200 protein-coding genes, 1 other RNA gene, 1 pseudogene and 1 other annotated feature (2 of these 203 cut by a window edge) are annotated in these 230,686 nt (G+C 60.0%); of the genes and pseudogenes, 177 read left to right on the top strand and 25 right to left on the bottom strand.

Annotated features, from left to right (window positions below):
* Positions 1-751 carry the 5' portion of a tetratricopeptide repeat protein gene (locus VE23_RS08255; RefSeq protein WP_069202568.1) on the bottom strand. The gene continues 104 nt to the left of window position 1, outside the view, so only the first 751 of its 855 coding nucleotides appear in the window; it begins with the start codon at positions 749-751; the stop codon falls past the left edge of the window.
* A 263-nt stretch (positions 752-1,014) separates the two neighbouring features.
* On the opposite strand from VE23_RS08255, the gene VE23_RS08250 reads away from it, so the two are divergent.
* The 3 genes from VE23_RS08250 to VE23_RS08240 all read left to right on the top strand — a co-directional run bounded on the left by VE23_RS08250 (position 1,015) and on the right by VE23_RS08240 (position 3,162).
* The gene (locus VE23_RS08250) at positions 1,015-1,491 is read left to right on the top strand and encodes a DUF523 domain-containing protein (protein WP_048748907.1); all 477 of its coding nucleotides are present in this window, start codon (positions 1,015-1,017) and stop codon (positions 1,489-1,491) included.
* 183 nt (positions 1,492-1,674) lie between these two features.
* A complete protein-coding gene (locus VE23_RS08245; protein ID WP_021881609.1) occupies positions 1,675-1,875 on the top strand; it encodes a copper ion binding protein in 201 nt (66 codons plus the stop codon).
* A 207-nt stretch (positions 1,876-2,082) separates the two neighbouring features.
* Positions 2,083-3,162, top strand: coding sequence for a Gfo/Idh/MocA family protein (locus tag VE23_RS08240; protein WP_048748908.1), 1,080 nt, complete (start codon positions 2,083-2,085; stop codon positions 3,160-3,162).
* Positions 3,163-3,246: 84 nt separating this feature from the next.
* On the opposite strand, the gene VE23_RS08235 is transcribed toward VE23_RS08240, so the two are convergent.
* The gene (locus tag VE23_RS08235; RefSeq protein WP_048748909.1) at positions 3,247-4,017 is read right to left on the bottom strand and encodes a YdcF family protein; all 771 of its coding nucleotides are present in this window, start codon (positions 4,015-4,017) and stop codon (positions 3,247-3,249) included.
* A gap of 449 nt (positions 4,018-4,466) precedes the next feature.
* On the opposite strand from VE23_RS08235, the gene VE23_RS08230 reads away from it, so the two are divergent.
* The 3 genes from VE23_RS08230 to VE23_RS08220 are packed head-to-tail and all read left to right on the top strand — an operon-like array spanning position 4,467 to position 7,036.
* On the top strand, positions 4,467-5,480 hold the full coding sequence (locus VE23_RS08230) for a methionine ABC transporter ATP-binding protein (protein ID WP_048748942.1): 1,014 nt from the start codon (positions 4,467-4,469) through the stop codon (positions 5,478-5,480).
* Positions 5,477-6,136, top strand: coding sequence for a methionine ABC transporter permease (locus tag VE23_RS08225; protein WP_021881207.1), 660 nt, complete (start codon positions 5,477-5,479; stop codon positions 6,134-6,136). Before VE23_RS08230 ends, VE23_RS08225 begins: the two co-directional genes overlap by 4 nt.
* Positions 6,137-6,178: 42 nt before the next feature.
* On the top strand, positions 6,179-7,036 hold the full coding sequence (locus VE23_RS08220; RefSeq protein ID WP_048748910.1) for a MetQ/NlpA family ABC transporter substrate-binding protein: 858 nt from the start codon (positions 6,179-6,181) through the stop codon (positions 7,034-7,036).
* Between the two features lie 64 nt (positions 7,037-7,100).
* Here VE23_RS08220 and VE23_RS08215 read toward each other — a convergent pair whose 3' ends face one another.
* Together VE23_RS08215 and VE23_RS08210 are read right to left on the bottom strand one after the other, a co-directional pair.
* Positions 7,101-7,637 (bottom strand): C40 family peptidase, encoded by a 537-nt coding sequence (locus VE23_RS08215; protein ID WP_049867735.1) that lies wholly within the window; start codon positions 7,635-7,637, stop codon positions 7,101-7,103.
* Between the two features lie 138 nt (positions 7,638-7,775).
* Entirely contained in the window at positions 7,776-9,023 is a 1,248-nt protein-coding gene (locus tag VE23_RS08210; protein ID WP_048748911.1) for a CynX/NimT family MFS transporter, read from the bottom strand.
* A gap of 326 nt (positions 9,024-9,349) precedes the next feature.
* Between VE23_RS08210 and spoVAC the strand changes: the two genes are divergently transcribed.
* From spoVAC to VE23_RS08135, 15 genes are all read left to right on the top strand, one after another.
* The gene (gene spoVAC, locus VE23_RS08205) at positions 9,350-9,844 is read left to right on the top strand and encodes a stage V sporulation protein AC (protein ID WP_048748912.1); all 495 of its coding nucleotides are present in this window, start codon (positions 9,350-9,352) and stop codon (positions 9,842-9,844) included.
* Between the two features lies 1 nt (position 9,845).
* A complete protein-coding gene (gene spoVAD / locus VE23_RS08200; protein ID WP_049867734.1) occupies positions 9,846-10,865 on the top strand; it encodes a stage V sporulation protein AD in 1,020 nt (339 codons plus the stop codon).
* Positions 10,862-11,212, top strand: coding sequence for a stage V sporulation protein AE (spoVAE, locus tag VE23_RS08195; protein WP_048748916.1), 351 nt, complete (start codon positions 10,862-10,864; stop codon positions 11,210-11,212). Before spoVAD ends, spoVAE begins: the two co-directional genes overlap by 4 nt.
* A gap of 163 nt (positions 11,213-11,375) precedes the next feature.
* Positions 11,376-12,332, top strand: coding sequence for an AAA family ATPase (locus VE23_RS08190; protein WP_048748918.1), 957 nt, complete (start codon positions 11,376-11,378; stop codon positions 12,330-12,332).
* A gap of 3 nt (positions 12,333-12,335) precedes the next feature.
* The gene (locus VE23_RS08185; protein ID WP_021879581.1) at positions 12,336-13,592 is read left to right on the top strand and encodes a DUF58 domain-containing protein; all 1,257 of its coding nucleotides are present in this window, start codon (positions 12,336-12,338) and stop codon (positions 13,590-13,592) included.
* A complete protein-coding gene (locus VE23_RS08180) occupies positions 13,585-15,834 on the top strand; it encodes a DUF4129 domain-containing transglutaminase family protein (RefSeq protein WP_048748919.1) in 2,250 nt (749 codons plus the stop codon). The genes VE23_RS08185 and VE23_RS08180 overlap by 8 nt, the downstream gene beginning before the upstream one ends.
* A gap of 130 nt (positions 15,835-15,964) precedes the next feature.
* Positions 15,965-16,492, top strand: coding sequence for a YqeG family HAD IIIA-type phosphatase (locus VE23_RS08175; protein WP_021879578.1), 528 nt, complete (start codon positions 15,965-15,967; stop codon positions 16,490-16,492).
* Entirely contained in the window at positions 16,489-17,610 is a 1,122-nt protein-coding gene (yqeH, locus tag VE23_RS08170) for a ribosome biogenesis GTPase YqeH (protein ID WP_048748922.1), read from the top strand. Before VE23_RS08175 ends, yqeH begins: the two co-directional genes overlap by 4 nt.
* A 22-nt stretch (positions 17,611-17,632) precedes the next feature.
* Entirely contained in the window at positions 17,633-18,529 is an 897-nt protein-coding gene (aroE, locus tag VE23_RS08165) for a shikimate dehydrogenase (protein ID WP_021879576.1), read from the top strand.
* Positions 18,530-18,545: 16 nt separating this feature from the next.
* Positions 18,546-18,839 (top strand): ribosome assembly RNA-binding protein YhbY, encoded by a 294-nt coding sequence (yhbY, locus tag VE23_RS08160; protein ID WP_021879575.1) that lies wholly within the window; start codon positions 18,546-18,548, stop codon positions 18,837-18,839.
* 54 nt (positions 18,840-18,893) lie between these two features.
* Complete coding sequence (gene nadD / locus VE23_RS08155; protein WP_048748924.1) at positions 18,894-19,514, top strand: nicotinate-nucleotide adenylyltransferase; 621 nt, start codon at positions 18,894-18,896, stop codon at positions 19,512-19,514.
* A complete protein-coding gene (gene yqeK / locus VE23_RS08150; RefSeq protein WP_048748951.1) occupies positions 19,507-20,067 on the top strand; it encodes a bis(5'-nucleosyl)-tetraphosphatase (symmetrical) YqeK in 561 nt (186 codons plus the stop codon). Before nadD ends, yqeK begins: the two co-directional genes overlap by 8 nt.
* 25 nt (positions 20,068-20,092) lie before the next feature.
* Entirely contained in the window at positions 20,093-20,440 is a 348-nt protein-coding gene (rsfS, locus tag VE23_RS08145) for a ribosome silencing factor (protein WP_021879573.1), read from the top strand.
* A complete protein-coding gene (locus VE23_RS08140) occupies positions 20,437-21,387 on the top strand; it encodes a CvfB family protein (RefSeq protein ID WP_048748926.1) in 951 nt (316 codons plus the stop codon). Before rsfS ends, VE23_RS08140 begins: the two co-directional genes overlap by 4 nt.
* A gap of 242 nt (positions 21,388-21,629) precedes the next feature.
* Positions 21,630-22,403 (top strand): class I SAM-dependent DNA methyltransferase, encoded by a 774-nt coding sequence (locus VE23_RS08135; protein WP_021879571.1) that lies wholly within the window; start codon positions 21,630-21,632, stop codon positions 22,401-22,403.
* 380 nt (positions 22,404-22,783) lie between these two features.
* Here the strand turns inward: VE23_RS08135 and VE23_RS08130 are convergent, their stop codons facing one another.
* Complete coding sequence (locus VE23_RS08130; RefSeq protein WP_048748927.1) at positions 22,784-23,212, bottom strand: GNAT family N-acetyltransferase; 429 nt, start codon at positions 23,210-23,212, stop codon at positions 22,784-22,786.
* A 502-nt stretch (positions 23,213-23,714) separates the two neighbouring features.
* Here VE23_RS08130 and VE23_RS08125 point away from each other — a divergent pair.
* Positions 23,715-24,236, top strand: coding sequence for a GNAT family N-acetyltransferase (locus VE23_RS08125; protein WP_048748929.1), 522 nt, complete (start codon positions 23,715-23,717; stop codon positions 24,234-24,236).
* A gap of 111 nt (positions 24,237-24,347) precedes the next feature.
* A complete protein-coding gene (locus VE23_RS08120) occupies positions 24,348-25,019 on the top strand; it encodes a hypothetical protein (RefSeq protein ID WP_157053931.1) in 672 nt (223 codons plus the stop codon).
* Positions 25,020-25,094: 75 nt separating this feature from the next.
* Here the strand turns inward: VE23_RS08120 and VE23_RS08115 are convergent, their stop codons facing one another.
* Positions 25,095-25,817 carry a 3-ketoacyl-ACP reductase gene (locus VE23_RS08115; protein ID WP_048748932.1) on the bottom strand — a complete coding sequence of 241 codons (723 nt, stop codon included), beginning with the start codon at positions 25,815-25,817 and terminating at the stop codon, positions 25,095-25,097.
* A 182-nt stretch (positions 25,818-25,999) separates the two neighbouring features.
* Positions 26,000-26,241: a binding site (T-box leader), on the top strand.
* Between the two features lie 68 nt (positions 26,242-26,309).
* Between VE23_RS08115 and leuS the strand changes: the two genes are divergently transcribed.
* Complete coding sequence (gene leuS, locus VE23_RS08110; protein ID WP_048748933.1) at positions 26,310-28,751, top strand: leucine--tRNA ligase; 2,442 nt, start codon at positions 26,310-26,312, stop codon at positions 28,749-28,751.
* Positions 28,752-28,873: 122 nt separating this feature from the next.
* Here leuS and comER read toward each other — a convergent pair whose 3' ends face one another.
* The gene (comER, locus tag VE23_RS08105) at positions 28,874-29,713 is read right to left on the bottom strand and encodes a late competence protein ComER (protein WP_048748935.1); all 840 of its coding nucleotides are present in this window, start codon (positions 29,711-29,713) and stop codon (positions 28,874-28,876) included.
* Between the two features lie 249 nt (positions 29,714-29,962).
* Here comER and VE23_RS08100 point away from each other — a divergent pair, with 249 nt between their 5' ends.
* The 11 genes from VE23_RS08100 (at position 29,963) to VE23_RS08050 (ending at position 45,085) form a co-directional block, all read left to right on the top strand.
* Positions 29,963-30,679 carry a ComEA family DNA-binding protein gene (locus VE23_RS08100; RefSeq protein ID WP_157053930.1) on the top strand — a complete coding sequence of 239 codons (717 nt, stop codon included), beginning with the start codon at positions 29,963-29,965 and terminating at the stop codon, positions 30,677-30,679.
* A gap of 58 nt (positions 30,680-30,737) precedes the next feature.
* On the top strand, positions 30,738-32,051 hold the full coding sequence (locus VE23_RS08095) for a homocysteine synthase (RefSeq protein ID WP_048748938.1): 1,314 nt from the start codon (positions 30,738-30,740) through the stop codon (positions 32,049-32,051).
* A gap of 136 nt (positions 32,052-32,187) precedes the next feature.
* On the top strand, positions 32,188-32,727 hold the full coding sequence (locus VE23_RS08090; RefSeq protein ID WP_049867733.1) for a deoxycytidylate deaminase: 540 nt from the start codon (positions 32,188-32,190) through the stop codon (positions 32,725-32,727).
* A 465-nt stretch (positions 32,728-33,192) separates the two neighbouring features.
* Positions 33,193-36,132, top strand: a complete 2,940-nt coding sequence (locus VE23_RS08085) for a ComEC/Rec2 family competence protein (protein WP_049867732.1) — start codon at positions 33,193-33,195, stop codon at positions 36,130-36,132.
* Positions 36,133-36,260: 128 nt separating this feature from the next.
* The gene (locus tag VE23_RS08080; protein WP_049867731.1) at positions 36,261-37,433 is read left to right on the top strand and encodes a GntR family transcriptional regulator; all 1,173 of its coding nucleotides are present in this window, start codon (positions 36,261-36,263) and stop codon (positions 37,431-37,433) included.
* A 273-nt stretch (positions 37,434-37,706) separates the two neighbouring features.
* On the top strand, positions 37,707-38,999 hold the full coding sequence (locus tag VE23_RS08075) for a glycoside hydrolase family 125 protein (protein WP_049867730.1): 1,293 nt from the start codon (positions 37,707-37,709) through the stop codon (positions 38,997-38,999).
* A gap of 74 nt (positions 39,000-39,073) precedes the next feature.
* A complete protein-coding gene (locus VE23_RS08070; RefSeq protein ID WP_048748682.1) occupies positions 39,074-40,387 on the top strand; it encodes an ABC transporter substrate-binding protein in 1,314 nt (437 codons plus the stop codon).
* 99 nt (positions 40,388-40,486) lie between these two features.
* Positions 40,487-41,374: a carbohydrate ABC transporter permease gene (locus tag VE23_RS08065; protein ID WP_048748679.1), complete on the top strand. Its 888-nt coding sequence runs from the start codon at positions 40,487-40,489 to the stop codon at positions 41,372-41,374.
* Positions 41,375-41,422: 48 nt separating this feature from the next.
* Positions 41,423-42,310 (top strand): carbohydrate ABC transporter permease, encoded by an 888-nt coding sequence (locus tag VE23_RS08060; RefSeq protein ID WP_049869665.1) that lies wholly within the window; start codon positions 41,423-41,425, stop codon positions 42,308-42,310.
* A 63-nt stretch (positions 42,311-42,373) separates the two neighbouring features.
* Complete coding sequence (locus VE23_RS08055; RefSeq protein ID WP_049867729.1) at positions 42,374-43,891, top strand: glycoside hydrolase family 76 protein; 1,518 nt, start codon at positions 42,374-42,376, stop codon at positions 43,889-43,891.
* A gap of 123 nt (positions 43,892-44,014) precedes the next feature.
* Complete coding sequence (locus VE23_RS08050; protein ID WP_049867728.1) at positions 44,015-45,085, top strand: glycoside hydrolase family 76 protein; 1,071 nt, start codon at positions 44,015-44,017, stop codon at positions 45,083-45,085.
* A gap of 174 nt (positions 45,086-45,259) precedes the next feature.
* Here the strand turns inward: VE23_RS08050 and VE23_RS08045 are convergent, their stop codons facing one another.
* Positions 45,260-45,634 (bottom strand): DUF3052 domain-containing protein, encoded by a 375-nt coding sequence (locus VE23_RS08045; protein ID WP_232316835.1) that lies wholly within the window; start codon positions 45,632-45,634, stop codon positions 45,260-45,262.
* A gap of 125 nt (positions 45,635-45,759) precedes the next feature.
* On the opposite strand from VE23_RS08045, the gene VE23_RS08040 reads away from it, so the two are divergent.
* From VE23_RS08040 to VE23_RS08025, 4 genes are all read left to right on the top strand, one after another.
* Positions 45,760-46,002 (top strand): hypothetical protein, encoded by a 243-nt coding sequence (locus VE23_RS08040; protein ID WP_157053929.1) that lies wholly within the window; start codon positions 45,760-45,762, stop codon positions 46,000-46,002.
* A gap of 49 nt (positions 46,003-46,051) precedes the next feature.
* Positions 46,052-46,645 carry an RNA polymerase sigma factor gene (locus VE23_RS08035; protein WP_049867726.1) on the top strand — a complete coding sequence of 198 codons (594 nt, stop codon included), beginning with the start codon at positions 46,052-46,054 and terminating at the stop codon, positions 46,643-46,645.
* Positions 46,642-47,196, top strand: a complete 555-nt coding sequence (locus VE23_RS08030; protein ID WP_049867725.1) for a zf-HC2 domain-containing protein — start codon at positions 46,642-46,644, stop codon at positions 47,194-47,196. Before VE23_RS08035 ends, VE23_RS08030 begins: the two co-directional genes overlap by 4 nt.
* 156 nt (positions 47,197-47,352) lie before the next feature.
* Positions 47,353-48,534, top strand: a complete 1,182-nt coding sequence (locus VE23_RS08025; RefSeq protein WP_049867724.1) for a hypothetical protein — start codon at positions 47,353-47,355, stop codon at positions 48,532-48,534.
* A 782-nt stretch (positions 48,535-49,316) separates the two neighbouring features.
* Here VE23_RS08025 and VE23_RS08020 read toward each other — a convergent pair.
* The 3 genes and pseudogenes from VE23_RS08020 to VE23_RS08010 all read right to left on the bottom strand — a co-directional run.
* Positions 49,317-49,621, bottom strand: a pseudogene (locus VE23_RS08020) (transposase); the annotation flags it as partial.
* 405 nt (positions 49,622-50,026) lie between these two features.
* Complete coding sequence (locus VE23_RS08015) at positions 50,027-50,857, bottom strand: phytanoyl-CoA dioxygenase family protein (protein ID WP_049867722.1); 831 nt, start codon at positions 50,855-50,857, stop codon at positions 50,027-50,029.
* The gene (locus VE23_RS08010) at positions 50,854-51,738 is read right to left on the bottom strand and encodes a sugar phosphate isomerase/epimerase (protein WP_232316828.1); all 885 of its coding nucleotides are present in this window, start codon (positions 51,736-51,738) and stop codon (positions 50,854-50,856) included. The genes VE23_RS08015 and VE23_RS08010 overlap by 4 nt, the downstream gene beginning before the upstream one ends.
* A 174-nt stretch (positions 51,739-51,912) precedes the next feature.
* Here VE23_RS08010 and VE23_RS08005 point away from each other — a divergent pair, with 174 nt between their 5' ends.
* Positions 51,913-52,797, top strand: a complete 885-nt coding sequence (locus VE23_RS08005; protein ID WP_049867720.1) for a helix-turn-helix domain-containing protein — start codon at positions 51,913-51,915, stop codon at positions 52,795-52,797.
* A 24-nt stretch (positions 52,798-52,821) separates the two neighbouring features.
* On the opposite strand, the gene VE23_RS27830 is transcribed toward VE23_RS08005, so the two are convergent.
* Positions 52,822-53,085, bottom strand: a complete 264-nt coding sequence (locus VE23_RS27830; protein ID WP_442950547.1) for a helix-turn-helix transcriptional regulator — start codon at positions 53,083-53,085, stop codon at positions 52,822-52,824.
* A 398-nt stretch (positions 53,086-53,483) separates the two neighbouring features.
* Here VE23_RS27830 and VE23_RS08000 point away from each other — a divergent pair, with 398 nt between their 5' ends.
* From VE23_RS08000 to holA, 14 genes are all read left to right on the top strand, one after another.
* Positions 53,484-54,827 carry an extracellular solute-binding protein gene (locus tag VE23_RS08000; protein WP_049867719.1) on the top strand — a complete coding sequence of 448 codons (1,344 nt, stop codon included), beginning with the start codon at positions 53,484-53,486 and terminating at the stop codon, positions 54,825-54,827.
* Positions 54,828-55,018: 191 nt separating this feature from the next.
* Positions 55,019-56,308: a sugar ABC transporter permease gene (locus VE23_RS07995; protein ID WP_048745255.1), complete on the top strand. Its 1,290-nt coding sequence runs from the start codon at positions 55,019-55,021 to the stop codon at positions 56,306-56,308.
* Entirely contained in the window at positions 56,308-57,150 is an 843-nt protein-coding gene (locus VE23_RS07990) for a sugar ABC transporter permease (RefSeq protein WP_049867718.1), read from the top strand. Before VE23_RS07995 ends, VE23_RS07990 begins: the two co-directional genes overlap by 1 nt.
* Positions 57,151-57,265: 115 nt before the next feature.
* Complete coding sequence (locus VE23_RS07985) at positions 57,266-63,505, top strand: S-layer homology domain-containing protein (protein ID WP_049867717.1); 6,240 nt, start codon at positions 57,266-57,268, stop codon at positions 63,503-63,505.
* A 565-nt stretch (positions 63,506-64,070) separates the two neighbouring features.
* Positions 64,071-65,621, top strand: coding sequence for an ABC transporter substrate-binding protein (locus VE23_RS07980; protein WP_049867716.1), 1,551 nt, complete (start codon positions 64,071-64,073; stop codon positions 65,619-65,621).
* Positions 65,618-67,414: a sensor histidine kinase gene (locus tag VE23_RS07975; RefSeq protein WP_049867715.1), complete on the top strand. Its 1,797-nt coding sequence runs from the start codon at positions 65,618-65,620 to the stop codon at positions 67,412-67,414. The genes VE23_RS07980 and VE23_RS07975 overlap by 4 nt, the downstream gene beginning before the upstream one ends.
* 19 nt (positions 67,415-67,433) lie before the next feature.
* The gene (locus tag VE23_RS07970; RefSeq protein WP_049867714.1) at positions 67,434-69,050 is read left to right on the top strand and encodes a response regulator; all 1,617 of its coding nucleotides are present in this window, start codon (positions 67,434-67,436) and stop codon (positions 69,048-69,050) included.
* A 337-nt stretch (positions 69,051-69,387) separates the two neighbouring features.
* On the top strand, positions 69,388-70,356 hold the full coding sequence (locus tag VE23_RS07965; protein ID WP_049867713.1) for an ABC transporter permease: 969 nt from the start codon (positions 69,388-69,390) through the stop codon (positions 70,354-70,356).
* A 12-nt stretch (positions 70,357-70,368) separates the two neighbouring features.
* Positions 70,369-71,262: a carbohydrate ABC transporter permease gene (locus VE23_RS07960; RefSeq protein WP_048749986.1), complete on the top strand. Its 894-nt coding sequence runs from the start codon at positions 70,369-70,371 to the stop codon at positions 71,260-71,262.
* Between the two features lie 47 nt (positions 71,263-71,309).
* Positions 71,310-72,926, top strand: coding sequence for an extracellular solute-binding protein (locus VE23_RS07955; RefSeq protein ID WP_157053927.1), 1,617 nt, complete (start codon positions 71,310-71,312; stop codon positions 72,924-72,926).
* Positions 72,927-73,094: 168 nt separating this feature from the next.
* Positions 73,095-74,234 (top strand): GntR family transcriptional regulator, encoded by a 1,140-nt coding sequence (locus VE23_RS07950; RefSeq protein WP_232313107.1) that lies wholly within the window; start codon positions 73,095-73,097, stop codon positions 74,232-74,234.
* A 221-nt stretch (positions 74,235-74,455) separates the two neighbouring features.
* Positions 74,456-75,004, top strand: a complete 549-nt coding sequence (locus tag VE23_RS07945) for an RNA polymerase sigma factor (RefSeq protein WP_048747286.1) — start codon at positions 74,456-74,458, stop codon at positions 75,002-75,004.
* Positions 75,001-76,074 (top strand): anti-sigma factor family protein, encoded by a 1,074-nt coding sequence (locus VE23_RS07940; protein ID WP_084781352.1) that lies wholly within the window; start codon positions 75,001-75,003, stop codon positions 76,072-76,074. Before VE23_RS07945 ends, VE23_RS07940 begins: the two co-directional genes overlap by 4 nt.
* Positions 76,075-76,456: 382 nt before the next feature.
* On the top strand, positions 76,457-77,497 hold the full coding sequence (gene holA / locus VE23_RS07930; protein ID WP_049867710.1) for a DNA polymerase III subunit delta: 1,041 nt from the start codon (positions 76,457-76,459) through the stop codon (positions 77,495-77,497).
* A gap of 145 nt (positions 77,498-77,642) precedes the next feature.
* Here holA and rpsT read toward each other — a convergent pair whose 3' ends face one another.
* Positions 77,643-77,915: a 30S ribosomal protein S20 gene (rpsT, locus tag VE23_RS07925; RefSeq protein WP_021881778.1), complete on the bottom strand. Its 273-nt coding sequence runs from the start codon at positions 77,913-77,915 to the stop codon at positions 77,643-77,645.
* Positions 77,916-78,091: 176 nt separating this feature from the next.
* Here rpsT and gpr point away from each other — a divergent pair, with 176 nt between their 5' ends.
* Positions 78,092-79,099: a GPR endopeptidase gene (gene gpr / locus VE23_RS07920; RefSeq protein ID WP_049867709.1), complete on the top strand. Its 1,008-nt coding sequence runs from the start codon at positions 78,092-78,094 to the stop codon at positions 79,097-79,099.
* A 55-nt stretch (positions 79,100-79,154) separates the two neighbouring features.
* Here the strand turns inward: gpr and VE23_RS07915 are convergent, their stop codons facing one another.
* Positions 79,155-79,748: a TetR/AcrR family transcriptional regulator gene (locus VE23_RS07915; protein WP_049867708.1), complete on the bottom strand. Its 594-nt coding sequence runs from the start codon at positions 79,746-79,748 to the stop codon at positions 79,155-79,157.
* 297 nt (positions 79,749-80,045) lie between these two features.
* On the opposite strand from VE23_RS07915, the gene VE23_RS07910 reads away from it, so the two are divergent.
* The 13 genes from VE23_RS07910 to VE23_RS07850 all read left to right on the top strand — a co-directional run bounded on the left by VE23_RS07910 (position 80,046) and on the right by VE23_RS07850 (position 98,301).
* Positions 80,046-80,810 carry an SDR family NAD(P)-dependent oxidoreductase gene (locus VE23_RS07910; protein ID WP_048749441.1) on the top strand — a complete coding sequence of 255 codons (765 nt, stop codon included), beginning with the start codon at positions 80,046-80,048 and terminating at the stop codon, positions 80,808-80,810.
* 213 nt (positions 80,811-81,023) lie between these two features.
* A complete protein-coding gene (gene spoIIP, locus VE23_RS07905; RefSeq protein WP_049867707.1) occupies positions 81,024-82,262 on the top strand; it encodes a stage II sporulation protein P in 1,239 nt (412 codons plus the stop codon).
* A 32-nt stretch (positions 82,263-82,294) separates the two neighbouring features.
* Positions 82,295-82,783 carry a hypothetical protein gene (locus tag VE23_RS07900; protein WP_049867706.1) on the top strand — a complete coding sequence of 163 codons (489 nt, stop codon included), beginning with the start codon at positions 82,295-82,297 and terminating at the stop codon, positions 82,781-82,783.
* Positions 82,784-82,895: 112 nt separating this feature from the next.
* A complete protein-coding gene (lepA, locus tag VE23_RS07895; RefSeq protein ID WP_048750098.1) occupies positions 82,896-84,713 on the top strand; it encodes a translation elongation factor 4 in 1,818 nt (605 codons plus the stop codon).
* A 132-nt stretch (positions 84,714-84,845) separates the two neighbouring features.
* A complete protein-coding gene (gene hemW / locus VE23_RS07890) occupies positions 84,846-86,063 on the top strand; it encodes a radical SAM family heme chaperone HemW (protein WP_049867705.1) in 1,218 nt (405 codons plus the stop codon).
* A 103-nt stretch (positions 86,064-86,166) separates the two neighbouring features.
* On the top strand, positions 86,167-86,574 hold the full coding sequence (locus VE23_RS07885) for a HEAT repeat domain-containing protein (protein WP_048750104.1): 408 nt from the start codon (positions 86,167-86,169) through the stop codon (positions 86,572-86,574).
* 348 nt (positions 86,575-86,922) lie between these two features.
* Entirely contained in the window at positions 86,923-87,945 is a 1,023-nt protein-coding gene (locus VE23_RS07880; protein WP_049867704.1) for a LacI family DNA-binding transcriptional regulator, read from the top strand.
* A 162-nt stretch (positions 87,946-88,107) separates the two neighbouring features.
* Positions 88,108-90,234, top strand: a complete 2,127-nt coding sequence (locus VE23_RS07875) for an amylo-alpha-1,6-glucosidase (protein WP_049867703.1) — start codon at positions 88,108-88,110, stop codon at positions 90,232-90,234.
* Between the two features lie 76 nt (positions 90,235-90,310).
* Positions 90,311-91,663, top strand: a complete 1,353-nt coding sequence (locus tag VE23_RS07870) for an ABC transporter substrate-binding protein (protein WP_049867702.1) — start codon at positions 90,311-90,313, stop codon at positions 91,661-91,663.
* 166 nt (positions 91,664-91,829) lie between these two features.
* Positions 91,830-92,780 (top strand): carbohydrate ABC transporter permease, encoded by a 951-nt coding sequence (locus VE23_RS07865; protein WP_021879832.1) that lies wholly within the window; start codon positions 91,830-91,832, stop codon positions 92,778-92,780.
* A 4-nt stretch (positions 92,781-92,784) separates the two neighbouring features.
* Positions 92,785-93,615, top strand: a complete 831-nt coding sequence (locus VE23_RS07860; protein ID WP_198156145.1) for a carbohydrate ABC transporter permease — start codon at positions 92,785-92,787, stop codon at positions 93,613-93,615.
* Between the two features lie 7 nt (positions 93,616-93,622).
* Positions 93,623-95,941 (top strand): class I SAM-dependent methyltransferase, encoded by a 2,319-nt coding sequence (locus tag VE23_RS07855; protein WP_049867701.1) that lies wholly within the window; start codon positions 93,623-93,625, stop codon positions 95,939-95,941.
* A gap of 2 nt (positions 95,942-95,943) precedes the next feature.
* Positions 95,944-98,301, top strand: coding sequence for an alpha-L-rhamnosidase-related protein (locus VE23_RS07850; protein ID WP_232317061.1), 2,358 nt, complete (start codon positions 95,944-95,946; stop codon positions 98,299-98,301).
* A 143-nt stretch (positions 98,302-98,444) separates the two neighbouring features.
* Here the strand turns inward: VE23_RS07850 and VE23_RS07845 are convergent, their stop codons facing one another.
* Together VE23_RS07845 and VE23_RS07840 are read right to left on the bottom strand one after the other, a co-directional pair.
* Positions 98,445-98,741, bottom strand: coding sequence for a hypothetical protein (locus VE23_RS07845; protein WP_049867699.1), 297 nt, complete (start codon positions 98,739-98,741; stop codon positions 98,445-98,447).
* Positions 98,738-99,280: a DUF1572 family protein gene (locus VE23_RS07840; RefSeq protein ID WP_021879827.1), complete on the bottom strand. Its 543-nt coding sequence runs from the start codon at positions 99,278-99,280 to the stop codon at positions 98,738-98,740. The genes VE23_RS07845 and VE23_RS07840 overlap by 4 nt, the downstream gene beginning before the upstream one ends.
* A 199-nt stretch (positions 99,281-99,479) precedes the next feature.
* Between VE23_RS07840 and VE23_RS07835 the strand changes: the two genes are divergently transcribed.
* The 16 genes from VE23_RS07835 to VE23_RS07760 all read left to right on the top strand — a co-directional run bounded on the left by VE23_RS07835 (position 99,480) and on the right by VE23_RS07760 (position 117,215).
* Positions 99,480-99,947 (top strand): N-acetyltransferase, encoded by a 468-nt coding sequence (locus VE23_RS07835; RefSeq protein WP_021879826.1) that lies wholly within the window; start codon positions 99,480-99,482, stop codon positions 99,945-99,947.
* 206 nt (positions 99,948-100,153) lie between these two features.
* Positions 100,154-100,987: a sugar phosphate isomerase/epimerase family protein gene (locus VE23_RS07830; RefSeq protein WP_021879825.1), complete on the top strand. Its 834-nt coding sequence runs from the start codon at positions 100,154-100,156 to the stop codon at positions 100,985-100,987.
* Positions 100,988-101,129: 142 nt separating this feature from the next.
* On the top strand, positions 101,130-102,158 hold the full coding sequence (gene hrcA / locus VE23_RS07825; RefSeq protein ID WP_048746674.1) for a heat-inducible transcriptional repressor HrcA: 1,029 nt from the start codon (positions 101,130-101,132) through the stop codon (positions 102,156-102,158).
* A 100-nt stretch (positions 102,159-102,258) separates the two neighbouring features.
* The gene (gene grpE, locus VE23_RS07820) at positions 102,259-102,864 is read left to right on the top strand and encodes a nucleotide exchange factor GrpE (RefSeq protein WP_069202441.1); all 606 of its coding nucleotides are present in this window, start codon (positions 102,259-102,261) and stop codon (positions 102,862-102,864) included.
* A 90-nt stretch (positions 102,865-102,954) separates the two neighbouring features.
* Entirely contained in the window at positions 102,955-104,793 is a 1,839-nt protein-coding gene (gene dnaK, locus VE23_RS07815) for a molecular chaperone DnaK (protein WP_048746676.1), read from the top strand.
* A 383-nt stretch (positions 104,794-105,176) separates the two neighbouring features.
* Positions 105,177-106,313: a molecular chaperone DnaJ gene (dnaJ, locus tag VE23_RS07810; protein ID WP_048746678.1), complete on the top strand. Its 1,137-nt coding sequence runs from the start codon at positions 105,177-105,179 to the stop codon at positions 106,311-106,313.
* A 262-nt stretch (positions 106,314-106,575) separates the two neighbouring features.
* The gene (locus VE23_RS07805) at positions 106,576-107,271 is read left to right on the top strand and encodes a FadR/GntR family transcriptional regulator (protein WP_048746679.1); all 696 of its coding nucleotides are present in this window, start codon (positions 106,576-106,578) and stop codon (positions 107,269-107,271) included.
* Between the two features lie 113 nt (positions 107,272-107,384).
* Positions 107,385-108,734, top strand: coding sequence for an acyclic terpene utilization AtuA family protein (locus tag VE23_RS07800; protein WP_049867698.1), 1,350 nt, complete (start codon positions 107,385-107,387; stop codon positions 108,732-108,734).
* A 14-nt stretch (positions 108,735-108,748) separates the two neighbouring features.
* Positions 108,749-109,075: a DUF4387 domain-containing protein gene (locus tag VE23_RS07795; RefSeq protein ID WP_021880290.1), complete on the top strand. Its 327-nt coding sequence runs from the start codon at positions 108,749-108,751 to the stop codon at positions 109,073-109,075.
* A gap of 3 nt (positions 109,076-109,078) precedes the next feature.
* A complete protein-coding gene (locus VE23_RS07790; protein WP_048746682.1) occupies positions 109,079-109,972 on the top strand; it encodes an ABC transporter permease in 894 nt (297 codons plus the stop codon).
* Positions 109,973-109,985: 13 nt separating this feature from the next.
* Positions 109,986-110,858: a carbohydrate ABC transporter permease gene (locus tag VE23_RS07785; RefSeq protein WP_021880288.1), complete on the top strand. Its 873-nt coding sequence runs from the start codon at positions 109,986-109,988 to the stop codon at positions 110,856-110,858.
* Positions 110,859-110,928: 70 nt separating this feature from the next.
* Positions 110,929-112,422 carry an extracellular solute-binding protein gene (locus tag VE23_RS07780; RefSeq protein ID WP_049867697.1) on the top strand — a complete coding sequence of 498 codons (1,494 nt, stop codon included), beginning with the start codon at positions 110,929-110,931 and terminating at the stop codon, positions 112,420-112,422.
* Positions 112,423-112,435: 13 nt separating this feature from the next.
* Positions 112,436-113,620, top strand: coding sequence for an ADP-ribosylglycohydrolase family protein (locus VE23_RS07775; RefSeq protein WP_049867696.1), 1,185 nt, complete (start codon positions 112,436-112,438; stop codon positions 113,618-113,620).
* Positions 113,617-115,743 (top strand): ADP-ribosylglycohydrolase family protein, encoded by a 2,127-nt coding sequence (locus VE23_RS07770; RefSeq protein WP_049867695.1) that lies wholly within the window; start codon positions 113,617-113,619, stop codon positions 115,741-115,743. Before VE23_RS07775 ends, VE23_RS07770 begins: the two co-directional genes overlap by 4 nt.
* A complete protein-coding gene (gene rbsK, locus VE23_RS07765) occupies positions 115,740-116,684 on the top strand; it encodes a ribokinase (RefSeq protein ID WP_232316826.1) in 945 nt (314 codons plus the stop codon). Before VE23_RS07770 ends, rbsK begins: the two co-directional genes overlap by 4 nt.
* Before the next feature lie 345 nt (positions 116,685-117,029).
* On the top strand, positions 117,030-117,215 hold the full coding sequence (locus VE23_RS07760) for a hypothetical protein (protein WP_048746687.1): 186 nt from the start codon (positions 117,030-117,032) through the stop codon (positions 117,213-117,215).
* Positions 117,216-117,434: 219 nt separating this feature from the next.
* Here VE23_RS07760 and VE23_RS07755 read toward each other — a convergent pair whose 3' ends face one another.
* Complete coding sequence (locus VE23_RS07755; RefSeq protein WP_049867693.1) at positions 117,435-118,568, bottom strand: cytochrome P450; 1,134 nt, start codon at positions 118,566-118,568, stop codon at positions 117,435-117,437.
* Between the two features lie 203 nt (positions 118,569-118,771).
* On the opposite strand from VE23_RS07755, the gene prmA reads away from it, so the two are divergent.
* The 5 genes from prmA (at position 118,772) to VE23_RS07730 (ending at position 123,303) form a co-directional block, all read left to right on the top strand.
* Positions 118,772-119,830: a 50S ribosomal protein L11 methyltransferase gene (gene prmA, locus VE23_RS07750; RefSeq protein WP_049867692.1), complete on the top strand. Its 1,059-nt coding sequence runs from the start codon at positions 118,772-118,774 to the stop codon at positions 119,828-119,830.
* A gap of 3 nt (positions 119,831-119,833) precedes the next feature.
* On the top strand, positions 119,834-120,514 hold the full coding sequence (locus VE23_RS07745) for a site-2 protease family protein (RefSeq protein ID WP_021882391.1): 681 nt from the start codon (positions 119,834-119,836) through the stop codon (positions 120,512-120,514).
* Between the two features lie 135 nt (positions 120,515-120,649).
* Positions 120,650-121,435: an RsmE family RNA methyltransferase gene (locus tag VE23_RS07740; RefSeq protein ID WP_049867691.1), complete on the top strand. Its 786-nt coding sequence runs from the start codon at positions 120,650-120,652 to the stop codon at positions 121,433-121,435.
* 5 nt (positions 121,436-121,440) lie between these two features.
* Positions 121,441-122,796, top strand: a complete 1,356-nt coding sequence (mtaB, locus tag VE23_RS07735) for a tRNA (N(6)-L-threonylcarbamoyladenosine(37)-C(2))-methylthiotransferase MtaB (protein ID WP_048749517.1) — start codon at positions 121,441-121,443, stop codon at positions 122,794-122,796.
* 63 nt (positions 122,797-122,859) lie between these two features.
* Positions 122,860-123,303 (top strand): NUDIX hydrolase, encoded by a 444-nt coding sequence (locus tag VE23_RS07730; RefSeq protein WP_048749514.1) that lies wholly within the window; start codon positions 122,860-122,862, stop codon positions 123,301-123,303.
* 226 nt (positions 123,304-123,529) lie between these two features.
* Here the strand turns inward: VE23_RS07730 and VE23_RS07725 are convergent, their stop codons facing one another.
* Positions 123,530-124,513 carry a Na/Pi cotransporter family protein gene (locus tag VE23_RS07725; RefSeq protein ID WP_048749512.1) on the bottom strand — a complete coding sequence of 328 codons (984 nt, stop codon included), beginning with the start codon at positions 124,511-124,513 and terminating at the stop codon, positions 123,530-123,532.
* A gap of 315 nt (positions 124,514-124,828) precedes the next feature.
* Here VE23_RS07725 and VE23_RS07720 point away from each other — a divergent pair, with 315 nt between their 5' ends.
* The 34 genes from VE23_RS07720 to rnpB all read left to right on the top strand — a co-directional run bounded on the left by VE23_RS07720 (position 124,829) and on the right by rnpB (position 164,236).
* On the top strand, positions 124,829-126,250 hold the full coding sequence (locus VE23_RS07720) for a class I SAM-dependent rRNA methyltransferase (RefSeq protein WP_048749509.1): 1,422 nt from the start codon (positions 124,829-124,831) through the stop codon (positions 126,248-126,250).
* A gap of 361 nt (positions 126,251-126,611) precedes the next feature.
* Positions 126,612-127,784 carry an exonuclease SbcCD subunit D gene (locus VE23_RS07715; RefSeq protein WP_048749508.1) on the top strand — a complete coding sequence of 391 codons (1,173 nt, stop codon included), beginning with the start codon at positions 126,612-126,614 and terminating at the stop codon, positions 127,782-127,784.
* Positions 127,781-130,873 carry an AAA family ATPase gene (locus VE23_RS07710; RefSeq protein WP_049867690.1) on the top strand — a complete coding sequence of 1,031 codons (3,093 nt, stop codon included), beginning with the start codon at positions 127,781-127,783 and terminating at the stop codon, positions 130,871-130,873. The genes VE23_RS07715 and VE23_RS07710 overlap by 4 nt, the downstream gene beginning before the upstream one ends.
* Positions 130,874-130,966: 93 nt before the next feature.
* On the top strand, positions 130,967-134,644 hold the full coding sequence (addB, locus tag VE23_RS07705; protein ID WP_069202440.1) for a helicase-exonuclease AddAB subunit AddB: 3,678 nt from the start codon (positions 130,967-130,969) through the stop codon (positions 134,642-134,644).
* Between the two features lie 2 nt (positions 134,645-134,646).
* Positions 134,647-138,783, top strand: a complete 4,137-nt coding sequence (gene addA, locus VE23_RS07700) for a helicase-exonuclease AddAB subunit AddA (RefSeq protein WP_157053926.1) — start codon at positions 134,647-134,649, stop codon at positions 138,781-138,783.
* Positions 138,784-138,788: 5 nt separating this feature from the next.
* A complete protein-coding gene (locus VE23_RS07695) occupies positions 138,789-139,379 on the top strand; it encodes a hypothetical protein (protein WP_049867689.1) in 591 nt (196 codons plus the stop codon).
* Positions 139,380-139,589: 210 nt separating this feature from the next.
* Entirely contained in the window at positions 139,590-140,084 is a 495-nt protein-coding gene (locus VE23_RS27310; RefSeq protein ID WP_021881735.1) for a hypothetical protein, read from the top strand.
* A 231-nt stretch (positions 140,085-140,315) separates the two neighbouring features.
* Positions 140,316-140,672 carry a histidine triad nucleotide-binding protein gene (locus tag VE23_RS07685; RefSeq protein ID WP_049867688.1) on the top strand — a complete coding sequence of 119 codons (357 nt, stop codon included), beginning with the start codon at positions 140,316-140,318 and terminating at the stop codon, positions 140,670-140,672.
* An 85-nt stretch (positions 140,673-140,757) separates the two neighbouring features.
* Positions 140,758-140,931, top strand: coding sequence for a 30S ribosomal protein S21 (gene rpsU / locus VE23_RS07680; RefSeq protein WP_005547957.1), 174 nt, complete (start codon positions 140,758-140,760; stop codon positions 140,929-140,931).
* A 15-nt stretch (positions 140,932-140,946) separates the two neighbouring features.
* Positions 140,947-141,390, top strand: coding sequence for a GatB/YqeY domain-containing protein (locus VE23_RS07675; protein ID WP_021881737.1), 444 nt, complete (start codon positions 140,947-140,949; stop codon positions 141,388-141,390).
* A gap of 300 nt (positions 141,391-141,690) precedes the next feature.
* On the top strand, positions 141,691-142,431 hold the full coding sequence (locus VE23_RS07670; RefSeq protein WP_164763075.1) for an NfeD family protein: 741 nt from the start codon (positions 141,691-141,693) through the stop codon (positions 142,429-142,431).
* Between the two features lie 13 nt (positions 142,432-142,444).
* On the top strand, positions 142,445-143,440 hold the full coding sequence (gene floA, locus VE23_RS07665) for a flotillin-like protein FloA (RefSeq protein ID WP_049867686.1): 996 nt from the start codon (positions 142,445-142,447) through the stop codon (positions 143,438-143,440).
* A 42-nt stretch (positions 143,441-143,482) separates the two neighbouring features.
* Positions 143,483-144,127: a hypothetical protein gene (locus VE23_RS07660; RefSeq protein ID WP_049867685.1), complete on the top strand. Its 645-nt coding sequence runs from the start codon at positions 143,483-143,485 to the stop codon at positions 144,125-144,127.
* Between the two features lie 344 nt (positions 144,128-144,471).
* Positions 144,472-144,765, top strand: coding sequence for a sporulation protein YqfC (gene yqfC, locus VE23_RS07655; protein WP_049867684.1), 294 nt, complete (start codon positions 144,472-144,474; stop codon positions 144,763-144,765).
* Positions 144,762-145,955 carry a sporulation protein YqfD gene (gene yqfD / locus VE23_RS07650; RefSeq protein WP_049867683.1) on the top strand — a complete coding sequence of 398 codons (1,194 nt, stop codon included), beginning with the start codon at positions 144,762-144,764 and terminating at the stop codon, positions 145,953-145,955. Before yqfC ends, yqfD begins: the two co-directional genes overlap by 4 nt.
* A gap of 7 nt (positions 145,956-145,962) precedes the next feature.
* The gene (locus tag VE23_RS07645) at positions 145,963-146,934 is read left to right on the top strand and encodes a PhoH family protein (RefSeq protein ID WP_021877527.1); all 972 of its coding nucleotides are present in this window, start codon (positions 145,963-145,965) and stop codon (positions 146,932-146,934) included.
* A 17-nt stretch (positions 146,935-146,951) separates the two neighbouring features.
* Positions 146,952-149,201, top strand: a complete 2,250-nt coding sequence (locus VE23_RS07640; RefSeq protein WP_049867682.1) for an HD family phosphohydrolase — start codon at positions 146,952-146,954, stop codon at positions 149,199-149,201.
* Positions 149,198-149,698: an rRNA maturation RNase YbeY gene (gene ybeY, locus VE23_RS07635; protein WP_021877525.1), complete on the top strand. Its 501-nt coding sequence runs from the start codon at positions 149,198-149,200 to the stop codon at positions 149,696-149,698. Before VE23_RS07640 ends, ybeY begins: the two co-directional genes overlap by 4 nt.
* Before the next feature lie 6 nt (positions 149,699-149,704).
* A complete protein-coding gene (locus tag VE23_RS07630; RefSeq protein WP_021877524.1) occupies positions 149,705-150,070 on the top strand; it encodes a diacylglycerol kinase in 366 nt (121 codons plus the stop codon).
* Between the two features lie 45 nt (positions 150,071-150,115).
* Positions 150,116-150,559, top strand: coding sequence for a cytidine deaminase (cdd, locus tag VE23_RS07625; protein WP_048749905.1), 444 nt, complete (start codon positions 150,116-150,118; stop codon positions 150,557-150,559).
* A 1-nt stretch (position 150,560) separates the two neighbouring features.
* Complete coding sequence (era, locus tag VE23_RS07620; protein WP_048749906.1) at positions 150,561-151,502, top strand: GTPase Era; 942 nt, start codon at positions 150,561-150,563, stop codon at positions 151,500-151,502.
* A 108-nt stretch (positions 151,503-151,610) separates the two neighbouring features.
* Positions 151,611-151,778, top strand: coding sequence for a YqzL family protein (locus VE23_RS25740; protein WP_083436658.1), 168 nt, complete (start codon positions 151,611-151,613; stop codon positions 151,776-151,778).
* A gap of 98 nt (positions 151,779-151,876) precedes the next feature.
* On the top strand, positions 151,877-152,740 hold the full coding sequence (gene recO, locus VE23_RS07615; RefSeq protein ID WP_069202439.1) for a DNA repair protein RecO: 864 nt from the start codon (positions 151,877-151,879) through the stop codon (positions 152,738-152,740).
* A 115-nt stretch (positions 152,741-152,855) separates the two neighbouring features.
* Complete coding sequence (locus VE23_RS26415) at positions 152,856-153,014, top strand: hypothetical protein (RefSeq protein ID WP_021877521.1); 159 nt, start codon at positions 152,856-152,858, stop codon at positions 153,012-153,014.
* Between the two features lie 410 nt (positions 153,015-153,424).
* The gene (glyQ, locus tag VE23_RS07610; protein ID WP_049869661.1) at positions 153,425-154,312 is read left to right on the top strand and encodes a glycine--tRNA ligase subunit alpha; all 888 of its coding nucleotides are present in this window, start codon (positions 153,425-153,427) and stop codon (positions 154,310-154,312) included.
* Complete coding sequence (glyS, locus tag VE23_RS07605; RefSeq protein ID WP_049867681.1) at positions 154,305-156,392, top strand: glycine--tRNA ligase subunit beta; 2,088 nt, start codon at positions 154,305-154,307, stop codon at positions 156,390-156,392. Before glyQ ends, glyS begins: the two co-directional genes overlap by 8 nt.
* Before the next feature lie 60 nt (positions 156,393-156,452).
* Positions 156,453-157,283: a pyruvate, water dikinase regulatory protein gene (locus VE23_RS07600; protein ID WP_048744409.1), complete on the top strand. Its 831-nt coding sequence runs from the start codon at positions 156,453-156,455 to the stop codon at positions 157,281-157,283.
* Positions 157,284-157,380: 97 nt separating this feature from the next.
* Positions 157,381-157,854, top strand: a complete 474-nt coding sequence (locus VE23_RS07595) for a YaiI/YqxD family protein (protein ID WP_048744483.1) — start codon at positions 157,381-157,383, stop codon at positions 157,852-157,854.
* A gap of 41 nt (positions 157,855-157,895) precedes the next feature.
* Positions 157,896-159,743 carry a DNA primase gene (gene dnaG / locus VE23_RS07590; protein WP_021877515.1) on the top strand — a complete coding sequence of 616 codons (1,848 nt, stop codon included), beginning with the start codon at positions 157,896-157,898 and terminating at the stop codon, positions 159,741-159,743.
* A 19-nt stretch (positions 159,744-159,762) separates the two neighbouring features.
* Positions 159,763-160,890, top strand: a complete 1,128-nt coding sequence (gene rpoD / locus VE23_RS07585; RefSeq protein ID WP_048744411.1) for an RNA polymerase sigma factor RpoD — start codon at positions 159,763-159,765, stop codon at positions 160,888-160,890.
* Between the two features lie 203 nt (positions 160,891-161,093).
* Positions 161,094-161,918 carry a hypothetical protein gene (locus VE23_RS07580; protein ID WP_021877513.1) on the top strand — a complete coding sequence of 275 codons (825 nt, stop codon included), beginning with the start codon at positions 161,094-161,096 and terminating at the stop codon, positions 161,916-161,918.
* 1 nt (position 161,919) lies between these two features.
* Entirely contained in the window at positions 161,920-162,705 is a 786-nt protein-coding gene (locus VE23_RS07575) for a tRNA (adenine(22)-N(1))-methyltransferase (RefSeq protein ID WP_048744415.1), read from the top strand.
* Complete coding sequence (locus VE23_RS07570) at positions 162,672-163,793, top strand: Nif3-like dinuclear metal center hexameric protein (RefSeq protein WP_048744417.1); 1,122 nt, start codon at positions 162,672-162,674, stop codon at positions 163,791-163,793. Before VE23_RS07575 ends, VE23_RS07570 begins: the two co-directional genes overlap by 34 nt.
* Positions 163,794-163,828: 35 nt before the next feature.
* Positions 163,829-164,236, top strand: an RNA gene (gene rnpB, locus VE23_RS25075) — RNase P RNA component class A.
* A 120-nt stretch (positions 164,237-164,356) separates the two neighbouring features.
* Here rnpB and VE23_RS07565 read toward each other — a convergent pair.
* Positions 164,357-166,276 (bottom strand): S8 family peptidase, encoded by a 1,920-nt coding sequence (locus VE23_RS07565; RefSeq protein ID WP_021877510.1) that lies wholly within the window; start codon positions 166,274-166,276, stop codon positions 164,357-164,359.
* A 212-nt stretch (positions 166,277-166,488) separates the two neighbouring features.
* Here VE23_RS07565 and VE23_RS07560 point away from each other — a divergent pair, with 212 nt between their 5' ends.
* From VE23_RS07560 to thiI, 6 genes are all read left to right on the top strand, one after another.
* Positions 166,489-166,989, top strand: a complete 501-nt coding sequence (locus tag VE23_RS07560; RefSeq protein ID WP_049867680.1) for a YpuI family protein — start codon at positions 166,489-166,491, stop codon at positions 166,987-166,989.
* A gap of 54 nt (positions 166,990-167,043) precedes the next feature.
* Entirely contained in the window at positions 167,044-167,259 is a 216-nt protein-coding gene (locus VE23_RS07555; RefSeq protein WP_021877508.1) for a DUF1540 domain-containing protein, read from the top strand.
* Between the two features lie 6 nt (positions 167,260-167,265).
* Complete coding sequence (locus tag VE23_RS07550) at positions 167,266-167,655, top strand: hypothetical protein (protein WP_048744420.1); 390 nt, start codon at positions 167,266-167,268, stop codon at positions 167,653-167,655.
* A gap of 156 nt (positions 167,656-167,811) precedes the next feature.
* Positions 167,812-168,522 carry a lytic transglycosylase domain-containing protein gene (locus VE23_RS27635; protein WP_332310160.1) on the top strand — a complete coding sequence of 237 codons (711 nt, stop codon included), beginning with the start codon at positions 167,812-167,814 and terminating at the stop codon, positions 168,520-168,522.
* 146 nt (positions 168,523-168,668) lie between these two features.
* The gene (locus VE23_RS07540) at positions 168,669-169,850 is read left to right on the top strand and encodes a cysteine desulfurase family protein (RefSeq protein ID WP_021877505.1); all 1,182 of its coding nucleotides are present in this window, start codon (positions 168,669-168,671) and stop codon (positions 169,848-169,850) included.
* Positions 169,851-171,086 (top strand): tRNA uracil 4-sulfurtransferase ThiI, encoded by a 1,236-nt coding sequence (thiI, locus tag VE23_RS07535; RefSeq protein ID WP_048744422.1) that lies wholly within the window; start codon positions 169,851-169,853, stop codon positions 171,084-171,086.
* Positions 171,087-171,143: 57 nt separating this feature from the next.
* Here thiI and VE23_RS07530 read toward each other — a convergent pair whose 3' ends face one another.
* Positions 171,144-171,836 carry a TerC family protein gene (locus VE23_RS07530; RefSeq protein ID WP_021877503.1) on the bottom strand — a complete coding sequence of 231 codons (693 nt, stop codon included), beginning with the start codon at positions 171,834-171,836 and terminating at the stop codon, positions 171,144-171,146.
* Between the two features lie 277 nt (positions 171,837-172,113).
* On the opposite strand from VE23_RS07530, the gene VE23_RS07525 reads away from it, so the two are divergent.
* From VE23_RS07525 to VE23_RS07505, 5 genes are all read left to right on the top strand, one after another.
* Positions 172,114-172,788, top strand: coding sequence for a TerC family protein (locus VE23_RS07525; protein WP_232312782.1), 675 nt, complete (start codon positions 172,114-172,116; stop codon positions 172,786-172,788).
* A gap of 164 nt (positions 172,789-172,952) precedes the next feature.
* Positions 172,953-173,435, top strand: coding sequence for a hypothetical protein (locus tag VE23_RS07520; RefSeq protein ID WP_021877501.1), 483 nt, complete (start codon positions 172,953-172,955; stop codon positions 173,433-173,435).
* Between the two features lie 52 nt (positions 173,436-173,487).
* On the top strand, positions 173,488-175,326 hold the full coding sequence (typA, locus tag VE23_RS07515; protein WP_048744425.1) for a translational GTPase TypA: 1,839 nt from the start codon (positions 173,488-173,490) through the stop codon (positions 175,324-175,326).
* Between the two features lie 144 nt (positions 175,327-175,470).
* Positions 175,471-175,770 carry a YlaH-like family protein gene (locus tag VE23_RS07510; RefSeq protein WP_048744427.1) on the top strand — a complete coding sequence of 100 codons (300 nt, stop codon included), beginning with the start codon at positions 175,471-175,473 and terminating at the stop codon, positions 175,768-175,770.
* Between the two features lie 122 nt (positions 175,771-175,892).
* Positions 175,893-176,951 carry an LCP family protein gene (locus tag VE23_RS07505; RefSeq protein WP_069202438.1) on the top strand — a complete coding sequence of 353 codons (1,059 nt, stop codon included), beginning with the start codon at positions 175,893-175,895 and terminating at the stop codon, positions 176,949-176,951.
* 264 nt (positions 176,952-177,215) lie between these two features.
* Here VE23_RS07505 and VE23_RS07500 read toward each other — a convergent pair whose 3' ends face one another.
* Complete coding sequence (locus tag VE23_RS07500; protein WP_021877498.1) at positions 177,216-177,782, bottom strand: YhcN/YlaJ family sporulation lipoprotein; 567 nt, start codon at positions 177,780-177,782, stop codon at positions 177,216-177,218.
* Positions 177,783-177,910: 128 nt separating this feature from the next.
* Here VE23_RS07500 and VE23_RS07495 point away from each other — a divergent pair, with 128 nt between their 5' ends.
* Both VE23_RS07495 and VE23_RS07490 read left to right on the top strand, forming a co-directional pair.
* Positions 177,911-179,242, top strand: coding sequence for a PhoH family protein (locus tag VE23_RS07495; protein ID WP_021877497.1), 1,332 nt, complete (start codon positions 177,911-177,913; stop codon positions 179,240-179,242).
* A 339-nt stretch (positions 179,243-179,581) separates the two neighbouring features.
* A complete protein-coding gene (locus tag VE23_RS07490) occupies positions 179,582-180,829 on the top strand; it encodes an extracellular solute-binding protein (RefSeq protein ID WP_021877496.1) in 1,248 nt (415 codons plus the stop codon).
* 27 nt (positions 180,830-180,856) lie between these two features.
* Here the strand turns inward: VE23_RS07490 and VE23_RS07485 are convergent, their stop codons facing one another.
* Both VE23_RS07485 and VE23_RS07480 read right to left on the bottom strand, forming a co-directional pair.
* Positions 180,857-181,984, bottom strand: a complete 1,128-nt coding sequence (locus VE23_RS07485) for a coiled-coil domain-containing protein (RefSeq protein ID WP_021877495.1) — start codon at positions 181,982-181,984, stop codon at positions 180,857-180,859.
* A 300-nt stretch (positions 181,985-182,284) separates the two neighbouring features.
* Positions 182,285-182,521: a DUF2626 family protein gene (locus VE23_RS07480; protein ID WP_048744429.1), complete on the bottom strand. Its 237-nt coding sequence runs from the start codon at positions 182,519-182,521 to the stop codon at positions 182,285-182,287.
* Between the two features lie 265 nt (positions 182,522-182,786).
* Between VE23_RS07480 and VE23_RS07475 the strand changes: the two genes are divergently transcribed.
* The 23 genes from VE23_RS07475 to sigE all read left to right on the top strand — a co-directional run bounded on the left by VE23_RS07475 (position 182,787) and on the right by sigE (position 210,719).
* The gene (locus tag VE23_RS07475) at positions 182,787-183,431 is read left to right on the top strand and encodes an RsfA family transcriptional regulator (RefSeq protein WP_021877493.1); all 645 of its coding nucleotides are present in this window, start codon (positions 182,787-182,789) and stop codon (positions 183,429-183,431) included.
* 106 nt (positions 183,432-183,537) lie between these two features.
* Positions 183,538-184,485: a ketopantoate reductase family protein gene (locus VE23_RS07470; protein ID WP_049867678.1), complete on the top strand. Its 948-nt coding sequence runs from the start codon at positions 183,538-183,540 to the stop codon at positions 184,483-184,485.
* Between the two features lie 9 nt (positions 184,486-184,494).
* On the top strand, positions 184,495-184,893 hold the full coding sequence (locus tag VE23_RS07465) for a DUF3397 domain-containing protein (protein ID WP_021877491.1): 399 nt from the start codon (positions 184,495-184,497) through the stop codon (positions 184,891-184,893).
* A 105-nt stretch (positions 184,894-184,998) separates the two neighbouring features.
* Complete coding sequence (gene bshC / locus VE23_RS07460; protein ID WP_048744433.1) at positions 184,999-186,651, top strand: bacillithiol biosynthesis cysteine-adding enzyme BshC; 1,653 nt, start codon at positions 184,999-185,001, stop codon at positions 186,649-186,651.
* A gap of 61 nt (positions 186,652-186,712) precedes the next feature.
* The gene (locus tag VE23_RS07455) at positions 186,713-187,978 is read left to right on the top strand and encodes an adenosylhomocysteinase (protein ID WP_048744435.1); all 1,266 of its coding nucleotides are present in this window, start codon (positions 186,713-186,715) and stop codon (positions 187,976-187,978) included.
* Positions 187,979-188,257: 279 nt separating this feature from the next.
* Complete coding sequence (gene mraZ / locus VE23_RS07450) at positions 188,258-188,695, top strand: division/cell wall cluster transcriptional repressor MraZ (protein WP_048744436.1); 438 nt, start codon at positions 188,258-188,260, stop codon at positions 188,693-188,695.
* Between the two features lie 76 nt (positions 188,696-188,771).
* Complete coding sequence (gene rsmH / locus VE23_RS07445; protein WP_049867677.1) at positions 188,772-189,728, top strand: 16S rRNA (cytosine(1402)-N(4))-methyltransferase RsmH; 957 nt, start codon at positions 188,772-188,774, stop codon at positions 189,726-189,728.
* Positions 189,729-189,845: 117 nt separating this feature from the next.
* On the top strand, positions 189,846-190,229 hold the full coding sequence (locus VE23_RS07440; protein ID WP_049867676.1) for a hypothetical protein: 384 nt from the start codon (positions 189,846-189,848) through the stop codon (positions 190,227-190,229).
* A 5-nt stretch (positions 190,230-190,234) separates the two neighbouring features.
* Positions 190,235-192,547, top strand: a complete 2,313-nt coding sequence (locus tag VE23_RS07435) for a penicillin-binding transpeptidase domain-containing protein (protein ID WP_049867675.1) — start codon at positions 190,235-190,237, stop codon at positions 192,545-192,547.
* Positions 192,548-192,692: 145 nt separating this feature from the next.
* On the top strand, positions 192,693-194,648 hold the full coding sequence (locus tag VE23_RS07430) for a stage V sporulation protein D (RefSeq protein ID WP_048749504.1): 1,956 nt from the start codon (positions 192,693-192,695) through the stop codon (positions 194,646-194,648).
* A 166-nt stretch (positions 194,649-194,814) separates the two neighbouring features.
* Entirely contained in the window at positions 194,815-196,296 is a 1,482-nt protein-coding gene (locus VE23_RS07425; protein ID WP_048749502.1) for a UDP-N-acetylmuramoyl-L-alanyl-D-glutamate--2,6-diaminopimelate ligase, read from the top strand.
* Positions 196,293-197,777 (top strand): UDP-N-acetylmuramoyl-tripeptide--D-alanyl-D-alanine ligase, encoded by a 1,485-nt coding sequence (locus VE23_RS07420; RefSeq protein ID WP_049867674.1) that lies wholly within the window; start codon positions 196,293-196,295, stop codon positions 197,775-197,777. Before VE23_RS07425 ends, VE23_RS07420 begins: the two co-directional genes overlap by 4 nt.
* Positions 197,778-197,795: 18 nt before the next feature.
* Positions 197,796-198,767: a phospho-N-acetylmuramoyl-pentapeptide-transferase gene (mraY, locus tag VE23_RS07415; protein ID WP_021881426.1), complete on the top strand. Its 972-nt coding sequence runs from the start codon at positions 197,796-197,798 to the stop codon at positions 198,765-198,767.
* 295 nt (positions 198,768-199,062) lie between these two features.
* On the top strand, positions 199,063-200,499 hold the full coding sequence (gene murD / locus VE23_RS07405) for a UDP-N-acetylmuramoyl-L-alanine--D-glutamate ligase (protein ID WP_049867673.1): 1,437 nt from the start codon (positions 199,063-199,065) through the stop codon (positions 200,497-200,499).
* A 44-nt stretch (positions 200,500-200,543) separates the two neighbouring features.
* On the top strand, positions 200,544-201,641 hold the full coding sequence (spoVE, locus tag VE23_RS07400; protein WP_048749498.1) for a stage V sporulation protein E: 1,098 nt from the start codon (positions 200,544-200,546) through the stop codon (positions 201,639-201,641).
* 5 nt (positions 201,642-201,646) lie between these two features.
* A complete protein-coding gene (murG, locus tag VE23_RS07395) occupies positions 201,647-202,753 on the top strand; it encodes an undecaprenyldiphospho-muramoylpentapeptide beta-N-acetylglucosaminyltransferase (protein WP_049869660.1) in 1,107 nt (368 codons plus the stop codon).
* A 209-nt stretch (positions 202,754-202,962) separates the two neighbouring features.
* Complete coding sequence (gene murB / locus VE23_RS26970; protein ID WP_048749936.1) at positions 202,963-203,874, top strand: UDP-N-acetylmuramate dehydrogenase; 912 nt, start codon at positions 202,963-202,965, stop codon at positions 203,872-203,874.
* Positions 203,875-203,889: 15 nt separating this feature from the next.
* Complete coding sequence (gene murA / locus VE23_RS26965) at positions 203,890-205,173, top strand: UDP-N-acetylglucosamine 1-carboxyvinyltransferase (protein ID WP_048749939.1); 1,284 nt, start codon at positions 203,890-203,892, stop codon at positions 205,171-205,173.
* 127 nt (positions 205,174-205,300) lie between these two features.
* Entirely contained in the window at positions 205,301-206,053 is a 753-nt protein-coding gene (locus VE23_RS07380) for a cell division protein FtsQ/DivIB (protein ID WP_048749941.1), read from the top strand.
* Positions 206,054-206,367: 314 nt separating this feature from the next.
* A complete protein-coding gene (gene ftsA, locus VE23_RS07375) occupies positions 206,368-207,609 on the top strand; it encodes a cell division protein FtsA (protein ID WP_048749943.1) in 1,242 nt (413 codons plus the stop codon).
* Positions 207,610-207,623: 14 nt separating this feature from the next.
* On the top strand, positions 207,624-208,751 hold the full coding sequence (ftsZ, locus tag VE23_RS07370; protein ID WP_049867672.1) for a cell division protein FtsZ: 1,128 nt from the start codon (positions 207,624-207,626) through the stop codon (positions 208,749-208,751).
* A 243-nt stretch (positions 208,752-208,994) separates the two neighbouring features.
* Complete coding sequence (gene spoIIGA, locus VE23_RS07365) at positions 208,995-209,972, top strand: sigma-E processing peptidase SpoIIGA (RefSeq protein WP_332310186.1); 978 nt, start codon at positions 208,995-208,997, stop codon at positions 209,970-209,972.
* Between the two features lie 27 nt (positions 209,973-209,999).
* A complete protein-coding gene (sigE, locus tag VE23_RS07360; protein WP_076354877.1) occupies positions 210,000-210,719 on the top strand; it encodes an RNA polymerase sporulation sigma factor SigE in 720 nt (239 codons plus the stop codon).
* 187 nt (positions 210,720-210,906) lie between these two features.
* Here the strand turns inward: sigE and VE23_RS07355 are convergent, their stop codons facing one another.
* Positions 210,907-212,256, bottom strand: a complete 1,350-nt coding sequence (locus VE23_RS07355; RefSeq protein WP_049867671.1) for an NAD(P)/FAD-dependent oxidoreductase — start codon at positions 212,254-212,256, stop codon at positions 210,907-210,909.
* A gap of 188 nt (positions 212,257-212,444) precedes the next feature.
* Between VE23_RS07355 and VE23_RS07350 the strand changes: the two genes are divergently transcribed.
* The 16 genes from VE23_RS07350 to VE23_RS07275 all read left to right on the top strand — a co-directional run bounded on the left by VE23_RS07350 (position 212,445) and on the right by VE23_RS07275 (position 228,406).
* Positions 212,445-214,163 carry an ABC transporter ATP-binding protein gene (locus VE23_RS07350; RefSeq protein ID WP_049867670.1) on the top strand — a complete coding sequence of 573 codons (1,719 nt, stop codon included), beginning with the start codon at positions 212,445-212,447 and terminating at the stop codon, positions 214,161-214,163.
* Between the two features lie 317 nt (positions 214,164-214,480).
* The gene (locus tag VE23_RS07345) at positions 214,481-215,452 is read left to right on the top strand and encodes a D-2-hydroxyacid dehydrogenase family protein (protein ID WP_049867669.1); all 972 of its coding nucleotides are present in this window, start codon (positions 214,481-214,483) and stop codon (positions 215,450-215,452) included.
* Positions 215,453-215,744: 292 nt separating this feature from the next.
* Positions 215,745-216,179, top strand: coding sequence for a GntR family transcriptional regulator (locus VE23_RS07340; protein WP_021880984.1), 435 nt, complete (start codon positions 215,745-215,747; stop codon positions 216,177-216,179).
* Entirely contained in the window at positions 216,176-216,865 is a 690-nt protein-coding gene (locus VE23_RS07335; RefSeq protein WP_049867668.1) for an ABC transporter ATP-binding protein, read from the top strand. Before VE23_RS07340 ends, VE23_RS07335 begins: the two co-directional genes overlap by 4 nt.
* Complete coding sequence (locus VE23_RS07330; RefSeq protein ID WP_049867667.1) at positions 216,862-217,695, top strand: hypothetical protein; 834 nt, start codon at positions 216,862-216,864, stop codon at positions 217,693-217,695. The genes VE23_RS07335 and VE23_RS07330 overlap by 4 nt, the downstream gene beginning before the upstream one ends.
* Positions 217,696-217,704: 9 nt before the next feature.
* Positions 217,705-218,910 carry a hypothetical protein gene (locus VE23_RS07325; protein WP_049867666.1) on the top strand — a complete coding sequence of 402 codons (1,206 nt, stop codon included), beginning with the start codon at positions 217,705-217,707 and terminating at the stop codon, positions 218,908-218,910.
* 200 nt (positions 218,911-219,110) lie between these two features.
* The gene (gene sigG, locus VE23_RS07320) at positions 219,111-219,893 is read left to right on the top strand and encodes an RNA polymerase sporulation sigma factor SigG (protein WP_021880987.1); all 783 of its coding nucleotides are present in this window, start codon (positions 219,111-219,113) and stop codon (positions 219,891-219,893) included.
* 143 nt (positions 219,894-220,036) lie between these two features.
* Positions 220,037-220,321 carry a YlmC/YmxH family sporulation protein gene (locus VE23_RS07315; RefSeq protein ID WP_048748565.1) on the top strand — a complete coding sequence of 95 codons (285 nt, stop codon included), beginning with the start codon at positions 220,037-220,039 and terminating at the stop codon, positions 220,319-220,321.
* 118 nt (positions 220,322-220,439) lie between these two features.
* Positions 220,440-221,300, top strand: a complete 861-nt coding sequence (pgeF, locus tag VE23_RS07310) for a peptidoglycan editing factor PgeF (RefSeq protein WP_048748561.1) — start codon at positions 220,440-220,442, stop codon at positions 221,298-221,300.
* A gap of 5 nt (positions 221,301-221,305) precedes the next feature.
* Positions 221,306-222,022: a YggS family pyridoxal phosphate-dependent enzyme gene (locus VE23_RS07305; RefSeq protein WP_048748560.1), complete on the top strand. Its 717-nt coding sequence runs from the start codon at positions 221,306-221,308 to the stop codon at positions 222,020-222,022.
* A complete protein-coding gene (locus VE23_RS07300) occupies positions 222,019-222,465 on the top strand; it encodes a cell division protein SepF (RefSeq protein WP_048748559.1) in 447 nt (148 codons plus the stop codon). The genes VE23_RS07305 and VE23_RS07300 overlap by 4 nt, the downstream gene beginning before the upstream one ends.
* A 7-nt stretch (positions 222,466-222,472) precedes the next feature.
* Positions 222,473-222,742, top strand: coding sequence for a YggT family protein (locus tag VE23_RS07295; protein ID WP_021879797.1), 270 nt, complete (start codon positions 222,473-222,475; stop codon positions 222,740-222,742).
* Positions 222,743-222,751: 9 nt separating this feature from the next.
* A complete protein-coding gene (locus tag VE23_RS07290; RefSeq protein WP_021879796.1) occupies positions 222,752-223,534 on the top strand; it encodes a YlmH family RNA-binding protein in 783 nt (260 codons plus the stop codon).
* Positions 223,535-223,751: 217 nt separating this feature from the next.
* Entirely contained in the window at positions 223,752-224,249 is a 498-nt protein-coding gene (locus tag VE23_RS07285; RefSeq protein WP_048748558.1) for a DivIVA domain-containing protein, read from the top strand.
* Positions 224,250-224,705: 456 nt separating this feature from the next.
* Positions 224,706-227,807 carry an isoleucine--tRNA ligase gene (gene ileS, locus VE23_RS07280; protein WP_049867665.1) on the top strand — a complete coding sequence of 1,034 codons (3,102 nt, stop codon included), beginning with the start codon at positions 224,706-224,708 and terminating at the stop codon, positions 227,805-227,807.
* Between the two features lie 263 nt (positions 227,808-228,070).
* On the top strand, positions 228,071-228,406 hold the full coding sequence (locus VE23_RS07275; protein WP_048748556.1) for a DUF5665 domain-containing protein: 336 nt from the start codon (positions 228,071-228,073) through the stop codon (positions 228,404-228,406).
* Positions 228,407-228,545: 139 nt separating this feature from the next.
* On the opposite strand, the gene VE23_RS07270 is transcribed toward VE23_RS07275, so the two are convergent.
* The gene (locus VE23_RS07270; protein ID WP_048748555.1) at positions 228,546-229,250 is read right to left on the bottom strand and encodes a TraR/DksA C4-type zinc finger protein; all 705 of its coding nucleotides are present in this window, start codon (positions 229,248-229,250) and stop codon (positions 228,546-228,548) included.
* A 155-nt stretch (positions 229,251-229,405) separates the two neighbouring features.
* Here VE23_RS07270 and lspA point away from each other — a divergent pair, with 155 nt between their 5' ends.
* Positions 229,406-229,927: a signal peptidase II gene (gene lspA / locus VE23_RS07265; protein WP_048748554.1), complete on the top strand. Its 522-nt coding sequence runs from the start codon at positions 229,406-229,408 to the stop codon at positions 229,925-229,927.
* 39 nt (positions 229,928-229,966) lie between these two features.
* Positions 229,967-230,686, top strand: partial view of an RluA family pseudouridine synthase gene (locus tag VE23_RS07260; RefSeq protein ID WP_021879789.1) — the 5' portion only. It continues 258 nt past the right edge of the window; only the first 720 of its 978 coding nucleotides appear in the window; its start codon is at positions 229,967-229,969; its stop codon lies off the right edge, out of view.

Genomic DNA, 230,686 nt, shown 5'->3' with positions numbered 1-230,686 from the left:
CGGCTTCATGCGAGCGTCCAAGCGCAAGCAGGCATTCGCCAAGCTCCTCGTAGACGTACCCGTCCGGATCGGCGGCATCCCTATGCTTCAGCAGATCCAGCTGAATCGGATAGGCTTCGTCGGCCCGGCCGAGCAGGCGGAGCACCTTGGCCTCGCACCATCTCGCAATCGCAATCGGCTTGGGGCTCCCCTGCTCCAGGCGGAAGGACAAAGCCTTTCTGAACAGCTCCAGAGCCTCTTCCAGCTCGCCGGCCTCGACCTTGGCCCAGCCGACGTTGTTGTACAGCGATCCAAGCCAGCGGCTCGCAGCCGGACTGCTCTCGGCCAGCCGGAGCGCCTTGTCGTTCCATTCGGCCCGCTTGTCCGCGGCCGGCTCCGCGATTCCGAGCATATGAGCGGCGTCGACGGCATAATCGTCCTCTCCCGACTCCAGGCCGAGCTCCCATGCCGCGACAAAACAAGGCAGCGATTCCGGCTGGCGGGAGGAGGAGTTGTAGACCCGTCCCCGCTCCAGCAGGCAGCGGATTGCGGCCGAAGGAGGGGAGTCCGCAAGCAGCGCCTGCGCCTCGTCCAGGACAGCCTCGGCTTCCTCGAATTTCTGCTGCAAGCCCAGCGAGCGGGCAATCTGCGTCAGCAGTTCGGCCCGGTAGCCGCAGCTCTCGGAATCCTTGATTTCCCCGTATCGGGCACGGAACCGCTGCTCCGTCTGATCCGGCTGCTGATAATCCCACATGGCATCGAAATCTCTCATCGCATATACTCCAGTCATGATATGATTTGGATCGATTATCCGAACGACAACGGCTGAAACCGGAATTCGAGCCTGCAGCCGCTGCGCAGTTTTCAGAATCATTCCATCCGCTCCGCCGCGACTTGCGCATGGCTATCGTTCATTTTAATCGAGATCGCCTGCTTCGTACACATTCCGTTTTCCGGAGGAGGAAGGGATGGAGCTGTTCATCGCGCCGTATTATAATGAAAGAAAGAAGGGCAGGAAGAAATGAGGCGAGGCGAATGATTTTGGTCAGCTCCTGTCTTGCCGGGCATGAGGTCAGGTATAACGGAACGCACTGCCTGAGCGAAAAGATCGGGGCGCTGCTCCGTGACGGGCGCGCTGCCGCTGTCTGTCCGGAGCTTATGGGAGGCTTCTCGACTCCCCGCGAGCCGGCGGAGATTCAGGGAGGCAGCGGAGAAGATGTCCTGGACGGCGCTGCGCGCGTCGTAGACCGAGCCGGACTCGATGTCACGGCCCTCTATCTGGCGGGAGCGTACAAGACGCTGGAGCAGGCGAGGGCGGTCGGCGCCGATACCGTCATTTTGAAGGAGAACAGTCCGTCCTGCGGAAGCTCCGCCATTTATGACGGCCATTTCAACGGCATGAAAATTCCCGGCAGCGGCGTCACGGCCGCTTTGCTGCGCCGCCACGGAATTCGGGTGCTGTCGGAGGAAGAGATGCAGGAATGGGACGGGGCGAGTTGTGCCCAAGGATGATCCTGACTGCCGAGTGGGCGGCTGGTTCTGCAGGCGCAGGTCCCTAATAAGGGAGAGGCTTGGCTTGGAAATTGGGCATGAATAAGCAATCCGTCTTGACATACATACCCCCTGGGGGTATATTGGGAGGGAAAGAGCATTCAAATCCCGGCTCCGGCAGAGCCTGAAGGAGATGTGGAATAGATGGCGACAGAAGTTCTTCAAGTGAAGGGAATGTCCTGCGGGCATTGCGTCAGCTCCGTCGAAGGAGCGGTCCGGAATGCGGGCGGCGCCGCGAAGGTCGACCTTGCATCCGGCCAAGTAACGGTGGAATTCGACGATTCCAAGCTGTCCGTGCAGGCGATCAAGGAAGTCATCGAAGAGCAGGGCTACGATGTCGTTTGATTTGAAGAGATAGGCTAGCTTCAACCGGGAAGGATTCGAGCGGCAAGCGCTCGTTTCCTTCCTTTTTTGTTTCTAGCGGCAGGGGACGGAAGCGATGTCGCCATTTTGCATAAAGAATGTCCTCATTCGCTAGTCTTTTCCATCCAGGCTCTGTGTTACATTAAAGATGGGTAAGGGCTTTCAATTACAAGTTGCGGAGGTTGGACAATGAGCAAACTGCGTGTGGGCATCATCGGCTGCGGCGGCATCGCGAACGGCAAGCATCTGCCGGCATTGAGCCAGAACGGAAACGTGGAACTTGCGGCATTTTGCGATATCGTCGAGGAGAAGGCGCGCCAGGCCGCGGATCAGTACGGCATTGAAGGCGCAGCCGTATATACCGACTATCAGGAGCTGCTGAAGGACGGCAGCCTGGATATCGTGCATGTGCTGACGCCGAACGATTCGCATTCGCCGATCTCGGTCGCCGCGCTGGATGCCGGCAAGCATGTCATGTGCGAGAAGCCGATGGCCAAGACCGCGGAGGAAGCCAGAGCGATGCTGGAGGCGGCGCGCCGCTCCGGCAAGAAGCTGACGATCGGGTACAACAACCGCTTCCGTCCGGACAGCCAGCATCTCAAGAAGGTGTGCGAGGCCGGAGAGCTGGGCGAGATCTATTACGCCAAGGCGCATGCGATCCGCCGCCGCGCCGTTCCGACCTGGGGCGTCTTTTTGGATGAGGAAAAGCAAGGCGGGGGACCGCTTATCGATATCGGCACCCATGCGCTGGACTTGACGCTGTGGATGATGGACAACTACAAGCCGGTGTCGGTGACGGGCTCGGTCTTCCACAAGCTCGGCTCCAAGGAGAACGCGGCCAATGCATGGGGACCATGGGACCCGGCCAAGTTCACCGTGGAAGACTCCGCAATGGGCTTCATCAAGATGGAGAACGGCGCGACGATCGTGCTCGAAGCGAGCTGGGCGCTCAACACGCTGGACATCGACGAAGCGAAATGCTCGCTCAGCGGGACGGAAGGCGGAGCCGACATGAAGGGCGGCCTCCGGATCAACGGCGAGGACAGCAGCCGCCTGTACGTCAAGGAAATCGATCTGAACGCAGGCGGTGTCGCCTTCTACAGCGGCACGTCGCAGCGCGATATCGACGTGGAATGCTCCGCCTGGATCGATTCCGTTCTCAACGATACGGAACCGGTCGTGAAGCCGGAGCAGGCGCTTGTCGTGACGGAGATTCTCGAAGCGATCTATGAGTCCGCCCGTACGGGCAAGACGGTGTATTTCGACTAATACGGCCATGCAAAAAAACGGTCCTCTCCCGGCGACGGGAGGACCGTTTTTTGCATTTTACCGTTGTTTTACGCGTGGCGGTTCTCAAGCCCAGCCCTTCAGCCAAAGGGCCAGCATGCCCAGGTATTCCTTGAGAGCAGCGGAGCTGGCCGCCATGGCGCTGCCGGAGGGGAGCAGCTTGCTCCAATAGAAGACGGCATCGGCGGGAGCTCCGTAGTCGACTGGATAGGGAAGGGGAGCGAGCCCGGCTTGCCGGAACGTCTCCATCGAGCGTCTCATATGGAAGGCGGAAGTGACCAGCACGGGACGGCTGAACCCTTCTGCCTCCATCAGCAGCTTGCTGTAAGCGGCATTCTGCCCGGTATTGAGCGAACGGTTCTCGAGAAAGATGCTCTCGGCCGGAATTCCCAGCTGGCGCAGCTGCCTGCCCGCAATGTCCGCTTCATTGCCGCTGTCCGGGAACACCCGGCCTCCGCTGAACAGAATCGGCAGCCCCGTCCCCAGATGCAGCCGGACTGCCGCCAGCAGCCTTGCTTCTCCCGAACCGGACAGGTTGCCGAGTCCTCCGAGATCGGGCGTATCCGGCGTCGCTCCGCCGCCGAGCACGACGATGACGTCGGCTTGCCTGCCCGCTTCAGCCGGAGAAGGCTGGGGATAGCGGCTTTCGATGCTCCGCACGAGAGCGTCGCTGGCCAGCCCCGAGCTCATCCCGTACAGCGCGGCAAGGAGCAGCAGCGGGAGCCATGTCCATTTGCGGTCCCGGATCCACGTTCTCCAGACGGCGGCCCCGAGCAGCAGCAGGAACAAGCCGGGAGGAAGGAGCAGGCTGTAGGCGAATTTGACGAAATAGATCAAGGCTTGTCCTCGCTTGATTCCGGGGAGATGACGGAGCGGACGCCTTGAAGCAGCCCTCGCCGTTTCCCCTTGCTTTTGAAACTCATCTATTATAAATCATAAAACGAAGCCGATTGGCAAGAGGCCGTCAGCTTGAAAAAGCAGACTGCATGCTCCGGCTGCGGGGATAGGCAGGCTGAACGGCAGACGATCCCTTCTTTTCCGGGAACGGACACATCTCGGCTATGCAGCTTTTCCGCTTCCCTCAGGAAACTTCTGTATTTGACATGATTATGTCGGAATAATAGAATAAAGACTTTGGGAACGGGGTATGAAAACCGCGCCGCTTCCGCATGCCAGAACGAGCTTCCATCGACTATAGACAAATCCGACGCCCGCCTATATAATACCACTTAAACTACTTGGTTTTATTGGAATTGATAGGCGGTGTTGTTCCGGGAGGGATAAACCTGATTCACTTGCAGGATGTGACGAAAACATACCGCAGCGCTGGCGGCGGAGAAGTAGACGCGATCCGCGACATCACGCTCGATGTCCGCAAAGGCGAGATATTCGGCATTATCGGCCATTCCGGGGCCGGCAAAAGCACGCTGATCCGCTGCATGAATCTGCTGGAGCGTCCGACGCGCGGCACGGTGAAGGTCGGGGAAGTGCTCCTGACCGATCTGGGAGAACGGGGCTTGCAGCGGGAGCGCCGCAAGATCGGCATGATCTTTCAGCATTTCAATCTGCTCTCCAGCGTGACGGTCCGCGACAATATCGCGTTCCCGCTCAAGCTGGCAGGCCAAAAGAAGCCGGCCATCGCCCGCCGCGTGGACGAGCTGCTGACGCTGGTCGGCCTGCAGGCGCACGGGGACAAGTTCCCGTCCCAGCTGTCGGGCGGCCAGAAGCAGCGTGTCGGCATCGCGAGGGCGCTCGCGGCCAATCCCGAGGTGCTGCTCTGCGACGAGGCCACTTCCGCGCTCGATCCGCAGACGACGAACAGCATTCTCTCGCTGCTGATGGACATCAACGAGAAGCTGGGGCTGACGATCGTGCTCATCACGCATGAGATGGGCGTCATCCGCTCCATCTGCGACCGCGTCGCGGTCATGGACGCCGGTACGATCGTCGAATTCGGCAACGTGCTCGACGTGTTCCTGAAGCCGTCCCATCCGGTCACGAGGCAATTCGTCGACGAGATGTCGGATCTGTCGGACGGCGCGCCGCTGCGGACCCGCGACAATTCGCGGCTCATCCGGCTCCATTTCGTCGGGGAAGAAACCTACCAGCCGGTGCTCTTCGAAGCGCTGAAGGGCAGTCCCGTGCAATGCGCCATTCTCCAGGGAACCGTCTCCCGCATGAAGCATACCCCGTACGGACAGCTTCTTGTCGAACTGAGCGGCGGAGGTCCCGGCGAGGCGGACGCGGTCATTGAATCGCTCCGCGCAAGCGGACTCGATGTGGAGGTGCTGCCGGAATGACTTGGGAGAATATCAATTGGGACGAAATCTGGCAGGCGACGCAGGATACGCTGACGATGATGGTGTTCTCCATGATCTTCACCGTCATTCTCGGCCTCGCGCTCGGCGTTCTGCTGTACTTGACGTCCAGCCGCCAGCTGCTCTACATGCCGGCTCTGTATTCCGTCCTGTCGTTCGTCGTGAACATCCTGAGGTCGGTGCCGTTCATCATCCTGATGATTGCGGTCATGCCGTTCACGGAAGCAATCGTCAATACGACCATCGGCGTGAAGGGAGCGATTCCGCCTCTCGTCATCGGAGCGGCTCCGTTTTTTGCCCGACTGGTCGAAACGGCCTTGCGGGAAGTCGACAAAGGCGTCATCGAAGCCGCGCAAGCGATGGGAGCTTCCAAATGGGACATCGTCCGCCGCGTGCTGCTGCGGGAATCCCGGCCGGGACTGCTCGCCGCGGTAACGGTCACGGCGGTCACGCTCGTATCGTACACCGCGATGATGGGCACCATCGGAGCAGGAGGGCTGGGAGACCTGGCGATCCGTTACGGCTATATGCGCTTCCAGACCGACATCATGATCGTGACGGTCGTCATCCTCATCGTGCTGGTTCAGCTGCTCCAGGTTCTTGGAGACCGGCTTGTCCGCCGAATCAGCCGGAGATAAGACAAAGAGAGATTACACTACATTTATTGGAGGGTCATACTCATGAAAAAATGGCTTACTGTGCTTACCTTGTCGCTGCTTGTGCTTGCCCTTGCGGCTTGCGGAGCCAAAAACGGCAACAACGCCGGCGGCGCGGCTGCAGAAAACGCCGCATCCAACGCCGGCGCAGGCGCTTCCGAACCGATTACGCTGAAGGTCGGCGCTTCGCCGGTTCCCCATGCCGAGATTTTGAACCATATCAAGGATGCCCTGGCCAAAGAAGGCGTCAGCCTTGAAGTCGTCGAGTTCACGGATTACGTTCAGCCGAACGTGCAGCTGTACGAGAAAAAGCTGGACGCCAACTTCTTCCAGCATGTCCCTTACCTGGACGAGTTCAACAAAGAACGCGGTTATGACCTCGTCAGCGTCGGCACGGTGCATGTCGAGCCGATCGGAGCTTACTCCGACAGCCTCAAGTCGAAGGACGAGCTGAAGGACGGAGCGACAATCGCGATTCCGAACGACGCCACCAACGGCGGCCGCGCCCTCAAGCTGCTGGCAGACAACGGCCTGATTACGCTCAAGGACGGCGCCGGAATCAGCGCGACGGTGAAGGATATCGCGACGAACCCGAAAAACCTGAAATTCAAGGAGCTTGAAGCGGCCACGCTGCCGCGCGTCCTGAACCAGGTCGACCTCGCGATCATCAACACGAACTATGCTCTCGACGCCAAGCTCAACCCGACGAAGGACGCTCTGTTCATCGAAGGCAAGGAATCCCCTTACGCCAACATCGTCGCCGCCCGTCCGGACAACAAGGATTCCGAAGGCATCCAGAAGCTGATCAAGGTTCTGAACAGCGACGACGTGAAGAAATTCATTGAAGACAAATACGCGGGAGCCATCGTTCCGGCGTTCTGATCCAAAGCAAAGCTGAAAGGCCCTCGCGCAATTGCGCGAGGGCCTTTTTTATGACGGCTGGCGCTCAGAGCACCCGCGCCGCCGATACGAACCGTTTCTGGTAACCGCTGTCGAAGCTGCTGATGACGATGCCGTTCACCTTGGAGCCGATCGTGTTGTGGATGAACTTTCCGTTGCCCATGTAGATGCCGACATGTCCGATCGATTTGGAGGAGCCGACGGTGAAGAACATGAGATCGCCCTTGCGGAGATTGGCTTTGCTTACCTTGGTGCCTTGCTTGCTCTGCGCGGTCGATCCCCATTTGAGCGAGACGCCTTGGGAAGCGAAGACATATTTGGTGAACGAGGAGCAGTCGAAGATGAGCTTCGACGGGTTGTTCGTTCCGTAGCTGTACTTCACCTTTCCTTTCAGGGATTCCGCAAAGGCGACGATGCGGTCGGCCTTAGCGGAAGCGGTCGATGCGGACGCTGCTGCGGTATATGTACTGCTGGCCTGCGCGGCATGGACGGGCTTGGCCGCTGCCGCAGTACCCGCGGCAAGGATAAGGGACAGCGCGGCGGCGCCGGCGACGGTTTTGCGAAGATGCAGGAAAAGATTCATGATGTTCCTCCTTCTGGCGATGTAAGGCTATTCTAGCATCGCTTGATGGAAGGCGGATATTTTCTTAGAAAAGCCTAATCATGCCAAAAAAAGCCAAATTAAAACCCGCCATTTAGGCGGGCCGGGAATCGAATGAGATCAGTTGTTGCTCAATTGGCCGGAACGGTCCGGGAGAAGAGTCTCCTCCGCGGCGGATACGTAACGATTGCGCGCGGCTCCGAGGCCAAGCACGATGACGATGCAGGAGAGGCCGAGCAGGATGGCGAGCACCGGCTTCCAGGAGCCGGACAGATCATGGATGGAGCCGAACACGATCGGCCCGAGCGCCGCCAGCAGGTAGCCGAGCGACTGCGCCATGCCGGACAATTTCGCCGCTTCCCCGGCGTTCCGAGTGCGGAGGCCGAAGAAGGTGAGGGCCAGCGAAATGGTCGCTCCCTGACTGAGGCCAAGCAGCGTGATCCAGAGCCAGGTCATGCCTGTGCTGCCGAACAGGAGTCCGGAGTAGCCGCTCAGCGAGAGAGCGCCGGACACGAGCACGAGCGGCACCTGGGAGCGCATGCGGCTCGCCCATACCGGCATGAAGAAGGAAGTCGGCAGGCTGACGAACTGCATCAGCGAGAGCATCCAGCCCGCGGCGGAGGCGCTCATCCCGTTCTCATGGAATACCGCCGGCAGCCATGCGATTGTCACATAGAACGTCATGGACTGGATGCCCATGAAGAACGTGATTCTCCAGGCGAGCGAGGATCGGAACATGCTCGGAGACGACCCCGCTTGATAGGAGGCGGCAGCCGGAGCCGACTTTCGAGTAAATGGAATCCATACGGCGAGCGCGACCGCGGCCAGCAGCGCCCATATGAGCAGCGCTCCTTTCCATCCCCAGCCCGGCACGGAAGCGAGCGGGACGGATACGCCGGAGGCGATGGCGGCGAATACGCTCATCGTCACCGAATACGATCCGGTCAACAGTCCGATCCGCGTCGGGAAATCGCGTTTGATGATGCTCGGCAGCAGGACGTTGCTGAGCGCGATCGCAAGGCCCAGCAGGGCGGTGCCGGCGAACAGTCCGGCTGCGGCGGGCAATGTCCGCAGCAGCATGCCCGCAATCAGGAAAAGCAGCCCGTAAAGCAGGGAGCGCTCTGCGCCGAAGCGGTCCGCGATGCGCGGAGCAAGCAGGGACATGACCGCAAAGGCGATCAGGGGGAGCGAGGTGAGCAGGCCGGACATTTCGCTGCTCAGGCCGTAGCTGGCGCGGATCTGGTCGATCACGGGCCCGACGGAAGTTATGGCTGCGCGCATATTGGCGGCGATCAGCAGAATTCCTGCGATCGCCGAGGCAGTCAGAAGCCTGCTTCGGCCGGAAGCAGGCTTGGGAATGTGGCTCATGAATAAGTTCCTTCTTTCCAGGCCCCTCGGTTGACATTGTGTGTGAGCTTTTTAGGGTACCAATAACGTATATTATCCTACTTCACGACTAAAGTAAATATAAATGATGCTTCCTTCAGCCGCTTTCGCCAGTGAAGCGCCCCGGCCAAACCTTCTGCCTTCTAATTAAGATGTCCCGCGGACGGAAGCTGGCGGCTGGCAATCGATGGCGGAGCGAAAAGCTGGATAAGAGACGAGGGAAAGGCGAATAATAACCTCCAATTCATGGCTTGCGATGCTGCGCCGCCGGACGGCGCTGCGATAGCGGCCAGCAAGGGGGAACATCGATGTCAAGCAAAAGCGCTCGGCGCGAAGGCTTCAAGAAAATGACGATGTCGCCGAAGGAGTATCAGGCGTTCGCCAAGACGAGGGAGCCGTCCCGCTCTGTTTTAAGCAACTGCGTACGCGCCTTTCTGGTCGGCGGCTTCATCTGCCTGATCGGCCAAGGCATCCAGGAATTTTTCATGCATGCCTTCAAAATGCCGGTGGACAAGGCCGCGAATCCGACGGTCGCCGTCTTGATTCTGATCTCGGTCATTCTGACCTGCCTGGGCGTCTATGACAAGATCGCCCAGTGGGCGGGAGCGGGCACGGCGGTGCCGGTCACCGGCTTCGCCAACTCCATGTGCTCGGCCGCCCTGGAGCACCGCAGCGAGGGGCTCGTTCTCGGCGTCGGGGCGAATATGTTCAAGCTGGCAGGCTCTGTCATCGTATTCGGCACCGTAGCGGCTTTCTTCGTCGGGCTCGCGCATCTCATCCTGGGTACTGGGGGGCAGCCTTAAGATGCAAAGAGGAAAGCAGACCTGGTGGTTCGAAAACCGTCCGGTCATTGTCGGGACGGCTACTGTCGTCGGCCCTGACGAGGGAGAAGGGCCGCTTGCCGCTGATTTCGACCTGATCCACCCTGAACTGGACATGCAGCAGAAGAGCTGGGAGAAGGCGGAGCGGCTGCTGCTGGAGCAGGCTTCGGATCTCGCGCTGAAAAATGCCTCCATGACGAAGGAGCAGCTGGAGTTTTTCGTCGGAGGGGACTTGATGAACCAGATCATCAGCAACACCTTCGCTGCGCGGACGCTGGGCGTGCCCTACCTGGGCGTCTTCGGAGCCTGCTCCACGTCCATGGAGTCGCTGGCGATCGCGTCGCTGATCGTCAACTCGGGCGCGGGCAAATCCGTGCTGGCCGGAACCTGCAGCCACAACTGCACGGCGGAGAAGCAGTTCCGGTACCCGACCGAATACGGGTCGCAGAAGCCGCCGACGGCGCAGTACACGATTACCGGCGCAGGAGCGGCCGTCGTCGCGCCCGCAGGCATCGGACCGGTCGTGGAATGCGCGACGATCGGCCGCATCGTCGATCTCGGCATCACCGATCCCTTCAATATGGGCGCGGCCATGGCCCCGGCTGCGGTCGACACCATCCAGATGCATCTGACGGACACCGGCCGCTCGCCGGGCGATTACGACCTGATCGTCACCGGGGATCTGGCGACGGTCGGCCACGGCATCGCGGCCGACCTGCTGAAGCGCAACGGAGTCCCGATGGAGCAGACCCAGTTCAAGGACTGCGGCTTGATGATCTACGACGTCGACAAGCAGAAGGTTCAGGCCGGGGGCAGCGGCTGCGCATGCTCGGCCGTCGTCACCTACGGCCATCTGCTGAAGCGAGTCCAGTCGGGGGAGCTGAAGCGGATTCTCGTCGTGGCGACTGGAGCGCTCCTTTCGCCGCTGTCGTTCCAGCAGGGGGAGACGATTCCATGCATCGCGCATGCGGTGTCCATTGATCAAAGCGGGGTGTACGCATGATCTATTTATGGGCGTTTCTGATCGGCGGGGCGATCTGCGTCATCGGGCAGCTGATGTTCGACGTCGGCAAGCTGACGCCGGCGCATACGATGGCGACGCTGGTCGTCATCGGAGCCGTCGTGGACGGCTTAGGCTGGTACGAGCCGATGATCAAGTTCGCCGGCGCGGGCGTCACGGTTCCGATCACGAGCTTCGGCAACTCGCTCGTCCACGGCGCGCTGACCGAGCTGCACGATACGGGATGGATCGGGGTCATATCCGGAATATTCAAGGTCACCAGCGCAGGCATAAGCGCGGCGATCATCTTCTCTTTCCTGGCGGCTCTCGTCGTCCGTCCGAAGGGATGAGCGAAACATTTTGTCCCTAACTATCGTATGCATTGGAGAATCCCTCTGTGGGATTCTCCAATTTTTTTTGGAAACGGATGTTATTGTTAGAATTAGTCGGTTCTTGTAAACTAATAGGATACCGCTATCGCAGGGGAAGCCGTCTTCGGAAGGAGTCATGGACATGGAAGTCTACGCATCCGATCTACAGCTGTGCACGGACATTCGACGCAATTTGGAATCCTGCATCCTCGGCAAGGAGCGCGAAATCGAGCTCGTGCTGATCGCCCTGCTGGCAGGAGGCCATCTTCTGCTCGAAGATGTTCCCGGCACAGGCAAGACCCAGCTCGTCAAGGCTCTGGCCCGCTCCATCGGGGGCGACTTCAGGCGGATCCAGTGCAATCCGGATCTGCTGCCTACCGATATTACCGGCCTGACCATCTATCATCCCCGGGAGGAGCAGTTCATCTTCCGTCCCGGTCCGATCATGTCCCATCTCGTCCTTGCGGACGAAATCAACAGGGCGACGACGAAGACCCAGTCCGCCCTCCTCGAGGCGATGGAGGAGAGAAGCATCACGGTGGACGGGGAGACGTATTCGCTGCCGAGCCCGTTCATTCTCATCGCAACCCAGAATCCGATCGAGTTCGAGGGAACGTATCTGCTACCCGAAGCCCAGATGGACCGCTTCATGATGCGGCTGTCGCTCGGCTATCCCGGGGAAGCCGAGGAGAGGCGCATGGTGCTCAAGCAGGAAAGCGGCCATCCTTCCGACCTGCTCGGCCGGGTCGCCGAGATCGGCGACATCGTCAAGCTCCAGGAGCTGGCGGAGAAGGTCCATGTGGACGAGGCGGTCGGAGAATACCTGGTCCGGCTCGTCCGCAGCACCCGCGAGCATGAAGGCGTGCAGCTGGGAGCCAGCCCGCGCGCGGCGGTAGCATTGATGCGCGCCGCCAAAGCCCGGGCGCTGATCGAGAAGCGGGAATACGTCATTCCGGACGACGTCAAGCAGCTCGCCGTCCACGTGCTTTCGCACCGGCTCCTGCTGAAGCCGGCTGCGAGGCTTGGCGGCACCCGCGCCGAGACGGTCATCGAGGACGTCATCGGCCGGACCAAGGTGCCGGTCCGGCTGGAGCGCTGATCGATGGGCTCGATCCCTGCAAGGAGGCGCCAGTCCGCCTTCAGGTGGCGGCTGCTGGCGTTGATCTACGTCTCCAGCCTGTTGTACATGCTTTTTCAAGGCGGCAAAACCGCCGTCATGATCTTTTGCATCCTGAACGGACTCATCGTCTATATTTCTCTTGGTTATTGGAGCGGTATCCGCGGCATATCGGGCAAACGCCTGATCAGGGCTTCCGGAGACCTGTCGCCGGCGGCCCAGGCGGTTCTGAGCGCGGGGAGCTCTCAGGAAGTAAGCCTGAGCATGAAGATGCCCGGCTATTATCCCGTTCCCTACGTGCTTGTCCGGGAACGGCTGCAGCGCAACGGCAGCGAAGAGATTCCGTTCGAGATCAGCTTCGTGCCGAATGTGAAGCGGAGCGGACAGGCTTCCTACAGGACGCCGCCGCTGGAAAGAGGCGTCTACCGGTTTTTGCCGACCGAATGCTCGACGCGGGATTTGTTCGGCTTTTTCGAGCACACCGGCCATTTCGAATCGGCGGACGCTTTTGCCGTGAGGCCGAGGACGATCGAGCTTCGCGGCTGGGAGCGGGTGCGCAGAGGGGCGAAAGGCCATTATTCGCATGCCTCGGCTCCCCGGGCTTCGCGCGAGACGACCCAGATCAACGGCATCCGGGAGTTTCTGCCGGGCGACCGCCTCTCCCGCGTCCATTGGGGGGCGACCGCCAAGACCGGACAGTGGAAATCCAAGGAATTCGAGCGCGAGGCGCTTCCGCGTACGATCGTGCTCCTGGATGCCTGCCGCCGCCAGGCTCCGGGCGCCGAAGCCCGATTCGAGATCGCCGTGTCGACGGCGGCGTCCCTGTTCCAGCACGGACTTCGGCGCAATACGTCGATGGGGCTCTGGATTTCATCCCGGATTCCGGGCATTCTCCGTTCCGGCAGCGGCGGCGATCAGCTTCATCGGGCGATGGATCTGCTCACCGCGGCGGACAACGATGGAGCGGAAGGAATCGATGCCGCCTTGCCGGAGGCGGAGGCCGTGCTTGAACGCGGCTCGCTGGCCGTGCTCGTGACGGACGCCGGTGCGGATGAAGTGCGCCGGGCGATGTCCAGGCTGTCCCGGCGGGGCATGAATCCTTGCTGCATCAAGATCGAGGACCGTTCCTCGGGAACGGACAGCCCCTCATTCCACGATTACGGCGGCCCTGTCTATGTGATCTCGAGCCTGGAAGAGCTTCCGGACGCGCTTGACGGAAGGGAGGTCGCCAACGATGCCTGAAGGCAGGAAAGCCCGCCGCTACCTGGGGCTTGTCCAGGGAATGAACGCCCCCACCGCCCGCTGGTTCGTCATGCTGAGCGGCCTTCTGACAGCCGTCATGATTGCGAGCAGCCTATCGGTGCTGGAGAAGATCTGGTGGCCCGAAACGTTCCGTGTCGCTTACCTCGTCCTGGGCGTGTCAGCCCTGGCCGAGCTGCTGCCTCTTCGGAGAATATACCGGATCCTGCTTCAGCTTGCGTCCATCGGCGTCATCCTCTATGCCGCCGCTCCCATCGAGTGGACGCCATACGATCCGATTCTCATGGATGACCGCTTGTCCTATCTGGCGGATAATGCTGCCGCCCTTCATCCGTTTCTGGAGATCGCGCTCGCCGTGTGGATGATTTATATCCTCTTCTCGGCCTGGACGCGTATCCGGATCCGCATTGTCGGCTTCACTTCGGTGTGCCTGCTCGTGCTGGCCGTGACGGATTCCTTCACGCCGATCTATCTATGGGACAACACGGCCGTCGTCATTTTCGCCGGACTGGTCTGGCTGATCGCCGAGCACTTCGCCCGCTTCCAGCGGGACCATCCCGCAAGCTGGACGAGGCTGAAGAGCTACCCGGCGCAACTTCTCCTGCCGATCGTGCTGGTGCTTTCCCTCGTCATGGCGACGGGCTTGTTCGTTCCCGAGATTCCGCCGATCATCAAGGATCCGTACACGGTATGGAAGGAAGCCCAGGGCGAGCAGGTCCAGTCTTTCGTAGGGGACAAGGGCATTGCGCCGGCGAACTCCAGCAAGCAGAGCAGCAAGTCGGGCTACAGCCGCGAGGACGGCAAGCTTGGCGGCGGCTTCAACTACGACTATTCCCCGGTCATGACGGTCAAGTCGGACCGCAAGAGCTATTGGAGAGGCGAGACGAAATCGTATTATACGGGCAAGGGCTGGGAAGACAGCGAGCTCGAGAAGAACGAGCAGCTCATGCCGTTGGCTGTGGGCAGCGAGCTTTCGCTGGCGTGGGATCGCTCCGCCGCCGATACGGTGGAGATCAGTCAAGAGTTCAAAATGGCCCGCAAGGACATGTTCCCGGTCCTGTTCGGAGCCTCCGCCATCCAATCGCTGAAGTCAGTCAACGACTCCGGGAGCATTTCCGGGTCTGGGGGCTGGGGGCCCTCCTCCATGGAGCTCCGGTACGAGAACGGGCAGAAGACGTACCCCAAAACCTATTCCATCGTCTCCGAGCAGACGCTCGTGGACGATGGCGTGAAGAATGCAAAGGCCTTCATGGACAACAGCGCCGATCAGCAGATGTATACGCAGCTCCCGACGGATATTCCGTCTCGGGTCGCTCAGCTTGGGCGCGATCTGACGGCTGCCGAGACGACGGACTTCGGCAAGGCTGCGGCGATTGAAACGTACCTGAAGGTCAACTATCCGTACACCAACGAACCGGATACGAGCAAAAAGGTCAGCGCCGATTTCGTCGATTCCTTCCTCTTTGAAATCCAGGAAGGCTACTGCGACTATTACTCGTCTGCGATGGTCGTGCTTGCCCGCTCCGTCGATCTGCCCGCCCGCTGGGTGAAAGGCTATGCCTCCGGCTCGAACCGCGTTCCGACGCCGGGCGGCATGCGAGGCGGCCCCGAGGAATGGATGGAGAGCGACACCTATACAGTGCGGAACTCCGATGCCCACTCCTGGGTCGAAATCTACTTCCAGGGCTACGGCTGGATTCCGTTCGAGCCGACGGCAGGCTTCGCTTATCCGTATCCGGCGGCAGCCGACGATGCGGCAGCGGCAGCCACCCCGACGCCGGCGCCAAGCGCGGCTCCGGCAACGGACACGGAGGCTGCCGAGACATCCGGCTTCAACGTTCCGTCCTACGTCTACGTCATCGGGGGTATCTTCCTGGCGGCAGCCGCGGCTGCAGCGGCATTCGTGAACCGGCATTTCCTGGCCGATTCCTGGCGCCGCCTGCGCATCCGCTCGCTGTCTGCCGAGGAGCGGATATCGTGGGATACCGGCCGGATGATCCGCTCCGCGAGACGGGGCGGCCTGGTCAAGGAGGATCACGAGACGCTGAGGGAGGCGGTGCTGCGGTGGTCCAAGCAGCGCAAGTATCTGCAGCAGGAGCTTCAGGCTATCCTGGCTGATTTCGAGAAAGTGAAATACAGCGGACAGCCCGTTTCATACGGCGACGCCGAGGCCTTCGCCGGCAAAGTCAAAGGCGTGCTCGGCAGGTTCGGCAAGCCGGGCTGATCCGGGCCCAGCCGGCAAATTTCGGGAAAGGAACCGCTCCTGTTGACAGGGCGGTTCCTTTTTGCGCCGTTATCCTGTAATATGGTATAGTTTCGTAAGATAGCAGGCTCTAAGCAAGGGAGACTAAGCGATGTTTGAACGGCTGGTGCCGCACATGCGCGTGAAATCTATATATGAAATCGATCTTGATCTGCTGAAGGAGAAGGGTGTTCGAGGCATTATCACCGATCTCGACAACACGCTCGTCGGCGCCCGGATCGCACTGGCGACCCCGGAACTGATCGCCTGGCTCGACAGGGTCAGGGAACTCGGCTTCCAAGTCGTAGTCGTATCCAACAACCACGAGACCCGGGTATCCCGATTCGCAGAACCGCTGGCGATTCCGTTCATCCATGCGGCCCGCAAGCCGTCCACCCAAGCGTTCCGCAAGGCGCTGGCGGTGCTTGGCCTGGAGGCGGAACAGACGGTGGTCGTCGGCGACCAGATGATGACCGATGTATTGGGAGGCAAGCGGATGGGGCTGTATACGATACTCGTAGCTCCCATCTCGCCGGCGGATGAAGGCTTCGGCACCCGGATCAACCGGCTGCTGGAACGGATTGCCCTCTCCCGGCTGCGCCGCAAGGGCCTGTGGCAGGAGGAGGAAACAAGCAAGTGAGCGAAAAACTACTGGACAAGCAAGGATGCGCAGGCTGCGGAGCCGCGCTTCAGTCCGACAGCAAGGACAAGCCGGGCTACGTCCCGGCATCGGCAAAGGGCGGCGAAGCCGTCATCTGCCAGCGGTGCTTCCGCATCCGCAACTACAACGACGCCGTATCGGTGTCCATGGACCATGACGAATTCCTGAGGCTGCTCGGCGGCATCGCGTCTACCGACAGCCTCGTCGTGCATATCGTCGACCTGTTCGACTTCGAAGGAAGCCTGATCTCCGGCTTGCAGCGCTTCGTGGGCAACAATCCCGTGCTGCTCGTCGTCAACAAGATCGACCTGCTTCCGAAGGGGACGAACTACAACCGCATCCGCAACTGGGTGCAGCGGCAGGCCAAGGCGCAAGGGCTGCGCACGGTCGATATCGTCCTGTGCAGCGCCAAGAAGGGAATGGGCTTCGAGCGGGTCGTAGAAGCGGTCGAGGAGCTGCGCGGCCGCCGCGACGTCTACGTCGTCGGCGCCACCAACGTCGGCAAGTCGACGCTCATCAACAGGCTCATTTCCGACTACAGCGATCTGGACCGGGAATTGACCGTATCGCGGTTCCCCGGAACGACGCTCGACGAGATCCGCATCCCGCTCGACGACGGCAAAGCCATCGTCGATACGCCGGGCATCGTGTACCGCTCGCGCCTGACGGAGCTCGTGCCGCGCGGCGTTCTGGGAGCCTTGCTGCCGGACAAGCCGATCAAGCCGCTCGTCTACCAGCTCGATGCCGGGCAGACGCTGTTCTTCGGAAGCCTGATCCGGTTCGATTATGCGGCCGGAGCCAACCTCAGCTTCACGCTGTACACGGCCAATGCGATGAAGGTGCACCGGACGAAGTTGGAGCGCGCCGACGATCTCTATGCCCAGCACAAGGGCGAGCTGCTTGCCCCGCCTTCGCGGGAAGAGCTCGAGACGATGCCGGCCTGGACGCGCCATTCCCTGCGCATTCCAAAAGGGAGCGAGTCCGACGTGTTCGTCTCGGGCCTGGGCTGGATCCGCGTCAACGGCACCAGCGGCGCGCAGATCGAAGTGTATGCGCCCAAGGGAGTCAAGGTTCTCGTCCGCGAGGCTTTAATCTGACAGAGACGGGAGTGCTGACGGCATGATGGCAAAGTCGAATGGAATGGCCGGAGTGGAAATCGACAGCCATACGACGCTGTACGGCGTCATCGGCGACCCGATCCGGCATTCCAAATCGCCGGTCATGATGAACCGCGCCTTCCGCGAGGCCGGAGTGAACGGCGCTTATGCCGCCTTCCATGTCGCGGCTGACCGGCTAGGCGATTTTTGGGCCGGAGTCAGGGCGATGGGCATCCGCGGCGTCAACGTGACCATTCCGCACAAGCTGGACGTCATGAGCCATCTGGACCATGTCGATGAGGGAGCCCGCCTGATCGGAGCGGTGAACACCGTCGTGAACGAAGGCGGCGTCCTGACCGGCTACAACACGGACGGAATCGGATATGTCCGTTCCCTCAAGGAAGAGGCCATGCCCGATCTGCGAGGCAAGCGCATCGCGGTCATCGGTGCCGGCGGGGCCGCCCGCGGCGTGCTGTACGCGCTGCTGAAGGAAGAGCCGGCGGAGGTCGCGGTGCTGAACCGGACCGAGGAGCGCGCCAGAGAGCTGGCGGGAGCTTTTGCCTCCCTTGGACAGGTGCGGGCGCTCCAGCAGTCCGGCGGCGAGGCGGAGGATGTTCTCCGCTCAGCGGATCTCGTCGTGAATACGACCTCGATCGGGATGCATCCTAATGTAGACGCATGCCCTGTCGACGTATCGCTGCTGCGGCCGGACGCGGTCGCAAGCGACCTGATCTACAATCCGCTTGAAACCGCATGGCTGGCCCAAGCCCGCAGCCTCGGCCTCCGGACGCATGGAGGACTCGGCATGTTTATCTACCAAGGCGCTTACGCCTTTGAATACTGGACCGGCATACCGGCTCCGACCGGAGCGATGAGGGAAGCCGTCCTGCAGGCGATGCAGGAGAAGTCCGCACCATAGAGAGGTATGTGATTTTATGTTGACAGGCAAACAAAAACGCCATCTGCGCGCGATGGCGCATCATCTGACCCCGATTTTCCAAATCGGCAAAGGCGGCTTCAACGAGCAGCTGGTCAAGCATGTCGAGGAAGCGATCGAGAAGCGCGAGCTGCTCAAGGTCAATCTCCTCAACAACTGCGACGAGGATGCGCGCGAAGTCGGCGCCCAGCTGGCGCAAGGCTCCGGCTCGGAGCTCGTGCAGGTGATCGGCAAGACGATCGTGCTGTACAAGGAATCCAAGGACTACAAGACGATCGTGCTTCCCCGCTAGGCTGCACGCTTCCGTAATACCGAAGCATGCCGGCCATGGGGAGGAGGGGATCGAATGCGCAAGGCAGGCATCATGGGAGGCACGTTCGATCCCATTCATATCGGGCATATGATTGCGGCGGAGCGGGCGATGGAGGCTTGCGGGCTGGACGAGATGCTGTTCATCCCCAATGCCGGGCCTCCGCTCAAGGACCGCGCTCCGGGGGCTTCTCCGGAAGACCGCTGGAGCATGGTCCGGCTCGCCGTACAAGCCCATCCACGCTTCCGGGCGCTGGATATCGAGCTGAAGCGCGGCGGAGTCAGCTACACGTTCGATACCGTCCTGCAGCTGCAGGAAGAGATGCCGGAGACGGAATTCCATCTCATCATCGGAACGGACCGGATCGGAGATTTGCCGAAATGGCACCGGATCGGCGAGCTTGCGGAGAGGATCCGCTTCATCGGCGTCGACCGGCCGTCCGACGACGGCGATCCGGCGGCTTCCGCCACCGCCGCGGCCGGCAGACTTCCGGACAAGCTCGGAGAGCGTCTGCTGCTGGCTTCGATGCCGCGGCTGGCGATCTCCTCGACGGCGATCCGGGCTCGGCTCGGTGCGGGCTTGTCGGTCCGGTACCTCGTTCCGGAGCCGGCGCTTGATTACCTTCTGGAGAAGGGACTGTACCGCCATGATGGATAAGCAGCAGATGATCGAATCGATTCGCTCCGGCATGCCGGAGCGCCGCTGGCAGCATGTGCAGGGCGTCATCTCGACGGCCATCGTGCTCGCCAAGCGGTTCGGAGCGGATCCGGACAAGGCGGAGCTGGCCGCCATCCTCCACGATCTGGCCAAATACTGGCCGGTGGACCGGATGGAAGAAGCGATCCGGGAGGAGGGCGCCGACCTCGGCATCCTGTCTTACGACAAGGAGCTGTGGCATGCGCCCGCAGGGGCCTATATATCCCGCCGGGACTACGGCGTCACGGATATCGAGGTGCTCGACGCCGTCCGTTACCATACGTCCGGCAGGGCCGGCATGACGCTGCTGGACAAAGTGGTATGCCTCGCGGATTACATGGAGCCGGGACGGGACTTCCCCGGCGTGGACGGCATTCGGGAGCTTGCCGAGACCGACCTCGACGCCGCGCTCAGAGCCGGTTTCGATTCGACGATACGATTTTTGCTGGAGAAGGGAAAAGTAATCTATCCCCTGACGCTCGCTGCACGGAACGATTTGATTCGCAACCCATAACGATTACACATTAGGAGGCAACTGAATGGCCCTGAATTCCGAACAACTGCTGCAGGCCGCCGTCGAGGCGGCCGAAGATAAAAAAGCGGGCAACGTCGTCGCGCTCAACCTCAAGGATATTTCTCTCGTCGCCGATTATTTCGTCATCTGCCACGGCAATTCCGATACGCAAGTGCAAGCGATCGCCACGGAGATCCGCAAGCGCGCCCAGGAGGGCGGCGTGACGATGCGCGGCCTTGAAGGCATGGATACCGCGCGCTGGGTGCTGATCGACCTCGGAGACGTCGTCGTGCATGTCTTCCACCGGGACGAGCGCGACTATTACAGCCTGGAGCGGCTGTGGTCCGACGCCAAGGTCGTGGAGTTCGCATGACTCCCTACGCCGGACAAATATTGAAGCTGAGGGTGGCGCGCGAAGTGTCGCCCTTCGGCTTTTTTCTAAGCCTTGGAGACGAAGAGGATACGGAAGTGCTGCTGCACTACAGCGAGACGAATGGACATAAGCCGAAGGAAGGGCAGGAGCTGGAAGTGTTCCTGTTCCACGATACCGACGACCGACTGTCCGCCACGATGAAAAAGCCGCTGATCCGGCTCGGAGAGCTGAAGCGGCTGGCTGTCGCGGACATTCATCCGCGTCTCGGCTGCTTCCTCGAGATCGGTCTCGGACGGCAGCTGCTGCTGCCGCTCTCGGAGCTGCCGGAGCTCGTCGACCTCCGTCCGCTGCCGGGCGATGAGGTCTACGTGACGCTGTCGCATGACAAGAGCGGCCGCCTGCTCGGCAAGCTCGCGCGCGAGGATGATCTGGCGAAGCATGTATTCCCGGTACCGGCGGCCTGGCGCAACGAATGGAAGGAAGGCTGGGTCAGCCGCACGCTGCAGATGGGCTCCTTCGTCGTCCTGGACGGCGACGTCATCGGATTCGGAGCGTACGGCATGATTCCGGCATCGGAGCGTCCGGAGCCGCTGCGCCTTGGACAGCGTGTCCGGGCCCGGGTAACCTTCGTCCGCGAGGACGGCCGCGCCAACCTGTCGATGGGCCAGCTCAAGCAGGTAGGACGTCTCGAGGACGCGGACCGCATCCTTGCGTTCATCAAAGAGCGTCCGGGGCAGGCGATGCCGTACTCCGACGAGACTCCTCCGGAGATCATCAAGAACAAGTTCGGCATCAGCAAGGGGGCGTTTAAGCGCGCCGTCGGCAAGCTGATGCGCGAAGGGCTCGTCCGCCAGGAAGGCAACTGGACGAAGCTGATCACGGAAGCCGAGAGCGGCGCCGCGACGGAAGGCAAAGCTTCGGCTGAGGAAAACGGCGGAGCCGAATAGGTTTCGCTCGGAGACGGCCGCTTCGTCTGCAGGTTGAAATTTGCTGGTTGGATCAAGAGGCAGGGCTCGTCGATGCGGCCATGCGGTTCGTTTCGGCTCGAAGGCGTGGCGGTTGAGCCGAGGGCAGGCGATGCCCCGCCATTCACCGTGCTGCGCCTGCAGGGCTTGAAGGCTTGATACGACTGATGCGCACTTAAGGAAGCGTCTGCCGTTGCAAATGTGTTTGCTTAGGAGGTTTTGCCATGAGGGCTTACCGCCAATTCGCCGGCGTCTACGACCGGCTGATGGAAGATATGCCATATCCGGACTGGATCCGGTTCATGAGAGAGTGCTGGGAGCGGTACGGCGTGCCGGAAAGCATCGCCGACCTCGGCTGCGGCACCGGCAGCCTGTCGATTCCGCTCGCCAAGTCAGGCTTCCGCGTCTATGGAATCGACCTCTCCGCGGACATGCTGTCCATCGCCCGCAGCAAATGGGACGAGACGCCCCAGCAGGCGATCCGTTCCAATGCCGGTTCCGTCCGCTGGCTGCAGCAGGATATGCGGGACTGGGAGCTGCCGGATCCGGTGGACGCCGCGATCAGCTTCTGCGACTGCCTGAATTACCTGACGGAGGAAGAAGATATCGAAGCGGCCTTCAAGGCGACCTTCCGGGGGCTGAAGGACGGCGGCGTCTTCCTGTTCGACGTCCATGCGCCGTCTACGCTTCGGAGGTACGCGGAGGAGCAGCCTTTCTTCCTCGATGAGCGGGATGTCGGCTACATCTGGACGTCCGAGCTGGAGGAAGACCGCATCGAGATCCGCCATCATCTGACGATATTCGCCAAGGATGCGGGAGACCGCGACGGGCGCTTCATCCGCTTCGAGGAAACCCATCTGCAGCGAGCCTACGATCCCGACTGGATCGTCCGGGCTTTGAAGGCCGCCGGCTTCAGCCGGGTGGACCGGTATGGAGACTTCAAGCTGAGAGAGCCGGGGCCGGATTCGGAGCGGCTGTTTTTTGCGGCGGTGAAATAGATTTCAAAAAGGCTGCTCACTCGACATGCGTCGAGAGAGCAGCCTTTTTGACAGCCTAACTGGAAGTTTAATAAAACTTCTCCAAACATGTAATAGGGGACGTATAGCAGTATTGAGGAGCTGCAGCAGCAGAAGCTAGAGAAGCGAATGGAAGGGCCAGCAATGCTGTCAAACCAAGCATGAGAAACATTTTCTTCAACTTCGTCACCTCCTTTTACCATTTTTTTCATTATAGTAGATGTAGATGGAATAAGATAGAAGGATGTAATCTACATGTTAGTAGTATTTATTTTCAGATAGAGAAGGCTGTAAAGCCCCTCTTTTTCGGGGAACCTTACCTCTTCTTTGGATCAGCGGTGAAAACCCATTCTCTTGAAAACCTATTTGACTTCAAATACATGGAACATCCCCGTCATGCCGGGAGCATGGTTCTTGAATCCAAACGATTCATAGAATGCTTCCTTGCCTTCCGCAGCGAACAGTCCCGTAAAAGCAATGCCGCTGTCCAGCTTGCTCCGTCGAACGTAGTCGAGCAGCTCTTCCACGATTCTTTTTCCGATTCCGCGGCTTTGATGCTCCGGGTGGACGGCGACATCCTGGATATAGAAATACATGACGCCGTCGCCGACGATCCGGCCCATTCCGACGGCCTCGCCGTCCAGCTCGGCTACGACGGCATAACGAGATTGGGGAATGGAATTCCGGGCCATTTCGGCATCTGCATGTCCCCACCCCACGGCTTGCCAGAGGGAGACGAACTCCTCTACCGAAGGCTGACGCTCTTTTATGACGATGGATTTCGGATTCATTTGCATAACCACCTTTGGTTTATTCTCAGGCGGCCTGGGTATCCGCCCTCTATGAGAGGCTGCGGTTCTGCTCCATGATCTTCAACCCCTTTCGTTGAATTTCTGATCGAGACTGCTCATGAGCAGCCGATTGCCGTTTTTGCAAACCTCATCCCACGGGATGCCGTCCCTGCTAAAGCCGCATTTTCCGTTGTTATGGCGTGCTTCGTCGTCCGTTCCTTGACCTCGGCCGGAGCAAACGGCATTCCCAGCCCCTGATGAAAGGGTGGCGCTTACCCGCGGATCGGCGAGCCGTCGGTACCGAAGCTCCCAAACTGATTTCGACGAAGGGATGCAGCAGGACTGATTTTCCAATGAGCGTGATAGACCCCTCTATTTTCGTTGAAGGCGCGGCATGGTATACTTTCCCGAATTAGAGAGATTCGTTGCCGATTGGGAAATTCCTTTTAAAAGGGAGCTGTCCGCATTGGGGCGATATGCAGACAATAGAGGGGGAAGAACGATGGGGAATGTTAGGCTGACGGTTCCGGATTTGCGGCTGGAAAAAGAATATAAGGACTTCTACGAGGAATGGGTCGAGAGCGGAGAAGACATGGTTCCCTGGGTCATCGCAAAGGAACCGGCGGATTTCGCCGGAATGGTGGAATGGCTGGAAAAAAACAGCGCCGGCATCGGACTTCCGGAGGGCTGGGTGCCGGATTCGACCTTCTGGCTCGTCGATGAGACGGAACGCGTACTCGGAGCCGTCAATATCCGTCATAGCCTGACGCCGTTTCTCCTCTCCAGCGGCGGTCATATCGGCTACGGCATCCGCCCTTCCGCGCGTCGCAAGGGCTATGCGACGAAGCTGCTGGAGCTGGCGCTGGAGAAGACGGCCGAGCTCGGCATCGCCAAGGTGCTGGTCGTCTGCGACCGCTCCAACGAGGCTTCCGCGCGGACGATCTTGAACAACGGCGGAATCGAGGCTGCTCCGCATACCGAGGAGAACGGGAATGTCGTCCGGAGATTCTGGATCGGCGGCTAGCTTCGTTCTGCGTGGACTTGTTTCTCGGCTAATAGATTGATGCAGGACAACGGCGATCGATAATGAAGAAGGCGGCTGATCAAGCAGATGAAGATGCGGATGAGGATGTCGATGAAGAGGAGAAGAAACCTTCTCCTTTTGCTTGGTTTGGCTGTTCTGCTTGTTTGGAGCTGGAGCGTTTTCGGGCGCGAAGCCGACAGCATGCCGGGCAGGACGGAGGTCATCCGCTCCGATCAGGGAAGCGGGATCGAGCTCCCATTGGATGAGCTGGCGCCGCTGCGGGCTTATCTGGAGGGCGAAGGCGCCGCAGAAGAGGAGCTTGAACGAACGGCCTTCTCCGAGATCGAGACGGGAGAGACCGACCGGCTGGGAGTGGTGAAGTACGGCTGCGGCAATAAATCCTGCTCCCTGCTGCTCGTCCGAAGCGGGGACTCCGGCACTTCCAGCATCGAGCTGCCGAGAGGGCTCTACGTGGACAGCCGCGTTGATCGAGGACGCATTCTGCTTCGTCTTGCCTATCCCGAGGGAAATCGTGTCGTACGCCATCTGATCCTTCCCATCGATTATCGAACGATGACGATGCTTTCTTACGGCGACGAAGGCGATCAGAGGCAGCTCCTTTCGTCCCCTGCATGGCCGGTCATGGACTATGGTTGGGACGGGACGGACCGCATTTGGATTGAAACGGCAGCCGCAGATATCGGGGATTATGAAGAACTGGAGCAATGGTTTGCGAACGAGAATCGAGAACTCCGGATTCGGAAGCTCCATTTGCATTTCTGAAGCCTGCAGCTTCTGAAAGGTCCAAAAAGCCGGCATTCCAAGGGAATGCCGGCTAATCTTAAAGCAATCAAGCAATCAAGGATTGGTCGTCCAAATGCCTGCGGTCTTGATGAACACGCGGTCCGGAAGCTTGAGCGTGGCGACGATCAGCTCGGCGACATCCTCCGGCTGCAGGATGTTGTTATCGCTGTCGTTGCCCTTGAGCAGGCCGTTTGCGGAAGCGAGCGGTGTATTGACCGTGCTTGGCGTCAGCGCCGTGACGCGGATGTTCGACTTGCGGACCTCCTGCATGAGCGCCTCGGTGAAGCCCATGACGGCGAACTTGGAGGCGTTGTAGGCGGAGCCGGTCGCGAAGCCGCGCTCGCCCGCCGTGGAGGCGATGTTGAGAATGGCGCCGCTTTTGCGCTCCAGCATGGAAGGAAGCACGGCATGGGTGACGTAATAGGTTCCGAACAGATTGATGCGGACGATCCGCTCCCATTCGGCCGGATCCATTTCGGCTACCGTGCCGAAGGTGGCGACTCCGGCGTTGTTGATCAGGACGTCGACGCTGCCCAGCTCTTTGGCGAGGCCCTTGGCGGCATCGGCCGCCTCGGCCGCGTCGGAGATGTCGGCGACGGCGTAGTGGACGCTGATGCCGTACTGGGAGGTCAGCTCCTTTGCCAGCGATGCCAGCTCGGACTCGGTGCGCGATATCAGGCCCAGATGGACGCCTTCCTTAGCGAGAGCGATCGCGGAAGCTCGACCGATGCCTTTGCCGGCGCCGGTGATGAGAGCCGTTTTATTTTTCAATTCCAATGGAATCTCTCCTGTCGATGTAGAATGGACTTGCACAGCATTTTATATTATATAGGAAGGCTGGAAGAGGAACAAATGAAGAACTCATGAGCGAGCGCCATGATGCGCCGCAGGATTCGACAGCCGTCGACGGCTTCTTGACTCCCTGTCTGCAATCCACTATAATCGGACTTAAATTAGCCATATTGGCGTTGAAGAGGAGCAGTAAGCCGCATCGCGTGGACTTAGAGAGCCGGCATCAGTTGGTGCAAGCCGGACCCGCAGCGTGCCGAATCTCGCCTCGGAGCCGCAAGGTCAATTCCGGATTCGGAGCAGCCTTGCCGCATGGTCCGCGTTAAGGACTTCATGAGTGGGTGTCCGCGGCAAAGCATGCCGGGCGCCAACTAGGGTGGTACCACGGGAATTCAAACCTCTCGTCCCTAGCGATTAATCGCTGGGACGGGAGGTTTTTTGCGTTTGCGCCCCCGCGACAATGAACAGGAGGCATAGGCCATGAGTCAGGAAAGAATGGAAGGGCAAGGCTACAACCCCCAGAAGCTGGAGCCGAAATGGCAGCAGCATTGGGATGAGCATAAGACGTTCCGCACGACGGAGGACTACGGCAAGCCGAAATTCTACGCGCTCGACATGTTCCCTTATCCATCCGGAGCCGGTCTGCATGTAGGCCATCCGGAAGGGTACACGGCGACCGACATCGTCTCCCGCTACAAGCGGATGAAGGGCTTCAACGTGCTGCACCCGATGGGCTGGGACGCCTTCGGCCTGCCGGCGGAGCAGCATGCTCTCGATACCGGCGAGCATCCCCGCGAGATCACGGTGAAGAACATCAACAACTTCCGCCGCCAGATCAAGTCGCTCGGCTTCTCGTACGACTGGGACCGCGAGATCAGCACGACCGATCCCGACTACTACAAATGGACGCAGTGGATTTTCATCCAGCTGTACAAGAAAGGCCTCGCTTATGTGGCCGAGGTGCCGGTCAACTGGTGTCCGGCGCTGGGCACGGTGCTGGCGAACGAGGAAGTCATCAACGGCCTCAGCGAGCGCGGCAACCATCCGGTTATCCGCAAGCCGATGCGCCAGTGGGTGCTGAGAATCACCGAGTATGCCGAGCGCCTGCTCGAGGATCTCGAGGAGCTGGACTGGTCGGAGAGCATCAAGGACATGCAGCGCAATTGGATCGGCAAGTCCGTAGGCGCGGAGGTGGCGTTTGCGGTCGACGGCTCTGCGGCGGAGATCCAGGTGTTCACGACCCGTCCGGATACGTTGTTCGGCGCGACCTACTGCGTGCTGGCTCCGGAGCATGAGCTGGTAGACTCCATCACTTCCGAGGATCGGAAGGCGGCTGTCGCGGACTACCGCGAGGCGGCTTCCCGCAAGAGCGATCTCGAGCGCACCGATCTGGCCAAGGACAAATCCGGCGTCTTCACGGGAGCTTATGCGATCAATCCGGTCAGCGGAGCCAAGGTTCCGGTCTGGATCGCGGATTATGTCCTGGCCGGCTACGGCACGGGAGCGATCATGGCCGTGCCGGGCCATGACCAGCGCGACTGGGAATTCGCCAAGCAGTTCGGCCTGCCGATCATCGAGGTCGTCCAAGGCGGCAGCGTCGAGGAAGAAGCGTATACAGGCGACGGACCGCATGTGAACTCGGACTTCTTGAACGGCCTGTCCAACAGCGAGGGCATCGCGGCCATGATCAGCCGTCTGGAAGAGACGGGCAAAGGACGCGGCAAAACGACCTACCGCCTGCGCGACTGGCTGTTCAGCCGCCAGCGCTATTGGGGCGAGCCGATTCCGATTCTCCATCTGGAGGACGGCTCGATGAAGCCGGTTCCGGAGGACCAGCTTCCGGTGCTGCTGCCGGATGTCGATGCGATCAAGCCTTCCGGCACGGGAGAATCTCCGCTCGCCAACGTTGCGGACTGGGTCAACACGACCGATCCGGAGACGGGACTGCCGGCGCGCCGCGAAACGAACACGATGCCGCAATGGGCGGGAAGCTGCTGGTACTACCTGCGCTTCATCGATCCGAAGAACGATCAGGAGCTGTGCTCCGCCGAGAAGCAGAAGGAATGGCTGCCGGTCGACCTGTATATCGGCGGCGCGGAGCATGCGGTGCTTCATCTGCTGTATGCGCGCTTCTGGCATAAGGTGCTCTACGATCTCGGCGTCGTGGATACGAAGGAGCCTTTCCACAAGCTGGTCAACCAAGGCATGATTCTCGGCACGAACAACGAGAAGATGAGCAAATCCCGCGGCAACGTCATCAATCCCGACGACATCGTGGGCGAATACGGCGCCGACACTCTGCGTTTGTATGAAATGTTCATGGGGCCGCTGGAAGCGACGAAGCCATGGAACACGAGCGGCGTCGAGGGCATGCACCGCTTCCTGAGCCGCGTCTGGCGCTTGTTCGTCGGCGAGAACGGCGAGCTGAATCCGAAGATTTCGGATGCCGAGGGAAGCGACGCGATGAATCGGGTGTGGCACCGCTCCATCAAGAAGGTAACGGACGACTTCGACAACCTGCGCTTCAACACGGCGATCAGCCAGCTGATGATCTGGGTCAACGAAGCCTACAAGGCCGACACGCTGCCGCGCCGTTCCATGGAGAACTTCGTGCAGCTGCTCTCGCCGCTCGCTCCGCACATCGCCGAGGAGCTGTGGGAGAAGCTGGGCCATTCCGAGTCCGTCACGTATGTGGCATGGCCTTCTTATGAAGAAGCCTGGACGGTGGATCAGGAGGTCGAGATCGTCGTGCAGGTCAACGGCAAAATCGCCGAGCGCGTATCCATCGCGGCCGACACCGACACGGACGAAATGGAACGGATCGCCAAAGAGCTCCCTCGCGTGAAGGAGCTGACGGAAGGCAAGACGGTCCGCAAGGTCGTCGCAGTCAAAGGCAAGCTCGTCAATATCGTAGCCAATTAAAGTGATTCCGATGGCGGCCGACCCCCTTGATGAAGAGGAGGAAAGGCCGCCGGAGGCTCTTTCTGAGGAAAGCATCCCGGAAGAGGTGAACGGACCCTGGAGGTTTCGCATGCGCGAATGCCTCAGGGACCGTTCACCTCTTCGCCGTATAGGGAAGCTTCGACCTTTTCGAGATCCTCGCGGAATTTGTCATGGGTGATGGTGATCAGCTTCTGGAACATGCCGTCCGTCTCCTGCCTGAGCAGCTGCAAGCCTTGCTGGGTAATGCCGCCCGGCACCGAGACGCGGCGGATCAACTCATCGGGCGTCATGCCTCCTTCGGTCAGCAGCTTGCCTGTGCCGAGCAGCATGGCGCTGGAGATGGCGACCGCCTCGTCGGGATCGATGCCGGTCATCTCGACGGCGGCGTCGATCAGGCGCTGGAGCAGGAAGGAGATGAAAGCCGGACCGCAGCTGGACAGGTCGGAGACAATCCGGGTGTACTGCTCGTCGATGAGCAAGGGCTCGCTTATGCGCGACAGGATGCCTTCGAGGTAGCAGCAGTCAGCGACGGTCATGCGGCTGCCGAACATGCAGAGTGAGGCGCCGCTCAGCACTCCGTTCGTAATGCTGGGGATGATTTTGGCGATGCGGCAGGGAAGCTGGTCCTCCAGATGGCTGATGAGCACGGCGCTGGTGATGGACACGACGACCTGGTCGCTCCGGACGGACGGCTGGATTTCCTGCAGAACGGATTTGAATTCCGAGGGCTTGACGCACAAAAAAAGGCAGTCGCTCCTCTGTGCGGCTTCGCGGCTTGATGGAACGGCCGTAATGCCGGGATGCTGCGCGGCAAGACGTTCGGCCTTATGGAAAGTCCGGTTGGCGACGACGACATCGGATGCTTCGACAGCGCCCGACCGGATGAATGAATCCACCAGCAGGCTGCCCATGCTGCCCGTGCCGATAAATCCGATTTTCATGGGATCCCTCCTTGCGAGCTGGGACGCCGGTTCCAGGCCGAAGCCCGGAATTGGACGTCCCGCATGGGATACAATGCATGGGCTGCCGTGCAGGCCCGTATATCCCTTCTGACCATCCGATCCCGGAAGGCATTCCTTGCCAGGGCGGAAGGCGGATTGTTAGTACTCTATGCAGGACGGCTCGGCAAACATGTCGAGGAAAGGAAAACCTTCACGAATCAATGCCTGAAGGCAGGGAGGAGCATGCTTGTGGAGAGAAATGGATGGCCATGGCGGAGCCGGAAAACGGCCGTTTTGGTGCTCGGCTTGGCCGGGGCCGGCTTGATCGCATTCGGGCTTCGGCAGCCGCGGGATCCCGAGCCGGCCGGCTGGGTTCAAGTGAACGCGGCGCTAGCGGAGGCGATGGCCGGCAAGGAAGCTGCAGCAGGCGGGGACGGGGGTAACGGTGGAACGGGAATAGAGGATGGAGGCGCTGTTTACGGACAAGCCGTTTCCGGAGGCGAGGCTGCGGCAGGCAACGGAACCGCCGCAGGAGGAGCTTCTGGCGGAGCTGAAGCGACAGAGGCTCATCAGGGCGGCGAAGCGGGGAAAGGCTCAGCCGATGGAGGCTCGGACAGCGGCGCGGAAGCGGAGAGCAAGCGAAAGCCGGAAGGCGATGCTTCATCAGATGCCGGGGAACGGAGCGGCACAGGGGCAAAGGGCGGTGCAATCGGGAGCGGAGAAGGCGCAGAGAGCGGGCGAGCGGCTGGCGGAAACGCCGCGTCGGATGGGAGGCTTGACCTGAATCGGGCAAGCGCCGAGCAGCTCGATGCGCTGCCCGGCGTAGGGCCCGCCAAAGCAGGAGCGATCGTCGAGGAGCGGGAACGTAGCGGTTTTTTCCGATCGGTCGAGGATGTCCAGAGGGTGAAGGGAATCGGTCCGAAAATCGTAGAGAAATGGAAAGATCTAGTTGTCGTCCTTCCATGAATGTGAGAGAATGGGCATAATTCCATTATTTCATCCCGATATAGGAGGTTTTAAGAAGATGACTGAACCTCGCAAGCTTGCTCTCGAAACGCTGGCCGTCCATGCCGGCCAAGAAATCGATCCCGCCACCCTGTCCCGCGCCGTGCCGATCTATCAAACGACATCGTACGGCTTTCATGACACCGACCATGCGGCGGATCTGTTCGGACTGAAGTCGTTCGGAAATATCTATACCCGCATCATGAATCCGACCAGCGACGTATTCGAGAAGCGGGTCGCGGCGCTGGAAGGCGGAGCGGCAGCGCTTGCGGTTTCCTCGGGATCTTCCGCCATCTCCTACTCGATTCTCAATATCGCTTCGGCAGGCGACGAGATCGTCAGCTCTTCCAGCCTGTACGGAGGCACATACAACCTGTTCGCGCATACGCTGCCGAAGCTCGGCATCAAGGTGATCTTCGTGGATGCTTCCGATCCCGAGAACTTCCGCGCAGCGATTTCGGATAAGACCAAAGCCGTATTCGGCGAAACGATCGGCAATCCGAGAGGCGATGTTCTGGACATCGAAGCCGTCGCCAGGATTGCGCATGAGAACGGCGTTCCGCTCATCGTGGACAATACGTTCCCGAGTCCCTATCTACTGAGGCCGATCGAGTTCGGCGCGGATATCGTCGTCCACTCGGCGACCAAATTCATCGGCGGACACGGCACCTCCATCGGAGGAATTATCGTCGACGCCGGAGCGTTCGACTGGCTGGCGAGCGGAAGGTTCCCTGGACTGACGGAGCCGGATCCGAGCTATCACGGCCTCGTATACACGGATGCCGTCGGTCCTTTGGCTTATATCATCAAAGCGCGCGTGCAGCTTCTCCGCGATCTTGGCGCCGCCATCTCGCCGTTCAATTCCTTCCTGCTGCTGCAGGGGCTGGAGACGCTTCACCTGCGGATGGAGCGCCACAGCTCCAACGCGCTGGAAGTCGCACGTTATCTGGAAGCCCATGACGCGGTGGCTTCCGTCAGCTATCCCGGCCTGCCCGGACACCCTTCGTACGAGCTGGCGCAGAAGTACCTCCCGAAAGGACAGGGGGCGATCCTGACCTTCGAGATCAAAGGCGGAATCGAAGCCGGCAAGCGAATCATCAACTCCGTGCAGCTGTTCTCGCATTTGGCGAACGTCGGGGATTCCAAGTCGCTCATCATCCATCCCGCGAGCACGACGCATCAGCAGCTGTCTCCGGACGAGCAGCTGGCATCCGGCGTCACGCCGGGCCTGATCCGCTTGTCCATCGGCACGGAAGGAATCGCCGACATCCTGCATGATCTCGGCCAGGCGATCGCCGCCAGCCAGGCGAGCGAGGTCGCCAGCGGCTCCTGATCGTATAGAGATCGTCCAGGGCCCATGATTGTTGCGGATGCGGATTGTCACATGCCCGCATCATCCGATTGTCGCTTTCCCGCTGCATTCGCTATAATGGAATTCAACAGGAACCGACAGGAAGGAGCTGCTCCGCATGCCGACTACATCCGCCGTCCAGCAGGATGCCGCAAGAAAAGACTGGGACACCTATTTCATGGACATCGCCTATATGGTATCGACCCGATCACGCTGCCTCAGGCGGCACGTGGGAGCGCTGCTCGTCCAGGGCAAGAAGCTTCTGGGGACAGCTTACAACGGAGCTCCGATGGGCGTCGCCGACTGCTCCGAGGCCGGCTGCATGATCGTCGAGGAATGGGAGCAGCGGATTACGGACGGCAAGGCCGATATGGTCAAGAAGCAGCGCTGCATCCGTACCATCCATGCCGAGCAGAACCTGCTTCTGTTCACCGACCGGAGCGACCGGGAAGGCTCGACGGTTTATGTGACCGACCAGCCTTGCTGGACTTGCGCCAACATGCTGGCGAACAGCGGCATTTCCGAGATCGTCTATCACCGGGCTTATCCGAAGGACTCGGAGAAAGTCAGAAAGCTGATGGAGCAGAAGGGAATCGGCTTCCGGCAGCTGGAAGGCTATGAGGCTCCGCCGCAGGCAGGCCTTGCCGTTACGGATTAGCGGACAGCGGTTTTTTTATGTGGCTGAGGCCGAAATTTAAAGGCTATGATCTAAAGGCTGAAAGCTGAAGGCTAAGGCTGAAATCTTGAAGCTGAAATCTTGAAGCTGAAATCTAAAAGCTGAAATCTAGAAGCTGAAATCTAGAAGCTGAAATCTAGAAGCTGAAATCTAAAAGCTAAGGGATGAAGGTTAAAGGCTAAAGGCTAAAGGTTAAAGGTTAAAGGCTAAAAGCTAAAAGCTAAAAGCTAAAAGTTAAAAGCTAAAAGTTAAAAGACAAAGACAAAGACAAAGACAAAGACTAGAGACTAAAGACTAAAGACTAAAGACTAAAGACTAAAGACTAAAGACTAAAGTCTAAAGTCTAAGACGAATGCCATGGCTTTCGGAGGAAGCACCTCCACGAAAACTCCTTTCAGAAGGAGATTCGTGGAGGTGTTTTGTTTTCTGCGGGAAAGGAGAAGAGGGATGAGAGCGAGAGGTTATCTGGACGGAAGGCCGCTTGTCTGGGCGGCCGTCTGTTTTGTCGCCGGAAGCTCGGCGGCGGCGTATTGGAGTCCCGGCGGAGCGCTGAGCGCCGGGCTGGGGCTCGGCCTGCTGCTGGCGGCGCTGGCGCTCGCCGGGCAGGCCAGGCCTGGGCTGGCCGCCGCATGCCTGGCGGCCTATGCCCTAGCCGCAGGCGAGCGGCTGTGGGCGGATGCGCGGTCCGCGACCGCGCTGCCCGCCCTGTACGCCGCAGCCGAGGCGCAGCTGCCGCCGCCGGACATTCCGGCCGCGGCGGAGGGGGTCATCACGTCGCCGGTCGAAATCGACGGCGACGTGGTGCAGCTGCGCATGACGGCGCAGTCCGTCCGCGCGGGGGACGCACAGCAGGCGGAGCCGCTGCGCGAGCGGCTGCTCGTGCGCGTCAAGCTGCTGCGCGAGGCGGAGCTTGAGACCGCGCGCCAGTGGCGGCGCGGCGACCGCATCGCGGTCTCCGGCGCGCTGCAGCTGCCGGCGGGGCCGGCCAACCGCGGCGGCTTCGACTACCGCCGCTACCTGCGCAGCCAGGGCATTCACTGGCTGCTGCAGGTCCAAGGGACGGACGCTGCCGACGTCTCGCCCGGCAGCCCTTGGAGCGCAGCCGCGCTGCTCGGACGCGCGGATGCGGTCCGCTCGCAGCTCGGCTCCGCGCTGGAACGCTCGTACCCGGCCGCGCAGTCCGGGTACATGAAGGCGCTCGTCCTCGGCGACTCGGACGACATCGACCCCGGCCTTTACGCCCGCTTCGCCCGTCTCGGCCTGACGCATATCATGGCCGTCAGCGGCATGCATGTCGCCGTCATGCTCGGCCTGCTCGGATTCCTGCTTCGCCTCTGCCGCCTGACCAAGGAACAAATCCTGCTTGCCCTCATGCTCGCCGTGCCGCCTTACGTCCTGCTGACAGGAGCCGCTCCATCCATCATCCGTGCCGGCGTCATGGCGCTGATCGGCCTGGCTGCAGCGCGGGCAGGCAAGCTGAAGGACGGCCTTCATCTGCTCGCTGCCTCCGCCGTGCTGATGCTGCTCTGGGATCCCCTACTGATCGAGAGCGTGAGCTTCCAGCTTAGCTTCATCGTAACGGCGGGACTGATTCTCGGAGTGCCGGCCGTGAACCGGCTGCTTCCAGACATCCGCAAAGGGAAGTTCCTGCTGGACTCGCTCGTCGTCACGGTCGTCGCCCAAGCCGCATCCTTTCCGGTATCCATTTATTATTTCAACCAGTTTCATCTGCTTTCGCTGCCGGCGAACCTTCTGCTCGTTCCGTTCATCAGCCTCCTCATCATGCCGGCGGGCGCAGCTGTCATGCTGCTTGAGCCGATATGGCCGGGTGCGTCGCATTTCATCGCAGCCTTATCCTCCCGGGGGAACGACTGGTCCTTCCGGGTCGTGGACGGCATGAGCTCCTGGCGAGGAGGGGCGACCATCTGGGCCAAGCCGTCCCTTTGGTTGATTTCTGCCTGGTATGGCGTGCTTGCGTGCCTGCTGGCTGCTTTGGCTGTCTGGAGGCGCGTACGGAAGAAAAAGCGGCAGCGGAGTCCAGAGGAAACTTCCGGCGACGAGACCCGGCCGCTCTCGGATGGGGGTCATCTTGATCCTCATTGGCCTGAAGGTAGAAATGTGGATCGACGGTTGACGAGATTCAATCGTCATCATGGCCGGCACGGCAGCACACCGGGCGGCAGCAGGCAGGAATACGATTTTTCATCCCTATATTCAGCCGGGGAAAAAACTCCGGCGGTTTATGTAAATCGTCGTTTTCGAGCATTCGCCAACGTGGCGCCCCGATTTCTGCGCAGTCCGGGAGTTTGCTCGTTTGCCTGTTTTGCGGCGGTCGGTCTTCTTCTGTTTCATGCCTATCATCCGGACTGGCCGCGCAGCAGCGCGCAAGTGGATTTTCTGAATGTCGGCCAGGGAGACTCGACCTTGATCCGGACCCAATCCGGAAAAGTCATCCTGATCGATGGTGGAGGAACGATGGATTTCGGCAAGGAGCCTTGGCGAATCCGCCGCGATCCGTATGAGATCGGACGCAAAACGCTCGTTCCGCTGCTCATGCAGCGGGGCGTTCATGGGATCGATCTCCTCGTCGCCACGCATCTGGATCAAGATCATGTCGGCGGTCTGTCTGCCGTCCTGGATTCCATCCCCGTTCGCCGGATGTTGTGGAATGGAACGTTGAAGGAAGCGGCCAAGGCAGAGCCGATCCTGCAAACTGCTATCGGCTTGGACATTCCGGTCTACTCCGCCGGATCCGGCCAGAGCTGGCAGGCGGATGCCTCGACCCGTCTGGACGTTTTATGGCCGCTTGCCGCCAGCGGCCAAGCATCCATTACCAAGGGAGAACGAGAAATAGCGATTGCCGAGGAACAAAACGAAGAAAGCGTCGTGCTCATGGTTTCCATTTACGGCAAGCGTTTTTTGCTCCCGGGCGATCTCGGCTCTTCGAGCGAGCAGAAGCTCGTTCGAGAGGGCATGACCGAGTTCGTCCAGCCGTCAACAGAAGCAACCGCGTTAGGCAGGACATCAGCAGCAACCGGACTCGGCCAACCTTCAACGGAAGCCAAGCTCGGCCAGCTTCCAACGGAAGCGAGGGGCGGCCAGTCATTAACGACTACCGAGAAGGACGCGCCAATCGCATCCGTGGATGTGCTGAAGGCCGGACATCACGGAAGCAAGAACTCCACTTCTCCGCTCTGGCTCGCGTATTGGAAGCCGTCGATTGCCGTTTTATCCGCTGGTTTGAACAATCGGTACGGGCATCCAAGCGGCGATACGATGGAGAGGCTTCGCGCGGCGCGCACCTTAGCGGTGAGGACGGATCTTGACGGCGAAATCCAATTTGAGATTCGTAGAGATTCCCTGAGCATGCGGCTTCTCCGTCCGTGAGTTCTTCATCCATGAGCCCTGCTTCATCCAACTGCCTTGGCAAATGACATATACCATGATATATTATTATAAATTGCTGCTGAAGCAGGTTGTCATTTTGACCGCAAGGAAAGGTGTAGAGGCCTGAGATGTCGAGCGAACAGTCCAAACCGATGTACGAGAAAATAGTCGAAGCGCTGCGCGGCCGGATCGTGGAAGGGAAGTACAAGGCGGGCGACCGGGTCCCCTCGGAGAAGGAGCTCGGCGAAGAATACAAGGTCAGCCGCATCACGAGCAAAAAAGCTCTCGAGCTTCTGGCCGGAGAAGGATACATCGTCCGCCAGCCGGGCAGAGGCTCGTTCGTATCCGAGAAGCCGCCGCTCCAGGCGGCGGGAAGACAGCCTCAGCATCCGCTGCTGCCGCATCAAGGCAAGAAGACGGGCAAGCTGCTGATCGGCCTTGTCATAACGGATTTTGCCGACAGCTACGGGACCGGCCTGATCTACGGCATGGAAGAGGCCTCGCGCGAGCAGGACTGCTATCTGGTGCTCCGCCGCACCTTCGGCATCCCCTCCATCGAAGAGGAAGCGATCAAGGGCCTGCTTGAGCTCGGCGTGGACGGATTGATCATCTTCCCGGCGCAGGGCGAATATTTCAACGCGGAGATTTTGAAGCTGGTCATCAACCAGTTTCCGTTCGTGCTTGTAGACCGCCATCTGAAAGGAATATCCGCAGGCTCCATATCCACGGACAATGCGGGAGCGGCCCGCGAGGGAACGAACTATCTGTTCGAGCTCGGCCACAAGTCCATCGCGTTCCTGACTCCGCCGCCGGCCGATACAACCGCGATCGAAGAGCGGATCGAGGGATTCATCCAAGCGCATGCGGAGAAGGGCGTCATGGTCGACCGGGACCTATGGCTGGAGGACATCGCCTCGACGCTTCCGCAGGCCAATACGGAAGAGAACCGGCTGGAGGATATCCGCCGGATCATCGGCCATCTGCGCAAGCATCCGCACATCACCGCCGTTTTCGCGACGGAGTACAACATCGGCCAGCTGGCGATGGAAGCCGCCCGGGAAATGGGCAGGTCCGTTCCCGGCGATCTGTCCGTCCTCTGCTTCGATTGTCCGGAGACGAACGGACGCTTCCCGCTGACCCATCTGAGACAGAATCAGACGGAGATGGGGAGGCTCGCCTTCGAAAACGTGCTCAAGCTGATCGACGGGCAAGCCGTGCCGAACAAGATCATGCTGGAGGCGGCTCTCATTCGGAGCGAATCTACCGGACCTGTGCCGCGGAACGCTGGGACTTACTTGTGAAGGCTCCCCCAGAGGCTTTTTTAGTTGGATCAAAAGGTCATTCGGAATTTTCCGAATGGCCTTTTTTCAAGCCATCTTGATCATGAGGCCGCCGCAGGCAGACGGGATGAATCAGAGGCTTCGCAGGCTCGATCCATCATTTGGATAGTATAACTATTGATATAAATGATCTAAAAATACATATTGACATACTAACTTATGGAAACCTATAATGACAATATCAAATGAAAGCGGTTTACTTAAGACTTGAAGCAGACAGGAGAGGTCGGACAGATGGGAAAAGTCGCAGGAAGCAGCTCTTCAATTGAAAAGCTGCAGCAAAAAATAAAGGAGATTTTACCTGATTTTCCTGGAATGACGGCCATATTCGACCATTGCTTCGGCAACACGCTGAACACGACCATCAAACGAATGCCCGATGGCACCACATTTGTCATAACAGGTGATATACCAGCTATGTGGCTTCGCGATTCCGCCGCCCAGGTACGGCCTTTCCTGGCATTGGCGGCAGAGGACGAGGAGTTGGCGGACATGATCGAAGGACTCGTACGCAGGCAGCTGGAATGCATTTTGCTGGATCCATATGCGAACGCTTTCAATGAATCCCCGAATGCAGCAGGCCATCAGGATGACGAGACGGAGATGAGTCCCTGGCTGTGGGAAAGGAAATACGAGATCGATTCCCTCTGTTATCCGCTGCAGCTCAGCTATCTGCTGTGGAAGAATACGGGCCGCACATCGCATTTCAATGAAACCTTCCGGCAAGCAGCCTCGACTATACTGGGACTGTGGCGGACCGAGCAGCATCATGAAACCGAATCGCTTTACCGGTTTCAGCGGCATAACGGCCCTGCGAGCGACACGTTGGCCAGGGATGGCAAGGGCAGTCCGACCGCCTATACCGGGATGACCTGGAGCGGCTTCCGGCCGAGCGACGATGCCTGCGCATACGGGTATCTGATTCCTTCCAACATGTTCGCCGTCGTGGTTCTCCGATACCTCAGGGAAATCGCAGCCGAGGTTCTGAACGACGAGGATCTGGCGGGCGAAGCGCTGCTCCTGGCAGAGGAGATCGACCGCGGAATTCAAGCCTGCGGCATCTGTGAGCATCCCGACTACGGACCCATCTATGCCTACGAGACCGACGGCCTCGGAGGCCGGAGCCTGATGGACGACGCGAATGTGCCGAGCCTGCTCTCCATTCCTTATCTGGGCTATGCGGACAAGGACGATCCCGTCTACCGGAATACGAGGCGATTCATTCTAAGCGAGGCCAATCCGTATTTCTACAGAGGATCTGCGGCGGAAGGCATCGGAAGTCCGCATACCCCCGAGCGCTACATCTGGCCGATCGCGCTGGCGATGCAAGGGCTTACCGCCGATGCCCCGGAGGAGAAGCTGCGGCTGCTGAAGCTGCTGGAGGCGACGACTGCCGGCACCGGACTCATGCACGAGGGCTTCCACGCCGACGATCCGTCCCGCTTCACGCGGCCATGGTTCTCATGGGCCAACATGATGTTCAGCGAGCTGCTGCTGAATTACGCCGGCATCCGGATCAAGACTTGAGACGCGGTTTCAAGCGGAGGGCATTTTCCTTCGGAAATTATAGAAGAGATTCACACCAAAAGGGAGGCTTCAAGATGAAAAAATGGGTATCCGTTCTTGCCATGTCCGCCGTTCTTCTCGGTACGGCCGCAGGCTGCGGCAACGGCGATTCGGGAGGAGACGCGGCAGCCGGTAATTCGGCGGGCCAGAGCGGCTCGAAGGGGAGCGGCAAGCCGGTCGAGCTGACGTTCTGGGGCGATTGGGGCGGCGAAGGCCAGAAGCAGTTCGAGACGATGGTCGACGCCTTCAATAAATCCCAGGATAAAATCAAGGTCAAATATGTGCTTCAACAGGATATGATCACCAAATTCCTGACGGCCTCCACCTCCGGAGGGGCCCCGGATATCCTGTTCTGGGACCGTTGGCGGACTTCGCTGTACGCTCCCAAAAACGTGCTGGCTCCGGTGGACGACTTCCTGGCCAAGGACGGCCTCAACAAGGACGACTTCTACGGCGAGGCTCTCAAGGAGCTGTCCTACAACGGCAAGCTGTACGGACTTCCGCTGACTGTGGATGCGCGCGCTCTCTTCTATAATAAAAAGATTCTGGATGAAGCCGGGGTCAAGCCGCCGACGACATGGGATGAGCTGGAACAGGCAGCAATCAAAACGACCAAGTGGAACGGCAGCAAGCTGGAGGTTGCGGGCTTCTCCCTCGGCGACAACGGCTTGTTCAATATGTACCTGCAGCAGGCCGGCGGCCAGATGCTGACGGAGGACGGCAAGAAGACGAACTTCAACAACGACAAGGGCAAGTCGGTTCTGGAGTTCTGGGATCGCCTGCTGAACAAGGATAAGGTGTACAAGGTCGGCTTCGAGCAGGGCCTCGGAGAAGGCACGGACGCCTTCGTCACCGGCAAGCTGGCGATGCAGTATACGGGGCCATGGATGCTCAGCACGTACAAAAAATACGGCAAAGACCTCGACTTCGGCATCGTTCCGCCTCCGGTCGGGCCGAACGGCGACAAAGGCAGCGTCATGGGCGGCTTCGGCCTGGTCATTCCGCAGGGATCCAAGCATCAGCAGGAAGCCTGGGAGTTCGTCAAGTGGTGGACGGCGAACAAGGACAATGCGCTGCTGTGGGCCAAAACGAGCCTGAACATGCCGGGCTACAAGCCGGCGCTGGAGGATCCGTTCTTCAAGGACGATCCGTTCTGGAAGCCGTTCCTGGAAACGCTGGACATGGCCAAGATTCGGCCGGCCCATCCGGGATACTCCGTCATGGAGAACGACGGGCTCATTCCGAATCTGCAGCTGTTCCAGCAGAACAAGCTGAGCGCGGACGATGCGCTGAAAAAATCGCAGCAGCGCGGAGACCAGCTGCTGGCGGACAACGAAGCCGCCAAGTAAGAAGACTCCGGGGCGGGCGAGGGGAGCTGCCGCTTCCCGTTCCCGCCGCGTGTCTGCTTGGCCGCAAGCCCTCCTTGAGGGAGAGAAAGGAGGAGTGCCATGTCTTCCATCGGAAATCTGAACAAGCACCAGGCCCGGACGGCCTACTTGTTCATCACGCCGACGATGCTGCTGTTTTTCGCCTTCACCATCATTCCGGTCGCAATGGCGCTTTATTTGAGCTTTACGAACTACGATGTCGTCAGCCGGATGGATTTCGTGAAGCTGGACAACTACAAGCGGCTGCTCAAGGACGACCTGTTCTGGACGACCTTCAAAAACGTCGCGTTCTACTCGGTTATTTTCGTTCCCTTGAACATCATCCTGTCGCTGCTGCTGGCGCTGCTGCTCAATTTCAAGAGGTTCGGCGTCAAGCTGTTCCGGACCATGAACTACTTGCCTACACTGACCTCGGCGGTCGCGGCCGCGACCGTATGGATCTGGCTCCTGCACCCGGAGTTCGGGCTGGTGAACAATCTGCTCGGGTATATTGGCGTCACGGGACCGGCCTGGCTCTCGCAGACGGAAACGGCGATGCTGTCCATCATCATGGTGACGCTCTGGCAGGCGGTCGGCTCCAACATGGTCATCTACATCGCCGGCTTGCAGGGGGTTCCGGACTATTTGTACGAATCCGCCAAGCTCGACGGGGCGAACGCAATCCAGCGGTTCCGCTATATTACTTGGCCGCAGCTGCGGCCTACGACGTTCCTGGTCAGCACGATGTCGATCATCGGGGCGCTTCAGCTGTTCGACCAGGCGTTCGTATTGACTCAGGGCGGTCCCGGCAACGTCACGAAAACGCCGGTATACCTGATCTATCAGCAAGGCTTCAACCAGCTGCAGATGGGCTATGCTTCGGCGCAGGCGTTCGTGCTGGCGCTGGCGATCCTGATCTTCTCGTTCATCAACATGCGCGTGACCAAATCCGAAGAGCCCGTCGTGTAAGGAGGATGCATCATGGCTGAACCATCTCTGCCGGCCGCAAGCGCCGGAATGCCGGCGTCGACAGCCTTCGCGGCCCGGAAGGCTCTGTCGGGAATATCGTTTTACGCGGTCGCTATACTCATTTCCGTGGGCATGTTCCTGCCCTTCTTCTGGAGCTTGATCACATCGTTCAAGCCGAGCGATGAGATTTTCTCCGTCCCGATCCAATGGATTCCGTCCAGCTTGACGCTGGAGCATTACCGAAGCGCGTTCACGACGGTTCCGTTCGGGCTGTATTTCCTCAATTCCTTCATTCTTGCGGCGAGCGGCGTGCTGTGCAACCTGTTTTTCGGCTCGCTCAGCGGCTACGCCTTCGCCAAGCTGAACTTCCGGCTGAACAAGCCGCTGTTCAAGGTGCTGCTGGCCGCCATGGTCATTCCGGGAATCGTGACGATGATTCCGAGCTTTTACGTTTTGATGCACTTTCCGCTGATCGGCGGCAACAACATCTCCGGAGCGGGCGGACACGGCTTCCTGAATTCGTTCTGGGGCATCATCCTGCCCGGCGCTTCCGGCTCGTTCGCGGTGTTTTTCATGCGGCAGTTCTTCCTTACGCTGCCGTCCGACATGATGGAGATGGCCCGGATCGAGGGCTGCGGAGAGTTCCGGATCTTCTGGAACATCTACCTGCCTCTGACCAAGCCGGCCCTGGCGACGCTCGGCATCTTCACATTCCAGGCGGGCTGGAACAGCTTCCTGTGGCCGATGATCATTCTGAACGATCCCGGGAAGGCGACGATTCAAATGGGGCTGCAGGCGTTCTCGTACAACCACCAGACCGACTTCGGCCCGATGATGGCAGGCGCGCTGATCGCGACGCTGCCGATTCTCGTGCTGTTCCTCATGCTTCAGAAGTATTTTGTGCAAGGCATCGCGTTCAGCGGCACCAAGGGGTAACAAAGCGGATTTTGCGAATGCGAGGCCAGCAATAGAACCCTTTCCAAAGGAGAGTGCTTGGACATGATCTTGGGAAAACGCATCGCGATTCTGGTCGTTGCGGCTGCGCTGGCGCTGCCTGCCTTCTGCGGAGCGAAGCCGGCAGCCGCGTTCACATCCGCCAATGCCGACACGGCCATGAACGGACTGATCAACACCTTTTACGATTCCTCCGCCAAATACTTCTACACGAACAGCGATCACGCCGTCCACTCGCATGCCAGCGGGCCGAACGGAGGCCTGTATACCGACTTCTGGTGGGAAGCGCAGCTTTGGGAGACGGTGATGGATGCCTATCAGAGGACGAACAGCTCCGTCTACCGGACGATGATCGACGACGTATATGCCGGCTTCAACGCCAAGTACGCCGACATGATGGCCAATGACTTCAATGACGACCTGGGCTGGTGGGCGCTGGCCTGCATGCGGGCTTATGAGCTGACCGGAACGGCGGAATACCGGAACCGGGCCTCCTTCCTGTTCGATCAGATTTATGCCTTCAACGACAGCACGTACGGAGGCGGCATCTGGTGGAAGCGGGATGGAACCTCGCCCCAGAAAAACGTTGCGACCAACGCGCCGATGATCATGACAGCCATCAAGCTGAAAAATGCGACAGGCGACAACGGATATCTGACGAAAGCCCAGGGGCTGTATGCCTGGCTGAAATCCCGGCTCGTATCCGGCAGCAAAATCAACGACCATATCGAAGGCTCCGGCAGCGGCACGGCCGTGAACTGGGATTTCACGTACAACTACGGAACGTTCCTGGGGGCGGCGCTGGCCCTCTATCAGGCGACGGGAACGAGCAGCTACCTGACCGACGCCAACAATGCCGCGAACTACGTCATCAACAACATGACGCTCTCCTATTCGCTGCCGTATGAGGGGGAGGACGACGGGGCCGGCTTCAAAATGGTATTCGCGCGCAACCTGAACCAGCTTCGCATCGCTACAAACAACGCCTCGTATCTGAACTTCCTGCAGCAAAACGCGACGCAGGCCTACAACCACCGCCGCATCTCGGACAACGTCATCGGCAGCGACTGGACGGCGCCGACCGGAAGCGGCTACGTGCAGAGCCTGGCGGCAGCTGCGGGCGCTTCGATCCTGCAGTTCGTTCCGGCCGACAACTATACCGGCTACATCGCCGGCAACGGCGTCTACGAGGCCGAAAACGCCAGGCTGAACGGAATCGGCACGGAGGCGGTCCAGTCCGGCTACTCGGGCCGCGGGTATCTGGCCGGGTGGAACACGAACGGAACGAGCGTCACGTTCAACGTCAATCAGAACAGCGCCTCCACGAGGACCGTCACGATCCGCTATGCTGCAGGAGCCGGCAATGCCTCCCGCTATGTTTCGGTCAACGGCTCCGTCGCGGCCGCGAACCTCAGCCTGCCGAGCACAGGCGGCTGGGGAACATGGGGCACTGTGACGCTTAACGTGAACCTGAACGCGGGGTTCAATACGATCGTCATCGGCTTTGACAGCAGCAAAGGCAACGGCAACTATGTGAACCTGGACAAGATCTCCGGACTGTGACAGGCGGAGCGGCTGGAAGATAGAAGCGGGCGGGGACGAAGCGCTTTTTGCGCGGGAGTCTCGGAACGGGCAGCCGTGCAGCGCATTTTCGCCCCGCCTGCAAGAAGACAGGGAGTGAGCAGCATGACTTGGGCAGAACGTGCCGAGCAATCGCAGCAGGGGCTGGAAAGCCTGTACTGGAATCCTTCCATTCAACTGTACGATATTGAAATTCCATGTCCCGACGGGAAGTGCAACACCATTTTCCACTACTGGTGGATGGCTCATGCCGTCGACGCTTTGGTAGACGGTTATCTCCGGACAGGAGATTCCGTCTATGCGGATCGCCTGAAGGAGCTTCATGACGGCATAGTCCGCCGCAATGGCGGGAAGTGGCCCAACGAGCTCTACGACGATATGGAGTGGATGGCTATTGCCTGGCTTCGCGCATTTGAGGCGACAGGCAGGAAGGAATACAAGGAGACGGCCGACATTCTCTGGGCCGATATCCAGACCGGCTGGAACAGCCATATGGGCGGCGGCATCGCCTGGCAGAAGTCCCAGCTCGATTACAAAAACACGCCGGCCAACGCGCCGGCGGCCATTTTGGCGGCAAGGCTGTACAGGCAATCGGATCGTCCGGAGGATTTGGCCTGGGCGCTCAAAATTTATGAATGGCTGAAAGCCAATCTGGTCGATGCTGCGACCGGATTTGTCTGGGACGGCATGAACCGCACCGGCGACGGGACGATCGACAAGGACTGGAAGTTCACGTACTGCCAGGGCGTCTATATCGGCGCCGGCGTGGAGCTGTATCGAATCACGGGCGATCGCAGCTATTTGCAGGATGCCGTGCGCACGGCGGAAGCGATGCGGAGGGAGCTGGTCCATCCCGCGAGCGGCCTGCTGCCCGAGGAGGGGGACGGAGACGGCGGCTTGTTCAAGGGCATTCTGGTCCGATATTTGGGAGAGCTCGTTGCCGTAGCTCCACAGGAGACGGCCATAACCCGCCTGCTGGAAGCTCAAGCCTCTTCGCTGTGGAGCCGCGGACGCGATCCCCGGCGCCAGGTGTTCAGCACGTGCTGGTCGGAGCCGCCGGAGGAAAGAGTGACGCTGAGCACCCAACTGAGCGGCATCATGCTGCTGGAGCAGCTGGCGGCGATGGAGAAAAAAGGCCTGGCGGCGATGCCGGATTCGGGCATCGCGTATCCATGACCGTCCGGTATGGCCGTCCATTCTTCCTGCGGACGGTCCGCAAAGCAAAGAGGAGTCCCGGAAGGGGCTCCTCTTTCGTGTTGGTCCTATTGTCTCCTATGGCTCGCCAGAAGCTTGCCGCACGAATGAGGCTTCTCCCGGCACATTCAGCCCGGCATGAACTATGGCCGCCGCTCATTTCACCTTGTCCGGATGACGGAAGCGCAGCGCGGACCACGTCTCGTCGATCGCCACGTTGCTGACGGGGCGCAGGCCGGTGAGCTCCTGCACGAGCGCGGCCAGGCTGTCCCGGTTGATGTCGGGCTTGACCGATTTGCTTTTTTTCGGGTAGGAAATCCAGAACACCGCATCTTCCCCCAGCATTCCGGCCGCCTCTGGCGCCCGCTCCCGCACATCCGCGGCGCTTCCGACGAACAGTTGGACAAAGGCGTACTTTCCTTCCGTCCCTCCTGTGTCCTCGACATACAGGCTGTAGCCTTCCGGCGCGTACAGAACGGCTGCGGGACCTTGCTTGTAATGAAGCTTTTTCAACAGCTGCTCCTGCATCATGACCACCCTTTCCCGTTATGGCTTGGCTTGCGTCTATTGTACGAATTTCGATAGGAAGGAGACAAGCACGGACTTATCCGTTGGAGTACGAGCCGTATTTTTACTTTGTTCCCGGCGCGGCAAGCTTGTCCGAGGAAAGCAACATTTGCCTTGCGAACGAGCCGGGAGGAGCCAACCTGGCGGTCATTCCGGTCGAGGCCGGAGCGATGCGGTTCCGCTTGCAGGAAGGCAAGGTATCGAAGGTCGTCTGGAGCCATCGGCAGGGCGGCGAAGCCAAGGGGAGCGGCGGTGAAAAAACCGGGAATAACCTAGCGGCGAAGCGGAAGGCGGGCGAATCGCAACCGGTCTCGCCGCTTTTTTGGCGTTGAAAAAAATATATTCGCCAAAGCGCAGGGGAAACCATGAAATCCTTCGTCTATTCATGGGAAGGGGGGAAACGACATCCAAAGCGATATCGAATGGCTGCAGTCCGTCCGCGACGGCGGCCCGGAACGGTTCGGCGAAATTATCGACGAGTACGGGGCTTACCTGTACCGGACCGTGTATGCAGTCCTGAGATCCCCCCAGGATACCGAGGACGTCCTGCAGGAAGCGCTGCTGGCGATCAGCCGCGCGCTTCCGGAATGCAGGCTGGAAGGCTTCAAGACGTGGATTACCCGCATCGCCGTCAACCGCGCCATCGATTACAGGCGCAAGCGGCAGCGTCAGGAGGCGAAGGCAGGATCAGGCGAAGGTCTTGATGACTCGCCGGAATTCATGATGACGAGCGAGGAGCGCGATAGCTCCCCGCCGGATCAGCTGATCGCGATGGAGGAGCGCCGGCGAGTGCAGGACAAGCTCGAGGAGCTTCCTCCGGAATATAAAGGGATCGTCCGGGACTATTATTTCCGCCGCCGATCCTATCAGGAAATCTCGGAAGAACGCGGGCTGAAGCCCAAAAGCGTCGAGTCCAAGCTGTATCGGGCCCGAAGCTGGATGAGGCGCCACTGGAGAAGGGAGGATTTCGATTGAGCGAGAGCCGGCATTACAATCAGGAGGCGTGGGCGGGTTACGCCCGTAATATGCTGCCCGACAGAGAGCGGGAGGAGATGGAGCTCCATCTCTCCCAATGCGACGGCTGCCTGGAGCTGTTGGTCCAGGCGGCCGACATCCCCGGAAGTCCGGCGGAGGAGGCTGGCGCCGCTTCCAGGCCTGGCTTCTCTGGCATCGACTGCATGACGGATCCCGCTCCGGCTGCCGCCATGGAGCGGATCCGCTCGAATGTGCTGGAGCTTATGGAAAGGGACCTTCCCGGCGTCCGGCGTGCTCCAAAATCGAGAACCGCCTGGCTGAGGCGTCCCGCTCTCCATTACGGGCTTGCCGCCTCGCTCACGCTGCTCTTGTATATGAGCGGGGCTTTTACGGACATGGACCGGTTTCTTCAAAGCAGGGAACCGCAGCAGGGAGCTTCCGCAGCGATTCTGAATCCGCCATCCGGGCCGTCTTCCGAGAGCTGGTCGAACCGCATGCTGGATCGGACCGCGCATCTGCTTCAAGAGATCCAGGACCGCAGATACCGGTGAGTGGAGAGAACGCAATGCACGCCAGGGAACCTGCGGACTGGAGGGAACAAACCCGAAACCAACGGGATGAACCGAGTAAACCCTGAATAACGAAGCAACCTGAATAACGAAGCAACCCTGAATAACGAAGCAACTTTGAAAGGATGATTGCCCTACATGAGAACTCCTCCAAACCCCTTTATCGCGCTGCTTCTAGGCTTTATCCCAGGCGCCGGACATGCCTATTTAGGCAAATATTTGCGGATGTTCGTCTACGGCGCATTTGTATGGGGGCCGGTCGCCTTCATGCTGCTACTCGCCGTCACGAACAATCTGGACGGGGATGCCGCTCCGCTCCTTCTGATTCCGTTCGGAATCTGGGGAGTCAGCATGATCGATATTCTTGTGACGGTGCTGGCCCGTCCGGCGCAGACGCATGCCTATGCTCCCGGTCCGCTGGACGGCAACGGGATACCGTCGGCCCGGCCTTACCCGGTCCGGTCCGCCGAGGATCAGCGGGAAAAGGCGCTGACGATCGTGCTTTCCTTCATCCCGGGTCTTGGACATATGTCGCTTGGCCTCATGCAGCGCGGAATCGCTTTCATGATATCTTTCGCCGGCCTCGGCGCGTTCATCATTTTCGTCGCCGTTGTCTTGCATACGCCGGTTTTCCTCGTTTTTCTGCTGCTGCTGCCGGTTTTATGGATCTACAGCATGTTCGACGCCATCCTGCATGTGAACCGCAAGCAGGCTGGAGAGCTTCTTCGAGACATCTCGTTGTTCGAGGAAATGGAGAACCGCTTCTCCGGATCCCGCAAAAACAAAACGCTCGCGGCGCTGCTGTCGTTCCTTCCCGGCGCTGGCCATTTGTATCTCGGCTTGCAGAAACGGGGGCTGCAGCTGCTGCTCGGGTTCCTGCTCCTTATCTATCTCATGGACAGCATGCGGATAACGCTTTTCCTGTTCATGCTTCCGCTGCTTTGGTGCTTCTCGCTTTTCGACGCCTTGCAGCAGTACGGCCGTTATCAGCGGGGCGAGTTGCAGGATGTCCCCGTCCTGACCGAGCTTGCCCGCTACCATCGCTGGCTCGGAGCCGCGCTGATGGCGTTCGGCGTCTATTATATGATGGACCGCTTCCTTGGCCAGGCCATCTACCATTATCTTCCTCGATTCGCCTCGGCCTATGACTGGTTCTTCCGCAACCTGCCGCTGGCGGTCACATCCTTCCTGCTGATCGCGGGGGGCTTGCGGCTGTTCTTCGGGAAGCCGGCTCCGCCGGCGCCGATGCCGCTTCATGAGCGTCCGGCGACTCATGCGAGCTACGGCGGACGGGAAAGTCTGTCTCCAGAGGAGAGGTAAGACGGGACTCAGATGCAAAAGCGGCTTGAGGTCGAATAAGACGAATTTTCCGTCTAACTCCATCGCTCAGGGCGGCTTGAGGTTGAATAAGACGAAATTATCGTCTTATTCCATCGCTCAGGGCGATTCGGGATTGAATAAGACGAAATTATCGTCTTATTCCATCGCTTAGGGCCGTTCGGGGTTGAATAAGACGAAATTATCGTCTTATTCCATCGCTCGGGGCCGTTCGGGGTCGAATAAGACGAAATTATCGTCTTATTCCATCGCTCAGGGCGACTCGGGGTTGAATAAGACGAAATTATCGTCTTATTCCATCGCTTAGGGCCGTTCGGGGTTGAATAAGACGAAATTATCGTCTTATTCCATCGCTTAGGGCGATTCGGGGTTGAATAAGACGAAATTATCGTCTTATTCCATCGCTTAGGGCGACTCGGGGTTGAATAAGACGAAATTATCGTCTTATTCCATCGCTTAGGGCGACTCGAGGTTGAATAAGACGAACTTATCGTCTAAATCCAACACTCAGGGTAGCGTCAAGAAGTTTGTGCAAGCAGCAAGATACTCCCAGTTGAGGTGCGTGGAATCGGATTAATGGGGATAGCGATCGTTAAACATCTGCTTCATTTTTTTGCTTCACGGCCGTTTCGCCAACCGCGAATGACTTTTTTCCGTCGTACTCGTCATACTCGTCGTACTCGTCATACTCGTCATACTCGTCGTACTCGTCGTACTCGTCGTACTCGTCTTACGTACTCGTTATACTCGTCATAATCGTCGTACTCGTCGTACTCGCTCGCCGTTAGGTACAGATCTTCTCCACCGCCTCGATGTTCGTAAGGCTGTTCATCGGCTGGAGACGTTTGCGGATCACTTTGTTCATACGTTTGATCGGGTTGGACGTGTAGATGGCCAGCTGCATCTCAGGCGAATACGAATAGAACGTCAGCAGCGTATCCAGCTGGTTTTCCCGCGACACGATTTCCTTTGGGTAGCGCTTTTGCCGCTTGTCCTTCAAACGATCAAAAGCAGCCAGGGCAAGCTCACGGTCCAGCGCGTTGTATACGGTTTTGAGATCAGCAAGGAAATTCATGCTGTGCTCATTGAACCAACGGGGAACGTTAGCTTAGCCGTTGGCTCTGTAAATGACCGCTGGATCGGCTAGTCTAATAGTTAACCATGTACGCATATAAAGAAACCGAGCGCAGATGCTCCGTTCCTTTGTGTTTACCTCTATACCCGGCAGCAGTCCTCGAGCCGTTATCGAAGATCGCAGAAAAAGCCGAAATGGCGGATGATATCGTACAAAACGTCTTCTTAAAGCTTGTGGTGATGCTGAGCACGTTTCTCGGCAAAGCGGGCATGAAGACATGCCTTTTCAGCATTACGCCGAGATTTTACTGTGCATCAACCACGCCAAGCGTACCTGCTATCTCCTGAAGAGTTGCCTGTCCACAGGCAAAACGGCAACACGGATGACGAAGCTGCTTGATTACGACTTTTTATAAACAAGCGGATTAAGCGCGCTTGCTGCAAGTTCGCCCGGCTGGCATCCCGGAAACCAATGATGCATATCGCTCATCCTTGCTTTGCTGTCCGGCTCGGCGATACGAACGCCGTCGGCAATATAGATAACGGTCATAACCTTGCGCATATGATCCGTCGGGTTTCCAGGGGCTGAATGCATCGTCCATCCGGCATGAAAGGTCGCGTCGCCTGCGGACATTCCGCCGTAGTTCACTTGCGGGATTTGCTTGGCTTCAATGAACTGTCCTAACGTCTTATGGGATTCGTCGGAAATCTCCTGCTTGCTCACGTAACCCAGCTTGTGCGTACCGGAAGCAAAGGTCATGGTGCCGACCTCTTGCGGGATGGGCACAAGCGGCATCCACATCGTAATGGTATTGTCGGTATCCAGCGGCCAATAAATTTGATCCTGATGCCATGGAGTGTGCCCGCCGCCAGGCTCCTTGAAGAGCGCCTGATCATGATAGATGCGGACTCCGTCCACGTCCATTAACTCCGCTGCGATTTTGGCAAACCGTCTAGCCATGACAAATCGTTTGACCGCCTCGCTTTTTTCCCAGACATTGCCGATTTGAATAAACGCTTTTCCATATGTATCACGTTCCGATACCGGTTTATCATGATAGTTGAGCTTCATTACCCAATCGGTGATGATTTCCTCGTACACGCTCACTTCATCGGGCTTGGCAACCTGTTTTAAGAAAATATGTCCATTCTCCTGATAACCCTCTATTTGCCCGCTTGATAACGAATAAGCATCACTCATTTCCGGCAATGCTGAAATGTTTTCGTTCATCCTTGTTCCTCCTTTTGTAGGTCCATCCATAATTGCTCTGCCCATTTTTTCAGCAGTTTCGATTGCTGCCAGCGATCCGAGAGTTCCTCAGACGAATGGGATGATGGCAAGAATTGAGGTGTGATCGAGTAGTGGTGCCCAATCTCGCACACAAAGGGCAGCACGTCTCCCGGCTGTGCTTGGGTGAGCCAATTTCTCATGCCTGCTTTCCACCAGCGCCGGAAATGCTCAACGATCGGATGCTCGGCTTGTTCTTCCAAGTGAATTTGAATTTGCTGCCCATTCGTTACACGTCCATGAATCGATCCGGTTCGCATCAGCAGCTCGGCGAAGTAAGGTTCAGCAAGCTCGAAGCTGTTCATTTCACCGGCAAGTATATAGTGGGATAGATCGATCGTTAAGGCCATTTCAGGAACTGCTCTCACATACTCTGTTGTACGCAGCAAATCTTGTGTAATTCGGCCGCGATGCGTTTCTATGAAAAAAGGTACGTTAAAATGTGCGGCTGTCTCGTAAAGCTCCTTGATTAAATCGACGGCTTCTCTGTTGATGGTAAATGAATCTTTTACCTGTGCATTAACATACATGACATTGTAATCCTGGGCTTTCAGCAAGGCTTCTTTAAGCTGTAGCCCGCTCGATGGAAAGGTCTCCAGTCCGAAGCTGAATGGGTGCTTCTGCATCAGCCTGCGCCACAGAGCCTCATCTTCACGCTCGGGCAAGCTTCCAAAAATACCGGTAAAGCCGGCGTTGGCCATTTCGTCAAATTTCTGCTCGAGTGACCATTCCTTGCCGTTGTCGCCATACAGCTTCATGGACCACATGGCCTGATGCAGCTCCATGCAAGGCTTAGTTGAAGCGCCATTGCTCGCTCTTTTCAACGAAATCGTTCATCTCTCCCTCCAGAGCTAATGATTTGATGTAGCCTTATTGTAATTAACGGCCATACGTTTGGCTTTGTCTAAGATTCAACTGTTTTTGTCAAAACCTACTGTGTTGCACATGCTGGTCTGATATAGTATTCGTAAAACACGAGCAGAATCAGGAGGATATTGATGCAAATTTTACAGGAGTATTTGAATAAACATCCGATTGTGCCTTATATCAGAGAATGTGATTACGCTGTGCGAAAACCATGGAGCATGCCGGAGAGGCGGCTGCTCGATTATTTGCTGATTTATGTTCAGGAGGGGACATGCAACTTCAGGGTAGACAGGACTTTGTATGAATTTCATAAGGGGGAGTTTTGTTTTATTCAACCCAACAGCCTGAATGATCTGGAGGGAATTGTGAATACGGTAACGCCCTTTGCGCATTTTGATGTGTTTTACGCTGCTGACCGGGAGCAAAGCTTTCCCACGCGCGCCGGTCAAGTGGAATTGAGCGCCTATCTGCATCTCATGCAGCCAAGGCTTGATGAAATGCTGCAGGTTGAAGTTCCGGTCAAGCTAAAGCCAAAAAACAGCACCAGGTTTCGCGATACGTTTCTGCAAGTAGTGGAGTTCTGGCAGGATCGCGACCCGCTTATGCAGTTGAAGGCACAGGCAGGACTTACCGAGCTGGTCATTATGCTTATGGAGGACGTGCTGGAGAGGAAACAGTCGCAGCGGACCTCGCCGCAGACGCTGAACTGGATTACATCCTATTTCTCCTTTCATCTTAATGAACCCTTAAGCGTAGCGGATATGGCTAGGCGCGCGAATTTATCCCATTCCCGCTTTCATGACTTGTTCAAGCAGCAGTATGGAATGACGCCACATCAATATTTGCTGGAGATGAGAATCAACCATGCTTGCGAGCTGCTGCAAAATACCAAATTGACCCAGCAGCAGGTAGCGGATTATTGCGGATTTTCCGATATCCATCACTTCTCAAAGACGTTTAAGAAGAAGCTTGGCATCGCTCCAGGTCAATTTCGCAACGATTGCAAGAAAGAATGATTTACTGAAACGGTAGGATGGGATTCATAATTGGTTCATAGCTTTTCTGTATTTGTCAGGAGACGCCTTGTGAAGTTTCTTGAACGTACGGATAAAATAGGAAACATTGTCATAGCCGCACTCCATCGCTATCGCTGTCACGGACAGGTCGGTGTGAGTTAGCATACGAGATGCTGCTTCTAACCGAATTCTATTGATATATTGTATACAAGTAAAACCGGTATATGGTTTGAAGAAGCGGATAAAATGATAGTCGCTATACCCGGCTAATTGGCTTAGCGTATGAATCCATATCTTGTTCTACTAATGCTCATGAATATACGAGATGACCCCCTTCAGTTTATATACCTTTTGATTTCGCTCATTAAGCTCACGCTTATGTTTGAACAAGATCCTATGGGTACGCATTGCCCAAAGTTAATTATTCGATATTCCTGATCCCCAAATAGAGTTTGGAAAAGGGCTGTAACCCCGGGTTACAGCCTTTTTTCTTAAGCGGCCATTAAATGAGTTAAGCTGCAACTCGCTTTCGCTATCGCTCCGATGTCTCAATTTAAACCCATCCTTTTACAAGGTCACAATCTTGGCGTTTGATGTCATTACATTGGTAGTTGGGCCTCCCCCTAAAGTCCTACAATGACATCAGCAAGCGAAACCAACCGACTAGAACCGGGGAGGATACAGAGATGAAGAAGCAAAAAACCGCTGCGGCGGCGCTGGTTATGGCCATCGCGCTGACGGGGCTTACGGCATGCGGCAGCAGCAACAATGCGGAAAACAATGCAGGTGCCGCAAATACGGGCGCGGCAACGGAGCCGGCTGCCGACACAGCGGCGAACGCAGGCGCAGCCGACAACGCAGGCGCCGATGCCGGCAACATGCCGGAGAAGCCGGCCGAGCTTACGATCTGGCCGGACGACAACGCCGACAGCGTGGCCACGATTACGGATATTACGAAGAAATACACGGAGAAAACCGGCATCAAGGTCAACGTCAAGCCGGTCAAAATGAACGACCAGCAGCAGATTCTCTCGCTGGACGGTCCTGCCGGGAAAGGTCCGGACCTGTTCTACCAGCCGGGCATCGGCAACCTGGTGCTCAAAGGCCTCGTGCAGCCGGTCAAGGCCGAGCAGGCCGTGCTCGACTCCTACACGCCGGAAGCGCTCAAGGCGCTCAGCCAGGACGGCCAGCTCTACGGCCTGCCGTTCGTAACGGAAACGTACGCGCTGTTCTACAACAAAAAGCTCGTGCCTACGGCGCCGGCGACGATCGCCGATCTGGAGAAGCTGGCTCAGGAACAGACGGATGCCAAAAAGCAGACGTACGGCTTCCTGTTCGAAGGCATCAACTTCTACTACGCTTGGGCGTTCATGGGCGGCAACGACGGCTACATCTTCAAGCAGACCGACGCAGGCGGCTACGATGTCAACGACATCGGCCTCAACAAGGAAGGCGCCGTCAAAGGCGTTCAGCTGATCCAGGATTGGTTCAAAAAAGGCTATCTGCCTAAAGGCGTCAACGGCGACATCGTCGGCGGCCTGTTCGGATCCGGCAAAGTCGGCGCGGTCATCAACGGACCTTGGGCGATTACGGATTACAAGAAGCAGCTCGGCGACGACCTGGCGGTAGCTCCGCTCCCGACGCTGGAAAACGGCAAGCACCCGACCTCCTTCATCGGCGTGAAGGGCTGGATGCTCTCCAAGTTCTCCAAATCTCCGGAATGGGCTTCCGATCTGGCGGCATTCATCACCAATCAGGAAAACGCGCTGGAATACTACAAAAAGACCGGCCAGGTTCCGCCGGTAACCGCGGTTCTGAACGATGCCGCGCTGACCAGCGATCCGCTCGTCAAAGGCTTTACGGAGCAGGTCCAATTCGGCCAGCCGTTCCCGACGGTTCCTGAGCTTGATTATGTATGGGATCCGATGAAAAACGCGCTCCAATTCGCTTCCGAAGGCAAGGATGTGCAGAAATCGCTGGATGACGCTGTGAAGCAAGTCCAGGACAAGATGGCGATGTCCGGCAAATAAAAAGCCTGCGCCATCGGATCCTGTTCCACACGAAATCATCGCCGGCCGTCAAGGCACGGCGGGATTGCAACATCACGATGCCCGCGGGCTGGCGCTCACCGGCGCGGCCCCCGGGCTTTTCCTTTTGAATCGACTCCGCTATTTTGGGCGGACCCCTATATAAAGAGCAAGGATTGGAAGGTGAAGGAACCATGCAAAAAGCATTGCAACCGAAGGCCGGTCCCCTGCCTTCTCCGTCTGCGGCAGCCGCGCTGTCCATCATTCCAGGCCTGGGCCAGCTGTACAACCGCCGCTTCATCAAGGGCGTGCTGTTCCTTATGCTGGCGCTGTCGCTCGCGGCATCGATCGGCGCATGGACGGTGCACGGCATCGAAGGGCTCATCACGCTGGGCGACGATCCGAATCAAGATGATTCCCGAACGCTGCTGACGGAGGGAATTCTCTCCGTGCTGCTTGCGATCGTGCTTCTGTTCAGCTATGCGTTCAATATCAAGGATGCTTACCGGGATGCGGTCCGCCGCCAGGACGGCGAGCGCATTCCATCCGTAAGGCAGGCTTTCCATGACAGCTACGACAAAGGCTTCCCGTACTTCGTCGTTGTCCCCAGCTTCATCCTGCTGGCGATGGTCGTCATTTTCCCGCTGCTGTTCATGGTCGCGCTCGCGTTCACGAACTACAGCCTGTACAATTCCCCGCCGGCGAAGCTGCTGGACTGGGTGGGCTGGATCAACTTCAAGGAGCTGTTCACCAACCCGATCTGGACGCAAAGCCTCGTCTCCGTCGTCACCTGGACGGTCGTCTGGACGCTGGTCGCGACCTCGCTGCAGATCGGACTGGCGATGCTGCTCGCCGTGCTCGTCAATGACAATCGCGTGCGCTTCAAAAAACTGATCCGCACGATCTTCATCCTGCCCTGGGCGGTTCCTTCCTTCATGACCGCGCTCGTGTTCGCCGCCATGTTCAACGATACCTTCGGAGCGATCAACATGCAGATCATGAGCAAGTTCGGCCTGATGGTTCCATGGCTGACGGACCCGGCCTGGGCCCGCGTCGCGATCATCCTGATCCAGATCTGGCTCGGCTTCCCGTACGTGTTCACGCTGTTCACAGGCGTGCTGCAGAGCATTTCCAAGGACTGGTACGAGGCCGCCGAAGTGGATGGAGGCAGCCGCTGGCAGAAGTTCCGCTTCATCACGCTGCCGCATATTCTGTTCGCCACGGCGCCGCTGCTCATCATGCAGTATTCATTCAACTTCAACAACTTCAATATCATCTTCCTGTTCAACAAGGGAGGACCGGCGGTGCCGGGCCAAAGCGCGGGAGCGACCGACATTCTCATCTCCTGGGTGTACAACCTGACCTTCACCGACAACAACTACAAAATGGCCGCCGCCATCAGCATCATCATGGGCCTTATCGTCGCGGCATTCGCGTTCTATCAGTTCCGGAAGACGCGGTCATTCCGTGAGGAGGGATATTGATGGGACGCACGCTAAGATCCAAGCTGGAAGTATCCGGCATCTATCTCGTTGTTCTAATCATGTTCGCCGTTATTCTGTATCCGCTCCTATGGGCGGTCAGCATCTCGCTGAATCCGGGCACAAGCCTCTACAGCGCCAAGCTGATTCCGGACAATCTGTCGCTGGAGCATTACCGGTGGCTGTTCACGGATCCGCAGAGCGATTACGGCCTCTGGTACAAAAATACGATCATCGTGGCCGTATGCAACGCCGTCGCTTCCGTGACGATGGTCTCGCTGCTGGCGTACGTGTTCTCGCGCTTCCGCTTCACGGGCCGAAAGTACGGCATCTACACGTTCCTGCTGCTCCAGATGTTCCCGGTGCTCATGGGCATGGTGGCGATCTACCTGCTGCTGAACCTGGTGAACCTGCTGGACACGTTCACCGGCCTGATCCTGATCTATGCCGTCGGCGGCCTGCCGATGAACGTGTTCCTGGTCAAAGGCTATCTCGATACGATTCCGCGGGATCTCGACGAATCGGCGACGATGGACGGGGCGGGCCATCTGACCGTATTCTTCCGGATTCTGATGCCGCTGACGGCGCCGATCCTGGCTGTCGTCGGACTGTTCACCTTCATGGCGCCGTTCATGGACTTCCTGACGCCGCGCATCATCCTCCGCTCGCCGGAGAAGTACACGTTGGCGCTCGGGCTGTACAACTTCATCAACGACAAGTTCTCCAACAACTTCACGATCTTCGCGGCGGGCACGATTCTGATCGCCGTGCCGATCGCCACCGTGTTCCTGCTGCTGCAGCGCTTCCTCATCTCCGGCCTCGCGGACGGAGCGACGAAGGGCTGAGTTCTCCGAACGGGCAACGAAAGAAAAGCTGCACTCTTGATTGTCTTGGACATGATTGGGCGGCTTTTCTTTTGCAGGGGCAAGAAAGCGCAATCATGACGAAAGGGGATATGACATGGCATTCCGATTCAAGCGGCTTACGGCCGCGCTTCTGAGCTTGCTGCTGTTCCTGCCGGCGATGGCTTCCGGAGCGCGCGCGGCGGAAGCGGACCTGAACCTGGCAGCAAAGGATTCCGGATATGAGGCGGCCGCATCCGCAACGGATTCGGTTTATGGTTCCAATTCCGTCTACGTTCGGCTGAAAAATGAATGGAAAGGCGTTTATCTGTACGAAGCGGAGGGACAAGTCCGCTACGGCTTCACGGCGGTGAACGACCCGGCCTCCCAGTGGGAAATCAAGAGCGGCGCAGGAGGCGCGCAGCTGCTCGTGAACCGGGCGACCGGCCATTTGCTGAACCGGGAGCTGGCATCGGATCCGCATGACAATCTCAAGAGCTCCGCTCTCGGCAGCGACGCGGCTTCGGCCCAATGGGAGGTGACGGAAGCAGCCGGCAAGCCCGGATATGTCAATCTGTCCATACCCGGCAGCCCGAAGCAGCTCGTCAACATCCAGGTGCTGAACGGTTATGCGCAGGTGAGCGATTGGGCGCAGCCGGGGTGGGGCTCGGCGTTGTGGCAGGTAGAGCCGGGGCATGACCTGGAGCCGGTTCGGCTGGTCGACGGCTGGAAGGGGAAAGTCCTCTATGAGGAAGCCGGTCAGGCGAAATACGGCACGCCGGAGCTGAACGACGCTTCTTCGCAGTGGTTCGTCGTGGACGGCGTGACGCCGGGATCGAAAAGATTCGTGAACCGGGCGACCGGCCATGTGCTGAACCGTTCGGGCAACGATGGAGATCGTCTCAACGATCCTGTCAAAAGCTCGGACTTGCCGGATGCCTCGACGGCCGGCGATTTCTCCATTCAGGAGCAGGGAGGCGCCGCCGGGCTTTATACGATTGCGAGCAGCGAGAAATCCTCTTACCTGCTTCATGTCCAGAGCCAGACCGGTTATGCGCAGATCAGCGACTGGGCGCAGCCGGGCTGGGGCAGCTCCTCCTGGAGGCTGGAGCCGGCGGCCGATTCCGCGGCCAAGCGGCTCCAGGACAGCTGGAAGGGAAGCTTTTTGCAGGAACAGGACGGTCTGATCGCTTACGGCGCTCCGGACTATTCGGATGCTTCCTCCCAATGGATCGTGGAAGACTTTGGAACGGCCGTGCGGCTGCGCAACGTGCAGACGGGCCGTTACATGCAGCAGACGGAGCTGAAGGGCGGAGCCGCGCTTGCTGCGGCCGCGCCGCAAGCGGCGGATCCGCTGCTGACGAGCTGGATTCAAGCTCCGGGCAGAGACGGCAGCGGCGATGTCCAGTCCGGACAGTCCACCTTCCAGGCCGCTTCCGATGGAGATGCGTATCTGAACGTGCAGAGCCAGGACGGCTATGCGCATGGCAACAACTGGGCGCAGCCTTCCTGGGGGAGCGCCCGCTGGCTGGTGAAGGCTCCCGCGCCTGAAGGTCCGGCCGAGGAGCTGACTGCCTATGTGAAGATCCGCAACGACTGGCTGCAGCTCTATCTGTTCGAGAAGGACGGCAAGCTGGCTTACGGCAACGTCCAGCCTGGCGACGAGAGCGCGCACTGGCTGATCGAGACGAAGGACGGCGTGCAGCATATCGTGAACCGGGCGACCGGCCATTACGTCACGCTGAGCGGCTTGAAGCCGGATTCTCGCGAATCGGTGCGGGTAGCGGACCCGGAAGGCGACATGGATTCGGCGGCATGGACTGTCCTGGATCATCAGGGGTTCAAGCTGATCCGCAGCGCGGGGGACACCCGCCCAGCCGAAGCATCCGGCTATCTGAACGTCGAGCATAAGCTCAAGGCGGCGGAGTACAGCCCGGTGAACCGGGATTGGGGCAGCCCGAAATGGGAATTCATTCCGGTGAAGGCAAGCGAGACCGGCACGGGAGGCGGCGCTCCGGCACAGCTGCCCGACGGGGCGATCCGCTTGACGAGCAAGTCCGGAGGAGCGGCTCTCTACGAGAATGCCGGCGGCGTCGTGCTTTACGGCAATCTGGATGCCAAGGACCTGCGCTCGCATTGGTCGGTGAAGGAAAGGGCCGAAGGAGGCGTATCGATCGTCAATGAAGCCACCGGCCGCGAGCTCTCCTGGCTGCCGGGCGTGAGCTATCTCGGCACCGTTCCTGCAGTCGGATCGGGATCGAATGCGGCATGGGCGCTCGAAAGCGCGCCGGCCGCCGGAGCGGTTCTGCTGCGCAGCCTCGCCGAGGGCCATGAGGATGAATACGCGCAGATTGCGGACGGACTCGGCTATGCCCAGCTGGATCTGCGCTCCATCGACAACGGAGCCGTCCAATGGGTTGCGGCGGAAGCGCCCGAGGGAGGATACATCCCGGCGGTCCAGGATACGGTCGGCAGCGGCATGACGCCGTCGGCGCCGCATTCGGGATTGTACCGGCTGCAAAACTCGGCCGCCGGCTCGCTCCTGGCGATGAACGGCGATGAGTTGGCGCTGTCCGGCGGAGATGCCCGCAGCAAGAGCGCGCTTTGGAGAATGGAAGACCGGAACGGGCGGCTGCTGCTCCGGAATGAAGCCACCGGCAGCTACCTGCTGCGTGACGGTGACGGAAGCACTGTCTCGGCGGGAGAGGCGGGCCCGGCAGCCGAGTGGACGCAGGATAAGCAGTCCGGCTTGCTCATTCTGGCGGAGCCGGGCGGCAGCCGCGTGCTGTCAGCCGCTTCCGGCCATGCGGCGCTTGCCGAGCGTGACACGGCGGGCGGTTCAGGCCGCTGGAAGCTGCTTGAAGCCGCAGGCGATGTCGTTTATGAAGCGGAAAAAGGCTTTGTCTCCGGTGGAGCGGGCATTCATGCCGATGCGCCCGGTTATGCCGGCCGCGGGTATGTATCCGGCTGGAAGGATGCTGCCGACCGCCTGATCCTGTCCGTTCAAGCGCAGGCCGCAGGCCTGTATGAAGCGGATTGGACCGCCGGGGTGCTGGCGGGCGGGGATGCAGGCAGTCTGTCTCTCTATGTCAACGGCCTGCCGCAAGGCAAGCTGGGTGCGGCCGCCGGCGCTGGCAATGGAATGTGGAGGACAATACCGGCGAAGCTGAAGCTGCGGGCAGGCTACAATTCCGTGGAGCTGCGCAAGTCCGGGGACGACGCGGGCGGCCTGCTGGTGGACCGGCTGCTCGTTCATGGCGCGGTCAGCCGCGATTATCGCGGAGCGACTCTTCCATATACGACCTATGAAGCCGAAGACGGAACGACGACCGGCACGGTGCTCGGTCCAGACCGGACGTACATGACGCTTGCTTCCGAAGCGTCCGGCAGAAAGGCCGTCAAGCTGGATGCTTCCGGCCAGTACGTGGAATTCAAGCTTGCGGAACCGGCGAGCTACATGTCCTTGCGCTACAGCATTCCGGACAGCGCGGACGGCAGCGGCCAGCAGGCGACGCTGAGCTATTCGGTGGACGGAACCCCGGGCGGCAAGCTGGAGCTTTCCAGCCGCCACGCCTGGGTATACGGCAAGTATCCATGGTCCAACAATCCCGAGGACGGAGATCCTCACCGTTTTTACGACGAGACGCAGCTGGACTTCGGGCGCACGCTGCCGGCGGGTAGCGTCCTGAGGCTGGAAAAGCAGGCTTCCGACGCAGCCGCGCATTATGTTCTCGATTCGGCGGATCTGGAGCTGGCCCCGGCTGCATACGCCATGCCGGAAGGATTTCTCTCCGTGACGGACTTCGGCGCAGCGCCGAACGACGGCAAGAGCGACTACACCGCGTTTCTGGATGCCGTCAAGGCCGCCAAGGCGGCGGGAAAGGGAGTCTGGGTGCCGCAGGGCATGTTCCGGCTCGATTCGCCGCTGGAGGTGCAGGGAATCGCAATCCGCGGCGCGGGCATGTGGCATACGACCATCGAAGGCGCAGGCTTCATGGGCACGGGAGACGGAATCGGCGTGTACGATCTCAAGATCGACGTCGGCGTGACCGGACGGCATGACGAGCTGCGCGAGGCGGCTTTTGACGGAACGTTCGGCAAAGGCTCCACAATTCAAGGCGTATGGGTCGAGCATGCCAAAGCCGGCATCTGGTCGGTCCGCAGCGACGACGAAGACGGCGGCATCGCGACCGACGGCCTGTACGCCGCAGGCATGCGCATCCGGGATACGTATGCGGACGGCATCAACTTCTCGACGGGAACCGCCAACTCCATGGCGGAGCAGAATGCGATCCGCAATACGGGCGACGACTCCATCGCGATCTGGTCGTCGCAGCCGGACGGAGTAAGCGCGGACGACGCGCGGGCTTCGGGCAACACGATCCGCTTCAACACCGTCCAGCTTCCATGGCTGGCGGACAATGTCGCCATATTCGGCGGCAGCGACAACAAGGTGCAGGACAACATCCTGTCCGATACGGTCGGATTCGGCGCCGGCATCGCGGTGTCGACGCGCTTCAATCCTGTCGCCTTCGGCGGCAGGACGGTCGTGGAGCGCAATACGCTGATCCGTGCCGGCGGCCATGAGTTCAACTGGAACCAGGACTTCGGCGCGATCTGGCTGTTCACCGGCGACAAGCCGATCGATGCCGATATCGATCTTCTCGATAATACCGTTCTGGACAGCACATTCCAGGGGCTGTACATCAACGGCGCGTATCCGTTCAACGCCAGCGGCCAGCATCGCATTCTCATCCGCAATCTGGTGCTGGACGGAATGGGCACTTGGGGCATTCACGCGGGCAGCGGCATCAGCGGCTCCGTCCAGCTGGATCAGCTGCAGCTCCGAGGCGCCAAGGTCGGACCGTTCTTCAACGCTTCCGGCAGCGCGTTCCAGCTGGCGCTGACGGAGCAGGCGCCGCCGGCGGCCGTGCTGCCGGTGGACGGATACCATACCGGCGAAGGCTTGACCTGGGACAGCCAGCCGGATCCGGGAACGGGTTCGCCAACGCCGACGCCGACAAGCACGGCGTCGCCGACGCCGGCACCGACAGGCGCGGCAACGCCGACGCCGGCACCGACAGGCGCGGCAACACCGACGCCGGCATCGACAAGCACGGCAACGCCGACGCCTTCGCCGACAGGAACGGCAACGCCGACGCCTGGGGCGGGTTCGCCTGCTTCCAATCAGGAAGCGCTGGCCAAGGCGGCTGCGGCCAAAGTGCCTTCCGTGCAGCTGGAATCGTCCGCTGTTGCGGGCGGCGGACGGGCGGCGGAGCTGCCGCTGAACGCCTTCCTGGCTTATGCCGAAGCCATGCCGCTTGGAACGATTACGCTTCAAGCCGGGAGCTCGTCGATCACGATCCCGGCATCGGCAGCCGCCAAGCTGGCCGCCATGCGGGGCCAGGCGGATACGGCTGGAGCCGTCATCCGGATCGAGCTGGGCGCAGCGGATCAGCAGGCCTTCGCCGCGATGAAATTGCGGGCATCGGCCTTGAACGGCAATGCCTTCGCGGGAACGGCAGCCTGGAGCCTGAGCATGGAGCAAGGCGGGCGCTCCGCGGCGCTGACGGGCGGAATCGGCTATGTCGATCTCGAATTCCCGGCGGGCGGCGGCAGCAAGCCTGCCCCGAACGCAGGCTTGCTGCGGACGGCGGACGGCTCCGTCCGAGCCGTTCCGGCATCGTTCGCGAAGGGCGCGGACGGGACGATCGTCCGTATCCGTACGCTGGGAACAGGCAGCTTCGGTACAGCCGCGCTTCCGTCCAAGTCTTTCCGCGACACGGCGGGCAGCTGGGCGTCGGCGGATATCGAACGGCTTTCTGCGGCTGGAATCCTGAACGGCATTTCCGCTGAGCGGTACGCTCCGGGGCAAGCCGTTTCGAGAGCTGACTTCGCAGCGCTGATCAGCCGCGCATTGGGACTGGATCTGCTGGCGGGCGGAGAAGCCGAAGGCCAGAGCTGGACAGACGGCAAGCCGGGCTCCGCCTGGACAGCCGCGGCAGCCGCCGTCCGTTCGGCCGGCATCATGCAGGGCGGCTTGGACGGTAGCTTCCGGCCGGTAGCTTCCGTCACCCGCCAGGAGATGGCTGTCATTCTGAACCGCGCCATTCTCTTCGCCGCAGGCGGCCAGCCGCATAACACCACGGATCCGGCTTCTCAAGCTCAAGCTGCCGTCTTCACCGATGCGGCGAAGATCAGTCCGTGGGCGGCGGATTCCATAACCGCCCTGGCCGCAAGAGGAATGCTGCGCGGAATGCCGGATGGAGCCTTCCATCCGCTGGCGCCGGTCACCCGCGCCGAAGCGGCTGCGCTGCTGGGACGTCTCTTGTCGGATGCAGGGTTTATCGGCAGCTGACCACCGAGCGATATAAGGGCATTCATTTGCGCCGCACAGGTTCCTGTGCGGCGTTTTTTCGCGCATTGCAGCCGATATCCGATCCCCAGCAAACATTTCCCTCTCTTCCCTCCAGCTTCATATGGCAAGCTCCGCCTGATTGGCGTATACTATCGCTACCAAGGGCGCGAGCCTGCGGCGTTGCAGCCCGACCACCCTTTTCCCAGAGCGTTTATGTGAGAGTGGGCGCTGATCAGGAACCGGGCTGCATCCATAACCTTTTGTTTCCTCCTCGCACATACGCGCAGGAGGACTTTTTTTTAGCTGCATCCATATCTATGGAAAGAATTCATTTCCTTTGCAACTGCTATACAGCTGCTGCCCTCTCAGGGAGCAGCCCCATCCCGGCTGAATGTCCGTTCTCTCTGAAGGAACGATCCTGCCGCGTTCGCCGACATGTCATCCGATTGCTATAAATGGTCACTATTTTTGCCTATTTGATGGAAATAGGAGTAGAGAGGGCGGCGGCGCGGGCGTATAATTGAAATCGCTTACTCTATTATTCGCCGCAAGAGGGGTTCTTTCCATGACAGCCAACCGCAAACGACTGACGCTTGCGCTCGCCGCCGCCTTGATCGCGCTGGCCGCGCTCACTTTTTATTCCCGCCCGTGGACGCTGCTTAAGCGCGGCGACACCGCTCCGTCCGGAGTGGCCTCGGCCGCCGCTCCCGACCGCCTCGTCATGATGTTTCCCGCGAGCGTCGTGCCGGACGATCTGCCGCAGGTTCAGAATGAAATCAACAACTACCTGCAGGAGAAAATCAATGCCGCCGTCGAAATCCGTCCGGTCGACATGGGCAGCTGGTGGGACCGCACCGGCCTGGTCTACGCCTCGGGCAGCCAGGTCGATCTCATGTTCACGGCCGGCTGGATGAAGTTCGGCGACGAGGTGGCCAGAGGCCGCTTCATTGCCCTGGACGACCTGCTGCGGCAATACGGCGGGGGAATCAGAGGAATCGTCAACCCCGATATTCTCGACGCCAGCCGCATCGGGGGCAAGCTGTACGCCATCCCGACCAACAAGGAGTTCGCCGCGAGCAAGGGGATCGTCATGCGCCGGGATCTCACGGAGAAATACGGAATCAAGCTGGCTTCCATCAAATCTCTCGCGGATCTCGGTCCCGTGCTGGAGACGATCAAGCGGCGCGAGCCGTCGGTGACGCCGCTGCAGGTGCGCTCCGACCGCAGTCCGTTCACGTTCCTCATGCAGTACGGCCTGTTCGACATGCTCGGGGACGGACCCGGCGCTCTCCAGCGCGAGGGCGGCGGGACGAAGGTCGTGAACATGGTGGCGACCGAAGCGTACCGGGTCAACGCCAAGCTGATGCACCAATGGCATCTCGACGGCTACCTGAACGCCGACGCCGTGACGTCGAGGGACAGCGAATACGAAGCGGTCAAGGCAGGCGCCGCCTTTTCCTTCGCCGAGTCCATCAAGCCGGGCTTCGAGATCCAGGCTTCGAGAAACACCGGCATGCCGATGGCGACGGTGGAGCTGACCAAGCCGTACACGACGACGGCCGACGTGACGAGCGCGATGTTCGCCATCCCCCGCACCTCCCGCCATCCGGGCAAGGCGATGCAGCTGCTGGATCTGCTCTATACGGATCCTTATCTGCTGAATTTGCTCGATTGGGGCATCGAGGGCAAGCATTACGTCGTCCGTGCGGACGGCCGGATCGGCTATCCGGAAGGGGTGGACTCCCGGACGGTGGGCTACAACCTGAACCTGCCCTGGATGTTCGGCAATCAGCTCCATTCCTATCTGTGGGACAACGAGGATCCGGAGCTCTGGACCAAGTACAGGCGGTTCAACGAGGAAGCGGAGCCGTCCCGGGCGCTCGGCTTCGTCTTCAACCCGGACCGGGTCACGAGCGAGATCGCGGCCTGCAGCCGCGTCGACGAGGAGTTCGCTCCGGCCATCATCGCGGGAGAGCTGGATCCCGATCTGGTCATCCCGATGTATGTGGAGAAGCTGAAGGCCGCGGGAGCTGACCGGGTCATCGCGGAGAAGCAGCGCCAGCTGGACGAGTGGCTCGCCTCGAAGACGGCGGCGGGCAAGGAGGGCGGCCGATGAAGGGCTTCCGGCTCCCTCAGGCTACGCTGCGCACGCGGCTCATCATCGGGTTCGCGGTCGTCACGGCGCCGCTCGTCATCCTGCTGCTCTGGAACAATCTGTACTCGACGACGGTCGTGCGCTCCCAGGTGGCCCAGTCCAACCGGAGCCTGCTGACGATGTACATGAACGACATGGACAAGGTGCTCGAGGAAATCCAAAACTATCTGTTCAAGACGGCCGAGCAGAACCGCGATCTGCTGTCGCTGTCGCAGAACGAGCGCGGCGGCTGGGATTACTACCGGGCCAAAACGCAGATGGCCGCCGATCTCGGGGTCAACTCGAACTATTACGAGGCGGCGGATGTGCTGTTCGCCTACAGCTCCAAGTACGACGATCTCTTCGTCTCCCAGCAGCAGTCGGTCAGCTTCCAGCGGAAGCGGGATATCCAGTCCAGGCTGCATGAAATTCTGAAGGCGGGAGCGGGGGCGGACACTCCGTTCAGCGGCTGGACGGTGACGGAGCTGAACGGCTCCCATGCCCTTGTGCGCATCGTCGACACGGGCTACGGCTCGGCAGCGGGAGCGTGGGTCGATCTCGACCGGCTCATGAAGCCGCTCCATGCCCTCGGCGAGAGCGGCAAAGGGGAAGCCGTGCTGCTCGGAGGCCATTCCGGCAGCCTGCCGCTGACGACGCTCAAGGCCGGCCTCCGCGATGAGCTGCAGGCGACCGGGGCGGCTGCGGATACGGAAGCGGCCGCCGGGGCGTATACGATCGCCAAGCTTCCGCAGCCGTATCTGCTCGTCGCCCAGCCTTCGCGGATGGCGGGCATGAGGCTGGTGCTGCTCGTGCCGGAGAAGTCGCTGCTCGAAGGGCTTCCGTATTTCCGCTATCTGACCTACACAGTTCCGGTGCTGGCCGCCATTCTGCTCGCCATGTACCTGTACTATCTGCAGCGTGCGGTCGTCGTGCCGATGCACCGGCTGATCAAGGGCATGCGCAAGATCCGCTCCGGCGATCTCAGCGCCCGCCTGCCGGACAGCCGGCTGCCGGAATTCGTCACGATCAACGAGACGTTCAACGGCATGGCCTCGCAGATCGAGCATCTGAAGATCGACATCTACGAGGAGCAGATCCGTACCCAGAAGGCCGAGCTCAAGCATCTGCAGGCGCAGATCCAGCCTCACTTCTTCATGAACTCGCTCAATATCGTCTATCAGCTCGCCCAGATCCGCAGCTTCGACATCATCCAGAGCATCGCGCTCCATCTGGTCCGGTATTTCCGGTTCACGATCAATACGGCCGCAGCTTCCGTGACGATCCATCAGGAGCTGGAGCATATCCGCGACTACCTGACGATCCAGAAGCATCGATTCCCGGAGACGCTGGAGTTCGACTTCAAGGTGGAGGCAGGGCTGGAAAATTATCTGCTGCCGCCTCTATCGATCCAGCCGATCGTCGAGAACGCGATGGTCCACGGCTTCTCCACCAGCGGCGGAGGTCCCTTCCGGATCCTGATCGCGGTGAGCCGGAACGGCGCCTCTGGAGAGGGAGCGGCTGCCGGCGGCATCCGGATCGACGTGGCCGACAACGGCAAAGGGTTCGCTCCCGGAATGGCGGAGAGGCTCGCAGCGCGCGTGGAGGAGCAGGAGCCGGGGGAGCGCCATGTGGGCTTATGGAATGTCGCTCGCCGCTGCCGGCTGTTTTATGGAGCCGCAGTGTCGCTGAAATTCGAGAACGGAGCGGAGCGGGGAGCGCTCGTCACCCTCGGCCTTCCGGAAGAGCAGGACGCGGACAATCGCCAGGCAGGATGACCCAAGGAGGAGACGCAGCATGAAGGCGCTGATTGTGGACGATGAAATCTATGCCGTCAAAGGATTGATGGCCGGCGTATCCTGGCAGGAGGCCGGGATCGACGAGGTCTATGAGGCCTACCATGCCGACATGGCCAAGGAGATGCTGCGGAAGCATGACATCGACATCATGATCTGCGATATCGAGATGCCGGAGCAGAGCGGCCTGGAGCTGATGGAGTGGGTGAAGGAAGAGGGGATGAGGCTGGAGACGGTCGTGCTCACCTGCCATTCCGAATTCCGCTATGCCCAGAAGGCCCTTCAGCTGGGGGGAAGCGATTATATTCTGAAGCCGGTCATTTACCGGGAGCTGGAGCAGGTGCTGCAGGCGCTCGGCCGCAAAGTGGAGGAGCAGCGGCAGGCTGACCACGAAGGAGAGCGCTACCACCAGCTGGCGGAGCTGTGGCAGGGACAGAAGCCGCTGTTGACCGAGCGGTACTGGAAGGATCTGCTCGATGGCCGGGAACGTCCCGACGCCAGCTGGCTGGAGCGGATCAGGCTGGCCGCGGATGTCGACGCGCAGCTCATCGGCACCATCCGCCCGCTGCTGATCAGCGTGGAGAATTGGGAGAAGGATATCGACGAGCGGGATGAGCGCGTCATGGAGTTCGCCCTGCGCAAGGCGGCGGAGGAAATTTTGCTGGAATCGCTCCCGGGCGCCGTCGTCGAGGATTACCGGGGCAACAGCCTGATTCTAATCTATGAGGGAGGCGCGGCCGCGCAGCGGCTCGAGGAGCTGTGCGACCGGTACCGGGAAGCCTGCAGAACCTATTTCTACTGCAAAATGTCCGTCTATATCGGAGACGCGGTTCCGCTCAAGAATCTCAGAGGGGAGTATCTCGGCCTGCTGCATGAGGAATACCGCAATGTCAGCATTTCCTGGAGCAGCATTCCCGCCGGCGCCGCCAGCCGCGGGGAGCGGCATGCCGACGCGCTGCAGCCCGATTCCGGGGCTCTCCTGGAATGGGCGGACCTGCTGGAGCAAGGCGGTATCGAGTCGATGAGGGCAAGGCTCGAGGAGCTGCTCATGCCCGGCGCGGCCGTGACGGTCGAGACGCTGACCGCCTATGCATACGGCCTGATGCAGGCGGCGTACTTGACGCTTCACCGCAAGGGCTTTCCCGCCTTCATGCTGCATCAGTACCGGGAAGACTTCGACGTCAGCGCCGCGACCCGTTCCGTGCAGCGGTTCCGCGCCTGGTCGGAAGGCATGCTCGGCCAGATCGGCGTCCTGCTTCAATCCCGCCGTTCGGAAAGTCCCGTCCTGAGGCAGATCAAGGCGTACATCGCCGACCATATGGACCGCGACGTGACCCGGGAAGAGCTGGCCGAGCATGTGTTCCTCAATCCGGCCTATCTGTCGCGCTTGTTCCGCAAGGAGACGGGCAAGGTGCTGACCGACTATATCCTGCAGGAAAAAATGCGCGCCGCCGCGCAGAGGCTGACGGGGACCGACGAGAGCGTAAGCGCGATCGCCGCCGGTCTCGGCTACGGCAACTTCTCGTACTTCGCGCGGCTGTTCCGCAAGGTGTACGGCAAAAATCCGCATGAGTTCCGCAAAATCGGAACCGACAGCAGCGCGACACCCGGCGCTTGAAGGGCCTCGCTTGCCGCTGCCCGGACCGCGGCAGGAATTGCTCGAGCAAATTGAACCCGCTGGAGGAAAGCCTCCAGATCGATACGGCATGGATTCCGCTGATTCGGTGGAATCCATGCCATTCTTTTTCATCTAGGCCCAAAGACCCGGATTCAAATCGTCATTCCAGAAGGGTTCGGGCGAACCTCCCTTTATATGTCATAACAAATATGAGGAAAATAAAGGGAATCAAAGCGATAAACGATTTAAACCGCTTTCATAGGACTAATTCATTATATACATCTATCAAATATTCCTATACCCTTTTATTTGTCATAACAAATTAAAGGAAAAGGAGATGGATGCACGCATGGAAATCCAGACGGCGCGAAAGCCCTCGGCCGAAGGTTTTTCCCGCCGGCTCGCAGAGATCGGAAAACAGCTGAAGCGAAATATCGGCTTGTACCTGATCATCGCACCGGCCTTTTTTTATTTCGTCATCTGGCATTTCTGGCCGTTGTATGGAATTCAGATCGCATTCAAGGACTACATGCCCGCTCTCGGAATTACGGGAAGCCCCTGGGTAGGGCTGGAGCATTTCACCCGCTTCTTCCGCACCTTCTTCTTCTGGGACATTCTCCGGAACACGCTCGGCATCAGCGTTTACGGGCTGATTGTCGGCATACCGGCTCCCATCATCCTCGCGCTCATGTTCAACGAGATCAGGACCAAGCGGCTGCGCAGCGTCGTGCAGACGATCTCCTACGCGCCGCATTTCATCTCCGTCGTCGTGGCGGTCGGCATCCTGTTCTTCTTCATCTCCCCGACTACGGGCGTCATCAACGGAATCATCACCCGCTTCGGCGGCTCTCCGATCGATTTCATGGCGAATCCGTCCCATTTCTGGCATCTGTTCGTCTGGTCCGGCCTGTGGCAGTCCATCGGCTGGTCGTCCCTCATCTATACGGCCGCGATGGCGGGCATTCCTCCGGATCAATATGAAGCCGCATACATAGACGGGGCAAGCCGCTTCCGGCGCATCTGGCATGTGACTCTTCCCGGCATCATGCCGACGATCATGATCCTGTCCATCATGAGCATCGGAGGGGTGATGAACGTCGGCTTCGAGAAGGTGCTGCTCATGCAGACCGACATGAACCTCGCCAAATCCGAGGTCATCTCCACGTACATGTACAAGAGCGGAATCGTGGAGGCCCAGTACAGCTTCTCCGCAGCCGTAGGCCTGTTCAACAACGTCGTCAATTTCATCCTGCTGATCCTGTTCAACGCCATCGCCAAGCGGGCCGGACAGACCAGCCTCTGGTAAGGAGGAATCCGCATGGATACCATCAAGCAGACGCCCGGAGAAAAAGCGTTCGAGGCCGTCAACCTGACGCTCGTGCTGCTCATTACGATCATACTCTTGTATCCGCTCTTATTCGTCATTCTCGCCTCCGTCTCGGATCCGCGAAGGATCTACGATACGTTCCTGCTGGTCTGGCCGCAGGGCTTCAATCTGGAAAGCTACAAGGCGATCTTCGAGAACGGCGATATCTGGATCGGCTACCGCAATACGATCCTCTATACGACGGTCGGCACGGCGATCAATGTGTTCATGACGATCCTGGGCGCTTATCCGCTGTCGCGCCGCCGGTTCTACGGCAAGAACGTGTTCACGTTCCTGTTCACGTTCACGATGTTTTTCAGCGGCGGCCTCATCCCGACCTACCTGGTCAACCAGTCGCTCGGCATCCTGAACAGCATCTGGGTGCTTGTCCTTCCCGGCGCCATCAGCGTGTTCAACCTCATCATCATGAGGACCTACTTCCAGACCCAGATTCCGGTCGAGCTGGAGGAGAGCGCGTTCGTCGACGGCTGCAGCGACTGGCGGCTGCTCTTCAAAATCGTGCTGCCGCTGTCCATGCCGATCATCGCCGTCATGATCCTGTTCTACGGAGTCGGGCACTGGAACTCCTACTTCGATTCTCTGATCTACATGACGGACAGGGACAAATTCCCGCTGCAGCTGTTCCTGAGGGAAATCCTCATCAAAAACAGCATGCAGGACATGCTCGGGGTCGCGGTGGACGAGCAGTACAGCCAGCGGATGATGGCGCGCGAAGGGATCAAGTACTCCATCGTCGTCGCATCCTCGCTGCCTCTGCTGATTCTTTATCCGTTATTGTCAAAATTTTTTGAAAAAGGCATTCTCGTCGGCGCGATCAAAGGCTAGACGGCAGACAGGCAAGTCTGCCCTATAATGCGACAGGGGGAATAGACGTGAAAAACGCATGGGTGAAACAGGGATTGGTCGGAGGGCTCGCCGTGGCGATTCTGGCCGGCTGTCAGTCGGGCGGCGGCGATTCCGCGGGGAGCGGGGATAGCGGAAGCGGGGGCAAGGAAGGCAAAATTACGCTCAAGATGGCGCGGGACAGCTTCACGGACGTCCATCCGGCTTCGAAGGACCTGTGGATGTGGAAGAAATACGAGGTAAAGACCGGCATCCATATCGAGTGGGAAGAGATTCCGGGCGAGAGCTCGGCGGAGCGCAAAAACGTCATGCTCGCCTCCGGCAAGCTTCCGGACGCGTTCTACCAGACCGGCTTCAGCAGCTCCGAGCTCGTCAAGTACGGGGAGCAGGGCTTGTTCCTTCCGCTGGAGGACCTCATCGAGCAGCATGCTCCCAATCTGAAGCAATGGTTCGAGAAAAATCCGGAGGTCAAGAAGGCGATCACGATGCCGGACGGCCATATTTATTCCTTGCCGTACATCGATACGGCCCTTCCGTACCGGTCCATACGGCTCTACATCAACAAGACCTGGCTGGACAATCTCGGCTTGCAGGTGCCCAAGACGACGGATGAGCTGCAGGCGGCTCTCAAGGCGTTCAAGGAGAAGGACGCCAACGGCAACGGGGATCCGAACGACGAGATGGGCTGGGTCATGCCGACGGGCTTTATCAACGGCATGTTCGAGCGGCAGCTGTACGGCAGCTTCGGCATGGGGAACGGAGGCTACAAGGGGGCGGCAAGCTGGATCTACAAGGATTCGGACGGCGAGGTCAAGCTCATCTTCAACGATCCGAAGTACAAGGAGGTGCTGCAGTACCTGAATGGACTGTTCAAGGACGGCACGCTGCCGCAGCTCAACTATTCCGGCTATGAATACGCCCAGTGGGCGGCCGACGGCTCGGCCGGCAAGGTCGGGGCCTTCTCCTGGGGAGATCCGCATTATATCGGCACGATCGGAGCCAAGGACTATATCGGCATCAACGTGCTGGCCGGGCCGCATGGGGACAAGGTCGTGAACTGGATGGATCCGATGACCCGGCAGACGTCCTCGTTCACAATCACCAAGTCCAACAAGCATCCGGAGGAAACGATGGAGTGGGTCGATTATTTCTACGGCGAGGAAGGAAGCAAGTTCGGCTACTTCGGCATCGAGGGAGAAACGTACACGATGGTGGACGGCAAGCCCCAGTACAGCGAAGAAATCCGCACTTACAAGGGCGGCGTCCAGCTTGGAGCGTTCCAATACGTAGACAACGTATATGGAGGCGGCTACCCGTACGCGGAGCCTGATATGGAGCTTCGTTCCGCCGTGAAGGGCAAGACGGTGGACGAGGACTTCAAGACGAATGCGGCGGAGCTCGAGCAGTTCCTGCCGGAGGAAGTGTGGCCCGAATTTTCCCCTACTGCGGAGGAAGCCAAAAAGCAGGCGGCCATCTTGACCGACATCAACAAGTACATCCAGCAGATGAGGGTGAAATTCGTCACGGGCCAGGCCGACTTCGGCAGCGGCTGGGATGAGTATGTCGCGACTTTGGACAAAATGGGCGCCCAGGATTATCTGGCGATCAAGAAAGGCCAGTATGAACGCTATCAAAGCGTGAAGTAGCTGAGCAGGCAGACAAGCGGCGGAGCCGGGTCCGGACGCCGCCTCCTTCCGGGGGCGGAGCGGCTCCGGCTCGTAGCCGGTTGAGCTGTTTTCATGTACAATGAAATCACGACAACGGGCTTCGCCGGCAGCGGCACAACCCGGTGCTTCAAGGGCAGGATGTGAATAATGTCAGTGAGCAAATCCCAGAAACCGCTCTATTCCGTCATCAAGGATGAGCTGCAGTCCAAAATCGATCAGGGAGACTATCAGCCGGATCAGCAGCTGCCGACCGAGAACGAGCTTTCGTCCCTGTACAGCGTCAGCCGGATCACGACCCGCAGAGCGCTGGAGGAGCTGGAACGGGAAGGCTACATCTACCGGATTCAAGGCAGCGGCAGCTTCGTGAAGAGGGCGGAGGCGGCGCCGGAGCGCCAGACGCCGGCTCCGCTTTCATTTGCGGAAGTGGAGCCGGGCCCGATCATTTCCATGATTCTGCCTCATCTCGATGAAGGAGCCATGGTCGGTTATATTCGCGGAGCCTCCGATTACCTCAACCGGCTCGGCTATCACCTCAGCGTGCATACGAGCAACAGCGATCCGGCGCTGGAAGAAGAGCTGCTGGAATCGATGCCGGGCCGGGGCAGCTCGGCCGTCATCCTGTATCCGCTCAACGACTCCTGCAGCTTCGAGCGGCTCAATCGGCTGTACCTGATGGATTTTCCGATCGTGACCATCGACAAGGAGATGCCCGGCATGCCGATTCCCTCTGTCGTCTCCGACAATTTCGGAGGCGTGTACGAGGCGGTATCCCGGCTGATCGATCTGGGCCATCGGCGCATCGCCTTCTTCAGCAATGCGGCCATCGAGTCGGTCTCCTCGGTGCGCAGCCGCTACTTCGGGTACTGCAAGGCCATGAAGGACCGCGGGGTTCCCATCCTTCCCGAGCTGGTCCGGCTCGGCGCGAGCAAGGAGCTGAAGGCAGCCGGAAAAACCGCCTTTTTCAGCGGGCTGCTGAACGGCTACCGGGAGAACGGCATTACGGCCGTGCAGGTGGAGAACGACCTCATCGCGGTCCAGCTTCTGCTCTATGCCCAGCAGCTGGACATGCGGATTCCCGACGATCTGTCCATCTTCGGGTTCGACAACAATCCGATCTGCGAGATGCTGCATATTCCGGTGGCGACAGTCGGGCAGAATTACGACGAGATCGGCCGAACGGCGGCGGAACTGCTCATCCGAAGGCTGCGGCAGGGTCAGGCCGGCACCGGGCAGCATGTCGTTCCGGTCAGCCTGATCGAAAGGAAATCGGTCCATCGTCTTGCCTGAAAGCGGCTGCTATTCCGCTCTTCCGGCCGTTCCCAATGACTCCCGCTCCCGGCGTCTATACGCCGGGAGTTTTTTTTGCTATTGTTGGGTGGTAAATGCCTGCTTCATTTTCATTCGCGGCATTATTTACCATAACTAACTTTTTTATATTACTTATGCTTGCCCTGCAACCTTTCGCGCCAGGCGCGCGTCAGTACGGGTGCAAGAGAGGGGGAACCTTCGTGGTAGAGCCTGGTCTCATACGAGCCGCTCAACAGGGCGATCGCGACGCTCTCGTGTCCCTATTGCGCGAAATAGAAAATCACGTATATCGGACGGCCTATTATATACTGGGCAACGAGCAGGACGCGCTGGACGCTTCCCAGGAAGCGCTCATTCGCATTTATACCAAAATTACTTCCTACGAGGAAAAAGCACAGTTCAAGACATGGGTGCAGAGAATCGTCACGAACATCTGCATCGACAAGTTCCGGCGCACCAAGCCCGTCGTGTCCATCGAAGAGCATGATATGGTCTTCCGGGAGAAGCAGGACGTGGAAGAGGAAGTATTGTCCGCCTATGCGGCCAAAGATATTCGAGAAGCAATCGACAAGCTTCCGGATCACCACAGAGCCGTTGTCGTGCTCCGTTATTTGCAGGACTTCTCGTACAACGAAATCGCGGATTCCCTCGATCTTCCGCTGAATACGGTGAAATCCTATTTATTCCGGGCCAGGCAACAGCTTCAGACGCTGCTGCATGACTATCAGAAAGGTGGTGTCCGAGGATGACTTGTCAAGAGGTGGTAGAGGTTATGAATCGATATTTGGACGGCGATCTTGACGAGCATGAACGCGTGCTCTTGATGGAGCATCTCAAGAACTGCCCGGACGACCAGGAGCTGTTCGAGCGCCTTCAGAGGCTCTCCGAAGAGCTCGAGGAACTGCCCAAGGTCACGCCGCCCTTCAGTCTGGTGGATTCCATCCTGCCGCAGCTGGCCGAGATCGACGCGCTGCGGGATGCCAAGGCAGCCCAGGCGGCGGTCATGGACGAGGAGTGGACTCAGGCGGAGGAAGCCGCTGCCGCTGAAGGCGGCTCGCTCGGCTCGCGCCGGGCTTCGCGGAAGCGGACGGGCTGGCTCGGCCGGAGAACGGCTGCATGGGGAGGGGCGACCGCCGTTGCGGCGGCGGCCATCATTCTCGCCGTCAGCCTGAACGGTCCTCATCCGAACAGGCAGACCGCCATGCTGGAATCCAAGGCGCCTGCCGCTGCGGGGAACGCCTCGGAGTATTCTGTTCAGGAAGCTGCGGATACCGGTGGAGCGGCCTTGAAGTCCGTGGAAGAGGGGACGGGATCAAGCGAGCCCGCCACATCTCCGACGGCGGTCTCCGACGGCAGCCGCGGGACGGGAGGCGGCTCGCGCACGAAGGCGTCGACGTCTCCACCCCCGTCGGCCAGGGTCGGAGGCATTGGGGGAGCGAGCGGGTTCGACAAGGCGGATCCGAACATTTCCGGCTCTGCGAACATGGGAGGACCATCCATGGGAATCGCCCAATTCCCGAGCCCTCCGGCATCTCCATCGCCGGGCATGGAACAAGGAATCGCCGGCCAAGGACTTGCGGCTTCTACTGCATCTCCGGACGGCAAGTACAGCTACACGGTCACCGGCACACTGCTGGAAGTATTCGACAGCGGGGACAAGAAGCTGGCGGAGCTCAAGATGGACGGCGAGCTTCAGGGCTCTCCATCCTGGAGCTCGGACAGCACGACCCTTGCGGTCGAGGTCAAGGACAGCTCCGGAGCCGTGAAGAAATTCAAGATCGTAGCCGCCGAGGGCACCGTGGAGGAGCAAAAATCCTGATCGGCGTACAAGCACGAACCGCGGGGCATGCGCGTATGGTATAGAAGGCGGCATGCAGGCGGGACGGAATGCTCGTTCCCTGGCATCGTATGACCATCCCGCAGAGGCACCATGGGCTTCTGGCGGCGATGTTTATATAGATGTACGGCAAACAGAGGCAGGCAGAGGAAGGCTTCGTCGGAGACGGCGAAGCCTTCCTCTGTTTGGTTGCGGTGCCGGAGGAGGAGGCATTATTCCATTTCTTCGGCAGCAACAGCCGTATTTGGACGCATGGCCATTGCTCCAGCCGGAAGGCTCTGCGCCAAATAGGAGGCGCTGCCCTTGCCTAAGCAGGAGGTTGTGTCCTATGATGGGACGACATGAGCATGGAGGAGGGACTGGCATGGAAGCCAAAGACGCCGTGAAGGATATTCGGGCCGGCAGGATTGCTCCCGTATATGCCGTCTTCGGGAAAGACCGTTACCGGATGAGCCAATTCGCGACGATGCTGACGGAAAAGCTGCTGGCGCCGGACGAGAGGGAGCTTGGCATTGTCCGGTACGACATGTCCGAGACCTCGCTGGAGGAAATCATCGGCGAAGCCGAGACGCTTCCTTTTTTTGTGCCGAAGAAGATTATTCTGGCGAGGGATTCGAGCTTTCTGTGCGCGGCGGCAAAGGAAGGGAAGGTGGAGCATAAGGCGGAGCGCTTCCTCTCGTACATGGAGCATCCGAGCGATACGAGCATCATCGTCTTCCTGGTCCAGGCAGACAAGCTGGATGAGCGCCGCAAGGCCGTCAAGCTGCTCAAGGAGCGCAACCTGCTCGTCGCCTTCCCGGAGCTTACCGAGAGCGAGCTGGCGGCCTGGATCATCCGCAGGGCGAAGGATCAGAACCGCAGCATAGGCGAGGAGGCGGCATCGCTGCTCGTCTCGAGAGCCGGCACCGGCATGCAGGCGCTGTCGCAGGAGGTGGACAAGCTCTGCCTGTTCGCAGGGGAGGAAGGAAGCATCTCCGTCGAAGACGTCGCCCGATTGACAGCCTCGACGGTCGAGGAGGATGTGTTCGCCCTGATCGATGCGATGGCGGAGCTGAACATGGACCGGACGCTGACGATCTATCGGGAGCTGCTGCTGCGGCGGGAGGAGCCGATCCGCATCGCCGCTCTCGTCGCCAGGCAGCTGCGCATCATGCTGCAGATCAAGGAGCTGGAGCGGCATCGCTATTCGCCGCAGCAGATGGCCGGCCAGCTGGGCCTTCATCCCTACGCGGTCAAGCTGGCCGCGGAGAAGGCGCGCAAGTTCGAGACGGCCGTGCTCGGCGAGCATCTATCGGCGCTCGCCGAGCTTGATTACGCGATGAAGACGGGGCGCATCAACAAAGAGCTCGGATTGCAGCTGTTCTTTCTCTCCATGGGAACCGGATTGAAAAGCGGGCGGGCATGAAGAGCCGCGTCGATAGAATAAAAGAATTGCTGATCGCAGCAATTCTTTTTTCATTTCGCGCGATCCTGATGGTGGAACCGAGGAGCCCGTCCGGGCAAACGAAAAACAGCCCTTCTCCAAAAGGAGACGGGCTGTCAGCTTGTCCTTAAGCTTGCGCCGAAATGGCGTTGAGCTTTTTGGCCAGGCGGGATTTTTTACGGGCAGCAGCGTTTTTATGGATCAGGCCTTTAGTAACGGCTTTGTCCAGCTTTTTCGTTGCGACGATCAGAGCAGCCTTGGCTGCTTCCGCATCGGTACCGGTAGTCGCTGCGTCAGCTGCTTTGACAGCCGTGCGAAGCGCGGATTTTTGGGAAGCGTTCAGAGCGCGGCGTTTCTCGCTCGTTTTCACGCGTTTGATGGCGGATTTGATGTTTGGCACTTGTGGTTCACCTCCTACAAAAGGGGATAAGACCCCATACTGCAACACAACTTAAAATATCTTATCATGCACATTGCCAAATTGCAATACGAACGACTGGATAAAACATGCTGGCCGCATAAAACGAATCCGGGATCAGCAAGCTAATGGCAAATCGTGCAGAGGAGCGTTGGCGCATGAATCATGATTTGGATTTGGGACGTTATGCGGTTCACACCGACCTGGCGCTGGAAGCGAAGCAAATGGCCGAGGAGTCGAGCGGAGGGCCGATTCCCGGCGTCCACTCCGAGACGACGGAAGACGAGGGCATCACGATCACAAGGCTGACGGTCGAGAACGAGGCGGGCTCGCGGGCCATCGGCAAAGTCATGGGCAAATATGTCACCTTCGAAGTGCCCGAGCTGCGGACGCATGATTCGGAGCTAGGAGATCGCGTCGCGACCTCGTTCGCCCAGGAGTTCGAGCGCTTCCTGCAGGAGCTCGGCGTAGCCAAGGACGCGAACGTGCTCATCGTCGGGCTCGGCAACTGGAACGTCACTCCCGACGCCCTCGGCCCGCTCGTCGTAGAGAATACGATGGTGACGCGTCAATTTTTCGAGCTGATGCCGGATCAGGTCGCTCCGGGCTACCGCTGCGTAAGCGCCGTCGCCCCCGGCGTGCTCGGCATTACCGGCATCGAATCCAGCGAGATCATCCAGAGCATCGCGGAGAAAACGAAGCCGGGCCTCATCATTGCCATCGATGCGCTCGCTTCCCGGTCGCTGGACCGCGTGAATACGACGATCCAAATCGCGGATACGGGCATCCATCCCGGATCCGGCATCGGCAACAAGCGCAAGGGACTCACGAAAGAAATACTCGGTGTTCCCGTCATCGCCATCGGGGTTCCCACGGTCGTTTACGCCTCGACAGTCGTAAACAGCGCGTTCGACATGATGAAGGAACATTTCAAGCAGCAGGCGGGCGATACCGGGCAGTTGATGGGAATGCTGGATCAGCTCGGGGAGACGGAGCGGCTCATGCTCGTCAAGGAAGTGCTTTCGCCGCTCAAGCATGACCTGCTCGTGACGCCGAAGGAAATCGACCAGTTCATCGAGGATATCGCCAATGTCATCGCCAGCGGACTCAATGCGGCGCTGCATGACGCGGTGGACAGCTCCAACGTGGCCGCATATACGCATTGATCGATCCGCGGGATTCCGACCGGGACGCTTTCTTAGGGAAGCTGTCCCGGTTTTTTCATTGCGTCCGCTTGAATTCGATGTAGTCGAGGCGATTGTTGATCTGCAGCAGCAGCTGCCTGGCCATATAGTCGGAGGAGAACTTGAAGCCGGTACCGGCCCAGTACATGACGACGCCGATCGTCGCGGAGGAGAGGTAGCTGTACATGAATTCCCGATCCACCTCGGGATCCTGCTCCTCCACGCTCAGCTCCAGGTCCCGTTTCATGGCGTCCTTAAGGACGCGGTTCATGTCTTCCCCGAGCCCTCTGTCGACCGCCAGCAGCGCCAGGAAGGTTTCCTTGTTCTGCTCGACATGCTGGAACAGAAGCAGGCTGGAAGGATAGATGTCGGCGGCGCCGACTCCGCTCATCCCCGGATAGGGCCCGAGAATAAGATCGGCGAACTGCTGGAGGAAGTCCAGCCGGATTTCCTCCAGCAGCTCTTCCTTGCCGGCGTAGTGGTTGTAGAAGGTGCCGCGGTTGTAATCGGCTTCCTCGGCGATCTCGAGAATGGTCGCCGCCTCGTAGCCTTTTCTCCGGATGATCCGGATCAGGGCGGACTGAAGGGCTTCGCGGGTTCGTTTGGCTCTGCGGTCAAGCTGTTTGTCCATGCGCGGCGAGACTCCTCTCTGTCGAATGTCTGTCCGTCCAGTATAGATGCGGGGCGGCGCTCAAGGGAAATGCGCTCGGATATGCGACATTCCCGGGCCGAATGTGCAAGATTGCCGAATTGGGCGACAGCTGGATTGCGGCTGTCCACTAGGCGACAAAGCGGGCGGAGCCTGCTTATTGCGGCATTTTATCACCAGGCGTATGCTTGATCTGTAAGCGGTTAACCGATATCGGTTCAAGCGGGTCCGCCCAGCCGGACCTGCCCCAAAAATCTATCGATAAGGAAGCGATCCTATATGTCCGAACAAACGAAAACAGCCGTCATCACGGGAGCCGCGGGAGGAATCGGCAAAGAGCTGACGCGGCGTCTGGCTCAGCGGAACCTCAATCTTGTCCTCGTCGATCTCAAGGAGGAGGCCTTGCAGGCCGTCATCGCCGAGCTCGGCCTCGACAGCGCCAAGACGATTGCCGTAGCGGCGGATGTCTCGAAGGAAGAGGATGTCCGGAACTACGTCGAACGGGCGGTGGAGAAGTTCGGCACGATCGATTATTTCGCCAACAACGCCGGCATTGAAGGAGCCGTGGGCAGCATCGAGGACCAGAGCGTCGCCACGCTTGATCTCGTCTACAGCGTCAACGTGCGCGGAGTGTTCCTCGGCCTGCAGCATGTGCTTCCGGTCATGAAAAAGCAGAAGTCCGGCGCGGTGCTGAATACATCGTCGCTGGCAGGCCTCATGGGCGCTCCGGGCATGTCTCCCTATATTATGTCCAAACACGCCGTCATCGGACTCACCCGCGTCGCGGCGAACGAAGCGGCCGGCTACGGCGTCCGCGTCAATGCGGTGCTGCCGGGCACGATCAATACGAACATGATGCGCCAGATCGAGACCAAATCGGGAGCTCCCGAAGGCTTCAAAAAAGCCAACGAGGACAGCACGCCGCTGGGCCGCTACGGCGAGCCGCAAGAGGTCGCGGCCGTGATGAACTTCCTCTTGTCCGATGAAGCGTCGTTCGTCACCGCATCCCTGTACACGGTCGACGGAGGCATGATGGGCCAATAACGGCCCGGATAGAGTTTTCCGAATAAAGAGTGACAGCCTGCTCCTGCCAAGGAGCGGGCTGTTTTTTTGCGCGCTTTTCCCGCTGCCGCCGGCTCCTCTCTCGAATGCGGTTCTATCATTTCCATTTTCCTCATAGAGTAGAAACAGTTGAGAGACCAGGATCCTGTTTTTCGCTTTCAGAACTGCATAACCGCTTTCGGGAGGAGAACCGATATGAAACGAATCATGGCCGTCAATCTGGGAAAAAGCAGTCTCCGCATCCGCGAGTTTCTCGCTGCGGGACGCACCTTCGTGCTGCTGTCGCTCTGCTCCATGATCATCTTCGTGCTGGCAGGTGCCGCTACGATTGTCCGCCATCAGGACCCTTCATCGCCGGCTTCCTCCATGAAAGGATTGGCATCCATGGTTTCAAGCGCCTTTCTGGCGGACATGCTTGGAATGGAGATGCCTGCGTTCCAGAGCAGCGGGCATGGCGAGAGCGTATCGACGCGGCAAGTGAGCAGCTTCGTGCTCCGCATGCTGACCGACGTGAATCCGGGCAGCCCTCGCAGCCTGCTGGCGGCCGGCCTGCCCGTCATGCAAAGCGGCGGCGAGAATCTGGCCGGCAAGGCGAGCGCGGCGGGCGACCAGACGCCGGCGCCGGAGGACGAGCCCGAGGCGGCTGCAGGCGATGATTCCGGCGAAGACGGCCATGATGCTGGCAGCGAGGACGATTCGCCGGTAGGTCCGATCGGAGTGCCGCAGGATGATCCGGCGGGCAGCGGGCAGAGCGGACCGGCGAGCGGCGGGGCCGGCAGCGGAGCGCCCGGGGCCGCCGCTGGCGGCAGCAAGGCCGTGTTCATCTATCATTCGCACATCCGCGAGTCCTACAATCCGGAAGTGGGCAAGCCCGGAACGAATCCGGAATCCTCCAAGGTCAACGTGGCCAATATCGGAGAGAGGCTGGCCGGGCAGCTGGAAAAACGCGGTGTCGGAGCCGTTCACTCCAGCACGGATTATCCTTCTGTGATCCCGGGCTTCAAGTATTCGATGAGCTACAAGTATTCCAAGAAGAGCGTGCAGGAAGCGATGAGCGCCAATAAAGGACTGAAGTTCTTTTTCGATATCCACCGGGATTCCGCCAAGCGCAAGACGACGACGGTGAATATCGGCGGCAAGGATTACGCGAAAGTATTTTTCATCATCGGCCGCAAAAATCCGAATTGGGAAGAAAACGAGAAATTTGCCGAGCAGATCCACAGCATGCTGAACGAACGTTATCCCGGTCTGTCGCGCGGAATCTGGGGCAAGACCGTGACGACCGGCAACGGAGAGTACAATCAATCGCTGGCTTCGGACAGCGTGCTCGTCGAGGTCGGCGGCATCGACAACTCGCTGGAGGAAGGCTATCGGACGGCCGACGCTCTGGCCGAAGTCATCGCGGATCTGTATTTCGCGGGCGAAAAAGCTTGATTCCATTACAATAACCGAGAGGAGAGGTCATCATGCGCAGAAGAAGCCAGCTCAAATGGACCGTGCTGGGCGCCGCCCTGGCGGCCGTGCTGATGTTCGGGATGGAGATGACGACGGGCGGCATCAACCGGGTATACGGACCGATCGAGGGCTCCGATCCCGCGGCGGTCGGGCGTTTCGCGGAAGCCGCGAAAGCGCGCGAGCAGCTGCAGGCGGCGCAGAAATACGAAGCCGAGCTGCGTCAGCTTCAGAAGAAGTACGGCGTCCAGCCGTCCGCCCCGGCGGAGGCGCAGACGGCATTCGCCGGCGATGCGGAGTCGTCCGGCGCGTCGTCCGGAGACGTCTCGGCATGGAACGGATACTCGGCCGGGGATGAACGGTACAGGCTGCCGGGAGTCGCGCCGCTGGATTCCGACACCGGCGTCAATCGCCTTGCCGACGGAACGGCCGGCATGCTGCAGAGCGTATCCAGCTCCGGCATCCGCATGATCGTAACCCTCTTCGACTCCTTTACCAAATAATCGGCTTGCCGTCTGGCCCGCTTCCTTTCCCTGCCGCTCATTGCCGCCCCGGTCCGCCTCGGGTATAATGGTACGAATGGGTTAGATAATTGAGGGGTGTGGATAGTTAAGCATGGCAGACGTACGCGACCGCCAACAGAAGATACGGAATTTTTCCATTATCGCGCATATTGACCACGGGAAGTCGACGCTGGCCGACCGTATTCTGGAATATACCGGAGCATTGACCTCCCGCGAAATGCAGTCGCAGGTGCTCGACCAGATGGATCTCGAGCGCGAGCGCGGCATCACCATCAAGCTGCAGGCCGTGCGCCTCGGCTACAAGGCCGACGACGGGGAAGAGTACATCCTGAACCTGATCGATACGCCCGGACACGTCGACTTCACGTATGAAGTTTCCCGCAGCCTCGCGGCCTGCGAGGGCGCGCTGCTGGTCGTGGACGCGGCCCAGGGCATCGAGGCCCAGACGCTGGCCAACGTCTATCTGGCGCTGGACAACAACCTGGAGATCCTTCCGGTCATCAACAAGATCGACCTGCCGAGCGCGGAGCCGGAGCGGGTCAAGCAGGAGGTCGAGGATGTCATCGGGCTCGACGCGAGCGACGCCGTCCTCGCTTCCGCCAAGGCGGGCATCGGCATCAAGGAGATTCTGGAGCAGGTCGTCCAGAAGGTTCCCGCTCCGACGGGAGATCCCGACCAGCCGCTCAAGGCGCTGATCTTCGACTCCCACTACGATCCGTACAAGGGCGTCATCGTCTACGTGCGCGTCGTCGACGGCAGCATCAAGGCCGGCTCCAAGATCCACTTCATGGCGACCGGCGCTGAATTCGAGGTCATCGAGGTCGGCGCCTTCAAGCCGCGCATGAGCATCGTGGACGAGCTTGCCGTAGGAGATGTCGGCTTCATCGTCGCCGGCATCAAGAATGTCAAGGACACGCGCGTCGGCGACACGGTGACCGAAGCCAAGCGCAAGGCTCCCGAGCCGCTTCCGGGCTACCGCAAGATCAACCCGATGGTATACTGCGGCCTGTATCCGATCGACAACACGGAGTACAACGACCTGCGCGAGGCGCTGGAGAAGCTGCAGCTCAACGACGCGTCCCTCACCTTCGAGCCGGAATCGTCGACAGCGCTCGGCTTCGGCTTCCGCTGCGGATTCCTGGGCCTGCTCCATATGGACGTCATCCAGGAGCGCATCGAGCGCGAGTTCAACATCGACCTCATCACGACGGCGCCGAGCGTCATCTATTCCGTGACGCTTACGAGCGGCGAGGTGCTCAGCATCGACAATCCGTCCAACTACCCGGAGGTCGGCAAGATCGAGCATGTCGAGGAGCCGTATGTCAAGGCCGCCGTCATCGTGCCGAACGACTTTGTCGGCACCGTCATGGAGCTGTGCCAGAACAAGCGCGGCGAATTCGTGAACATGGAGTACCTGGATACGAACCGCGTCACCATTACGTACCAGATTCCGCTTTCGGAGATCGTCTACGACTTCTTCGACCAGCTGAAATCCAGCACGAAGGGGTACGCTTCCTTCGACTACGAGCTGTCCGGCTACCGCCAGTCCAAGCTGGTGAAGATGGATATCATGCTGAACGGCGAGACGGTCGACGCCTTGTCCGTCATCGTGCACCGCGACCGCGCCTATCAGCGCGGAAGGGTCATCTGCGAGAAGCTCAAGGATCTGATTCCGCGCCAGATGTTCGAGGTGCCTATCCAGGCGTCGATCGGGCAGAAGGTCATTGCGCGCGAGACGGTCAAGGCGATGCGCAAAAACGTTCTTGCCAAATGCTACGGCGGCGACATCAGCCGGAAGCGCAAGCTGCTCGAGAAGCAGAAGGAAGGCAAGAAACGGATGAAGCAGGTCGGCAACGTCGAGATTCCGCAGGAGGCGTTCATGGCCGTCCTGAAAATCGACGAGGATTGATGACTGGACATAGGCCGGATGAGCGTTCTGTCCATTCGGCCGCCAGCTTCGCTGGAGGAGAGCCGCGGCTCTCCTCTTGCGGCGTTTAAGGGAACCCGAGGTGCAGCGGTTCCCGGTAGAGGAGGCATCGCCATGCTGAAGCACGCGCCCAAGGCGCTTTACATTCATATCCCTTTTTGCACGAACAAATGCTTTTACTGCGACTTCAACTCTTATGTGCTGCAGGGTCAGCCGGTCGACAGCTATTTGACCGCGCTGGAGAAGGAGATGGAGCTCACTCTGGCCGCGATTCCGGCCGAGCGCATCGATACGGTATTCGTGGGAGGAGGCACTCCGACGGTGCTGACTCCGCCTCAGATGGAGCGATTCCTTGCCGCCGTAAGGAAGCATTTCCCGCTGCACGAAGGAACGGAATTCACGATGGAGGCCAATCCCGGCACGACCGATCCGGACAAGCTTGCGGTCATGTTCGCGGGCGGGGTCAATCGGCTGAGCTTCGGTGTCCAGTCGTTCGACAACGGACTTCTGGAGCGGATCGGCCGCATCCACAACGTGGACGACGTCTACCGCAGCCTGGACAATGCGCGGGCGGCGGGCTTCCGCAACTTGTCCATCGACCTGATGTTCGGCTTGCCGAAGCAGACGGTCGCGATGCTGTCCGACAGCGTCGACAAGGCTCTGGAGCTGGATCTGCCGCATTACTCGCTCTACAGCCTCAAGGTGGAGGAGAACACGCTCTTCCACCATATGTACGAGCGCAACGAGCTGCCGCTGCCGACCGAGGACGAGGATGTGGAAATGTATCTCCATCTCATCGATCGCCTGCAGGGAGCGGGATACGAGCATTACGAGATCAGCAACTTCGCGAAGCCCGGCTTCGAGAGCCGGCACAACTCCACCTACTGGCGCAATGAGCCCTATTACGGGCTTGGAGCCGGCGCGCACGGCTATATCCACGGGCTCAGGCATGTGAACATCAAAGGCGTGCAGCCGTACATCGACGCCGGACTGCAGCGGCTGCCCCGCCTGTCGGAGGAGCGGGTCCCGGATACGGACGCGATGGAGGACTTCATGATGGTCGGCCTGAGGCTGCTGGACGGCGTCCGCGACCGGGATTTCGAGCAGCAGTTCCCGGGGCATACGATCGATGGCGTATTCGGAAGCCAGCTGCAGCCGCTGCTGCAGGAAGGCTTGATGCAGCGTGTCGACGGCGGCGCCGGGACGTTGCCGGGAGGCACGCCGCTTCGCCCGGGCACCGGCTATCGGCTGACTTCCCAGGGCGTGCTGCTCGGCAACGAGGTGTTCGGCGCATTCGTAGGGGTGCTGGGCGAAGAGACCGCCGACGTATAAACAGCCGTCACTGGCAACATGATTGATTATGAAGCGATAAAAGGGGAAATTTCCATTGAAACAGGAAGAATTCAAGCCGGAGCTGGAACAAGAACTGGACCCTATGGCGGAGCTCAAGCGTGCGGCCAGCCGCACTTCCGACTGGAAGGCGCGTCTTGCCGCCGTCAAGGAGCTCGGCAAGCACAAGCAGCCTCAGTCGGTTGAAATCATGACGCGCCTGCTCGCGAGCGACCCGGTCTATGCCGTCCGCGAAGCGGCCTACTCGGGGCTCAAGGGCTTCGGCGAGCCGGTCCAAGCTCCGGCGCGCAGCAAATCCGAGCCGGTCAAGGGCGTATCCAAAATTATCGTCCGCATCCGCAAAAGCCTTCCGGAAGGCCATTCCCTGGAGGATTTCAAGGAGAAGCTCAGGAAGACGAGAAGCGATGTCTATGACGTCTACGAAGGCGAAAAAGGCCCTGAGTTCGATTCTTGGCTGGAAGGCGTCTGGAAGGCTTCATTCGACCGCAAATAAGCTCGGCAAGCCAGGCCGGGCCGGATCTGTCCAAGACAGGTCCGGCCCGGCTTTTGTGTTGGATTCTGGACGGGCAGCGGCTGCCGGCTCTCATTCGGCGTGTTGGCAATCCTAGCGCTTGATGGAGAACGGCCAGGCTCTTATCCGGCTTTTTTATCCGGACGGCATTCATGGCTCGGTTCTCTTTGTTCCGACCGGTGCCGCATTGGGCATGCTCCAGCTCCATTGCAGGTTGTCGGGACAAGTAAAAAAAGGAATAAAAAAAACTGTTGCAAGCGTTTTCGGTTTTCCGTTATACTGAGCGGGTAAAGACTTCCAAAACGTTTTGGAAGAAAGGAGTGAGGAAGACTGACCACCATAAAAGACTTGGCGAAGTATGCGGGAGTCTCCGTCACAACCGTTTCCAGAGCGTTGAACGGCTATGACGATGTGAACGAGGGAACCCGCCAAAAAATCCAGAAAGCAGCCAAAGAGCTCAACTATCGCCCCAATGTGCTCGCCCGCAGCCTGGTCACCAAGAAAACGCGGACGCTCGGCGTGATCCTGTCGGATATCAACCGGGCCGGAGCGAAGGATGCGATGGCATTTGAGATTCTGTGCGGCATCAACGACCGGGCCGGAGAGCTGGATTACGAGATCATGCTGTTCAGCACGAACGCCAAGAAGCAGATGTCCAAATCCTACAGCGACCTGTGCAAGGAAAGGAACGTGGACGGCGCCATCATATCGGGCCTTCGAGTCCAGGACCCGTACCTGCAGGAAGTGACCTACGACTCCAACTTTCCATGTGTGCTGATCGACATTCCTGCCGAGGGCAGCTGCCTCGGACATGTCACGACCGACAACGTGGAGGGAGCTTCCATGGCGGTCAGGCATCTGATCGAGCAGGGGCATCGCCATATCGCGATGATCAACGGCCACAACGATGCGGCGGTCAGCCTGGAGAGGCTGAGCGGCTACCGGAAGACGCTGGAGAAGCACGGGATCGCCTACAGGCCCGAGCTGGTGTTCAACGGCAGCTTCTCGGAAGAGGGCGGCTGCGAGGCGATGTTCGAGATTCTGCTTCATCACCCTGAAGTGACGGCCGTATTTTCGGCGAGCGACTTGATGGTTCTGGGAGCGCTGAGGGCAGTCGAGCGCAGCGGCGGCAAGGTGCCGGAGACAATCTCGATCGTGGGATACGACGACATTGCGATCGCGTCCTACAGCTCTCCCAAGCTTACGACCATCCGCCAGAACAAATACGAAATGGGCTACCAGGCTGCCCAGCTGCTCGTTGACCTCATTGAAGGCAGGCCTGTGAATCACAAGATCATGCTCCATAACGAATTGATGATAAGAGAAAGCACGTCGCCCTGTGAAAAACCGTGACAGCGGAAGGGCGTTTTATTTTCGGAAATTACCAAAACGTTTTGGTTGACACGTAAGCGCTTCCTAATTAAGGAATATCAGTGTTTATAAGGCATGATCATTTATGGACATCATGTAAAGTTGTCCAAAACGTTTTGGAGATCTAAAGGGGATTGCATACACATGGACTACCGCGTGATAAAAGAGAACGATCTGTTCCTGATGACCGACCATTCGGGCGATATCCCGGAGCGGCAGGAAGAAGGACAAGGCTTCGGCTTGTATACAAGGGATACCCGCTTTCTGAGCGTGCTGGAGCTGCGGATCAACGGCAAGAAGCCGATTGTCCTCTCCTCGGAGGCGGATGAGAATTATTTGTCCACCATCCTGCTTACGAATCCGCATATGGAGATGGACGGCAAGCTCGAGCTGTGGCGGGAATCCATCGAAATCAAGCGGACCCGCTTCATTTACGGCGATGTGCTCTATGAAACGGTTGAAGCGACAAACTACAGTCCGACGATGTGGGAATTCGAGCTGTCGCTTCGATTCGCGGCCGACTTCACGGATATGTTCGTCATCCGGGGTTTCCAGAGCGGAGGCGCAGGCGTCGCAGCTCCGCCTCTGCCTGGCGAGAACGGGCTTGCGTTCGCTTATGACGGGCTGGACGGCATCAAGCGCAGCCTCATCGCCCGCTGGTCCAGGCAAGCGGACCGCTTCTCTCCCGAAGGGGAAGCGGCATTCCGGATGAAGCTGGAATCCGGACAGTCAAGCGCGGTTCATTTCAGCTTCGCCCCGACGTTCGGAGAGGAGGAAGCGCGGCTCGTTCCGAGGGACGAGGCATTGGAAGCATTGCGCCGGTCGTACCGGGAGTGGAACGAGCAGGCGACATCCGTCGACAGCGATCTGCCCGCCTTCAATCGGCTGTACGGACGCGGCCTGCAGGATATCCGCGTGCTGCTGACGGACATCGGCTTCGGACCGTTCCCTGTCGCAGGTCTGCCATGGTTCGCGGTGCCGTTCGGCCGCGACAGCCTCATTACGGCGCTGCAGCTGCTGCCGATCCAGCCGGAAGCGGCCAAAGGAACTCTTCTGACGATGGCTCATTTCCAGGGGACGAAGGAAGATCCTTGGCGCGACGAGCAGCCGGGCAAAATCATGCATGAGCTCCGCAAGGGAGAGCTGGCGAACACGAATCAGGTTCCCTTCAATCCGTATTACGGATCGGTGGATTCGACGCCTCTGTTCCTGGTGCTGCTCGGGGAATATGTCAGATGGACCGGGGACATGAATACGCTCAAGCGGCTTCTGCCCCATGCGGACAGGGCGCTGGAGTGGATCGACCGGTACGGGGACCACGGCGGCAGAGGCTTCACCTCCTATTATCAGGAGTCATCCAAAGGCATTGCGAACCAGGGATGGAAGGATTCCGCCGATTCCGTCGTCCATCGGGACGGCCGCTACGCCGAAGCTCCGGTAGCCCTGGTCGAGGTGCAAGGCTACGTCTATCAAGCCAAGCAAGCTCTCGCCGGCCTGTTCCGGACCTTGAACGATCCGGAGAGGAGCGGTCAGGCCGTGCGCCTCGAGGCGGAAGCCGAAGCGCTGAGGCAGCGGTTCGAGGAGCGCTTCTGGATGGAGGATCGCCAGTACTACGCGATCGCCCTGGATGGAGACAGCGCGCAGGTCGGCACCGTGACGTCCAACCCGGGCCATGTTCTCATGTCCGGCCTCGTGTCGCCGGAGAGAGCGGAGGCGGTTGCCCGCCGGCTGATCTCGCCGGAGATGTTCAGCGGTTACGGCATCCGCACGATGGCGGAAGGCGAGAAAGCCTACAACCCGATGAGCTACCACGACGGCAGCATCTGGCCGCATGACAATTCGCTTTGTCTGATGGGCCTTGCCAGGTACGGCCTCGACAAGGAAGCCGCTGTCGTGATGGAAGGACTGCTGGAGGCGTCCGGACATTTCGAGAACGGCCGCCTGCCGGAGCTGTTCTGCGGATATTCGGCTTCAAGAGGCCGCGCGGTCCGCTATCCGGTCGCCTGCTCGCCGCAGGCATGGGCCGCGGCGACTCCGCTCGTGTTCGTCACGGCGATGACGGGGCTGAAGTTCGATCCGTCCTCCAGGACGATCAGCCTGAAGCCGTCTTTGCCGGAAGGAATGAACCGCCTGTCCGTGAAGGGGATGCGGATCGGCGACGGACGGCTGGCGGTGGAAATCGTGCGTACTGGAGGCGAGTATCGGACTACGGTGCTTGAGTTGCCGGATGGCTGGACCGTCGACATGGTTTCCTTGGCAGGACGGCAATAGGCGAATGAAGGTATTTCGGGCCCGCGCCCCGCGCCGGCCCTTAATATAACCACTATTTTAGAGGGGTGTTCCAATCATGAAGATCAAAGGAACCGCATTACTGGCCATCGGGATGTCGGCGGCGATCGCGCTGACGGCCTGCGGTACGAATTCAGGCTCCAATTCCGGCAACGCGGCGAGCGGGAACAGCGGCAAAGCCAGCAACGCAGACGCTTCAGGCGGCACGGAAGCGAAAGAAGTCAAGCTCCGCGTCGGAACGTGGGACGGAGGAGACAGCCTCAAGATCCAGCAGCAAATTGCGGACAATTATATGAAAGCGCATCCCAACGTAAAGGTGTCCATCGAATCCGTGCCGGATCAATACGGCACGAAGCTGCTGACGCAGATCGCAGCCGGCCAGGCGCCGGATGTATTCCAGATCGGCGACGGAGACATCAGCATGTTCATGAACAAGGGGTCGCTTGAAGACTTGACCTCCTATATTCAAGGCGACAACGGAATCAAGCTGGACGATTATTACGCCAACGTCCTCGACGTCGGCAAGCTCGGCGATAAATACTACACGCTGCCGAAGGACTATTCCGACCTGGCCGTATTCTACAATAAAAAATTGTTCGACGAAGCGGGCCTGCCCTATCCGCAAGCAGGCTGGACCTGGGAGCAGCTGTACGACACGGCCAAAAAGCTGACGAAGAAAGACGGCGACCGCATCACCCAGTGGGGAGTCAACCTGCCAGGCGCGTGGACACGTGCCGTCCTGCCTCTGATCAATGCGTACGGCGGCAGCGTCATCAGCCCCGACGGAGAGAAGTTCGACGGCTTCATGAACAGCGACGGAACGGTGAAAGCGCTTGAGCTGTACCAGGACATGTACCAGAAGGACCGCATTTCCCCGTCCAGCACCGAAAGCGCGGCGTTCAAGGGCGTCGATCTGTTCGCGGCAGGCAAAGTGGCGATGAGCGTAGGAGGCCGCTGGCCGGTGACGGATTACAAGAGCAACAAGGACCTGAGCTTCGGCGTCGTCGCCATGCCGGCCGGCCCGAGCGGAGCGGCCAATACGATCTGCTACGCCGGGTATGGATTGTATTCCAAGTCGGCCAACAAGGACGAGGCCTGGAGCTACCTGAAATACCTGACCGGTCCCGAAGGACAGGAGCTTCTCGGAGCCTATGCGTTCACGGCGGTCAAAGCTACCGCTGAGAAGCTCGGCCAGACGAATGACGAGGCTCTCAAGCCCTTCCTCGACGATATCCCGAACATCAAGGATTTCCCGGAAAAAACGAGCCCTTACTTCAGCACGACCGGGGGCAAGGCGCTGCAATCGGTCATGGACAAAATGATGCTTGGCAAGCCGATCGACGTGAAGAAAGAGCTGGACGCAGCCGCCAAACAAGGCGATGCGGACCTGCAAACGGCCAAATCCGAGTAAGCCTTGGGATGGCGCCGCTTGGCGGCGCTGCCGCGCAGCAGGAAGGGGAAGAGGATCGTCTTCCCCTGTCCCGGCTGCACGGATCCTGCCTGCAACCGAACGGACCAGCCGCAGTGCCTTGAGGCGGCGGAGTCGGTCCCACTTAATCCGCTTGAGGTGATAAAAGATGAATATGCCGGAGATGGACGGCGCTTCCGCAACAACCGCAGCTGCTCCCCGCAAGAAGGCAATGCGGGCTACAAGCAAGGAAGCCATATGGTTTTATGTGCTGATCTCTCCTTGGCTGATCGGATTTCTGGCATTCGTGCTCGGTCCGATGATCGCTTCGTTTATCATCAGCCTGACCAAATGGGATTTGCTGACGCCAGCAAAATTTATCGGGTTCAAAAACTATTCCAAGGCGCTGAATCATGATCCGCTTTTTTGGACTTCGCTCAAAGTAACCGTAATCTACTCTGTCTTATCCGTACCGCTGGGACTGGTGTTCTCGCTTGCGCTGGCCCTGCTGCTCAATCAGGCCGCCTGGGGAATGAGGCTGTTCCGCACGATCTTCTATATGCCGGCCGTCGTCAGCGGCGTTTCGGTCATGGTTTTATGGATGTGGATATTCAATCCGGAAATCGGATTATTCAATACGATCCTCGGTTATTTCGGCATCTCGGGACCGGGCTGGATCTACGATCCCAACTGGGCGATGCCTTCCATGGTCATCATGAGCCTCTGGGGAGTAGGCGGGGGCATGATTATCTGGCTGGCCGGCCTGAAGGGCATCTCGCCGTCCCTGTACGAGGCGGCCGACCTCGACGGAGCCAACGCTTGGCAGAAGCTGAAAAACGTCACCGTCCCGATGCTGACTCCGACGATCTTCTTCAACCTGATCATGGGCATCGTCGGCGCGCTGCAGACGTTCGGGCAGGCGTATGTCATGACGAAAGGCGGACCGATGAACTCCACGCTGTTCTACAATTACTACCTGTTCCAGCACGCGTTCGAGAACTTCAACATGGGCTACGCCTCCGCGCTCGCCTGGTTCCTGTTCATCATCATTCTCGTGCTGACGCTGATCGTCGTGAAGTCCTCGGACGCCTGGGTCTACTATGAAGGGGAAAGGAAGTAAAGGCATGCGAACAAACAAATGGCTCCATCAAACCATCGTGTATGCGCTGCTTCTGGCCGGCTCGCTCGTGATGCTGGTTCCTTTCGCCTGGATGCTGTCCACTTCGTTGAAGGAGTCGTATCAAGTGTTCACGGTTCCTGTCAAGTGGATTCCCGATCCGATCCGTTGGGACAACTACATCACGACCTTCACGGGCCTTCCGTTCGGCCGCTGGCTGCTCAACACGCTTGCCGTCACCGTGCCGAACATTATCGGAACGGTGCTGTCCTGCACGGTCGTCGCGTACGGATTCGCCCGCTTCAAGGCGAAGGGCAAAAACATGCTGTTCATCCTCATGCTGTCGACGATGATGCTGCCGACCTCGGTCACGATGATTCCGGTGTTCTACCTGTTCAAGGAACTCGGATGGATGAACACGCTGCTGCCGCTGATCGTACCGGCCTTTTTCGGCACGGCCTTTTATATCTTCCTGCTGAGGCAGTTCTTCATGACGATTCCCGTCGAGATGGAGGAGGCGGCCAAGATCGACGGCGCCAGCACGCTCGGCATTCTCGTCCGCATCATTTTGCCGCTGACCATTCCTGCGATCATCACGGTGGCCATCCTCCAGTTCAACGGCGTCTGGAACGATTTCATGACTCCGCTGCTGTACCTGAACAAGCCGGAGCTGTATACGCTGGCGCTTGGCATCAACTTCTTCAAGAGCGAGAACAACGTCCAGTGGAACTTCCTCATGACGGCTTCCGTCGTCACGATGCTGCCTTCTCTGCTGTTCTATTTCCTCGGCCAGAAATACTTCGTGGAAAGCATCACGCTGACCGGAATGAAAGGATAACAAGCCTATGGCCAAGCTGACCTTGAACCGAAGCGGAGCGGGATGGCTGGCAGGCGTCGGCCTGCTGTCGGCATCCATGCTGGGGCTGGAAATCGCGCTGACGAATGTGCTCGGCGTGCTGCTTCAATATCATTATGTGTCGCTTCTGATCTCGCTGGCCGTCCTCGGCACCGGGGCCGGCGCTTACGCCGCCGTCCGCTTCGGAGGCAAGGCCGGCAGGATGCAGGCTGCGGCTCCTGCGGGCTGGGCAAGCATGGCTGCGGGAGGATACGCCATCCTCCTGAGCTTTGTCCTGGCCCGTTTTCCCTATTCGGGGCAGCTAGCCTTTTACGCGCTGTTGTGCGCGCTGCCGTTCCTGCTGTTCGGCTGGGTCACGGGCCGGGCTCTCGCTTCCGGGACCGCTCCGGCGCCTGCCGTATATGCGGCCGATCTGCTCGGCGCAGCGGCCGGCGCGCTGCTGGGCTACATCCTGACGGAACGGCTCGGCGGCTTCGCGGCCGTGTTCCTCATGTCGGCGCCTGCCTTCGCGGCGGCGCTCGCCTTGTTTGCCGGCGGACGGGGCATGAGAAGGAGATATGCCGTCCTGGCAGCCGTGCTGCTGCTCGCAGCGACGCCGCCCGCCTTCGAGACGGCCAGGCAGCTGGACGGCTGGCAGCTCGATTTCGCCGCTTTTCACGGGGCTGCGCCTGACAAGACGATTGTCGGGACGCTGCGCAGCGATCCTTCCGCCCATGTCGTCTCGACGCATTGGGACGGATTCGCCCGCACGGACACGGTCGCGACCGCGGATGACAGCCGCCGCATGCTGTTCGTCAACGGCGGTGCCGGAAGCTATATGTACCGGTTCGACGGCAGCCTGAGCTCCGTTGCCGGCCTTGCCCGTGATATCGAGTTCCTGCCGTTCGCCGCTGGACGCGCGGATCGGACCGCCGTCATCGGAGCGGGCGGGGGACGCGACATTCTGTACGCGCTGCTTGCCGGAGCCAAGGATGTCACTGCCGTCGAGCTGAGCTCCGGCATCGTCCGGAGCATGAGGGAGCAGGCGGACTACAACGGAGGCCTCCTGGATCGTCCCGGCGTCAAGACCGTCGTCGGCGACGGAAGAAGCGTGCTGACCCGCAGCGCCGGCGGTTATGACCTGATCGTCCTAGATCTCGTCTATTCGCAGGTGGGCGGCATGGGCGGCCAAGCCTTGTCTGAAAATTACGTGTTCACGAGGGAAGCGTTCAAGGAGTATTTGGCCAAGCTGGCGCCGGGAGGAAGGCTCGCCATCCTGTCCCATCAAGGCGTCGAAGGCGTCCGAGCCTATTATACGGGCCTTGAAGCGCTCATGTCGGACGGGGAGCGCACGGCGGCGGAAGCTTCCCGCCACACGGCGCTGCTTCTGGCAACGGACCAGTCGTCCTCGCCGCAGCTTACCCTGTCCGTGATCCAGAACACGCCGCTCGACTCGAGCCAGCTCAACCTGCTTCAGACCGGGGCGCGCTCGCTGGGGCTGCGGCCGCTGTTCCTTCCGGGCTCCGACGAGGAGCTGTTGAAGCCGCTCGTTCAAGGCCAGGTCCCGTTCGACCGGTTCGTGCGCGATTCCGACTACGCGGTCCATCCCGTCAAGGATGACCGGCCGTTCTTCTTCCAGGTGGACCCCGGCCTGCCGCCCGCTCTCGGGCAATGGCTGGCTGCCGCCGCGGCTTTGACCCTGCTGGCTGCATTCGTGATCGGAATCGGAGAGTACGGGCCAGGCCGGGCTTCAAGGCTGCGGGCTGGAAAGCCGCGCTTGAAATCCTACCCGCTCTATCTGCTGCTCGGGATCGGCTATATGTCCGTCCAGACGGCGCTCATCCAAAAGGCTTTGCTTTATCTCGGCAGTCCTGCGCTTGCATCCATTGCCGTCATCATGCCGCTGCTGCTCGGAGGAAGCTTGGGAAGCGCGGCCGCAGGCCGTTTCCGGCTTCCCGCCTACGCCGGCGCCGGGGCCGCTTTTGCGGCAGCGGTCCTACTGCTGCTGGCGGAGCCTGCCCTGTCGGATAGTCTTCTGGTCTCCGGAGACAGCGCGCGGCTGGCGTTCGTCGGCGTTTCCGCCTTGCTGCTCGGCTTGCCGATGGGCATGCCGCTTCCGTCCGGGCTGCGCGAGGATGACCGGCGGCTGCCGGGCTCTTCCGCCTTTTTCTTTGCCGTGAGCGGCTTGGCCGGCATATGGGGCTCCTTGCTCGGCTCAGCCGTCTCGATGACGGCCGGCGTGACCGCTACGCTGGCTGCCGGCTGCCTGTGTTACGCCGCTGCCGCGGCAGCGGACCGCTTTTTTACCGATAGGAGGAAGGACAAGTGAACATGAAGCTGTGGGATACAGGGCCGAAGCTGGCTCCATATAAGGAAGAGGGAAGCACGGAAGGAGCCTCGTGGCAGGATCTGTTCCTATGTCCGGGCAGCAAGGCGTGCCTGATCGGGGGACAGAATGGAGGCTTTCCGGACTTCGGCCATCACGTCAAGCTTGAAATGGGCGGGCTGTGGCTGCATCCCGTCAAGCTTCTCGACGGATTCTGGCTCGGCATCCGGGACCGGGAAGAAGATGGCGGAGCTTCGGGACCTGTCTGGCTGACGGAGGCCGGCATCTTCGTGAACCATCCCTTCCACAATGAACATCGGTATACGATGAGCAGGCTCGGTCTGGAAATCGTCCGCAGGCAGTTTTGTCCTGACGGCGAGCAAGGCATTCTCGTTTCATTCGCCATTCGAAATCTTCTGGATCGTCCGCGCGCTCTGGATGTCCATTTCCTGGTTCGGACCGACCTGAGTCCGGTCTGGTTCTCGGAAGGAATGGAGTGGCGGGAAGGGTTCGATCAAGGCCGATTCCATCCGGAGCGCGGCGTCTTTACCGCAAGGGATGAGCATCAGCCTTGGCATGTCGCTGCCGGCTCCGCGCTTCCTGCCTCGAATTGCGACATCGACCGGGAGCTGTTCGGACCGCATTGGACTGCGGGCAAGGGCGTCGGCGGCGAGCTGACATACGCCGGCGAGCACCTTCCCGCGGGAGGCGAGATCGAGATGCGGTTCGCCGTTGCCGGCTCGCTGCACAGCGAGCTCGACGCGCTGGCAAGCCTCGAGAAGCTGCTCGGCTCGGCCGAAGAGCTGTGGGCGGCCAAGGTGCTGCGGTATGAAAGCCTGTTATCCGCCTCCGAGCTGGATATCCCCGACAAGCATTTGCAGAAAACATTTCATTGGGTGAAATTCCATCAGGACTGGCTGCTTCGGGATGTTCCGGGTGTCGGCAGAGGACTCGGGGCGGGCCAGCCGGAGTATCCCTGGTGGTTCGGCTGCGACAGCAGCTATGCGATTCCCGGGCTGCTGGCAACGGGAGGCATGCAGACGGCTCTGGATACGGTGCGTCTGCTGCACCGGGCTTCGGAGCAGGCGAACGGGAACGGCCGCATCATCCACGAGATGTCGACGAACGGGCTTGCCGCCCATCCCGGCAATACGCAGGAGACGGCCCATTTCATCTCTTGCCTGTGGGAGGTGCTGAAATGGACGGGAGATGCCGCGCTCCTTGACGAGCTCTATCCTTCGGTGCAGAAGGGACTGGACTGGCTGCTCGGGGAAATGGACCCCGACGGCGACCTGCTGCCGGAAGGCTACGGCATCATTGAGATCGAGGGCTTGAACGTCGAGCTGATCGATACAGCCGTCTATACGTGGTCCGCGCTCAACGCCGCATCGGAGATGGCGGCCTTGCTGGGAGACGAGAGCCGCCGCAGCCGCTGGGCGGAGCTTGCCGTCCGGGTCGGAGAGGCCGTCAACCGGGGCATGTGGCTGGAAGAGGAAGGCCTCTATGCGGACGCCATGGCTCCGGTGGGCAAGGTCCGGGACAGGATCGATCTCTACATCGAGAGGGCCAGGCAATTCGGAGCCGATAACGCCGTGCGCGATCTCCTGGCGATGAAGGCCGACATGGAAGGGCTGCATCCCGAGCTCGAGAAGCCGTGGCTGTTCAAAAACTGGGTCATCAACACGCCGATGGAAGCGGGGCTCGCTCCGCGGCAGCAGGCGATCCGCGCCCTGGACCGGATGGCAAGCGAGGAGTTCACGGGCCGCTGGGGAACGTATTTGTCCGGCATGTACCGCGATCAGATGATGACGATATCGACCGGCGTTCAAGCCGTGGCGGAGGCGCGTTACGGCCGGATGGACGAGTCGCTCCGCTATGCGCGGATGATCGCCTCCACCTTCAACCGGAGGCTGCCGGGCTCCATGTCGGAGATGTCTCCGGACTATGGCTGCTTCGTGCAGGCATGGACCAATTACGGCATCGTGTGGCCGCTTGCGGCGTACATGTTCGGCATCGGTCCGGAAGCGTACCGCAAGCATCTGACGCTGCAGCCCCGCTTGCCGGAGGAATGGAAGGAAGCCGCCATTTCCAACGTCGGATTCGGCTTGGGCGAGCACGCGGCGGAGCTGCAGCAGTATGAGATCCGGCTCACGGCAGCTGAGGATGTGTACCGCTGGAAGCTGCAGGGCGAAGGCTGGACCGTTAGGCTGCGCTTGCCGGGAGAAGCGCTGGGGGCGGCAGCCGTGCTGCTGGACGGACTCCGGGTCAGGCTGGAAGCCGACGGCGAGGGATGTTATGCGGACGTCGAGGGCGAAGGGGAGCACGAGGTCCGGGTCGTCAAGCTGGCGGCGGCCGGCTCCTGAATGAATAGAAGCCTGCATCCTTAGATGCAGGCTTTTTTGCGGCAGCATTGCCGAGGCTTGCTTGCCGTAAGCAGGCTGCTTGCATGTCGTATGCAGATCGCTAGTTAGTTGCTGGCCGCTGCGCCGTCAACGTCAACAGACGGTCACCCGGCTTTCGAGTCCGTTCCGTTCTCTTCCGTTCGATGAGGATCTTCTTCCGAATGGGGAGGGAGCTGCCGGTACAGGACGAGAGCCAGGATGAGATTGATTAGACCGAGGCTTCCGGTGGTGCCAAGTCTTATCCATGCGTACGCGGACATTTTCGGCGGCCCGTTCCCGATCGGCCCCGTTTTGGGCACGTTCAGAGCCCACCAGATGTCGATCAGAATGAACAGGAAGAAGACGACAAGAATCAGGCTGAAGACGAGATAGCCGGTCACGAAGAAACGGTTGTTCCTCATCCACCGCTTCTTTTCGCTTCATTAAAAGCGTCCGAGCCGCCCCTGGGGATGCTGAGCGTGTGCCAGTCTCCGGAACGGTACGCCTTGGCGGCATACACGATCTGCCCGACATGATGGCTGAAGTGGGCGACCTGGCGCTGGATCGCTTCGACGACGGTATGCCGCTCGCCGCGGATGAGGACGGTGCCGAGCAGATCTTCCGGCTGCAGGGAATCGAAGGCCGTCCGGAGAGCGGCCCATCCCTCCTCCCAGCCGGAGAGGACAGCCTGCCTGTCCGTCCCGGGCGGAAGCTCGAATTCCCCGTCGCGGTTGCGGTCCGGCTTTTCCCCGTCGGCCGTCAGAAAGTCGGTCCATCTGGACTTCAAGTTCCCGGACAGATGGCGGACGATGACGGCGATGCTGTTGGATTCCGGCGAGGGCGTCCAGAACAGGCCCCCGTCGTCGATTTGGCCGAGCGAGCGGTCCGCCAGCTTCTTCTGGCTTTCGAAGGTCGCGAGGCAGCTTTGCAGCAGATGGCTTCCGAGCTGTTGAGAAGACATGTCGTTTTCCTCCTTAGACTTGTTCTCCCCCTATCATACTCCTTGCTGGAAATATCCGGCAAACCGATTTTGCGATCGGCAGGCCAAGCTATTTTTATCGGGAGACGGCAGATAGGCAGGCGGATTTTTTTCTTGAGCATTAATTCTATTTGATGTATATTTATTCATATTGTAAAAAAGGCCGAGAGGAGGACCATGGATGCTGGTAAAGGAAGCGTTGTGCCGCAAAGCAAGCCCCCAGGACGTGGATACGCTGTATGAGCTGATCAAAAATTATGCAGAGAAGGGGATCATGCTTCCGAGGTCCAGGGAAGTGCTCCTCCGGCAGATCGATACGTTCGTCATTGCCGAGCTCGATGGAGATGTCGTCGGCTGCGGCTCTCTTACGCGGCTGGGGCAGGACCTGGTCGAGATCCGCTCGCTCGGGATTACGGAAGGATACAAGGGATACGGCATCGGCAGCAAAATCGTCGATCTGCTGATCAAGAATGCCCAGGAGCAGGGCATACCGAAGATCATGGCGCTGACCTATGAAGTCCGCTTCTTCGAGCGCAATGGATTTGCCGTCGTGAACAAGGATATTTTTCCGGAGAAAGTATGGACCGATTGCATCCATTGCCCCAAGCAGCATGCCTGCGACGAGATCGCGGTTTTGCGAAATATTTGATCAGCCGGCTTCCGGCAGGAACTGAAGGGGCCGATCGCGAAGCAGAAGAAGAAGCCGCCCGGGGGACGGGCGCTTTTTCTTTCGGGCAGGCTGCCCGCCTGAATCGGCCGGGTTTATAGAAGGAAGATGAGTTTTCGGGTGAAAAGCCGGCCTGACATGAAAGCGATTTCTTCAACATATGCTTATCCTAAAGGAGATGCTGCCAAATGTCGTATTTATCCGTCAGCACATGGAGCCTGCATCGGCTTCTCGGTCCTCTTCGCTGGACGATATGGGACGAGGAGGACGGCGTCCACAGGACGGCGCTGGAGCCGCAGCCGGAAGAGCTGTCCTTGCTGGAGCTGCCCGCTGCAGCGGCAGCGAAAGGCTTTCAGGCGCTCGAGGTATGCCACTTCCACTTTCCTTCCCGGGAGCCGGACGATCTCATGAAGCTCAGAGCCGCATTTCGGAATGCAGGAATCGCATTCGATACGCTGTTGCTGGACTACGGGGATCTGACTTCGCCGGATCCACGCAGAGTCGAGGCGGACGAGCGGTATATCTCGTCCTGGATCGATGCTGCCGCCCTTGCCGGAGCGAAGAAGGTGCGGGTCATTGCAGGAGAAGCGATGCCGACCGATGAGGGGGCTCTAGCCCGCTCCGCTGCGAGCCTGGACAGACTGTCGGCCTATGCGCACGAATGCGGGGTGCGCATCGTGACGGAGAATTTCAAGCCTCTGACCTCCACAGGTCCCAGCTGCCTCAAGCTGCTCGGGCGGACGGAGAAGCCGCTGGCGATGATAACGGATTTCGGCAATTTCAAGGGCGCGGCCAAATACGAAGAGCTGGCGATGATTTTGCCGAGAAGCTTGTCCGTGCACGCCAAGGCCGAGTTCGACGAGCACGGCATCCCGGACGAGCAGGAGCTTCGCCTTTGTTTGGAAGCTGTCCGCCATTCGGGTTACGACGGCTCCTACGTCATCATCTATGACGGTCCCGGGGACATGTGGGCCGGAATCGAGAGGGTGCGCCGAATCGTGGAGCCCTATGCGGCCGGCTGAAGCCTTGCAGATACCAAATCACTTGACAATCGTCGAGTAGGTTTGGTATTTTTGTATTAAATGTTAGCACTCATCAAGGTGGAGTGCTAACGGCGAACCGGCAAGCCGGCCGAAAATGGATACGCACGGGAGGAGAACGCGGATGTTAACCGAACGACAGCAGCTTATTCTTGGCGCCATCATCAATGACTATATCCGGTCTGCCGAGCCTGTAGGTTCCCGCAGCATCTCCAAGCGGGGAGACGTAGGCTTCAGCCCTGCGACCATCCGCAACGAGATGGCGGATCTGGAGGAGCTCGGCTTCCTGGAGCAGCCCCATACATCGGCCGGACGCATCCCTTCCATTCAGGGATACCGGTATTACGTCGACCATTTAATGAAGCATGACAGCGTCACGGACAACGAGCTCAAGACCATGCGGTCGTTTTTTGCGAGCCGGATGATCGAGATGGAGCAAGTCGTCCAGCATGCCGCGATGATTATCTCGAACCTGACCAATTACACCTCGATCGTGCTCGGACCCGATTCGGTCAATCAGGCGCTCAAGCATTTCCAGCTTGTTCCCCTTGGCGGAGACAAGGCGGTCGCGATCGTCGTCACGGATACCGGCCATGTCGAGAACCGCACGGTGACGATTCCGGCCGATCTGGACATGAGCGACATGGAGAAGGCGGTCCGCTTCCTCAACGAGAGGCTGAGCGGAGTTCCGCTGCTGCGGCTCAAGTCGCGGCTGTTCTCGGAAGCCGGGGAAGAAATGGGTCGTTACGCCGAGCAGATCGAAGGGCTTCTGGGCATACTTGAACAGGCGCTGCGGCCGGAGCAGGACGGCAGGCTGTTCGTCTCCGGCACGACCAACATCTTAACGCAGCCGGAGTTCAAGGATGTCGACAAGGTCAAGACTCTGTTCGATCTGCTCGACGAGACGCCGACGATGCTGAAGCTGTTCTCGTCCATGCCGGAAGGCATCCAGGTGCGGATCGGAACCGAGAACGACCATGAGGCGATAGCGAGCTGCAGCCTGATTACGGCGACTTATGCTCTCGACGGACATTCGCTCGGCACGATCGGCATTCTCGGCCCTACCCGGATGGACTACGGCAAGGTCATCAGCCTTTTGGGAGCGCTCAGCAGCAACATGCATTTGATGATCGGGCGCGGAGGGCAGCGCTGAAGCGGAGACATTGGATCCCGCACCGCCATGGTGCAGGATGACCGGGCGAGATCCCGGTACATAAGCCGCTAGCGGCGATTATTGCAGGAGGTGAGTATGCTTGGAATCCAAGAAGAATACGCTAGATGAACAGGAACAGCATCACGAAGGGGATAGGATGGACCCGGATCAGCAGACGGCCGAGCAGGCATCGGCTGCCGCGGCAGGCGAGCCGGCTCCGGCAGAGGGCGGGGCGGAAGCCGAAGCTCCCGCAGCAGATCCGCGCTACGACGAGCTGTCGAAGCAGGCGGAGGAGCACCAGCAGCGCTATCTGCGCGCACAGGCGGACTTCGACAATTTCCGCCGCCGCACGCAGAAGGAGAAGGAAGAGCTTGCCCAGTACGCCTCCTCGAAGCTTCTGACCCAGCTTTTGCCGGTCGTCGACAACTTCGAGCGCGCGCTAGCGGCGGCAGCCGGCAGCGGCGATTCCGATTCGCTTGCCAAGGGCGTGGACATGATTTTCCGCCAGCTGCAAGGCGTTCTTGAACAGGAAGGCCTCAAAGCGATGGAAGCGGTCGGAAGCCCGTTCAACCCCGAGTTCCATCAGGCGATCATGCAGGTGGAGTCGGAAGACCATGAGGAAGGCATCGTCGTGGAGGAAGTCCAGAAGGGCTATATCCTCAAGGACAAGGTGCTTCGCCCTGCGATGGTCAAGGTCAGCGGTTAAGCGGTCGTCCCGGCGCATTAAGCTGCCTTTAAGATACAGAGGTTATACTTCATTTATAAAATGTGGATGAAAACGAAGGAGGATATACTCATGAGCAAAGTAATCGGCATCGACCTTGGAACAACGAACTCCTGCGTAGCGGTAATGGAAGGCGGCGAAGCCGTCGTCATTCCGAATCCGGAAGGCAACCGCACGACCCCATCGGTCGTCGGCTTCAAGAAGGACGGCGAGCGCATCGTCGGCGAAACGGCCAAGCGCCAAGCGATCACGAATCCGGACCGCACGATCATGTCGATCAAGCGCCATATGGGCACAAACCACAAGGAAACGGTAGACGGCAAAGACTTCACGCCGCAAGAAATCTCTGCGATCATTCTGCAGAAGCTGAAATCCGATGCGGAAGCCTACCTGGGCCAAGCCGTGACGCAAGCGGTCATTACCGTACCGGCCTACTTCAACGATTCCCAGCGCCAGGCGACCAAGGACGCAGGCAAAATAGCCGGCCTCGAAGTGCTCCGCATCGTCAACGAGCCGACGGCCGCAGCACTTGCTTACGGCCTCGAGAAAACGGAAGATCAAACGATTCTCGTCTATGACCTTGGCGGCGGCACGTTCGACGTCTCCATCCTCGAGCTCGGCGACGGCTTCTTCGAAGTCAAAGCGACAAGCGGTGACAACCACCTCGGCGGCGACGACTTCGACCAAGTCATCATCGACCATATCGTATCCGAGTTCAAGAAAGAGCATGGAACGGATCTGTCCAAGGACAAGGCTGCCGTCCAGCGCCTGAAGGATGCGGCCGAGAAAGCGAAGAAAGAGCTGTCCGGCGTCCTGACGACGACGATCAGCCTGCCGTTCATCACGATGGTAGACGGCGTTCCCCAGCACTTGGAGATGAACCTTACCCGCGCCAAATTCGAAGAGATCGCAGCTCCGCTCGTCGAGCGCACTCTCGGACCTACGCGTCAAGCTCTGAGCGACTCCGGCCTGTCCGCGAGCGAGATCAGCAAGGTCGTCCTTGTCGGCGGCTCCACTCGCATTCCTGCCGTGCAGGAAGCGATCAAGAAGCTGATCGGCAAAGAGCCGCATAAAGGCGTCAACCCGGATGAAGTCGTCGCTCTCGGCGCTGCCGTTCAAGCGGGCGTCCTGACCGGCGACGTCAAGGATGTCGTGCTGCTCGACGTCACTCCGCTCTCCCTCGGCATCGAGACGGCCGGCGGCGTGTTCACCAAAATGATCGACCGCAACACGACGATCCCAACGAGCAAATCCCAAGTGTACTCCACCTATGCGGACAACCAAACAAGCGTAGAAATCCACGTCCTGCAAGGCGAGCGCTCCATGGCTTCGGGCAACAAGACGCTTGGACGCTTCATGCTGGGAGACATTCCGCCGGCTCCGCGCGGAATTCCGCAGATCGAAGTCACCTTCGACATCGACGCCAACGGCATCGTGAACGTCAGCGCCTTGGATAAAGGCACGGGCAAGAGCCAGAAGATTACGATCACATCCTCGAGCGGCCTCAGCGACGAGGAAGTCGAGCGCATGATGAAGGACGCCGAGCTGAACGCCGAGGAAGACCGCAAGCGCAAAGAGCTCGTCGAAGCGAAAAACAATGCCGACCAGCTGATCTACTCCGTCGACAAGACGGTGAAGGATCTGGGCGACAAAGTCGATGCGGGCGAGATCGAAAAAGCGAACAAAGCGAAGGAAGCTCTGCAGGCGGCAATCGGCGGCGAAGATCTGGAAGTCATCCAGAAGGCGACCGAGGAGCTGACGGAAATCGTGCAGCAGCTGTCCGTTAAGCTTTATGAGCAAGCGGCTCAAGCCGAGCAGGGCGCTCCTGGCGCAGACGCGGGCGGAGCTTCCGCCGGCGGCAAGGACAACGTCGTGGACGCCGACTACGAAGTCGTCGACGACAAGAAGTAAGCGGGTTGCTTCTTCGACGCGAATGGACAGGGATGGACTTGAAGGAGCCGTTCGCGTTACCATAGCAATAGCCATCCATCAAGCGGCTCCGCCTTTTTCCAAGCAGCGCCCTGCGGCCATCCGGCCCGGGGCACCGGGAGGGAGAGGGCGGCAAGCCGTTTGTTGCGTGTTTGAGCAAGGGTGAAAGTAAGAGTTTAGATGCGGATATGCGGGAGTGGTCTGTTCGGGTCTGGAAAAACGTCAGTGGTCGCCTTTGAAGACAAATTTCAACCCTTTTAAGGGGTTGTGAAAAAAGAAAGTTGTCTTCAACAGCGATGGGAAGATCGAACAGTTCCTACAGCATGCTTGAGCATATCGATAAAATCTCATGGGGGTGAGAGAGGTTGGCGGACAAACGCGATTATTACGAGGTGCTTGGAGTCGATAAAGGCGCCTCGGGCGAAGACATCAAGAAGGCTTACCGCAAGATGGCCAGGCAGTACCATCCCGACGTGAACAAGGAAGCGGATGCGGAAAGCAAGTTCAAGGAAGTGAAGGAAGCCTACGACACGCTGAGCGACGATCAGAAGCGTTCGGTGTATGATCAGTACGGCCACGTCGACCCGAATCAGTTCGGAGGAGGCGGCTTCTCCGGACAGGACTTCGGAGGCGGCTTCGGCGACATCTTCGACATGTTCTTCGGCGGCGGAGGCGGCCGGCGCGATCCTAACGCGCCGCAGCGGGGCAACGACCTGCAGTATACGATGACGATCGAGTTCAAGGAAGCGGTGTTCGGCAAGGAAACCGAGATCACCATTCCGCGGACCGAAAATTGCGATACATGCCACGGCTCCGGCGCCAAGCCGGGAACGAAGCCGGAAACCTGCTCGGTCTGCCGCGGCAGCGGTCAGCAGGAGGTCGTGCAGAACACGCCTTTCGGCCGCATGGTCAACCGCCGCGCCTGCACGAACTGCAGCGGCACCGGCAAAATCATCAAAGAAAAATGCGGCACCTGCCATGGCGCCGGCAAAGTCAAAAAACAGCGTAAAATCACGGTCAAGATTCCGGCGGGCGTGGACGAAGGCGCTCAAATCCGCCTGACTGGCGAGGGCGAAGGCGGAACGAAAGGCGGCCCGAACGGCGATCTGTACATCGTGCTGCGCGTCAAGCCGCATGAATTCTTCGACCGCGAGAACGACGACATCTACTGCGAGATCCCGCTCACGTTCGCGCAGGCGGCGCTCGGCGACGAGATCGAGATTCCGACGCTGACCGAGAAGGTCAAGCTGAAGATTCCGGCCGGCACCCAGACGGGCACGTATTTCCGCCTGAAGGGCAAAGGCGTGCCGAAGCTGCGCGGCTACGGCAACGGCGACCAGCATGTCAAGGTGACGGTCGTGACGCCGACCGCCCTCAGCGACGAGCAGAAGGATCTGCTTCGCCAGCTCGGCGGCTTAGGCGGCTCCTCGGCTCCTGGCCAGGAGCAGGAGCATCACGAAAGCATTTTCGACCGGATGAAAAAGGCTTTCCGGGGCGACTAGTTCTGCAAGGCAAGGCAATAAGGTGCGTTCTTCTCCTTGAAGAGCGCACTTTTTGTCTTTTGAATCAGCAATTATGACGGGTATCATGCTGACACATAAATTCTATCGCCGCAATAAAAGGTGAACGCGCTTGAGAAAGCACGACCAGCTTTGCATGTATGAAAGCGCTTGACACGATCCCATCCTGCGCTTATGATTAACCCGTGGTCAATTGGATGATCCAATTACGGCAACGTGCGAGATAGAGAGGAAAGACTTATTTATGACGATTAAGAAAATCAAATATCATCGGGTCTACGAGGATGTCATCGAGCAGCTGAAAACCCTTATTCTCGAAGGCAACCTCGCCCCAGGAGACTTCCTGCCGACGGAGAGGGAGCTGGCCCAGTCGTTCGGCATCAGCCGCGGCACGCTGCGGGAGGCGTTCCGCATCCTGGAGCGCGAAGGGCTGATCGAGGCCAGGCCCGGCGGCGGCCGCTTCCTGAGCAAGTCGCTTGAAGTCGCCGAGGACCGCAGCCGCATCCTCGACAATATCGAGCGGGCGACGATCATTGAACTGCTGGAGGCCCGCGAGCTGTTCGAGACCGGCATCGTGGAGCTCGCCGCCAAGCGGGCGACCGAGGAGGATATCGCGGAGATCGAAGACGCTTTCGAGGCTTGGGGAAGGATCGATCTCGACGGGGACCGCTCCAAGCCGGATCAGGCTTTCCACCTGTCGATCGCCAAGGCGACCCATAATGTCGTGCTCGTCAACATGATCGAGCTGCAGATGGATATGCTGCAGCGCACGCTGAGCAAGACGGCGGTCATTCCCGGCCGCAAGAGCGAGGTCTACGAGGAGCATCTGCTCATTCTGCAGGCGATCAAGGAACGGGATCCCGTCAAGGCGAGGCTTGCCTTGCTCAACCATTTGAGCCATGTGAAGGACAATATTCAACGAAACGCGGTTCAAGCCTAAGGGGAGATCCCCTTTTTCTTCACCCTAAATTGGGTGATCCAATTATCCAGCTGTCCAATCATCCAAATGTTTCCAGAACGATCTACTACGACTTGAAAAGGAGGGAGACCGAGATGAGCACAGATATTCGAATCTTATCGCCCTGCGGCATGCTGGGATACGGATTTCCGGAGAAATCCTTCATGAACGGAATGAGCCAGGAGCCGCACGGCATCGTCGTGGATGCCGGCTCGACCGATGGAGGACCGCACAAGCTGGGCGCCGGCGTCTCCATCGTCAGCAAGAGGGCGGTGAAGAAGGACCTCGGCATCATGATTCCAGCCGGACTATCCAGCGGAATACCGATCATCATCGGCTCGGCCGGGGGCTCCGGAGCGAGAACGCATGTGAACTGGACGCTGGAGATCATCGACGAGCTCCTGGAGGAAATGAACCTGCAGGCCAGCATTACCGTCATCTGGGCAGACTTCTCTCAGCAGGATATCCGGCAGGCCAGAGAGGAAGGGCGGATCGTCTCCCTGAGTCCGAACATTCCGCCGCTCACGGAAGAGGCCATCGCGGCTACGAACAGCATCGTGGCCCAGATGGGACACGAGCCGATCGTCGAAGCGCTGCGAGGCGGGGCGGATATCATCGTCTGCGGCAGAGCCTACGATCCATCGCCGTTCGCGGCTATCGGCATCTATCATGGCAAGGATCCGGGCCTGTCCTACCATCTGGGCAAGATTTTGGAATGCGGCGCGCTGTGCGCCGAGCCGGGCACGACCAAGGACAGCATTCTCGGGACGATCGGCGACGGCTATTTCACCGTCCAATCGCTCAATCCGGACCGGACCTGCAGCGAGACAAGCGTGGCGGCCCATACGTTCTACGAGAAGGAGCATCCCTACATCCTGCATGGACCGGGCTTCACGCTGGACCTGGAGTTATGCCGCTTCGAGGAAAGCAGTCCTGGCGTCGTGCGCGTCAGCGGCAGCCGGTATCTACCGGCAGAGACGTATAGAATCAAGCTCGAAGGCGCGAGGCAGACCGCTTACCGGACCTTCGTCGTGGCGGGCATCCGCGACCCGATCCTACTGGGCAAGCTGGAGGCGGTCCAGGAGCTGGTCCGCAGCCAGGCGAAGGACTACTATCGGGACATCCCGGAGTCGGATTACGAGATCCGCTTCTACAACTACGGGATGAACGGCGTGCTGGGCAGCCAGGAGCCGGAGGCGTTCCGGGGACATGAGGTCGGCGTCATGTTCGAGGTTGTCGCCCGCACGCAGGAGCTGGCCAGCAGCATCTGCGCGACCGTCCGCTCGACCTTCCTGCATTACGGCTATGAGGGACGCAAGTCGACCGCCGGCAATCTGGCCTTTCCGTTCGCTCCCAGCGATATCGAGTTCGGGCCGGTATATGCGTTTTCCATGTACCACCTGATGGAATCGAGACCGGATGTCTTCACGATCGAGCAGCGATAAGGAGGAAGCAAGCCATGACCAAGCTCGGCGATATGGCCAAGGTGCTGCGAAGCAAAAACTCCGGCCCCTTTGAACTTACTCTGGATGTGCTCTTCGACTCCAGGGAAATGTATGAACACGTCAAGAACTCCGGTTCCGTCACAAGAGAAGCCGTCAGCAAGGCTTATGGAATGACGGAGGAACGGATTCATCACTTTGTCTTTTTCGACCAGGCGCTCGGCTTCAAGGTGACGATGTCGCGGGATATCTCCTCCGGCAGCGCCGGAGACCGGGATGTGTACGGAGCCCAGCAGCATGCCCCGCTCATGCAGCTGGAAATCCATTGTCCCCGGGAGGTGTAGGCTATGAACGTCATGAAGCGGCTGCGGCAGGACTGGGTTCTTTACGCCATGCTGTTCCTGCCCCTGCTCTACTTCTTCATCTTCCATCTCATCCCGCTGTACGGCATGAAGCTCGCCTTCCAGGATTACCGCATCATCGGCGACCCTGTCTGGGTCGGATGGAAGCATTTCAAGACGCTGTTCAGCTCGCCGGCATTCGCCAGCGTGCTCCAGAACACCATCATCATCAGCTTGATGAAGATCATCTTCGTCTTTCCGATTCCGATCGCGCTGTCTCTCTTCATCAATGAAGTGCGCAGCTCCAAGTACCGCAAATACGTGCAGTCCGTGCTTTACCTGCCGCATTTCCTGTCCTGGGTCGTCATCGCGGGAATCTGGATCAGCCTTCTGAATCCAGCGACCGGCGGCGTCAACCAGATCGCGAGCTTCTTCCAGCTGCCGTCGGTCGATTATATGACGAGCAAGGAGCATATCCGCTGGGTGCTCGTCTTCTCGGAGATTTGGCGCAGCGCGGGATGGGATTCCATCATCTATCTGGCTGCGATCATGAAAATCAGCCCGGGGCTGTACGAAGCGGCCAAGATCGACGGCGCGACCCGGCTGCAGCAGATGCGCTTCATTACGATGCCCCATCTCTACAGCACTGTTGTAACCGTCTTCATTCTCAATCTGGGCTTCTTCATGAATGCCGGCTTCGATCAGGTGTTCAACTTCATGAATGCATCGGTCATCAGCGTCGTGGACATTCTGGACACGTATGTGTACCGGATCGGCATCGGCAACGGCCAGTTCGCCTATGCGACAGCGGCAAGCCTGTTCAAGGGCGTCATCGGCATCGTCCTCATCCTAGGCACGCATTTCATCTCGAAGCGCATCTCAGGCAAAGGCGTCTGGTAGGGGGGGATAACAAGTGAGAAGACTGGAAGTTTCGAAACTCGTCATTTATTTGCTGTTGTTCGCCTTCACGCTCATGGTGCTCGTGCCTCTGCTCAATCTGCTTGCCCTTTCCTTCACGGAGCCGGGCAAGGCGCATCTGATGGGCGGTCTGGACATCATCCCGAAGGGCTTCTCCACGCTCAACTATGAGCTTCTGTTCGCCAATCCGCTCATTACGGGCAGCATCCTCAATTCGGTCTGGATTACCGTTGCGGGTACGGCGCTGAACCTGGCGCTCACCTCGATGGCCGCCTACGTGCTCGCCCGCAATGAATTCGCAGGCAAGAAATTCGTCCTTTTCTTCCTGATTGTCATCATGGTATTCGAGCCGGGCATGATACCCGAATATTTGCTCATCAAGGATATCGGCCTGATGAATACGCTGACCTCGCTGATTCTGTACAAGGCGGTCAATGTGTATTATCTCTTCATCCTGATGCGGTTTTTCCAGGACATTCCGGAGGAAATTCTGGAGGCCTCCCGCATCGACGGAGCCGGCCACTTCCGCATGTACAGCCGGATCATGATGCCGCTCTCCAAGCCGGGGCTGGCTACGCTCGGACTGTTCTACGGCGTGTACCACTGGAACGAGTATTTCCGGGCCACGCTGTACATCTCGGAGCCGGCGAAGTGGCCGCTGCAGGTCGTGCTGAGGCAGTTCGTCGTCCGCAAGGACAATACGTCGCTCATCGGCAGCCAGAATATGTTCGACAGCTCCATCCATTTCGACTTCGCGGCGCTGCAGGCCGGAACGATCATCATCGCCATCGTGCCGCTGCTCGTGCTCTACCCGTTCATCCTGAAGTATTACGCCAAGGGCGCTCTGGAAGGGGGAGTCAAGGATTAAGCCGGAGTGTTCCGGCCGCAAGGGCAGCTCAAGCGAGGCAGGTTATCATCTATAAGGGGAGATAAAAAACATGAAAAAATGGAATTCAATCGCGATCGTTGCTGCGATGGCCGTCGTCATGACCGCCTGCTCGTCCAACTCGGGCACTCCGGCCGCCAACCAGGGAAATACCGGCTCGGCACAGCCTGAAGGCAGCGGTCAGCCGGTTACGCTCAAAATCGTCTACAAGGACGAGGGCACGGCGAACGCCGCTTCGGTCCGGTTTTTCGGAGAGCTGGAGAAAGCGCTTGCCAAGGATGAGGGCCTGAACGTCAAGTTCGAGCTGGTCGACCTTGCGCAGGGCAGCTACGCCGAGAACCTGAACCTGCTGCTGCTCGGCGGCACGATTCCGGACATCATTTATTTCCAGGGCGGCGACCAGCAGATGGCCGAGCAGGGCCTTCTGGAGGACTTGACTCCTTATATCAATAAATCCAAGTACGTCAAAGACATCATGGAGCCTCATAACATCACCCGCATGACCAGCTATCCGTACCTGCTCTGGATCAAGCCGCTCGCTCCGAAGGCTCCGGTCGTCCGGGAAGATTGGTTCGAGGCGATGGACAGCTCCAAGGCGCTGACGGAAAACCCGACCGTGGACAACTATTATGCCTTCTTCAAGGAGCTGGTCGAGAAGAAGCCGGGCTCCGGCAAGCCGGCTTATGCGCTGACGGCGGCGGGCGACATCGCAGAGATCAATACGATCTTCAACTCGGCGTTCGGCCTCGACAAAACGTGGATCAAAAAGGATGACGGCACGTTCGAATACGCCAAAATCTCGGAAGGCGAAAAGGAAAAGCTGGCCTTCTACAACAAGCTGTACAAGGAAGGCCTGCTGGATCCGCAGTTCATCACGAAGCAGTGGGACACGAAGGAGGACGCCTTCTACAAGGGCGAAGCCGGCGTCATCACCGGCACGGCAGGCAAAATACTCGACCTGTACAACGGCCGCATGCAGGATCTCGGGGGAGCAGGCGCCAAGCTGGTCGTACTGCCTCCAGCCAAGGGCGTCGGCCAAGGCTTCGGAGCGACGGACGTCACGAAGGAATCCCGCGGGCTCGCGATCTCTTCCCAGTCGAAGAACAAGGATGCCGCGTTCCAGGTGTTCGATTACCTCGCCAGCCCCAAAGGGCAGATGCTTGACCGCCTTGGCTATGAAAACGAGGACTACAAGATCGTCGACGGCAAGATCGAGCTGAACGAGAACTATTACAACAATTGGTATGCCCGCTTTTGGGAGCCGGTGAACTTCAAGTCCGACATTCCGCTGAAGACGCCGCTGCTGGGCGAGCCGGGGGAAAAATCGCTGAAGATGGCTTCGGAGTACTACACCGAAGACAACAACTTCATCATTCCGGAGCAGTTCGTCGCCAACTGGGATGCGATGAACAATCTGTACAAGGAATACTCGACGGACTTCATTACCGGCAAGAAGGATCTGAGCCAGTTCGGCCAGTTCGTCGAAGCTTGGAACGCAGCCGGAGGAACCGAGATCACCAAATACGCGAACAAAACCATCAAGTAAGGAGCATGCATCGATGACGACATTCCGCAGTCGGGTAAGGGGCGTGGTGATCTCGACCGCGCTCGGGGATGCCATGGGAGCCCCGGTCGAGAAGCTGACTTATGACGAGATCAAATTGAAATACGGACGCGTAGAGTCCATCATGACGAGATGGCATAAGATGGATCTGCCCGAGGATGTCCGGCTAGGCCGGGTCAGAGGAGACGGCATCGTCACCGACGATACGCTGATGACCATCGCCCTGATCAACGTGTATCATGCCGAGGGCCGGCATCTGGATGCCTACGATATGGGGAACGAGTTCGTGAAGGAGATCGCCTTCCGCAAAACGTTCGTTCCGGAGCTGAACCGCGAGACCTATATCATGGAGCGGCTCTTCTATCCGGAAAAGCATATCTTCCTGCGCCATGTGCTGGCGAACTGCGAGCCGCGCGAAGGCGGCCTCGGCAATATGGTCAACTGCGGGGCGGCGATGTACATCGCCCCGATCGGGGTCGTCAACGCCGGCAACCCAAAGGCGGCCTACGACGAGGCGATCCTGTTCGCGATGGGGCATCAGAGCAGCTACGGCCTCGAGGCGGCAGGAGTGCTTGCCGCCTGCGTCGCCAAGGCGTTCGAGCCCGGAGCGACAGCGGATGCGATCGTGGAGACGGCGCTCTCCCTGGCGAAGGACGGCACGAAGGCGGCGATTGCCGAATTGACGGCCGCCGCCCGCGACCTGCGCTCCCGCAGGGACGACAGGGACGCGGTCATCGCCGTGCTGCACCGGATCATGGCGAAATACTCGCCGATGGGCGACGATGTCAGCCGCCATATCGACAAGGTCGGCATTCCAAGCAATCACTACACCCCCAACCGTCTCTGGTCGATCGAGGAGCTGCCGCTTGCGCTCGCCTTCATCGTCCTGAACGACGGGGACTACTACCGTTCCATTCTGGACGGCATCAACTCCGGACGGGATACGGATTCCATCGGGGTCATGGCCGGCGTCATTGTCGGCGCCATGCACGGCTCCGAGGTCATCTCGCCGGAGGATATCCGGCAGCTGGACGCCGTCAACCGTCTTGATCTGATGGACATCGCCGACCGGTTCAGCGCGACGGCATCGCGGATCATTCAGGACGATCTCTATGCCTGGGAAGCCAGGCGGGAGATGCTGGCGGGCATCCAGGGAGACGGGAAGGAGGAGAGGCCATGATGCCGAAAAACTACGTCGAGACGGTCTATGCGGGCTTCATCGGGATGAATGTCGGCATCAGGCTGGGAGCTCCGATCGAGCCTGTCGCCTGGACATACGAGCGCATTCGGGATGTATACGGGGATATCAGGAATTACGTGAAAAGCTACAACACCTTCGCTGCGGACGACGATGCCAATGGACCGGTCTTCTTCGTCCGGGCTTTGTACGACGATGCGGATGGACGCGAGCTCACGCCCGAGGATGTCGGCAAGGCTTGGCTGAACTATGCCCGGGAAGGCATCGGCATGTTCTGGTGGGGCGGCGAGGACATCAGCACGGAGCACCGCGCTTACCTCAACCTGCGCAAGGGCATTCCCGCCCCCCGCTCAGGCTCGATCGAGGTGAACGGCCTGGAAATGGCCGAGCAGATCGGCGGCCAGATCTTCATCGATTCTTGGGGACTGCTCTTTCCCGGCAATCCGGAGAAGGCGGCGGAATACGCGGAGAAGGCAGCCAGCGTCTCGCATGACGGCAACGGCCTGTATGGAGCCCGCTTCATGGCGGCTTGCATCGCCAAGGCGTTCGAGGCGTCCAGCGTGCAGGCGGTCATTGCCGAAGGGCTTCGCCACATTCCCGGGGACTCCACGTATGCCCGAGTCGTGAATGCCGTCCTGGACTTCCACGAGGGGCGTCCCGGCGATTGGCAGGCATGCCGCCAATACCTGGAGGAACATTGGGGCTACGACAAATACACGGGCGTATGCCATATCATTCCGAATGCCGGCGTCTGCGTGCTTGCCCTGCTATACGGCGAAGGAGATTTTGCGCGCACGGTGGAGATCGCCTCCATGTGCGGCTGGGATACGGACTGCAACGCCGGCAATGTCGGCACCATTCTCGGCGTTTACTCCGGACTGGCCGGCATCCCGGACCATTACCGGAAGCCGATCAACGATTTCATCGTCGCCTCCAGCGTGTCGGGCTATCTCAACCTGGTCGACTTTCCGACCTTCGCCAGAGAGCTGGCGCTGCTCGGCTATCGGGTCAACGGCGAGGAGGCTCCCCGGAGGCTGAAGGAAAGCTTCAAGCCGGGCGAGGTGTTCTTCGATTTCGATCTGCCGGGGTCGACGCATGGCTTCCGCACGAGCAACGGCTTCAAGACGCCGGTCGTCCGCCATTCCGCCTTGCGGAGCCGGGACGGCAGCCGCGGCTCGCTGGAGGTCGTCTTCGACCGCCTCGTAACCGGCGACAGCAGCAAAATCTACTGGAAGCCGTTCTACCGGCGGGCGGAATTCAACGACGAGAAGTACAAGCCGGTGTTCTCGCCGCTGGCCTGCGTCGGGCAGAGAGTCAGCGCGGCCATCTATGCCGACCAATGGGAAGGCGAGCCGATCGTCCTTACTCCCTATGTCCGGAATACGTTCACGCAAAAGGACATTCTCTTGGAGCCGATCAAGCCGGCGAACGGGCAATGGAGCGAGCTTTCATTTGTCATTCCCGATACGGACGGCGCGCTGCTCGACGAGATCGGCTGGATTCTGGAAAGCCCGTCGCCGCTGGCGGAGCGCGCGATCGGAAGCTTGTTTCTAGGACGATTCCGTATTGAGGGACCCGTTTCGTACACGATTGATTTCGCCAAGCAGGCCAAGGAGTTCGGCTCCATCACGCCCTTCTCCCATCACCGGGGCAAGTGGGAGCTGGACGGCGGCGCGATGGTATGCAGGTCGGAGAGCGACGCCGCTTCGTTCTCGGGCAATTATTACGAGCGGGACATGGCCGTCGAGGCGACGGTCCAGCCGCTGGAGGGAACAAGCCATCTTCTGATCGCCCGGGCACAGGGCGTCATGCGGCACTATCTGGCCGGCTTCGACGGACCTGGGACGGTATCGTTCATCAAGCAGGATTTCGGGACGACGCGCCTCATTACGGCCAAGTACGACTGGAAGCCGGGCAAGGAATACCGCTTCAAGCTGACCGCCGAGGGAGATGCCTTCACGCTCGGGATCAATGGGGAGAACGTGCTGGAATGCCGGGATCCGTCCTTCGGTCACGGCATGTTCGGCTTCGGCTGCCTGGAGGGAGGAGTCAGCGGAATCAAGGATGTTGCGGTGCGGTCGCTTCCGGACGGAGAGAGGGCATGATGCCGGATCAGGAAGGCAAGCGCATCTTCGTCGTCGGAAGCATCAACATGGACGTCGTCAGCAAGGTGGACCGCTTCCCGCAGCCGGGCGAAACGGTGTCCGGCCTCGGAACTTCGTTCTTTCCCGGAGGCAAGGGAGCCAACCAGGCGGCGGCCGCCGCCAAGGCCGGAGCGGCATGCTCCATGATCGGCGCCGTCGGCAGCGATCCCTTCGGCGACGCCTTGGTGCATTCGCTGGAGGACTCCGGCGTCGGCGTGCAGTCCGTCCTGACCAAGGAAGGGACGTCGGGTCTCGCCGTCATCACCGTGAGTGCAGACGGGGAAAATCATATCGTCCTGTCGGAAGGCGCCAACGGAATGCTGACAGCGGATGATGCCGCCGCCGAGACGGACTGGGGCGGAGTCTACGCGGTGCTGCTGCAAAATGAAATCCCATGGGAGACGAGCAAGGCGGTTATCCGGTCGGCAAGCGAGGCGGGTGTCCGCGTCTGGCTCAATCCCGCTCCGGCACGGGAAGTGCCGGCCGAGCTGCTGCCGCTGCTGGACACGCTTATCGTCAACGAGACGGAGGCTTCGGCAGTGAGCGGAATTCAGGTCGCACATATCGGGTCGGCTGAAGCTGCAGCCTCCGAACTGCTGTCCCGAGGCGCGGGAAGGGTCGTCGTCACGCTCGGAGAGCAGGGCTGCTTGTGCGCAGAGTCTTCCGGAGACCGTTGTGCCGTGCCTGCTTACAAGGTCGAGGCGGCCGATACGACCGCAGCGGGCGACACCTTCATCGGCGCATTCGCGGCTGCCTGCGCGCAAGGATCGGAATCCCGGGAGGCGCTCCGGTTCGCGGCGGCTGCCGCAGCGATTGCCGTTACGCGCCATGGAGCCCAGTCCTCGATTCCGTCCAAGGATGAGATCGAGGCGTTCATGGCAGGGGAACTGGCCGGAGAATAACAGGACTGCGATTTGCCTGCCGGAGTTTCCGGGCAGTCAGACACAGCCGGAGGATGTTCCTTCGGCTGATTGCTGTTCGGTCATTCCCGGGGAATGAGCCGGAAAAGCCGTCTCGACCTGCTTCCTTCGGAATTCCAGGTTTCAAGTCCGCACCCTCAGGAAGCTCCGTTTGAGCTTCGTCCTCCGCAGCTGCGCCAGGCCGATCCTGCCCTGCAAGGGAGACGAGCCTGCACCCGTCTCTGCGGCTCAGACGGTTTGACGATAATTCCGTGAATATCGCCAAGGCAAAGGCGCAACCTAGAAGAGGCCATTTCATACGAACGCCACGGGAGGAGGGGCAGCATCATGGAAATACAGGCAGCTTTTACGTCGCCGGAGGGAATCCGGGAAGCGCTCCGCAAGCTGGAGATGCTCCGCGCGGCGGAAATCCGCGAAGGCGAGGACGGCATCCTCACCGCCGTCGTGGACGACAGCCGGGCCGGCCAGGCGCTGGCGGTCATCTCCGGAGCCGGGGGCACGGTGGAGCAATAAGCGCCGCCCGGCAGGAGCTTGCAAGCTGTGACGCCGATGTGAAGCCGATGCATCTTCGGCACCGGTGCAAGGCTTGCGGCCGGATCGCGACTGCCGGGCCGCCAGCCTTCGAAAAAACAGCCCGGAAGCGGAAGGCTTCCGGGCTGTTTGGATTGCTTTTCGAGGCAAGGCGTGCCGCATTCTGTCGAATTTGAAGCTGCATGAGACTGCACGATCCCGCTATCCGTTCAAAAAGACCGGCAGCCGCCGCAGTCCGAACATCAGGTTGCTCTCGATCCTCTCCAGCGGCACGGAGCGGTCGCGGCTGAACCGGGGATAGCGCTCAAGCAAGGTTTCCAGGACGATGCGGGATTCCAGCCGGGCAAGCTGGGCTCCAAGGCAGTAGTGGATGCCGCTGCCGAGCCCGACATGGGCATTGGGCGAGCGGCGGATGTCGAAGCGCTCCGGCTCCGGAAATGCCTTCTCGTCATGGTTGGCCGAGGCGATATAGAGGAAGACGGGATCGCCGGCTTTCATGGCCATTCCCCCGAGCTCGGTATCCCGCTTCACCGACCGGAACATCATCTGCACCGGCGAGAAGTAGCGGAACACCTCCTCGATGGCGGAAGGAATGAGCGTGCGGTCGGCAATCAGCTCCTCGCGTACTTCGGGCAGGCTGTCGAGGCACAGGAAGATCGAGGCGATCAGGTTGGTCGTCGTCTCGTTGCCGGCGACGAGCAGCAGGATGCAGAAGCCGATCAGCTCGATCTCGCTCAGCTGCTCTCCGTCTACCTTGGCATGGACGAGATTGCTGATGAGATCGTCCCGCGGCTCGAGCCTCCGCTCGGCGGCGACAGCCGAGAAGTAAGGGCTCATCTCGCGCTGGCATTGGACGTAGCGCTCTTGGTTCGTTCCGACCAGATCCTCCGACCATTGCTTGAAGCGGCTGAGGTCGCCCTCCGGGATGCCCAGCATGCGGGCGATGACGGAGATGGGCAGCGGGCTGGCCAGGTCTTCCAGGACATCGAAGACGGGCTTCGCTGCCGCCTTGTCGAGCAATTGTTCCGCGAGCTTGCGGATGGCGGGCTCCATCGATTCGATGACACGCGGAGTGAAGGCTTTGGACACGAGCATTCGAAGCTGGCGATGCTTCGGCGGATCCTGCCTGAGAATGCTGGAATCGATCGGGTCGTCCGGGTTGTGCTCTCCTTGGGAGGAGAAGCGCTCATAATCCGTAAAGGCGGTCTTGACCTCGTCGTAACCGAAAAGCCTCCAGCCGGTATAACCCTCCCCTTCGAATCGCTCCACGGGAGACCGGTGTCTCAGCTCTCTGAACCGGTCCAAAGGGATCAGCTGCGGTTCGTTCCATTCCACTCGATTCACCTCGCTAAGGATGCATGGTTGTCTGTCCGATGCTGCAAGACTGGATTCCGTCTTCGGGCAGCCGGCTTCGATTTCCATTTTAATCCTTATTCAGGCAGGTGGAAAGTCCAGCCTTTCCCGATCGGAGGTTTTGTGCCGCCTATCGCATCTGTTGTAGAATAGACGGGATAGCAAGCGAGGGGGCTTATGCGAAGATGAAATATCATGAACTTACGATCTCGACCACCGAGGAAGCGGTGGAGATGATTTCCAACTTTTTGCATGAACAGGGCGCAGGCGGAGTTTCCATCGAAGAATCCGGCTCCTTGAACAGGCGGCGCGACGAGTCGTTCGGCCAATGGTACGAGCTGCCGCTCAACGATATCGCCGAGGGAGACGCCGTCATCAAGGGCTACTTCAGCGAAGACGAGGACATGGACGCCCATGTGGCCGCCATCCGTCCCCGGATCGAGGAGCTGAAGGACTACGACATCAATCCCGGTACATACGAAATCGCCGTCGTCACGGTGGACGAGGACGACTGGGCGACGGCCTGGAAGCAGTATTTCAAGCCGATCCGGGTCACCGAAAGGCTGACGATCAAGCCGACCTGGGAGCCGTACGAGGGTTCCGGGGACGAGCGCATCATCGAGCTTGATCCCGGCATGGCATTCGGCACCGGCACCCATCCGACGACCTCCCTATGCCTGCGCGCGCTTGAATCGGCGATCCGCGAGGGGGACGAGGTCATCGACGTCGGCACCGGCTCCGGCATATTGGCCATCGGGGCCGTCCTGCTGGGCGCATCCAGCGTGCTGGCTGTCGATCTCGACCCGGTCGCTGTATCCAGCGCCAAGGAAAATGCCCGTCTGAACGGCATGGACGACGTCATCCAGGTGCTGCAAAGCGACCTGCTCGGCGTCATCAGCCGCAGTGCGGGAGAGGGCGCCGGCTGGAACGGCACCGCCAACGCGGCCGAGGACGAGGCCAGGGAGCAGCTGGCCGAAGCGATGGAGCAGGCCGGCCCGCTGCGGGTCGAGGCGCCTTGCGATCTGGTCGTTGCCAACATTCTCGCGGAGATCATCCTGCTGTTCATCGATGACGTCTACGAGGCGCTGAAGCCGGGCGGCATCTATATCGCGTCGGGCATCTACGAGAACAAGGAGCAGGCCGTCGAAGCCGGGCTTCTGGCATCCGGCTTCGAGATCGTCGACCGCGTCCGCGAGGACAAATGGATCGCCTTCGTGGCCGCCAAGCCAGAAGGGGAGCGGTAAGCCATGGAGGGGTTGGACAATCTTCTCGCTTACCCTGTCGCCGAGCTTCCCTTTGTCCTGCTTGTCCTGATCATCGCCTTTACTCTCCACGAGTTCGCCCATGCCTACTCGGCGTACAAATTCGGAGACGACACCGCCTACAAGCAGGGCCGGGTTACGCTCAATCCGGCTTCCCATATCGATTTTTTCGGCATGTTCCTGATCCTGATCGCGGGCTTCGGCTGGGCCAAGCCGGTGCCGGTCATGAGCTCCCGCTTCAAGCGGCCGCGGCTGATGAGCATCGTCGTCTCCCTTGTCGGACCGCTCAGCAACCTTCTGCTGATGGCGATCGGAGTGTTCATCGTGTCGGCTCTCAATTTCTCGGGCATTCTGAATGACACGCCTCTGCGCTACATCGATGCCCTGAACGTTTTCTTCAAATATTTCATCTATCTGAACGGCATGCTGTTCCTGTTCAACCTGATTCCGCTGCCTCCGCTGGACGGCTACCGGATTCTGTACGAGCTGCTGCCTCGCCGCTCTCGGATTCTGCTGGATCAGTATTCTCAGTGGGGAGTCCTGGTTTTCCTGCTGCTCGTGTTCATACCGGCGCTTAGCAATGCGACCATTCGTCCCTATCTGGCTCTGGTCGGCGATCTGCACTTGTTTTTCCTTCGCCTCTTCACGCCCTTGTTCTTTGGATAAATTCAAGTCCGCGCTTCCATGGCGCGGGCTTTTTTTATGCCGCCGTGCGGCCGGGATCCGTGGGGCCGAATAGATTTCCCGCCTCAAAACGTGTATGATGGAGGATGACTTTTAAAAACAGGAGTTTGGCCCACTATGCAGCGTTACTTTATAACGCCGGAGCAGTTCGGCGACAACGGCGTCACCTTAAGCGGCGAGGACGCCCATCATATCGCGAGAGTCATGCGGATGAAACCGGGAGACGAGATCATCGCCAGCGACGGCGCGCAGCGTGAAGCCCGCATCGTCCTGACGGATGTCGATCCGTCCCTAGTCAGAGGCGACATCGCCGAAAGGCTTCCGATGGACCGGGAGCCGCTCTGGCAGGTCACGGTCGCCCAAGGCCTTCCGAAGGGCGACAAGATGGAGCTTGTCATCCAGAAGGGAACGGAGATCGGAGCGGCCGGATTTCTGCCGTTCCAGTGCGAGCGGATGGTCGTCCAGTACGACGCCCGCAAGGAAGCCAAGCGGCTGGAGCGCTGGGGCAGGATCGCCAAGGAAGCGGCGGAGCAGGCCCATCGCAGCCGGCTGCCGGCCGTCCATGAGGTCCATGCCTGGAAAGAGCTGCTGGCGGCTTTTGCCGATTACGACCTCGTGCTGTTCTGCTATGAAGCGGAAGGACATGAGCCGGGCGGGCTGACCGGTCTTGCGGACCGCATCAGGCAAGCCCGCGAGGCGGGCAGGCTGACGGCGGACAAGGCGCACCGGCTGCTGCTGGTCGTCGGTCCCGAAGGCGGCTTCTCTCCGCGCGAAGCGGAAGCGGCGGCGGCGGCGGGCGCGTTGGCGGCCGGGCTCGGGCGCAGAATTTTAAGAGCGGAGACGGCACCTCTGGCAGGCTTGGCCTGCCTGATGTACGAATCCGGCGAAATGGGAGGAAGATGAAGAAGATGCCATCGGTCGCACTCTACACCTTGGGCTGCAAAGTCAACTTTTACGATACCGAAGCCATCTGGCAGCTGTTCAAGAATGAAGGGTACGAGCAGGTCGACTTCGACACGACGACGGCCGACGTATACCTCATCAATACATGCCACGTGACGAACACGGGGGACAAGAAAAGCCGGCAGATCATCCGCCGCGCCATCCGCCGCAATCCCGAGGCGGTCATCGCCGTGACGGGATGTTACGCGCAGACGTCCCCGGCCGAGATTCTGGACATTCCGGGCGTGGATCTCGTCATCGGAACGCAGGACCGCGACAAGCTGATGGACTATATCCGTCAGGTGCAGGACGAGCGCACGCCGGTCAACGCCGTGCGCAACATTATGAAGACGCGCGAGTTCGAGGAGCTGGACGTGCCCGACTTCGCGGACCGCACCCGCGCGTTTCTGAAAATCCAGGAAGGCTGCAACAACTTCTGCACCTTCTGCATTATTCCGTGGTCGCGGGGGCTGTCCCGCAGCCGTGATCCCAAGAGCGTCGTGGAGCAGGCCCGCAGCCTGGTCGCGTCCGGCTTCAAGGAAATCGTCCTGACCGGCATCCATACCGGAGGCTACGGCGACGATTTGGACAACTACAAGCTGTCCGACCTGCTGTGGGATCTGGACAAGGTGGACGGTCTCGAGCGCATCCGCATCAGCTCGATCGAGGCGAGCCAGATCGACGAGGACATGATCGAAGTGCTCAACAAATCCTCCAAGATGTGCCGCCATCTCCATGTTCCGCTGCAGGCCGGCGACGATACCGTGCTGAAGCGCATGCGCCGCAAGTACACGACCGAAGAGTTCGCGGCGACGATCAAGCGCCTGCATGAAGCGATGCCGGGCGTGGCGATCACGACGGACGTCATCGTCGGGTTCCCGGGCGAGAGTCAGGAGCAGTTCGAGGCGGGCTACCGGTACATGAAGGAGCTTGGCTTCTCCGAAATGCATGTGTTCCCTTATTCCAAACGGACCGGCACTCCTGCCGCGCGCATGGAAGACCAGGTCGACGAGGAAATCAAAAACGAGCGCGTCCATAAGCTGATCGACCTGTCGGAATCTCTCCAGCTGGCTTATGCGGAAAAGCACGTCGGCCATGTCCTGGAGGTCATTCCGGAGCGCGAGCACAAAGGCTCGGCGGGAGCGGGACTGATCATGGGCTACTCGGACAACTACATCCAGGTCGTATTCGAAGGCTCCGAAGCGCTTGTCGGCAAGCTGTGCCGCGTGCGGATCACGGAAGCCGGAGTCAACGAGAGCCGCGGAGTTCTTGTCAGCGTCCAGGAAGAAGCGCCGAGCCTGACGGAAAAAGCCGGAGCCTGATCAGGCTCCGGCGGCGGACTCATCGTGGACAACGGAAATCATTATCGGGAGGATAAGGAGCGCATGAAGGAAATTTCAGCAGGCGGGGTCGTGTACAGACGGACGCCGGAAAATGGGCTGCAAATTCAACTGATCCAGGACCGTTACGGCAAAGTATCCCTTCCCAAAGGGAAAATGGAGCCCGGAGAAACGGTGGAGCAAACCGCCCTGCGCGAAATCGTCGAAGAAACGGGGATGGAAGGCCGCATCATCGAGCCGATCGCCCAGATCAAATACCAGTACCGCCACGAGACGAAAGGCGTCGTGGACAAGGAAGTCCACTATTACCTCGTGGAAGCGACGGGCGGTACTCTTCATGCCCAGGTGGAGGAAATACGCGGCGTCGACTGGTTCGAGCCCGAGGAGGCATGGCGCAAGCAGCGCCAATCCGGCTACGACAACAACGATCGGATCGTCGCGGGCGCGCTCCGGCTGCTCGGCCTAAGCGCCGAAGAGACGGATCGCTAAAGCGTTGCCCGACCTAAGCGGCGAAGAAGCGGATTGCCGAGTCGGACGGCGAAAAAACGGATTTCCGAGCCGGACTGACCGGTCTAAGCGCCGAAGAAGCGGATTGCCGAGTCGGACGGCTGGTCTAAGCGGCAAAGAAGCGAGTCGCTGAGGCGCCGCTCTCGGGAGTTCCCGGCTGACAGCTTTCAAGCGGCCAGACAGGCAGAGGCAAGAAGCCCCGTCCCTACTATTTAGGGGCGGGGCTCTTGTTCGGAATGCGGAGCCGCGGAATGTAGCAGAGCGGCAGCACGATCAGCGAGCAGAGGACGTTGAACAGCGTCTGGGCATGGGCGAGCTGCGAAGCGGGGCCGCCGCCGAACCAGGCGGAGGCGGCGGCTAGCCAGCCCGTGAAGGGCAGGAACAGCAGCGCTCCGCCGACATTGAGCGCGACGTGGAACCAGGCCACCTTGGCTCCTGCCCGGGTGCCGCCGATGGAGGCGAGCACGGCGGTGAGGCAGGTGCCGACGTTGGCTCCGAGCACGATGGCGACGCCCAGCTCCATGGGAAGCACGCCCGATGCGGCGAGGGTCATCGCCATTCCGATGACGGCGGCGCTGCTGTGGACGGCCGCGGTCAAGGCTGCCCCTGCCAGCAGTCCCCAGAGAAGGCTGTCCCCCGACCGGTCCATGAACCAGTGGAAGAATAGGCTGTTCTGAACGGCGTCGCCGATCGATTTCATGACGGCGATGCCGGAGAGAATAAGAGCGAAGCCGCCCAGGACGAGCGAAGCGCTGCGCAGAGGGCGAAGCCAGCGCTGCCTGCGAAGGCCTGCCGAGGAGCTCATTTCGCCGAGCAGGGCGGTCAGCAGCCATCCGGCCAGGGCGAGCAGCAGCAGCGGGCCGGCGAGCCGGTCCAGATCAAGGCCGATCAGCTCGGTCGTCAGGCAGGTGCCGATGTTGGTGCCGAGCACGATTCCGATCGTTCGGGGAAAGGCCATGACGCCGGCGTTGACCATGCCGATGGCGATGACGGTGACGGCGGTGCTGCTTTGCAGCACCGCGCTCGCCGCGGCGCCGGTCAGGAGGCCGTGCAGAGGCGTGCGTGTGAAGCGCTCGATTGCAGCTTGAAGCCAGCGTCCGGCTGCGCGGTGGAGCGCCGCTTCCATCAGCTTCATGCCGAGCATGAAGACGGCGAAGCCGAACGCGGCCGGAAGCACAATGGCAGTGAGCATGATGAAGGTCTCCTTTTTGTGCGGCGATTCCGGGAAGCTCCTGGACCAGCAGCTGCCGTTGGACGGGCAGTAGCGGCAGGGTGGATCTATCCCACATTTATTTAAGATGAATTGTAGAAGCAACAAGCCAGCGAAGCAGATGGAAGGGTCTGGAGGAACAGGACACAGGGTGCGTGCTATGAAGCGCTTTTCTCCGAAGACGTTAGCGCGCCTTTAAACCCCGATTTCCCTATCCTAATCTATGATTCGCAGCGGACAAGAATGACAAGCAGGCCGAACCGTGACGGTCTGCCTGGACAATGGAAGGATGATAGCGTGAGCAGAGCCAAGGCTGTATTGGTCAAGAAAAAAACGAGAAGGCTGGAGCAGGGGCATCCCTGGGTCTACGCCGGAGAAGTCGAGCGGATGGAGGGCGAGGCGGAGCCGGGAGCGATGGTGGACGTGCACGCCTCGAACGGCAGGTATATCGCCTCGGGATACTGGAATCCCCAGTCGCAGATCCGCGTGAGAATCGTTTCCCGTCAGCCAGAGCAGGAGCTGGATCAGGCTTTCTTTGAGGAGAAGTTCAGCCGCGCCAAGGAGTACCGGGAGCGCTTCGTTGCGGATGCGGACTGCCGACTCGTCTATGGAGAGGCCGATTATGTGCCCGGACTTGTCGTCGACCGGTTCGCGGACGTTCTCGTCGTCCAGATTCTGACTCTTGGGCTGGATCTGAAGCGCGAAGCCATCGTCGCCGCGCTCGTCGAAGTATTCCGTCCGCGAGGCATCTATGAGCGCAGCGACGTCGGCGTGCGGCGCCTCGAAGGCTTGGAGGAGCGGACGGGCGTCCTTTACGGCGATTGCCCATCCATCGTGGAAATTACGGAGAACGGCCTTCTCATGGAGGTCGATATCGCCCAGGGGCAAAAGACGGGCTATTTCTACGATCAGCGGGAGAACCGGGCTGCCATCGAGCCTCTCATGAAAGGCTGGGGCAAGCGCAGCGGCATCACGCTTCAGCCGCGTCCAGTGGACGAGCTGCCTGAGGAAGCGCGGCTGGCCGCGCCGGCATCCGGTCCATCGGCCTCCGAGCCCGGCACCGTGCTCGTTCCGGTCAACAAAAGCGGCAAAGCCGTCACCTACCCGCTTTGGGACGGGGCGACCGTGCTGGAATGTTTTGCCCACACCGGCAGCTTCACGCTGCATGCCTGCAAATACGGGGCTAAAAAAGTCACCTGCCTGGACGTCTCCGAGCATGCGATCGATACGGCCAAGCGCAATGTGGAACGGAACGGCTTCACCGACCGGGTTGAATTCGTCGTGGACGACGCGTTCCAATATTTGCGCCAGCAGGTGAAGGGACTGGAGGAGCGGACGGCGCGCGCCTCCGGAGGGAAGGCCGTCGACACGTCCAAGAAGCTGGGAGGGGAAGGGCGGACCTGGGATGTGGTCGTTCTCGATCCTCCGGCTTTCGCCAAGACGAAAGGCGCGGTCGAGGGCGCATGCCGAGGCTACAAGGATATCAACCTGCACGGCATGAAGCTTGTCAACGAGGGCGGTTATCTCGTCACGGCGAGCTGCTCCTACCATATGAAGCCGGAGCTGTTCCTGGAGACGATCCTCGAAGCGGCGGCGGATGCGGGCAAGTCGCTCAAGCTGGTGGAATGGAGGGCGGCGGGCAAGGACCACCCGCAGCTGCTCGGCGTTGCGGAAGGGCATTACTTGAAGTTTGCGATTTTCGAGGTCCATAGCTTGTAGATCTTGGGATCATCGAATTTTGCAGGTTGCAGGTTCTGACAAAGCTTGCTTTCCGGGCATGCGATCAACGAGGGCTGCTTTTTGCAGCAAGGCGGCGCCGCAGGCGCCGCCTTTTTGCGCGGAATGGATCGGATGGTTTTCACCCGCGAAGGGAGAGTCCGTTCCGGCGGCGCGATTTCAGCTTCTCCATAGGGCTGGAATGGGTACATTTGCAGCTTCCGCAGGGGTTGTCTTTGAGGATGGCTAATGCTACTGTATAAGAACATATGTTCATTGATAGAGTCATAGCGTGATAGAATCCGAAGGCGCGGGGACGGCCGGATCGCCCGGCGTTCGCGACATAGAAAGGAAGCGGTAAGCGGTGAAATTCCTACATACGGCAGACTGGCATCTCGGCAAGCTCGTTCAGGGAGTCTATATGACGGAGGACCAGCGGCATGTCCTGGAGCAGCTTGTGCGCGCGGTGGAAGAGGAGCGGCCGGATGCCGTCGTCATCGCCGGCGATCTGTACGACCGCGCCGTGCCGCCTACCGAGGCGGTGGAGCTGCTCGACGAGACGCTTTACCGCCTCGTCATCGAGCTGGACACGCCCGTGCTCGCCATCTCCGGCAATCATGACAGTCCGGACCGGATCAGCTTCGGCACCCGCATGATGTCCCGCCGGGGCTTGCATCTCGCCGGGGCGCTGAAGGCGGACAGCGGGCCCGTCGTCCTGTCCGACGAGCATGGCGAGGTCCATTTCCATCTGGTTCCTTACGCCGATCCCGCGATGGTTCGCCATGCCTTCGGGAACGACGACATCCGCACCCACGACGACGCCATGAAGGCGATCACGGACCGCATCAAGGCTGAAATGGAGCCTCAGGCTCGCCATGTATTGGTGGGGCATGCGTTCGTCACTCCCGGCGGCGTGCCGGAGGCGAACACAAGCGAATCGGAGCGGCCGCTCTCGATCGGAGGGGCGGAGCATGTCAAGGCGGAATATTTCCGCCCGTTCCATTACACGGCGCTCGGCCATTTGCATCAGGCCCATTGGGTGGAAAGGGAGAACGTCCGCTACGCGGGTTCGCCGCTCAAATACTCGGTGTCCGAGGAGCACCACCGCAAAGGCTTTTTCCTCGTTGAGCTCGACGGAGCGGGACAGGCTTCCGCCGGCTTCCGGCCGCTGTACGCCCGCCGGGACATGCGGAGGGTGGCGGCTTCTATCCGCGAGATCGAGCAGAGCCACGAGCCGAGCGGGGATTATGTGTTCGTTACGCTGCTGGACGAGAATCCGGTTCTTTTTCCGATGGAGAAGGTCCGTTCCGTCTACCCTAACGCTCTCCATGTCGAGAGGAGGCCGGCCGCAGGCCTGCTTCCGCCGGAGCCTGGGGATGGACCGGAAGGGGCGAAAGCCCGCCGCGACCGCGATCCGGTCGATCTGTTCGATGCCTTTTACCGTGAAGTGAAGGGCGCCGAGCTCAGCAAGGAAAAGAGAGAGCTGTTCGGGCGGGTCTATGCCGAAGTGCTGCAGGAAGAGGGGGCGGGGCGATGAGGCCGATCAGACTGGTTTTGACTGCTTTCGGGCCCTACCGGAACGGGGAAGCGATCGATTTCGAGCCGCTGCGCGAGCGCGGCCTGTTCGTCATCTCCGGACAGACGGGAGCGGGCAAGACGACGGTGTTCGATGCGGTCTGTTATGCGCTCTACGGCACCGCGAGCGGCGAGGACCGGGCGGAGGCGAGGATGCTCCGGAGCCACTTCGCAGGGGACGATACGCCGACGTCGGTGGAGCTCGTATTTGCCGCACGAGGCCGCAAGTACCGGGTATTCAGGCAGATGCCCCATCGCAAGGCCGGCAACAAGAGCGAGACGGGCGGCAAGGCGGAGCTGTACGAGCTTACCGCCGAAGGCGAGGCGCCTCTGACGGACCGCTTTCATATCAAGGAGGTCGACGCCAAGCTGGAGGAGATCGTCGGCCTCAGCCGCGACCAGTTCATCCAGATCGTCATGCTGCCGCAAGGGGAGTTCCGCAAGCTTTTGACCTCCGACACCGAGAACAAGGAAGAAATTTTGCGCCGCCTGTTCCAGACGGGGCTTTACCGCAGCCTGGAGGAAAGCTTCGCAAGGCGCAGCCGCGAGCTGCGGGAGGCGGCCAAGGACAACCGTCAGCGGCTGCTGTATATGAGCGAGCAGGTGCGCGCGAGTCTTCCTGTCCGGGAAGGAAGCCGCCTGGAAGAGCTGCTGGCGCAAGAGCATGCGGCTCCTTCGCGCCTGATGGAAGGGCTGGAGGAGGAAGCCGTTTATTTCGGCAGCCTGGCAACGGGGCTGGAGCGTGAGCGGCTGGAAGCGGAAGCCGCTTATGAAGCGCAGCGGACGAAGCTCGCGGAGGCTTCCCGCCTCAATGCGAGGCTGGACGAGCTGGAGGCGGCGGAGGCGACGGCGGCGAAGCTGGAAGGCCGCGGCGGCGAGATGGCGGAGCTGGAGGCGAAGCTGGAGCGGGCGGAGAGAGCGGCCAGGCTGGCGCCGTACGAGGAGCAGTCGCGGCGTGCGGCTGCCGAGGCGGAGTCCGTGGAGCGGAGGCGTGTCGAAGCATCCGCCGCAGCCGCAGCCGCGGAAGCGGAGCATAGGGCCGCGTCGGAGGCGGCCGAGGCCGAGGAGGCGCGCGAGCCCGAGCGGCGCGAGGCGGCGATGGAGCTGCAGAAGCTGCGCGAGCTTCTGCCGGCGGTGCGCACGCTCGGCGAGCGCCGGGCGGAGCTGGCGAAGCAGCGCGCGGAGGAGGCGAGGCTTGGCCGCGAAGCGGAGCGGCTTGCCTCCGAGCTGGAGCAGGAGCGCATCCAGCGCCGCGCGCAGGCCGACGTGATGAGCGCGCTGGAGCTTGATGCGGAGCGTCTGCCTCAGATGCAGGAGCGGCGCGCTTTCATGCAGGAGAAATACAAGCTGCTGAAGCTGATGGCCGATACCGAGCGGCTCGCGGCGGAGCTGGAACGCGAGCAGGCGGATCATGAATCAGCCGCGAAGCGGCTGCGGCTCGATGCGGAAGAGCTGGAGCTGCGCTGGATCGAAGGGCAGGCGGGCAGGCTTGCGGCGCATCTGCATGACGGTCGGCCATGCCCGGTATGCGGCAGCGCGGAGCATCCCGCTCCCGCTTCCGCCGCGGACGGCGGCGTAAGCCGCGAGCAGCTGCAGGAAGCCAAGGAGAGGCTGCTCCATGTCGAAAGAGAGCTCAGCGCCGCAGCCGCGCAAGCGGCTGCGGCCCGAGGCCGCGGCCAGGAAGCTTGGCAACAGGCGGATGCGCTCGGAATCGGCCATGACCGGCTCGACCTGCAGCTGCAGGAGGCTTTGACCGAGGGGCTCGGCCTCAAGGCGGAATGCGAGAGGCTGGCAGCGCTGCAGACGCAGCGGCAGGAGCTCCGTGAGGCGCTCGCTGCCCGCGACCGCCGTCTGGAAGAGCTGCAGGCGTCCAAGGAGAGGCTGCTGCAGAAGCTGCAGCCGCTGGCGCTGGACATAGCCGCCCGGAGCTCCCGCCTGGATGCGGAGCTCGAAGCTGTGCCGGAGCCGCTGCGCGACGCGGCGGAGCTCGAGAAGATGGCGGCCGAGCTGGAGGCGCGCTGCGCCAGGATGGACAGCTTGCTGAAGGCGGCGCGGGAGCGGCTGGCTGGAGGCTCGTCCCGGCTTGCCGAGGCGCGCGCCCGCCTGGAGCAGTTGGCCGTGCAGGCCGAAGAAGCGGCCGCAGCCGGCAAAGACGCCGCGGAGCGTCTCCGCCTCGAGCTGGAGGCGGCGGGCTTCGCTTCCGGCGCCGAGTACCTGGAGGCAAGGCTGGACGAGGAGCTGCGCAAGCAGGGGGCGCGCGTCCTCGGAGCGTACCGGACGGAGCTTGCCGCGCAGCGGCGGCTTGTCGCCGAGCTGCGCAAGGAGCTGGAGGGATGCGTGCGCGGCGATGCGGCGGAGCTGGCCGCCGAAGCGGATCGCCTCAAGGCGGTCCGCGAGGAGGCGGACAACCGCTGGCGCCGCTGCAGGCAGCTCGCGGAGACCGCCTCCTCTCTCAAGGCGGCGGTCGGCGAGGCATCGCTCCGGTTCGAGGATTCGGAGCGGGCGCTGGAGGAAGTGGCCGATCTGCACGAGATGCTCAAGGGCGACAATGCGCTGAAGATGTCCTTCGAGCGGTATATCCTCATCGAGTTTCTGGAGCAGATTCTGTACGCCGCCAACGAACGGCTGCGGGTGCTGTCGAGCGGACAGTTCATGCTGGAGCGCAGCGGCCGGCTCGAGGCGAGAGGGCGTCAAAGCGGCCTCGGCCTCGACGTCTACGACAGCTACACAGGCCAGAACCGGGACGTGAAATCCCTCTCGGGCGGCGAGAAGTTCAACGCCTCCCTGGCGCTCGCTCTCGGCATGACGGATGTCATCCAGGCCCATCGGGGAGGGGTCTCCATCGAGATGATGTTCATCGACGAAGGCTTCGGCTCGCTGGACGAGGAATCGCTCGGAAGGGCGATCGCAGCTCTGGCGGACCTGCAGCGGGCGGGCAGGATGATCGGCGTCATCTCCCACGTCCAGGAGCTCAAGGACGCGTTCCCGGCCGTGCTGGAAGTGAGCAAGACGAAGGAAGGGCACAGCCGGACGAGGCTGGTGCTCAAGTAGCTCGGCAGCGGCAGCTATGGCTGCTCACATATCGCTCGGCCGCGGCAGCTATGGCTGCAGGCGCGAATACAGCCGTACAAGGAGGTTCGGCCCATGGGGCTTCGCATCATAACAGGAAGAGCGGGTACCGGCAAGACTTCGGCCTGCCTGGACGAAATCCGGGCGCTGCTGGCCGATGATCCCGGAGGACCGCCGCTGATCCTGCTGACTCCGGAGCAAGCGACGTTCCAGACGGAATACGCTCTGCTCGGCAGCGGCTCGATCCGCTCGAGCCTGCGCGCCCAGGTGCTCAGCTTCCGCAGGCTGGCGCTGCGCGTCATGCAGGAGACGGGCGGGGCGGCGATCATCCCGGTCGGCGAGAACGGCAAGAACATGCTTCTCCACAAAATTGTCCATCGGCTGTCCTCCGACCTGCTGCTGTTCCGGGGAGGCACGGACCAGCAAGGCTTCATCGGCAAGCTCGGCGAGCTGCTGACGGAGTGGAAGCGGTACGGAATCCGTCCCGCCGACATCGAGGCGAGGCTTGGAGACGGGCCGAAGAGCGGCCCTGCCTCGCTGCTCTCGCGCAAGCTGCATGATCTGTCCCTGATTTACGGCGCCTTGGACGGAGAGCTTGCCGGGCTGTATATGGACGACGAGGATCATCTGCTCCATCTCGCGGAAGGCTTCGGAGACTGCGGCTCCCTGCGCGGAGCGCGGATCTGGGTGGACGGCTTCAACGGCTTCACGCCGAACGAGCTGTCTGCCCTCGGATCCATGCTGCGGCATGCGGAGCAGGTGACGGTAACCCTTTGCCTGGACAGGCCTTATGACGACGGCGTCCGTCCGCATGAGCTCGATCTCTTTCATCCGGCGGCGGATACGTATATCCGGCTTCGCGCTTTGAGCGAGGAGCTGTCGGTTCCGATCGATCCGGCAGCCGCATTGCCTGCCGATGCGCCGCCGCGATATGAGCGGGCCGGCATGCTGGCCCATCTGGAGAAGAACTTCGGCTGGTGGAGCCCGATGCCGAATCTCGAATCGGCCGGGGCTGCCGATGCCGTCGTCCTGACGGCAGCCGCGAACCGCAGGGCGGAAGTCGAGGCGGCCGCGAGGCAGATGCTCCGGCTGACGCGGGAGAAGGGCGCGCGCTGGCGGGAAATGGCGGTCGTCGTGCGGCAAAGCGCGGAATACAACGATGCCATCCATAACGTATTTACGGACTACGGCATTCCCTTCTTCATGGATCAGAGCAAGGACGTCCTCCATCATCCATTGTCCGAATTCATTCGCTCCGCTCTGGAGACGGTCCTGTACGGCTGGAAGCATGAAGCGGTTTTCCGCTGCGTCAAGACGGAGATGCTGTTTCCCGAGGACGGCAGGATGGACCGCGAGCGCTACGACCGGCTGGAAAACTACGTTCTTGCCGCCGGCATCGAGGGACGGCAGTGGAAAAGCCCCAAGGGCTGGAAGCCTCTCCTGCGCGGCGGAGTGGAGGACGAGCCGGCGGAGGCTGATGCCCGCAGGGTGGCGGAATTCGAGGATCTGCTGAAGGCGCGCAAGGAGCTTGTTTCGCCTCTGGCGAGGCTCGAGCGGGCGATTGCCAAGGCGGGGACGATACGGGGCATGTGCGAGGCTCTGTTCGATTTCCTGGACCGGTCTGGAGCCGCATCCAGGCTGGAGCGGCGCAGCGAGAGCGATTTGGCCGAAGGAAGGCCGGGCTCCGCCCGCATCCACCGGCAGCTGTGGGACGGCGTCATGAACTTGCTGGATCAGCTGGTGGAGATGGCGGGAGAAGAGGAGGTGCCGGCGGACTTGTTCGCCGGCATGGTCGAGACGGGACTGGAGAGCCTCAAGCTGTCCGCCGTGCCGCCTTCCCTGGATCAGGTCGTCGTGGGAACGATGGATCGGACGCGGACGGGAGATGTCCGGTTCAGCTTTGTGCTCGGCGCGAGCGACGGCGTCCTGCCGATGCGCATGCAGGAAGACGGCGTGCTGACCGAGAGGGAGCGGGAATCGCTCGGCGACCTGGGGCTTGAGATGGCTCCCGGCATGAGAAGGAAGCTGCTCGATGAACGTTATTTGATCTACAGGGCGTTCCTGTCTCCTTCGGAAGGGCTCTGGGTCAGCTGGCCGCTAGCCGACGAGGAAGGCAAGGGCCTCTATCCTTCCGAATATGTCCGGCATTTGAGAAAGCTGTATCCTTGGCTGGAATCCCGTCCTGCGGCGGCCTTTCCGGAGAAGGACGAGGGAGAGCGGGAGCTGCTCGAGTACATGGAGCTGCCGCAGCGCACGCTCTCCTACCTGATGCCGAGAATCCGTTCCTGGATGGAAGGGGGAGAGCTTTCCGGCTTGTGGCGGGATGCGTACAATTGGTTCGCTGTCCGGCCGCAGTGGCAATCCAGGCTGCAGGCGATGCTGGATTCCTTGAGCTACGCCAACCAGGAGGCGGCGCTGACCAGGCGGACTGCGGACCGGCTGTACGGAAGCCGGCTGACGGCGAGCGTCACCCGGATGGAGAGGTTCGTCTCCTGCCCGTTCCAGCATTTTGCGATTCACGGCCTCGGGCTCAAGGAGCGCAAGCTGTACAAGCTTCAGGCGCCCGATATGGGCCAGCTGTTCCATGCGGCGCTCAGCCGAGTCGCCACGGAGCTGGGCGAAGGCTGGGGCAGGGCGGGCAGCGAGGAGATCAAGGCGATATCCGGGCGGGTCGTCGAGGAGCTGTCGCCCCGCCTGCAATCGGAAATTCTGCTCAGCAGCGGGCGCTACCGGTATATCGCCGGCAAGCTGAAGGACATCGTCAGCCGCGCCGCCGTCGTGCTGGGAGAGCATGCGCGCAGGGCGGAGTTCCAGCCGGTCGGGCTGGAAGTGGACTTCGGGCCGGACGGCACGCTGCCGCCGCTGGATATCGAGCTGCCCGACGGAGGCAGCATCCGCATCATCGGAAGGATCGACCGCGTCGACGCGGCCAGATCGGACAAGGGCCTGCTGCTGCGGGTGCTGGACTACAAGTCCAGCGCGACCCAGCTCCGCCTCGAGGAAGTCTCGCACGGCCTTTCGCTGCAGATGCTCACCTACCTGGACGTCCTGCTCACGCATGCCGAGAAATGGCTGGGCTCCGCTGCGCAGCCGGCGGGCGTCCTGTATTTCCACGTTCATAATCCCGTGCTCAGCGTTCCGTCGGGGCTTGAGCCGGACGAAGCGGCGGCGATGCTGCTCAAGCGCTTCAAGATGCGCGGACTGCTGCTCGACGACGCGGACACGGTGCGCATGATGGACGGCGCGATGGAAGGACGTTCCGACCTGCTTCCGGCGGGCTTCAAGAAAGACGGGACCTTCCTCAGCGATTCGGCTCTGGCGTCGGGAAGACAGTGGGAGCTGCTGCGCTCTTCGGTGCGGCGCACGATCGCGACGATCGGACAGTCGGTCAAGGACGGAGAGATCGCCATCCGTCCTTATCGCCTCGGTTCCAAGACGCCCTGCCAGTTCTGCTCGTACCGGCCGGTATGCCAGTTCGACCCGCTCAACGAGGCCAACGAGTACCTGAAGCTCGGGACTCCGGGCAAGGAAGAGGTGTGGCGGTCGCTCGAGGAGCTGGCGGAAGCCCAGGCGGAGCCGGCTTGCGCCGCGGATATGAATTCCGAACCCCTGCATATGGATCCTGCACCCGGGGATATGCAATCCGCACCCCGGGATATGGATCCCGCATCTCGGGACAGGGTATCCGGGGATATGAGCCCGTTGAAAGGAACGGCGGATCGGGATGAAAATGGAGATGGAAGGAGGAGTTGAAGATGGCGATGGAAGGCTGCATTCCCAAACCGGAAGGATCGACCTGGACCGACGATCAGTGGCGGGCTATTACGGCTCGCGGCGAGGATGTGCTCGTCGCGGCCGCGGCCGGCTCCGGCAAGACGGCCGTTCTCGTCGAGCGGATCATCCGCATCATATCGGAGGATACCGACGTGGACCGGCTGCTCGTCGCCACCTTCACCAAGGCGGCCGCGGCGGAGATGAAGGAGCGGATCCGTACGGCTCTGGAGGCCGCTCTGGAACGCGATCCGTCCTCGGAGCATCTGCGGCGTCAGCTGGCGCTGCTCGGCAGGGCATCCATCACGACTCTGCATTCCTTCTGCCTGGATGTGATCCGCCGTTACTATCCGCTGATCGGCCTTGATCCCGGATTCCGGGTCGCCAACGAGACGGAGGCCGAGCTGCTGCGGCTGGAAGTGCTGGACGAGCTGTTCGAGGAGCGTTATGCCGGAGATGCCGGCGGCGACGGGGATTTCCTCCGCCTGGCGGACCGCTACGGCGGCGAGAAGGGCGACGAGCCCTTGTACCGGCTTGTCCAGCAGCTCTACGACTTCTCGCGGTCGCAGCCTTGGCCGGATGATTGGCTCCGTGCGATGGCGGCCGCTTTTTCCGCCGGCGGACCGGAAGAGCTGCAGGGCAGCCCTTGGGTCGCGGCGCTGGAGGCGGATATCGCGCTCGCGCTGGGCGGCGCCAGGCTTGCGCTTCAGGAAGCGCTTCGGATGGCGCTCTTGCCGGAAGGGCCTTCCGTTTATGCCGACACGCTGCGGGAGGATCTGAGTCTGGTCGCCGGACTGACGGAAGCGGTCGCAACCCGTCCTTGGGACGAGTGGCGGGACGCCTGGCAGCTGGCGGGGGGCTTCGGCAGGCTCAAGTCCGTTCGAGGCGGCGACGCCGACAAAAGCCTTCAGGAGCGGGTCAAGGATCTTCGGGACGAAGCGCGCTCGCTCGTGGATGAGCTCGGCAAGGAGCTGTTCAGCCGCTCGGCCAAGCAGTATGCGGCCGAGCTGGAGCAGCTGGCGCCGCTCATGCGCGCCCTGGCGGAGCTCGTCATCGAGTTCGACGGGCGCTATCAGCTGGCCAAGCGGAAGAAGGGGCTTCTCGACTTCGGGGATCTTGAGCATTACTGCCTGCAGATTCTGCGGGCGGACGACTCCAGGCCGGGCAGCAATCTGCCTTCCGCCGCAGCGCTCGATTACCGCAAGCAATTCCGCGAGGTGCTGCTGGACGAATACCAGGATACGAACCGGGTCCAGGAATCCATCGTCGAGCTGCTGACCGGAGTCGCCGGAGAAGGAGAAGGCGGCACCCGCTTCATGGTCGGGGACGTCAAGCAGAGCATTTACCGGTTCCGCCTGGCCGAGCCGGATCTGTTCCTGGAGAAATACCGTCTGTTCCGGCCTGCCCGGCGAACGGAGGCACTCGGCGAGGCAGAGGCGGCAGGCACGGATGCGGGGGCTCCCGGGCGCCGGATCGATCTGGCCCGGAATTTCCGCAGCCGGCTGCAGGTCGTGGACGGAGTGAATGCGGTTTTCAAGGCATTGATGAGGGAATCCGTGGCGGAGATGGAATACGATGAAGCCGCCGAGCTGGTGCTGGGGGCAACGTATCCCGACCCGGATCCTCCGCGCGCCAACCGGATCGAATTCGCGCTGATCGACCGGGAAGGCACCGGCGGGCGCAGCGTCCGCGAAGCTCCGGCCGAGCAGGCGGAAGGATCGCCGGAAGCGGAGCAGCGGGAAGAAGCGGCCGACCTGCAGACCGCCCAGCTGGAAGCCCGCTATATCGCCGGACGCATCCGGCAGCTGCGGGAAGAAGGCTTCGCCGTTCATGACCGCAAGGGCAAGCGGGGACTTGCCTGGAGGGACATCGTCATTTTGCTGAGGGCGACGAAAGCCTGGGCTCCCATCTTGATGGAGGAGCTGCAGGCTGCCGGTATTCCCGCTTACGCCGAGCTTGGCAGCGGATACTTCGACGCCGTCGAGGTGGAGGTCATGCTTTCGGCGCTGCGGGTCGTGGACAATCCTTATCAGGATATTCCGCTCGCCGGGCTTCTCCGCTCGCCGATGTTCGGGCTGAACGCCGAGGAGCTTGCCGGAATCCGGATCGGGGGAGGCAAAGGCTACTTCTACGAAGCGGTTGTCAAGGCAGCCGACGACCTGCTTACGGAAGGAGGACTGCGCCGCAAGCTGTCGCTGTTCCTTGGCAAGCTGGACGAGTGGCGGGACGCTGCCCGCCAGGGCAGCCTGGCCGACCTCATCTGGCGCATCTACGGCGAGACCGGTTATTATGATTGGGCGGGCGGTCTTGCCGGGGGCATGCAGCGTCAAGCGAATTTGAGGTCGCTGCACGTCCGGGCGCGCCAGTTCGAGGCGGGCACCGCGAGGGGACTGTTCCGCTTCCTCCGCTTCATGGACCGGATGCGGGAGAACGGCGGGGATCTCGGCACGGCCGGCGCTCTCGGTGAGGGCGAGGACGTCGTGCGGATCATGTCCATCCATAAAAGCAAGGGACTGGAGTTTCCGGTCGTCTTCGTCGCTGGACTGGGCAAGAAATTCAACCAGCAGGATATGAGCGCGCCGTTCCTCATGCATAAGGAGCTCGGCTTTGGTCCGAAGTTCATCGATCCGGACCTGAGGCTCTCCTACCCGACTCTACCGTGCCTGGCGATCCGCCGCCGGATGAGAATGGAGATGCAGGCGGAGGAGCTGCGGGTCCTGTACGTGGCGCTCACCCGCCCCAAGGAGAAGATGATTCTCGTCGGCACGACGGACGATGCCGCGAAGACAACCGAACGGTGGGCATCGGCGCTGGACGAATCCGGCCGGCTGTCGGATTATCGGATCGCCTCCGCGCGCCGTTTTCTGGACTGGCTCGGACCTCTGGCCGGAGCGGGCATGATGGATATCGCCGCCATGCCGCTTGCCGAGGCGGAGAGGACAGCGCCGGAGGAAACGGAGCGGGAGCTTCGAGACCGCCCGGACGGCGAATCCCCGCCAGCTTCTGAAGGAGCGGCGTGCGGATCGACCGCCCGCGAGCCGCATGCCGGCGGCTTGGAGCCGGCTGCGGAATCTGCGGCTGCAGACCAACCGGCCGCCAGCTCCGATGGAGCCGCCGAGGCCGCCGCTCCTGCCGGCAAGCCGCTTCAAGGCCGGAACGGCTTCGAGGAATGGGAAGCTGGTGTCGTGCCGTATTACACGCTAGGCTCCGAGGCGGCCGCAGCCGCCGACTCCGGCTCGGCCGGACCGGACCCGGACGAGCTGCAGGCGGTGCTCGGCATGATTCCGATCGCGGCCGGCGGCTGGGAGGCCGAAGTGGAGCGGCGGCTTTCATGGGAATACCCGTATGGAGAGGCATCGCGCATAGCGGCCAAAACCTCCGTGACGGAAATGAAGCGCATGAGGGGAGAAGCCTACCGGACGGAAGACTCCGCTGCTTACGAGGAAGGTCCTTTCGTCGACAAGAACGGACTTCCGGCTGTGCCGGAGGCTCTCGGCTCCAATGGCGTCAGCCGCAGCGCGCAGCCGCGGACAGAGGGCTCCTCCTTCCGACTCCGCAGGCCTCAGTTCATGGAACGCAAAAAACTGACGGCAGCCGAAAAGGGGACCGTCCTCCATACGGTCATGCAGCACTTGCCGCTGGCCGGCAGCATCAATCAAGCGGCGGTGGAGGATACCGTAGCCGAGCTTGTCCGGAAGCGGATCCTGACCGAGGAGCAGGCTTCTGCCGCCGATACGGCTTCGGTCGTCGCTTTCTTCGAGGGAAGCCTCGGTCAGAGGCTGCTGCGCTCGTCCAAAGTCCGGCGCGAAGTGCCGTTCAGCAGCACGCTTCCCGCAGCGCGCGTATATCCCGGCACGAGCGCATCGGAGGCCGGCGAGCCCGTGCTGATCCAAGGCGTCGTCGACTGTCTGTTCGAGGAAGGGGAGAGGCTCATCCTCGTCGATTACAAAACCGACCGTCTGGTCGGCGGCGCATCGGAAGCGGCCGAGAAGCACCGTTTCCAGCTGGAGCTGTACGCCTCCGCAATCGAAGCGGCGCTCGGCAGGCCCGTCGATGAGCTTCACATCTATTTCCTGGACAGCCGCGAGGCCGTTCAGCTGACTCCTGACGAAAAGGAATGATTTTGTTGGAAGCATCATCGCCACCGGAAACGACCAAGCGCTCCTATGCGCTCGCCGTGACGCTCGTGCTGCTCACGGCCAGCCTCATCGGCAACGTGTTCTTATTCTCCCTGCATCTTCAAGACAAGCAGCAGGACCGCGTGGACAAAGGAAAGACGATTCTGCAAAGCATGGGCGGGACGAGCCAGGCTTTGTCGAATCTCGCGGCTCTGCTCCCTTCGATGGAAGAGAAAAGCGGAGCGGACAAAGACCGGGCCATCTATGATGCGGGCGCCTTTTTCCTGGGACAGTCCGGTTCGCTCCTGACTTTGATGGACAGAGGCGAGGAATACAGCGCGGACGCCTCCAAGTGGCCGGCGGATTACAAGCAGTCGGCCGCTGCGTATGTGGAAAAGGCCGGCAAGGCTATCGTCTCCGGCACCAAGGAGGACAAAGCCCGTCTTGCGCAGACGGCCAAGGAGCTGGCCCGGCTGCTCGGGGGCGTCGACTTTTCGATCGACAGCAAGGAACGCGCTCTGACGATTCAAGCCGAGAAAGGCTGGCCCGACATCTGCCTGCAAATGCTGAACGTCATGGAAGCATATTTGAAAAGCTGATCGCCATGCTCGGCTTCTTCGCGGAAAGGCGGCCCTCAGGCTGCTTTTCTTTTTTTTGCCTCTCGCGCCAGGCGGACTGCATGTCGGCGGCCGCAGCTGCCGCACTTTTTTTCCGGCGCTTCTCTTCATTTATCTAATTTATCGGGACAAACAACCATCCGCCCATGGGCTGCATAGGATAAGGCAGAACCTATGAGGAGTTGGTCTTCTTTGGAACCTGTCAATCCTGTTGCGACGACGCTGCCCGCCGCGCATCATAAAACTTCCACGGCACCGGTCGCCAAGCCTTCCACGGCGCCGGCCGCAAAGCCGTCTACGATGCCCGTCATGCCGGAGCCGTCGATTCCAGCGCCGATGCCGGCGGCTCCGCCGGTCATGAATACGACGATCAACGTGCTGGTCATGGAAAAGCCGGAGATGAAGCATTTCTGCGACAACCACAAATACCGGTACGTTCTTGCCCACACGAAAGACGGCTGGTGCTGCGACGGCTTCATCGAGCATTATGACGACGAGTATGTCTGCCTTGCCATCCCATGCGACATGGGCGAAGTCCATCCGCGTGCATTCGGACCGGGCTTCGGGCCGGGCTTCGGACCTTATCCGCCGCTGTATCCATATCCATACTACCCGCGCCGCCGCTTCGCGCGCGCCGTATTCCCGCTGGCTGCCCTTGCCGGCATTACGCTGCTGCCCTTCCTGTAGTCTCCGGCATTCCGTTCGCAACGGCCGCGAAGCCGCCCCAAGCCGGCTTCGCGCTTCTTCTCCGGCATGGAAGGACGAGCCTTGGGAGGCCCGATGGGGCCGGCATGGATTGCGGAGGAGAAAGGCCGCATGCCGTTCCCGAAAAAGCTTCTCAACTTCATTAGACGGCAAGCCTCTTTTGCGCTACAATAGGGGGATCAAGGTCTGGAGACGAAGGAGCTGTCGGGAGCTGTGAGCGATTGTATATTTTGCAAGATCGTTGAAGGAACCATTCCCTCCACCAAAGTCTATGAAAGCGCCAATGTTCTTGCTTTCCGCGATATCATGCCTGCGGCGCCCGTACATATTCTGGTCATCCCCAAACGCCATATACCGACGATGAACGACGTGCTCCCCGAGGACGGAGGGCTCATCGCCGAATTGGTCCAGACGGCCGCGTCGCTTGCCAAGGAAGAGGGCATCGACGAGTCGGGCTACCGTCTGATCAACAACTGCAACGCCGACGGAGGGCAGACGGCTTACCATCTGCATTTCCATCTGCTTGGCGGCCGCAAATTAGGCGCTTTGGTGGAAGGACACTCGAGTTGACACCGGCTTTCTCTTTGAATTATAATGAAGATTGATAAGCCGTGTTCATGCTCTGGACCGTCTGTTTCGGAGGGAGGGATAACAAGTGTCTGAAACGAAAGTTCGCAAAAATGAGACCATCGATGCTGCACTCCGCCGCTTCAAGCGTTCCATTGCTAAGGACGGTGTCCTTGCAGAGGTCAAGAAGCGCAAGCATTACGAGAAGCCGAGCGTTAAGCGCAAGAAAAAATCCGAGGCTGCGCGTAAGAGAAAGTTTTAGGAGGATCCTTCCGATATGAACCTGAGCGAACGATTGAACGACGATATGAAGCAAGCCATGAAGAATCAGGACAAGTTCAGACTCACTACGATTCGAATGGTGCGCGCCGCAGTGAAGAACCTGGAGATCGACCTCAAGCGTCCGCTTGAAGACGAAGAGGTTCTTGACATTGTGAGTCGTGAGATCAAACAGCGTAAAGATTCCCTCCAAGAATTTCAAAAAGCGGGCCGCGAAGATCTTGCAAAAGATGTCGCAGCAGAAATTGATATTATTAGTGTTTACCTTCCCACGCAGCTGACCGAAGAAGAAATCAAAGCAATAGTAGAGCAGACCATCCAGGAAACCGGTGCTTCTTCCAAGGCCGAGATGGGTAAAGTCATGAGCGCCCTTATGCCTAAGGTCAAGGGACGCGCTGACGGTAAGCTAGTAAACCAAACGGTACTGCAATTTCTGCCCTAACTCGGACCACTCAGACACTCCCCTCCGGGGAGTGTTTTTTGGTTTCAACGGGGAAATGCTTGTCATGCGGGACTCATGCACGCCATACAGCTACTTATAGCGGTATTTGCGCCGAATTTAAGCGAAACCAACCGCATTCGGCCAACGTATGTAAAAGGTATACGAATAAAAGGTTACCAATTGAAACAAGGGGGTGTTTCAGTGGGAATAGGAAAAAAAGCAGGGCAGGCGATCGAATCAAGATTTCGATACGAAAAGGCAAAGGAGTCCGGCCATTCTCATTTCTCCGGGTTCAAGAAAATGATGGCTCTAACTGCGGCAGGGCTGCTCTTGCTGCCGTCCCAAGGGTTTGCGTCGGAATCCGGCATGCTCCTTGGTGCCCAGGCGGAGCCGGCAGGCAGCTGGCTGTCGAGTCCAGCGGTGGCGGCGATCCTGCTCTTCATCGGATTTGCCGGGACGATGCTGGCGCTGCTGCTGTCGGGCTTCGCTGCTCCGGGCCTGATCGGCATCGCGGCATTCGGACTCTTTTTCCTTGGTGCCCATCAGGCGGGATACAGCGACGGTTATGACGTCTTCTTCTTTATTCTAGGCGTTTTGCTGCTGGCGCTCGAGCTGTTCGTGCCGAGCTTCGGCATTTTGGGCATACTGGGAGCATTGGCTTTGTTCCGAGCGGTTCTGATGAGCTTCGAGGACAGCTTCACCGCGGTCGTCTGCATGCTTACCGCGCTTGCCCTCGCGGTCATTGTTGTAACCGCTGTAGCGCGGCGTTTCAGGGACCGGGGCATATGGAACCGGTTTGTTCTGCGGGACAGACTTACATCCGAGGAAGGGTTTCTGCCCGCCGCCTCCAAGGAGCAGCTGCTGGGACAGCGCGGCATTACCATTACTCCGCTTCGTCCTGCAGGAATCGTAGAGATTGGCGGGGAAAGAATCGACGTCGTGACTTCCGGCGAGTTCATCGCCCAGCACGCTGCGGTTCGGGTATCGCGCGTCGAAGGCACCCGCGTCATCGTCAAGGAATCAACGAATAACGACCAATAAAGGAGTCGATGGAATGGACTATAGTTCCGTAGGGTATGTAATTGCCGCAATTGTGGTTATCGTCGTCATCGCATTGTTTCTGAGTTTCTTTCCCGTCATGCTGTGGATCTCGGCGCTCGCTTCGGGCGTGCGGATCTCGATCCTCACGCTGTTCGCGATGCGCTTGCGCCGCGTAACGCCGAGCCGGATCGTCAATCCGATGATCAAGGCGACGAAGGCCGGTCTCGGCCTGTCGATCAATCAGCTCGAGAGCCATTACTTGGCCGGGGGCAACGTCGACCGTGTCGTCAATGCCCTCATTGCCGCGCAGCGCGCCAATATCGAGCTCGAATTCGCCCGCGCCGCCGCCATCGATCTGGCCGGCCGCGATGTGCTTCTCGCCGTGCAGATGAGCGTCAACCCGAAAGTCATTGAAACGCCTACCGTCGCTGCTGTCGCCAAGGACGGCATCGAAGTGAAAGTCAAAGCCCGCGTAACGGTGCGCGCCAACATCGAGCGCCTCGTCGGCGGCGCTGGCGAAGAGACGATCATCGCCCGTGTCGGCGAGGGCATCGTTACGACCGTAGGCTCCTCGAATTCCCATAAGGACGTTCTGGAGAATCCGGATCTAATTTCCCGCACCGTGCTCGGCAAAGGCCTTGACGCCGGAACGGCTTTCGAAATTCTGTCGATCGATATCGCGGACGTCGACGTAGGCAAGAACATCGGGGCGAACCTGCAGACCGAGCAAGCGGAAGCCGACAAGCGCATCGCCCAGGCGAAGGCGGAGGAACGACGCGCGATGGCGGTTGCCCAGGAGCAGGAAATGAGGGCGAAGGTCGTCGAGATGAGAGCCCGCGTCGTGGAATCCGAATCGCAGGTTCCGCTCGCCATGGCCGATGCCCTCAAGTCAGGCAAAATCGGCGTGATGGATTACATGAACCTCAAAAATATCGAAGCGGATACCCAAATGAGAGGCAGCATCGCAAAACCGGAAGGCGGAGCGGGCGACGGCAAGCAGGACCGCTGATCCCATGCCTGCTTTTCTTCCAGAGGAGGTGGGTACCTGCCCGTGGACAACAATCCAATCGAAGCTTTGATCCGCTTTATCGTAGAGCACATTTATCTCGTCTTTATTGTCGGCGGCGTCATCTGGTCGATTTTCAGCAAAATGGCGAAGCCAGGCGCCGGGCCTGGTCCCGGACCGCAGCGGAGGCCGTCGGGAATGCCTGATTTCGGAGGGGGCGGCATGCCGCAGCGCACATCGGGTCCCCTGCAGCGCACCGAGGTCCCGGCACAGCGTCCGGAACCCCCCGTTCCGGGGCCGGCCCGTCCGCCTTCAGTTTCCGCTCGTCCATCGTCCGCCGGCCCGCTCGGACGTGCCGCAGATCGCCGTACGGGCTCCATGGAGCCTTCCGAGGAAGGCCTGAGCGGCGGTGAAGGCCTGAGCGGCGGCGAAGGGAGATCGTCCGAATGGGCGGAGCCCTGGACAGATGCTCCCGCTTTTCCCGAAGCATTGCCTTCCGTACGCAGAGGCGAGCTCGACGACCGGAGCATGGACAGCTCCAGGCGTCAGCCGCTGCGCCAGCAGCAGGCTTCGCCTCCCGAAGCTGAGGCCGCGCGCGCTTCCGGCCTGACAGGGGAAGAGATAAGACAGGCGGTGCTGTGGGCCGAAATCATCGGACCGCCGCGCTCCCGCAAGCCTTACCGCCGCTAAGCCGTTCAGCTTGATGTCCTGCCTAAGGCCGCAGCATGGAGAACATCCATGCTGCGGCCTTTTTGCCATGGACAAGGGATGAACGTCATCGCACCGTTGCGGAGCAAAGCTCGCGAGATGCGCCGCCCCGGCCTTCGAACTGATCCGGCAACATGTCTCCAAGCCGCTCTCGTCCGTTCATAATCGGGCCGCTCCCTGCATACTTTTTAAGAAGAAAAGACAGCGGATGGATGCAGGCATTCTGTTCTACTCTTCGCAAAGCAGCGGCCTTCCGCCCTTATTGCCGGCGGCGAAGCCGATGTCCTTGCAGAGAAAAGCTGTACGGAGGGAGAATGGACACCTCAATGGGCAAGCTGAGCCGAAGAATGCGCAAATGGACGGCCGATATCCTCGATCTGCCCCAGGATGTGGCCTATGATCTTCCCCGGATGATCATGATCGGGGACCGTCAGCTTTATATTGAAAACCACCGCGGCGTGATTCATTTCTCGTCGGAGCAGCTTAGGCTCAAGCTCAGCAAGGGAGAGCTCGAAGTCAACGGGATGGGCCTCATCATCCGTACGATCTGGACGGAAGAGGTGTTCATCGAGGGCAGAATCACTTCCGTAAACCTGAAGGACGGGGAGGGAAAACGATGAATGAGGGATGGTTGCCGCGGCTGCGGGGAATCGTCACGGTGCGGCTGCGCGGTGGCGCCCAGGAAGAGCTCGTCAACGACTGCTTGAAGGACGGGCTGGCGCTGTGGTCGATCCGGCGGACAAGCCCGGAGGAAATGGAGTTTGCCGTGCAGGTGCCGGACTTCTTCCGGCTGAAGCCGTATTTGAAGCGGACGGGCTGCCGGATTCATGTGACGCGGCGGCGGGGGCTGCCGTTCTGGCTTCGCAAAGCGGCGAAGCGCAAGTTTTTTGCGGCCGGCATCGTCCTCTTTTTCGCGACGATGTTCCTGCTCTCTTCTCTGGTATGGACGATCGAGGTGCGGGGGACGGAGCGGATCAAGCAAGAGGATCTGCTTGCCGCGGCGAAGGCGGAAGGGGTGTATCCGTTCCAATGGTCCTGGAAGCTTCCCGAGCCCAGCCTGCTGGCGGCCAAGCTGTCGGCGCGCTTGCCGGATGCGGCATGGATCGGCGTGGAGAAAAAAGGGACAAGAATCATTTTCCAGGTGGTGGAGTCCAAGCGTCCCGATGCCGCCAAGCTGAACAGCCCGCGCCATATCATCGCATCCTCGGATGCGGTCGTGACCCGCATCATCGCCGATAAGGGAAGGCCGGTCGTCCGAGTCAATACCAAGGTGAAGAAGGGCCAGACCTTGATTTCCGGTACGATCGGAGAACCGCCCAATACGGCTACCGTCGTTGCCGATGGAGAGGTGCGCGGCCTTGTCTGGCATGAATATGCGATCGTTTCTCCGCTAAGCATCCAGACCCATGTTTATACCGGGGAGAGCAAGACAAAATGGTCGGTCGTCCTGTTCGGCAGGGCGCTGCAGGTGAGCGGGTTCGGAGCCAACCCCTTTGCCCAGTCGCAGACGCAGGAGAAGCTGGAGAATCTGGGCTGGCGGGGACTGAGGCTGCCGGCAGGACGGCTCAAGGAGACGGTCATGGAAACCCGGGTGGAAGAGAAGACGCTTACCCGGGAGGAGGCCGTGCAGGCGGGCATAGAGAGAGCAAAAGCGGATCTGATGTCGAAGGCGGGGGCGGATGCTGTCGTGAAGGAGCAAAAAATTTTGCATGAGAAGACGGACAATGGTAAAGTTTATATGAAAGTTCTGTTGGAAGTGGACCAATCGATCGTGAAGGAAATGCCACTAGTTCAGATGCAAGGAGAATGAGGAACGCTTGCCAACTGAGACGAAAACCGCCAAGATCGTGTTAGACAACGCTGCGGAAGGGCTTGCTTTGTTCGGTCCCCGCGATCACTATTTGAGAATGATTGAAGCTCTGACGTCCTCGCAGATCCGGTCCCGCGATGCCGAAGTCGTCATCAGCGGGCCGGCCGAAGAGGTCGATTCCCTGGAGCAGCTCTATTCCGTCCTGCTTCAGCTCTTTCGAGGGGGCTACACCCCGAGCGAGAGAGATATCATGTACGCTTTCGAATTGTCCCGCACGCTTGAAGCCGACCAGCTGCTTGACTTGTTCAAGACGGAGCTGACGACGACTTTCCGCGGCAAGCCGATTCGGGTCAAGACTTTGGGCCAGCGCCATTACGTCAAGATGATCAAGGCCAGGGACGTCGTGTTCGGCATCGGACCGGCCGGCACGGGCAAAACCTACCTGGCTGTCGTCATGGCTGTCGCTGCGCTGAAGGAAGGCGCGGTCAAAAGAATTCTGCTTACCCGTCCTGCCGTCGAGGCGGGCGAGAATCTCGGCTTCCTTCCCGGCGACCTGCAGGAGAAGGTGGACCCGTATTTGCGCCCGCTCTACGACGCTCTGCATGACGTCATGGGGCCGGAGGCGACCGCCAAGGCGTTCGAGCGGGGAATCATCGAGATCGCGCCGCTCGCGTACATGCGCGGACGGACTTTGGACGACTCCTACATCATTCTGGACGAGGCCCAGAATACGACTCCCGAGCAGATGAAAATGTTTCTGACGCGGCTTGGCTTCGGATCCAAGATGATCGTAACGGGCGACGTCACCCAGATCGACCTTCCGAGAGGCAAGAAATCCGGTCTCAAGGAAGCGCAGCGCATCCTTACGGACATTCCGGAGATCGGCTTCATCCAATTCGTGGAGCAGGATGTCGTCCGGCATTCCCTTGTGCAGAAAATCATCATGGCCTACAATGAGGATGCTGAAATCCAAGCATAGAGAGGACTGTTGGCGGCATGGACCGGAAAAGGGAAGACAGCCGGAATCCGGCTGAGCAGCCTTCATGGATCTATAAATGGAAGCAGAGCCCAGTAATTCGAACGGGGCTCTGCATTTTGTTCGTGCTGCTGTTCTACTTCAACTTGTCCCCGCATCTTGTTCCGGAGACGTACAACATCACCCTGGATCAAGCGAGCGACCGCGACATCGTCGCTTCCAAAACCGTGGAGGACAAGATCGCCACGAAGCGGGCGCAGGAGCAGGCCGCCGAGTCGGTGGAGCCGATCTCCAGCTCTCTGCCGCTCAAGCCGGATTCCATTCTCAACCGGGTGTTCAACCGGATCGAGCTGCTGAATCAGGATGAGGGCGTCACCGAAAGCAACAAGATCGACATCTACCGGAGCGAAATCCCGAGCTACTACAGCGAATACTTGGACGAGTTCAGCCGCCTGAACCAAGGCAAGCCGGGAATCAGCGATACGCTGCTGGAGGAGATGGCCAAAGCCGCCAAGGCGCAAGCCTACGCCGTCCCTGCCGAAGTGTTCTACAAGCTTCCGAGCCTGACCTCGGCCCAGATCGCGGAGATGAGGCAGGTCGGAGTGACCGTCGTCCGCAAGCTGTCGGCCGATCCGATCCGGGAAGCCGAGACGGCGCGCGCCAAGGTGGCCGAGCTCGTGAACGCCAGCTCGCTCACGCAGCGCACGACCCGCGAGATCGTGCAGGAGCTCGCCCGCATGTCGCTCATGCCGAACAAGTTCCCGGACAACGCGGCGACCGAGGAAGCCAGGAATCTCGCGAGAGAGAACACGACCCCCGTCATGATCAAGGAAGGCGGCATCATCGTCAAGAAAGGCGAGGTCGTCGGCAAAGAGAAATACGACATGCTGGCGGGAGCGGGCATGCTCGGCGGGCAGCGCACCTACTGGCCGCAGCTTGGGCTTTTGCTGGCGAGCGTCCTTTTCGTGCTCATGATCATGGTCTACTTGCAGCAGTCCGGCAGCATCAGCGGCGTGAAGCCCCGCTACAACAACATGCATCTATTCATGCTGTGGCTGATCAATCTGCTCAATCTGGCCTTGATGCAGGCAGCGGGGCTTACGCAGTCGGCTTCAATGCCTTACGCGGCCTACATCGCTCCGGCAGCCGTCGGCACGATGCTCATCACGCTGCTGCTCGACAAGCAGCTGGCGATCGTCAGCTCATTCCTGTTCGCCATCATGGGCAGCGTCATCTTCAACGCCGACCAGAACACGCTGTTCGACTTCCGGTACGGCTTCGTCATCAGCGTCGTCTCGTTCAGCGCGATCTTCAGCGTTCACCGCGCGAGCCAGCGCTCGACGATTCTGAAGGCGGGCATCATGGCGAGCCTGTTCGGGACGGTGTCGGTACTGGCGATCCTCCTGCTGGGCGATCTGCCGGAGCGCAAGGACATCCTGTACTCGCTCGGCTTTGCCTTCGGCAGCGGACTCGTCACCGCCGTGCTCGTCATCGGGCTGATGCCGTTCTTCGAGCTTACGTTCGGCATCCTGTCCGCGCTGAAGCTCGTGGAGCTCTCGAATCCGAACCATCCTCTGCTCCGCAAGCTGCTGACGGAGACTCCGGGTACGTACCATCACAGCGTAATGGTCGGCAACCTGTCGGAGGCGGCGGCGGAGGCGATCGGGGCAGACGGGCTGTTATGCCGGGTAGGGTCGTTCTATCACGACATCGGCAAGACCAAGCGGCCCAACTACTTCATCGAAAATCAGACGAACATCGACAATCCGCATGATTCCATCGATCCAAAGCTGAGCAAGTCGATCATTACGGCGCATGCCAGAGACGGAGTGGAAATGCTGAAGGCGCATAACATGCCGAAGCCGATCCGCGATATCGCGGAGCAGCATCACGGCACGACGTCGCTGAAGTTCTTTTATTTCAAGGCGGTCAAGGAAGCGGAGGCGGAAGGAAAGGAAATCGCCTTCACGGAGGATGATTTCCGGTATCCGGGGCCGAAGGCGCAGTCCAAGGAGGCCGCGATCGTCGGCATCGCCGACTGCGTGGAAGCCGCCGTACGGAGCCTGCGCAACCCGACGATGGAGAACATCGAGTCGATGATCCACAAAATCATCAAGAGCCGGCTGGACGACAATCAATTCAATGAATGCGACCTGACGCTCAAGGAGCTGGACCGGATCGCCCAGACGCTCAAGGAAGCTGTCATCGGCATCTTCCACTCGCGGATAGAATACCCGGAAGACGTGAAACCAAAGGAGAAGCTGGCATGAGTCTGAAATTGGAATGGAGCAGCGAGCAGGAAGCGTTCGATATCCCCGCGGAGTGGGGACAGAGGCTGGAGCAGCTGCTGCAGCTTGCAGGAGAAGCCGAGGGAATGACGGAGGGCGAGGTTGTCGTCACGTTCGTGGACAACGCCCGCATTCATGAGCTCAACAAGGAATACCGCGGCATCGACCGTCCGACGGACGTTCTCAGCTTCGCCATGCAGGAGGATGGGGAGGACGAGCCGGAAATCGTATTCGAGGTCGAGGACGAGAGCGAGCCGCTGCCTTACCCGGACTCGCTTGGCGATATCGTGATATCCGTCGAGACGGCTCGGAGCCAGGCGGAGGAATACGGACATTCCCTGGAGAGGGAGATCGGCTTTCTGTTCGTGCATGGCTTCCTTCACCTGATCGGATACGACCATCAGGACGAGGAAGCGGAGGCGGTCATGACGGCCAAGCAGGAAGCCGTCCTGCAGAAGGCCGGCCTCCCCCGGACGTAGAAGGACATGAGACGCTTTCTTGCCAGCCTGGGGCTCGCGGGATCGGGCATCGGCCATGCGGTTCGCACCGAACGTCACATGAGAGCGCATCTCTTCATGTTCGTGCTGGCGATGGCCTTGGCTTCCTGCCTTGGACTCAAGCGGACGGAGTGGGCGCTGCTGCTGCTGGTATCCGCCCTCGTGCTGGCAGCGGAGCTGATCAATACCGCCATCGAGAGGGCGGTCGACCTGGCTTGCGGCGGCGAGCTTCATCCGCTGGCCAAGCTGGCGAAGGATACGGCATCCGGCGCGGTGCTGGTCTGCGCGGCAGCGGCAGCGGCGGTCGGCATCATCATCATGGGGCCGCCGCTGTGGCGGCTGCTCGTGACATAAGAAGAACCGGGGTTATATTCCCCCATAAGGAGATTAGGAAGCTAGATGAAGGCAGATCCGGTAATTGAGCAACTGAGTGAGCAGCTGTATGAATCGGCGCGCGAAGCGATGAGCAGGGCATACGTACCTTATTCCCATTTTCAGGTCGGAGCCGCGTTGCTCGATGAGCATGGCCATATTCATCTTGGCTGCAACATTGAAAATGGCGCCTACAGCCCCGGCAACTGCGCGGAGCGCACCGCGTTGTTCCGCGCCGTCGCCGACGGCTGCGCGCCGAAAAGCTTCAAGGCGATTCTTGTCATCGGCGATACGCCGGGGCCGATCTCGCCATGCGGCGTATGCCGCCAAGTGCTGTCGGAGCTGTGCGCTCCGGACATGCCGGTCATCATGACCAATCTGTCCGGCTCCAGAAGCGTCATGACGGTTGCCGAGCTTCTGCCCGGCGCTTTCTCTCTGGAAGAGAGCCGGAACAAGAAGGAGGACAACTAAGATGGCAGGTGGAGCAGCAGGCAAAGGTCCCGATAGCACCGGCAAGGGAAATAAAGGATTCCGCTCGGGATTCGTCGCGATCGTAGGCCGTCCGAATGTCGGCAAATCGACTCTCATGAACCATATGATCGGACAAAAAATCGCGATCATGTCCGACAAGCCTCAGACGACGCGCAACAAGATCCATGGCGTGCTGACTCGCGAAGGCTCGCAGATCGTATTCCTGGACACTCCAGGTATCCATAAGCCTCAATCCAAGCTGGGCGACTATATGATCAAGGCAGCCGAAGGAGCGCTGTCCGAGGTCGAGGCGGTCCTGTTCCTGATCGACGTCTCCGAAGGAATTGGCGGCGGCGACCGTTTCATCATCGAACGGCTGAAATCGGTCAAAACGCCGGTATTTCTGATCTTGAACAAAATCGACAAGGTCGAGCCGGAGAAGCTGCTCGAGACGATCGTCCAGTACAAGGACCTGTACGATTTTGCCGAGATCGTTCCGATCTCCGCGCTTCAAGGCAGCAACGTCGACCGGCTTCTGGAGCAGCTGGAGCGCTACTTGCCGGAGGGACCGCAATATTATCCCGCCGATCAGGTCACCGACCACCCGGAACAGTTCGTCTGCGCCGAAATGGTGCGCGAGAAGATTCTCCAGATGACGCGCGAAGAAGTGCCGCATTCCATCGCCGTCACGATCGAGGACATGAAAGTCCAGGAAAACGGCGTCGTTCAGATCGGAGCCGTCATCTTCGTCGAGCGGGATTCGCAGAAAGGCATCATTATCGGCAAGCAAGGCGCGATGCTCAAGGAAGTCGGCAAGCGCGCGCGCCGGGATATCGAAGCGCTGCTGGGCTCCAAGGTATTCCTGGAGCTGTGGGTCAAGGTCAAGAAGGACTGGCGCAACCAGGACCGCGTGCTCAAGGACCTCGGCTATCGCAGCGAATGAATTCCTGCATGGAATTGTCAGCATAGCCGACGCTCCTTTATCGCATTCTAAAGAGGACGACGCCTGCGGGGGCGTTTTCCACTTCGAGAGGCGAAAGGGTGTTGCTTCATGCGGGATTTTTCGTGGACCTATTTTGCGCGGACCGGTGATGTAGAGTCATTTCTGCTTTACAAGGAAGTGGATCAGCTTCGCGAGGCATCCGGCACAGCCGGAATGGCCGCCGCGGCGGAAGCTGCCGAAGAAACGGGAGAGGCGGAGCAGGCTGCCATCTTCTGACTTCCGGCAGCATGAGCAGGTCCGGAGCGAGCGCTCCGGACCTTTTGCATGCGGAGAGTCCGAGGATTCCCTCCGATGGGCGAAAGGGGATGGTGTCCATGCTGTACCGAGTCGAAGGGATTGTGATCCGCAGCACGGATTACGGGGAAGGCAACAAGATCGTGACGCTGCTGACGGATACGGTCGGCAAGGTCGGGGTCATGGCGCGGGGAGCAAAGAAGGTCAGAAGCCGGCATACATCGCTCGTCCAGCCGTTTACATATGGGGAATTCGTTTTTTTTCGCAATGCCGGATTGGGAACGTTGAATGCCGGGGAGATCATGGAATCAAACCATCGGCTGCGGGAGGATTTGGATTTGTCGGCTTATGCCGCGTATGCGGCCGAGCTGTGCGACAGAGCCTTCCAGGACGAAGAGGCCGGAGCCTATCTGTTCCATCAGCTCAAGGCCTGCTACGACGGGCTTCGGGAAGGGAAGGATCCGGCGGTCGTCATTCATCTGTTTGAAATGAAAATTCTCGAAGCAGCCGGATACGGCCCGCAGCTGTTTCAGTGCATCAATTGCGGATCGGACCAGGGACCGTTCCGGCTCAGTGCGGATGGGGGCGGAATTCTCTGCCGCCGCTGCCATGGCAGGGACCCGCGGGCGATTCCGCTCGAGGAGGGGACGCTGCGGCTGCTTCGGCTCTTGTCGGCTATCGACATGCGCAGGCTCGGCAATATCCAGGTTCGTCCCGAAACGAGCAAGCAGCTGAAGACGGCGCTGCGCGTTCTGATGGACACGCATCTCGATCTTCGGCTGAAATCGCGTTCCTTCCTGGATTCGCTGGAGCGGTTCGCTCCGGATCCGGCGGCGCCGGCCGTTCCGCGCCGGCGGATGCCAGCGCCCGAGTCTGCCGAGGACAGTCCGTCTGAAGCTTCGCCGTCCGGCGGCGAGGAAGCGGTGGATCCGGAGGACGCTTGATGGCATAATGGTGCACGGCTTGCTTGAACCTTTTCTTGATAGGGTAAGCATCTTTACCCGAGGCCGTTGATGGCCGGATACGGGACAATCAACGTTCAAAAGGAGAGTGGCCGGCATGGCGAACCAAATCAATGCAGGAAATCCCGATGAACGGGACAAGCAAAACCCGGAGAACAATTCTCCGGAGCAGACCCGCAAAATCGAGCAGGGGCAGAACATAGATCCTCAAGCGGAAGGCAGCAGCAAGCCTGTTTCGGCTGACAAGCAGTCCTGAGTCCTGAACGTGTCGGGAACATGAATTCCTTCATGAGGCTGAACCCGGGAGTTGACAAACCCGTTCCTGAAGAATACAATGAATCAATATGTATAACGGACTATGATGGAGAAGGTATCTGCGGCAGATCCGATCAGCGAGCCGGGGGCAGTGCAAGCCCGGCCGGACGACGCAGATGACAGGCGCTCCGGAGTGCGTGTTGTTCAGGAAAGAGGGCATTCGGACGGCGGCCTGCCGAAAGAAGCCAAGTAGGGTGGAACCGCGGGAGCAGACTCTCGTCCCTACGTCTGTGCGTCAGACGTAGGCGGCGAGGGTTTTTTGCGTGCATACAGCCCCTCTCCCTTCCATCTGACGGCATCCCCGGATTCATGGATCCGGGATTCCATCCCACTTGAAGGAGAGTGCATATGATGAATTTTCAAGGCATGATTCTGACGCTGCAGCAATTCTGGGCGGAACAGAACTGCATTCTGGTCCAGCCATACGACGTGGAAAAGGGCGCCGGAACGATGAATCCGATGACATTCCTGCGCTCCATCGGCCCAGAGCCGTGGAACGTAGCCTATGTGGAGCCATCCCGGCGTCCTGCTGACGGCCGTTACGGCGAAAATCCGAACCGGCTGTATCAGCATCACCAGTTCCAGGTCATTCTCAAGCCTTCCCCGGACAATATTCAGGAGCTTTACCTGGAAAGCCTCAAGCGTCTGGGCATCGATCCGCTGCATCACGATATCCGCTTTGTCGAGGACAACTGGGAGAACCCGTCACTCGGCTGCGCGGGCCTTGGCTGGGAAGTTTGGCTGAACGGCATGGAGATTACGCAGTTCACCTATTTCCAGCAGGTCGGCGGCATCGAGACAAGCCCGGTATCCGGCGAGATCACGTACGGGCTGGAGCGTCTGGCTTCCTATATTCAGGAGAAGGAAAATGTTTTCGACCTCGAATGGGTAGAAGGAGTCTCTTATGGCGATGTCTTCCTGCAGCCTGAGTACGAGCATTCCAAATATACGTTCGAAGTCAGCGACTCGGCGATGCTGTTCCAGCTGTTCTCCATGTACGAAGGCGAAGCCCGCCGAGCCATGGAGCAGAACCTCGTATTCCCGGCTTACGATTATGTGCTGAAATGCTCCCATGCGTTCAATCTGCTGGATGCGAGAGGCGCGATCAGCGTTACGGAACGGACGGGCTATATTACGCGTGTCCGCAACCTCGCCCGCACCTGCGCGGCCACTTACCTGGAGGAGCGGGAACGCCTCGGCTTCCCTTTGCTGAAGAAAGGAGCTGAGCAGAATGGCTAAGGATCTGCTGTTCGAGATCGGTCTTGAGGAAGTGCCTGCCCGCTTCGTGCGCGCAGCCGTGAACCAGCTGAAGGACCGGACGGCCAAATGGCTGGACGATTCCCGAATCGGCCATGGAGACATCCACGCTTACGCGACTCCGCGGCGTCTCGCCGTGCTTGTGGAAGGCGTGGAGGAAAAGCAGGCCGACGTGCATGAGGACGTGAAAGGGCCATCCCGTAAAATCGCCCAGGATGCCGAGGGGAACTGGAGCAAGGCGGCGGTCGGCTTCGCCCGCAGCCAGGGCGTGGAGCCCGAGGCTCTGTTCTTCAAGGAGCTTGCGGGAGTGGAATACGTCTATGCCAGCAAAAGCAGCATCGGCACCGACACGGCATCGGTGCTGCCGGAAGGCCTCGCCGGCATTCTGGCCGCGATGACCTTCCCCAAAAACATGCGCTGGGGCAGCTACGATCTCAAATTCGTTCGTCCGATCAAGTGGCTGATCGCGCTGCTGGGAAGCGAAGTCGTTCCTCTGGAAATTGCCGGCGTCCGCAGCGGCAACGTGACGCGCGGACATCGCTTCCTTGGAGGCGAGACGGCAGTGGAAGAGCCCGCCCGTTATATCGAAGCTCTCCGCTCCCAGCATGTCATCGCCGATATCGCGGAGCGCGAGAAGCTGATCGTGGAACAGATCGAAGCGCTTGCTGCAGAAAAAGGCTGGACGATCTCCATCAAGGACGATCTGCTGGAGGAAGTGCTGTTCCTCGTCGAAACGCCGACCGTGCTGTTCGGGACGTTCGACTCCGCCTTCCTGGAAATTCCGCAGGAGGTGCTGATCACCTCAATGCGGGAGCATCAGCGCTACTTCCCGGTGCTGGACGGCAGCGGCAAGCTGCTGCCCTACTTCGTGACGGTGCGCAACGGGAATTCCGTCTCGCTCGTGAACGTCGCCAAAGGCAACGAGAAGGTGCTCCGAGCCCGCTTGTCCGACGCGAAGTTCTTCTATGACGAAGACCAGAAGCTGCCGATCGCCGAAGCTCTCGGCAAGCTGGAAAATGTCGTCTATCACGAAGAGCTCGGCACGGTAGCGGACAAGGTCCGCCGGATCGTCAAGCTGTCCCGAAGCATCGCAGAAGCTCTGAAGGCGGATCCGCAGGCCGCTGGCGATGCCGTCCGCGCGGCTGAAATCTGCAAATTCGACCTCGTGACTCAGATGGTGTACGAGTTCCCCGAGCTGCAAGGCATCATGGGCGAAGACTATGCCCGCAAAGCCGGCGAGCGCGAAGAAGTGGCCCGGGCTGTCAATGAGCATTACCAGCCCCGCTTCTCCGGCGACCTGGCTCCGGCTTCCCTGGCGGGAGCCATCGTCAGCCTGGCGGACAAGATCGACACGATCGTCGGCTGCTTCTCGATCGGAATCATTCCGACAGGCTCGCAGGATCCTTACGCCCTGCGCCGTCAGGCAGCCGGCATCGTCCAGATCGTCCTGAGCCATCGGATGGCGATCGGCCTTGGAGAGCTGTTCGGCTTCGCCCTTGATATTCATGCCGAGCGGGGCTTGAAACGAAGCGGGGATGAAATCCGTAAGGAGCTTTACGATTTCTTTGCCTTGCGCCTCAAGAACGTGCTTACGGAACAAGGCAACCGCTACGATGTGATCGATGCGGCGCTGGCGGCCGGATTCGACGATCTCAATATGGCCGTCAGCCGCGCCGGAGCGCTCATCGCGCTGGCGACCGGACCGGACAAGGACGACTTCAAGAGCGTCGTGGACGCCTTGACGCGCACCGCCAATCTTGCCGCCAAAGCGGAGGAGGGCGCAGCCGTCGACGCTTCCTTGCTGGAGGCGGAAGCCGAGCGCAGCCTGTTCGAGCATGCCAATGGCGTTCACGTCCGGTTCGCGGCTTCCATGGAAGCCGGCGACGCCCATGGCGCGCTGGCCCGTCTGTCGGAACTGCGCGGCCCGATTACGGCGTTCTTCGACAGCGTCATGGTCATGGCCGATGATGCAGCGGTACGCCGCAACCGCCTGGCGCTCCTGTCGCAGATCGCCCGCGATGCGGCGGCCTACGCAGATTTCTCCAAGCTGGTCTGGTCCTGATATTCTCTCGGCCCGCCTTAAGGCGCACCCCTTAAGGCGGATTATATTTGGATAGGGGGTATGACCGGCATGAATCAGCCGGCTCAGATTCGCGATGTGATCGTATATGTCGTATCCGATTCCGCCGGGGATACGGGCGAGCTCGTCGTCCGTGCCGCAGCGGCCCAGTTCCATCCCATCGTGCCCCAGATCCGGCGGGCTCCGTTCGTGGCGGACGAGCAGTCGCTGGCCAAGGTGGTCGAGCTTGCCAGGGGCAACGGAGCGATCATTCTGTATACGCTCGTCCTTCCCCATTTGCGGGAAGCGATGACCACTCTGGGAGCTGCAAGCGGAGTCGAGACGATCGATCTGCTCGGCCCGCTGGTCGCCAGCCTCGAGAAGAAGACTGGAATGCCGTCCAGGCAGGAGCCCGGCCTCAACCATGTGCTTGACGAGGATTACTTCCGCAAGGTCGAAGCGGTAGAATTCGCAGTCAAATATGATGACGCTAGGGATACAACCGGCGTCAAAAAAGCCGATATTGTTCTTGTAGGCGTATCACGGACGTCGAAAACCCCGTTGTCCATGTATCTCGCCCACAAGAAATACAAAGTCGCCAACGTCCCGCTCGTGCCGGAACTGAAGCCGCCGGACGAGCTGTTCACGGTTCCAAGGGAGCGGATTGTCGGCCTTACGATCGACGTCCATTATCTCAACGTCATCCGCAAGGAGCGGCTCAAGGCGCTCGGCCTGCCTGACAGCGCCTCCTATGCGACGGCGCAGCGCATCGAGAGGGAGCTCCTCTACGCCAAGGAGATCATGGACCGGATCGGCTGTTTTGTCATCGACGTGTCCCACAGGGCGGTCGAAGAAACGGCAAGCCTTATCATGGAGCATGTCCGGGGCAGCTGAAGCTCCGTCATGGAACACATCCGGAGCATTTGCAGCCTCGTGATGAAGCATGACCGGAGCGGCGGCTGCGCCCGAGGCAGGACGGGTTGACGGGAGGATCCTATTGAGAGAGCCGTTTGTGATCGTTGTTGACGCCGACGCTTGTCCGGTCAAGCGGGAAATCATCGATACGGCAGCCGCCGCATCCGTGCCGGTGGTGCTGGTCTCGTCCTATGACCATCGCTTGGAGAGAGAGCCCGGCACGGAAGTGGTCCATGTGGACCGAAGCAGCCAGTCGGCCGATCTTTATATCCTGAACCGGATCCGCCGCGGAGATATCGTCATTACCGGAGACTTTGGACTTGCCGCCATCGCGCTGGCCAAGGGAGCCGAAGTGATCGGGTTTCGCGGCCAGAGCTACACGGACGGGAACATCGACTTCCTGATGGCCCGCCGGCATGAGCAAAGCGTCATCCGACGCAGCGGCGGAAGGACCAAAGGACCTAAGGCCATGACGTCGGAAGACCGGGCCTGCTTTCAACAAAAGCTGACAAAAGTTTTGAAGCACAGGCAGGAAAACGATAGGGTCTAGCGAATAGTATTACGTGTTATTAAGACGAAGGTGATGAACGAGTGGCATATGGCAAGATACCGGACAGCGTCATCGATGAAGTGCGCCGGCATCATGAAATTGTGGACACGGTAGGGAAGTACGTTCATCTAACCAAGAACGGCAAATACATGAAGGGGCTGTGCCCGTTCCATTCCGAACGGACTCCCTCCTTCACGGTCACGCCGGAGCTGCAGATTTTTCATTGCTACGGCTGCGGCAAAGGCGGCAACGTCATCCGGTTCATTGAAGAGATCGAGGGCTACACTTTCCCTGAAGCCGTCCGCCATTTGGCGAAAGAGGCGGGGATGCCCATTACATGGGACGCGTCCGACGATAGCTCTTCGCCTCGTGACCCCGAGCTCGAGCGCCATTATGAGGCGCATGAGCTTGCCGCCAAGTTCTACCATTATCTGCTCAACAATTCCGCCCAGGGCCAGGAAGCTCGCGCTTATCTGCTCTCCAGGGGGCTGAACAGCAAGCTGATCGACGAGTTCTCCATCGGTTTTGCGCCTGAAAGTTGGGACACGCTCTCCAGATTTCTGACCTCCAGGGGCTACGAGCCCGAGCTGCTGGAACGAGCGGGACTGCTTTCGGCCAAATCCGACGGCAGCGGCCACGTCGACCGTTTCCGAGGACGGGTCATGTTTCCGATCCGCGATCGGGACGGCAAAGTATGCGGCTTCGGCGGACGCATCATGGACAACTCCCAGCCCAAATACTTGAACTCCCCGGAGACGAGGCTGTTCGGCAAAAGCAAGCTGCTGTACAATCTGCACGCTGCGCGGCCGGTCATGCGCAAAAAGCGTTCCGGGGTGCTGTTCGAGGGGTATATGGATGTCATCAAGGCATGGAGCGCCGGAGTCAAAAACGGCGTGGCCACGATGGGAACCGCTTTGACCGAAGAGCAGGCGAAGCGGCTTTCAAGGGATTTGGAGGAAATCATCCTCTGTTACGACGGAGACGACGCCGGCCAAGCCGCCGTCATGAAGAACATCCCGATCCTGGAGAAGGCCGGGCTTCGCGTGCTCGTCGCCATGCTGCCCAAGGGCATGGATCCGGACGAATGCATTACCCGTTTCGGCGCGGAGACCTTCATGCGGGAGACGATGGACAATCCCGTGTCGGTCACGAAATTTAAACTACTATATTCACGCAGGAGTCATACACTCATAGGAGAAGAGGGCCGCAAAAATTATGTCATGGAAGCCGTTGGCATTGTAGCGGAACTGGATTCTCGAACGGAACAGGAAGTGTATCTGAAGGAATTGTCGCGAGAATTCGAAATTTCCCTGGAATCGCTGAAGCAGGATTGCCACAGGCTGTACAGCGAACGCCAGAAATCCAGGCCGGACAGGGATAAGAACGACAATTCGTGGAATAATGGTAGGAATGAAACGAGGCGTGCGCCTGCCGCGCCTGCACTGCTGCCCGCTTACCAGCGCGCGGAACGCAGGCTGCTCGGCGTGATGATACGGGATGCCGAAGTCGCACGGAGCATTTACGACCGGCTCGGAGATGCATTCAACGTGGAGGATCACGCGGCGCTTGCTGCTTATTTATACGCCTATTACGCGCAAGGGCATGAGCCGGATGCTAGCCGGTTCATCGCTTCGCTGCAGGATGACCGCCTGGAGAGGGCGGCGGCTTCCATTCTGATGCATGAGGATTCATCTCCTTTTGACGAGCATCTGCTTTCGGCCTACATTCATGAGATTCTGAAGGTGCCGCAGCTGAGGGAAATCGAGCTCAGGAGAGAAGAAGCCCTGCGGGCGGAGCGGAGCGGCGACGTGCTGAAGGCGGCCAAGATCCAAAGTGAGATTATCGCCCTAGAAAGACAGCTAATGAAACGGCAGGACGAACATTTCTAGGGAGGAGGGAGTCGGGAATATGGCGAATGACCAACATACTGAGCTGGACAACGAACAAAAAATGGAGCTGGTGAAAGACCAGCTCATTGAACAGGGCAAAAAGCGTTCTTCCCTGTCCTATAAAGAAATCATCGACAAGCTTGCTCCGTTCGACCAGGAGCCGGAGCAGATCGACGAATTTTTTGAGCAGCTGGACGATCTCGGCATCGAAGTGACCAACGAGACCGAGGACGGCCCGACCCCTATGGGCAGCGAAGACCAGGAACGCGAAAGCGACGATTTCAACTTCGACGACGATCTTTCGCTGCCGCCGGGCATCAAGATCAACGATCCTGTCCGCATGTATCTCAAGGAGATCGGACGCGTCCCGCTTCTGCTGGCCGATGACGAGATCGAGCTGGCCAAGCGTATCGAGAAAGGCGATGAAGAAGCGAAGCGCCGTCTTGCGGAAGCCAACCTTCGTCTCGTCGTCAGCATCGCGAAGCGTTATGTCGGACGCGGCATGCTGTTCCTGGATCTGATCCAGGAGGGCAACATGGGTCTCATCAAGGCTGTCGAGAAATTCGATCACCAAAAAGGCTTCAAGTTCAGCACGTACGCGACCTGGTGGATTCGTCAGGCGATTACCCGCGCCATCGCCGACCAAGCCCGGACCATCCGTATTCCTGTCCACATGGTGGAGACGATCAACAAGCTGATCCGCGTCTCGCGCCAGCTGCTGCAGGAGCTCGGACGCGAACCTACGCCGGAGGAAATTGCCGCCGAGATGGATCTCAGCACGGACAAGGTCCGCGAGATCATGAAGATTGCCCAGGAGCCTGTATCGCTGGAAACGCCGATCGGGGAAGAGGATGACTCGCATCTGGGGGATTTCATCGAGGATCAGGAAGCTCTCGCGCCGGCCGATGCCGCCGCTTACGAACTGCTGAAGGAGCAGCTTGAGGATGTGCTGGATACGCTGACGGAGCGGGAGGAGAACGTTCTCCGCCTGCGCTTCGGCCTCGATGACGGCCGGACAAGGACGCTCGAGGAAGTAGGCAAGGTATTCGGCGTCACGCGCGAGAGGATCCGCCAGATTGAAGCCAAGGCGCTTCGCAAGCTTCGCCATCCGAGCCGCAGCAAGCGGCTCAAGGATTTTCTGGAATAGACCTTCAAGGAATGACCTTCTGCCGCCGGCAGAGGGTCTTTTTTTAGTCATGGACAGGCGGGCAAATTGCTGTGGGACCATGGTCATCGGGGACCGAAGTCCCTTCAACATCCGAGCCTTGTTGTCGATGACTACGGTATACCGTTCCGGCTGAGGCATATCTGCCTTGCCGGCCTGAACCTTTGCGTGAAAAGGAGCCGAATATGGAAGCTGACCGTCGCCGCATCATCGTGCAGGAAATCCAGCAGTGGAGAAAAGGGAAGCTGCTTCCCGATCATTACTGCGACTTCCTGCTCAACCTGTATGTCACCGAGAAGGAAGCGCAACCCGATGTTTCGAAGGAACCGGCCGCGGGCGGTTCCGGAAGATTTTCGGCCTGGAAATGGATATCTATTTTTGTTATCTTTTCCTTTTTCTGTTTGATTGTTCTTCATTTTAGCTCTTTTCATCCGGCATTGCAAATAGCTCTCTGCCTGTTGGCAACGGGGGGCATGCTTACGGCGGGGACGATCCTGAGGCCTCGCAACGAAACGGTCGGGCTGAGCTGGATCGGACTCGCTATGCTGTCATTGGCCGGCTTGTCGCTCTATCTTCTTCACCTGCACGGATTGGATGCGTGGGGCTGGAAAGCTCTCGTTCTCGGACTTTGCGCTGCATTCTGGATTGCGTACGGCATTGCCGCGCGCATCCCGCTGCTTCATTTCAGCGGCTGGGCTTGCCTTGCCATCGTCTACTCCTTACTGCTCCGAAACCATTCGTACCCTTATTCGCTGTTTCAAGCCCAGCTGTACTGGCTGCCGCTTGCCGGCCTGTTCTCCTGGTCGGGATGGTTCGCACAGCGGTGGAGCAAGCGCGATTGCGCGGTGCTGCTCGGCTTCTCGGCGCTGCTTGTCCTGATGCCGGAAATCGCTCTCTTTGCAAATTCGGGCTCGGGAGTTTGGCTCCAGGCGCTGTTTGTTGGTAAACTGGTCATAGGCGGAGGGGCTCTTTTCCTTCTGCGAAAAAATTGGATAGCGTGGGTTGCCTGATATGTTGATTTCCAAACGACTTTCCGCCATAGCGGGGTTTGTGTCCAAAGGATCGCGAATCGCGGATATCGGATCGGATCATGCGCTGCTGCCCGTCTATCTCGTGCAGAGCGGCATCAGTCCGTCCGGCATTGCCGGAGAGCTTAACGAAGGACCGCTGGAAGCGGCTCGCCGAGGCATCGCAGCCGCCGGCTTGACGTCATTGATTCAGGCCCGCCGGGGCAACGGCCTGGAGGTGCTCCAGACAGGAGAAGCCGATGCCGTCACTATAGCCGGCATGGGCGGAGGCTTGATCCGGACGATTCTGGACGAGGGGGCTGCGGCCGGCAAGCTGGAGGGCGTCACCGAGCTCGTGCTGCAGCCGAATATAGGCGAGGAGCTTGTTCGGCAATGGCTGCGGGAGCAGGGCTGGTACTTGCAGGACGAGACGATTTTGGAGGAAGACGGCAAGTTCTATGAAGTTCTCCATGCGGTTCGGAACCCCGAGCATGCGACGCTGAATGACCGGCTCTATGGCTCGGGCACGACGCTTGAGGGGCTGTCGATTCAAGAGGAGTCGGATTTGCGGCTGAAAATGGGCCCTTGGCTTCTTCGCGGCCGAAACGAAACCGAAGCCTTCGCCCTCAAATGGCGCTCCGAGCTGAAGAAATTGGAGCGGATCGTCGGAGAACTGCAAAAATCCGGAACGGAAGAAGCGGCAGCCCGTGCCGAAGGTTTCAGGCGCGAGTGCCGGCTGATCGAGGAGGTGCTGTCATGTTCGCAAGCGGACAATTCGTCACAGGATTGATGGAGCAGCTGGCTCCCAAAAAATACGCGGTGGAAAACGACCGGATCGGCCTGCAGCTCGGCACGCTGCAGAAGGAGATCAGAAAAGTGCTTGTCGCGCTGGACGTCACGGAAGCCGTGGTGGAGGAAGCGATCGCCATGGGGGCCGATCTGATCATCGCCCATCATGCGATCATTTTCAGGCCGCTGGCCAAGATCGATACGTCGTCGCCGGCAGGCTCGCTCTATGAGCGTCTGATCAAGCATGATATCGCCGTATTCATTTCCCATACGAACCTCGACACGGCTGACGGCGGCATGAACGACTGGATGGCGGATGCGGTCGGCATCAAGCCGGAAGGAAGGGTCAGCCTGGAGAAGGTGCATGAGGACAAGCTGTTCAAGCTGTCGGTGTACGTCCCGGGTTCCCATCACGAGGCTGTCCGCGAAGCGTTGTGGGCAGCGGGCGCAGGCTCGATCGGCGCTTACGACCAGTGCAGCTTCAGCGTGGAGGGAAGGGGGACGTTCCGTCCCGGGCCGGGTACGGATCCCTATATCGGCTCTACAGGACGCCTTGAGACGGTCGACGAGATCAGGCTGGAGACCATCGTGCCGGAAAGCCTGCTGAAGCGTTCTGTCCAAGCGATGCAGAGCGCCCATCCATACGAAGAAGTCGCCTTCGACATCACGCTGCTCCAGCAGGAGGGCGTTGTCCGCGGGCTTGGCCGTTCCGGCAAGCTGGAAGAGCCCATCACGCTCGCAGGCATGGCCGAAAGGGTCAAAGCCGCCTTCGACGTTCCGTTCGTGCGGGTCACCGGCGATTTCTCCGCGACGATCCGCAAGGCAGCCGTGCTGGGCGGCTCCGGGGCCAAATACTGGCGGGCCGCGCAGTTCGCCGGGGCGCAGGTGCTCATTACCGGAGACATCGACTACCACTCGGCCCATGATGCGCTGGCGGCGGGCATGACGCTGATCGATCCCGGCCATAATGCGGAGAAGATCATGAAGGCCAAAACAGCCGACTGGCTGCGCGAGCGTCTGGCCGGATCCAAGTACAGCACGGAAGTGGCCGCCTCAACCATAAATACCGAGCCTTTCCGGCTTGCTTGATGAGGCTGCAGCAGGTATACTAGCTAAGGGTTTGGAAAGTCTGACAGACAATCGCTGGCGGCTAGTGCCGCGAGAGGAAAGTCCGGGCTCCGCAGGGCAGGATGCTGGATAACGTCCAGTCGGCGCGAGCCGAAGGATAGTGCCACAGAAATGGACCGCCGATGGCCCGCCGCTTGCGGCGCGGATCAGGCAAGGGTGGAACCGTGGTGTAAGAGACCACGAGCGGCGTTGGCGACAACGCGGCTGGTAAACCCCATCCGGAGCAAGACCTAAGAGAACGCGGCAGCTTCGCGCTGCAACCCTTGCCCGGGGAGCGTTCGGGTTGGTCGCTTGAGCCTGCCAGCAATGGCAGGCCTAGATAGATGATTGTCGCTTGCAGTGGGAGGGTCGTTCCCGTCTGGACCACGAAGAGCACAGAACCCGGCTTACGGCAGGCTTTCCGCAACGAATTCCCATCCCAATCACGACTAAACCAGCATAAACGGCCTCTTGCCGGCATACGGCCGGCGCATGAAGGCAAGCACAAAGAAGGAGCTCCCTGCCGGGGGCTCCTTCTTGCGTTTCTATCTGGCGCTGTTTTTGAATTTGTCCGTAATTCGCTGCAGCCGCCCTTTCACCTGTTCGGGAAATGCCTGGAGCGGCTGAGCCGTCTTGCCCGCTTCCCGCAGCGCCTTGTCGATGTCGATCTGCCCGTAGCCGAAATAAGAATCCTTACCTTTGGCGCCGAGATCGATCGCCGTACGGCGCATGATATCCATCACCTGGACGTTGGTCAGGTCGGGATTGCGCGAGCGGATCAGGGCCGCCAGAGCGGCCACATGGGGGCTCGCCATCGATGTTCCCGACAATGCCGCGTACTGGCTGCCGGGGTAAGTGCTTGCGATGCTGTCGCCTGGAGCGGCGACGTCGATGTAATCTCCAAAGTTGGAGAACGACGATTTCTGGCCCTTGGAGTCGGTCGAGGCGACCGCGAATACTTCCGGGTAGGCGGCGGGATAGCCCGGCCGGTCCGTATTGTCGTTGCCGCTGGCCGCAATGAGGACGACGTCCCTGTCGTAGGCATATTTGATCGCGTCATGCAGGAACTCGGCGGATGCATAGTTGCCCAGGCTCATATTGATGACCTTGGCGCCATGGTCCGTCGCCCAGATGAGCCCTTGGGCAACGGAATACGTGGAGCCGGCTCCGCTGCTGTCCAGCACCTTGACCGGCATGATCTTGTTGTACCACGTCAGCCCGGCTACGCCTTCCCCGTTGTTGACGGTGGCGGCGATGATGCCGGTGACATGGGTGCCATGACCGACATCGTCGTCGGGCTTCGATCCGCTCGTCACGATGTTGGTTCCCGGCTCCAGCTTGCCGGTCAAGTCGGGATGGTCGGCCTGGACGCCGGTATCCAGCACGGCGACCTTCACGGCATCGCTGCCCTTGGACAGGTTCCAGCCGAGCTCGGCTTCGATGGACGGCAGATTCCATTGATAGTCGGAATACAGCCTGTCGTTCGGAATGATCGGCTGGGCCGCCGTCTCGTCCACCAAGGCCCTCGCGCCGCTGCCGGCTTGATTTTCGAGGGGACGGTCGTTGGTTATATACAGGTAATGGGGCTCGACATAGACGGGATTCCATTTCTTGCGGAAATAGCCCATCATCTTCATGGCGTCCATGCTGCGGGATCGGAAGATGAACGTGCTGTTCATCTTGTTTTCGGACACGGCGCCGATGTCCCGCCGGATGCGCGCCAGCTCTCCCGGTCCGGGATGGCTGCGGAACCGAACGACGACTTCCTGCACATGATAATGGCTGGACGCGCCATTGTCCTCGCCCGTGCGGACGGTCATTTCACGGCCGGTTCCCGCATGGACCGATTCGACTCTGTAATGGCCTTCGGCTGGATAGGGCACGAGCCGCAGATTGCGCATTTGATGCCTCTGCACCTGGCCGACGATATCCTGCCGGATGATTCCGAGCACCCCTTCTCGGCCGCCGTAAGCCGGAATGCCAAGCACCATGTAGCGCTGGCCATCCGCTTCGACGATAGGGGACTGGTACCGGCTGCCGGCTTCGACTCCTTTTTTCGCCGCCTGAATCGAAGCCTTCAGCCTGGCTTCGGCGGACTTGGGCATGCTGCCCGCGGAGATGGACGCCTTGTCTTTCTGCATCCACTCGAGCCGCAGCATCTGCGGATGCATGGCGATCAGCTTTTTCATGCCGCGCTCCTTGTCGGCGGACGGACGATCCGCAAGCGAGAACAGCTTGCCGATGTCCTTGGAGCATTGGGAGGCGCACAACTGCGAGGTGGCGTCCATATCGTGCTTGACGTCTGCTTCCTTGAGAAGATGTTCTTCCCGGGCCGAAAGGACTCGTGTTTTGGCCTGCTGCTGCTCATGATGCTTGCCGCCGGGAGATACGAACAACGGGCTGATCGGAATCAGAATGGCAAGGAAAGCGAGCGCCGCGAAGGCGCCGATCCATTTTTTTCGCATAGCTTCAGAAAACCTCCCGAAAGCATAAGTAACTGGACGAGCGTGCTCCTTTAGAGTTGGGAAGGAAGCCCGGAATTATGCGCTTCGGCTTCGGCTGCGGGTGCAGGACGATGCAGGAACATGTCCCAAATACCTACAAATCGCCGCTGTTCTGTGATAGGATAAACGTGACCATCAAAGTCTTGCTGGATCGATGAAAGGGGAACATCACAATGCCATCTGCCAACGTCAAAGCGTTAAGCGAATCCACGCGCGGCAAGCTCAAAGAAGCCGTATCCTTGCTGGAGCCATTCCTGAACCAGCATGCACTCCCGCAGCTGGAGGCGCCGGATGCAGGCGGCGAGGAGCAGACCTTCTACAAAGGGCTGCTGTCGGATCTGCGCCATCTTCTGGTCTATTCCGAAGTGGCTTACGAGAAGCTTGGCGTCACGCTGCGCCGCCCGACCTTTGACAATGACTATGCGGAGAGATTGCTGTATGAGGTTTACCATCATAGCGTGAACGCGTTCTTCTATCCGAAGAACGAGGGGTATTCCGAGGATGGAAGATATGCCTATACGGGCCAGGATGCGATCCGCTTCCGCCACAAGCCCGTGCGCGCGGCGCGCGACATCGTGCTCGGCGTATCCAAGATTTACGAAGATCTGCGCGACGACCTTGCCTATTATGAAAATGACTACATGACCCAGCGCAGGATGCAAGGTCAGAAATAGGAAAGCATACGTCGGGCCCGCCGCGGGAATTCTTTGTAGCGGAGGTGATCGACTATGCCAAAAGGCGTAGCTTGCAGCGTATCGAACTGTGCGTTTTGGGGACAAGGCAACCAATGTGGCGCCGATGCCATCAACATCGAGATCGACCAGCATGCCCATGCGGATTTGACGGCCGAATTCGCCGATGAGGATCTTGGCGTCAACCACCAGGATTCAGCCAAGGAATCCTCCGCCACCTGCTGCCATACGTTCAAGCCGAAGGAAGGCTGAGGGCTTATGTCCGATCCATCGAGGCGCCGTCACGGAATTCGGAAGAAGCGGCATGAGGATTGGATCGCCCGCTCGCGCGAGCAATTCGGCGATGTGGAAACGGCTGCCGAAATCGCGCCGGCCCCGCATTCCGAATCCAGCGGCAGCCAAAGGCGCATCGAATCGCTGAAGCGCGAAGTCGTCTCGGCCGGCCGCTCGCTCGGCTGGACCGCACTCGTATTCGCCGTGCTATCCTGGCTGATCTGGCCGGCATTTATGGGAATTACGGCGGCCGTATTCGGTTATTTCGCCTTTTTCCAAGGCAGCCGGATGCTCGGCGGCATCGCGATGGCGATGGGCGGGCTGGCCGCCGCCGTTTATTTGATCTTACTGCCCTTATATTTGATGCTCGGCTGATTGCAGCCCGTCCTTTTTCCGAGGACGGGTTTTTTCGATCCGGCAGCGACCGAGACGCGACCGGTTGCGGCTAGCAGCTTAATCTTTGACCAGGCATTCATTTTGACTGGCGATAAACCGATATACATTTCATGACAATGGCTAGAGAGGAATGACATGATGTCCATCGACCCCCGCATCCTCACGACTTTGCTTAAACTGCAGCTGTCGCCGAGCCTGAGCCAGCTCACCGGCTCTTCCGCCTCCGGCACTTCGGCTGTCGGACAAACCTCGTTCGACCAGCTGCTGTCACAGCTTTCGGCATCGGACCAGAGCGCATGGGCTGGCGAGGAAAACGACGATTCCTACGGCTATGGCATTCCGGCCCCGCTGCAGCTGCTGCAGACGGGCTTGCCCGGAGGCTTGGACTCGATGAGCGCGGCTGTCTCGGGATCAGCGGCGGACGGCTCCGCAGCGCCTTACGAAAGCATGATCCAATCTGCCGCAGCCCGCTACGGAGTATCCGAGTCGTTGATCAAGGCGGTGATCGGAGCGGAATCCTCCTTCAACCCGAGCGCCGAATCGTCCGCCGGGGCCAAAGGGCTCATGCAGCTGATGGACGGGACGGCAAGCGGGCTTGGCGTGACCGATCCGTTCGATCCGGCTCAAAATATCGACGGCGGCTCGAAATACTTGTCGTATCTGCTGCGCAAGTACGACGGCAGCGCGGCAACCGCGCTCGCAGCCTACAATGCAGGACCCGGAAAGCTTGACCGCCTCGGCATTTCCGATGAATCGTCCTTGAGCGCCCTTTTCTCCACCTTGCCGGCCGAAACCCAGCGTTATGTGGCCAAAGTGCTGGAGAAGGAAAGCTCGCTCCGCTTGTAACGCTACCTGTTTTGCGATACGATAGTGGGTGCCTGTTCAACATTCGGACATGTACCATGACCGCTGCTCCGAAGCTGTCCCGATCCGATCGGGGACAGCCGGCCAGGCGGTTTTTTATTTTTTTGCCAAAAGGAGTCTTGGACTAAATGAACCCGGAAAAGGCTTGGCTTTACTTTGACCATTGCGCTTCGACGCCTCCTCATCCGGATGTCGTGCGGACGCTGGCAGAGGTCATGCAGCGGCATTACGGCAATCCGTCCTCTCTGCATCGCGCAGGCTTGGATGCGGACCGTCTCATCCGCCAGGCGAGAGAGCTGCTCGGCAAGCTGTTCGAGGTGGAAGCGGACGAGTGGATCTTCACTTCCGGAGGCACGGAGAGCAACCAGCTGGCCATCAAGGGCGCGGCGAGAGCGAATCGTTCCAAAGGCAGCCATTTGATCACCTCCGTCACGGAGCACGCCTCGGTGCTGGAGGCGTTCCGCCAGCTGGAGAGGGAAGGCTTCGAGGTCACCTATCTGCCCGTGGATTCCATAGGCCGGATCAGCGTGGAGCAGCTCCGCGATGCCATGAAGCCGGGCACGATTCTGGTCAGCCTGATGCAGGTCAACAACGAGACGGGAGCCGTGCAGCCGATTGCGGAAGCGGGGAGCCTGCTGCGGGGCTGTCCCGACACCCTCTTCCATGTCGACGGCGTCCAGAGCATCGGCAAGCTGCCCGTACGGCTGAGGGAGTGGGGGATCGATCTGTTCAGCGGTTCGGCCCATAAGCTTCGCGGTCCGAAGGGCAGCGGATTCCTGTACGTCCGTGGAGGCGTAAGGCTGGAGCCGCTGCTTGGAGGGGGCGAGCAGGAGAGCGGCTTCCGGCCCGGTACGCAGAACGTGCCGGGCATCGTTGCTTCCGCCAAGGCGGTCCGCCTGTCCATGGAATCCAGGGAAGAGCGCGCGCGCAAGCTGGGCGGACTGAGAAGCCGCCTATTGGACCGCATTGCCCTGCTGCCGGAGCTTGAAGTGAACGGGGATTCCGCACCGGATTCGCCTTATCAGGCGCCGCATGTGCTCAACTTCTCCTATGCCGGCATGAAGCCTGAAGTGCTCGTCCATGCACTGGAGGAGGCGGGCATGCTCGTCTCGACCAAATCTGCCTGCTCCTCCAAGGACGACAAGCCGAGCGGCGTGCTGCTGGCGATGGGCTATCCAAGGCACAGGGCGGCAGCGGGAATCCGTGTGAGCTTCGGGGACGAGCACGGGCCGGAGGATATCGACCGGCTGGCGGACGCCCTGGCCGAAGCGGTCCGCCGGCTGAAGCCCCTTGAAAGGAATGGGAGATAAATGATTTATGACTTCATAACCGTCCGGTTCGGCGAGATTACGCTGAAGGGCCGCAATCGGGGAAGGTTCGAGCAGCAGCTGCTGCGGCATGTTCAAGATGCGCTCGGGCATATGCCCGAACTTGAGTTCAACAAAACGTACGGACGAATCTATATCAAGCTGAACGGGGCTTCGTACGAAGAAGCTGCCGCCGGACTGGGCAAGGTGTTCGGCATCCATTCCTTCAGCCCGGTGAAGAGGACCGAGTCGGATGCCGACTCGATCCGGGAGACGGCGCTGGAAGTATGGAAATCGCTGCCGAAGGAGCCTGCGACCTTCAAGGTGTCCACTAAAAGAGGATGGAAAGGCTTTCCGCATCCGTCCTATGACATGAACCATATCGTCGGCTCAGCCATACTGCGGGCTTACCCCGGCCTCGCCGTGGACGTGCATCGTCCCGAGACGGAGCTGCGGGTCGACATCCAGCCGGAAGGAACGTACCTTTATTGCGCGAGCGAGCCTGGCGCAGGAGGATTTCCGTACGGAACGAACGGGAAAGCGATGCTGCTGCTGTCGGGCGGAATCGACAGTCCCGTCGCCGCTTGGTCCGCCATGCGCAAAGGGCTGGAGCTGGAGGCGGTGCACTTCCACAGCTATCCGTTCACGAGCGAGCAGTCGACGGACAAGGTCATCGAGCTTGCGCGCCGGCTGTCGGTGTATGCCGGCAAGCCGCTGAAGCTCCATCTCGTTTCGTTCACGGATATCCAGACCCGCTTTACGCAGACGGGCCAGGAGCACTTGACCATTACGCTCATGAGACGCTCGATGCTCGCCATCGCGGAGCTGCTGGCGGAGAAGCATGGAGCGGGAGCCGTCGTGACAGGCGACAGCCTCGGACAAGTGGCGAGCCAGACGCTCGGAAGCATGAACGTCATCGGCCGCACGCTGTCGCTGCCGCTGCTGAGGCCGCTCGTCATGATGGACAAGCAGGAAATCATCGACAAGGCCGTACAGATCGGCACGTACGAGACTTCCATTCTTCCGTTCGAGGACTGCTGCACGCTGTTCGTGCCGAAATCCCCGAGCACGAATCCCAATCTGCGCGTGGTGGAGCGCACCGAGCAGTCGATCGAGGGGCTGGGGGACATGGTGAGGCTCGCTGCGGAGAATACGGAGACGATCGTCCTGAGCCGAGGCGAAATCATCAAGCGCAAATCTGCGGTCTTGCAGGAATCCGAGGACCGGGATTGGTTCTAGGACCGGCCTCAACTAAAAAAAGCCCGCCGGCATATTTCCGGCAGGCTCCGGGAGACTCTAATGGGTCTCCCTTTCTTTTTGCTGCGAATTCATTTTGTTCTTCCGCATCCAGTTGGTCAGCAAGCCTGCTCCAAGGATGAGGGCGATGACGATGAGGATGAACACCCATTCCGGCATCGGACGGCCGTCGAACAGGTGGGCGACCTTCGGCTCTCCGGCAATCATATGTCCGGCCGTATAGCCAAGAACGGCTGCGCCGACGTACAGAATCCAAGGGAGCTTCTCGATCAGCTTGATGAACACCGTGCTGCCCCATACGACGATCGGGATGCTGATAAGAAGGCCGACGATGACGAGCCAGATGTTGCCATGCGAAGCGCCTGCAACGGCGAGCACGTTGTCGATGCCCATGGCTGCGTCCGCGACGACGATTGTTCCGATCGCGGCGCCGAGCGTGCCCCCCGCCTTGATATTGTCATGGCTGCTGTCCTCTTGCACCAGCAGCTTATAAGCAATCCAGATCAGCAGGAGACCGCCGGCAAGATGGAGCCACGGAACATCAAGGAGATAAACGACGAGCACCGTCGCGACCATGCGGATGGCGATCGCGCCGAACGTTCCCCAGATGACCGCTTTTTTCTGCTGTTCCTTGGGCAGGTTGCGGGCCGCGAGGGCGATGACGATCGCGTTGTCTCCGGCAAGCATAAGATCGATGAAAATGATGGTCAGCAGAGGCCCTAACCAGTCCATACAAGCTCCTCCTTCAAGTTCTCTTCGTTAAACCTCATAAGTACCTACCCTTATACGGGGGCGTTCGGACAATGGATTCATTTTTTTTAGCAGTCAGAATTTATTTCGTGCCGATGGAATTCCGCATCTTCGCTTGCACCCCGGAATTCCGGCACCGCCGTTAGGAGCCAAAGAAGCAGGAATCGGAGCGGCGGGCGCGCGCAGCGGGAGGAAGGAAGGCCGCCTGCATATTTCCGCAAGCTTGGACATACCTCTGAAATAGAAAGGGGATGTACGGGTGGACAATCTCTGGATTTTTCTGCAAATCATCATGATCAACATTCTGCTCAGCGGGGACAATGCCGTCGTCATTGCGATGGCCAGCCGCCAGCTGCCCTCGCAGCAGCGCGAGCGCGCCGTATGGTGGGGATCCTTCGCCGCTGTCGGGCTGAGATGCCTGCTGACGCTCGCCGCCATCTCTCTGCTGCAGCTCCCTTACCTGCAGGCCGCAGGCTCCGTGCTGCTGGTATGGATCGCCGTCAAGCTGCTGCATGACGCCGAAGCGGGAAGGCGTCCCGGCACTTCCGGAGCGAGGCCGGCTGTCGCCGCAACCTTGGCCGGCGCCGTATGGACGATCGTCACGGCGGATTTCATCATGAGCCTCGACAATGTGCTTGCCGTTGCCGCCGTGGCGGACGGCGAACCCGTACTTATGATGCTCGGAATCGTCCTCAGCATACCGATGATCATCTGGGGCAGCCATGTGCTGGGCAAGCTTCTGGCCCGCTACCCGTCGCTCGTCTACGCAGGCTCCGGCCTGCTCGGATACGCAGCCGGCGAAATGCTCGTCTCCGATCCCGGCCTGCATGCCGTCTTCGCACGGATTCCGCTCGCCCATGCCGCTATCCCGGTGCTGTTCATTCCGCTCGTCATCGTGCTCGGCATCGCGACGATGAAGAAAAACCGGCCATGACTTTCCGCCGCTTGCGGCGACCCGAAGCCCGCTTCGGGTTTATTTCATTTCCCTGCTTGTTCCTGCTGGTATTTTTATTGCACTTCCTATAGAATAAGAAAGATATGAGCTGTCGTCTTCTGCCGTTGCTTCGGCAGGCGTTATGGGAAACGGGGGGATAGAAATTGATTCGCAATCAATATTCCGCCGGAATTGTTATCCTGCTGGCAGGGATTTTCATTCTTCTGGGCAGATTGGGAGTTTTCAGCTTTATCGGTTCGGTTTTTTGGCCGCTCTTCGTGCTGATTCCGGGCGTTCTGCTGCATGTGCTCTACTTTGGCCGGCTGATTCCTGCGGCAGCGCTGGTTCCGGGCGGTATGTTGTCCGTATATGCACTGGTGTTCCTGTTTAGCAACTGGTTCGGATGGGGGTACATGAAATTTCTGTGGCCTTTCTTCATTCTTGGACTGGCCGTCGGGCTGTATGAATACTACATGTTCGACTCTTCCCACCCAAAAAGCGCCTATTCGATCGCCTTGATCCTGGGCATCGTATGGGCGGCCTGCATGGCTTTCGTACTGCTTTGGAGCTGGGGTATTTACCTCATCGCCATCGTGCTTGTCGCTGTCGGCGGCTGGATGATGATGAGCAAGCGTGTCCGCTGGTAAGCTGGATGTCGGTCTATTTTTGAACACAAAGAGATGGAGTGGATTAGAAGTTATGCAAGCAAGAGAGAACATTCGCAATATCGCCATTATCGCGCACGTCGACCACGGCAAAACGACGCTTGTCGACAAGCTGCTGCAACAGTCCGGAACGTTCCGCGACCACGAAGTCGTCCATGAAAGGGCGATGGACTCCAACGATCTGGAGCGGGAGCGCGGCATTACGATTCTGGCGAAAAACACCGCGATCAACTATAAGAACTACCTCATCAACATCGTCGATACTCCCGGGCACGCCGACTTCGGCGGCGAAGTGGAGCGCATCATGAAGATGGTCGACGGCGTTCTGCTCGTCGTGGACGCTTTCGAAGGCTGCATGCCGCAGACGAAGTTCGTTCTGCGCAAAGCTCTCGAGCACAACCTGACCCCGATCGTCGTCCTGAACAAGATCGACCGTCCGAACGCGACTCCCGAGGCTGTCGTGGACGAGGTTCTCGACCTCTTCATCGAGCTTGGCGCCAATGACCAGCAGCTTGAATTTCCGGTCGTGTACGCTTCCGCTCTCATGGGCACATCCAGCATGACCCTGGATAAGCAGGACGAGAACATGGAAGCCATGTACGAAACGATCGTCCAGCATATCCCGCATCCGACCGAGAGCGTCACGGATCCGCTGCAATTCCTCGTCACGCTGCTTGACTATAACGAATACATGGGCCGCATCGCGATCGGCCGCGTCAACCGCGGCGTCATCCGCCAAGGCCAGACGGTCGCCGTCATGACCCGCGAAGGCGGAATCAAGCAAGCCCGGATCGAGAAGCTGTTCGGCTTCCAGGGACTGAAGCGCGTCGAGGTCGAGGAAGCGGCAGGCGGCGACATCGTCGCCATCGCCGGCATCAAGGACATCAACATCGGCGAGACGATCGCGGATCCCGCGAAGCCTGAAGCCCTGCCGGTGCTGGAGATCGACGAGCCGACGCTGCAGATGACGTTCCTCGTCAACAACAGCCCGTTCGCCGGACGCGAAGGCAAGTGGGTCACTTCCCGCAAGCTTCGCGAGCGCCTCTACAAAGAGCTCGAGACCGACGTCGCGCTGCGCGTCGAAGATACGGACAGCCCGGACGTCTTCATCGTATCGGGCCGGGGCGAGCTTCACCTCGGCATCCTGATCGAGAACATGCGCCGCGAAGGATACGAGCTGCAGGTTTCCAAGCCTGAGGTCATCGTCAAGGAAATCGACGGCGTGAAATCCGAGCCGTACGAGCGCCTGCTCATCGACGTTCCGGAAGAAAGCATGGGAGCCGTCATGGAGAGCCTTGGAACGCGCAAAGCGGAAATGGTCAACATGGTCAACAACGGCAACGGCCAGGTCCGCCTGGAATTCATCATTCCGGCACGCGGCCTGATCGGCTACCGGACCCATTTCCTGACGCTGACGCGCGGCTACGGCATCATGAACCATGCCTTCGACAGCTACGGTCCGATCGCCGGCTCCGGAGTCGGCGGACGCCACCAAGGCGTTCTGGTCGCAACCGAGAACGGCGTATCGACCTTCTACGGCATGATGGGCGTAGAAGACCGCGGCATTCTGTTCCTGGAGCCGGGCACGGAGATTTACGAAGGCATGATCGTCGGCGAGCATAACCGCGACCAGGACATCGTCGTCAACATCTGCAAGGAAAAGCAGCTGACGAACATCCGCTCCGCGACGAAGGACGATACGGTCCGGCTCAAAACGCCGCGCACGTACAGCCTCGAAGCTGCGCTGGAGTACCTCAACGACGACGAATACTGCGAAATCACGCCTAAATCCATCCGGATGCGCAAGAAGCTCCTGAACAAGAGCGAACGCGAGCGTGCCGAGAAGCAGCGCAAAACTTCGGCAAACGTATAATCGGTTCAAGCGGCTTGCCTGAATCATGAACGTAACAGCGGCGATTGGGGCCGGCCAGCCGGCCGGCATCCAAATTCGCCGCTTGTTCGTCTTTATGATATCGGGCCTGCCGGCATTGATATCCACTCAAGGAGGAGAACTGGGATGCAGCATTGGCTCAGCGAGCATGCGCTCGTATCGTATATCCTGATTCTGGCAGGGGTTATCTATATCTTCAACAAGGTATTCCGTCCGCAGCAGCGCTTGCCGATTCTCAAGGAAATTCTGGTCTACGTCATCATGGCTATCGGTTCGGCCATTCTGGTCGTCTTCCAGATCGACAAGCTTCCGATCATTCAATGCATGGCGGTTGCCGTCCTGCTGATGTTCATGCTGAGGATCCGGCAGTTCAACGACCGCCGGCAAGCCAAACGCCAAAATGCGCCTGGAGCCGGAGAAAGCTAGGCAGGCCCGAAATACGATGGAAGCAAGTGGCCTCCGCCCTTGACGGCGGGGGACATAGCGCTGTGAAGAAAGGAAATCCGAGGCAGGATGACGGTTCCTTTCGGACAGATGAAGGAGAATTTATGACTACTGGCAACGGATCTCCCCCGCGCCGGCCGGGCAGCAGCCCGCCGGCAGGACGAGGCGCCCGCAATGGCGCCGTCAAGAAACGCAAGCCCCGGTTTTGGATGCGAAGGTTCATGCTGTTCGCCGCTCTGCTTGTTTTCATTGCGGTCGGTTACGGCGTCTATCTGTTCATGGACGCGAACAAGGCCATCAAGGAGATGAGCTACGGCACGAGCTCCGAAGTCGGCTCGATCGGCAGCAGCCCGTTCGGCATGCTGGTCATGGGAGTCGATACGCGGGGAGAAGGGGGCTTGCTGAATACCGATGTCCTTATGGCGGCTGCGTTCAATCCCAAGACCAAAAGCGCGGTCGTCGTCTCCATTCCGCGCGATTCCCGAATAGAGGTCAAAGGCTACAAAACCCGCAAGGTCAACAGCTATTATTCCGCTTTTCTGCGCAATGCCAAGAGCGAAGGGAAGGGCATCTCCCAAGAGAGCGCGGAGCATGCCGCAGCCAAGGGGATGAAGGAGGCCATTGGCCGTTTTCTCGGCATTCCGATCGCCTATTCGGCGAACGTCAACTTCCAGGGCTTCGCCGACGTGGTGGATGCGCTCGGAGGCGTGAACGTCAACGTGGACATGGATATGGACTACGACGACCATGCCGGCCAGCCCGGCGGCACAAGCATCCATCTGCGCAAGGGCGAGCAGAAGCTCGGCGGCGAGGATGCGCTTGGATTTGTGCGCTACCGCAAATCCAACGACGGCAAGAACATGTCGAGCGACTTCGAGCGCAACGAGCGCCAGGAGCAGGTCGTCGGGGCGATTACGGACCGGATGATGTCGGTGCCGGGCCTGCTGCGCCTGGGCAATGTATTTGGAGCCGTCGGAGGCAATGTGAAGACGGATATGCCCGCATCGGATATTCGGGAAATGATGAGGGTATACTTCGGCATCTCCAAGGAGGATATTACGTTCATTCCTTTGACCGGAGAGTGGAGAAGCCCCTATGTGTATCTGGACGAGGCCGTCGTTGCGAAGGCGAGCAAGGCGCTCCAGTCCAAACTGGATGAATGACCGTCGTGGACGGCGCATACGTATGTTATACTACAACTACGAAGCCGACATCAGGATCCGATTCTAATTCCGGGAGGCAGGGCGAATGGCGGAGCTCCTTGCGCATGGCGGCATCATGATTTCCGTAGGCCGTGCATCGGCATCCGGCACGCGCCTTCATGGCAGAGGCCCGTCCTCTGCGGCTTGGCCATGGGAACTCGCCGTTCCTCCAAAGCCAAAAAAGCCTAGTGACCTGTCACTAGGCTTTTTGCGCTTTGGCGCCGCTCAGCGATGTGCAGCCGGCGCGGCGGCTTTGTGCATGCCGTCCATCGGAGCTGGCGATGCGGCATTCCGGTTTTCCGGAGCCGTATTGCGAGGCAGCTGCGGCACGATGCGGCCGACGATGTCGGCCATTTCCTCCGCGAAGCCTTGAATCGGGCGTCCGCGGCGGATGTCGGCGCCCAGCTCCGACAGCCGCTGGTTGACGTCCATGTCCGCCGTCACGATGGCTCGGACGCCGACCGGGTCATTGCGAAGCGCTTGGGCGACGGCATACTTGATCGTTCCGACACGGGAGCGGTCGACGCTGCCGTCGACATCGATGCCGACGACGGCTGTGTTGCCGGCCACGACCGCATGGGCTTTGCGCACGCCCTCCACCCGGGAGGCGAGTTCCTCCAGGTGCTTGGCCGCCTGGGCCGAGCCGACCGTTTTTTCCGGCTCTGGATCGGTTTGCTTCGTACGAATACGCTGGTCTTCAGCAGGGGAAGGAGAATCGCCCTTATGGGCGACCGTGCCGCAGCCGGTCGCCGTCAGGCATAGAATCAAAGCTGCCGACAGCCATTTTTTCATGTTAGGGACACCTGACCTTTCCGTCGATGCTTGATCGTAGAACCGAACCTAGTTTGTCCCTGTTCCGGTAGGGCTATGTAACCATCGCATGTGGACCGGAATTATAAGGCGCCAGGAGGGGTTGCTTCGTGACCAAAATCTTCGTACTGGATACAAATGTGCTGCTTCATGATCCGCAGGCTCTCTACGCTTTCGACGACAACGAAGTCATCATTCCGGCTGTCGTGCTGGAGGAGATCGATTCCAAAAAACGGCTGGCCGACGAGCTGGGGCGCAATGCGCGCCATGTGTCGCGGCTGCTTGACGGAATGAGGGAAGAGGGCAGGCTGCATGAAGGCATTCCGCTCCCGAGGGGCGGACTGCTCAAGGTGGAGCTGAACCACCGCAGCTATGTACGGGTGCAGGAAATGTTCGGGGAGATGTCCAATGACAACCGCATTCTGGCTGTCGCCCTGAATTACCATATGGAGGAAGAAGAGGATGGAGCGGGCCGCGACGTCGTGCTCGTCAGCAAGGATGTGCTGGTGCGGATCAAGGCCGATGTGCTCGGCCTGCAAGCCGAAGATTATTTGTCCGATCGGGCTGTGGAGCCGTCGGATGTGTACACGGGGACGGCGACCTTGTTCGTCCATCCGTCCATCATCGATGAGTTTTATTCCTACCGGTTCCTGAGCATCAAGAGCCTGCAGCTGTCCTCCAGGCTCCATCCCAACGAATTCATCATTCTGAGGGATGAGCTCGGCACTTCCAAGAGCGCCCTGCTGAAGGTAAGCCAGGATGGGGCGAGGCTGGAGCCGCTGTACCTGAGCAATGATCCCGTCTGGGGCATCACCGCCCGCAACGCCCAGCAGCGGATGGCGCTGGAGCTGCTCCTGAACGACGATATACCGCTCGTGACGCTGACCGGCAAGGCGGGTACAGGCAAGACGCTGCTTGCTCTCGCGGCCGGTCTGCTCAAGATCGAGGATGAGCATAAATACAAGAAGCTGCTGATCGCGCGTCCCGTCGTCCCGATGGGCAAGGATATCGGCTACCTCCCGGGAGAGAAGGACGAGAAGCTGCGCCCATGGATGCAGCCGATCTACGACAACCTGGAATTCCTCTTCGATACCAAGAAGTCCGGCGATATCGACAAGATTCTGATGGGACTCGGCAGCATTCAGGTCGAGGCGCTGACCTATATCCGCGGTCGCTCCATCCCGGGCCAGTTCATCATCATCGACGAGGCGCAGAATCTCAGCCGGCATGAGGTGAAGACCATTGTCTCCCGCGTCGGCGAGGGGAGCAAGATCGTGCTGATGGGCGATCCCGAGCAGATCGACCATCCGTATCTGGATTCCATGAGCAACGGTCTGACCCATATCGTCGAAAGCTTCAAGCAGGAAGGGCTGAGCGGGCATATCAACCTGGAAAAGGGAGAGCGCTCCAAGCTGGCTCAGCTTGCGGCCGACCTGCTTTAGAGATGAGGGAATACGCCTCCTGCATTGCGGGAGGCCTTTTTTGTCGTCTGACCGATGCCGGGCATTCGCCCAAAGCGGGAGATGAGGGAGCGGCCATGCCGCTGTCTGTCGTCGGCCTCCGCTGTCTTGCGCGGTGCTCGGCTGCCTGCATGCTGTTCCCGCCTGCACGCTGTTCCTCCTTTCAAGAGGCTTTTGAAGTCCTAGTCTCTCGGCCCCAACCTATGCGGAAGGGAATTGCTGCAAGGAGCATCCGGCCTATTTTTTTGCCCGGCCGGGCAGACAGATACCGGAAACTTTGATAGGATGAAGGAAGACAGGTCCGAAAGGAGGGCGGCGTCGATGGCGCGAAAAAAATACCTGCTGCTGCCGGGAGCCGCTCTCGCCGCCGCTCTGCTGCTCGTTCAGCAGGAGCATCCCGCCGAGGATCCTCCGGGCGGCGCTCAGCCTTCCGCTGTCTGGGACGAGCCTCCTGCCGGCGGCGGTGAAAAAGCCGAGCAGCGCGAACGGCTGACTGTAAGCGTTTCCCTGGATGAACAGGAATACGCCGCTCTGTCGGAACGAAGCCGCCTGTGGTCGCAGAAGCATCCCGGCTGGGATATCCAGCTGGTGAATTCTCCCCCGGCAGAGACGGGAACAGGCGAGTGGAGGCGCCGGGCGCTGCTTGGAGAGGCGGGAGACATCGTGCTCCTGCCGAGCTCGGAGATCATCCCTCTAGCTGCAGCCGGCGTCCTTCTGCCGCTGGACAAGCTGATGGGGGGCAGCGCCGGCTTCGGAGGAAGCGGGGCATTCTGGGAGCCGCTTTACTGGAACGGCTACTTATGGGGAGTGCCCCGGGATGCGGACCCGGATGTGCTGGTATGGAAGGACAGCAAGCTGATGGAGGCAGCTCTGACGCGGCCTCCGTCGGCATGGGAAGAGTTGCAGCTGGCTGCCGGCGGCCATCCCGGCGTCGCCACCGTCCTGATCGGAAGAGACGATGCGGGAGCAGCCGCAGCATGGGTTGCCGGATGGAAGCCGGAAGCCGGGGCCGAGCAGCTGCCGGAGCGCCTCAAGCAGGCGCTGTCGGGCAGAGGGGATGGCGGCAGGATGCAGGCTTACTCCTCCTATGAGGAAGCGGAGGCGGCTCTGGCAGCGGGAAAAGCATTTTCCGCCATCCTTCCGTGGTCCGAATACAGGCGATGGAATCCTGGAGAAGGTTTTACGCCCGATTACCGCCTGGCACTCGATACCGCCTCGCTGCGAATGCGGAGTTATGGAATCATGGCCACGAGCGCAAATCCCGACGCCGCTGCGGCCTGGATCGCGGGAGTGACGGAGACGGCTGCCGGGAAGGAGTCTGCAGATGAGGCGTACAGGCTGCTGCCGAAGCAGAGCCTGTACGCCGGAGACTCATCCGGAGATGGCGGCTTTCCGGCAGACTGGCAGCCGCAGCTGTTCCAGGGCAAGGAGGGGCGGCTTCGGCTACACGGGGCCGACTTGCTGGCACCGCTCTGGAAATCTTATTGGAACGCCGGGGGCGGAATGTCGCCGGAGCAGCTGGCGTCTTCCTGGCTTCAAGCCATCGAAAAGCGGCCCTCCGTAAAATGAGGGCCGCCATTCGGCGATGCTTTATATTCACAATGAGAAGCCGAACCGGATGACAAGCTCATGCTCCTCGACCTGGACGGAGGTCACTTTGAGGAAGGAAATGAACTTGCCGGGATAAAAGCCGACGTCGAAAGTCCGCAATAACTCATCCATCGTCTCCCGGGGCAGCTTGTAGCCGTTGAAGACGAGCTCATCCATCCGGAACTTGATGCCGTTTTTGGGTGTATCCACGACTTCATAAATGCCGGAAGCCTCCACGCTCATGGACCCGTCGCTTCCTCCCGCCTGGACCTTGCCGTCCCCGAACCGGAACTGGAAGCCCTTGAGGCTGTCATCCTGCTCGGCGAGGAAGGAATTCAGCGCATCATCCGGCAGCCGGAGCGTGTAGCCGCCGCTTTCCAGCTTGACATAATCGGGATGGTTCTCGAGCCAGGCGGGCAGCTTGTTCATCGCCTTGGACATCAAGCGGAAGTAGGCCTGGACTTCGGCCCGTCCGCTGTTCTGCCATATTTCGCCCAGCTGGGCGATCTGCCGTTTCGCGGCTTCCGGATCGCTGCTGCCTCCGATGCCTTCCTGGAGCTGGCGATCCAGCTCCTCGGCGCGGGCTTTTTGCTGCAGCAGATTCTGCTCGGCTGCGTCAAGCTCTGCTTTTTGCCGCTGAAGCTCCGCTTGGCTTGACCTCAGCTCCTCGGATTCGGCCCGGTATTCCGCGATCGCCTTCCTGTCCCCGTCCATCAGCAAATCCATCATGTCCACGATACGGAACAAATCCCCGAGATTGCGGATTTGAAACAAAGCGTTCCATAGCATGTCCTTGCGGCCGGTGTAATAGCGGCTCAGCGCTTCTCCCGCTCTTTGCTTGCGTTCGCGAAGCTGCTCCTCCTGCTGCTTCAGCTGGAGGGTGGAAGCGTCGAGCCGCTTTTGCAGCGCGTCCTTGCGGCTGGCGATCCGCTCCAAATCCCGGTCCAGCTCCAGGACGGCGAGGCTTTTCTCCATCAGCTGGCGGTCATCGTCCGAGGAAGGGACGGGTACGGCTTGCGCATAGGCCTGGTCCGCGCCGATCGGTCCGGAGAAGGGGAACGCCCCAGGCAGCGGGCTGAGAAGGAGGACTGCCAGCAGGGAGAGAAGGATCCGGCCAGGGAGTCTTGTTTTCATGGCGTCTTCGGAAGATCCCCTCCTTCTTGTCCGAGGCCATTGAAAAAGTTGTCGCTGCGTTCACGGATCATTCTTCCGATCGCTGTTGTCCCCGTATTTCTCTGATTCCTGCCGTTTTTGCGGTCGAAATCCGGTGACAAACGTTTCTCCAGAACGATTCCGCGACTTTCGCTTGTTTTTCATCGGCCTTCTTGTCCATCGGGTTCCTTCTTACCTTATGCCGTCTTGAGCCCTCAGATGCAAAGAACCGCCCGGACAGAAGTCCGGGCGGTTCTTGTGCGTGAAGGCCTTGGGGCTGAATCAGAACGGCAATCCCATCTTGAAGACGGTCCAATAGCTGAAGCCCAGGAAGGTGAGAATCATATAGGCCCAGAACATCAGTATGTAGGTGCGCTCCGTAAAGTTCAGGTAGCCCAAGAAGAAGAAGGCGATGGCTTGGAAGAAGAACAGAAGCGAAAACTCCGTCATATCTCCAGCGAAGGCCATGAGGGCGATCACAAGACACCAAAAGCCAAGTACGCGAAACATGCGCGCCATGAGGTAATCCCCCTCTCCATCTCGTGTTGCATGCTAAAGAACATTATAGCGTTTCAGGCAATCACTGTAAACCGCTTTCGCAGGTTCCTCGAAGCCTTTTTTGCTTGTCCGCCGCCTGCCGCTTCTAGGATTGCCCCCATAAAGGACGAATATGTATGAGCCTCTGCAAAATTGGAAATACAATTTAGTAACGATAGATTCTATGAACTCTACCAAGGGCATAGGGATAAAGAAAGTGCGTTTACGTTAGGAGGTTGTAGCGAGCATGACAGCAGTCAGGCAAGATGCATGGAGCCCGGACGACGATCTGATTCTCGCCGAGGTGACACTAAGACATATCCGCGATGGCGGTACCCAGCTCGGAGCATTCGAAGAGGTGGGGGAGAAGATTGCCAGAACGCCCGCGGCCTGCGGGTTCAGATGGAACAGCTGCGTACGCAAGCGGTATGAGGAAGCGATTCAGCTCGCCAAGCAGCAGCGGCAGAAACGGAATTATTTGAAGAAACAGGCGCCGGCTGCCTCCCATGTTTCCGCCTTGGCGGAACCGGCTGCCGAGCCTGCAGCCTTGCTCGATTCGGCATACGGCGACGATGCGATCGCGGTCGAAGCCGTCATCCGGTATTTGAAGCAATGGAAAACAACCTTCTCCGACCTGCAGCGGCATGTCAAGCGCCTGGAGAGAGAGCTGTCCAGCCGCAACGAGGAGCTGAGCAGCCTCAGGGAGATCAACGACCGTCTGTCCCGGGAAGCGAACCATGTCCAGCTGGACTATCAGTCCGTCAACGACGACTACAAGACCTTGCTTCAGATCATGGACCGCGCGAGGCGCCTCACGGTGCTGAACGAGGACGACGAGCTGAAGCCGCGATTCAAGATGGATGCCAACGGCAACCTGGAGCGCATTGAGTGATGCCATGCGAACGGTTCTTCCGATCAACCGGAAGGGCCGTTTTTTTGCTGCCGCGGATGCTTGCGCCATCCGGGTCTGGTACAATCGCCGAAGGAGGAATGAAGCCATGAAAATAACGGTCATAGGAGCAGGCTCGATCGGACTTCTCTACGCGGCGCGCTTGTCGCTGGCGGGAGAGGATGTGCGCGCGCTCGTCCGCACGAGGCGGCATGCCGAGGCGCTGCGGGAGGACGGAATCATGCTCAAGACGCATGAAGGGGAATTCGCCGTCCCCATCGAAGCGGCAGCGCTGGAGGATGCCGGCAACGGCAGCGGCCGCGGAAATGCTATGGAGCCCCGCTGGTTCATCCTCAGCGTCAAGCAGACGGCGCTTGACGCGCCGCTGCTTGGCCGGTTGGCCCTGCTGGCCGGCCCGCAGGACGCCATGCTGTGCCTTCAGAACGGAATCGGACATATGGAGCGCCTGAATCAGTCTCTTCCCGATGTCGCTCTCTATGCGGGCGTGACGAGCGAAGGAGCGATGAGGGAAGACGCCCGGACGGTGATCCATACCGGTCTCGGGGAGCTCCATTACGGCGCGGCGAACGAAGCGGCGTCCGCCAGCCGCGCGGCGAAGCTGCGAGGGATGTGGCAGAAGGCCGCGGACAAGGCAGGAATCGCCGCTTTTTTGTCGAACGATATGGAAAACCGCATTTACCGCAAGCTGCTGCTCAATGCCGTGATCAATCCGCTTACCGCGCTGTACGGAATCCGCAACGGAGAGCTTCCGTCCCATCCGCAGGCCGGCAAGCTGATGGAAGCGCTGCATGAGGAGACGGCGGCCATTCTCGCCCGTGCCGGATTGGCGCTCGACGGCAGCGAGCGGGCACGCCTGCTGGAAGTATGCCGGCTGACCGCCGGCAACGTCTCTTCCATGCTGGCGGATATAAGGGCAGGCCGCAGAAGCGAGATCGACAGCATCAACGGGGCGGTTGCTTCTCTGGCCGGAACGCTCGGTGTGGACGCTCCGCTCAACCAAGCCGCCGCAGCGATGGTAAAGGCGCTGGAACCGTAGGAAAGGGCGATGTCCGTGTTCGTTTGGGAAAGCTTGAAAACAGCTTACGCACTGCTCGCGATGATACCTTTTATACCCTTTGCGCTCATTTTTTTCACTGCCCGGGCTGTTACCGGGGACCGCAAGCGATCGCTGCGGCTGGCGATGGATATTACGACCGCTCTGCTGATCGGATGCGTCGCGGTGCTGTTCAACCGGATTTTCTCCAATTCGTTCGGCCTGTACGGCATTCTGCTCGTCATGCTCATCGGCGGCGGCCTGCTCGGCAACCTTCAATTCCGCAAGCGCGGGCAGGTCGATGTCCGCAAAATATTCCGCGCGATTTGGCGGCTCGGTTTTTTCGCCATGGGAATCATGTACATCGTTCTCATGGCGGCCGGCATCGCCCAGCATATGTTCCGGGTGTAGCAGAATCTGTACTAATTTCGGTTACGGTTTTGACGGGTACCCGCTCAAGGTGTACAATCGTAGCGAAAGCTTCGCATTTACAGCTGGGGGGTTGCAGGTTACCCGATGAATATGGAGACGATTTGCCTGCCTTTTGGCCAGCCGCTTGCCGATGATTACATCGGCCGCAAGCGCGAGGCGCTTGAGCCGCTGCTCGGCTATCATGCCGCAGATGAGGAACATTGGAAGACGCGGCTGCGCCGGCTCAGAAATCATGAAGGCTTGCGTGCCGACAGCCGAAGCGTGGCTGCCGCAGTGAAGAAGTACCAAGAGCCGTTCGGACTATCCGAACAGGTCCGCTCCAATCTGGAATTGCTGGAGCAAGGGTCGCCCGTCGTCGTCGGCGGCCAGCAGGCCGTACTGTGGACCGGTCCCTTGATGATCATACATAAGGCGGTGACGATCCTGCAGACCGCCGAATGGGCATCACGCCTGCTTGGCGAGACCGTCGTGCCGGTGTTTTGGATCGCCGGCGAGGATCACGACTGGGACGAGGCCAGCCAGACTTTCGTGCCCGATGCCGGAGGGACGGGTACCCGCAAGCTGTCCACGCCAAGACCGGGCAGCGGCCGCTCTTCCGTCAGCCGGACGCAGCTCGATCCCGGGATGCTTGGGGAGGCGCTCGCCCAGCTCGAAGCGGCTCTGCCCGACAGCCCGCATAAGCTTGCGCTGTGCGCCGAGCTGCGGCATGGCTCGGAGAGCTGCAGGACGCTGACGGAACTGTTCGCCTTGATGCTGAACGCCTTGTTCGGAGAGAAGGGACTGCTCCTCGTCGATGCCGACGATCCGGGACTGCGCAGCCTGGAGGGGCCGATGTTCTCCGAGCTCGTATCGCGCAACGCCCAGCTCGAGCAGGCATTCCTTGCGGGCACCGCCAGTGTGGAAGAGCTTGGATACAAGCCGCAGGCCGACCTTGCGGAAGGAGGCGCCAACCTGTTCCTCTTCCACCAAGATGGGGAAGCCGGCGCCGAAGAGAGGGTGCTTCTCCACCGCAGAGGCGACCGTTTCGAGGATCGCAAGGGACTCGTCTCGCTCAGTTCCCGAGAACTGGCGTCCATCGCCGAGCGGCAGCCTGAGCGGCTGAGCAACAATGTGTTCACGAGACCTCTCATGCAGGAGTTTCTGTTCCCTGTCCTCTCGACGGTGCTTGGTCCCGGAGAGATCGCCTATTGGGCTCAGACCGGGGCCGCATTCCGCGAACTGGGGATGGAGATGCCGATCCTGACGCCGCGGCTCTCCTTCACGCTGCTGGAACCGGCAGCGGCCAAAACGATGGAGGCGTACGGAATCTCCTTTGAAGACGCTCTCGGCGGAATCGAAGCCAAGAAGAAGCAGTGGCTCGCCGGCAGCGGACATTACGGCATCAGCGAGCGCTTCCAGGAAGCGCTGCTGCGCATGCGGGACGCCTACAGCCCTGCGCTGGCGATGGCCGCATCCGTGGAGAAGGGGTTGGCGGATCTTGGCGAGAACAACTGGAGCCGCATTGCCCGTGAAATCCAGTACATGGAAGACAAGACCAAAAAAGCGCTGGAGAGCAGGGAGCAGACCGCACTGGACCGGATGGATGCGCTCGGAACGGCAGTATGTCCGGAAGGCCGTCCGCAGGAGCGGGTTCTGGCATCCGTGTACTATTTGAACGTATATGGCCGCAGATGGCTGGACGTTTTGCTCGCGGCTCCTTTCGAGCCTTGCGCGGGACATAGGCTGGTACGCTTGTAAGCAGCGGCGGCCCGGCGCCGTCCGACATCAGAATGGAATCATGGAAGGTGTGAAAGCAGCTATGACAATCGACGCAAAGGAAGTCAGCATCGTGGCCGACAGGTCGCTGGCGGCGGAGGGCCGTCTCAAGATCGACTGGGTTCAGGCCCATATGCCCGTATTGAACGAGATCCGCGCCCAGTTCGAGAAGGAGCAGCCGTTCAAAGGGCTGAAGGTATCGATCTGCCTCCATCTGGAAGCCAAGACCGCCTATCTGGCGGAAGTGGTCCAGGCCGGCGGAGCCGAGGTGACCATAACGGGCAGCAATCCGCTGTCCACCCAGGATGATGTCTGCGCGGCGCTCGTAGAAGCGGGCATCACCGTGTTCGCCAAATACAATCCGGATCCTCGTGAGTTCAAGGACCTGATGGTCCGGGCGCTTGAGAGCAAGCCCGACCTCATCATCGACGACGGCGGCGACTTCGCTACGATTCTCCACTCCGAGCGTCCCGATCTGATGGTGAACATCCGCGGCGGGGCGGAAGAGACGACGACGGGCATCATCAAGCTGAAGGCGCTCCAGAAGGAAGGCGCGCTGAAGTTCCCGATGGTCGCGGTCAACGACGCCTACTGCAAGCATCTGTTCGACAACCGCTACGGAACGGGCCAATCCGCCTGGGACGGCCTGATCCGCACGACCAATCTGGTCGTGTCGGGCAAGACGGTCGTCGTCGTCGGCTACGGCTGGTGCGGCAAGGGCGTGGCGATGCGGGCCAAGGGACTAGGCGCCAATGTCATCGTGACGGAAGTCGACGCGATCAAGGCAGTCGAGGCCTACATGGACGGCTTCCAGGTCATGCCGATGATCGAGGCCGCCAAGCTGGGCGACATGTTCATCACCGTTACCGGCAACAAGGCCGTCATCAACGGCGAGCATTATCCCGTCATGAAAAACGGCGCCATTCTTGCGAACGCGGGCCACTTCGACGTCGAGTTCAGCAAGCCGGATCTGGCTGCGCTGGCTTCGGAGATCCGCACCGTACGCAAAAACATCGAGGAGTACAAGCTGGAGGACGGACGCAGCATTTATGTCCTTGCCGAAGGCCGCCTCGTCAATCTTGCCGCGGGCGACGGCCATCCGGCCGAAATCATGGATATGACCTTCGCGCTGCAGGCGGTCTCTCTCAAATACGTCAACGATTCCTACAAGGAGCTTGGGGCCAAGGTCATCAACGTTCCTTACGAGCTGGATGAAAGAGTCGCGAGAACGAAGCTGAGCGCGCTCGGCATCGGAATCGACTCGCTCTCCGAAGAGCAGATCAACTATTTGGACAGCTGGTCTTCCTGACCGCTGCCAAAGCCGTCCCCGCGAGGGGCGGCTTTTTTTAATGGGCGGTTTTCGATCTGTACTTTTACCTGCAAACAGGATGCTGATAGTCGCGTAACGAGAACGAGATACACGAGCATTATAGGCGAAAAGTTTCAAAGATGAGAAAATTTTTAGGTGAAAAAGTTTGGCCAAATCTTCGTTTTGAAGGAGGAAATAGAGTTCAGGCGGCGAATACCAATTTCCTAGTGGGGAGAAGTGGGGCAAAGTGGTGGAATAGGGGGAGGGAGTGGGGCGCCGATGTTTCTGGGAGAACACCAGCACAGCTTGGACGACAAAGGCCGGCTCACGATTCCATCCAAATTCCGCGAAGCTCTCGGCTCTACGTTTATCGCCACCCGTGGCCTGGACAACTGCCTCTTCGTGTATCCCCAGGCCGAATGGAGCGAGCTCGAGCAGAAGATTCGCCGCTTGCCGCTGATGAAGGCGGATGCGCGGGCGTTCAGCCGGTTCTTCTTTTCCGGGGCCGTCGAATTGGAGCTCGACAAACAGGGAAGGGTAAATTTGCCCAGCCATCTGACGGAGTATGCCAAGCTGCAGAAGGATTGCATGGTGCTCGGCGTATCCAGCCGGGTGGAAATATGGAGCAAGCCGGTGTGGGAAGGCTACTATCAGCAATCCGAGGATACGTTCAACGAAATTGCGGAAAAATTGACCGATTTCGACATTAATTTCTGATTCACGACATTAGTTTTGGATTAAGTATCGTTGTGCATCCTAGTCAGTCATCAAGAACCATCAGGAGGACACCCCTTTGTTTCATCACATTACCGTACTCAAGGAAGAGGCCGTAGAGGGCCTGAATATCCGTCCTGACGGCATATATGTCGACTGTACGCTCGGCGGCGCGGGGCATAGCGAGCTGATCGCTTCCCGGCTCTCCGGCAAAGGCCGGCTGATCGCCTTCGACCAGGACGACTGGGCTCACGACAACGCCAAGGTCAGGCTGGCTCCTTACATGGACCGGGTGACGCTTGTCCGGAGCAATTTCCGTTACTTGCAGGAACAGCTGACCATGCTTGCGGATATCCCGAAGAACGAGAATGGCGTGCCGCAAGTCGACGGGATCCTGTTCGATCTTGGCGTATCCAGCCCGCAGCTCGACGAGGCCGAACGAGGCTTCAGCTACAATCATGACGCTCCTCTGGACATGAGAATGGACCGCGAGGCGGAGCTCACGGCGCATGAAATTCTGAACCACTGGGAAGAAAGCGAGCTGGCGCGGATTTTTTACCGCTATGGGGAAGAGAAGTTCTCCAGGCAGATCGCGCGCGCAATCGTCAAGCAGCGGCAGTCCGAGGAGATCAAGACGACGGGGGAGCTGGTGGAGCTCATCAAGGCGGGCATACCGGCAGCGGCCCGGCGCACGGGAGGCCATCCGGCCAAACGTACGTTCCAGGCGCTTCGGATCGCCGTCAACGACGAGCTCGGAGCGGAGGAGGAAGCGCTCGAGCAGGCCGTGGCCTGCCTCGCTCCGAAGGGGCGGGTATCCGTCATTACGTTCCACTCGCTCGAGGACCGGATCTGCAAGCAGCTGTTCGCCGGATATCTGGAGAAATGCACTTGTCCGCCGGATTTTCCGAAATGCGTATGCGGCGGCACCGGCACGCTGAAGCTCGTCACCCGCAAGCCGGTTCTGCCCGGCGAGGAAGAGCTTGAGGCGAACCCGCGATCCCGGTCGGCGAAGCTCAGAGTCGCCGAGAAGCTGTAATCCGGATGGCGGCAAGGCGCTTCCGGATCTGTGTCATTTCGCACATAAACTTCCAGGTGGTCTCTTATTCACCATGACGCAATGAAATTGAATCAACATGCAGGAGGGGAATCAGCTTTGGCTTACACGAGCGGCAACCTGGCGCTGCAGCCCAAACGAAAGCCGGAACAGCAGCCGGTAAAAGAGACAAAAACAGTCGTGAAGGTCAGGAGGATGATTCCTCCGGCTGAAATGCTTCGCTACCTGTTCTCGGTAGCTGTTATCGTCGGCCTTGTCGTCCTTATCATTTTCCGTTATGCGCAGGACTACCGCATGCAGCTTCAAATCAAAACGATGGACGCCACTTATGCCGAGTCGGTCGTAGATATGAAAGTGCTGCAAGCGGAGCTTGCCAAGCTGAACGATCCGGACCGGATCCGCGCCATGGCGATCGCGCAGGGCATGATCGAGCCGGAGCAGACCGGCACTGAGGAAGCAGCCTCCGCCACGACGGGAAGGTAGCAGCCATGGATACCGTCAAGCGAATCAAACTGCGCACGCTGTTCGTCGGAGGGCTCATCACCCTCCTTTTTCTTGTTTTATTTACCCGCATCTTCTGGGTTCAGGTCGTCAAGGCCGACTTCTGGCTCGGCGAAGCGAAGAAGATCTGGGCGGCATCCGATACGATACCGGCGGAACGCGGGTCGATCACGGACCGCAACGGCAACCTGCTGGCGATGAACATTCCCGCTTATACCGTCGTCGTCAATCCCAAGGTCATCCAGGAGCTGGGCATCGAGGATCAGGTGGCGGACGGGCTCTCGAAAATACTGGGCAAGCCCAAAGCCGACATTGTCAAGCAAGTGAGCTTCCGCAATGCCAAGGGGGAATATTCCCAGTACCGCGAGCTGAGGCCGGAAGGGCTCAACATCGAGAAGAAGAAATCCGACGAGGTGGCCAAGCTCAGCGCGCAGATCAAGAAGGATCTGGAGGAAAAGCGCGGCAAGAAGATCAGCGGCAGCGACATGGGCATTACGCTGATCAAAGGCTCCAAGCGGTTCTACCCGAACAATACGCTTGCGGCGCATCTGCTCGGCTTCGTCAACAAGCAGGGCGATCCGGTCATCGGCCTCGAGGCGGACTTCAACGACGTCCTCAAGGGAACCGACGGCAAGATCGTATACGAGAAGGACGGCAACCGGGTTCAGGTGGACAACGGGACGGCCAAGCTCGTACCTGCCGTGAACGGCAAAAACATCAAGCTGACGATCGACAACGAGATCCAGCATTATGTCCAGGACGCGATCCAGGAAGCCTACGACCTGTACAAGCCGCAGAGCATTACGGCGATCGTGGCCGATCCGAATTCGATGGAGGTTCTGGGGATGGCGAATCTGCCGACCTTCAATCCCAATTCGTATTCGTCGTCGAACCCGATCAACTTCAACAATCTCGCCGTCGGCGGAACCTACGAGCCGGGCTCGACGTTCAAGATCGTGACGCTGGCCGGCGCCGTACAGGAGAAGATGTTCAATCCCAACGAGGAGTACATGTCCGGACGGATATCGGTGCCGGGTCAGGATGTCTACGACATCAAGCGCTCGGGATGGGGGCCGATCACCTATCTGGAAGGGCTGAAGCGCTCGAGCAACGTCGCGTTTGTCCATCTCGGAATGGAACGGCTCGGCAAGGAGAAGCTGACGGATTATATCCGCAACTTCGGCTTCGGCACCAAGACCGGCATTGAGATCAAGCAGGAGGTGCGCGGCAGCCTCAACATCCAGGGCAAGTCCGACGTCGCCCGCGCTTCCTTCGGACAAGGTCCGGTGTCGGTGACGCCGATCCAGCAGGTGGCGGCCGTCGCCGCCGTCGCCAACGGCGGCAAGCTGCTGAAGCCGCATATCGTGAAGGAAATCGACGATCCGGCCACGGACAAGAAGACGGAAACGCGGACGGAGCAGGTCCGCCAGGTCGTCACGGCGGAAACCTCGAAGCTTACGAGCGGCTTCCTGGAGCAGGTCGTGTCCGACAGCAAGATCGGCACCGGCCGCAACGCCGCCATTCCCGGCTACAGGGTAGCCGGCAAGACAGGCACCGCCCAGAAAATCGTCAACGGCACCTACTCCAAGGACAAATACGTCGTTTCATTCATCGGATATGCTCCGGTGAGCAATCCGCGCTTCGTCGTATACGTCATCGTGGATTCGCCCAGCGTCCCGGATCCCGGCGGCGGCAAGATCGCGGCTCCGGTATTCAAGAAGATCGTAACCCAGAGCCTGCGTTATATGGGCGTCAAGCCTGATGCGAGCGTCCCGCCGTCCCAGGACAAGAAGCAGCCGCTGACGGTGCCGGATCTGACCGGACTGACGCTTGCAAAAGCGCAGCAGGAGCTGAAGGCGAGAGGGCTGGCTTCAAAGGCCGTCGGCAAAGGCGCCAGCGTGCTGAAGCAGATGCCCGCCGCCGGGACGATCGTCTCGGACAGCCAGAGCGTCTATCTGGTGACGGAGGAGGAGAACAAGCTGCAGCTTCCTTCCCTTGCAGGCTCGTCGCTGCGCGAAGCGCTGCAGCTGTGCAGCTCCGTCGGCCGCAAATGCGTGACGGAAGGCGAAGGCTACGTCATCTCCCAGATGGAGGCCAAGCTGAATGGAGAGCCGGTCGTCAAGCTGATCCTGAAGCCTCCGGCGGGCGAAGAGGCTTCCGACGCCTCCGCTGCGGATGCAGCCGCGGCTGGCGGAAGCGCCTCCGGCTCGAAGCAGGACGGCGGAACGGATGCAGCGGGCGGCCAGCCGGATGACTCCAGCGGCGGCGGGGGAAGCGCTCCGCCGGCCGGCGGCGGTTGAGCCGACTGGCGGTGCGGCATTTCTGACGCTGGATGCGAAGCCGGCCGCTCATGGCTTGGCATACGCCGCTGGTTTCCCGAATACGTTAACTTGTACGGACAGACTGTACCTGTCCCATGTTAACGGACGAGAGGGGAACGTGCGGATGAAAGTTTCCAATGTCACCTTGAGGCGCCGCCTCTTTCTAGCGCTTGTCGTCGTTCTGGTCGGTTTTGTCGCGCTTATCGCACGGCTGGGCTATGTCCAGCTGGTCCGCGGCGGAGAGCTGTCGGCCAAGGCGGAGGACAACTGGAGGCGCGAAGTCGCATTCGCCCCCAACCGCGGGGATATTACGGACCGCAACGGCACGAAGCTGGCCTACAACGTCAGCTCCCCGACGATTGTCGCGATTCCGGTGCAGATCAAGGACAAGGAAGGCACGGCCAAAACGCTCGCCCCTGTCCTCGGCATCTCGGAGACGAAGCTGCTCGGCTTGCTCAAGAAGAAGGCCATGAGCGTCATCATCAAGCCCGAAGGTCTCAAGATTTCCCTGGACAAGGCGCTGGAGATCAAGAAGCTCGGCTTGCCGGGCATCGTTGTCGCCGAGGACAACAAGCGCTATTATCCGTTCGGCGAGCTTGCGGCGAGCGTGCTCGGCATTACGGGCGTGGACGGCGGGCTTACCGGCATCGAGAAGAAATACGACGACAAGCTCAAGGGAGTCAAGGGCAGCATCTCTTATCTGTCCGACGCCAAAGGAGAGATGATGCCGGGCTCGACGGACCGCTATCAGGCGCCGACGGACGGGCTCAATCTGGAGCTGACGATCGACAAGCAGATCCAGACGATCATGGAGCGGGAGCTCGACCAGGCCATGACCAAGTACAAGGCCAACGACGCCATCGCCATCGCGATGGATCCCAATACCGGCGAAGTGCTCGGAATGGCGAGCCGCCCGACCTTCGAGCCGGGCAATTACAACGCGTATCCGGCCGAAGTATACAATCGGATCCTGCCGATATGGATGACCTACGAGCCGGGATCGACATTCAAGATCATCACCCTGTCCGCCGCTCTGGAGGAAGGCAAGGTCAACCTCAAGAACGAGCATTTCTTCGATCCGGGAGCGGTGGAGATCGGCGGCGCAAGGCTGCGCTGCTGGAAAAAAGGGGGACATGGAAGCCAGACTTTCCTTGAAGTGGTGCAGAATTCATGCAACCCGGGCTTCGTGGCGCTCGGCAATCGGCTTGGCAAAGATACGCTGTTCAAGTATATTAAGGACTTCGGCTTCGGCAAGAAGACGGGCATCGATCTTGGAGGCGAGGAGAACGGCATCCTGTTCAAGCTGAGCCAGGTCGGGCCTGTAGAGCTTGCGACGACCGCATTCGGCCAAGGCGTATCGGTGACGCCGATCCAGCAGATCGCTGCGGTGTCCGCCGCCGTGAACGGCGGCACGCTGTATGAGCCCCATCTGGCCAAGGCATGGACCAATCCGGAGACCGGCAAGGTCGTGCAGGAAATCCAGCCGGAGCCGGTGCGCAAAGTGATCTCCGAGAAGACGAGCGCGCAGGTCCGCGAGGCGCTCGAGAGCGTCGTGGCGCTCGGCACGGGCGGCAACGCCTTCATCGACGGTTATCGCGTCGGAGGCAAGACGGGCACGGCCCAGAAGGTCATCAACGGCCGCTATTCGCCCAATGAGCATATCGTCTCGTTCATCGGCGTCGCTCCGGCCGACAATCCGAAGATCGTCGTGTACGTCGCGGTCGACAATCCGCAGGGCATCCAGTTCGGCGGCGTCGTAGCCGCGCCGATCGTGAGGAACATTCTGGAAGATTCCCTTCAATATATGGGTGTTCCCAAAAGCTCTGCCCAGATCGGCAAAAAGTACAAATACGGCGAGACTCCGATCGTGACCGTCCCGAACCTCGTCGGCAAAACCGTCTCCGACATCTACGAGGACATGAACATGAACTTCAACCTGAGCTCGGCCGGCAGCGGCAATACGGTCATCCGGCAAGCTCCGGCGGCCGGCGCCCGCGTCGACAAGGGCTCCACGATCCGGATCTATCTCGGCAGCGACGCCGACCTTCCCGGCGACGCGGATGCTCACGCCGATCATTGAGCCCCGCCGCACGACAGGAAGGGCCGTGCGGAAGCGAGGGCGCTCGGCTTCGAAGCCCGGATTCCACGCATTGCAGGGCGCGAGGGAATCCGGGGTTCGGGAGAGGCGGCCGCTCTGAAGGTTCAAGATGGCAACTGTTATGGAGCAAATAGAGAGGAGAAAGACTATGCGTTTGGAACAACTGGCATCGCAACTCATCACATCGCGACTTATCGGGGACGGCGGCGTCCCGATCTCGGGAATCGAGCATGATTCCAGGGAGGTCAAGCCGGGCTGCCTGTTCCTCTGTCTGCCCGGACATACCCAGGACGGACACGACTTCGCCGCTCAGGCGGTAGAGAAGGGAGCGGCCGCGCTTGTCGTGGAGAGGCGGCTCGATCTCGCCGTGCCTCAGCTGCTCGTGAACGACAGCCGGCTCGCCATGGCCGTTCTTGCGGATTATTTCTACGGACATGCCAGCCGCAAGCTGAAGGTTATCGGCGTCACGGGAACCAACGGCAAAACGACGACCACGTACCTGATCGAAAGCATTCTCGCCGACCGCGGCCTCCGTCCCGGCGTCATCGGCACGATCGAGATGCGTTACGGAGGCAGATCCTACCCGATGAGCCGGACGACGCCGGAGGCGCTCAACCTGCATCGCGACCTGGCCGCCATGCTGGAGGCCGGCTCGACGCATGCGGTGATGGAGGTTTCCTCCCACGCGCTGGAGCAGGGCAGGGTGAAGGGAGTCCGCTACCGCACCGCCATATTCACCAACCTGACGCAGGACCATCTGGACTATCACGGCACGATGGACGTGTACCGTGAAGCCAAGGGCCTGCTGTTCTCGCGTCTGGGCAATGAATACGGCTCCGGCGAGCAGAGCTACGCCGTGCTCAATGCCGACGATCCGGCTGCGGAGCGCTACCGCGCGCTCACTTCGGCAGAAGTCGTCACCTACGGAGTCGAGTCGAAAGCCGATGTGCGGGCTTCGGACATCTCCATTGCGGCGGGAGGCACCTCCTTCCATGTCGATACTTTCGCGGGCAGCGCCGACATCACGCTGCAGATGGTCGGCAAGTTCAACGTCTACAACGCGCTGGCCGCCCTTGCGGCCGGCCTGATCGAGGGCATCCCCCTGGAGGAGATCAAGGCCAGCCTGGAGCGCGTATCCGGCGTTCCGGGCCGGGTGGAATCGGTCAACGAAGGCCAGGACTTTGCCGTCGTCGTCGATTACGCCCATACGCCGGACGGGCTGGAGAACGTGCTGAAGGCCGTCAAGGAATTCGCCGCTCGCAAAGTCATCTGCGTATTCGGCTGCGGGGGAGACCGCGACCGGACGAAACGTCCGATCATGGGAGAGATCGCTTCCCGCTATGCGGACTACACCATCGTCACTTCCGACAATCCCCGGACTGAAAACCCGGATACGATCCTGCTCGACATCGAGGTCGGGCTGCAGAAGGCCAACGTGCCGCCAGACCGCTACGAGCTCCAGCCGGACCGCCGGACCGCTATTGAAAAAGCGGTTGAAATGGCAAGCCCGGGAGATGTAGTATTGATTGCGGGCAAAGGCCATGAAACCTATCAGATCGTCGGCGCCGTCTCGCATGACTTCGACGATCGCCTGGTCGCCCGAGATGCGTTAAGGGGACTACGAAAATGATTACACGGATGCTCAGCGAAATCGCAGCCATGAGCTCGGGCAGGCTCGGGCCCGGATACATAGCTGCCAGCAATACGGCCGCCGCGCCGGGGGAATGGAGCGACCTGTCCGTACAGGGCGTCTACAAGGATTCCCGCGAGGCGGGAGACGGCAGGCTGTTCGTTCCTTTGTCCGGGGATAATTTCGACGGACATCTCTATGCCGAAGCTGCGCTGGCTAACGGAGCCTCGGCTTCGTTCTGGCAAGAAGATCGTGAAATTCCTGCAGGTCTGGCCGGCAAGCCGCTCGTGCTCGTCGACGATACGCTGGCCGCGCTGCAGCGACTTGCCTCGGCCTATCGCAGCCAGCTCAAGACAACCATCGTCGGCATTACCGGAAGCAACGGCAAAACGACGACCAAGGATATGGTGGCCGCCGCCCTCGGCTCAACGCTGCGGGTGCACAAGACGGCCGGCAATCTGAACAATCACATCGGACTGCCTCTTACCGTGCTGTCGCTCGCTGAAGACAATGAGGCGGCCGTGCTGGAAATGGGCATGAGCGGACTGCGCGAGATCGCCCTGCTGACGGAAATTGCGCGGCCGGACATCGCGATCATTACGAATATCGGCGACGCCCACCTGCTGCAGCTCGGCTCCAGAGAGGCGATCGCCCAAGCCAAGCTTGAGATCGCCGAGGGCTTGAAGCCGGGCGGACTGCTGATCGTCAGCGCGGATGAGCCTCTGATCCGGGAGCAGCTGAAGAAGACGGCCTTGCCGGAACATGCGGCCGTGCGGACGTTCGGCGCCTCTTCCAATGCGGATTGGAGAGCGGCCGACATCCAGGTCGGCGCCGTATCGACTTCGTTCTCGGTGCAGAGCGGAGCCGCGGCGGCGTACTCGCCGGCCGGCAAGGATGCCCCGCCGTCGTATCATTCGCTGCGCATCGAGATTCCGGTGCCCGGCGTGCACAACGTGCATAACGCGCTGGCGGCCATCGCCGCGGCGGCGGCATGCGGCATCCCGCCTGAAGCGGCTGCCGCCGGCCTTGCGTCGATGCAGCTGACGGGCATGCGCATCCAGCCGATGAAGGCGTCCAACGGGGCGCTCATTCTCAATGACGCCTACAATGCCAACCCGACCGCCGTCAGGGCGGCCGTCGATCTCGTAGCGGGACTGTCCGGCTACCGCCGCAAATGGATCGTGCTGTCGGACATGCGCGAGCTCGGCGCAGCCGAAGAAGCCCTGCATCGCGAGACGGGCGCATACATCACGCCGGACAAGGCGGACGCGGTTCTTACCTGCGGAGCCCTGTCCATTCACACTTCCGAAGGAGCGGCAGCTTCCTTCGGCACGTCTGCTGCGGCTGCGGTGCGGCATTTCGACAACCAGGATTCCCTCATCGGCGCCCTTGCGGCGGAGCTTGATCCCCGCGATCTCGTGCTGGTGAAGGGATCCCGGACGATGCATATGGAAAGGGTCGTAGAAGCGCTTCAGCGCTGACCTTGAGGGGGTGAAAGCATGGACATGCTGGTCATACTGATGACACTTGGCGTATCGTTTCTTCTAGCAGTTATACTCGGACCTCTGTTCATCCCCCTGCTGAGGCGGCTTAAGTTCGGACAGCAGGTGCGCACGGAAGGGCCACAGAGCCATCTCAAAAAATCGGGAACGCCGACGATGGGCGGCATCATCATCATGCTTGCCATTCTCGTCGCTTTCCTGAAGTTCTCGGAGAAAACGACGGAATTCTGGGTGCTGCTCGTCGGCGCTCTCGGCTTCGGCCTGGTCGGCTTCATGGACGATTACATCAAGATCGTGCTCAAGCGCTCGCTTGGCTTGACGGCCAAGCAGAAGCTCGCCGGGCAGCTGCTCTTCAGCATCATCGTCTGCGTGCTGCTGCACCGGATGGGACAGAGCACGGAGATTGCCGTTCCCGGAACGGATTTCAGCTGGGATCTCGGATGGCTTTATTATCCTTTTGTCGTCATCATCTTTTTCGCTACGACCAATGCGGTCAACTTCACGGACGGAGTGGACGGCCTGCTGGCCGGGACGAGCGCGATCGCGGCAGGGGCGTTCACCATCATCGCGATGCAGGCGACGGAGCATGAGAGCGCCGTATTTTCCGCCGCGCTCGTCGGAGCCGCGCTTGGATTTCTTATTTTCAACGCGCATCCGGCCAAGGTGTTCATGGGCGACACCGGCTCGCTCGGAATCGGCGGCGGCCTCGCGGCCGTCGCGATCCTGACCAAGACGGAGATTCTGCTCATTCTGATCGGCGGCGTATTCGTCCTCGAGATGATCTCGGTCATTCTCCAGGTCGGCTCGTTCAAGCTCCGGGGCGGCAAGCGGATTTTCCGCATGAGCCCGATCCACCATCATTTCGAGCTGTCGGGATGGTCGGAATGGAAGGTCGTTACCGTATTCTGGACGGCCGGACTCGTGCTGGCCGCTGCCGGTCTCGTACTCTACCGGGTCACCGGAGGCTGACGAGCCGCGGCTGCCGCCCTCAAGGGGGAAGCGAATGCCGGACGCAGCATAGCTACAAGTGCCGCCGGGCGTTCGGAACCTTCCCTCTCCATGAGGACGAGGCCGTTCGCTTTGGCGGTTTCTTTTCCTTCAGAGGAGATGCGGAGCTGCCGGCGCATGCATCGGATCGGCATCCGCTCCGCATGAGCCCGCTCCGACACCTTTGAAGCTTAGCGTATTCTAGCCATCCATGCGAAATGACTCCGTCCGGCAACGGACGGCATAGCCGTTTGGCTACATAAAAGGAGAGATTGGCATGAATCATCCGTCCACATACCGGAATCGCCGCGTCGTCGTGCTCGGCTTGGCGCGCAGCGGAGCCGCGGTCGCCAGGCTGTTCCACCGCCTGGGAGCGAATGTAACGGTCAACGACCGCAAGCCTGCGGAAGAGAGTCCGGAAGCCGCCGAGCTGGCCGCGCTCGGAATCGAAGTCATCTGCGGGCATCATCCCGACGATCTGGTCGATGCCCAGACGGCCCTGCTCGTCAAGAATCCCGGCATTCCGTACAACGCTCCGCCTGTTGCCGCGGCGCTGGATCTTGGCGTCGAGGTCGTGACCGAGGTCGAGGTGGCGGGCCTGCTGTCGCCGGCGCCGATCATCGGCATTACCGGCAGCAACGGCAAAACGACGACGACGACCTGGATCGGCCGCATGCTGGAAGCGGCTGGCCGGCGTCCGATCGTCGCGGGCAACATCGGCCGGCCTCTGTGCGAAGCGGCGGAAGAAGCGGATGCAGGCAGCGTGCTCGTCGCCGAGCTCAGCAGCTTCCAGCTGAAAGGCACGAGCAGCTTCCGGCCGCAGGTCGGCCTGCTGCTCAATATCGCGGAGACGCATCTCGATTATCACGGCTCGATGGACGACTACGTCGCCTCAAAAGCGAAGTTGTTCGCGAACCAGACGGAGCAGGATACAGCCGTGCTGAATGCGGACGACCCGGCTTGCGCGGCGATCGAAGCCGGCTTGAAGTCGCGCCTGATTCCGTTCTCGCTCTATCGCAGGCTCGAGAGCGGCGTCTGCATCGAGCCTCCTTACGAAGCCGCCGGGGCGCCGGACAACGCCGGCGAGCCGGAGCGGACGATCGTATACCGCAGCGGGGACGGGACGGAGCAGGCCATCGTCGCCGTCCGGGAGCTCGGCGTTCCGGGAAGGCATAACGCGGGGAACGCGCTGGCCGCCGTCGCCGCGTGCATCGCGATCGGGGTCGAGCCGGCCTTGCTTGCGGCTCCTCTCCGGGATTTCGGAGGCGTGGAGCATCGTCTCGAGTTCGTGCTCGAAGCAGCGGGAGTCCGCTACTACAACGACTCCAAAGCGACGAACCCGGTCGCAACGCTCATGTCGACCGGTTCGTTCGAGCAGCCTTTGATCCTGATCGCGGGCGGACTCGACCGCGGCTCCGATTACATGGAGCTGCTGCCGCTGTTCGGATCCCCCAAGATCAAGGGGCTCGTCCTGCTCGGCGAGACCCGCGGCAAGCTCGCGCGGGTGGCGGAGCTGGCGGGTATGGCGAATGTGGCGGTGGTCGATGCTGAAGGTGACGCCGAATCCGTCATCCGCCAAGCGACGAAAGCCGCAGCCCGGCTCGCTTCGCCGGGGGATGCCGTCCTGCTCTCGCCGGCTTGCGCGAGCTGGGATATGTTCCCTTCGTTCGAAGACCGCGGGCGCATGTTTAAGGAATCGGCGCATACCTTGTAAGTAGGGGGCTTGTCCCTACTTTCCCATGCCTGAGGTGGTGCGTCATGCCCAAAGTCCGGTCGGCTCCGGACGTATGGCTAGTCGGAGCGATAGCATTGATTCTTTCCGTTGGACTCGTCATGGTCTACAGCGCCAGCGCGGTCCGCGCGTTCCAGGAATTCGGCGATCCCTACTATTTCGTCAAGCGCCAGGCGATCTTTGCCGTTCTCGGCATCGGAGCCATGATCTTCACGATGAACGCCGACTACCATGTCTGGAAAAAATACGCAAAGCCCGTCCTGCTCGTCTGCTTCGGGCTGCTGGTCCTCGTGCTTATTCCCGGCGTCGGCGTCGTTCGCGGCGGCGCCCGCAGCTGGCTCGGCATCAGCTCCTTCGGCATCCAGCCGTCGGAGTTCATGAAGCTCGGCATGATTCTGTTCCTCGCCAAGATGCTGTCCGACAACCAGCAGCGGATCACGCTGTTCGCCAAAGGACTGCTGCCGCCGCTCGCTCTCATGGGAACGGCCTTCGGCATGATCATGCTGCAGCCGGATCTCGGGACGGGCAGCGTCATGATGGGCGCCTCGCTGCTCGTGCTGTTCGTGGCGGGAGCTCGGCTGAAGCATCTCGGCGGACTCGCGATGATCGGGGCGGCGGGATTCGTCGGCCTCATCCTGGCGGCGCCTTACCGGCTCAAGCGGATCACGTCGTTCCTGGACCCTTGGCAGGATCCGCTCGGCGCCGGCTACCAGATCATCCAATCGCTGTATGCGATCGCCCCGGGCGGGCTGGTCGGTCTCGGCCTCGGCATGAGCCGGCAGAAGTACAGCTACCTGCCCGAGCCGCAGACCGACTTCATCTTCTCCATCCTGGCGGAGGAGCTCGGCTTCATCGGGGGAGGCGCCCTGATCTTCCTGTTCCTGATCCTGGTCTGGAGAGGGATGCGGGCGGCCATCTATGCCCCGGATACGTTCGGCAGCCTGCTGGCGGCAGGCATTACCGGCATCGTCGCCGTGCAGGTGCTGATCAATATCGGCGTCGTCATCGGCCTCATGCCGGTCACAGGCATCACGCTGCCGCTCGTCAGCTACGGCGGATCTTCTTTGACCCTGCTTTTGACCGCACTAGGAATTTTGCTCAATATATCCCGTTACTCGAGGTGAACATCATGCGAATCGTACTGACCGGAGGAGGAACCGGGGGGCATATCTATCCCGCCCTGGCCATCGGCAAGCAGATGCAGCAGGAAGAGCCTCAGACGGAGCTGCTCTATATCGGCACGAGCCGCGGGCTTGAGAGCCGGATCGTGCCGGAGGCGGGCGTGCGCTTCGAGGCGGTGGAAATCACCGGCTTCAGGCGCAAGCTGTCGGTCGAGAACGTCAGGACCGTCATCCGCTTCATGAAGGGAGTCAGCCGGTCCAAGGAGCTGCTGAAGGCTTTCAAGCCCGACGCGGTCGTAGGGACCGGCGGTTATGTATGCGGGCCCGTCATGTATGCAGCCGCGAGGCTCGGCATCCCGACGCTCGTCCATGAGCAGAATGCCGTTCCCGGGCTGACCAACAAGTTTTTGTCCCGTTACGCCGATTGCGTGGCGGTGAGCTTCGAAGCTTCGGCCGCTTCATTCGGCAAGGCGAAGCGCACCGTCTATGCCGGCAACCCATGCGCTTCCCATGTCGTCAAGGCAAGCCGCAGCAAAGGCTACGCTTCGCTCGGCATCGCCGAGGGGAGCCGCATCGTGCTCGTCGTAGGCGGCAGCAGGGGGGCGCAGGCCATCAATGACGCGATGGTCGCCATGGCGCCGGCCGCGGCCCGCTCCAGAGCCGTCCATTATGTTTTTGTGACCGGAGAAAGCTATTACGAACGCACCTCCGCGGCCATCAAGGAGGCGGCGCCGGGCATCACCAATCATCTTCATGTCCTGCCTTATCTTCATAACATGCCCGAGGTGCTGGCCGCCTCCACGCTGGTCGTCGGGCGGGCCGGCGCTTCGTCGCTGGCCGAGCTGACGGCGCTCGGATTGCCATCCATCTTGATTCCGTCGCCCAATGTGACGAATAACCATCAGGAAGCCAATGCCCGCAATCTCGCAGACGCGGGGGCGGCCGAGCTGATGCTTGAGCGTGAACTCAGCGGTGACGGCCTATGGAGCCGCATCGAAGCGATATTGCAGGACAGCGCCGGACTGCAGCGCATGAAGGAAGCGTCGCGGAAGCTCGGCATGCCGAGATCCGCTTCGATCCTGACTGCGGAGCTGCGCAGGCTGGCGAAGAAATAAAAGGCGAGAAGCGGGTTGTGGGCGGGCTCCTGTCACCATAGAGCCCGGGGAGGCATAGGATATCAGCATAATCGTGTCCGTCACCTAAGGGCGGCCGGTTACCGCATTCCTACAGGGAGTGCGGGCATTCACCGAAGCCCGCGAGGGCTTCGGGCTGCAGCCTGACAGCCTTGCCCCGCCTTGAGCACCGCGAATGAAGGAGGAACACCATGAAAGCTTGGATGCAAGAGCTGGAAGAAGCCCGTGTGGGCGACATCAGCCAGCAGGTCCCGCTCTCGTCGCTTACGACGTGGAGAATCGGCGGACCGGCCGATGCCGTGGTTGTCCCGAGCGGCAAGGAAGAGCTGGCAAGAACGATTCGCATTCTGCGCAGGCACGAAGTGCCCTGGATGACGCTTGGAAAGGGTTCCAACATGCTCGTCTCGGACAAAGGAATCCGCGGCGTCGTCATCAGGCCGGGGTCTGCGCTGGATTTCGCGGAATTCGACGGCCCGCTCGTGCGTGCCGGAGCCGCGTATCCGTTCGTCACGCTTGCAGTTAAAGCCGGCAGGAAAGGGCTGACGGGACTGGAATTCGCCGGGGGAATTCCAGGCACGGTAGGCGGTGCCGTCTATATGAATGCGGGAGCCCATGGATCCGATGTGTCGCGTATATTCAAATCAGCCGACATTGTGCTGGAGACAGGGGAATTGGTGACGTGGGGACCGGAGGAGATGAAGTTCTCTTACCGCCATTCGAGACTGCAGGAGGAGGCTAGCCGCGGCATCGTCGTGGAAGCTCTCTTCGAGCTCGAGAGAGGAGAGGCCGGAGAGATCACGTCTGCGATGGCTGCTCACAAAGATCGGCGCAGAGCCACGCAGCCGCTGCATCAGCCGAGCTGCGGAAGCGTCTTCCGCAATCCTCCCGGCACCTATGCCGCGAAGCTGATCGAAGAAGCCGGGCTCAAAGGCTATTCGGTAGGCGGAGCCCAGGTGTCGACCTTGCACGCCAATTTCATTGTCAACACCGGCCAGGCGGCGGCTGAAGACGTCCTCACCCTGATCGCCCATATTCGCGGCACGGTCAAGGACCGTACCGGCATTGACTTGAAGCCGGAAGTATTGGTGGTGGGTGAGCGGTAACTTGGAGGTGTAGGTTTGGACAAATTGGTGATTGAAGGCGGGCAACCTCTCTCAGGAACCATTGCTATCCAAGGGGCGAAAAACGCAGCTCTGCCGATACTGGCAGGCAGCATGCTCGCCAGCGGCACGGTCGTCATCGATTCGGTGCCGCAGCTGCTCGATATAGAAGTCATGCTGCACATCTTGCAGGAGCTCGGTTGCCGCGCGGAACATGTCGGCGACACCGTCACGATCAATACGGCGACGGCATACCAGGCCCATATCCCCGAAAAGCTGATGGGTCAGATGCGTTCCTCCATTTTTCTGATGGGACCTCTGCTCGCCCGGTTCGGGGAAGTCCATCTCTACCAGCCCGGCGGCTGCGCGATCGGAGAGCGGAAGATCGACCTTCATCTCGAAGGGCTGCGTTCGCTGGGCGCCGAGATCGAGGAATATGGGGATCGGATTTCCTGCCGGGCGGAGAAGCTGCGCGGTGCCGATATTCATCTCGGCTTTCCCAGCGTAGGCGCGACGGAGAACATCATGATGGCCGCTGCGCTCGCAGAGGGCAGAACGACGATAACGGGAGCTGCCAGGGAGCCGGAAATCCAGGATCTTCAGCATTTCCTCAACGCTATGGGCGCGCGCATTATCGGAGCGGGGACGGATACGATTACGATCGAAGGGGTCGAATCGCTCACTCCATGCCGCTATCGGGTCATTCCGGACCGGATCGTGGCCGGCACCGTCATGGTAGCTGCCGCTGCGACCAAAGGAAAGGTTACGCTGACGAACACGAGGCCGGCGCATCTGTCTTCCCTGATCCATGTGCTCCGGCGCGCCGGAGTCGGCATCGGCATCGAGGGAGACGCCATCACCGTCGGAACGTCGGCAAGGCCGAAGGCGGTCGAGCGGATCGTCACTTCTCCCTATCCGGCCTTCCCGACGGATCTTCAATCGCAGGTGATGGTGCTGCTTGCTCTGGCCGACGGCACGAGCATCATGAAGGAAACGATTTTCGAGGGCCGCTTCAAGCATGTCGACGAGCTCAGCCGCATGGGAGCGGATATCCGCGTCGATCTCAACGCGGCCGTCATCCGGGGCGTATCCAGGCTGTACGGGGCAACGGTCGAAGCGACGGACCTGCGGGCCGGCGCCGCTCTCGTCATCGCCGGACTTGCGGCCAATGGGCGCACAGTCGTCGAGCAGGTGCATCATATCGACCGCGGCTACGACAGCATCGAATCCATGCTTGCGCGGCTTGGCGCACGGATTGTCCGCAGCGCGCCGGTTCCGGACAACGGAGCCGTACCGGGCTGATCTTCAAGGGATATCCCGTGCCGGAGCTTCTGCCCGCGGACGCCGATGCAATAGAACCGAAATGTGCTGCCGCAAAACGGCTCTCCGCGCGGGCGGAGACCGTTTCGCGGCTGAAGGAGGGACAAGCTTGGCTGAATTGATCCCGATCTTGAAGGATCCGCCGCCGAAGCGGAGGGGCAACCGGAAACTCGTCTTCATCCTGGTGCTTCTATTCCTTATTTTATTATCGATCCTTTTCTTTAATTCCTCGATCAGCAAGGTCAGCGTCGTCACGGTCGAGGGCGAGCAGTTCACGACGGAAGCGCGGATCCGCGAGGCGGCAAGCGTTCGTGCCGGAGACGCCTTTTTCGGCACTCTTTCCTCCAGCGTGGAGCACCGGATCCGGAAGCTCGGCTCGGTCAAGGAAGTCAAGGTGGCCAAAACCTTTCCCGGACAGATCAAAATCACGGTCGAGGAATATCCGCCGGTAGCGTTTGAGCTCGCTGCGAACGGCCAGCTGAGCGCCATATTGGCGAGCGGCTCCATCATCCAGGCCGACCAGGCCAAAGCGGTCGTGGACAAGCCGGTCCTGTCGGGATGGAAGAAGGACGATTCCGTGAAGGGCGAGCTGTGCAGGCAGCTTGCCCTGATCGATCCTGCCGCTCTCGGCAATTTATCGGAAATCATGCCTTCTCCGACCGAATCCTACCCGGACCGGATCCGCATCTATACCCGCAACGGCTTCGAAGTCATTACGGCCGCCTCCTTGCTCAAGGATAAGATCGACACGCTGAATTCGGTCGTCGAGGAGCGGGATCCCGGCCGGGTCACGCTGCTGCTTGCGGATACCTATTCGCCGTTCGTGCAAGCCGCGGGCAGCTCGGAGGAAGCCGGACCATGAAGCAAAGCCGCTTGGCTCCCGCTCTTTTATTTCGCCCTAAAGAATGGTAGAATTTAAGATATGGCATTTTTCCTAGATGATCATGCCTTTAGTCCCTCGGCGAGACATCTCCGCAGCGGCTTCGGACTCGCTTCCGGCGAGCGGCGAGAGTGCCGAGACGGCCGCCCCTCCTTCATTTTTTTTCTTTGCTGGGTTGAATTGGCAGGCGAAAAAAATGTAGAAAAAAGAGGGAAAATATTAACTGTGTTGAATATGTAGGATCAGATTAAAAAGGAATACCGATAAATGCGACCCGAAACGGAGGTGCCGCGGAATTGGGCAATAACGACATCATTGTCAGTTTGGACATCGGTACATCCAAGGTTCGAGTTATTATTGGCGAAGTGACAGGCGGAGCCATTAATATAATTGGGGTTGGATCGTCCGACTCGGAAGGCATCCGCAAGGGAGCCATCGTAGACATCGACCAGACCGTCAAGTCGATCCGCAACGCGGTCGAGCATGCGGAGAGAATGGTCGACATTCAGATTTCGGAAGTGTACGTAGGCATTCAGGGGAATCATATCGCGCTCCAGAGCAACCACGGCGTCGTGGCTGTTTCCAACGAGGATCGCGAGATCGGCGAGGAAGACATCGAGCGCGTGCTGCAGGCGGCCAAGGTCGTGGCGCTGCCACCGGAACGCGAAATCATCAATCTCGTGCCCAAGCAGTATCTGGTCGACGGGCTTGAAGGCATTTCGGATCCGCGCGGCATGATCGGCGTCCGTCTCGAAGTGGAATCCACCATCGTGACCGGAGCGAAGACGGCCATACATAATCTGATCCGCTGCGTGGAGAAGGCAGGGCTGCACATCTCCGGCATCATCCTGATGTCGCTGGCGTCCGGCATGATGTCCCTCAGCAAGGATGAGAAGTCGATGGGAACGGCCATCGTCGACATCGGCGCGGGATCCACGACTCTGTCGATCTTCGATCAGGGCGGCCTGGCCGCCACGTCGACGCTGCCGGTCGGCGGGGAATTCGTCACCAATGATATCTCCTACGGCCTTCGCACGCAGACGGAGCAAGCGGAGAAGATCAAGCTCAAGTACGGCTGCGCATCCGTGTACGACGCCGCGGAGGACCAGCGCTTCAAGGTGACGCGGCTCGGCTCCAACGTCGAGAAGGAATTCTCCCAGGTCGATCTGGCGAACATCATCGAGCCGCGCATGGCCGAGATCTTCTACATGATCCGGCAGGAAGTCCGCCGTTTGGGCTATGCCCAAAAAATCCAGGGCTACGTGCTCACCGGAGGCACAGTGAACTTGCCGGGCACGCTGACCGTGGCGCAGCAGGAGCTGGAATCTTCCGTCCGCATCGCCGTCCCGGACTTCATCGGCGTACGCGACCCGGCCTTCGGCAGCGGAGTCGGAATGATCCAATATGTGAGCAAGCATATGACGATTCGCAATTCGGGAGCGGTCAAGAAGCAGGCAAGCCGCAAGACGGGAACCGCAGCCCCCGCTAAACCCGGCATGATTGAACGAATCAAGAACATGTTCAGCGAATTCATCTGATCGGGGGAAATAGAATGTTGGAGTTCGATATTGACTTGGAACAGCTGGCACAAATTAAAGTCATCGGTGTCGGGGGCGGCGGCAGCAATGCGGTGAACCGGATGATCGACAACGGAGTGAAGGGCGTGGAGTTCATTACGGTGAACACCGACGCCCAGGCGCTCCACCTTGCCAAGGCGGAGCATAAGCTCCAGATCGGCGACAAGCTTACGCGCGGCCTCGGAGCGGGCGCGAATCCGGAGGTCGGCAAAAAAGCGGCCGAGGAATCCCGCGATCTCGTCGCCGCTACGCTCAAAGGCGCGGACATGGTATTCGTGACGGCCGGCATGGGCGGCGGCACCGGTACCGGCGCTGCTCCCGTCATCGCCGAAATCGCCCGCGAATGCGGAGCGCTGACGGTCGGCGTCGTCACCCGACCGTTCACCTTCGAGGGCCGCAAGCGCTCGAACCAGGCCGAGAACGGCATCGAGGCGCTGAAGGAAAAGGTCGACACGCTGATCATCATCCCGAACGACCGCCTGCTTGAGATCGTCGACAAAAAGACGCCGATGCTCGAGGCGTTCCGCGAAGCCGACAACGTGCTTCGCCAGGCCGTCCAAGGCATCTCCGACCTCATTGCCGTACCGGGCCTGATCAACCTCGACTTCGCCGACGTGAAGACGATCATGACCGAGCGCGGCTCCGCCCTCATGGGCATCGGCATCGCGACCGGCGAGAACCGCGCGGCCGAGGCTGCCCGCAAGGCGATCCAGAGCCCGCTGCTCGAAACGTCGATCGACGGAGCCCGCGGAGTCATCATGAACATCACCGGCGGCATGAACCTGTCGCTGTACGAGGTGAACGAAGCGGCCGAGATCGTCATCGAGGCTTCCGATCCGGAGGTCAACATGATCTTCGGCGCGATCATCGACGAGGACTTCAAGGACGAGATCAAGGTCACCGTCATCGCGACAGGCTTCGAGCACAAGGCGGCGCCTGTTCAGCCGGCCCGCCGCCCGCAGACGCAAACTCATGGAGCCGCTCCTGAGCCTCAGGAGCAGCGCGCCCCTCAGCCGAGCGCCAAGCCGTTCACCAATACGCCGAGCGACCAGCTGGAGATTCCCGCTTTCCTGCGCAACAACCGCCCGCGCGGCGACCGCTGATCCGCAGTCCCTACCCAGACCGCATCTTCCGACGGAAGATGCGGTCTTTTTCTATGCCTAAAAACCGACAAGGCCCCGGTTAAAGCCTTGTTCATCTTCATTTTATCGTGGTCGAAAAGAGGAGAATCAGCTCCGCCGCGCCTCTAAGCTTCCGACAAAATTAGTTGCGGCGCCGCGCCAGGTTTAGACAGACATTGTGCTTGGCGCTGCACTATACTTGTTTCTATCGTTCCCCGGCCTGCTCTGCCGACAGAGCCGGACGGTGCCGAAGGGTGGACAGGAGGGTGGCTTCAGCTGGCCGTATACGTCGATGTGCTGTTTCTCAAGGAGCTGATGGTGGACGGCTCCATGCTGCTGCTCACTGCCTGGGTGCGCGGAATCAAGGCCAAGCCGTGGCGGGTATTGACCGCTGCCGCCATCGGCGGGATCTATGTGACCTTGATGCTTTTTCCGCCGCTCTCCATGCTGTTTACCGTCATCGTCAAGGCGGCTATATCGCTGATTATAATCGCGGTCGCCTTCGGTTATGCCGATACCCGAAGCTTTGCCCGTCTTGTGGGAACGTTTTATGCGGTCAATTTCGTAGCGGCCGGCGCCGTTCTCGGCATCTACTATTTTCTTATGCAGGGCTCCGGAAAAGTATGGAGGACGATGACGCTGCTCCGGCATGGAGTCGCATTCGAAGTGCAGATGGGCGGCGTATACGCGTTCAGCTTCCTATGCATCGGCTTGTATGTCTTCCGCAGCGTCGTCAGCGCACGAAGGCAGAAGGAGCTGGTGCTGACTCATCTGGCTGAAGTTTCCGTCATCATCGGCGGCAAGGAGCATCGCTGCACCGGTCTCGTCGATACGGGCAACCAGCTCTACGATCCGCTCTCCCGGACACCGGTCATGGTGATGGAAGCCTCGCTGTGGGAGGACGAGATCCCTCCCGGCTGGATGCAGGGAATCCGGGATTCCCAGGTGGACCGGCTGATCGCCGGGCTTGGACAAGAGGAATTTCCCTGGCAGGACCGCCTGCGGCTCGTCCCCTACCGCGGAATCAACAAAGGGACGCAGTTCATGCTCGCCGTCAAGCCGGATACGGTCGTCATCGTGAGAGAAGGACAACGGAGCGAATCGAGCAAAGTGCTCATCGGACTGGATGGAGGCAAGCTGGCAGCTGACGGCTCTTACCGCGCTATCATCCACCCTTCGCTGGTGGAGCATCGGGCCGGCTGACCAACAAAAGAGGAGATGGGGACTATAATGGTTAAATTCCGGCTGAATATGCAGTTGTTCTATTACCGCCTGCTGTTTTTGCTCGGGCTGAAAAGCCAGGAAATATATTATATCGGCGGCAGTGAAGCGCTCCCTCCCCCGCTTACGCGCGAAGAAGAGGAATACTTGCTGGAGAGGCTTCCGTCCGGGGACAGCGCGATCCGCGCCATGCTCATCGAGCGCAACCTGCGGCTTGTCGTCTACATCGCCCGCAAGTTCGAGAATACCGGCATCCACATCGAGGATCTGGTATCGATCGGAGCCATCGGCCTGATCAAGGCTGTCAATACGTTCGATCCCGAAAAGAAGATCAAGCTGGCTACGTACGCTTCGCGCTGCATCGAGAACGAGATTCTGATGTTCCTTCGCCGCAACAGCAAGACGAGGACGGAGGTATCGTTCGACGAGCCGCTGAACATCGACTGGGACGGCAACGAGCTGCTGCTCTCGGACGTGCTCGGCACCGAGAACGACACGATCTATCGGAACATCGAGGAGCAGGTCGACCGCAAGCTGCTGCACAAGGCGCTCGACAAGCTGACAGAGCGGGAGCGCATCATCATGGAGCTGCGTTTCGGGCTTGCCGACGGGGAAGAGAAGACGCAGAAGGATGTCGCCGATCAGCTCGGCATCTCGCAATCCTATATTTCCCGCCTCGAGAAGCGGATCATCAAGCGCCTGCGCAAGGAATTCAACAAGATGGTCTGATGTGCAGGCAGCGGCCTGGAGCAGACCAAAAGCAGCGGATTGAAGATCGGGCAGGCAGAGCCCGGACATGCAAAAGCTCCGAGCATGCAAAAAGCTCCGAGCATGCAAAAAGCTTCGAGCATGCAAAAAGCCTGCCTCTCCATAGAGGGCCGGCTTTTTGTTGGGAAGGACAGGCTGAGGGGGAGTCTCAGGAAAGGCCGAGCGCGCAGCGTGCGGCATGGATGCCGCTGGCCGCCGCCTGGGAGAGCGAATGGGTCGAGCCGGAGCAGTCTCCGATCGCATACAGCCCTTCGATTTCCGTCTGGAAGCGGCAGTCGACTGCCAGTCTGGGAGCATAGAATTTGCCGTCTAGCGCATAGAGAAGCGTATCGCCGTCAAGACGTTCGCCGAGCAGCCGTTCCAGCGCGGACAGGAATTCCATGGCGGCTCGAACATACAGCTCCGGCAGCTCCTCGGCCAGATTTCCCGGATCCGCCTCGATCGACGGCCTGATCCGGCTGGAGCGGATGCCTTCCGGGCTGGAGGAGCGCCCGCGGCGGAGATCGTCCAGCCTTTGGACGGCCAGGCGATCCCCGCCACGGTTGACCTTCCCCAGCACTTGCCGGGCGCATGCATCGGCCTCCTGCAGGGTTGGGAAGTGGCGCGGAACGAACAGGGTGAAGTTGAGGTTGGCGCTTTTGCTTCCTTGTTCCTTGAAGTTCTGGCCGTCGGCCATGACGAGGCCCTCCTGATGCTTGCGGATGATGCGGCCGCTTGGATTCATGCAATAGGTTGTCGCCGAGAAGCCGTCCCCGTCATAGCGCAGCTTGGTTTCGAACGTTTCCTCAAGGATGGAATCCAATTGCCCTCCCGCCATTTCCAGCCGGATGCCGAGATCCAGCCGGGTCTGCCTCGCTTCCAGGCCGAGCGTCGGAAGCAGTTGCTCCAGCCAGCCGCTGCCGCTGCGTCCCGTGGCGAGAAACACCTTTTTCGACGGCAACGTCCGTCCATCCGAGAGGCGAAGGATGAAGCCTCCTGAATTCTTGTCCAGCGAGACGACCTCGGTCCGGAAGCTGAAATCCGCCCATGCCGACAGAGCTTCATAGAAGCCGTCCAGCACTTGCCGCGACAAGCGGGTGCCCAAATGGCGGACGGTCGAGCTGAGCAGCTTCAAGCCGCCGGCTTCCGCCCTGGCGGCAAGGCTGCTGCTGTGCGTCCGGTAAGGAACGGCTTCGGCGGCCCCGTACAGGCACAGGATGCGGTCGGCCTCGTCCAGCCTTTCCATCGCGAGCCGTTCTCCGAGCAGCCCTTCCAGCTCGCCGCCGAAGTCGGTCGTGAAATTGTATTTTCCTTCGGACCGGCCAAGTCCGCCGAATCCGATGTAGGCTTCGCAGGCGTCGCACTGGCAGCTGCCTCCCTGCTCCAGCGGGCAGCTTCGTTCCCTCGGCGGCTTTCCTTTGTCCACCACCAGCACCTTGAGTCCAGGAGCGGCCTCCATCAGGGCGTGGGCGGCGAAGATGCCGGCGACTCCGGCGCCAATGATCGTGACATCATACATGAATGAACGCTCTCCTTTATGCTTTCATTTTAGCATGGGAACAGGCCTTCGAACATGTTGCGGCGCCGGCGCGAGGGAGGGAAGGTTTGAATAAAGCCAAAAAAGGGTTTGACCCTGAGAATGACTATCAATTAGTATAGAGTTTATACAGAATTTTGTATCAAAACCAACCGGAAAAGAGTGAAGACATGCTCCGCCGATTTTTCTCTCATTACCGCCCGTTCCTGGGCCTCTTCATCCTTGACTTCACCTGCGCCGTCGTCGCGGGCCTGCTTGAGCTCGCATTTCCGGTCGCGGTCCAGCAGTTCATCAACAAGCTGCTGCCGGGCGGGGACTGGCAGCTGATCGTCTGGGCTTGCGTCGGCCTGCTGGCGATCTATGCGCTGAATACAGTGCTGAACTATGTCGTCAACTACTGGGGACATATGCTTGGCATCAACATCGAGACGGAGATGCGGCGCAAGCTGTTCGCGCATGTGCAGAAGCTGAGCTTCCGCTTCTTCGACAACAACAAGACCGGCCACCTCATCGGGAGAATGACCAACGACCTGACCGAGGTCGGCGAAGTCGCCCATCACGGTCCGGAGGATGTATTCATCGCCGTCATGACGCTGCTGGGCTCGTTTGCCCTGATGGCCTACATCAATCTGGAGCTGGCGCTGCTCACGTTCGTCATCGTTCCGATCATGGCCTGGCTCGTTATCTTCTTCGGCCGCCGGATGGGCTCGACCTATGGCCGGATGTTCGGCAATGTCGGCAGCTTCAACGCCCGCATCGAGGACAATGTCGGCGGCATCCGCGTCGTGCAGTCTTTTGCCAACGAGGAGCATGAGAACAAGCTGTTCGCCGTCGACAACCAGAACTTCCGCACGACCAAGCTGATGGCCTACAAGACGATGTCCAAGAGCATCAGCATCACGTACATGCTCATGCGCCTGATCACCATCTTCGTCATGATCGCGGGAGCCTGGTTCATGATCGAAGGGCGAATCAACCTCGGCGACTTCATGGCGTTCATCCTGCTGTCGAACGTTTTCTTCAAGCCGATCGAGAAGATCAACGCCGTCATCGAGAGCTATCCGAAGGGAATCGCCGGCTTCAAGCGGTATTGCGAAATCATGGACACGGAACCCGATATCCAGGATAAGCCCGGCGCCGCCGAGCTGAAGAACGTCAGCGGCAGCATCGAATTCAGCCATGTCTCCTTCGGCTACGAGCCGGATCGTCCGATTCTGAACGATATCAGCCTCAGCATCAAGCCGGGAGAGACGGTCGCCTTTGTCGGTCCGTCCGGAGCCGGCAAGACGACGATCTGCAGCCTGCTGCCGCGTTTCTACGAGGTGGAAGGAGGCTCGATCAAGGTGGACGGCAAGGACATCCGGGACGTGAAGCTGGATTCGCTGCGCCGCCAGATCGGCATCGTGCAGCAGGACGTCTTCCTGTTCTCCGGCACGATCCGCGAGAATATCGCCTACGGCAACCTGCAGGCGAGCGAAGAGGAGATCTGGGAAGCGGCGCGCCGGGCGTCGCTGGACGAACTGATCCGCAGCATGCCGGAAGGGATGGATACCGTCATCGGCGAGCGCGGCGTGAAGCTGTCCGGCGGACAGAAGCAGCGCATGTCCATCGCGCGCATGTTCCTCAAAAATCCGCCGATCCTCATCCTGGACGAAGCGACGTCTGCTCTCGACACCGAGACGGAGGCGGCCATCCAGGCCGCGCTGGCGGAGCTGTCCGTCGGACGCACGACGCTGGTCATCGCGCACCGGCTGAGCACGGTCCGCAATGCCGACCGCATCGTCGTCGTGAGCAAGGACGGCATCGCGGAGCAGGGCAAGCATCAGGAGCTGATCGCCGCGGGCGGCATCTACAGCCGCCTGCATGTGGCCCAGGCGAGCCAAGCCTAAGGGGAAGCGGGCTGCTGCAGGGGAATCAAATTCCGCAAGCCGGATTCATGCAGATGCGCGAGCTTCCTCCCTGCAAGGCAGGCCTCTCTTATTGGATACTGGATGCAGCTCTGCGTTCCGTCTACAGGTAGAAACCGCCAGGCTGCCTGTTTTTATGTCAGTAGGGGAGCTGGCTGGCGGCGGCGCGCTGGAAAGGCCGCATCGCCGTCTTCAAGGTCCCGCATCCGGCCGGAAGAGGCTTTGGCCCGCATGGAAATGGTTGCTTCCCGTCCGATCGCTTCCTACAATGAAAAGGACGACAAGGGAGGCGACGATCCATGAAAGCGAACTGCACGATTCTCGACGATTATCAGGAAGCGGCTTTGAACTATGGGGATTGGGGCCGCCTGGAAGACAAGCTCGAGCTGTCGGTGCTGACAGAGCATTATGACAGCGAGGACGAGCTGGCGGAGATGCTGAAGGACGAGGAGATTCTTGTCATCATGCGGGAGAGGACGCCGTTCCGGGAATCGCTGCTGGCCCGGCTGCCGAAGCTGAGGCTGCTCGTGACGACCGGCATGCGCAACGCTTCCGTGGACCTGGACGCGGCGCAGCGGCTCGGCATCGCGGTCAGCGGCACGCGCGGCAGCTCGGAGGCGCCGATCGAGCTGACCTGGGCGCTGCTGCTCGGCCTGGCGCGGCATGTCCGCGTCGAGACCGACTCCTTCCGCAGCGGCGGACCTTGGCAGAGCACCGTCGGCAGCGACCTGAACGGCCGCACCCTCGGCCTGCTCGGGCTGGGGAGGATCGGAACCCGCGTAGCCGAGATCGGGCGGGCATTCGGAATGAATATTCTGGCGTGGAGCCAGAACCTGACCGAGGAGCGGGCGGCTCAGGCAGGCGTCCGTCTGGCGGCTTCCAAGGAAGCCCTGCTGGCGGAGAGCGATTATGTGTCCGTGCATCTCGTTCTGAGCGGCAGGACCCGCGGCTTGCTGGGCCCGGAGGAGCTGGCGCTCATGAAGCCGACCGCCTTCCTGATCAATACGTCTCGGGCGGGCATCGTCGACCAGGAGGCGCTGATGTCTGCCTTGAAGGAAGAGAGGATCGCAGGCGCGGGGCTTGACGTCTTCGACGTCGAGCCGCTGCCGGAGGACCATCCTTACCGGACGCTGCCGAACGTGCTGGCGACGCCGCATATCGGCTACGTGACGGAGAGCAACTACCGGCTCTACTTCGAGGATGCGGTGGAGGACATCGAGGCTTATTTGGCGGGCCGTCCGATTCGTCCGGTTCAGCCCTACAAGGGCTGATGAGACCGGGCATGCCGTGCAAGCGTGGCGGCAGGCGGGATTTGCAGCAAGCATTCGGCATCCGGCATGAAGCCGGACGGCATGAATAAACATGCGTCGCCAAGGCTCTGAACGTGTTTCCGCCGGAACGAGAAATTGCATGGCCTATCAAGCTGTCTGTGATCCGCCCCGGGCGGATCAAGACAGCTTGTTTCTTTTTTTAGGAAACGATTGACATTTCTAGTGTATGATGCGCATAATACACTTATCGAGTGTATGAACTACATAGTACACACACGAACCGAGGTGCGAGATGGCAGGCGAAGAGGAGTGGCCGGAAGCGGCATTCAACAGCAGGGATCCGGTTTATTTGCAGGTAGTCAAGCAATTCAAGGAAATGATCGCGACCGGGCGGCTGCGCGGCGGCCAGACCGTTCCTTCGCGCAGGGAGCTCGCCTCCCGCATGAAGATCAACCCCAATACAGCCCAGAAAGCGTACAAGGAAATGGAGGATCAGAACTTGATCGTGACCGAAGGAAATTCGCCGAGCCATATTACGACGGACGCCGACGTGCTGAGGAAGATCCGCTCCGAGCTGCTCGGCGAGGCGGTGGAGGCGTTCGTGGAGTCGGTCCGCAGGCTGGAAGCGCCCGTGGAGGAATTGGTGGAGCTGGTCCGGGAGAAATATGGAAGGCCTTCCGCTGCCGCCGACAACAATCATGATGGAGCAGGAGGGGGCCAGCGATGATCGAGGTCAGCGACATCCGCAAGCGGTACCGCCGCAAAAATGTTTTGAACGGGATTTCGTTCAAGGCGGAGAAAGGTCGGATCACCAGTCTCATCGGTCTGAACGGCGCCGGCAAATCGACGATTCTGAAGGCGATTATGGGACTTACGCCGGTTGATGGCGGAAGCATCCGCATCGGCGGCCAGCCTCTTTCCCCGGAGATCTACCATACGATTGCTTTTGTCCCCGATCGGCTCACGCTGCCGGGTTCCATGAAGCTGCGGGACGGCTTGCAGCTGATGTCGGATTTCTATCCCCGCTGGAATGCCGAAAAAGCCGAGGATTTGATGAGCTTCTTCCGCCTCGAGCGCGGAGAGCGGATCGGCCGGCTGTCGAAGGGGACAGCGGCCAAGTTCAACCTCGTGCTCGGCATGGCGCAGGACGTCGACTACGTGCTGATGGACGAGCCGTTCTCCGGCATCGACCTGTTCAGCCGCGAGATGATTGCCGAGGTATTCACGAGCCAGCTGGTCGAGGATCGCGGAGTGCTCATAACGACGCATGAGATCGGCGACATCGAGCATCTCGTCGATCGGGCGGTGATGCTGGATCAGGGTCATGTGATCCGCGACTTCGACTGCGAGGAGATGCGCAGCGATCACGGCAAGTCGATCATCGACGTCATGAGGGAGGTATATCGGACTTGAAAACGTATTTGAAGCTGGTGCATTTGGAAATCTACCGCTTCCGCCTTGTGCTTCTCGGGCTGATGGCCATGACGTCCGCCATCCAGCTGATCGGCTTGCAGCTGGCGATGAGGGATCGGCTTCAAGCCATTCGCGGGCAATTGACCCGCGAAGGATTGTCTCTGGCCCAATATGCGGAGAGATACAACGGTATTCCGCTGGGCGAGATTTGGTCTCATAGAGAGAGCTGGATGACATTCCCGATCGTGATCTGCATCGGCGGGATCGGATTGTATATTTTCCTCATCTGGTACAGGGACTGGTTTGGCAGGTCGGCTTTTGTCTATCGGCTGCTGATGCTGCCGCATTCGAGATTCCTCCTGTATGTGTCCAAATTCACAGCGCTGATGACGTTCGTGTTCAGCCTGTTCGCCCTGCAGATAGGCATCGTAGCCGTTCAGATGACGATGTACCGGCTGCGTATGCCCGACGAGCTGCGCGTTCCGCGAACTCTGGTCGATACGATTCGAGGCATGGATCTCGTCCTCTTCATTCCGGTGCGCCTGCATGAATTTCTGCTGGTCTACGGATTCGGATCGGTATTCGTGCTCTTGCTGTTCACGACCATTCTTATGGAGAGAAGCTATCGGTTCAAAGGATTGCTTGCCGGATTGGCCTACACGGCAGGGACGTTGATGCTGGTCGCATGGATGTGGGCCCAAGCGGAAAGAGGGACGGCCTTGCTGTATCCTTCCGAGCTGCTGGCGGCTGCAATCGCACTCATGCTGCTCAATGCGGCGCTGTCGCTGTGGCTAGGCAGATGGCTGCTCCGCACCAAAGTCGCGGCCTAAGGAGGAACTATGAGAAGAAGATACGGATACAGCATCGGGCTTGCTGTCCTAAGCGCCGCCGTCCTGGCCGCTTATGCGGGAGCCGCCGGCTCCGACAGCAATCCCCCATACAAGCTCGTTACACTGGAAGGAAGCACGGAGGCGATGAAAGGCTTCGTCTTGGAAGGACTCGGTTCCCGCTTGTCGGCGGACGGACGCAGGGAAAGGACGGGAAGCCTGTTTTTATCCGCTCCCTTCGACGATCTGATCCAGCCTGACCGCTATTCTTCCGAGCGGAACCAGCTCATTATCGCCCATCGTTCCTTCATGCGCGGGCATCGGCAGGATGAGTCGTTCTACCGGGACGGGAATTTCGTCATCGGTGCCGATATGGACGACAGCCTTTCGTCCGTCAAGATTCGTATTCTGGATCTTGCCGGTTCCGGCAGCAAGGAATTCACCGTGCCCGTTCGGGCGAATGCTGCGAAGGCGGACAATCCCCTTTACCAGGACAAGACCGTTCTGGACATCCAGCGGATAGAAAACCGCATCCACCTGCTGGTGCGCGGACAGCATGACAGCCCGGGCAATGGCCCGGCGATCTGGACTTTTACGGATTATATCGTCGACAAGGAGAGCGGGGAGCTGCTGCAGGCGGAGGAAATTTACCAAACGGTTCCGGATCCCGACCCTTATACGGAGACTTCGGTCGAGCTGATCGCCGAGGTGCGGGAGCTTGAGCCCTCTTCTTCCGTGATGCTCAATGTGAAGACGATCAAGCGCAAGGGTCCGGATGCCGCTAGGTCCGAACAGGATCTGGTTTTGAAAGATTGGCGCATCATCGGCTACGATTACGCCAGCGGCGATACCTGGGATCTGCCCAAGGCGGGAATGGATCGGCTCAAGCAAGGGCTTGCGCCGAGGCTGCACGAAGGAAAGCTCTATGCATTCAACGAGCGGAATGCCGAGCCGCTCATTCATGTCCTCGACACCCGGACGGGAGAGCCGTTGGCAGAGCCTTTGAAGCTTGATCGTAGCGGCAGCGCGGGATTGCGCAGCATCCGGCTCGAGAAGGGATTGATATACGACAACCTGATCCTGAATAAAATACCTACCGTCGTGGTCTACGAGGAGAAGACGCGCAAGGTTGTATACCGCGGCGCCGTAGAGCGGACGGACAGCGATTCGCAGAGTGTGGACTACCAGTATTTCCAGTTCAACTACTACGGGGAATGACTCCCGTTTTCCTTATTTGCCGAGGCCAAGCGCCGAGGCTTTTTTTTCGTCGAATTACTGCTCGGCAATTCCACGCCGCCAGTCGTTTGGATGCGTTTCCAGGCTTCTGGCGGCTCTGTCGGACGGTGTCGGAACAGGAATAAAAATGAAGCCCGAGGAGATAATGCTTATTAATGTTTCTCCTTGGGAGGTAGTCACAATTGACCCGAAATAAAGTCGAGATCTGCGGAGTGGATACTTCCAAACTCCCCGTGCTTACGAACGTCGAAATGAGGGAGCTGTTCACCGCTCTCCAGACCCAGAACGAGTGGTCCGCAAGAGAGAAGCTCGTGAACGGGAACCTGAGGCTCGTCCTCAGCGTCATCCAGCGGTTCAACAACCGGGGAGAATTCGTGGACGACCTGTTCCAGGTCGGCTGCATCGGACTCATGAAGGCCATCGATAATTTTGACCTCAGTCAAAACGTCAAGTTTTCCACATATGCCGTCCCTATGATCATCGGCGAGATCCGCCGCTACCTGCGGGACAACAACCCGATCCGGGTATCGCGCTCGCTGCGGGATATCGCCTACAAGGCGCTGCAGGTCCGCGACAGCCTCACGAACCAGAATTCCCGCGAGCCGACGATCTTCGAGATATCCGAGGCGCTCGGCGTGCCGAAGGAGGACGTCGTCTTCGCCCTGGACGCCATCCAGGATCCGGTTTCCCTGTTCGAGCCGATCTATCATGACGGCGGCGACCCGATCTACGTGATGGACCAGATCAGCGACGACCGCAACAAGGACATCAGCTGGATCGAGGAGATCGCCCTGCGCGAGGCGATGCACAAGCTGAACCAGCGCGAGAAGATGATTCTGTCGATGCGCTTCTTCGACGGCAAGACGCAGATGGAGGTGGCCGACGAGATCGGCATCTCGCAGGCGCAGGTGTCCCGCCTCGAGAAGTCGGCCATCCAGCAGCTTCAGAAGCATGTCAAGAGCTGAGGCTGGCCGCTGCGGCCAGGCTCCATGACGAACTCCAGGCGCCTTCGGGCGCCTTTTTCATGCGGGCTTGGGCTGATCGGCCGCCTTCCGTCATATACTGGGAGCACTAGACCTCCAGGACGGGAAGTGCGGCGCGCATGCTCATGAAAATATCCGAATTCCAAACCAAGGACGTCATCAATATCGTCGACGGCAAAAAGCTCGGCCAAATCAGCGACATGGAAATCGATCTGAGGCAGGGGCGCATCGATTCCATCGTCGTGCCTAATTTCACGCGTTTCTTCGGCATGTTCGGGAGCGGGGCGGATCTCATCATTCCGTGGCGCAACATCGTCAAGATCGGCGCCGACGTCGTGCTCGTCCGGATGGAGAACGCCGGCGGGGTCAAGGCGTATCTGGAGGATGACGACATCCAGGAGAAGCTGTAGCGAACAGCCGCGAGGAAAACCTGTTGGCGAACAGCCGCCAGAAAAAGCCGCGGCGGAGCCGCCCCGCCTTCCCCGCTCCGCGCCGGCCATGGTACACTAGGCTGGAGGTGATGGCAAAATGGAGGCATTCGTTCCGCGCGATAACGGGAACCCGGCGAAGGAAGCTTCGCTTTTTTTATTGGAATCATGGACCGGCGGCGGCAGCGTTACGGCCGGCTTCACCGGACGGCAGGGCGGCGTCAGCCGGGAGCCTTGGGCTTCCCTGAATATGGGGCTGCATGTCGGGGACGACGACGCGTCTGTCCGGACGAACCGCATGCGGCTGGCTGATGCGCTTGGCTGGCCCTATGAGTCCTTCACCTGCGGAGAGCAGGTGCATGGCTGCGCCGTCCAGGCCATCAGCCGCGGCGATGCCGGGCGCGGACGCGATTCGCGCGCGACGGCCGTCCCGGATACGGACGCGCTGATGACGGATGAGCCGGGCGTTCTGCTCGTTTCCTTTTACGCCGACTGCGTGCCCTTGTACTTCTGGGACCCGTCCAGAGGAGCGGTGGCGCTTGCCCATGCGGGCTGGAAGGGAACCGTAGGGGGAATCGCCCGCGCGACCGTCGAAGCGATGGGCAGCCGGTACGGGAGCAAGCCTGCCGACATCCGCGGAGCTGTCGGACCGTCGATCGGAGCATGCTGCTACGAGGTCGACGAAGCCGTCCTGGGGCGCGTCCGCCCGCTGCTCGGCGAGCTTGCCGAAGCTGGAATCGCTTCAGCCGACCCGGTCATTCACGGCGAGACGCCGGGCCACGGCCGGCTGAACTTGAAAGAGCTCAACCGACAGATTATGATAAAAGCAGGAATTATGCCGTCGAATATAGAAGTTACGCAGTGGTGCACCGGCTGCCGCATGGATTTGTTCTTCTCCCATCGGATGGAAGGCGGCGGCACGGGGCGGATGGCAAGCTGGATCGGCATGGAAAGCAGGTGACGCTTTTGTCGCTGTCAGAGCGGAAGGCGGAAGTGGATAGAAGGATCGCGGAGGCTTGCGCCCGGAGCGGGCGCAGCCCGGAGGAAGTGAACGTCATCGCGGTGACGAAGTATGTATCGCTCGGGAGGACCAGGGAAGCGCTGGACAGCGGCTGCGTCCATCTCGGCGAGAACCGCTGGCAGGACGCCAAGGACAAGTGGGAGGCGTTTCCGGAAGGCTCCTGCGGAGCGGGAGAAGCTCCCGTCTGGCATTTTATCGGTTCGCTGCAGACGAACAAGGTGAAGGACGTCATAGGCAAGTTTACATACATCCATTCGCTGGACAGGCTTTCCCTGGCGGATGCAATCGACAAGAAGGCCAGGAGCCTCGGCATCGTGGTCCCATGCTTCATTCAAGTCAATGTATCCGCGGAACATTCCAAGCACGGCATCGCCCCGGAGCAGCTCCGGGATCTCGCCTCGGGTCTTGCGGCCTATCCTGGCGTGAAGCCGATCGGCCTCATGACGATGGCGCCTCACGACGAGGATTCCGAGGCAGCGCGTCCGGTCTTCCGCGGACTGCGGGAGCTGATGGAGCTGGCCAACCGCGAGAGCTGGTTCGCGGAGCCGCTGACGGAGCTCTCGATGGGAATGTCGGGCGACTTCGAGGCAGCGGTTGAGGAAGGCGCGACATGGGTGCGGCTTGGAACCATTCTCGTAGGCAAAGAGGAGGAGCTGGTATGAAGGTGCTTAACCGGTTCATGAACTATTTCGGCTTGCAGGACGAAGAAGAGATCATCGAGCGCGAGCCCGTCCATCAGCATGAGGATCACGAAGTTGAAACCTCGGCATCCGAAATGCGTAAACCAACCAAAGGCAGCAATATCGTCAGCATCCATTCGCAGAAGAACATGCGCGTCGTGCTGAACGAACCCCGTTCCTATGACGAGGCGCAGGAGATCGCCGACCATCTGCGCAACCGGCGTTCCGTCATCGTGAACCTGCAGCGCGTCCGGACGGATCTGGCCGTGCGGATCGTCGACTTCCTCAGCGGCACCGTATATGCGCTGAACGGAAGCATTTCCAAGCTCGGCCCGAATATTTTTCTCTGCACGCCGGATTCTGTCGATGTTCAGGGCACCATAACCGAAATGCTTGCTGACGAAGACTACAGAAAAATGAGGTGACCTTGGCTTGGAGCAAGTCAAAGAGATCGTCCACACCCTGGAATCGATTTACTACTTTATGATTTTCGGATACATTCTGCTTTCATGGCTGCCCAACGCCCGCGAGAGCTTCATCGGCCAGTTCCTCGGCAAGATCGTCGAGCCTTATCTCAGCATCTTCCGCCGCTTCATCCCGCCGATCGGCGGCATGCTGGACATCAGCCCGATCGTCGCCCTGATCGCTCTGCGCTTTGTCGCGCAAGGCATCATCGGCGTGCTGGGCTTCTTCTTCTCCTAAGGCAGCCCAGTGGCAGACGGCCTTTATGAGCATTTTCATCCGGAGGAGCGGCCTTTCGTCGACCGCGCCCTGGAGTGGATCGGACGCTCGGCCCAGCTTCACGAGCTGAAGCGGACGGATTTCCTCGATCCCCGGCAGGCATCGATTCTGATGTCGCTCGCGAATCGGGAGCCCGACGTCGGCGTTCGATTGGATGGAGGATACGAGGGAGCGGAGCGCAGGCGGGCGCTGATTGCTCCCTCGTATCGTTATTTGGAGGGCGAGGATACGGGCATATCCGTCCTTGAAGTGCAAGCTGTATCCGGCGGCCATCTGGAGCTGGATCACGGCGACTACTTGGGAGCCGTCCTGGGGCTCGGAATCAAGCGCGACCGCATCGGAGACATCCATGTCGGTCCGGATGGAGCCCAGCTGCTTGTCGCGGACGAGATTGCCGGCTTCCTGAACGTGCATTTCCGCCAGGTCCACAAGCTCAGCGTGCTGACGGCGGTCAAGCCGCTGTCGGAGCTGCGCCCGGTCGTCAGCCGGATGGAAGAGATGAGCTTCACGGTCGCGTCCATGCGGCTGGACGGCATCTGCAGCGACGTCTATCGGATCAGCCGGGCGAAGATCGTCGAGCCGATCCGGGCCGGGCGCTGCCGGGTCAACTGGAAGGGCGAGGAGGATCCTTCGAAGCAGCTGCGCGAAGGAGATGTCGTGTCCATCAAGGGACTCGGCAGGTTCAAGCTGCTGGAGGTCGACGGGATGACCAAGAAAGGCCGGATACGCGTCAAGGCAGGCAAATTCATCTGAAACCGGCTCCCCGGGAGCTAGGACGGCTCGGCTCCATGCGCTGCATGGAGCCATCCTTATATGGACAGCAAAAAATGCCGCCGTCCCGACCGATATAGGGAGGACGGATATTTTTGGCGTGGATCAGAAATTTGCAGGAATTTGCCCGGAACTGTCGAATTGGGATATCACCAACGATCGGCTTACGACGAGAACAAACCCAACAGGAGGTGCCCCAATGCCGCTGACGCCATTGGACATACATAACAAGGAATTCGGAAGAAGACTTCGCGGCTACGACGAGGATGAGGTCAATGAATTCCTGGACCAGGTCATCAAGGACTACGAGGCGCTCATCCGCGAGAACAAGGATCTTCAGAACCAGATCCTGAACCTGCAGGAGAAGCTCAACCACTTCGCCAATATCGAGGAGACGCTGAGCAAGACGATCATCGTCGCCCAGGAGGCGGCGGACGAGGTGAGGGGCAACGCCAAGAAGGAAGCGCAGCTGATCATCAAGGAAGCGGAGAAGAATGCCGACCGCATCGTCAACGACTCCATGATGAAATCCCGCAAGGTGTCGCTGGAAGTGGAGGAGCTCAAGAAACAGGCTTCAATTTACCGGACCCGCTTCCGGACGCTGGTCGAGGCGCAGCTCGAGCTGCTCGCCCAGGACGGCTGGGACAAGCTGGAGAACGCCTCGAGCAGCCTGTCTCTGGAAGGCTCGAACTATTAGAGCGGCGGTTGACACGCAGGGACTGCTGTATGTAGTATAGAAATAGATTTTGGCGACGATAATGGACCTGCAGGTCCTTATCGCGACATGATGGATAACAGTCAATTTCGTCGACGAGAACGAGTACGCTGAACGGTCGTTCCCCAGAGAGCCGGCATCCTGCTGCAAGCCGGCGTTCGAACTTCAGCCGAACATCCTCTCCGAGAAGCGGAGCCGAACAGCCCGGAGCCTTGTGCGCTTCGTGCCGAGTAAGCCCCGCCGGCAGTCCCACGTTATAGGGAACGCGGATGGCAGATATGCATCCGCTGCTGAGATGCCTATGCTGAGGCGAAGCACGGTCCAATCAGGGACCTGTTTCCACGGCGACAGGGCGATTAGGGTGGTATCGCGAGTCATGCTCGCCCCTTTACACAGGGGCGGGCTTTTTTATTTTCTCAAGAGAAGGGCGTGTCAAGTATGCAGAGAGTGGATGTCAAGGAAAAGGCGAGAAGCCGCGAGGAGCGGGTGCTGGCGAGATGGAGAGAGGAAGGGACGTTCAAGGCCTCGATCGAAAACCGGGAGGGCAAGCCGAACTTCGTCTTTTATGAAGGGCCGCCGACAGCAAACGGGGCTCCCCACATCGGCCACGTGCTGGGCCGCGTCATCAAGGACTTCATCGGCCGCTACAAGACGATGTCGGGCTACCGCGTCATCCGCAAAGCGGGCTGGGATACGCATGGCCTGCCGGTCGAGCTGGGCGTGGAGAAACAGCTCGGCATTTCCGGCAAGCAGGAGATCGAGAACTACGGCGTCGAGGCCTTTGTCCAGAAATGCAAGGACAGCGTGTTCGAATACGAGCGCCAATGGCGCGAGCTGACGGAAGCGATCGGCTATTGGACGGATATGGACGATCCGTACATCACGCTGAAGAACAGCTACATCGAGAGCGTATGGCATATCCTGTCCACCATCCATGGCAAAGGTCTGCTGTATCGCGGCCACCGCGTCAGCCCGTACTGCCCATGCTGCCAGACGACTCTCAGCTCGCATGAAGTGGCGCAAGGCTACGAGGATGTCAAGGATCTCAGCGCGACCGTCAAGTTCCCGCTGAAAAATGGGGAAGGCCATCTGCTCGCATGGACGACGACCCCATGGACGCTTCCTGCGAACACGGCCATCGCCGTCAATCCGGAGCTGACCTACTCCAAGGTGAAGCGGGACGGCGAGGTGTACTTCGTCGCCGAGAGCCTTGTGGAGAGCGTGTTCAAGGGGGATGACAAGCCGGAAATCGTCGGCAGCGTGAAGGGCTCCGAGCTGATCGGACTTCCGTATGAAGCGCCGTTCAATTATGTCCCGATCGAGAACGGCCATGTCGTCATCGGCGCGGACTTCGTCAGCGACACAAGCGGCACGGGCATGGTCCACATTTCGCCGGCCCATGGCGACGACGACTACAAGGCCGCCCGCAAAAACGGCATCGGGCTGCTGGCCGTCGTCAACTCGCAGGGCCGCTATATCGACGAGATAACGGATTGGGCCGGCCGCTTCGTCAAGGACGGAGAGGTCGACATCGAGATCGTGCGCAAGCTGAGCGAGAAGGGACTGCTCTTCTCCAAAGAGAAGTACGAGCACAGCTATCCGTTCTGCTGGCGCTGCAAATCGCCGCTGCTGTACTACGCCACGGAAAGCTGGTTCATCGAGACGACGGCCGTCAAGGATCAGCTCATCGCCAACAACAACGGCGTGGACTGGTATCCGGGCCATATCCGCGAGGGCCGCTTCGGCAAATTCCTCGAGGATCTCGTCGACTGGAACATCAGCCGCAACCGCTACTGGGGAACGCCGCTCAACGTCTGGATCTGCGAAGCGACCGGCAAGGAATACGCGCCGTCCAGCCTCGCCGACCTGCGGGCGCGCGCGACGACGGAGCTGCCGGAGGACTTCGAGCCTCACAAGCCGTATGTCGACGAAGTGAAGCTGCACAGTCCGTTCGCGGAGGGGGCGGTCATGACCCGCACGCCTGAAGTCATCGACGTCTGGTTCGACAGCGGCTCCATGCCGTTCGCCCAGCAGCATTATCCGTTCGAGAACGAAGGCCGCTTCGCCGAGCAGTATCCGGCGGACATCATCTGCGAGGGCATCGACCAGACGCGCGGCTGGTTCTTCAGCCTGCTGGCCGTCTCGACGCTGTATAACGGACGCGCCCCTTACAAGGCCGTCATCTCTACGGGCCATGTACTCGACGAGAGCGGCCAGAAAATGTCGAAGTCCAAAGGCAACGTCATCGACCCGTGGGAAATCATCAACGAGTACGGCACCGATGCGTTCCGCTGGGCATTGCTGGCCGACAGCGCTCCATGGAACAGCAAGAAGTTCTCGCGCGGGATTGTCGGAGAAGCCAAGTCGAAGGTCATTGATACGATCGTCAACACGCATGCGTTCTTCGCTCTGTATGCGGACATCGACGGGTACGATCCCGCTTCCGATCCGCTTCAGGCTTCCGAGGCGAAGCTGGACCGCTGGATCGTCTCCCGTCTCAACTCGCTCGTGCGCGACGTCGTCAAAGGGCTGGAAGGCTGGGATTTCCTCAATTCCGCCAAGGCCATCGAGGCCTTCGTCGACGAGATGAGCAACTGGTACATTCGCCGCTCGCGCGACCGCTTCTGGGGCAGCGGCCTGACCGGCGACAAGCTGGACGCCTACCGCACGCTGCGGCATGTGCTGCTGACGCTGTCGAAGCTGATCGCTCCTTACGCGCCGCTGCTTGCCGAGGACGTATATGGAAATCTGGGCGGAAAGGGCAGCGTCCATCTCGCCGACTATCCGGTCGTCGACGATGCCGCCATCGACGAAGCGCTTGAGCGCGACATGGAGACGGCCCGCCAGATCGTCGAGCTGGCCCGCAACGTGCGCAACGAGACGGGCATCAAAACCCGCCAGCCGCTATCCGAGCTGATCGTTTCTCTGAGCGGCGACTTCGAGCTTGCCGAATACGAACACATCATCAAGGATGAGATCAATGTGAAGGGCATTACGGTGGAGCATTCCGACAGCGGCTTCGTCGACTTCGCGCTGAAGCTCAACCTCAAGGTGGCGGGCAAGAAATTCGGCAAGAACGTCGGGCCGATCCAGGCTCATCTGAAAGCTCTCGATGCCGATACGGCCCGCGCGATCGTTCAAGGAGGGAGCTTCGTCTTCACGACGCCTGACGGCGAGGACGTTCCGGTCGCTCTAGACGAGCTGCTCGTGGAGAAGCAGGCGAAGCCGGGCTTCGCGTCCGCATCGGGCGGCGGCCTCACGGTCGCGCTCAATACGGACATCACGCCGGAGCTGGAGCAGGAGGGCTGGGTGCGGGAAGTCATCCGCGCCGTGCAGGACACGCGCAAGAAGCTCGATCTGCCGATCGAGAAGCGCGTCGATCTCGTGCTTGATGCCGATGCGGAGCTGACGGCTGCTCTCCAGGCATTCGACAGCCTGCTGCAGGACAGCGTCCTGCTGAGCAGCGTCTCGTTTGATAGCGCCGAAGGCATGGAAAGAGTCGCTTTCGGAGAACGCGAGTTCGGCCTGCTCATCCGCTGAACGGTTCGGTCCAGGCCGGCAGCGGAATGAGTTCCGGCTGCTCCATGGCGCCAGCCAAAGCCGACCCCCTGAAGGAATCCCTTCAGGGGGTTTCTTGTCTGCCTGCTCGGCTGCATTCGGCTTAGGAAGAGGAAGAATCCTCCAGACTCCAATCGGACATACTAGAGGTCGAACGGACGAAAGTCCAAGCCTCTTTTTCGCGTCGAGAAAGCAAAGCAGCCGGAAGAAGAGAGGACGTCCAGGAAAACGAACGGAGGCGGGGCATGGGCGAAGACAAGCGCAGGGAAGAACGGGCTGAGCTCGAAAAAAGCAGCCGGCTCGAGGATCGGCTGGAGAAGATCGCAATGGATCTGGAACGCTCTCAAATGGCCGGATACGTGGATCTGCTCAATCGGCCGCTGTCGCTCATATGGCGCAACGTCGTCGCCGGCATCTCCAGAGGGGTCGGGTACGCGATCGGGCTGACCGTATTTGCCGCAACGATATTGTACATCCTTCAAGCCCTCGGCCAGCTGAATCTTCCCATTATCGGCGACTACATCGCGGATATTGTCCGAATCGTTCAGATCCAGCTGGAGGGCAAAAACGGCTATCAATAACATTCAAGCGTTCATTCGTCGAAGGAGGAACGGACCGGAATCATTCCGATGAGGCAGAATTCAGGCGGTTTCGGCCTGTCGAATCGGACGGAGCTGCGGCAGGCGGCGGCGAAGGGCTGCAGGCTTCGCAGCCTTCCGACTACTCTTCCTCTCCGAGCTCCTCGCCTTCTCCTTGCTCCATGTACTGCTTGTACTCCCGATTCCGGACAACAGAGACATGCGTGCCGGTAATATCGGTAGCGAGGAAGCTCTCCAAAGGCTCCACGTACCCGTCGTTCTCGCCGGCCTCACTGCCCACGTTGTCGTAGCTGTCTCCTGGAATCTCGGCCATGGCCGGGGAGTCGGCATTGCCCCAGCGCTCGACGATCTGCCAGGCGTCCTCGCCGTCGAAGCCGTTGTACGCGTCGTCGTCCTTGTCGGACTGGCCGAAGGGCATCGGCAGCAGGGACAAGGCGTCGGAACGGCTGTGCGACACATGATCGCGCGGCGCATGATCGATGCAGTAGCGGGTATCGGGCAGCGCTTCAAGACGCTCCGTGGGAATATCGGCGCCGCACTGGATGCAGGTTCCATACGAGCCGTCCTCCATCGCGGCAAGCGCGGATTCGACCCGGACCAGCTGCATGTCCTGCTTGTCCTGGAGCATGAGATCCTTCTCGCGCTCGAACATTTCCGTGCCGATATCTCCCGGATGGTTGTCGATCGTGGACAGCTCGCCCGTCTCGTCCCGGAGGGAATTGAGCAGGCCGTCATGCTGGGTTTCCTTGCGCAGCAGTTCCAGCTCCTGTTTTTCTTGGATCAGCCGCCCGCGCATGCGGGCAAGAAACGAGTCGGAATGAGGCATCGTTTGACACACACCTTTCACAGATATATCGATACTAGTGTGGTCGATTATCGTCTCGATTAGAGATGGGCTTCTATGGAAACGGCACGGCCGCCTCCGCGGTGGCTCCTTGCTGAAGCGATATGCTACAATGGGACGGATGAGGAGGGAATCGCTTGAGGCTCAAAGGGTATTCATATTGGTTGGCGCTCGTCGTCATCGTTTTGGACCAGCTCAGCAAATGGGTCATTTCCAGCCGGCTCGAGCTGTACGAGCAGCTTAAAGTAATCGGGAATTTTTTTGTCATCACATCCATCCGCAATACGGGGGCGGCCTTCAGCATTCTGGAGGGCAAGCGCGCCTTCTTCCTGCTGATCACGCTCGCCGTGGCGGCAGGCATCATGTGGTACATCCACCAAAGCCGGAAATCGGGGCGGACGCTGCTGCTGACGGCGCTCGGACTCGTGCTCGGAGGAGCTCTGGGCAACTTCATCGACCGTCTCCTGTACGGACATGTCGTCGATTTCCTCTCCTTCAACTTCGGCTCCTATTCGTTCCCGGTATTCAACCTGGCGGATACGGCCATCACGATCGGAGTCGGGCTCATCATTCTCGATACCTTCCTCGGCGAGCGGCGCAATGCCGCTTCTCCGGAAGCGGATCAGCCCGGCGCAAGCGACAGCACGAGCGGCGCTTAATCGGCGACTACCAACAATGAAGTAAGGACTGAATCACGCATGAATGAAGAAACCACTATCAACCCAAGCGTCTCCGGCCTCGACGAGGAGCATGGGGCCGAGCCTGTCCTGGAATGGACGGTCGCAGCCGAGGACGCCAAGACGCGTCTCGACAAGTTCATTACGGACAAGGTGAACGACCCTTCCGTTTCTCGCACTCAGGTGCAGGAATGGATCGCCTCGGGGGCTGCTCTCGTAGGCGGGCGCCCTGCGAAAGCCAACTACAAGCTCTCCGAAGGCGATCTGCTGCAGGTTGCCGTACCCGAGCCTCAGGCCGCTGAAATCGTGCCGGAGGATATTCCTTTGGACATTGTCTACGAGGACGGAGACGTCATCGTCATCAACAAGCCTCGCGGCATGGTCGTGCATCCGGCTCCCGGCCATTCGTCCGGCACGGTCGTCAATGCGCTGATGTTCCATTGCAAGGATCTGTCGGGCATCAACGGCATGCTGCGCCCCGGAATCGTCCACCGCATCGACAAGGATACGTCCGGCCTGCTCATGGCGGCCAAAAACGACCTTGCCCATCTGTCGCTGGCGGCGCAGCTCAAGGATCACAGCGTCACCCGCAAGTACATCGCCCTGGTGCATGAGAACATGCATCACGACATCGGCACCATCGACGCTCCGATCGGACGCGACGACAAGGACCGCAAAATGTTCACCGTCACGACAAAAGGCAGCAAGCACGCCGTGACGCACTTCAACGTGATCGAGCGG

The organism is Paenibacillus sp. D9 (assembly GCF_001188365.1).
Lineage (GTDB): Bacteria > Bacillota > Bacilli > Paenibacillales > Paenibacillaceae > Paenibacillus_O > Paenibacillus_O humicus.
This window is presented reverse-complemented; position numbering and strand designations above follow the sequence as displayed.

Bases quoted from the DNA above. Each gene is read 5' to 3' on its own strand.
- VE23_RS08225 (WP_021881207.1), top strand. From the start codon at position 5,477: ATGACTTGGGAGAATATCAATTGGGACGAAATCTGGCAGGCGACGCAG.
- VE23_RS08240 (WP_048748908.1), top strand. From the start codon at position 2,083: ATGAGCAAACTGCGTGTGGGCATCATCGGCTGCGGCGGCATCGCGAAC.
- VE23_RS07800 (WP_049867698.1), top strand. From the start codon at position 107,385: ATGAGCACAGATATTCGAATCTTATCGCCCTGCGGCATGCTGGGATAC.
- hrcA (WP_048746674.1), top strand. From the start codon at position 101,130: ATGTTAACCGAACGACAGCAGCTTATTCTTGGCGCCATCATCAATGAC.
- VE23_RS07300 (WP_048748559.1), top strand. From the start codon at position 222,019: ATGAAGGTGCTTAACCGGTTCATGAACTATTTCGGCTTGCAGGACGAA.
- VE23_RS07425 (WP_048749502.1), top strand. From the start codon at position 194,815: ATGCGTTTGGAACAACTGGCATCGCAACTCATCACATCGCGACTTATC.
- VE23_RS07835 (WP_021879826.1), top strand. From the start codon at position 99,480: ATGCTGGTAAAGGAAGCGTTGTGCCGCAAAGCAAGCCCCCAGGACGTG.
- VE23_RS07855 (WP_049867701.1), top strand. From the start codon at position 93,623: ATGGCCAAGCTGACCTTGAACCGAAGCGGAGCGGGATGGCTGGCAGGC.
- VE23_RS07870 (WP_049867702.1), top strand. From the start codon at position 90,311: ATGAAGATCAAAGGAACCGCATTACTGGCCATCGGGATGTCGGCGGCG.
- VE23_RS07805 (WP_048746679.1), top strand. From the start codon at position 106,576: ATGACGATTAAGAAAATCAAATATCATCGGGTCTACGAGGATGTCATC.
- VE23_RS08135 (WP_021879571.1), top strand. From the start codon at position 21,630: ATGAGGGCTTACCGCCAATTCGCCGGCGTCTACGACCGGCTGATGGAA.
- VE23_RS07990 (WP_049867718.1), top strand. From the start codon at position 56,308: ATGGGACGCACGCTAAGATCCAAGCTGGAAGTATCCGGCATCTATCTC.
- glyS (WP_049867681.1), top strand. From the start codon at position 154,305: ATGGCTAAGGATCTGCTGTTCGAGATCGGTCTTGAGGAAGTGCCTGCC.
- mtaB (WP_048749517.1), top strand. From the start codon at position 121,441: ATGCCATCGGTCGCACTCTACACCTTGGGCTGCAAAGTCAACTTTTAC.
- hemW (WP_049867705.1), top strand. From the start codon at position 84,846: ATGCTGAAGCACGCGCCCAAGGCGCTTTACATTCATATCCCTTTTTGC.
- VE23_RS07995 (WP_048745255.1), top strand. From the start codon at position 55,019: ATGCAAAAAGCATTGCAACCGAAGGCCGGTCCCCTGCCTTCTCCGTCT.
- VE23_RS07275 (WP_048748556.1), top strand. From the start codon at position 228,071: ATGGGCGAAGACAAGCGCAGGGAAGAACGGGCTGAGCTCGAAAAAAGC.
- addB (WP_069202440.1), top strand. From the start codon at position 130,967: ATGGGGCTTCGCATCATAACAGGAAGAGCGGGTACCGGCAAGACTTCG.
- VE23_RS07600 (WP_048744409.1), top strand. From the start codon at position 156,453: ATGACCGGCATGAATCAGCCGGCTCAGATTCGCGATGTGATCGTATAT.
- rpoD (WP_048744411.1), top strand. From the start codon at position 159,763: ATGGCGAATGACCAACATACTGAGCTGGACAACGAACAAAAAATGGAG.
- VE23_RS07795 (WP_021880290.1), top strand. From the start codon at position 108,749: ATGACCAAGCTCGGCGATATGGCCAAGGTGCTGCGAAGCAAAAACTCC.
- nadD (WP_048748924.1), top strand. From the start codon at position 18,894: ATGCGCAAGGCAGGCATCATGGGAGGCACGTTCGATCCCATTCATATC.
- VE23_RS07725 (WP_048749512.1), bottom strand. From the start codon at position 124,513: ATGCTCACTGCCATTGTGCTTCCGGCCGCGTTCGGCTTCGCCGTCTTC.
- VE23_RS07640 (WP_049867682.1), top strand. From the start codon at position 146,952: ATGGACCGGAAAAGGGAAGACAGCCGGAATCCGGCTGAGCAGCCTTCA.
- VE23_RS08190 (WP_048748918.1), top strand. From the start codon at position 11,376: ATGGAAGTCTACGCATCCGATCTACAGCTGTGCACGGACATTCGACGC.
- VE23_RS07950 (WP_232313107.1), top strand. From the start codon at position 73,095: ATGTCAGTGAGCAAATCCCAGAAACCGCTCTATTCCGTCATCAAGGAT.
- era (WP_048749906.1), top strand. From the start codon at position 150,561: ATGGCAGGTGGAGCAGCAGGCAAAGGTCCCGATAGCACCGGCAAGGGA.
- VE23_RS07470 (WP_049867678.1), top strand. From the start codon at position 183,538: ATGAAAATAACGGTCATAGGAGCAGGCTCGATCGGACTTCTCTACGCG.
- VE23_RS07915 (WP_049867708.1), bottom strand. From the start codon at position 79,748: ATGGACAAACAGCTTGACCGCAGAGCCAAACGAACCCGCGAAGCCCTT.
- ileS (WP_049867665.1), top strand. From the start codon at position 224,706: ATGCAGAGAGTGGATGTCAAGGAAAAGGCGAGAAGCCGCGAGGAGCGG.
- VE23_RS07790 (WP_048746682.1), top strand. From the start codon at position 109,079: ATGAACGTCATGAAGCGGCTGCGGCAGGACTGGGTTCTTTACGCCATG.
- VE23_RS08140 (WP_048748926.1), top strand. From the start codon at position 20,437: ATGACTCCCTACGCCGGACAAATATTGAAGCTGAGGGTGGCGCGCGAA.
- VE23_RS07340 (WP_021880984.1), top strand. From the start codon at position 215,745: ATGGCAGGCGAAGAGGAGTGGCCGGAAGCGGCATTCAACAGCAGGGAT.
- VE23_RS08245 (WP_021881609.1), top strand. From the start codon at position 1,675: ATGGCGACAGAAGTTCTTCAAGTGAAGGGAATGTCCTGCGGGCATTGC.
- VE23_RS07885 (WP_048750104.1), top strand. From the start codon at position 86,167: ATGGCGGAGCTCAAGCGTGCGGCCAGCCGCACTTCCGACTGGAAGGCG.
- VE23_RS08180 (WP_048748919.1), top strand. From the start codon at position 13,585: ATGCCTGAAGGCAGGAAAGCCCGCCGCTACCTGGGGCTTGTCCAGGGA.
- dnaK (WP_048746676.1), top strand. From the start codon at position 102,955: ATGAGCAAAGTAATCGGCATCGACCTTGGAACAACGAACTCCTGCGTA.
- ftsZ (WP_049867672.1), top strand. From the start codon at position 207,624: ATGTTGGAGTTCGATATTGACTTGGAACAGCTGGCACAAATTAAAGTC.
- VE23_RS07980 (WP_049867716.1), top strand. From the start codon at position 64,071: ATGACAGCCAACCGCAAACGACTGACGCTTGCGCTCGCCGCCGCCTTG.
- spoIIP (WP_049867707.1), top strand. From the start codon at position 81,024: ATGAAACGAATCATGGCCGTCAATCTGGGAAAAAGCAGTCTCCGCATC.
- VE23_RS07465 (WP_021877491.1), top strand. From the start codon at position 184,495: ATGTCCGTGTTCGTTTGGGAAAGCTTGAAAACAGCTTACGCACTGCTC.
- VE23_RS07555 (WP_021877508.1), top strand. From the start codon at position 167,044: ATGCCAAAAGGCGTAGCTTGCAGCGTATCGAACTGTGCGTTTTGGGGA.
- VE23_RS08050 (WP_049867728.1), top strand. From the start codon at position 44,015: ATGACTTGGGCAGAACGTGCCGAGCAATCGCAGCAGGGGCTGGAAAGC.
- yqfD (WP_049867683.1), top strand. From the start codon at position 144,762: ATGAATGAGGGATGGTTGCCGCGGCTGCGGGGAATCGTCACGGTGCGG.
- VE23_RS08085 (WP_049867732.1), top strand. From the start codon at position 33,193: ATGAGAGCGAGAGGTTATCTGGACGGAAGGCCGCTTGTCTGGGCGGCC.
- mraY (WP_021881426.1), top strand. From the start codon at position 197,796: ATGGACATGCTGGTCATACTGATGACACTTGGCGTATCGTTTCTTCTA.
- VE23_RS08130 (WP_048748927.1), bottom strand. From the start codon at position 23,212: ATGAATCCGAAATCCATCGTCATAAAAGAGCGTCAGCCTTCGGTAGAG.
- VE23_RS07875 (WP_049867703.1), top strand. From the start codon at position 88,108: ATGGACTACCGCGTGATAAAAGAGAACGATCTGTTCCTGATGACCGAC.
- VE23_RS08120 (WP_157053931.1), top strand. From the start codon at position 24,348: ATGAAGAGGAGAAGAAACCTTCTCCTTTTGCTTGGTTTGGCTGTTCTG.
- VE23_RS08215 (WP_049867735.1), bottom strand. From the start codon at position 7,637: ATGAATCTTTTCCTGCATCTTCGCAAAACCGTCGCCGGCGCCGCCGCG.
- yqfC (WP_049867684.1), top strand. From the start codon at position 144,472: ATGGGCAAGCTGAGCCGAAGAATGCGCAAATGGACGGCCGATATCCTC.
- yqeK (WP_048748951.1), top strand. From the start codon at position 19,507: ATGGATAAGCAGCAGATGATCGAATCGATTCGCTCCGGCATGCCGGAG.
- VE23_RS07345 (WP_049867669.1), top strand. From the start codon at position 214,481: ATGAAAGCGAACTGCACGATTCTCGACGATTATCAGGAAGCGGCTTTG.
- VE23_RS07740 (WP_049867691.1), top strand. From the start codon at position 120,650: ATGCAGCGTTACTTTATAACGCCGGAGCAGTTCGGCGACAACGGCGTC.
- VE23_RS08080 (WP_049867731.1), top strand. From the start codon at position 36,261: ATGTCGAGCGAACAGTCCAAACCGATGTACGAGAAAATAGTCGAAGCG.
- spoVAE (WP_048748916.1), top strand. From the start codon at position 10,862: ATGATCTATTTATGGGCGTTTCTGATCGGCGGGGCGATCTGCGTCATC.
- VE23_RS07560 (WP_049867680.1), top strand. From the start codon at position 166,489: ATGCCATCTGCCAACGTCAAAGCGTTAAGCGAATCCACGCGCGGCAAG.
- VE23_RS07940 (WP_084781352.1), top strand. From the start codon at position 75,001: ATGACTTGTCAAGAGGTGGTAGAGGTTATGAATCGATATTTGGACGGC.
- VE23_RS07350 (WP_049867670.1), top strand. From the start codon at position 212,445: ATGCTCCGCCGATTTTTCTCTCATTACCGCCCGTTCCTGGGCCTCTTC.
- VE23_RS07670 (WP_164763075.1), top strand. From the start codon at position 141,691: ATGATGGCTCTAACTGCGGCAGGGCTGCTCTTGCTGCCGTCCCAAGGG.
- typA (WP_048744425.1), top strand. From the start codon at position 173,488: ATGCAAGCAAGAGAGAACATTCGCAATATCGCCATTATCGCGCACGTC.
- VE23_RS08075 (WP_049867730.1), top strand. From the start codon at position 37,707: ATGGGAAAAGTCGCAGGAAGCAGCTCTTCAATTGAAAAGCTGCAGCAA.
- VE23_RS07435 (WP_049867675.1), top strand. From the start codon at position 190,235: ATGGATACCGTCAAGCGAATCAAACTGCGCACGCTGTTCGTCGGAGGG.
- VE23_RS07500 (WP_021877498.1), bottom strand. From the start codon at position 177,782: ATGAAAAAATGGCTGTCGGCAGCTTTGATTCTATGCCTGACGGCGACC.
- VE23_RS07335 (WP_049867668.1), top strand. From the start codon at position 216,176: ATGATCGAGGTCAGCGACATCCGCAAGCGGTACCGCCGCAAAAATGTT.
- recO (WP_069202439.1), top strand. From the start codon at position 151,877: ATGCTGTACCGAGTCGAAGGGATTGTGATCCGCAGCACGGATTACGGG.
- VE23_RS08185 (WP_021879581.1), top strand. From the start codon at position 12,336: ATGGGCTCGATCCCTGCAAGGAGGCGCCAGTCCGCCTTCAGGTGGCGG.
- VE23_RS07355 (WP_049867671.1), bottom strand. From the start codon at position 212,256: ATGTATGATGTCACGATCATTGGCGCCGGAGTCGCCGGCATCTTCGCC.
- rbsK (WP_232316826.1), top strand. From the start codon at position 115,740: ATGATGCCGGATCAGGAAGGCAAGCGCATCTTCGTCGTCGGAAGCATC.
- VE23_RS07570 (WP_048744417.1), top strand. From the start codon at position 162,672: ATGTTCGCAAGCGGACAATTCGTCACAGGATTGATGGAGCAGCTGGCT.
- VE23_RS08025 (WP_049867724.1), top strand. From the start codon at position 47,353: ATGAGAACTCCTCCAAACCCCTTTATCGCGCTGCTTCTAGGCTTTATC.
- VE23_RS08250 (WP_048748907.1), top strand. From the start codon at position 1,015: ATGATTTTGGTCAGCTCCTGTCTTGCCGGGCATGAGGTCAGGTATAAC.
- VE23_RS07850 (WP_232317061.1), top strand. From the start codon at position 95,944: ATGAAGCTGTGGGATACAGGGCCGAAGCTGGCTCCATATAAGGAAGAG.
- thiI (WP_048744422.1), top strand. From the start codon at position 169,851: ATGATTTATGACTTCATAACCGTCCGGTTCGGCGAGATTACGCTGAAG.
- VE23_RS08065 (WP_048748679.1), top strand. From the start codon at position 40,487: ATGTCTTCCATCGGAAATCTGAACAAGCACCAGGCCCGGACGGCCTAC.
- murD (WP_049867673.1), top strand. From the start codon at position 199,063: ATGAATCATCCGTCCACATACCGGAATCGCCGCGTCGTCGTGCTCGGC.
- VE23_RS08005 (WP_049867720.1), top strand. From the start codon at position 51,913: ATGCAAATTTTACAGGAGTATTTGAATAAACATCCGATTGTGCCTTAT.
- addA (WP_157053926.1), top strand. From the start codon at position 134,647: ATGGCGATGGAAGGCTGCATTCCCAAACCGGAAGGATCGACCTGGACC.
- VE23_RS08000 (WP_049867719.1), top strand. From the start codon at position 53,484: ATGAAGAAGCAAAAAACCGCTGCGGCGGCGCTGGTTATGGCCATCGCG.
- yhbY (WP_021879575.1), top strand. From the start codon at position 18,546: ATGTTGACAGGCAAACAAAAACGCCATCTGCGCGCGATGGCGCATCAT.
- VE23_RS07830 (WP_021879825.1), top strand. From the start codon at position 100,154: ATGTCGTATTTATCCGTCAGCACATGGAGCCTGCATCGGCTTCTCGGT.
- VE23_RS08070 (WP_048748682.1), top strand. From the start codon at position 39,074: ATGAAAAAATGGGTATCCGTTCTTGCCATGTCCGCCGTTCTTCTCGGT.
- VE23_RS07565 (WP_021877510.1), bottom strand. From the start codon at position 166,276: ATGCGAAAAAAATGGATCGGCGCCTTCGCGGCGCTCGCTTTCCTTGCC.
- VE23_RS08220 (WP_048748910.1), top strand. From the start codon at position 6,179: ATGAAAAAATGGCTTACTGTGCTTACCTTGTCGCTGCTTGTGCTTGCC.
- VE23_RS07845 (WP_049867699.1), bottom strand. From the start codon at position 98,741: ATGAGGAACAACCGTTTCTTCGTGACCGGCTATCTCGTCTTCAGCCTG.
- murG (WP_049869660.1), top strand. From the start codon at position 201,647: ATGCGAATCGTACTGACCGGAGGAGGAACCGGGGGGCATATCTATCCC.
- VE23_RS08045 (WP_232316835.1), bottom strand. From the start codon at position 45,634: ATGATGCAGGAGCAGCTGTTGAAAAAGCTTCATTACAAGCAAGGTCCC.
- VE23_RS08175 (WP_021879578.1), top strand. From the start codon at position 15,965: ATGTTTGAACGGCTGGTGCCGCACATGCGCGTGAAATCTATATATGAA.
- VE23_RS07575 (WP_048744415.1), top strand. From the start codon at position 161,920: ATGTTGATTTCCAAACGACTTTCCGCCATAGCGGGGTTTGTGTCCAAA.
- leuS (WP_048748933.1), top strand. From the start codon at position 26,310: ATGAGTCAGGAAAGAATGGAAGGGCAAGGCTACAACCCCCAGAAGCTG.
- VE23_RS08015 (WP_049867722.1), bottom strand. From the start codon at position 50,857: ATGAACGAAAACATTTCAGCATTGCCGGAAATGAGTGATGCTTATTCG.
- spoVE (WP_048749498.1), top strand. From the start codon at position 200,544: ATGCCCAAAGTCCGGTCGGCTCCGGACGTATGGCTAGTCGGAGCGATA.
- VE23_RS07960 (WP_048749986.1), top strand. From the start codon at position 70,369: ATGGATACCATCAAGCAGACGCCCGGAGAAAAAGCGTTCGAGGCCGTC.
- VE23_RS25740 (WP_083436658.1), top strand. From the start codon at position 151,611: ATGCGGGATTTTTCGTGGACCTATTTTGCGCGGACCGGTGATGTAGAG.
- VE23_RS07760 (WP_048746687.1), top strand. From the start codon at position 117,030: ATGGAAATACAGGCAGCTTTTACGTCGCCGGAGGGAATCCGGGAAGCG.
- VE23_RS07485 (WP_021877495.1), bottom strand. From the start codon at position 181,984: ATGAAAACAAGACTCCCTGGCCGGATCCTTCTCTCCCTGCTGGCAGTC.
- VE23_RS07630 (WP_021877524.1), top strand. From the start codon at position 149,705: ATGAGACGCTTTCTTGCCAGCCTGGGGCTCGCGGGATCGGGCATCGGC.
- VE23_RS07430 (WP_048749504.1), top strand. From the start codon at position 192,693: ATGAAAGTTTCCAATGTCACCTTGAGGCGCCGCCTCTTTCTAGCGCTT.
- prmA (WP_049867692.1), top strand. From the start codon at position 118,772: ATGAAATATCATGAACTTACGATCTCGACCACCGAGGAAGCGGTGGAG.
- VE23_RS08090 (WP_049867733.1), top strand. From the start codon at position 32,188: ATGCCGACTACATCCGCCGTCCAGCAGGATGCCGCAAGAAAAGACTGG.
- VE23_RS07550 (WP_048744420.1), top strand. From the start codon at position 167,266: ATGTCCGATCCATCGAGGCGCCGTCACGGAATTCGGAAGAAGCGGCAT.
- VE23_RS07745 (WP_021882391.1), top strand. From the start codon at position 119,834: ATGGAGGGGTTGGACAATCTTCTCGCTTACCCTGTCGCCGAGCTTCCC.
- VE23_RS07970 (WP_049867714.1), top strand. From the start codon at position 67,434: ATGAAGGCGCTGATTGTGGACGATGAAATCTATGCCGTCAAAGGATTG.
- VE23_RS07975 (WP_049867715.1), top strand. From the start codon at position 65,618: ATGAAGGGCTTCCGGCTCCCTCAGGCTACGCTGCGCACGCGGCTCATC.
- VE23_RS07420 (WP_049867674.1), top strand. From the start codon at position 196,293: ATGATTACACGGATGCTCAGCGAAATCGCAGCCATGAGCTCGGGCAGG.
- VE23_RS08060 (WP_049869665.1), top strand. From the start codon at position 41,423: ATGCCGGCGTCGACAGCCTTCGCGGCCCGGAAGGCTCTGTCGGGAATA.
- VE23_RS07900 (WP_049867706.1), top strand. From the start codon at position 82,295: ATGCGCAGAAGAAGCCAGCTCAAATGGACCGTGCTGGGCGCCGCCCTG.
- VE23_RS07510 (WP_048744427.1), top strand. From the start codon at position 175,471: ATGCAGCATTGGCTCAGCGAGCATGCGCTCGTATCGTATATCCTGATT.
- VE23_RS08055 (WP_049867729.1), top strand. From the start codon at position 42,374: ATGATCTTGGGAAAACGCATCGCGATTCTGGTCGTTGCGGCTGCGCTG.
- VE23_RS26415 (WP_021877521.1), top strand. From the start codon at position 152,856: ATGGCGAACCAAATCAATGCAGGAAATCCCGATGAACGGGACAAGCAA.
- cdd (WP_048749905.1), top strand. From the start codon at position 150,116: ATGAAGGCAGATCCGGTAATTGAGCAACTGAGTGAGCAGCTGTATGAA.
- ybeY (WP_021877525.1), top strand. From the start codon at position 149,198: ATGAGTCTGAAATTGGAATGGAGCAGCGAGCAGGAAGCGTTCGATATC.
- VE23_RS07475 (WP_021877493.1), top strand. From the start codon at position 182,787: ATGACAGCAGTCAGGCAAGATGCATGGAGCCCGGACGACGATCTGATT.
- VE23_RS07530 (WP_021877503.1), bottom strand. From the start codon at position 171,836: ATGGACTGGTTAGGGCCTCTGCTGACCATCATTTTCATCGATCTTATG.
- spoVAD (WP_049867734.1), top strand. From the start codon at position 9,846: ATGCAAAGAGGAAAGCAGACCTGGTGGTTCGAAAACCGTCCGGTCATT.
- glyQ (WP_049869661.1), top strand. From the start codon at position 153,425: ATGAATTTTCAAGGCATGATTCTGACGCTGCAGCAATTCTGGGCGGAA.
- lepA (WP_048750098.1), top strand. From the start codon at position 82,896: ATGGCAGACGTACGCGACCGCCAACAGAAGATACGGAATTTTTCCATT.
- VE23_RS07965 (WP_049867713.1), top strand. From the start codon at position 69,388: ATGGATGCACGCATGGAAATCCAGACGGCGCGAAAGCCCTCGGCCGAA.
- VE23_RS07840 (WP_021879827.1), bottom strand. From the start codon at position 99,280: ATGTCTTCTCAACAGCTCGGAAGCCATCTGCTGCAAAGCTGCCTCGCG.
- VE23_RS07540 (WP_021877505.1), top strand. From the start codon at position 168,669: ATGAACCCGGAAAAGGCTTGGCTTTACTTTGACCATTGCGCTTCGACG.
- aroE (WP_021879576.1), top strand. From the start codon at position 17,633: ATGATGGCAAAGTCGAATGGAATGGCCGGAGTGGAAATCGACAGCCAT.
- spoVAC (WP_048748912.1), top strand. From the start codon at position 9,350: ATGTCAAGCAAAAGCGCTCGGCGCGAAGGCTTCAAGAAAATGACGATG.
- VE23_RS08125 (WP_048748929.1), top strand. From the start codon at position 23,715: ATGGGGAATGTTAGGCTGACGGTTCCGGATTTGCGGCTGGAAAAAGAA.
- VE23_RS07325 (WP_049867666.1), top strand. From the start codon at position 217,705: ATGAGAAGAAGATACGGATACAGCATCGGGCTTGCTGTCCTAAGCGCC.
- comER (WP_048748935.1), bottom strand. From the start codon at position 29,713: ATGAAAATCGGATTTATCGGCACGGGCAGCATGGGCAGCCTGCTGGTG.
- VE23_RS07270 (WP_048748555.1), bottom strand. From the start codon at position 229,250: ATGCCTCATTCCGACTCGTTTCTTGCCCGCATGCGCGGGCGGCTGATC.
- VE23_RS07455 (WP_048744435.1), top strand. From the start codon at position 186,713: ATGACAATCGACGCAAAGGAAGTCAGCATCGTGGCCGACAGGTCGCTG.
- VE23_RS07985 (WP_049867717.1), top strand. From the start codon at position 57,266: ATGGCATTCCGATTCAAGCGGCTTACGGCCGCGCTTCTGAGCTTGCTG.
- VE23_RS07505 (WP_069202438.1), top strand. From the start codon at position 175,893: ATGACTACTGGCAACGGATCTCCCCCGCGCCGGCCGGGCAGCAGCCCG.
- VE23_RS07730 (WP_048749514.1), top strand. From the start codon at position 122,860: ATGAAGGAAATTTCAGCAGGCGGGGTCGTGTACAGACGGACGCCGGAA.
- VE23_RS07865 (WP_021879832.1), top strand. From the start codon at position 91,830: ATGAATATGCCGGAGATGGACGGCGCTTCCGCAACAACCGCAGCTGCT.
- VE23_RS07315 (WP_048748565.1), top strand. From the start codon at position 220,037: ATGAAAATATCCGAATTCCAAACCAAGGACGTCATCAATATCGTCGAC.
- VE23_RS07480 (WP_048744429.1), bottom strand. From the start codon at position 182,521: ATGGCGCGCATGTTTCGCGTACTTGGCTTTTGGTGTCTTGTGATCGCC.
- VE23_RS07710 (WP_049867690.1), top strand. From the start codon at position 127,781: ATGAGGCCGATCAGACTGGTTTTGACTGCTTTCGGGCCCTACCGGAAC.
- VE23_RS07580 (WP_021877513.1), top strand. From the start codon at position 161,094: ATGGAAGCTGACCGTCGCCGCATCATCGTGCAGGAAATCCAGCAGTGG.
- VE23_RS07490 (WP_021877496.1), top strand. From the start codon at position 179,582: ATGGCGCGAAAAAAATACCTGCTGCTGCCGGGAGCCGCTCTCGCCGCC.
- VE23_RS07285 (WP_048748558.1), top strand. From the start codon at position 223,752: ATGCCGCTGACGCCATTGGACATACATAACAAGGAATTCGGAAGAAGA.
- VE23_RS07910 (WP_048749441.1), top strand. From the start codon at position 80,046: ATGTCCGAACAAACGAAAACAGCCGTCATCACGGGAGCCGCGGGAGGA.
- VE23_RS08095 (WP_048748938.1), top strand. From the start codon at position 30,738: ATGACTGAACCTCGCAAGCTTGCTCTCGAAACGCTGGCCGTCCATGCC.
- mraZ (WP_048744436.1), top strand. From the start codon at position 188,258: ATGTTTCTGGGAGAACACCAGCACAGCTTGGACGACAAAGGCCGGCTC.
- VE23_RS07770 (WP_049867695.1), top strand. From the start codon at position 113,617: ATGATGCCGAAAAACTACGTCGAGACGGTCTATGCGGGCTTCATCGGG.
- VE23_RS07860 (WP_198156145.1), top strand. From the start codon at position 92,785: ATGCGAACAAACAAATGGCTCCATCAAACCATCGTGTATGCGCTGCTT.
- floA (WP_049867686.1), top strand. From the start codon at position 142,445: ATGGACTATAGTTCCGTAGGGTATGTAATTGCCGCAATTGTGGTTATC.
- rsfS (WP_021879573.1), top strand. From the start codon at position 20,093: ATGGCCCTGAATTCCGAACAACTGCTGCAGGCCGCCGTCGAGGCGGCC.
- bshC (WP_048744433.1), top strand. From the start codon at position 184,999: ATGAATATGGAGACGATTTGCCTGCCTTTTGGCCAGCCGCTTGCCGAT.
- VE23_RS07675 (WP_021881737.1), top strand. From the start codon at position 140,947: ATGAACCTGAGCGAACGATTGAACGACGATATGAAGCAAGCCATGAAG.
- sigE (WP_076354877.1), top strand. From the start codon at position 210,000: ATGGTTAAATTCCGGCTGAATATGCAGTTGTTCTATTACCGCCTGCTG.
- VE23_RS07775 (WP_049867696.1), top strand. From the start codon at position 112,436: ATGACGACATTCCGCAGTCGGGTAAGGGGCGTGGTGATCTCGACCGCG.
- VE23_RS27635 (WP_332310160.1), top strand. From the start codon at position 167,812: ATGATGTCCATCGACCCCCGCATCCTCACGACTTTGCTTAAACTGCAG.
- pgeF (WP_048748561.1), top strand. From the start codon at position 220,440: ATGGAGGCATTCGTTCCGCGCGATAACGGGAACCCGGCGAAGGAAGCT.
- gpr (WP_049867709.1), top strand. From the start codon at position 78,092: ATGAATCATGATTTGGATTTGGGACGTTATGCGGTTCACACCGACCTG.
- holA (WP_049867710.1), top strand. From the start codon at position 76,457: ATGGAAGCCAAAGACGCCGTGAAGGATATTCGGGCCGGCAGGATTGCT.
- VE23_RS07780 (WP_049867697.1), top strand. From the start codon at position 110,929: ATGAAAAAATGGAATTCAATCGCGATCGTTGCTGCGATGGCCGTCGTC.
- murB (WP_048749936.1), top strand. From the start codon at position 202,963: ATGAAAGCTTGGATGCAAGAGCTGGAAGAAGCCCGTGTGGGCGACATC.
- VE23_RS08210 (WP_048748911.1), bottom strand. From the start codon at position 9,023: ATGAGCCACATTCCCAAGCCTGCTTCCGGCCGAAGCAGGCTTCTGACT.